The following is a 230,116-nucleotide window of genomic DNA, read 5'->3' as shown; positions in this document are numbered from 1 at the left end:
GCTCTCCATCGGAACCCTGGGGCTCTTTCGCAACGGCGAACGGCTGATGGAGACCGGATTCACCTCGCCGCCCCAGATCGAACTGCGTCGTCTGCTGCATGCCCAACAAGACCGTTGCGATGTGGTGGTCATGGAGATCAGCAGTCACGCACTGGACCAGGGACGGGCCTACGGCATTCCGCTTCAGAACGCTGGCTGGACCAACTTCACCCAGGACCATCTGGATTATCACCACGACGAGTCATCCTATTTTAGCGCCAAAGCGCGCATTCTCGACCTGATCCAGGACGGCGGGCGACTCTATTGCAGCAGTCCGGCCGTGGCCCGCCAGCTTCGGGAAGCGGGGCTGTCGCGCGTGCCAGTCGAGGTTCTGGCGCCAGCAACCCTGGAGCCGGACGCCATCGCGGCCAAGCCGTTTCTCGCCCTCGCACACAACCGCCGGAATTATGCGCTCGCCACCGCCCTGGCAGACGGCATCCTCGGCCCCGGCGCGCGCGCCGACTGGCGACATCTGAGCCCCGTGGACGGGCGCTTCGAGTGCCGGACCATCGGCAACCGGACCCTCGTCATCGACTTCGCCCATACCCCGGATGCGCTGGACACCATCCTGACCGCCATCCGCGACGGCTTCCCGCGGACCCGCATCCTGACCCTGTTCGGCTGTGGCGGCGACCGCGACCACGGTAAACGCCCGCTGATGGGCGCTGCCGTCGCACGCCAGTCCGACCACTGTATCGTGACCTCGGACAACCCGCGTACCGAGCCCCCCGAACGCATCATCGCGGATATTTTGACTGGTATGCCGACGGACGGCGTGGAGGTCATCGTCGAGCGGCCACAGGCCATCGCGCATCTGTTCGACTGGCTCGCCGAGCGCCCGACGGACGAAGCCTGGGTCGCCCTGATCGCCGGTAAGGGACACGAGCGTTATCTCGACCGCAACGGGCGCAAGGAGTATTACAGCGACCAGGACGAGGTGGAGCGCAGTCTGAAGCGTCTCGGTTGGATTTGATCCCCTGAGAGCGCCGACAGGCTGTCGGCACCTGGGTCAGTCGACAGGTTGTCGACTCCCTCCCGCGACACCCAGAGAAAACTCGAACATGCCACTCCGCCAGCTCTACTCCATCCCCGTCGGCCTGCTGCTCGGCATCGCGCTCGCCCTGTTGTTCCCCGCTGGCGCGCTCTACGTCGCCTGGCTTGGCCAGATCTTCATTTCGGTCCTCAAGCTCCTGATCCTGCCCCTGATCCTGGTCTCCATCTATGCCTCGCTGGCCGGCGGCACCGAGTTGCGACGCATCGGCGGACGCGCACTGCTCTATTACCTGCTGACCAGCGCCGTGGCCGCCACACTTGGCACTCTGATCGGTCTGACGTTCTCCCGGGATCTGCCCGCCGGTCTGCTGGAACTGCCCCAACTCGCGCCGACCGCGGCCAATTTCAGTCTGGACCAACTGATCGCGAACCTGATCCCAAGCAATTTCTTCGCCTCGCTGGCGGACGGCAATGTCCTGCACATCGTCTTCGTCGCCGTCCTCGCGGCCATCGCGTCGCGACGCATCGCCACGGAACATCGGACCACCCTGCTCGGCGGCGCCCAGGCGCTGGATGCATTGCTGATGCAGACGCTGGCCGGCGTCCTCAAGCTGGCGCCCATCGGGGTCGCGGCACTGGTTTATACGGGGCTGGCGGGGATGGATTGGGCGGGAATTTTTCAGCTTCGCGCCTTCGTCTGGGCGGTTGGGTTTGCCGCCGTCCTGCATGCGCTGGCGTTTCTGCCCACGCTCTATCGGACTCGCACCGGCCGCTCGCCCTGGGCGTTCGTCGCGGCGTGTCGCGAGCCGCTGCTGACCGCGCTCTCCACGGCATCCAGTTCCGCCACCTATCCGGTCTCCAAGCGGGCGCTGGAAAACCATGGCATCAGCGAGCGGGTCACCAGCCTCACCCTGCCGCTGGGCGCGACCCTCAACATGGACGGTTCGGCGCTCTATCAGTCGATCCTGCTGATCTTCATGTCCCAACTCGCCGGAACCGATCTGAGTCCCTTTCAGGCGCTCTTCATCGTTCTGCTCACCATGGCCTCCTCCGCCGGCACCGCCGGCATCCCCGGCGGCGGCATCGCCATGATGGCCTTCATGCTCGACCTGCTCGGACTGCCCCAGACCTATCTGGCGCTCTATCTGGTCGTGGACCGTTTTTTCGACTATCCCATCACCGCGATCAATGTCTGGGGCGATCTGGTGGTCGCGGCGCTGGTGGATCGGGATTTGGCGCGCGCGTAACCGCCAAACAAATCCATTCACCAATCTCGTTGTCGCTGTCGTTGTCGCTGTCGTTATCGCTGTTTAGGTGATTTTTGGAAAAGATCATACCCAGATTATCTCCGTTCGCCGTGACATTGCCTCCGTTCGTGGTGAGCCCTGAGCCCGTCGAAGGGTCGAACCATGAACGGAGGCAATGTCGGTCTCGGAGCGCGATTTCCGTTCATCCTTCGACCCTTCGACTCTGCTCAGGGCTCAGGACGAACGGAAATCGGTAAAATCTTTCCTGGAAATCGCCTTAACTTAATTTTTTACTCGCGACCAACCTCCAACTCGCCTGAAACCTGACGGATTCACCTTTCCGTCATCCGCCCCACATATCCCTGCAACAGTCGCGACCTAATATCGTCCTCTTCATTAGCCGAAGAGTTCGAGGATCTGCCATGGTCGCTTCCGCTTCCGCCTCCGCGTCGACCGCCCCGCGCGGCGAACGTCTGTTCGCCGAACTCGCCGCTTCCGCCCAGGAGGTCCGCGAGGCTCAATCCCTGCGCTATCGTGTCTTCGGCGAGGAAATGGGGGCGCAACTCAAGGGCGTGGCGGGGCTCGATAGCGACGAGTTCGACGACCACTGTCAGCACCTGCTGGTGCGCGATGCGCAAAGCGGCCGGGTCGTTGGCTGTACCCGCCTTCTGTCGGACGCGCAAGCCGCCCGCCTCGGGCGCTTCTATTCCGAAGGCGAATTCGAGCTGGGGTCGATTACCCGTCTCAAGGGGCGTCTCCTGGAAGTCGGACGGACCTGCATCGCTCCGGAATTCCGCCAGGGATCGGCCATCGCCGTGCTCTGGTCCGGACTGGCCGGCTACATCACTCTGCATGGTTTTGATTATCTCTTTGGCTGCGCCAGCGTTCCGCTCGGAGACCAGGACATCCAGGCCGCGGCCATCATGAACCGGCTACGCCGGCAGGCCATGTCGCCAGAGAGCCTGCGCGTGACGCCGCGCGTGACGCTGCTGACCGCTCAGGTCTCCGAGGACATCCTCGATGCCCCGCTGCCAGCACTGCTGCGCGCCTATGTCCGGTTGGGCGCCAAGGCTTGTGGCGAACCCTGCCGGGATCCCGATTTCGGGGTGGCGGACGTGCTCATGCTGCTCAATGTCGATGAACTGAACCCCAGCTATTCGCGCCATTTCCTCGAACGGATGACCGCCGGTTGAGATGCCGATGATGGCAAAATCGCTCTGGAGAAGTCTGCGCGTCATCGAGCACCTGACCACGGGTGCAATCATCGCCCTGTACATCCGTCTGCGCTCCAGCATCGGCCGGCGGCCCGTCTGGGTGCCCCAAGCGGTGCACTGGTGGCATGCCCGGCTGTGCCGCGCGCTGGGTTTGCGGCTGCGGATCGTGGGGCGCGTCGAGCCTGGCTGTCTGCTGGTCGGCAACCATATCTCCTGGCTCGACATCCCCATCGTCGGCGCCCAGCATGAAATCGCCTTCCTCTCCAAGTCGGAGGTCAGGGGCTGGCCGCTCATCGGCTGGATGGCCGAGATCGCCGGGACGCTCTTTATCGAGCGCGGCGCGCATCAGGCCGACCGCATCGCCGCGTGCATTGTCGCGGAGGTCGCGCGCGGACATCCGCTGATGATCTTCCCCGAGGGCACCACCAGCGAAGGTCATTGCGTCCGCCGCTTTCATCCGCGGCTCTTCAGTGTCGCGCAAGATTCCGGGATTCGCATCCAGCCGGTCGCGATCGGTTATCGCCGGGGCGAGGATCCGACACCGGATCCCCACGCGCCCTATGTCGACGACGACACGCTGATCGCCAATCTCTGGCAAATTATCCGTCACCCGGATCTGGTCGCCCACATCCAGTTTCTCCCGCCGTTGCGGGCGGACGACGACGCGACGCGACGTTCGCTGGCCGAGTCCTCGCGGCTGGCGATCGTCACGGCGCTTGGTCTGGATCCGGAGAATGACCGACGCCGCGGACATGACCGGCCGGAGACCGCCCCCGCAAGTGGCGAATCCACCCTGAGCAGCCCCGATCCGAGCCCCGCCTGACGCCATGCAACGAACACGCCGCACCTCATCCGACCGTCGGGAACCCGCGCAGCTGGATCTCGCCATCGTCACCGAGACCTATCCGCCCGAAATCAACGGCGTGGCCAATACCATGCTTCACCTTGCGGAAGGGCTGGCGGAGCGCGGACACGGGATTCAATTGGTCCGTCCGCGCCAACAGACCGATCGGGGACGGATACCCACCGGGCCGGTGATTCCCTATCTGGTGCCCGGACTGCCGATCCCCGGCTATCGCGGCCTGCGTTTCGGCCTCCCAGTCTACTGGCGTCTGCGCCGTCAATGGCATCGGAGCCGGCCGCATCTGGTCTATATCGCGACCCAGGGACCGCTTGGCCATTCGGCGCTCTCGGCCGCGCGCGCGCTCGGGATCCCGACCGTCACCGGTTTTCACACCCAATTCCATCAATACAGTCAGCATTATGGACTCGGGATTCTGACCCACCAGATCGCCGAGACCCTGCGCCATTTCCATAACCGTTCGGATGCGACCCTGGTGCCGACCGCGGAGTTGAAGGCCGAGCTGTCGAGCGGCGGTTTTCAGAACGTCCATGTCTTCGGGCGTGGCGTGGATGTCACGCGCTTCTCGCCGGCCTGGCGCGATCCGGCGTTACGCCGTTCATGGGGCTGCGACGACGACACCCTGGTCGCGGTCTACGTCGGCAGGGTCGCCGCCGAGAAAAATCTGGATCTCGCCCGCGAGGCATTTCAGGCGATTTTGGCCGAGCGTTCCAACGCCCGTTTCGTCCTGGTCGGCGATGGGCCCGAACTCGCGCATCTGCGCCGCGAGTTCCCCGACTTCATCTGCGCGGGGGCCAGGGTTGGCGACGCACTCTCCGCCCACTATGCTTCAGGGGATCTCTTCCTCTTCCCGAGCCTGACCGAGACCTTCGGCAACGTGGTCACCGAGGCCATGGCGAGCGGACTGCCGGTCATCGCATTTGATTATGCTGCGGCGCATGCCCACATTGAATCCTGGGTCAATGGCGTGACCCTCGCCGTTGGCGACAGCGCCGCCTTCATTGCCGCCAGTCGCGCCGCAGCTCAAGACCCTGTTCGTCTGCGTCAGCTAGGCGCGGCGGCCAGAAAAACCGCCGAGGGGATCAGTTGGGATCGCGTTCTTGGCAGGGTCGAGGAACGTCTCTTCGAGGTGATCCGCCGACACGGCGGAATGGAGGTTTGTCATGAGGCCATGGCTGCAACACCTGAATAATCGCGAGGCGTCCATCTGTCGAACCTGGAGCCGATCAGGCCAGCGCGTCTGGGTCCAGCGGCCATTCGCGGTCGTGAGCCGACTCGGCGACGGCGTCTTCTGGTATTGCCTGATGGCAATTCTGCCATTGCTGTATGGTGTCGAGGGTCTCAAGGCCAGCCTGCACATGCTGATCACCGGCGGCGTGGCGCTGGCGCTGTACAAGTCGCTCAAGGGCGTGACCCGGCGCGAACGGCCCTGTCATCACGCGAGCGACATCATGGCCCTGGTACCGCCGCTCGACCGTTACAGCTTTCCCTCCGGGCATACGCTCCATGCCGTCAGTTTCTCGGCCGTGGCCGTTTATTATTTTCCGCAACTGGCCTGGCTGCTGATTCCCTTCACGGCCCTGGTCGCCAGTTCCCGGATTCTGCTTGGCCTGCACTATCCGAGCGACGTTCTGGTGGCAACCCTGATCGGTTTGACGCTCGCCTACTCCAGTCTTTCAATCGTCGCCTGAATCCCAAACAAGGAGAATTCAGGACGCGAAGACAAACAATTTTGGGGACGTGTTTTCTCGACCATCGCCCAAAACAAAAAGCCAGGCCGAAGCCTGGCTTTTTTGCGATCAGCCGTCCGACTTACTTGGACTGAGGCTGGGCAGGCGCGGCCGGAGCCGCGGGAGCAACCGGCGCGCCGTAAGGAACGCCATACGGATAGCCGCCGCCATAGTAGGGAACGCCATAGCCGCCATACGGATAGCCATAACCACCGTAGGGATAGCCATAACCGTAGCCGTAGTAGTCGCCATAGCCGCGACCGTAGCCGCGACCGCGACCATAACCACGGCCACCGCCGCTCATGTTCATGCTGAAGTCGCCGTAGCCATCGCCGAACATGTCGCTGAACATGTCGCCGACGCCGTCGCCCCAGCCGCTATTGCGGTAACCGTCGTTGCCCCAGGGACCGCCCCACCAGGCGGAAGCGGAAGCGGAAACACCCAGAAGTGTGGCAATCGCGGCAGCGGTAGCAAGCTTTTTCATCTATTTTCTCCGATCTTTGATGATGTTTTTCGTTCAGTGTGAGCGCTGTGGTGTGCGACCACGGGAATCAGTATATAAGAACATTATTAAATAGTAAACGCCTGAAACACGCTCACACTGAAGATATATTAGTCATCCTCCGTCTGACTTCAAGCAGATCCTCCCACGCCTTCGCCTTCTGTTCGGGAGAACGCAGCAGATAGGCGGGATGGTAGGTCACGCGCAGCGGGATCGACGCCGTCCCGAACGTCAACCACCGACCGCGCAAGCGTCCCAAGGGTTCGTCCGTGCGCAGCAGGCTCTGCGCCGCGATGCGCCCGACCGCCAGAATGACACGCGGCCGGATCAAGGCCACTTGCCGCCGCAGATAGCCTTCGCAACGCTGGATTTCCTCGGGCTTGGGATCGCGATTGCCCGGCGGGCGACACTTCAGCACGTTGGTGATATAGACCTGATCGCGGGACAATCCGATCGCGCCCAGCATCGGCGTCAGCAATTGTCCCGCCCGGCCCACGAACGGCTCCCCCAGCCGATCCTCGTCAGCGCCCGGCGCCTCGCCGATCACCAGCAGATCCGCGTTCCGATCGCCGACCCCGAAGACGGTCTGGGTGCGGGTCTCGCACAGACCGCAGGCACGGCAAGCCGCGACGGCGCCCATGAGTCGATCCCAGTCCATGGTGGCGACATCCTCCGCCTTCTCCTCGTCCAGACCATCGTCCATCGGGTCATCGCCCATTCGCGCCCATGACTGATACGCCTCGAACATCGCGCCTTCGTCATCGGGCTCTTGAGCCACGCCCTGGTCGTCCAGGCCCGGTGGGGGGCGGGCGCCCCGCCCGCTGGCGGGCGGGATATCCGCCCCGCCGAACGTCTCGCCGACACCCGACGTCTGGCTGGAGGCGGACGCCTGGACCGGATTCGCCGCGGCGTCAGGCGCTGGCGTCCGGTCGACCGGGTTCGCCTCCTCGCCGCCCGGCCCCAAACCGAAACGCGGCTCCCAGACCGTCACCCCCAGGGCGCGCAGATAACCTCGGCGGACAACCTCGTCCATCAGACATCGCCGATCTGCGGATGGGCGCGTTGCGCCGGATGCAGGATCTTGTTGCAGGCATTAAGATACGCCTTGGCCGAAGCGATCACGATGTCGGTATCGGCCCCTTGCCCGTTGACGATCCGCCCGCCCTTTTCCAGACGCACCGTCACCTCGCCCTGCGCGTCGGTCCCGCTGGTGATGGCGTTGACCGAATAGAGCCGCAGCACAGTGGCGCTGTCGACGATCGTCTCGATGGCCTTGAAGGTCGCATCCACCGGCCCGCCGCCGCTAGCCGCGCCCGACTGCTCGACGCCGTCGAAGGTCAGCACCAGCTCGGCGTAGGGCGTTTCGCCGGTTTCGGAGCAGACGCGTAGCGACACCAGCTTGACCCGCTCGTTCGCCGTCTCCAGCGTCGCGTCGGTCACCAGTGCCTGCAAGTCCTCGTCGAAAATCTCGTGCTTTTTGTCCGCCAGATCCTTGAAGCGCGAGAAGGCCGCGTTGAGTTCCTCCTCGGAGTTCAGCGCCACGCCCAGTTCGTCCAGACGCGCGCGGAAGGCATTGCGACCCGAGTGCTTGCCCAGCACCATGCGGTTCTCGCTCCAGCCCACATCCTGGGCGCGCATGATCTCGTAGGTCTCGCGGCTCTTGAGCACGCCATCCTGGTGGATGCCGGACTCGTGGGCGAAGGCGTTGATGCCCACCACCGCCTTGTTGGGCTGCACCGGAAAGCCGGTGATCCCGGACACCAGCCGCGAACAGGTCATGATCTGCGTGGTGTCGAGCTGGGTCTGACAGTCGAAGAGATCCTGGCGGGTGCGCACCGCCATCACGACCTCTTCCAGCGCGGCGTTGCCGGCGCGCTCGCCCAGCCCGTTGATGGTGCATTCGACCTGACGCGCGCCGTTGCGCACCGCCGCCAGCGAGTTGGCGACCGCGAGCCCCAGATCGTTGTGACAGTGGACCGAAAAGACGGCTTGATCGGCATTCGGCACCCGCTCGCGCAGGGTCGCGATCAGGCTGCCGAACTGATCCGGAATGTTGTAGCCGACCGTATCCGGGATATTGACGGTGCGGGCGCCCGCGTCGATCACGGCCTCCAGCACCCGGCAGAGGAAATCGATCTCGGAGCGCCCGGCATCTTCCGGCGAGAACTCCACGTCGTCGGTATAGTTGCGCGCCCGCTTGACCGCGTAGACCGCCTGTTCGAGCACCTGATCGGGCGACATCCGCAGCTTCTTCTCCATATGAATGGGCGACGTCGCAATAAAGGTATGGATGCGTCCCGCGTTAGCGCCCTTCAGCGCCTCGCCCGCGCGATCGATGTCGGCATCGAGTGCCCGCGCCAGACCGCACACCCGGCTGTCCTTGATCGCCTCGGCCACCGCCTTCACGGCCGCGAAATCGCCCGGACTGGCGATCGGGAAACCGGCCTCGATCACATCCACCCGCAGGCGTTCCAGCGCCTTGGCGATCCGCACCTTCTCGTCGCGGGTCATGGAGGCGCCGGGGCTCTGTTCGCCGTCGCGCAGCGTGGTATCGAAGATGATCAGGTGGTCTTTCGCGGTCATGGAAACTCTCTTGGTTGTCTGGCGTTACGATGGCCCATTGTAGGCGATCGGCCGGTCGACCTGGGATGGTCGAGTGCCTGGAACAGCGTTGCGGATTCCGGGCAGCCATGTCAGTAATGCACGATACAGCACCGACGGGTCGACCGGCTTGGCGAGATAATCGTTCATGCCCGAGTCAAGACAGTGCTGGATATCCTCGGCGAGATCGCTGGCCGTCATGGCGATGATGGGGACGCGCCGATAGCCGGGCAACTGTCGAATGGCACGGGCGGCGTCCGGCCCCTCCATCACCGGCATCCGCATATCCATCAAGATCAGGTCGTAGGCGCCAGCGCGTGCCATGCCGACGGCCAGTCGACCGTCTTCGGCGACATCCACCGCCAGTCCAGGGCCATCGCGCAGCAGGATGAGCGCAATCTCCTGATTGATCGCATCGTCCTCGACGAGCAGGATCCGACGCCCCTGATGTGCCTGGCGTAGCGCCAGTTCGAGGCTCTCCTCGGACGCCGCCGCGCGCTCGGGCTGTCCCCGGTCACGCGGCACGCCATGGCGCAGGATCATGGTGACCAGTTGTTCGTGGTCGAGCGGTTTGGTGAGTGTGTCGACCATGCCGGCGAGCCGGCATTTCTCACGCTCTTCGGCAAGTGCGTGCGCGGTCTGGCCGATGACCGGCAAATCGAAGGCCATGGCCTGGATGCGCCGCGTCGCCTCCAGCCCGTCCATCTCCGGCATCTGCACATCCATCAGAACCAGATCGAAGGCGTCGCGTTGACGCGCGATCGTCTCGACCGCCTGCCGGCCATCGCCGACCAGGGTGAGCGCCGCCCCTTCGAGGCTCAGCATCTCCTGCAGCACCTGTTGATTCACCGTGTTGTCCTCGGCCGCGAGAATCCGCAGACCGACGAGACGGGGCTGGGCGCGCGGCGCGAACGGGCCATCGGACGGAGTGGAATCCGCCGGTGCCGCGCAGGCGCGATAGGGCAACCAGAGCGCGCAACAGGAGCCGCTTCCCGGTGTGCTCTCGATGCGAATCTCACCCCCCATGAGTGCCGCGAGGCGTTTGCTGATCGAGAGCCCGAGGCCGGTGCCGCCGTATTTGCGGGTGGTGCTGGAATCGGCCTGCTCGAAGGGCGTGAACAGGCGCTTGACCTGCTCGCGGGTCATCCCGATACCGGTATCCGTGACGACGAACGTAAGGGTATCGCCCTGCCGGTTCGCCTCCAGGACGATGCGGCCGCGATCAGTGAATTTGACGGCGTTCGAGAGGAAATTCAGCAGGATCTGCGTCAGTCGGGTGGGATCGCCGAGACAGGCGTCGGGCAAATTGGCGTCGATCCTGGCGGTCAAGACCAACCCCTTGGCGGCGGCACGCTCGGCGATCACGCCAAGGGCCGAGTCGACAACGCGCCGGGGAACGAACGGCATGGACTCGACGACCAGCTTGCCGGCCTCGATCTTGGAAAAGTCGAGGATGTCGTTGAGGATGCCAAGCAGCAGCTTGCCCGAGTCGAGGATACGCGCGAAGTAGTCCTGGGATTTGCCTTGCCCGACGCTCTCGCGCTGGCCGATTTGCGCGAGGCCGAGCACGCCGTTGAGGGGCGTGCGGATTTCGTGGCTCATGTTGGCGAGGAATTCGCTCTTGGCACGGTTGGCGGTCTCCGCGACCTGTATGGCCTTGGCAAGCTCAAGGTTGACGGTCTCCAATTCGGCCGTGCGGCGGCTGACCATGTCTTCCAGTCGATGCTGGTAGCGCGACAATTCGTCGGCCAGGCGGGTTTGTTCGGTCATGTCCCGGTCGGAGCCGCGGTAGCCGAGCAGTTCTCCATGCCTGGACAAGATCGGAACGCCGCTGCTCCGCAAGACACGCAAGGTTCCGTCCCGATGCAGACAGCGATTGTCCAGATCCCGGAAGGGTGCGCGGCGTGCCGTCAGTTCCTGCAACAGGACACCCATTCGTGCCGCTTCATCCGCCGGCATGAACGCAAAGGGCGTGCGGCCCAGCAGGGCTTCCGGCGGATAACCGAGCGCCGCCTTGACCTGTTCCGAGACATAGGTGTAGCGCCACTCGCCATCGACTTCCCAGATCCAGTCGCCGAGGGTGAAGGCGATGTCGCGGAAGCGCTGCTCGCTCTTGCGCAGGGTCGCCTCGCCCTGACCGATCCGACCGAGCGAAAAACCGATCAGCAGCAGGCCGCACAATGTCAACAGGGTCGAAATGACCGCCGTCTTCCGCCAGGCAAGGAATTGCTCCTCGACGGCCCGGCCAACCAGCACGTAGAAGGGAAAATCGTTGACTTGGCGGAAGGCAAAAATCCGGTCGACGCCATCGGTCTTGCCGATGTAGCGGATCACGCCTTGCCGCTCGCCGGCCTGAATCCGCCGATAGGGCGGCGTGTGCAGGGCCGGGTTGTTGGCCTGGGACTCGACAATCGGCCAGCGCACGACCAGCCGGCTGTCGTCGCTGCGCCGGACGCTCACCATGCCCTGTGTGCCCACCTGAATTTCCGAGAACAGCGTGGAAAAATAGTCCAGATCGATGCTGGCGACGATCGAGCCGCGAAAGTTGCCGGCATCGTCCAGCACAGACCGATACCCCAACATAATCGGCCGACCGTTATGTTTGCTCTTAAGGGTCTCGGAAAACCGCAGCTCTGACGTGGGATCCTCCCGGCTGGCACGGAAAAAGCTTCGGTCGGCAATATTCAGAATCTTGATGTCCAGCCCGCTGGTGAACAGCAAGGAGCCTTGGACATCGAACACGCGATAACCCGCCAGCTCGGGAAAATTCCGCGCCAAGGCCAGCAATTCGCCATCGACTCTCGCCCGCCGCTCGGCCGATGGCTGGCCGGTCAGGAGGTCGTCGCGGACGGTGTCGGCAATCAGCGCGGTCGTGGCATCGATCCGCCGCAGGGTGGAATCGAACGTGGAGGCGACGATATGGGCCTCGTTGGCACAGGCCGCATTGACCGACTGTTCGGTTTGATGGCGCGTGTCGATCAGGAAGTAGCCAAGCAGCGCCACGGCCAGGGTCGTCAGGATGATGAAAGCGCCGATATAGGGCTGAAATACGCCGGCCTGAGCCTTGCCGGAAGCGGCGCGCCCGCCCCGCCCATGCCCCGGCGGAGACAGGAATCGCTGGCCGGGGAATCCCGGAGCGCCGGGACTGGATTCGTGGCCGAGGGAGGTGTGGCAAGGGCGCATCACGAGCAATCGTCCTGTCGACAAACATGCGGATCAATAGAGTTTGCGGCGCATCGGCATCGCCTCATGGTTGCTCCCCGGACTGCTGAATGACGATCTCACGCGGAGGCGCGGAGGCGCGGAGGCGCGGAGTGCGCGGAGTGCGCGGAGTGCGCGGAGAAAGGCATGATAAATGATGGGGACGGCCTCCAAGGAGCCTCCCGATGGCCATCTCTCGGCGTGAACCGTCGGACCTCTTCCGACTCTCCGCGTGCTCCGCGTCTCCGCGTGAAACTTAGGCGATTTCCGGGAAAGCCCGTACCCGACCAAAAGCTCTGGAATTGGACAGGATTAACAGGATTTTTCAAGATTGACAGGATTAAAAACAATGGTTTCTATCCTGTTCATCCTGCGAAATCCTGTTAATCCTGTCCATTTTTAGTCTTTGGCATGGGTATGAACTTTCCCGGAAATCGCCTTAATGGCAGTGGTGCCTGCCCCGGTGACCGTTAGCTCAGAGTTCCATGCCGCTGCGATATTTCTTTTCGCAGCGCAGGACGAGTTCCAACGTGACGACGGGCATCCCCTCCTTGACCGCTTCCTTCTCGATGATGCGTCGGATGATCGGCCGCAGGAAGGCCGGCGCCTCGTGCACCCGTTCCTGGGCGTCCGCGCGCCAGCTCACCCCGAATTTTTTGTTGACCCAGCTCCCCGGCGTGGGCAGCGGTTCGATGGCATCGGCGATCGACAGCCCCGGATCGCCCCCGAACGCGGCCTCGGCGAACACGTCGGACATCCCCTGCCCGAAGGCACGGGTAAAGACCGGGAAGGCCGGATCGTTGCGGAAAAGTACCTTTTTCAACTCCAGCACCGCATCGCCACGCGCCTTCATGGATGTCGCGTCCCCGTCGCGCGCGGCGGGTTCGAGATAGGCCGCGCGCCAGGTCTCGACAACGGCCGCGAAGGCCGGGAGAAAACGCTCGGGTTCCAGCGGCTTGAGCGGGCAGTACAGGAGGTGGGGCGAGGTAACCGGACGCAGCCACTCAACCTCGGCGTCGGGGAGTTCCAGCGCCGCCCGCTGCATCTGCGCCACCGCGCCGAAAGGGGTCATGTCCAGCGTCGCGGAGCAGGGCGCGAGATCCAGAATAAGGAGCGTCCGCGCTGGCGGCATGCCGCCGATGTGCAGCAGGAAGGAGGGAACCGCGTACTCCAGACGCGGGTAGGCGAAGATCACCAGACCGCCTCGGCCTGGCTTGAGGGTGTACTGATGAATCATCACCCGATCGAGCTTCTCGCCCTGGTAGAGACGGGAGCGTGCCAGAATCCGCGTCTCGGCGGCCTGACGATGGCTGCTGTATTCGGTGAAGTCGTCGCGTTCCAGACAACCCTGCAAACGGTCGAGGAACAACGCCTCGAAGCGGTCCCACAGCGACGCTTCGGCGTCTGGCGTTCTATCGTCGGGCATCCCGTCTTCCATCCTCGCGCTTGAATTCGGGGACTATAGCGACGCGCCGGTTGCTTGGCAAAGTGGGCGGGGGCGAAGCAGCAATTCTCAGTATGGCTTGACGTTCGCCGTCTCCTGAAGCCGTTCGTGGCGATCCTGAAGCCGTTCGTGGTGAGGCTCTCGAACCACGAATGGCTTCACGCTCCGAGTCTGCGGATTTCCCGTTCGTCCCATTCGACAAGCCAGTCCTGAGCGACGTGCCCTGAGCGAAATCGAAGGGAGTCGAAGGGTCGAAGGGCTTTCACCCCTTCGACTCCGCTCAGGGCTCACCAAAAACGGATTCAATGTCTCCGCGAACGAACGCAATCTGAGGTATGCGTTTTTCCAAAAATCGCCTTACACCTTAGCGCTCCACGGCGACGCCGCGCCAGAACGCCACATGATCCTTGATGTTCGAGGCCGCGGGCTTGGGGTCGGGATAGAACCAGGCCGCGTCCACGTTGCAATCGTCTCCCACCACGATGTGGTAATACCGGGCCTCGCCCTTCCAGGGACACCGGGTCGTCCGCTCGCTCGGTTCCAGGAACTCGCGACGGACCGCGTCCAGGGGGAAGTAGAGGTTGCCCTCCACTTCAACGACCGCATCGCTTTCAGCGATCGTCTGATTCTTCCAAACTGCTTTGGCCATGGCGCAAACCCTCATTGGCGATACCCTGTCGATGCTGTCAATATAACGCACATTTTGTCGGCAACCTTCCGCGACCGGACCGCGACGCCTCGTTTGACCGCGCCTTCCGGAATGCCGGGCTGGCGAGGATCGGGCGCGGACCGGACGAGACGGTCCCATGCGTTTTACCGGCAATGATCATTCGCGATGCCGGCCCGCCCAACCCGATCCTGGCGCGGCAAGCGGACACCGTATACATAAGGGCGACGATGAAAGTTCCAAAAAGTCTCGAACCGCTATTGCAGGACGGTCTGGTCGACGAAGTCATTCGCCCGCTGAAAAGCGGCAAGGAGGCATCGGTCTATGTGGTGCTCTCCGAAGGCGCGGTGCGCTGCGCCAAAGTCTATAAAGAGGCCAATAAACGCGGCTTTCATAAGCAGTCGCTCTATCGCGAAGGCCGAAAAGTGCGCAATAGCCGGCAGGCCCGCGCGATGGAAAAAGGCACCCGCTATGGACGCAAGGAACAGGAAGACGTCTGGCAGAATACCGAGGTCGATGCACTGTATCGCCTTGCCGCCGCGGGCGTGCGGGTTCCGCAACCCTATCACTTTCTCGAAGGCGTTTTGATCATGGAACTGATCACGGACGAAGAGGGCGTGGCGGCGCCCCGGCTGAACGATCTTGAGTTGACGGGCGAACAGGCCCTGAAGTACCACGGAGCACTGATCGCGGAAGTGGTGAAAATGCTCTGCGGTGGGCTAGTGCATGGCGACCTCTCCGAATTCAACGTGCTCATCGACGCGCGCGGCCCGGTGATTATCGATCTGCCCCAGGCGATCGACGCGGCGGCGAACAATCACGCCGCGCGGATGCTGGAGCGGGATGTCGACAATCTGGCCGTCTACTTCGGTCAGTTCGCGCCCGAACTGCTGACCACCAGTTATGGCAAGGAGATCTGGTACCTGTACGAGAACGGCAATCTAACGCCTGACATCAAACTGACCGGCCACTTCAAAGGCCAGCATAAAAAGGCCGATCTCGACAGCATCCTGCGAGAAATCGACGATGCGCGGGAGGATGCGATGCGGCGTCGGCAGGCACGGGAAAGCTGACGGCCCGTATCCTGGTAAAATGACGCGATGAAATCCCCCGCCCGCCCGCTCCGCGCCCGCATCCATCTCGATGCGGTGCTCCACAACTATCGTTATGCCAAACGTCTGGCACCCTCGGCGCGCGCGCTCGCGGTCGTCAAGGCCAATGGGTATGGTCACGGGGCGATCTCGCTGGCGCGCGCCCTGGCAAGCGAGGCCGACGGCTTCGCGGTGGCCTGCATCGACGAGGCGATGGAATTGCGCGAATCGGGTATCCGCAATCCGATCCTCTTACTCGAAGGAGTCTTCGCGCCCGACGAGATCGCGCTAGCGGATCGCGCCGGGCTGGCCATGGTGGTCCACTCCCGTCAACAACTGGAGTGGGTGCTAGCGGCGCGTCCGTCACGTCCGTTGGAGTGCTGGATCAAGCTGGACTCGGGCATGCACCGGGTCGGGCTGGCGCCGGGCGAATTCGCTGGTGCCCATGCGGCGCTGGCGGACTGCCCCCATGTCGGCAATCTGGTCGCGATGAGCCATTTCGCGCGGGCCGACGAGCCGGAGCATCCCTACACCGAACGACAAATCGCGGTCTTCGGACAAGCGCTTGGCGGCCTCCGGATTCCCCGCAGCCTCGCCAACTCGGCCGCCATTCTGGCCTGGCCGCAAGCGCATGGGGAATGGACGCGGCCCGGCCTCATGCTCTATGGCATCTCGCCACTGCCGGACGGTCATCCGCTGGCAACACCACTGCAACCGGCAATGACGCTGGAGTCCGCCATTCTCTCGATCCGGGATCTGGAGGCGGGCGAACCGGTCGGCTATGGCGGGCGTTTCGTCTGCGACCGGCCGACCCGTGTAGGCGTGGCCGCCGTCGGCTATGCGGACGGCTACCCGCGTCATGCGCGCGACGGCACCCCGGTCGCGGTCAAGGGACGACGGACCCGGATCATCGGCCGGGTTTCGATGGACATGATCACGCTCGACCTGACCGGGATGGCGGATGCGCGCATCGGCGATCCGGTGGAACTCTGGGGCACCACCATCCCGGCCAACGAAGTTGCCCAAGCCAGCGACACCATCGCCTATCAGCTCTTCACCGGGATCGGACGCCGGGTGCCCTTGATTCATGAGGGCCTTCAAACTCAATGGAAATGATGCACGTACCGAAGATTCAGCCGCGATCCCTCCGGCCGATTCTCCGCGCAGGTCTCCCAATAGGCGTTCAGGAACAGATGATCATGCTGCGAGAAGTGATAGACAAGTCCAGGACCAATGCCTAACACCTGCTCCCGGCTGTCCGCTACGTCATGCCCATTCAACTTGCTGTCGGTGAACTGCTTAAGGTAATAGCCGTTGACCCCGACCCGCAGACGATTCGGCAACACCTCGTATTCGCTCGCGAAGTTGACATGCACCGCCTGTCCAGCCTGCGTGTCGTCAGCGCCCAGCGGTCGGTAGGGATCCTCGTTCTCGGCGTTCCACAGATAATGCAGACGCCAGGACAGGGTCCACTTGGGCATCAGAAAGGCAGTCGCGGCCCAGTAGGGATTGAACGAAAAGAAGTTGCTGCCAGGATTCAGCGCCGCATCCTCGTCGTAGTCGCCGGTCGGCAGGAGCATCTGGAACTCGATCCGCTGCACGAACCGGGGTCCGTTTGGCCCCATGATGGGATCCCACTGGAGAAAGGGACCGATCAGCAGATCGCCAAGATTGGCGCTGTTCGAGGCGAGCGCGAGATTGTCGTCGGGATCCAGATTGATGTCGGCATAGGGCAGCATCAGGTTCATGCCCCATTTGGCGCCGAACACCAGTTCCTGATTGGACTGGAACGTCAGTTGGGTAATGCCGATGTTGACATCCACCTGCGCCTTTTTCAGGGCAGGCCCGCTCGGCAGGCGCACAGGCAGGCGCATATCGTCGCCGTCCGCGTCCTTGAATCGACCGTTGCGATAAAACTGGACATATTGCTGCGCATACCAGCCGGGGCCGGCGGGAGGAGCGCCATCCAGGAAGCTGGTGAATCCAAGGTTCACGGACGGCAGGTCATAGGCGGACGCCAGCGGCGCCACGACCAATCCAAATGCCACCGTCAACGCCGTCAAGCCGGAATATCGCATCGTCGCCCCTTACTCATTGAGGATGAAAACGGGCGTCACATTACCATAAGGTTAATCAGGTCACTTCTGCTTGGTGAGACCGCGCTTGATCAGGGTCAGGAGATTCGCCCGTCGAAGTACAAGGATCCAGGCTCTTGGAGCCTAGAGCTTGATTCAAGGTAATTCCTGATGAGCCCAGAACTGAGAACCCAGTTGGACGAATGCCATCGCTGTGTGCGGTATTGAGCCCAAGACGTGGTTGCATAAACCCCTGCTCTTAGGAAGACGAAACACCGTGGGAACCGCAGAGGGGGTATTTATACGCATTGAAAAAAAACTTTTTTTTGTAATGCTTCAAAGTGCGTTCCGTAAAAACCGAATCTCAAGAGAAGCAATCCGTACAACCGGATGAAAACACGCATCGCTCATCCAAGGTGTGGGTTCCCGAGTCGGTTAACGCCGCCAATTCTCGCGAACGGCGCAGAAACTGCGGGCTGTTTCTGCGCAAAACGCGCCATTTCGCGATCAGGATTCTTTCGATGGAACGCTTGATGAATGGATCGTTTCCTGCAATTTCACAAACGCGCTGTTCGCAACCCAGCCACCGTGGTTATCGCTGATCGGGGTGATCAATCATGTACGAGACATTCGGTGCGGTTGTACAAGGTCCACGAGTCGAGTTTCATCTGTTCTTGCCGGATAACGCACGGGATCCGAGTCAATATTTCCGGGGCGGCTCTCCCCGAATCAAGCAGATCCATGTTCGCGGTGACTTCCAGGATGCGGTCGGCAGTCAGAACTGGTCACTCGACCAGACGTTCAAGATGCAGCGGCTCGAACACCCGCATGGTTGGCTGTACAAGCTTGCTATCGAGCAGGATCTGAATGACGGCTATTACCAGTACAAGTACTTCGTCGAGTTTGAGAACGGGACGCAACGTTGGGTCTCCGATCCCATCGCCAAGTATGGCGGCAATGACCAGAACGAAAATTCGGCCTTTGTGATTGGCGGTCGCCACACCGTCGTTCACCCGATTGCCCGGCGCCGACCCCCACGGGATCTCGTCATCTACGAAACGCATCTCGACGACTTCACCGCCGCCTTCCGCCACGACAAGACGCCGGTCGATGCCTTCCGGGAGCGCCTGGATTATCTTCAGGAACTCGGCGTCAATGCGATCGAATTCATGCCCTGGACGGCCTGGCCGGGAAGCGGGTTCAGTTGGGGCTACGATCCCGTCGCGTTCTTCTCGGTCGAAAACCGCTATGTAGACGATCCAGCCAAGCCGGCGGATAAGTTGGTCAAACTCATGGAATTGATCAACGACCTGCATGAACGCGGCATGCAGGTGATCATGGATGGCGTGTTCAATCATGTGCGGGCGGGCAACGACCCGAACCTGGGGTTTCCCTATCGCTGGCTGTATCAGGTGCCATCCGACTCCCCCTTCATTGGCGCGTTCGCCGGGGGCGGTTTCTTCGAGGAATTCGACTACCAAAACAACTGCGTCGCGGAATTCATCCGTGATGTCTGCCTCTACTGGCTTGACCGCTTCCAACTCGATGGGATTCGCTTCGATTACACCCTGGGCTTTTTCCGCCAGGGCGATGCCGGGGTGGGAATCGCCAAACTGATCGCCGATCTCCATCAGTCTCTCAACCAGACGGGTCGCTCGAACGTCGCCTTGTTCATCGAGCATCTGACCGACAATCGATTTGAAGCGATCCGCGATACCAACGACATCGGCGCCGCCGGGTGCTGGTTCGATCCCTTCATGTTCAAGCACTTCGAGTACTGCCGTAACGGCAATATCGATTCCGGGATTTTGCGCATTCTCAACGCCAACCTGGACTTTGCCCCTGGCAAGGAACCTGTGACCTACCTCGAAAATCACGATCATTCCTCGATCATGCAGGAGGCTGGCGGACGCGGGCGTTGGTTCAAGACCCAACCCGCGGCGATCGCGCTGATGACCGCGCCGGGAGCGGTCATGCTTCACCATGGTCAGGAGTTCGGCCAAGAGGAGTGGTTGCCGGGCAGCGGCGACGGTCGGGTGGTGCCGCGACCGCTGCGCTGGGAGGAAAGCCCGCTGGGCGGGGATGCGATCGGCACGCGACTCTTTGGGCTTTACCAGCGGTTGATCGCGATCCGTCAGCGGCATCCGGCGCTACGCTCGCCGAACTTCTTCCCCTTTCCCTTCAACCATCCGGAGGGGTATGGCGCGTTTCCCGAGCAGGACGTGGTTATCTATCATCGCTGGGGGCAGGCCGAAGACGGCGGGTTCGAGCGATTCATCATCGTCGTCAACTACTCCGACTTCGATCAGCGAATCGACATCCCCTTTGCCACCGACGGTCACTGGGAAGACCTGTTGAATGGCGGCGTTGTCTTCGTCGACAACCAGAAGCTCCGGCGTCAAAAAATCAACTCGAACTGGGGGCGGATCTACTATCGGAAGGCATAGCGGTCGTTTCGCAGGAGTGGAGGCGGACCTGTAATCATCCCCCGGCTGAGCGTTATCGCATGGCTCGATTCTGCTTATACGAGCCGATGACATAAATACTTAAATAGAAATATTTGTAAAAAACCGAAGATCGATTTTTGGCAGTGCCCCAGCCTATATGACATGGTCTAGCTTAAGCGTTTGATTAAGAAGCGCAAAAATACCTCTCAATCATATAGGCTGGGGCACTACCTTCTATTGAAGTACTTATAATGCATGACCAAACTCGGAATAATCACAAATGCAGTCGCTAGCGCAGTCTGGTCCGGATTACGCACGTCGTTTCCGGATTCTGAGCGTTTGCTAAGAGGGTGTAGACAAAATCAAACCGTTGTGGTCAACCGCCGCAGCAGGATGCGCGCCTCCGCCAGCCAAACCCAGGTTTCGGAGACCGCTGGCAGACGGTCATGATGCATGATCAATCGACGGGCACGCTCATTCCACGCATGGGTGCGCTCGACAACCCAGCGCTTCGGCAGCGGAACGAAGCCGTCGGCGTTGGCGATCACCACTCGGTCAGGCGCCCCGTCCACGTGCCAGGAGCCAACGCTTTTGTTGGCTGGATGGCGCACGACTTCCACGCGGATCGCGTGGGTCTGCTCGGTGGTTTGGGCAAATTGACCGGCGTAGGCGCTATCGACAAACAGCGTGTTGATCTGGGGGTACTTGGCGGCCGCGTCAGCGACGGCGCCCGAGGCGGCATCGCGGTCCTGAAGATTGGCCGCGACCACGCTCACCGCCAACACGAACCCCAAGGTATCGACCACCAGGCTGCGCTTGCGCCCCTTGACCTGCTTGCCCGCATCAAAGCCGCTCGGTCCACCCTGCGGCGAGCCGCGGGTCGATTGCGCATCCAGCACCGCCGCCGTCGGCGCGATCTCACGCCCCTCGCGTTCGCGCCATTGCCCCCGCAGTCGATCATGCATCTGCTCAAACTTCCCAGCCGCACTCCAACGGCGAAACGTCTTGTAGACATTCTGCCAAGGCGCGAAATCGTGCGGCAGCATCCGCCACGCGCACCCCGTGCGCACCACGTAGCAACACGCCTCCAGGATGCTCCGGCGCGACACGCGGGGCGGTTGACCCCGCCCGCCCGGCATCTCAAAGAGAGCGGCGACCAAGTCCCACTCCGCATCGGTCAGACAACTTGGGTAGCTTTGGTCGGGGTCGTGGCGACGATGCGCATCCGTATACCCATACCGACGCGGCGTTGCGCGCGCTTGCGCCTCGAGACCACTCTCGCCCCGGAGGCGCGTGACGCCCGCCTCCCGCAAGGACTTGCGAATCGTTGCTTCATGAGCCTCGATTCCCGTCCGTGCCGCGAGTTCCCGGGCAATCTCTGACAGCGTGGAGGTCGGGCGATCCGTGACAATTTGACGCAATACCGCTTGCTCCGCCTCGTGAATCTTGGGGGGACGACCAGCTTTCGACATCAGCGCACACCAGCTCAGTTGTAGACTGGTATACAAATAGCAGCTCAATTATTTTTGTCTACACCCTCTAAGCGGCGGGTTTGCAGTACGACAGGCCGAAGCTAATCTAACCGCTTCCCGCGTTGACATGCCGCCCACGATGCGAGATTGATCGGCCAAAGACAACCGCTCACTGACCATCTCAATCCCCTTGGAGCCCAATCAGTCGCCCCTCGCGCCGCTCAACACGTTGCAGGCTTGATTTCCGCCACCATCTCCGCCTTCATCAACCGCCGCGTCGGAGGGTAAGATGACCCCGCGTTCCTTGTTCCGCTACACCACCATCTGCCTAGCGGCCCTGCTCCTCGGCGCCTGTCAAACGCTCGTTCGCGAATCCGTTCCGGGTAAGTGGGTAGAACTCCCGCCAGGGAGCGCACTGCGGCTGAACCAGCCGATCCAGATCCCGCCCGGACGCACCCGCGCCTACCTCACCTCGGGCCGCTCGTCGGCCACCGACGCGAGTTGCATGATCGAGGTCAGACGCCTTGACCCAGACGAGCGTCAGACCATCCAGGCAGGGCGGTACGGGATCACGCGCGTTCAGGATTATGTGGCCTTGGTGTCCGTGGATCGGCCTCCCGGCGCGGGCGGCAAGGTCCGGTTCCAGTTGGCGAGCCATGGCGATAGCGGGGGCTCGCCGATGGTCCGGTTCGGCTATCACTTCTGGCTCGATGCGCGCCAGGATCCCAACCTGATGCGCCTGACCTGTCTTGGGCGACACGACGAGCCTGCCGCCACGCGCCCGCCGACGCTGGTTGAAATCCAGGCGGTCTTAGGCGATCAGGCGACACTGGAACTGGCTGGCGCGGCAATGCCGGGTTCCTGATTGCCGGCCCAGTGGCGCTTTTGCCTGCCGGGCGGGTTTGGTCTGATGCGGTGCGTCGTGCTTTTCAAGCAGGCGCTGGACGGCGTTTCAAGACGTCTTCGCGGGAACAGACTCGATCTCCGGCAAGATCAGTTCCCAGCACGGGCAGCGCAATCCTTGCTGGTCTTACTGGCGACATGGCCACATAGAACAGCCGGCGCTCATCGTCGTCGCGGTCTCGCCAACCGCCGCTGTCGAGAATGAGCACATGGTCGAACTCCAGGCCCTTGGCGCGGTGCGCTGTCATCAACACCAGCGGTCCATTGGGTCGCGCCTCCGCCACTGCTTTGCCGCCCCCTCCAAATTCATAGATCGATTCGATGAGATCGGCCACGACTCGCTCGCCACATGGCGCCGCCCATTCAATCTCCGAGATCAGTTGCGCCAGTGCCGCCCGAAAGGGATGCTCGATCAGGGCGTCGACCGTGACGCCATAACGCCGGCGAAACCCGCGCGCGCCCGGCTCGGCGCCCCGCGCCATGACGGCAAACCTCCCCCCATTGCCCATGGCGCACGGGGTCCAGTCCCGACAGGCGCTGGAGTTCTGCCAGAGCCATCTGGACTTCCAACCGGGGATCGCGCGGGACTTCAAAAATCCGCACCCGACCACCCGTCACCGAACAGACGATCCAAATCCGCTACCCGGCTGCCGCGAACGCCATCCAAGAGCCTCCGGCGTATCAGATCCTTCAGCTCCATGTAACGGCTCTCGCTGATGACGATCGCCGCGACCCCCAAGTCGGCAAAGGTTCGCGACTGCCAACGCGTCCCATAAGAAAACGCTAATTGACAATTCTCATTGATCTTTCAAACAAGCTCGGAAAACACCTTGCCAAGATTACACGGCCGATGATCTAATTAATTCACCGATATTTCGAGAGGATAATAGTCCTGCATGATCGATGCAGGCTGGCGCCTAGGGTGCCCGCAATTAAAGTCGAACTTAATTAAATGCTTAAATTATGTCGGATCGCAAGCTTGTCAGGCAGGCCAAGCGATTTCGCAAACGACGCAAATTGTACCAATGCGGTTTTGGTACACGGCGCAATGCTGACACAGTCACCGTGTCTGGCATGGCAATCACACCAGCACGACTGCCGCCCAGTCCGTTGGCGATGACAATCGAGGTCAAGCATGGCAACCACCGATACCTTCTACGAGGTGATGCGACGCCAGGGGATCAGCCGGCGCAGCTTCCTGAAATACTGTAGCCTGACGGCCGCCGCCTTGGGGCTGGCCCCGACCGCGGCGGGTCAGATCGTCCAGGCCATGGAGACCAAACCGCGCACCCCGGTCATCTGGCTGCATGGTCTGGAGTGCACCTGCTGCTCCGAGTCTTTTATCCGCTCGGCGCATCCGCTGGTGTCGGACGTGGTGCTGTCGATGATCTCGCTGGATTACGACGATGTCATCATGGCCTCCGCCGGCCATCAGGCCGAGGCGATCCTCGATGAGATCCGCCACAAATACAAGGGCAACTACATCCTGGCCGTCGAGGGCAACGTGCCGCTCAATCAGGACGGCATGAGCTGCATCATCGGCGGCCGCCCTTTCGTCGAACAATTGCGCGAGGTCGCCGCCGATTGTCAGGCCGTCATCGCCTGGGGTTCTTGCGCCTCCTGGGGCTGCGTGCAGGCGGCGCATCCGAATCCGACCCAAGCCGTGCCAATTCATAAAGTGATCCACGACAAGCCGATCATCAAGGTGCCAGGCTGTCCGCCGATCGCCGAGGTCATGACGGGCGTCATCACCTATATGCTGACCTTCGACCGCATCCCCGAGCTGGATCGTCAGGGCCGCCCGAAGATGTTCTACGGCCAGCGCATCCACGACAAATGCTATCGCCGCCCGCACTTCGATGCCGGCCAGTTCGTCGAGAGCTGGGACGATGAGGGGGCGCGCAAGGGCTACTGTCTTTACAAGATGGGCTGCAAGGGTCCGACCACCTACAACGCCTGCTCGACCACCCGCTGGAACAATGGGGTTTCCTTCCCGATCCAATCCGGTCACGGCTGTCTCGGCTGCTCCGAGGACGGCTTCTGGGACAAGGGCAGTTTCTACGACCATGTCACCGACACCCGCGTGTTCGGCATCGAGGCCAATGCGGACACCGTCGGCATCGCGGCGGCCGGCACGGTCGGCGTGGCGGTCGCCGCCCATGCGGCGGCGAGCGCCATCCATCGCATCAAGCAACGCGCCGGCGAGCATCACGAGGAGAATGACCAGGCATGAGCGTGCAGACCCCGAACGGCTTTCAGCTCGACAACGCGGGACGGCGCATCGTCGTCGACCCGGTGACCCGCATCGAGGGCCACCTGCGCTGCGAGGTCAATCTCGACGAGAACAACGTCATCCGCAACGCCGTCTCCACCGGCACCATGTGGCGCGGGCTGGAAGTCATCCTGCGCGGTCGCGACCCACGCGACGCCTGGGCCTTCACGGAACGGATCTGCGGCGTCTGCACCGGCACTCACGCACTGACTTCGGTCCGCGCGGTGGAGGACGCGCTCGGCATCGCGATCCCGGAGAACGCCAACTCCATCCGCAACATCATGCAGTTGACGCTTCAGGCGCATGACCATCTGGTGCATTTCTATCATCTTCATGCGCTGGACTGGGTGGACGTGGTCTCGGCACTGTCGGCGGATCCCAAGGCGACCTCGGCGCTGGCGCAGTCGATCTCGGACTGGCCGCTGTCCTCGCCTGGCTATTTCCGCGACGTGCAGAACCGCATCAAGCGCTTCGTGGAGTCCGGCCAGCTCGGCCCCTTCATGAACGGCTACTGGGGGAGCCCGGCCTACAAGCTGCCGCCCGAGGCCAATCTGATGGCGGTCACCCACTATCTGGAGGCGCTGGATTTCCAGAAGGAGATCGTCAAGATCCACACCATCTACGGGGGCAAGAACCCGCACCCGAACTGGCTGGTGGGCGGCGTGCCCTGCGCCATCAACGTGCATGACACGGGCGCGGTCGGCGCCGTCAACATGGAGCGGCTGAATCTGGTCTCCTCCATCATCGACCGCACCATCGAGTTCATCGACAAGGTCTACATCCCGGACCTGCTTGCCATCGCCTCCTTTTATAAGGATTGGACCTTCGGGGGCGGATTGAGCAGTCAGGCAGTCATGTCGTATGGCGATATCCCGGATCGCGCCAACGACAACTCAGCCGCGAATCAGATGCTTCCGCGCGGCGCCATCGTCAACGGCAATCTGGCCGAGATCCACGATGTCGACCTGCGCGACCCGGAGCAGATCCAGGAATTCGTCGCCCACTCCTGGTTCACCTACAAGGACGAATCCAAGGGGCTGCATCCCTGGGATGGCGTCACCGAGCCCAACTTCGTGCTCGGCCCCAACACCAAGGGGAGCAAAACCCGCATCGAGGAAATCGACGAGGCCGCCAAGTACAGTTGGATCAAGGCCCCGCGCTGGCGCGGCCACGCCATGGAAGTCGGGCCGCTGGCGCGCTGGGTCATCGGCTATGCCAAGGGCATCCCGGAGTTCAAGGAACCGGTCGAGAAGGTGCTGACCGATCTGCAACTGCCGGTGTCGGCCCTCTTCTCCACGCTGGGCCGCACCGCCGCGCGCGGTCTGGAGTGCTCCTGGGCCGCGCACAAGATGCGCTATTTCCAGGACAAGCTGATGGCCAACATCAAGGCCGGCGACAGCAGCACCGCCAACGTCGACCAATGGGATCCCAAGACCTGGCCGAAAGAGGCGCGCGGTGTCGGCACGACCGAAGCCCCGCGTGGCGCGCTCGGCCATTGGATCGTCATCAAGGAGGGCAAGATCGACAACTATCAGGCCGTGGTGCCGACCACCTGGAACGGCTCGCCGCGCGATCCGGCCGGTAACATCGGCGCCTTCGAGGCCGCCCTGCTGAACACGCCGCTGGCCAAGGCCGAGGAGCCGCTGGAGATCCTGCGCACGCTGCACAGCTTCGATCCCTGTCTGGCCTGCTCGACCCATATCATGAGCCCGGACGGGGAGGAACTGACGCGGGTGAAGGTGCGTTAAACCGCGTCCGGGATGGTATGCGTTGCCGGTGTATTGGCTCGGACGCGACTGAACCAATGAGCGTCGGCGCTGACGCGGTTTAAGTGCTTGTTTTAAATCGCGTCGCGCTCTTGGAACTTCATACTCGGAGGCTACCCGCATGTTAACCGGCGTCCCAACGGTCAAACAGACCGCGGTTTACGTCTATCAAACCCCGGTGCGTATCTGGCACTGGGTCAACGTGCTGTCGATCACGATCCTGGCCATCACCGGCTATCTGATCGGCAGCCCGCTGCCGACACTATCCGGCGAAGCGAGCGATCATTATCTGATGGGCTACATCCGCTTTTTCCATTTTGCTGCGGCCTATGTGTTTCTGGTCGGGTTCCTCTTCCGGCTCTACTGGGCGGTGGTCGGGAACTCCTATTCGCACCAGTTGTTCACCCTGCCGTTCTGGCGCCGGAGCTTCTGGAGCGAGCTGCTGCACGAGGTGCGCTGGTACGCCTTTCTCGAACGGGAACCGCGCAAGTACATCGGCCACAACCCGCTGGCGCATCTGTTCATGGTCGTCATCATCACGGTCGGCGGACTGGTGATGATCGTCACCGGGCTGGCGCTCTATTCCGAGCAGACCGGACTCGGGAGCTGGCAGGATCAGCTTTTCGGCTGGGTCATCCCTTTCGTCGGCCAGAGCCAGGACGTGCGCATGTGGCACCACTGGGGCATGTGGGTGATCGTCGTGTTCGTCATGCTGCATGTCTATACCGCAATCCGCGAGGACATCATGTCCCGCCAGAGCCTGATCAGCACCATGATCAGCGGCTGGCGCATGTTCAAGGACGACCGCCCGTGAGAGATCGACCCGTCACGCCCGTGCCAGCTTTCGCCCCAGACGCGGTTGAGTTCGGATGAGCATGCCACCCAATATCCTGATTCTCGGCATCGGCAATCTGCTCTGGGCCGACGAGGGGTTCGGGGTCCGGGCGGTCGAGCGGCTGGCCCGGCGCTATCGTTTCGGTGAGAACGTGCGCCTGCTTGACGGCGGCACTCAGGGCATCTATCTCGTCGAACATGTGCGTTGGGCCGAGGTGCTGGTCGTCTTCGATGCCATCGATTATGGCCTGCCGCCGGGCACCCTGAAACTCGTCGAGAACGACCAGGTACCCAGGTTCATGGGCGCCAAGAAGCTGAGCCTGCATCAGACCGGCTTCCAGGAAGTGTTGGCGTTGGCCGATTTGATGGGCGACTCTCCGCGCCACCTCTTACTCGTCGGCGTGCAACCGGTCGAGCTGGACGATTTCGGCGGTAGCCTGAGGCCCGAGATCAAAGCCATGCTCGATCCGGCGATCGCCGCCGCGCTGGCCTATCTCGCGCGCTTCGTGATCGACGGCTCCGATCGCGCGAAGGATGGAGAGACCGATCGCGATCTGCCTCACCGAGCATTGGAGATCGCCGACTACGAGGCTGGCCGACCGGACCCGGAGTCCGCGTGCCGGATTGGCGATTGGCGCCTCCTGGCCCGGCGCGACGCGCTTGACTGATGTGGACTGAGCTTAGATGCCGCTGACAAGACCGAGACTCACCGACCGCTCGCCCCTGCTGGAACCCGCCATGGCGGTCGACTGTCCGCAGGGTCTGCGGCTACTTGAACGCTTGCTGGAACAACTTGCGGACTACCGGATCGCCGAACCCCCGCGGCGGCTGGATCTCACACCCCTGCCGGAAGCCGATCGCCTCCTGGTGAACCAGGCACTCGGCGAAGGCGAGGTCAGCATTCTGTTTTCCGGCGATGACCTGACGCGGGTTCAGGAGACCCGGCTGACCGGAATCTGGCGCGTTCAGTCCGGCGACACCTCGGGGCAACGCCCGCGCGACGAGATCGAAATCGCGGAGATCCCTAGCCTGGTTCGCGACAGCGCCTTCAAGGGGGCCGCGACCCAGCTCTCCCTGGACGACACTCCTCCCGCCGGCGTCCTCGGTGCCCGCGCGCTCCTGCCCCAACTGAACGAACAGGTTGCCCTGTGGCGGTTCGGCGACGCGCCCTCTATCGTCAACCTGAACCTGTTGCCGATCTCCGAGCAGGATACGAGCTATTTGGAACAGCGGCTCGGGCGCGGTCCGGTCGTCATCCTCTCGCGCGGTTACGGTCACTGCCGGATCACGGCGACGGCGCTGCGCCACTGCTGGTGGGTCCAGCATTTCAACGCCGACGACCGGATGATCCTCAATAGCATCGAGGTCGTCGATGTCCCAGCCGCGGCGCTGGCGGCTCAGGAAGATATCGAGGATAGCGCCCAGCGCCTGGCGGAGATCCTCGGCGCACTTCGCTGACCCCGGCAGTGCGTCGTTCGATTCAGCGACACGGCGCATTTGACTTGCCTCGAACACCGATCCTGTAGATAATACCCTGTTGTTTTTGCGTGCCTTACTCTGAGATGGCCCACTGGCTGTTCCCTCCAGGCGCGCACTTCCCTCTTGAGGCACCACCATGGATACCCCCGACACGAGCACCGGTTTCGGCGCACTCGGTCTCAATCCCATCATTGAACAAACTGTCCGCGATCTTGGTTACGAAACGCCAACCGCGATTCAGAGTCAGTGCATCCCGCATCTGCTCGCCGGACGTGACCTGCTCGGCCAGGCCCAGACCGGCACCGGCAAAACCGCCGCCTTCGCGCTGCCGCTGCTTAGCCGCATCGACCCCGAACTCCACAGCCCCCAGATCCTGGTGCTGGCGCCGACCCGCGAGCTGGCGCTCCAGGTGTCCGAGGCCTTTCAGGGTTACGCCAAAAACATCAAGGGCTTCCATGTCCTGCCCATCTATGGCGGGCAGGCGTATGGGCTTCAGCTCAGTCAGCTCCGGCGCAACCCGCAGGTGATCGTCGGGACGCCGGGGCGCGTCATGGACCACATCCGCCGCGGCACCCTGTGCCTGGACGGCATCAAGACCCTGGTGCTGGACGAGGCCGACGAGATGCTCAACATGGGCTTCGCGGAGGACATCGACTGGATCTTCGAGCAGGCCCCGAAAGAGCGTCAGGTCGCGCTCTTCTCCGCCACCATGCCGCCGGCGATCCGCCGGGTCGCCCAGGATCGTCTCGTCGATCCGGTCGAGGTGCGGATCGCCTCGGCCTCCGCGACCGTCGACACCATCGACCAGCATCACTGCGTCGTCACCCGCTTCCATAAGCTCGACGTGCTCACGCGCATCCTGGAATTGGAACCGTTCGACGGCATGTTGATCTTCGTGCGCACCAAGAACGCCACCACCGAACTCTCCGACAAGCTCAAGGCCCACGGCTTCGCCGCCGAACCGCTGAACGGCGACATGAATCAGGAGATGCGCGAGCGCACGGTGGAGCGTCTGAAGCAGGGTCAACTCGACATCCTGGTCGCCACCGATGTCGCCGCGCGCGGGCTCGATGTCGAGCGCATCAGCCATGTCGTCAACTACGACATCCCCACCGATCCCTCGGCCTATGTGCATCGGATCGGTCGCACCGGGCGCGCGGGTCGCGCCGGGCGCGCCATCCTGCTGGTCGAACCGCGCGAACGCGGTCTGCTGCGAGCGATCGAGCGGACCATCCGACGCGATGTCCCGGCCATGGACCCGCCCTCGGCCGCCGCCCTGAGCCAATCGCGGATCGACCGCTTCATCACCGAAGTGCGCACGACGATGACCGAGCAGGATCTCGACTTCTTCTACCGCCTGCTCGCCCGCATCGGCCAGGAGCAGGAGATCGAGATCATGGACATCGCCGCCGCGCTGGCCTTTCTGAACCAGCGCGAACGGCCGTTGAACGTCAAGGAAGATCTGCCACGCCCGGCCGCGCCCAAACGCGAATGGTCCGAGCGTCCTCCGCGTTCGGAAGGCCGGGACGAGCGTCGGCCACGCCCGGAGCGTGACGACAGCCGGCCACGAACAGAGCACGCGCAGGGCCGACGGGAAGACGCGGATCTGGTCAGTTACCGCATCGAGGTCGGCCACCAGCACGGCGCGACGCCGCGCGAGATTGTCGGCGCCATCGCCAATGAAGGCGGGATCGAAGGCCGCTACATCGGACGCATCAACATCCAGGACGACCATTCCATCGTCGATCTCCCCAAGGGCATGCCGCGCGAGGTGGTCAATCATCTCAAACGGGTCTTCGTCCGCGGTCAGGCGCTGCGCATTTCGCCCGCCGACGGGACCAGACCCGCGGAAGCCTCCCACGGGCATGCGCCCAGCCCAAAATACGGCCAGACACCGGGCCAGGCGCAGGACAAAACGCCTCGCGCGGCTGGCGGTTTTCGTCGCCAGAGCGGGGATGGAAGCGCCCCGCGTCGCGGCCCGCCGTCCAAGGATTCCAGCGGCTTTCGCGCGGATCGGGGGTCAAGCCGCAAACCGCGTGACTGAGCGCATGTCAGGGGCAAGGGGCAAGGGGCAAGGGGCAAGGGGCAAGGGGAATGTGGGCGATTTCCAGGGAAACTCGTACCAAATTTAATCCGTTCGTAGTCAACCCTTAACAACTTGGCTCCCTGTACTGAGCGGCTCGCCCTGAGCCCTGAGCCTGTCGATGGGGCGAAGGGGCGAAGGGGCGAAGGGGCGAAGGGGCGAAGCCGGAAGTCGCCTTACATTCGGCACGAAATGCCTCGGAAATCGCCTTCACCCTGATGACAAAAGATCCCTAACTCGCGATTCGTGCGCTTGTCGCCTACACGACAAGCTGGGCATGATTACCCGTAAACATCGTGCTCAATCGCTTCATCGTCGTGGATCAGCCACGAAGCCCTGCGTTACTATCCACGCAGTCATCTGAATCGATAGAAAATTTTTTGCCTTCGCGTCAAGTGGCTGAAATTTTGCTTACCGCTTAAGCAAAACCATCCGCTCAGGGGTAAAATGAAAGATGTCAGCAAAACTCGAAACGCTCGTCAATGACCTGGCTCGTGGAGCCCTGGTTCCCTATCTTGGCCCAGGCGCCCTAATCGGCGCGGTCGACCCGGTCACCGGAGAAGCCATCCCGGCCGATAGCGACAGCCTCATCCTCGCCATGAACGACGGCAAACCCATGTCAAAACGCCTGATGTGGGAGTTTCCGCGCGCGGCCATGAATGTCGAACTCAAACGCGGACGTGCCGCCGTTCACCGCTTCCTGGAAGCCACCTACGGTCAGCGCATCTGGACCCGCGCGCCCCTGCATGATTGGCTGAAAACGCTCCGTCCGGCCTACGTGGTCGACATCAACCGCGATACCCAACTTCAGGAATCCTATGCGGATGTGCCTCACACGCTGATCCGCGGCATCGCCCGGACCGGCGGTACGGATTATCGCTTCCGCATCCATTCCTATGACGGAACCAGCTATCGCGAGGCGGATCAGAATGAGGTAGATTCCGGGCGGCCCATTCTGTTCAAGCCCATGGGCAGTCCGCGTCCCGATGCCACCTACATCGCCTCGGACGCCGACTATGTGGACTACATTACCGAGTTGATGGGCGGTTTCGCGATCCCCGCGTTCCTGAAATCCTCTCGCGTGGACCGTCGCTATCTCTTTCTCGGTCTGAGCCTGCGCCGCGATACCGAACGCATGGTGATGTCGGATATCATCCATGGAGCGGCCTCGCCGGCCGGATGGGCACTGATTCCCGAGCCGACGGACAAGGAACGGCGTTACTGCGAAAGCAAGGATATCGTGATCGTCGAAGCGGACATCCCGGATCTGCTCGCGGTCGCCGCACAGCCTGACGCACTGGGCGCGTTGCTCCCAAATCACCATGGAATTGGGTGTTAGGCGAATATTCACGAACCATAACAATGATGAGGAAAGCCTTGTGAGTCGATGGTCCGAGGATCTAATCGCAGTCGATCGAGCCAGAACCCTGGACGGACTCTTTCTGCAGCGGATCCTCCGAACGCCCGACCGCACGGCCTATCGATTTTTCGAGCGCGCCGATGGCTGGCGGGATCTGACCTGGCGCGACATGGGGCAGTGGGTGGCACGCTGGCGCCGGGCGCTCGCCGGCGAGTCGCTCGAATCCGGCGACCGGGTCGCGGTGCTGCTGCGCAACTGTCCGGAATGGGTCATGTTCGATCAGGCCGCGTTCTCGCTCGGTCTGGTCACGGTCCCGCTCTATACCGACGACCGCGCCGAAAACGCCGCCTATATTCTCCAGGATGCGGCGGCCAAACTCCTGCTGATCCAGGACGCCGGACGCTGGAAGCGTCTGGCCGAGGTCATCGGCGACGCACCCTGGCCCCTCCGGGTGGTGATCCTGGAACCGAGCGACGCGGCGACCGAACTCGCGGCGCATGACCCGCGAGTCGTGGTCGCCGATACCTGGCTGCCCTCCTCCGCCCCGGCGCTGACCCAACGCGACGGTGATCCGCTCGCCCTGGCAACCATCGTCTACACTTCCGGCACCACCGGTCGTCCCAAAGGCGTGATGCTCAGTCATCGCAACATCCTGACCAATGTCCATGGCGTCGTCACGCTCATCAATGTCTATCCGGAGGATCTTTTCCTCTCCTTTCTGCCGCTCTCGCACATGCTGGAGCGCACGGGGGGCTATTACCTGCCGATCATGGCGGGCTCCTGCGTGGCCTTCGCCCGCTCGGTGGGTCAGTTGGCCGAGGATCTCCAGAGCATTCGCCCGACCGTCATGATCGCCGTTCCACGGGTCTTCGAGCGTGTCTATCAGCGCCTGCAGGATCAGTTGCTGAGCCGCCCGGCCCCGGTGCGCTGGCTGTTTCGGCTGGCGGTCGCGACCGGCTGGCGCGCCTTTCTGCGCGAGCAGGGACGCGGCGGCTGGCATCCGCGCCTGCTGCTCTGGCCCTGGCTGCGGCGCCGGGTCGGCGCCGCAGTGCTGGAGAAACTCGGCGGTCGGATGCGCGTCGCCGTCAGCGGTGGCGCCGCCCTGCCGGCCGGCGTGGCGCACACCTTCATCGGACTCGGCCTGCCCTTGATCCAAGGCTATGGCCTGACCGAAACCAGCCCGGTCGTCAGCTTCAATCCGCTGCGGAAGAACGTCCCCGAGAGCGTCGGCGTCCCCATCCGCGGCATCCAGGTGCGCATTGGCGCCGACGACGAGTTGATGGTCAAGGGCGACAACGTCATGCAGGGCTACTGGAACAACCATGCCGCGACCGCCAAGGTGCTGACCCAGGATGGCTGGCTGCACACCGGCGATCAAGCGCGCATCGAGGACGGTCACATCTATATCACGGGCCGGATCAAGGACATCCTGGTGCTCTCGAATGGCGAGAAGGTGCCGCCCGCCGATCTGGAGATGGCGATCGTCATGGATCCCTTGTTCGATCAGGTGCTGGTGCTTGGCGAAAGGCACTCCTATCTCTCCGCCCTGCTGGTGCTGAACGCCGAACTCTGGGTCGGGTTCGCCCGCGAGCACGGACTGGACCCCGAACAACCGGCCAGCCTGACGGATCCGCATCTGCTCAAGGACATCCTCAAGCGTATCCGCCTCGCCCTGCGGGATTTCCCCGGCTTCGCCAAGGTCCGCCGCGCGACCCTGACCCTAGAGCCCTGGTCGATCGAGAACGGGCTGCTGACGCCGACACTCAAGGTCAAGCGCGGCCCCGTGATGGAACGCTACCGGGAGGCGATCGCGGAGATGTACGACCTGGATGCATAGCTTGCCTTCATGCCGGTCAGTGCATACACTACAGCTTCATGACGCGGGTGTAGTTCAATGGTAGAACTTCAGCTTCCCAAGCTGATAGCGTGGGTTCGATTCCCATCACCCGCTCCAACTTCTCCCTCCTGCTTTACGCCATGGCGATCCACGCTTGGATCGACTCAATTGCATCCGCCTGACGTCACCCCAAACGACTTCGCCGCCACGATCCTGAACTGGTTCGACCGGCATGGTCGCCATGATCTTCCCTGGCAACTCGCCCCCACGCCCTACCGCGTCTGGGTCTCCGAAATCATGCTGCAGCAAACCCAGGTCAGTGTCGTCATCCCCTATTTCGAGCGGTTCATGACGCGCTTTCCGAGCGTGATGGACCTGGCGGACGCGCCCATCGATGCAGTGCTCGCACACTGGTCCGGGCTCGGCTACTACGCGCGGGCGCGCAACCTGCACCGTGCCGCCGAACTGATCCGGGACCAATACCAGGGCATCTTTCCCACCGACGTCGCTCAGGTCCGGGCACTGCCCGGCATCGGCCGCTCCACCGCCGGCGCCATTCTGTCGCTCGCATCAAACCAACCGCATCCGATCCTCGACGGCAATGTCAAACGGGTGCTGACCCGCTACTTCGCCATTGACGGCTGGCCCGGACGCAGCGAGGTGCTGAGCGCGCTCTGGGCCTGCGCCGAACGACTCACCCCGCGGGAGCGCGTGGGCGACTACAACCAGGGCATGATGGATCTTGGCGCCACACTTTGCACGCGAAGCAAACCGGCCTGCGAACGCTGTCCGGTCGCGACCCGCTGCCTGGCCCGCGCCCAGGGTCGCCAGCGCGAATTCCCCGCCAGCCGGCCGTGCAAACCGCTACCCGAGCGCGACATCCTGATGCTTGTGGCCATCAACCCGGCCGGGGAAATCCTCCTCGAACGCCGCCCGCCGACGGGAATCTGGGGCGGACTCTGGAGTCTGCCGGAGACCGCCGCCGGCAGCGACCCCGCCGACTGGTGCCTGATCCGCTTCGGCAGCGTCCCGCTCGGGGTTGAAATGCTTCCGATGCGCCGTCACTCCTTTAGCCACTTCAGACTCGGGATCCGGGTCGCGACCATTCGCATCGACGGATCCAGCCAGGAAATTGCCGATCATGACGATCAACGCTGGCTGAATCGTGCGAACCTTCCGGCGTTCGGTCTTCCAACCCCGGTTAAAGACATCCTCGACGCCCTCCTCGCGGGCCCACAGCAGATTGAAGGAGAAGAAACCCCATGAGCCGTCTCGTCCACTGCGTCAAGCTCGGCCGCGAAGCCGAGGGACTCGACCGTCAGCCGTATCCGGGCGAGCTCGGCAAGCGCGTCTTCGAGCAAGTTTCCAAACCGGCCTGGCAGGACTGGCTGCGCCACCAGACGATGCTGATCAACGAAAATCGCCTGAGCCCGCTGGATCCTAAGTCACGAAAATTCCTGGAAGGCGAAATGGAACGATTTTTCTTTGGCGAAGGTGCCGACAAGCCCGCAGGCTATGTTCCGCCCGCGCATTGAGGCCATTATCACGCTCGGGAATGAGCAGGCGAGGATCGCTAACGAGAGATAAAAGCCCGGGGACAAATCCACGGCGCGGCCAGCCCGTCACTCCATTTCACTTGGCCATCTCCTATGGGCAATCTTCTTACGATCTTTCTGCTTTTGTTGCTCGGCTGGTTCTGGCTCGACAGCCTCCGCGCCCGCGAGATTGCGATCGGCATCTGTCAGGCGGCCTGCGTACAGCGCGATCTTCAGTTTCTCGACCAGGCCGTCGCGCTCCACCGGCTCGGTCTAGCCTGGCGTGCGGAGGGAATGCGTCTGCGCCGGGTCTACCGCTTCGATTTCAGCGAGGAGGGGTTGGGGCGGCGCAACGGCTATCTGGTGCTGCGCGGACTGTCTCTGGAGGAACTCAGCTTCGGTCTGCCAGACCGAACCGGAGACGCTTGAGGCGAATTCATTCGCCCCGTTGGATGTGCGGATGCAGGGGCGAATGAATTCGCATCTACTTCGATGCCGTGCAGCATCTGCGTCGAGCGCATTGATCCGATGACCTGGAACAACGAGGGGATTATTTGACCACTTTGAGAGTTGGCCCGCCTTTTCCCTTCCCTTTGTCCTTGGTTTGACCCTGCGCAGGCGGACGCCCGCTCCCCTGGGCACCGTCGGCGACAGACTTCAGTGACGGGCCTGGCGCATGCGCGGCGCTGTCGGACAGGGCGTCGGGATAGATTGGATCCGGAAAGACCATCCCCTGGCCATTCTCGCGCGTAAAGATGCCGACGACCGCCTCGGATGGCACCGAGACCTCCCGCGCAACGCCGCCAAAACGAGCGTTGAACGCAATCCAGTCGTTGCCGATGACCAGCCCCTGGACAGCGCCGGGCGAGATATTGAGAACGATCCGCCCCTCGTCGACGAACTCCAGGGGCACGCGAGTAGCCGGATAATTGGCGTCCACGACAAGGTGCGGCGTCATTCCATTATCCAGGATCCACTCGTGGATCGCCCGGATCAGGTAGGGTTTGCTCGTGGTCATAGTGGCGGTTTTATCGTTCATCTCTTGAGATCCGCGATCATCTCCTTTTCCGCCTCGGTGAGACTCTGACGAAAGGCGTCCCAGGCAAAGATCCGCTTTTTGTAGACATTGATGGCATCCGCCTGTGGCGGCAACTCGATGCCAAGCACCGGCAGGCGCCAGAGCAGGGGGGCGACGCAGCAGTCCACCAGCGAAAACTCGTCGCTCATGAAAAAGGTATGAGCGGCAAAGATCGGCGCGGACACGATCAGGCTCTCGCGCAGTTCCTTGCGGGCCTGGACGACATCGTCGCCACTGCCCTTGAGGATGCGCCCCATCAGCGAATACCAGTCATGATCGATGCGATACATGAACAATCGCGCGCTGGCGCGCGAGACCGGGTCGACCGGCAACAGCGGGGGATGAGGGAAGCGCTCATCGAGATATTCCATGATGATCCGCGACTCGTAGAGACGCAGATCCCGGTCGACAAAGGTGGGCACCGTGCCATAGGGATTGAAGTCCATGACTTCGTCGGGCAGGTCATGGGCATCGACATCGACCACGTCCACTGCAATCCCTTTTTCGGCCAGCACCATTCTGACCCGGTGACAATACGGGCAAACGGGATCGGAAAATAACGTCATCACAGCTCGTCTGCTTGCAGCCACGGCCATACTTCCCTTCTCCAGCACTGAGGCTGAGCCCGGCGGGGCTCGAATAAGACAGATCGCCAACCATTCCGGGTCGGCTGACTTGAGGTGCCGGCGACCCAAGGCGCATTGAGGTTTTGCCTGGTCGCTCGTGCGAATTCGTAGCCAGAGGCAGAAAGATCGGCCTTCAGGCATACGAAGAATAAGCACTTAAGTATAACCCTTGGAAACCTCGCCGCATGGCGTTTTTCCGCAACTGAATTTGGGCGGCGCCCAAGGGGGGAAGGTCGAGCGGGATGGTCGATACGGATAAAACGCTGAAACTGGCGACCCCCAAGGAACGAGGGTCGCCAGGTCAATCGACGTCTAGTGAACGTCTTTCCAGAATTCCTTCTTCATCAGATACGCGGGGATGAAGAGGAAGCCGAGGAACAGCAGCACGAAAAAGCCGAGCCGCTGGCGTTCCAGTTGGATGGGTTCGCCGGCATAAGTCAGGAAGGCCGTGATGTCCCGCACCATGGCGTCATACTCCTTAGGCGACAGCGAGCCTTGCTCGACCAGCTTGACGCCCACGACCACCGGCTCCCCGCCTTCCTTATGCGCATGCTCGAACACCGGCTCCTGGATGCCTTGCAGATCGCTCAGGCCATGCGGCATGCCCACCAGCGGGAACACCACATTGTTGACGCCATAGGGCCGGGTTGGGTCGACATAGAAGCTCTTCAAATAGGTATACACCCAATCTGGAGATCGCCAGCGCGTCACCAACGTCAGGTCGGGGATGGCGGTGCCGAACCACTTCAATGCATCTTCCGGGCGCATGGCATTTTCCATCAGATCGCCCGGCTTGGCGTCGCCGAAGAGCAGGTTCTCGCGCAGTGCGATCTCGTTGATTCCGAGATCCGCGGCCAGACGGTTGTAACGCATGTACTGCAGCGAATGACAACCCATGCAGTAGTTCACGAAGTACTTGGCTCCGCGCTGCAAGGAAGCCTGATCGCGCAGATCGATGTTGGATTTCTCCAGATGGACCGCCTCGGAGGCCACAAGCATGGCCGGCGACAGCAGCAACAGGGTGGCGATGATCAGCTTTCTCATGAGGTCACCCTCTCCGGAACGGGCTTGGTCTTATCCAGCGAGCTGTAGATCGGCATCAGCAGGAAGTACGCGAAATACAGCGACGTAAAGATCTGCGCAAGCAGCGTGGAGAGATCCGATGCCGGTTGCATGCCCAGCCAGGCCAAAACGATGAACGACACGGCGAAGATGCCCGTGGCCACCTTGAAGATCGGCCCCTTGTACCGCATCGACTTCACCGGGCTGCGATCGAGCCAGGGCAGCACGAAGAAGATCAGGATGGCGCCGAACATCACCACCACGCCGGGGAATTGCGAACCCCACATCGGTGGAACCGCCCGCAACATCGCGTAATAGGGCGTGAAATACCAGACCGGCGCGATATGCGCGGGGGTCTGCATCGGATTGGCCGGCTGGAAGTTCGGACCTTCGAGGAAGAGCCCGCCCATGGTCGGCATGTAGAACATCACCAGGCTGAAGAGGATCAGGAAGACGATGACGCCCGTCAGATCCTTGACCGTGTAGTAGGGATGGAAGGGGATGCCATCGGCCGGGGCCTTGTCGCTCCAGCGGTTGCCCTTCGGACCAGCCTTGATCTCGATGCCGTCCGGGTTGTTCGAGCCGACATGATGCAGCGCGACGACGTGCAGGAAGACCAGCGCCGCGATTACGAACGGCAGCAGGAAGTGGAAGGCAAAGAAGCGGTTCAGCGTGGCGTCCGAGATGACATAGTCGCCGCGCACCCAGATCGAGAGATCCTCGCCCACCACCGGCACCGCGGCGAAGAGGTTCACGATGACTTGCGCGCCCCAGTAGGACATCTGGCCCCAAGGCAGCAGATAGCCGAAGAAGGCGGTCGCCATCATCGCCAGATAGATCACCACGCCGATGATCCACAGCAATTCGCGGGGCTTGCGATACGACCCCCAGAGCAGCGCGCGGAACATGTGCAGATAGATCACGATGAAGAAGGCCGACGCACCCGTGGAGTGCATGTAGCGGATCAGCCAGCCCCAGTCGACATCGCGCATGATGTATTCGACCGAAGCGAACGCCAGGGTGGCGTCCGGCTTGTAGTTCATGGCGAGCCAGATTCCCGTGACGATCTGAATCACCAGCGTCAGGATGGCCAACGAGCCGAAGAAGGACCAGAAATTGAGGTTCTTCGGGGCATAGTATTCGGAGAGATGGGCGCGCCAGGTCTCCGTCAGCGGGAAGCGCTTGTCGATCCAACTGACATTTTCGGTTTTTTCAGCGCTCATCAGGCAGCTCCTCCGTCCTCACCGACCAGGATGGTGGTGTCGTTGAGATAGGCGTGCTTGGGGATCACCAGATTGGTGGGCGCCGGGACGTTCTTGAACACGCGGGCGGCCAGATCGAAGCGCGAACCGTGGCAGGGACAGAAAAAACCGCCCTTCCAGTCGGCTCCCAGATCGTCGGGCGCGAACTCGGGCCGGTAGGTCGGCGAACAGCCCAGATGGGTGCAGATGCCGATCGCGACCAAGTACTCCGGCTTGATGGAGCGCGTGGCGTTCTGGCAATAGCTCGGCTGCTGCGTTGCCAACTCGGACTTCGGGTCGACCAGCTTCGGGTCGTTGCTTGCGAGCGCGGCAATCATCTCAGGGGTGCGATGCACCACCCACACCGGCTTGCCGCGCCATTTCACGCGCAACAAGGCACCGGGTTCCAGCTTGCTGACATCCGCCTCGACCGGCGCACCGGCGGCCCGGGCGCGAGCGCTCGGGTTCATCGATGCGACGAACGGGACAAGTGCGTATCCGGCGCCCACGGCACCGACCACGCTGGTTGCGGCAACGAGTACTCGTCGCCTCATTTTGTTCACGCCTTCCGCGCTCATAGGCCAATATCCCCCGGCTGATTCAAGCGCCGCCGACCGCATTCACGGCGGGTGCCGCCCTACAGCTTGGATGAAACGTTCAGGTGGAAAATAAGAATATGACGATTATCTGCAAAATCGACCGCGCATTTTCTTCGATTACTGCCAGGCAGGTCAAGGAAAATGCGAGAAAATACGGGTCGATTCGGACATTTAAAGACATTTCGTCTACGCTGGATTGTCAACTTCGATGAACTCGTGCAACAGCTCGAAACGGTTGGCCAGATGCGATCCAAGGGCCTGAACTCCATACCGTTCGGTGGCATGATGGCCTGCCGCCAGATAGCAGAGACCGTATTCGCGCGCCTGATGGGTGGTTTGCTCCGACAGCTCGCCACTCAAAAAGGCGTCGACCCCCAAGCCGGCGGCCTGTTCGAGGTAGCCTTGCCCCCCGCCAGTACACCAGGCGATTCGCTCGATAGATTCCCGATCCGGTCCCACGCGCGTCACCCCTCGTCCAAGTCGCCGCGACACCGCGTCGGCGAGCGCCTGGGGCGACAGGGGTACCGGCAGCCGACCGACCCAGACGAGACCGTTCGCAATCGCGGTTGGTTCCGTCTCCACGAATCCAAGCCGGCCGCCGAGAGTGGCGTTATTGCCCACCCCGGGATGCGCGTCGAGCGGCAGATGATAAGCAATGAGACTGACGCCCGCACCGAGCAATTTCCTTGCGCGTCGACCTTTGATCCCCGTCAGGCAGGGGGATTCGTTCTTCCAGAACCAGCCGTGGTGGACCAGCAGCGCGTCGGCGTCTCGATCAAGTGCCGCGTCGATGAGCGCCGCGCAGGCGGTGACGCCGCTGACCAGCCGCCTGATCGGTCGGTCGCCCTCCACCTGCAAGCCGTTTGGGGCATAGTCGGCGAAGCGCGAGGCATCGAGGAAGCCATCGCAGTAAGCAACGAGCACGCGCGGTTCGATCGTCATGTCGGATTTCCCGGATTCAATCGTATGGAGTTCGTCGTGTTCCGAAAGCCGTTCGTGGTGTCCGAAAGCCGTTCGTAGTGAGGCCCTCGAACCATGAACGGCTTTACGCGCCGAGGCTCGTACTGAAAATCGCTGCCATACGAGGCCCAGCGAGCGCCGCCATCCGCCATTCCGCTATAATCAGCCCCATTGACCACTTGAGACGAGTTGCACATGTATCTTGCAATGAACCGTTTTCGTATCGTGCGCGGTCAGGAAGAGACCTTCATCGAGCATTGGCGCAACCGCGAGAGCCACCTGGACCGCGTGCCCGGTTTCGTGCGCTTTCATCTGCTCAAGGGCTCCGAAACCGACGAATATACCCTGTTCGCCTCCTTCACCGAATGGGCGGACGAGGACGCCTTCGTGGCATGGACCCATTCCGACGCCTTTCGCGCGGCCCACGTCAACGCGGGTCAAACCACGCGGGATCTCTATCTTGGCCCGCCTCAACTGGAACTCTTCAACGCTGTACTTTAAGGCGATTTTTGGAAAATATCTTACCCAGATTGCATCCGTTCATGGTTCGACCCTTCGGCAAGCCTGTCCTGAGCGAAGCCGAAGGGCTCAGGACGAACGGAAATCGGTAAAGTCATTCCCGGAAATCACCTAAGACGCTCGCCGGCAAACGCTGGGAACCTCATGGTTGCCCCCGTGCTCTTGCCATGCCGACCGACTGCCGAGCGGCGCACTCGACCTCACGCCCAGGATGGATCTCATGTCAGCCATACCCACCGCTTCCACCCTTGAATCCTTGACCGCACGCGCGATTTTGCTCGGTCGCTATCTGGATCCGCGACGTCTCGCGCCCTTCGAGCCGCTGGCGACCAACCCGCTCGTTGTCGCCGTGCCGGGCGGTGGCCGCGCGGTTCTGCTGCGCTCCGGCGCGGTCGTGCTCTTCGGCGTCGAGCAACTGGAAGAAGCCACCTTTATCGAGCAACTTCGGCCGCTGGTCAAGGAGCCGCTGGTGCAGACCGAGTACGAAAACCTGGTGCTGACCGTCGATCCGGGACGCAGCGAAGGCGTCGAGCGAAACCGCGTGGTCCTGACCGACACGGAAACGGCAAGGCTCCAGGTGGTGGCCGACATCCTCGGCAAGAGCGTGCTGCTCGCCGAACAGGAATCGCGCGTGGCGCGCGCTTTCGATCGCATCGAACCGCTCGCGGACCGGCTCCAGCGTCATGGACGTGGCGGAAGCAACGCCCGCACCCTGATTCGCCATATCGGCGAGGCACTGGCGATCCAGCAGGACATGGTTGGACGCGGCGAGATCGGCGATAAACCGGAAGTGATCTGGGAGCGGCACGATCTGGAGCGTCTGTTCCTGAATCTGGAAGCCGAATATGAAATCCGCGAGCGTCAGATTGCGCTGGAACGCAAGCTCACGCTGATCAACGACACCGCCGGCACACTCCTCGACCTTCTCCAGAGCAAGCGCAGCCTGCGGGTGGAATGGTACATCGTGATCCTGATCGTGGTGGAGATCGTACTCACCGTCTACGAGCTATTCTTTCACGGCATTCCGACCCACTGAGCGTGCCTTTCGCCATCCGTCAGCGCCGGGTGTCGATCGCGGCCTGAGACAGCCAGAGCAGCGCCGGCTCGTCCGTCCTGGCAAGTTCCCCGTCGCGCACGAAGAGCGCGCCATCGTCGACGGCTTCGGCCATCACCTCCCGGCTGTCCTGGCGATTCTCAAGCGCCGGATGGACGCTATTGTCCCGGAGCGCGAGACGCTGGCGCGCCCACTCCCGCACCGTTCGATGATACGACCGCCGGTAGACCACCTTGGCGGCGCGCAATTGCTCGCCAAGGAAAAACAGGGTCACCGAGGAGGCTGGAATCTGGTTGAACGAGCCGATGCCGGCACCGCACAGCCGGTCACCGAACGGATTAGCGCCGGTGGCGCATTGGAACCGCAGCTTGGGGAACAGCTCGCGTAGCCGCGCCTCCGTCAGACCGCTGTTGAAGGCATCGAGCGCGGCATTGAACTCGGGGTTCCCGAGCACGAACATCAGACCCAGATCCGTGCGCCGCTGTCCGTCCTCGGTAAAAGCCAGCCAGTAGAAAGGCCCGAACACCAGGGCCAGCATCAGTAGGGTCTTGTAGGTCTTGGGGAGTTTCAGATCGTTTGTCATGGGCGAATGCACCTTACCGCGCGACCATTTCCACGCGGCGGTTACGGGCGCGTCCCTCCTCGCCGGCATTGGAGGCGACCGGCGCCAGGCCCGCGACCCCCATCGGCGTCAGGCGTTCGCCCAGGATTCCATAGTTGGAGATCAGCGCGCGCACCACCTCCGCCGCGCGTCGCTGGGAGAGATCCATGTTGTATTCCAGACTGCCCTGATTATCGGTATGGCCGACGATAAACACCGACAGCTCGGGCTGCTCGCTCAGCATCCTCGCCATCTGTTCGAGTTGCGGGCGCGACTCGGGCCGCAGGCTGGCCTGATCGACATCGAAGTGGATGCCATAGAGCGCCACCCGTCCCTCCGCGTCGATCCCGCGCGCCAGTTCGCCGGCATCGAGCAGCACCATGCGTTCCCGCATCGGTCTGACGACGACCTCCTCGACGAACACGGCCACCCGCTTGCCCGCCTCGGAATCGGCGTAATTATCCTGAAAGGCCGCGAAAACAAAGAGGTAGGAATCGCCGTCGGGTTTGCTTTTGCGCGCGACATGGATTCGCGGCTCCTGCACGGAATTGCCGGAATAGACAGACTTGAGCAGATGGCTGTCGGTGAACTTCTTGCCATGCGCCTCGTCGGTGTAGAAACGGGCAACGTCTTTTCCGCATTCCCCAAAGCCCGAGCACTGGAAGAGGGGCTGATAATCGAGCTTGTCCAATGCCTGCCGATAATTTCCGATAACCTCCAGCGAACTGGCATTGGCTGGCGCCAGATAGAGAATGCGGGTGCGTCGCCCTTCGAGCTTGATGGATTGCGCCCAAAAGGCGTTGCCGGGGCGGTCGTCCCATTTCGCGGTAGGGATGTCGCTCCGATCGAATTCGCTCAGCCGATAGCCGAAGATGACCGAATCCGCGAAGCGGGGTAGACCGGGAAGATCGCGCGCACCCGGTAGATCCTGGGTCAGATCGCGGGCCGGTGCCGCGAAGGCCAGCGTCGCTAGAACGCAGACGGCCAGAAGTCGTCGGACAGGATCGAGTCGCATCGGCAGTCTCCTCATGGCGCAACCCCTCCCGGCCATGGCGCGGAGGTTGCGTATCGATGCGGGATTGTACAGGGAAGCCCCGGCGGCTGTCCCAGACGCGATCCGGTCGCGATTCGATGGACGCACTACATCGAGGATCGCCTCCCGAAACAATGCAGACCATGCCGGGCGCGGTTTAGACTAGCCGAACCTTCCCTTATTCCGCGTCCACCGGTTTCAAGACAGCATGCCCAGGCTCGATATTCCGATTGCACGATTGACCCCGACCCATCCCGCCGGCGACACCAACCAACTGGTCGCATGGCCCGCCCATCTCCCACGCATCGCGCAGGAGTGCGCGCACCAGGATACCGCTCGATGAAAGCGCCTGGCAGCAAGCCGGACTCATCGGTCGACCCCGACGATCTCGCCCAGCATACGCCCGTGATGCAGCACTATCTGCGTCTCAAGGCGGACTACCCGGACCTGCTGCTGTTCTATCGCATGGGGGACTTCTACGAACTCTTTTTCGAGGATGCCGAGCGGGCGGCGCGGCTGCTCGACATTACTCTGACCAAACGCGGCCAGTCCGCCGGGCGCCCGATCCCGATGGCGGGGGTGCCCTATCACACGCTGGAGGGCTATCTCGCCAAGCTGGTGCGCAAGGGCGTCTCGGCGGCAATTTGCGAGCAGATCGGCGACCCGGCCAAGAGCAAGGGTCCGGTGGAACGCCGGGTGACCCGCGTGGTGACGCCCGGCACCCTGACCGACGAGGCATTGCTGGAAGAGCGGCGGGAGAATCTTCTGGCCGCCATCGCGGAGGGCAAGGACGGCTATGGACTGGCGGCGCTGGAACTCTCCAGCGGACGTTTTTCGGTGCTGGAGGTCGCGACCCGCGAGGCGCTGGCCAGCGAGTTGGAGCGGCTCAAGCCGGCCGAGATTCTGGTCGCGGAAGACAGCTCGCTTCCGAGCGATCTGCGCATCGAACACGGCATCGCCCGCCGCCCGGTCTGGCATCTGGATCCGGACAGCGGCGAGCGGCTGCTCTGCCAGCAGTTCGGCACCCGCGACCTGACCGGCTTCGGCTGCGCCAGTCTGCGGTTGGCGGTCGGAGCAGCCGGCTGTCTGCTCCAGTATGTTCGCGACACCCAGTTCGCCGCCCTGCCCCATCTGCGCGGCCTGATCACCGAACAACGCGACGAGGCGCTCATCCTCGACGCCGCGACCCGCCGCAATCTGGAACTCACCGAGAGTCTGAGCGGTCGCGCCGAACACACCCTGGCCGGGGTGCTGGACCGCACGGCCACCGCCATGGGCAGCCGTCTGCTGCGCCGCTGGCTGCATCGCCCGCTGCGCGACCGGATCGCGGTACGCGAGCGCCATTCCGCGATCCGCACGCTGATCGCGGAGGGCAATCTGTCCGACCTGCACCCGACGCTGGCGGGCATCGGCGATCTGGAACGCATCCTCGCGCGCATTGCCCTGGGCACGGCACGCCCACGCGATCTCGCCGTGCTGCGCGATTCGCTCGCGATCTTCCCGGCGTTGCACGACCTGCTGGCCGGCATCGAGGATCCCTTGCTCGCGCGTCTGGATGCCGACATCGGCGAGCATCCCGACACCCGCGATCTGCTCACGCGCGCCATCCTCGCCCAACCGCCGATGCTGATCCGCGACGGCGGGGTGATCGCCCCCGGTTTCGATGAAGAACTGGATCAACTGCGCGACCTGTCGAGCAACGCCGATCGCTTTCTGCTGGAGTTGGAGACCCGCGAACGCGAACGCACCGGCATCCCCGGACTCAAGGTCGGCTACAACCGCGTCCACGGCTATTACATCGAAATCCATCGCGCGCAGGCCGGGCGGGCGCCACTGGATTATGTCCGCCGTCAGACCCTGAAGGACGCGGAGCGGTATATCACCCCCGAACTCAAGCGGTTCGAGGACCAGATTTTGAGCAGCCGCGAGCGGTCGCTGGCGCGCGAGAAGGCGCTCTACGAGGAACTGCTGGGCCGGCTGGCGGAGTCGTTACCCCCCTTGCAGACCAGCGCGGCCGGCATTGCGACACTCGATGTCATCGCGAATCTGGCCGAGCGCGCCGAGTCCCTGAATTGGAACTGCCCGCAACTCACCGACACGGCATCGATCGAGATCGAGGACGGGCGTCATCCGGTGGTCGAGGGCGTCATCGACATTCCCTTCGTCGCCAACGGTCTGCGCATGGACGCCCGGCGGCGGATGCTGGTCATCACCGGCCCCAACATGGGCGGCAAATCCACCTACATGCGCCAGAACGCGCTGATCGTGCTGCTCGCCCATGTCGGAAGCTTCGTCCCGGCGCGCGCCGCGACCATCGGCCCGGTTGACCGCATCTTCTCGCGCATCGGCGCCTCCGACGACCTGGCCGGAGGGCGCTCGACCTTCATGGTGGAGATGGAGGAGACGGCCAATATCCTGAACAACGCCACCGACCAGAGTCTGGTGCTGATGGACGAGGTCGGGCGTGGCACCAGCACCTTCGACGGACTCTCGCTGGCCTGGTCCTGCGGGGTGGAACTCGCGACCCGGATCGGTGCCTACAGCCTGTTCGCGACCCATTATTTCGAGCTGACCACGCTGCCGGAGGAATACCCCGGCATCGCCAACGTCCATCTGGACGCGGTCGAGCACGGCACCTCCATCGTCTTCATGCACGCCTTGCGCGATGGGCCGGCGAATCAGAGTTACGGTCTGGCGGTCGCGGCGCTCGCTGGCGTGCCCGCGCCCGTGATCGCGCGTGCGCGGGAACGGTTGCGTGAACTGGAAGAGGCCGCCCGGCGCCACGCCGAGCGGGAGGCGGTGCAACTGTCGCTGTTTCCGCTCATCGCCAAACCCGAACCGACGCCGGAACATCCGCTGTGTGCCGTACTGCGCGGCATCGACCCCGACAGTCTGACGCCGAGGGATGCACTGGAGAATCTGTATCGGCTCAAGAAAATGGTGGATTAGGCACGTAGGTTGGAGACCGGGTTGCACGAACGGCTCGACCTGCCAGAGGCAAACAACGAACGCATCTCCCAGGAGATCGGCGGGTTGCGAAGGTGACGAAGAGACACCAAGCATACATCGCCAAGAACAGCAGTTTCTCAAATGGTTGAAGGTAATCAAATGAGCGTCGCGTATTACTTGAAAACGCCAAGAAAATCGGCGCTATGTGGCACCTCAATTTAGATTTCTAACGCTCTGAACTCAGATCCTTATTTGAACGTTCTGACCTTTATTCGTTAGCTTCCAGTCTTTCGCAGCAAATACTTCGGGCCTGGATTCAACAAGAGCCTTTGGGATTTTGCTTCGCGCTCGCGAAGAGAAGCAGCAATGCGCTTAATATCATGGCCATAAGCAGCGACATGCTCGTCACGATATTTGCGGACTTCCTCAACAATAGGATCTTTAATCATGACTACCTCCAAGTTCTTCTGGAGAACATAGCTGAGGGCATACGTAGCCAACAGACTCTACAATCTGAGCAATCGATTTCTTGGTCTCAGCGTTGTTGATATGTTTGAAATTCCACGTCAGTAAATAATCCGCGCCCTGGGTTGCCGCAATAGCGACATGAAGGGCGTCGTCTTCGCTTCCTAACGGGATTGCTTTCTGGTTAATCAGGCTTTCAGCAAGCGACACAGCATCGTCGGAAACGGATACGTTCGGAATGTCTGCGACCATCATAAGCCGACGTTCTGATGCAGACGTATCACCACGGCTAATCTCTTCTTCGACCAACGCTGAGATTCTCAGTTCAAATCGTCCCCTTTCATTTTCCCACCAGTCAAGTGTAATTGCCTGCCGTCCGGCAATCACAACGTCACGACTCGGGCGTGAGGTGAGGTAACTGATTACCGAAGATTCGACATAGACGACTGGTTTCATATTTTTCGATCTTCGATTACGCGACATCTAAGGAAGCATCGCGGTAGGACGGCCAGTTACCCGACCGCCTCGCTCGCACACTTTTTCAGAATGAGCGCCGCGCCGTTTACGGGGTCCGCTCTTCAGGGCAATCGCATCAAGCGCTGCTAACATTAGCGGGTACCGATGTATCAGCGTCGCCCTTCCTCTGAGGCGACTCGAAGAGCAATTTCGACAGGTAGGACTCGTCCCAACCGGCTTTCAAGCGTTTGTTCTGGATGCCGAGCTTGGTGCCGTCATTCTTGAGGCGCGAGAGGGCGAGGTGACGCAGGACGGCAAGATTCTCGCGCGCCACCGGATCGCGGACACGGCACTCATCCTCACGAAAGGCGATATCGAGATTCCAATGCAACCCGTTTTCGATGCCCCAGTGACCGCGTACTGCGTGGGCAAAGCGCGCGGCGCTGGTGCCGATGCTGCCAATGAAATAGCGGGTCTCGACCGAGACCTTGCCGGCGACCTCACGGCGCGATTCAACCATGCCGATCATGTTCATTGCCTCCCACGAGGCGCTGTGCGGCACGCCGGAAAGATCGCCCAAGGTTTGGTAGCGACGGGTTTCGAGACGACCATGCCCTCGCTCGACGGTTTCGAGGAATGCCGAATCGACACCGGCGTAGCCTCTGGCGTCGGCGTCGATGAACGCCTCCTCGACCTCGGCGGCCAGCGTTTCCTGGTTGCCTTTGAGCGCGAGCACATAGTCCCCTCCCTGGTGGATGATCTGCGCGGCAATCTTGGTCTGGCAGCCCATGGCGTCGATGGTGACGATGCAGCCCTCCAGCTTCAGCCACTCCAGCAGACGTGGAATGGCCGTGATCTCATTGGATTTGGCGTCGGTGGCGACCTGTCCGAGCACCACCCGATTGGCCGTCGCCCAGGCACTGACCAGGTGCAACGCCGCCAAGCCCTTGCCGCGGCTGTGGGAGCGGCGCAGGGTCTTGCCATCGACGGCAATGATCTCTTCGGGGATCAGTTCGGCCACCGACGCGCTCCATTGGCGAAAGCAGGCGGCAAACTGTGCGGGATCGATGAGCGCAAACACCCGCCCGAAGGTGTCGTGCGACGGAATGCCCGCGGGCAGTTTCAGAAACGTGCGCAGCCACGCCTCCTTGGCCTGTCCGAACGTCTCGACACCCACCCAACCGTCGGCGCCACTGAAGGACGCCGCGATGGTGATCACGATCATCTCACTTAAGAGGTGCCGTCGTTGGATCGCGCTGCGCGGCTCGTCCAGCGGGGCAAAATGGTGCGCAATCGATCGCTCCACACTCAAGTCGCACATCGGCGAGATCTCCCCAAGATTCTAAAGACTCAAATCATTGGGGCCGCAGTACGGATTGTCTAACAGTATGCGCTAATGCGTTGATGCGATTGCCCTGGTCTGTTAACCGATCTATGGCGTAAGTGATTTGAAATACTTCCTTTCCTAAAGGAGGCGCAAGAGAGTCTATGTCTTCCCATTTATCAGGCGGCAAGATGGACACGAGCCGATCATAGAGGTTCGCGATCTCCGCGAGTTGTAAGTGCAAGTTTGAGGGCATGATGCTGTGGTTGTGTTGCCTAACGTGCAGCCTAAAGCGACGCGTGCCCCTGACGACCTATCGAATTAGCACGACGCCTGTGGCGCGCGCTCGCTTTTGATGCGTATGTTAGCGTTCTTTTCATGCAAACCTGTTAGAGCGGTTCCCCGATGGTAGTTTCACGGTTGCCCCAGCGGCTAGGAGTGCCCATAAAATCTCGGTGCGCGGCGCGTAGTCCGTCTCGCTGCGAGCGAGGAATTTCTTGATCTGCCCACAGGCAGGTCCAAGTTACGTATTCCCGTGACCACGGGGAAGCTTGGGATACGTGGCGACTCCATCTTTCCACGGCTTTCGGGTGTAATTCGTCAGCATCCCAACCCGTTGGCGTCAGCGAGTAAAGCGAAGTGTCATCGTCGTAGGACATTTCTGGTCTTGGCGTTTCTGACGCAGTATCACATTGAAATGCGCTAGCACCCGTTTCGGTTTGCGCTACACTTTTTTATCGTGCTCCAATTTGGCCCATGCCTTTCCGGCCTCGGTAATTGCCCAGATGCCAAAAGGGCTGTCGGACTTCATGAGCTTTTCTTCTTTAAGATTGTTGCGTGCCCACATCGCTGTGTTACGCCACCTTGGCATATTTGTTGACTTCAAAAGCTGGAGATCCGGTTCTTTGAGCCGGCTTTTCATCTTCTCGTGAACACGGTCGATAACGGCTGCGATTGGACCCGACCCACCCATCTCCACGAGGCTGTCGAGGATTGCGAGATAAAACGCTTCCTCTGGAGTTCGTTGGCCTCGGGCTAGCCGTCCCGAAGGAGTAGGTTGCTGCGGCTTAGGTTGGGGTTGTTTTGGCGTTGCTGGGGGCTCGACGCTTACGATCTGTAACGTCCGCCATTCTTTGCGGATAGCCGAGACTTTTTGACGGTAGTCGGAGAGTTTTTCGGCACGCTCTAAGATTTGCTTCGCATCCGTGATGTTGCGTTCCGAACCCGCTGACGCCAAGGCGTCGAAATGTTTGTTGACTACTTCCTCAATCTCTTCCAGAAGAATCTCGAAGGCTTCATCAACTTCGCTTGGTATCGGTTCCATATTGGTGTCAACCATTCTGCCTTGGTGCGCCTAACGAATAAGGTTAGATCGTTTTTGTTTGGCGCACGGAAAAGGTACGCGATGCGTACCCTGCCGGGCTAGTCAGTATATTCAGCCATCAAGCAAACGTAATCAACATCGTCTTTGCTTGCGGCGCAACCGAAGGGCATTTTTAGTGTCCCGTCTTTTCCCCTGATGAGGAACCACATCGGATCTCTGTTGGGGGAAAATCTGAGTGTGACGCCTCCTTTCCCAGTTCCTACGAAAGAACCATCGGACTTACGTTTAAGCGTCTCTGTTTGCTGAATAGTGTTTGAAAGCCAGCCTCGCTCCCATAATTTAGCCGTGCAGTATTTGTCATTGCAATCAATGGTAACAAACAATTCCTTTCCAGCCATTGCTATATCTGTCAAGATAACAGTAAGCACAAAGCTCGCACTGATAATTCGTTTCAGTTGCTTCATCGTGTTTCTCTGACTATTTTCTCTAAAGGGTTGCGCTTCTGAAAAGCGGAAAAGCGGAAAAGCGGAAAAGCGGAAAAGCGGAAAAGCGGAAAAGCGGAAAAGCGGAAAAGCGCGCGTAGGATGCCAGCAATTCCACGCGAACGCTAACCTATTGATAAGATAAGTTGCTGTTTTGCAAATGTTGTTGCTGCCAAAGGTGCGATTCTTTCTAAATCATTGACTTATGCGACGTTCGCCGGGAATTGCTGGTGGGTCGCCAATCTGTATTTGTCGTCAGGCAGATACCTGCCACACAGAATGCTGGCGGCGATTTTCGTCGCAGATGGAAACGCATCAATCCTCGACATTAGCTCACGCAGCATGGACTAAAGCCACTACCCTCAGAGATCGATCCCATCCATCTTGTCACGCACACGCTGAACAGAGTCAGCATCCAACTATCGCAGCCCCAAAAACCCTGAAATTTTTTGCTGGATTTTTTTGAAAAACAGATAGTTGATTAAGCTCAATCCCCTTCATACCGGGAACTGATCGCTACCCCACTTCGGATTCCAAAGCTACAATCAGCCCCTTATGGAACCCCGGTTTTCCCCTTTTCGCGAATCAGATCGTCAATTCTCTCTGCCACGTTTGATCCTCGCGCAATCCCTGCCTCCGAGCAAGGGGAAATACCCTGAAGATGGGTTTTCGGCCTGTGTGACCAGTACAGGCTGTCTGTTCTGGCATCAACGGAGCACTCTTATGGAACCGGCCAAACTGCGGATCGCTTTCCGCATTGACTTCATCCTCTTCTCTTCCGTCATGACCATCTTTGGCTTTGACATGCCCGACTTCTTCGACGACGACGGTTAAACGTCAAACCGGCGAGGCGTGAGTCCTACATGTGCTCATGCCCTCGCCATACGCCAAGAAGAAGGGGCTTCGCTCCAGGTGTTGTTTCTCACATCACCGAACGGAGCCAGCCATGAACATGATCGCCAACCGCGCAGAACTGAACGCCATCCTGCAAACCACCGCAACAATCGCCGCGAACCGCATGTTCTATGCCTGCGAGCACATGCGCTGTCGTCTCGACAACACGCTGAACCACTGTCACCGCAAGGCGCTAGGCGCTAGGCACGATCTCACGCTTTCTTGGGAGTCGTCCTTGCGATATCGCAGAATTCTTCGATGGTCATCTGACCACGCGCAACGATCTGCATTTCTGATCTCCAGCCACCTTTCAAAGGGGCGCTGATAGCCCCTGCGGCTATCTGTGCACCGCTTTCATGGAGCACTTATGGCTACCAAGCCCCGAGCGACCCAACTCAAGCCAGCCGCATCCACGCCTGCACCGGATCTAAGGCTGGCCATCTCAGACACCAGCCTGTCCGAACGCGGACTGGATCTCAACACCTGGAAAGTCCTCAGCGAGAGCATCTTTCCCAATGCTTTAGGCTTCGCACCTGATATCCAGGCATGACCTTCGCGTAGGGGCGGGTTTGAAACCCGCCCCTACGTCCGGCGATCACGTTCGATGTCGATATGACCGCTGAAGGCATTCTACTGGCCGTGAGGTACTGCCAAGCGCGAGGTCTCGATGTTCTTAGGCGACTTCCGGAAAAGCGCATACCCACTTTCGTGGTGACATTGCATCCGTTCGTGGTGAGTCCTGAGCGAAGCCGAAGGGTCGAACCATGAACGGATGCAATGTCAGCCTCGGAGCGCGATTTCCGCCCGTCCTTCGACAAGCTCAGGACGAACGGAAATCGGTAAAGTCATTCCCGTAAATTACCTTAAACGTCCTGTGCATGTTGTACCCATGTGGAGCAAAGCGCTCGGACGCGCAGTTGAAACGATTTGGCCAGGGATCAACGAAGTGCAGATCACGGCGGCAAGGACGGGTCAGTATGCTGGACTCGATCCAGCCCGCTTTGGCCCCGATACCACTCGGGTCTTTGAAGGCAGAGCCAAGACAGAAAACGGCTGGCGTGACGTGCGTGTGCAAGTCACCTTTCCAGAATGGGCACAAGTGACCGCTTACCGCATGGTCAATTGGTGTCCGTTCTCCAAAACCGTCTTCTGGTGAGAAACCTATGCCTGTATGGGCGGCGGTGAAGTGCCAACTCTGCGCTTCAATGATTCGTGTGTGAGCCTCCAGCTTGGCGCTAATAGGCCGTTATCTTGTGAAGGTTCAGGTGAGGTGCTGGCTGACGGTGCCTGCTGTTCCTCATCCAAGCATTCCGCTCTCTCCTCATAACCCAAAGAGGTTCTACCATGGAGATTCCCTCCTCGACGACCGGACTCGCCACGCTCGCGACATCCCTGTCACAAAGCAAACTGGAAGGCGCCGTCAACGTCGCGGTGCTGAAAAAAGCGATCGATATCCAGGAGCAATCCGCCACCCAGCTTATCCAAAGCATCCCCAGTCCAACCCAGGGCTTACCCGCGAACGTCGGCACACAACTCAACGTCACGGCGTGAAATCGACGACGCTGTTCTTCATCGCTGAATTGGACAGATTCACCTCCCTACCAGCGTCAGCGCGCCCTGCAAAGGAACGACACGCTGCATTCAGGCCAGCCCAGCCCAGCCCAGCAGATAAGGCGATTTCCGGAAAAGCGCATACCACTTGCGTGGTGACATTGCATCCGTTCGTGGTGAGTCCTGAGCCCGTCGAAGGGTCGAACCATGAACGGATGCAATGTCGGCCTCGGAGCGCGATTTTCCGGTCATCCCATTCGACAAGCTCATGACAGGCTTCGACCCTTCGACAAGCCTGTCCTGAGCGAAGCCAAAGGACTCAGGACTCAGGACGAACGGAAAATCGGTAAAGTCTTTCGCGAAAATCACCTAAAACGTCACTGAAGCGGCGGTCAGGATCCCGGCATCGCCGCCGCACCAGCCAGCTCAAGTGTCGCTAGATCGCCTAACACCGCCTGGATTTCGACCAGGGTTGGCGGGCGCGTGGAGGCGGGGGCGTCGTGGCGCCCAAGACAGGTCAGGCGCATCAGGTTAGGATCCTGGCGCGCGTCGAGCCAGAAGTGATAGCCGAACCGGACCATCTGCGAGCCCCCGCTGTCGCCCTGGCTTGCCAACTGGAACCGGACCTGGCCGTCCGCACCGGAAGGGCGATCCACGCTGGACACCAGGGCCATGTAATCCTGGACGCGCGTGATCCCGTACCGCCCAGCCTGAATCGTCTGGCGCTGGTCTGGATCGAGGCGTCTGACCTCGATCACGCAGCTCGTGCCCGTGGTTGTCGCGCGGCCCGCGGCGAGGTAGGCGCGGGTGCGTCCGGGGGGGATCTGGATCGGCTGATGCAGCCGCAGCGCGCTCCCTGACGGGATCTCCACCCACTCCCCCGGAACGGACTCGCGGACGAGCGTGTGACAGGCGCCGAGGAGCAGGGCCGTCAGGCAGATGGTGGTGTAGCGGAACAAGGAGCGCGAGATCATCTTGCCCTCCGACGTGGCGGTTGATGCAAAGATCGAAGATGGTGGCGGACATCGGGCCTGCAACGTGTCAAGACACTGGCAGAAGAACGTCCCAAATGGCAACGGCAGGTACGAATCCCAGCACACCGATTCGAAAAGCGGACAACTGACAACTCTATTCCGTCGGCAACCGTTCGCCCACCTGGATCAGTGCCAGGGTGATGTTGTCGTTACCGCCGCGTTCATTGGCGATGCGGATCAGTGCGTCGGCAGCCGAATCGAGCGAGTTTTCCTTCACGGACATCAGGATTTGACGCATCCAGTCGTCCGAAATCATGCCGGTCAAGCCATCGGTACAGAAGAGAAAGAGGTCGCCCGCGTTCAGTTCGACGACATCGGAGGCAATCTCCACGACGGGGGAGGAGCCCAGGGCGCGCGTCAGGATATTTTCGCCGATGCCATAGCGCTTGGCATCCTCGCGCGACGCGAAAAACCCTTGGTCGACGACCTCCTGGATAAACGAATGGTCGCGCGAGAGCTGCTCGAAGTACCCTTCGCGCAACCGATAGATGCGCGAATCGCCGACATGGGCAAGCACCAGCCAATCCCAGCCAATGGAACCGACGACCACGGTGGTACCCATTCCGGCCAGATCGCGCTCTCCCTTTGCGTGCCTCCAGATCGTGATATTGGCCTCAGCGACCGCTGCCTCGACGAACAGAAGCGCCTTTTCCGCATCGTCGCGCGGCATGGCCTGGCGGCGGAAGCGATCAGCGATGGTCTCGGTCGCCAGACGACTGGCCACGTCACCGGCACGGGCACCGCCGACCCCATCGGCGACGACAACCAGACCCCATGCGGAGTCGACCAGAACCGCGTCCTCGTTTCGTTTGCGCACGCGCCCCTGGTCGGTACGCCAGGCGAAGGCGAGGCGAAAGGCGGAGATCGGCGAACGTGCCATGCAGATCAATGGCTAACGGCGAATCCGATCGATCCGGGCTGGCGCGATCAACTCCCCGCCCCGCCATTGAGTTCGGCCGCGAGTCGTTTGGGCTCCACGTAGCCGGGGATCAGATCGCCTTTCTCGGTCAGAATGGCGGGCGTGCCGCGCAACCCGAGATCGGCGCCCAGCGCCATGTGCGCGTCGATCGGATTATCGCAGGTCTTGGCCTCGATCGTTTTCCCGGCCTTGGCATCGGTCATGGCCTGACGGCGCGCGGCATCGTCGCCAGCGCACCAGACGGAAACCGCCTCGTCGTAAGCCGGGCTGCCCTTGCCGGCGCGCGGGAAGAACAGATAGCGGACACGGATGCCTTCCTTGCCATAGGCATCGATCTGACTGTGCAGCTTGCGGCAATACCCGCACTCGATGTCGGTAAAGACGGTGATGGTGTGCTTGGCGTCCGCCGCGCCGAAGGTCACCATCTGACTCTCGCCAATCCCATCGATCAGAAGCTTGCGCGCCTCGGCCAGGCGCGGCTCGGTCAGATCCTCGCGGGTCTTGAGGTCGACGATATGGCCATTGACGAAATAACGCCCATCGCCGGTCACGTACATCAAATCGGTGCCCACCATGACCTCATACAGACCCTTGATCGGAGCCGGTTCGATATGGCTGATCTTGATTCCGGGCACGGTCTTTTCCAGGGTGTCGCGAATGGTCTGCTCGGGCGAGGCGGCAAGGGCGCCAGTGGCGAGCGTCAGGGACGCCACGGCAAAGGCAAAATCACGGAATCTTCTCATGGCGATGGGATCTCTAATCTCTGAAGTTGGTGAACTGTACGGGCAAGCCCCAGTCTTCCTCGCGCAGATGCGCAATGGCCTCCTGAAGATCGTCGCGTTTCTTCCCGGTGACACGCACCTGGTCGCCCTGAATCTGCGCCTGAACCTTGAGCTTGCCTGATTTGATGGCCTTCACCATGCGTTTGGCGGTGTCGGTGTCGACCCCCTGCTTGAGCGCGACCTCCTGACGGGCGGCATTCAGGGTGGACACCGGCTCCGCGGGATCCAGGCAGGCGAGATCGATTTTTCGTTTGACCAGCTTCTGACGCAGGATATCCATCATCTGCTGAAGGTGAAATTCCTGCTCTCCGGTCATCAGAATCTTGCCGTCCGTCAGCGTGAAACTGGCGTCGACGCCCTTGAAATCGAACCGGGTTCCAATCTCGCGATTGGCCTGATCGACGGCGTTACGGACTTCCTGAAGATCGATTTCTGAAACGACATCGAATGATGGCATGAAGATCACTCTGGGCGCGGTTTAACTGGGACTAAAGATACCAAATATCGCCGCTCGGCCTGGAATTTTCGCCTCGGCCCCCAGCAAGTCTCAGTTTGGCGTCGCCCGCCCTCGTAGGAGCCCGCTTGCGGGCGACGTGACCTTTGTGACCCTGTCCACCCGTCGCCCGCAAGCGGGCTCCTACGTCAACATGAGAATGGCGGCTCAACCTCGGGGATGATGGCGCGCATGCAACTGCTTGAGCCGCTCCCGTGCCACATGGGTATAGATCTGCGTGGTTGAAAGGTCGCTATGACCGAGCAGCATCTGCACGACCCGCAGATCGGCGCCATGATTGAGCAGATGGGTGGCGAAGGCATGGCGCAGGGTATGCGGAGACAGCGGTTTGACCACACCGGCGAGGATCGCGTAACGCTTGATCAGAAGCCAGAACGCCTGGCGCGTCATGCAGTCGCTGCGGGAGGTCGGAAACAGATACTCGCTGACACGCCCCCCGAGCAGATCCAGGCGCGGTCCCCGCGCATAGTCTTTCAGCCACTCGCAAGCATCCTCGCCCAAGGGCACCAAGCGCTCCTTGCCGCCCTTGCCGACGATGCGCACGACGCCCTGCGTCAGACTGACCTGACTTGGCGTCAGGGTGACCAACTCGGTGACGCGCAATCCGCTGGCGTAGAGCACCTCCAGCATGGTGCGATCACGATGCCCGCGGGTATCCTGCGTATCCGGTGCGCCCAGCAGCGCCTCGACCTCGGACTCGCTCAGACTCTTGGGCAGCGGGCGGCCCAGTTTCGGCGCCTCCACGCGGGCGCTCGGATCTTCGCGGATCAGACCCAGGCGCAGAAGATATTGATAGAACTGTCGCAGACAGGAGACCAGGCGCGCCGTCGAGCGGGGTTTGCGTCCCTGCTGGGAGAGCAGCGCCAGATAGTCCAGCAGATCCGAGCGGGCGGCGGCGGCCAGGCCATGGCCGCGTTCTGCCGCGATCCAGTTAGCGAAGGCGCGCAGATCGGACTGATAGGCCGCGAGCGTGTTCGCGCTCAGGCCCCGCTCGATCCAGAGCGCGTCCGCGAAACCCTCGATGACTGTCCGCTCGTCCTGGATCATGATTGGCAGTGGTCAGTGGTCAGTGGTCAGTGGTCAGTGGTCAGTGGTCAGTGGTCAGTGGTCAGTGGTCAGTGGTCAGTGGTCAGTGGTCAGTGGTCAGTGGTCAGTGGTCAGCAATTGTGAAGCCAGGGCGCAGGGCGTACCACAAATTGTATCCGTGTGGGACGATCGCCGCCCCGCCACTGTTCCAGGGCTCGGATCGATGCGCTCAACGCGAATGTCGCGCGGCATCGCCGTCGGGGCAAATTCATTCGTCTCTGCATTCAGGATGCGCACTCCGCCACGCCCTCATGATGCAGTAACCAGCGCTTGATGGCGAGCCGACGTCCGCTGGTGTCGCCCGCGAATCCACCCAATCCCCGCGCCGCGACCACGCGGTGACAGGGTACGACGATGGGACAGGGGTTCGCGCGACAAGCCTGGCCCACCGCGCGGGCGGCGGTGCCAAGCGCGCGGGCGATTTCGCCATAGGTTCGGGTCTCGCCAGCCGGGATGGCACGCAGCAACGCCCAGACACGGTGCTGGAATAGGGTTCCGGCAAGCGCGAGCGGCAGGTCGAAGCCGACTCCCCGGCGACCGAAATAATCCGTCAATTGACGCATGATCGTCGCGCGCATGTCTTCGCCGCTGGCCTCTTGCGCCATGCTGTCCTCCGAGCGTTCGCGGCCCGCAAGATCCAGGCACGATCCGGGTGTGGCGGTTGCGTCGTCGCGCCGCGAGAGGAGCGGATCCAGGTCAACCCCGGTCAAGGCGTCGGCGCTCCAGCGGAGACCGATTAAACCGAAGGGAGTCGTCATCAGTGCGTGTGGCATGAGAACACCTTATAGGCAACGGCATGGATCAAAGACACGTAAAGACCGGGTCGCGCGACGATTTAGCCAACGCTGACGCAGCCGGCCAGCAATTCTGTGGATAAGTCTGTGGGCGATTGTCGGACAAGCGCGGCAGGTTCTTCATTTCAACGGCTTACATAACCAACGATTTATTTTAACCCGTTATTTAAAAAATCAAAAACAAGGGCTTACAGAACCGCTCCGAGGATAGAGAGGAAGCCTTCAACCGCATTCCGCCACGGATATCAGCCTGCGTTCGATGTGCACAAGTGGCCGCGACGGGGCGAAAAACGCCCTCGCTTCGCACCGTCAGCCTGGACGGAACCAGTCCTTGCCCTGCTTCGGCTCACTTCGATTCCGCTCGGGGCAGGCCGCTCGGCACAGGGAGCGAAGCCGAAGGGATTCGCGCGACTGCCAGCCGCCACCGCCCCGGTCTAACAGATGCGCCGAATCATGTCCGTTGCCGGTGGCGGCTTCGCGCCGTGTGACAATGCCCAAGCCGAGAACCCGCCGGCTCCGAGGCCCGACGCGACCCTTATCGCACGGATGTCCCCAACCGCTGGCCGAGCGCCGAACACTCAAGTTCGACAGGCTGCTAAACTAAATCAACGGTATCGTCCGGGGCAAAACTTGTCAGCGCGGTTCAGCGGAACCGGCGGCGCACCGAATGATTTCGAGCACATGCATCCTTCGAGTCCCGGTCTTTCATCCTAAGCGACAATCCCGCGTATCGTGCGAGGCTTCGAGCCGGTTGCTCGAGACCACTCCGAAGACCTCGCTATTTATAGAGGCATCGTCATGGATCGCAACGGCCCCGGAGCCTATTTCGACGAGATTCCGATTTGTCTTTACGCGATTGACCCCGACGGTCGACCAATCGTGATCGATCTGGCGGATTTTTCCATGATCGGCGCCGACTGCGAAGCCCGCATTGACCGGCTCCCCCACCTCAAGCTTTTGCCGCTGAGGGACAGCCACAAGTTGGCCGAGGCGTTTTCCGGCCAGCCCCCCCCCAAGCCCGCGCGCGTCACCTGAACTCTCCCAACTCAAGAGCCATCCCGCCTGCTGTCTCGCCCATTGTCCGAACGCGCAAGTTGAAACCGAACACCTGCGCGGGCTTACGTGCAAGCTTGCTCGGCGGAGCAGACAAGCCGCGGCTGATTTCCAGCACAGGATTCGCGTCCAAAATGTCCTTGCGCGCTGCAACCGCCGCATTGCGCGCGCGCTCGATGAGCGGGCGCTTCTCGACACCTTCTGTGTCGAGTTGGCCGAATCGGGCGGCTACGGATTCGTCTGGGTCGGCTACGCGGGCGGCCGGGACAGCGCTCGGATCCGACTCGTCGCCTGTGCCGGAGGATCCGGATCCGCTGTCGCCGCCACGCTTCGCGGCCCGGACGAATCCGGTGAGCGCAAGCGTGTCTGGCAGCGCGTCCGCGAGACCTGCGCGCCAGTCGTGCTGCCCCATCCATCAACCCATGGCGACAGCCAGGCGTCCTGGTCGGAGGCGGCCCCGGACCTGCGGCTAGGCTACCGCTCGGCGATCATTTTGCCGCTCTCCGCAGAAGGAGTGTACTTCGGCTACCTTAGCGTATTATCCGATCGATCGGATGCGTTCGATGGATTTGAGTCGGCATTGCTCGCCGAGCTTGCCCAAGACCTCGCATTCGGCATCCGAACCCTGCGCGAGCGTGCCGCCACGGTTCGGGCGATCCAACGACTGCGCGAGGAGACCGAGCGCGAGGTTCAAAGCCGACTCGCCATGACTCTACATGACGGTATCGGTCAAACGCTTCAGGCTCTGAACATGGATCTCAAGCAGATCCGGGCGAACGCGGAAGACATCCAGCCAATCATCAAGGGGCAGTTAGACCGGCTGGTCGCCGAGTCCGATGAGGCGTTGCGCGATCTGCGCGCCGTCAATAGCGAGCTGCATCCATCGTTCCTGGATTGGCTGCCCCTTCCCGATGCCGTGCGGCACCATTGCAGCGAGTCCGCCGAACGCACCGACACCGCCATCCACTTCCATGCCGACGGGACTGATTGCGTCCTGGACCAGCAGACCAGAGTGCAATGCTTCCTCGCTTTCCGTGAGGCATTGAGCAACGCCCTGCGTCACGCGCATGCCAGCCGGATCGAAGTGCATCTTCGCGTCCGCCCACGCGATCGATTCACCCTTGCCGTCGTCGACAACGGAGTTGGCATCAAGTCCCTCGGAACGGGCGCGCGCGGAAGCGGGCTTGGATTGAGCATTATCCGCGATCGGGCCGCCGCCCTGCGGGGCCGGGCCGATGTTCGCAGCCGAATTGGGCGGGGAACACTGGTGCGGATTTGCTTCCCGGTGTCCGACGGACGGTGCCAATGTCCTTAAGCGTCATCCTCGCCGACGATCACCCCATTGTCCTCCAGGGGCTTGCCGCACTGTTTCGTGATGTGCCTGACATCGCCCTGGTCGGCCAGGCGACCGACGGTGAGAACGCCTGGCGGTTGATCGAAACCTATAAACCCGAGGTCGCCATCCTGGACCTTTCCATGCCTGGAGCCACCGGCATTGAACTCGCCGCTCGGATCGAATCCGCGGCGATCGGCACCCAGGTCGTGCTATTGACCATGTACGAAAACCCTTTCATCGCGCTTGATGCCGAGCGCGCTGGCGTGGCGGGCTATGTCCTCAAAGACAGCGCATTCGAGGAACTGCTCCTGGCTGTGCGTATCGTCGCCGCTGGCGGAACCTTCATGAGTGCTGCCGTACAGGCGAAATTGCGTGCGCTTCGACGCAACGGGCGGGAGCCCACCCCGCTTTCCGCCAGGGAACGAGAAGTGGTCAAGCTCATATCCCATGGATTGAGCAGCAAAGAGATCGCACGCGCGCTCCGCATCAGTCCTGGCACCGTTGAGACCTACCGCAAGCGGCTCATGCAGAAGCTCGGGCTGCATTCCGCAAGCGAAGTCGTTCGCAAGGCGATGGAAGAGGGCTTGATCTGAGCTGTTCGCGGGATTGCATCAGGGCAATCGCATCAAGCGCTGCTAACATTAGCGGGTACCGATGTATCAGCGTCGCCCTTCCTCTGAGGCGACTCGAAGAGCAATTTCGACAGGTAGGACTCGTCCCAACCGGCTTTCAAGCGTTTGTTCTGGATGCCGAGCTTGGTGCCGTCATTCTTGAGGCGCGAGAGGGCGAGGTGACGCAGGACGGCAAGATTCTCGCGCGCCACCGGATCGCGGACACGGCACTCATCCTCACGAAAGGCGATATCGAGATTCCAATGCAACCCGTTTTCGATGCCCCAGTGACCGCGTACTGCGTGGGCAAAGCGCGCGGCGCTGGTGCCGATGCTGCCAATGAAATAGCGGGTCTCGACCGAGACCTTGCCGGCGACCTCACGGCGCGATTCAACCATGCCGATCATGTTCATTGCCTCCCACGAGGCGCTGTGCGGCACGCCGGAAAGATCGCCCAAGGTTTGGTAGCGACGGGTTTCGAGACGACCATGCCCTCGCTCGACGGTTTCGAGGAATGCCGAATCGACACCGGCGTAGCCTCTGGCGTCGGCGTCGATGAACGCCTCCTCGACCTCGGCGGCCAGCGTTTCCTGGTTGCCTTTGAGCGCGAGCACATAGTCCCCTCCCTGGTGGATGATCTGCGCGGCAATCTTGGTCTGGCAGCCCATGGCGTCGATGGTGACGATGCAGCCCTCCAGCTTCAGCCACTCCAGCAGACGTGGAATGGCCGTGATCTCATTGGATTTGGCGTCGGTGGCGACCTGTCCGAGCACCACCCGATTGGCCGTCGCCCAGGCACTGACCAGGTGCAACGCCGCCAAGCCCTTGCCGCGGCTGTGGGAGCGGCGCAGGGTCTTGCCATCGACGGCAATGATCTCTTCGGGGATCAGTTCGGCCACCGACGCGCTCCATTGGCGAAAGCAGGCGGCAAACTGTGCGGGATCGATGAGCGCAAACACCCGCCCGAAGGTGTCGTGCGACGGAATGCCCGCGGGCAGTTTCAGAAACGTGCGCAGCCACGCCTCCTTGGCCTGTCCGAACGTCTCGACACCCACCCAACCGTCGGCGCCACTGAAGGACGCCGCGATGGTGATCACGATCATCTCACTTAAGAGGTGCCGTCGTTGGATCGCGCTGCGCGGCTCGTCCAGCGGGGCAAAATGGTGCGCAATCGATCGCTCCACACTCAAGTCGCACATCGGCGAGATCTCCCCAAGATTCTAAAGACTCAAATCATTGGGGCCGCAGTACGGATTGTCTAACAGTATGCGCTAATGCGTTGATGCGATTGCCCTGGGGATTGCATCGTGACGGATGGACACATCAATGAACAGAACCGACCAAGCATGACGTTTTGATAATGGTGTAACGGATTCAATTCCAGTCTAGTACAGATCCGCGCCTGCGCTGCCCCATGTTTCGGGGACAGCGCCGTATACCGGTAGCAGTATACCTGCGGCCGCATCATTGCCTTAATCTTTGCCATGCTCGCTCGGGAAACTTGCCGTCTACCCGGATCGGCAGATAATAAAAGAGCGAAGCCATGAGGTCATTGGCGCCACGCAATCACGCGATGAAGACCTGACCTCCAACCCTTTGACCCTAGTCCCTTGCACTCAGAGGAGATCATACTATGGTCGATTTGGTTAAACTGGAACAATGGGTGAAAGATCATCCAGAGGGAGCCGCAGAGCCGTTCATGAATATAACGACTCAGCGGAAAATCACTCTTAATACTGTCTACAAGGAGCTCAAGCAAGAAAAAGAAACCGGGGTCGCCATAGTCGATGAAGATCTACTAGCGATTGTTCGAGATCTTGACGACTGGCTACAGGAGGTGTGAGATGGCCGTTGACATCCTCATTATCCGAAACAAGGCCGATGCGGCAACCATTGGAACGCACGCCATTGGCGATGGCCTGAAATCCCATCTAGAGAGCAAAGGCTTCTCCGTAACCGACCTGAGTGACGAACAGGCCAGTCCGGAGAATGTAAACCTTTGGCTGTCCTCGAACCCGATACAGACCAAAAAGCTCGTTGTCGCCTTGGATCACGGAAGTTGCACGGCCTTCTACGGAGAAAAGAATGGCGAAGTCACGGCGGTCATCACGCAGTCGAATTGTGAAGACCTGACCAAACAACTCCACGTTTACACCTTCGCCTGCTTGACCAACGGCGACAACTGTGTCGGACAGACCGCGATTTCGAAAGGGTGTTATTCGTGGCTTGGGTACGTTGTCAGGGCAATCGCATCAACGCATTAGCGCATACTGTTAGACAATCCGTACTGCGGCCCCAATGATTTGAGTCTTTAGAATCTTGGGGAGATCTCGCCGATGTGCGACTTGAGTGTGGAGCGATCGATTGCGCACCATTTTGCCCCGCTGGACGAGCCGCGCAGCGCGATCCAACGACGGCACCTCTTAAGTGAGATGATCGTGATCACCATCGCGGCGTCCTTCAGTGGCGCCGACGGTTGGGTGGGTGTCGAGACGTTCGGACAGGCCAAGGAGGCGTGGCTGCGCACGTTTCTGAAACTGCCCGCGGGCATTCCGTCGCACGACACCTTCGGGCGGGTGTTTGCGCTCATCGATCCCGCACAGTTTGCCGCCTGCTTTCGCCAATGGAGCGCGTCGGTGGCCGAACTGATCCCCGAAGAGATCATTGCCGTCGATGGCAAGACCCTGCGCCGCTCCCACAGCCGCGGCAAGGGCTTGGCGGCGTTGCACCTGGTCAGTGCCTGGGCGACGGCCAATCGGGTGGTGCTCGGACAGGTCGCCACCGACGCCAAATCCAATGAGATCACGGCCATTCCACGTCTGCTGGAGTGGCTGAAGCTGGAGGGCTGCATCGTCACCATCGACGCCATGGGCTGCCAGACCAAGATTGCCGCGCAGATCATCCACCAGGGAGGGGACTATGTGCTCGCGCTCAAAGGCAACCAGGAAACGCTGGCCGCCGAGGTCGAGGAGGCGTTCATCGACGCCGACGCCAGAGGCTACGCCGGTGTCGATTCGGCATTCCTCGAAACCGTCGAGCGAGGGCATGGTCGTCTCGAAACCCGTCGCTACCAAACCTTGGGCGATCTTTCCGGCGTGCCGCACAGCGCCTCGTGGGAGGCAATGAACATGATCGGCATGGTTGAATCGCGCCGTGAGGTCGCCGGCAAGGTCTCGGTCGAGACCCGCTATTTCATTGGCAGCATCGGCACCAGCGCCGCGCGCTTTGCCCACGCAGTACGCGGTCACTGGGGCATCGAAAACGGGTTGCATTGGAATCTCGATATCGCCTTTCGTGAGGATGAGTGCCGTGTCCGCGATCCGGTGGCGCGCGAGAATCTTGCCGTCCTGCGTCACCTCGCCCTCTCGCGCCTCAAGAATGACGGCACCAAGCTCGGCATCCAGAACAAACGCTTGAAAGCCGGTTGGGACGAGTCCTACCTGTCGAAATTGCTCTTCGAGTCGCCTCAGAGGAAGGGCGACGCTGATACATCGGTACCCGCTAATGTTAGCAGCGCTTGATGCGATTGCCCTGGGTTGGAAGCGGCTGTGGCCAGATCACGACACTCAGGTCGTGAGTCAGCTATCGCAATTGGTATCTGCAAAAGCCAAGAATCATCCTGTGACCTTCCTGGAAGATGATGGCCGCGTCAAGACCATTTACGCTTAGGAGGACAGAATCATGGCATGGCTGTATGACAAGAAGATCGACGGCCTCTATTCCTATGGTCCTCAAAACCGCAACTCATGGATTCACGTTGTCGGCTTGGGGTGGAAGCTTCTGTGGGGGGATCACGACTGTCAATCGGAGGCAATGACCATCATGCTCTCCCACGCCCGATCGGAAAACCGCAATGTCAATTTGGAAGAGGAAAACGGCACGATCAAGACGCTGTATGTCTGGTAAACACTGGGAGGTCAAGACGTGACTAAATCAACTTTGCAACCGCCAAGGGACGTATCGGCTGCAGAAAGCATCGGGAGCGTAATCGCACCTGGCATGCAGCCCCCAGTGACCGAGTCGGGCGTTCTCGAGACGGGCGAATTGGTGGAACCGAATCTGGAGCCGCCGACGGTCGGTACTGATGACGAAGGAACCGTCGCTGTCAGCGATGTTGGACACGACGAGGCATTGAATGCCCCAGAGTTTTCCCCTGCTGAAGTCGGCATCGTCGAACACGTAACACAAGTCATGGTTCCGCCGGAGGAAACCCCGCCATCGGCGTGAGTGCCCATGCAGCCGGTGCGCTTCGGCGAAGCGCACCGGATTCCGTAAAGGCTTTTTATAAACAGGGAGCGACAAATGAGCAACTCGATCACGCCTTCCCTCGACTATAGAAAAAGAGAGTTGAGCGCCTCTGACGATATCCGGTCGGCTCTCGCTGCACTGCGCCAGGAAGCGGTGGCGAAGCAATGGACATTCGACGTGGGCTACACCACGGCAATGGACTTTAAGCCTGAGCAGATCACCGGAATGAAACCGCCCGGGGACTGGCTGGAGAAGGCACAACTGCAAGATGCCGTTGCAAAGACCCTCGATGAACCGGGGCAGGCGGCGCTCGGGGCGTGCGTGGCCAGCGCGACGAAGTTCAACTGGGCCGACTACGGCGCGGTCACTCCGGTCAAGGACCAAGGCAACTGCGGTAGCTGCTGGGCGTTCGGCACGCACGGGGCTTTCGAAGGAAGCTACGCTATCCTGAACAACGCGCTGATCAACTCGTCGGAGCAGGACACTCTCGATTGCAGCGACGCCGGCGACTGCGGCGGCGGCTGGTGGGCCTACGACTATCTCATCAATACCGGATCGGCGGAAGAGGAGAACTATCCTTACACGGCGGTGAAGGGTGCTTGCAACGCCAGCGTCGCGCGTCCCTTCAAAGCCGCAGTCTGGGGATACGTCAATAGCCAGGTGCAAATCCCGTCGGTTGCCGAGTTGAAGAAGGCGCTATGCGACTATGGTCCGCTAGGCATCGCCGTCGCCGTGACACCGGCTTTTCAAGCCTACAAGAGCGGGGTCTTCAACGAGAGTTCTACGGCTAACATCAACCATGCGATCACGCTGATCGGTTGGGATGACAGCAAGCAGGCGTGGCGAATCAAGAACTCTTGGGGTATCGGCTGGGGCGAATCTGGATATATGTGGATCGCCTATGGCTGCAACAAGATCGGCTACGCCGCCACATGGGTTAAGGCTAAACCGTCACAGGTGCCAGTGTGCAAGGACGGACCGAGTCTGATGGCCTACGACGAATTCTACTGGGGCGACACCAAAAAACAGTTCTCCGCCAACTCCAACGTAGCTTCGGTAACGTTCACGCTGACGCGGGAAATGTATGTCTCAGTCGTGGCGGATTCTTCGGCCTTTATCGCCAATGGAACGGCGCCTCAATCCTTCACGACCGGCCTGTACACGGGCGATGCGACCAACGTGATGTTCACAGCATCGTTGCGCAAGGGAACCTTCCAAGCCGCCGATCAGCACGTCCAGGTCCACAGTGCGTATGCGGCTAAACTGCCTGCCGGAACCTATACGTTCTACTGGAAGATCTGGCTGAGTGGCTACACCATCGGCTTCGACTCCGGCACGCTAACGGTCACGGCAGTGCCATGTTCGATGGGCGGCAAGCTGAAGACCGTGCAGGTCGCTGCAGAAGGACTGTTTGGCATGATGTCGGAAGACGACGCAACGATAGTAGCGGCGGCTGGCGCGCTTCCGGACCAGCACATCACCATCGCTCGCTCCAACGGTTCCGCATAACGGAACCACCTGCCGCTCCGGCGCGACTGCCGGGACGGCGGTACCATAACGGCGCGCTGGCCCCGCAAGAAGCAGGTTGGCGCGCCATCAGGAAGGGATCCATGTCGGAGATTGCCGTCACACAAAGCGACCGGTGGAAAACGGTCGACGCCCAGCCGGGCGACGTAATCGTCATTCGCATCGAGGAAAACCTCGCCACCGGCTATAGCTGGGAGATCGTGTCTGGCGAAGGCTCCGTGTTGACTCTAAAGGAGTCGAACTACATCGAGTCTGCCGGAATGGCAATGGGGCGCGGTGGAATGCGTTTGCTGCGCTTCGTCGCACTGGCGCGGGGAAACCAGGAAATCCGCCTACATTTACGCCGGCCATGGGATCTGCCGGATAAGGCGATCGAGCAATTCGGCATCACGATCCGGGTTCTCTGATTCAAACGCTTGGCCGTCCTTGCGCCCCTTATCCATCACCCAAGGATCGGCCCGTGTGTCTCACGCTGGCGGCGGTGCTATCGGCACATCCAAGAAACAGCCCCCACTGCATGACGATAAAAACACCGCCACGAAGACGATTCCCACGATGGCGACCGAGAAACGCGAGCGGTCATCGGCCAGATTGCGCTAGGGCAGCAAACCGGCTATACCCAGGCTCGGCTTGAACACCGCCGTTATCATCGGAGGCGGCCCCCGTTGATGCAAGAGTAGAGTCTTGACCTGGACGCAACCCAATCCCTTTCGATGATCGACGGGGTCAGGACGAAGCCGCCTGTCGTCGCTGCCAGACCACGTAACCGACGAGTGTTAGGCCGACGAAGATCAGCGCGGCCAGGGTCACGAGGGTCAGATTGTTCTTGATGAGGGCTTCGTTGCCGCCGATAAAGTAACCCAGGGCAATCAGCACGATGGACCAGATCCCGACACCGAGGCCGGTATAGAAGGCGAAGGTCGGGATCGTCATGCGGCAGAGCCCGGCGGGGAGCGAGATCAATTGCCGGATACCCGGAATCAGACGCCCGGTAAAGGTGGAAATGGCCCCGTGCTTGACAAAGAAGGCATCCGCTTGATGCAGGAGCGCGGGCCGGATGAAAAAATATTTGCCGTAACGCTCCAGGAAGGGACGCCCAACCCAAAGCGCGAACCCGTAATTGAAAAAGGCGCCCACCAGAGAGCCGCCGACCGAGGCAAGCAGGATCAGGATCAGATCCATCTTGCCCTGATGCGCAAGATAACCCGCCGGGATCAGCACGACCTCGCTTGGAAACGGAAAGAAAGAGGATTCGATCGCCATCATGACGAAAATCCCCGCGTACCCCCAGCTACTGACCGTCGCCAGGATCCAGTCGACCGCCTCGTGCAACATGCGAGAATGCTCCTAACCCTGTCCCGAACGATCCGTGCCGTTCTCCACCGGCCTCGGCGACGAGGCTTAGCTCACGGCGATCAGCGAGACGCGGATTGTCTGAAAAATGAAAAATGGCCTGCGGCAGCGGGCTATTTGGGGAGTTCGTGTCGTCTCAGCCCGGCCAAGATCAGCAGGAGCGCCCACATCCGCTTGTCATCCGACGGAAGCGACACCGGCGGCGGGCGTTATTTCAACTGCTCCAGACACTGATCGAGCGAGAGCCGCCAATCCGGCATGATCAGCCCGAAGGTCTTCCGGAAGCGGCTGTTATCCAGAACGGAATACATGGGTCGCTTGGCCGGGGCCGGATATTCCGAGGTGGGGATAGGGATCAGGTTGGAGTCGAGCCCGCTGGATTCCAGGATGGCGTTGGCGAAACCGTACCAGCTCACCTGACCGGAACCGGTGAGATTGTAGAGTCCGCCGACCTGATTCAGATCCAGTTCGCCGCGCAGCACCCGATAGAGCACCAGCGCGGTCATCTCGGCCAGCATCCGGCTCCAGGTGGGCGAACCGATCTGATCGTCGACCACGCGCAGCTCGTCGCGCTCGCGGAACAGACGCAGCATGGTCAGCAGGAAATTGGCCCCGCGCGCGCCATAGACCCAACTGGTGCGGAAGATCAGCGATTTCGCGCCCGATTCCAAAAGGGCGCGCTCGCCGCCGAGTTTGGTCTCCCCATAGACATTGAGCGGATCGGGCACGTCGTCCTCGGTGTAGGGACGGTCCAGGGTGCCCGAGAACACGAAATCGGTCGAATAGTGAATGATCGGGACGCCGCGCGCGGCCAGCAGGGCGCCGAGTTCGCCGACCGCGTCGGCGTTGATGCGCTGGGCCGTTTCACGATCGATCTCGGCCTTGTCGACGGCGGTGTAGGCGGCGGCGTTGACGACCGCATCGGGCTTGGTGTCATGGACCAGGCGGGCGAGCGAGGCCGCGTCCATGAGGTCGATGACGGGGCCATGATCGCCCTCGATGGAGGCGGCGATCACCTCGCCCAGGCCGGCGAGCGTCCGGCACAGCTCCCAGCCGACCTGTCCGTTGGCGCCGATCAGCAGAAGACGTGGCCGCTGTCCGGCCATGGCAGATTGGTTCATGTGTCATCCTCGTAGCCGGGTAGGCGCTCCGCCGGGATGTCCTTCAGGAGCGCCGCGTCGATGTCTTTGCGCGAGAGTTCCGGGGTTCCGTCCAACGGCCAGTCGATGCCGATGTCCGGGTCATCCCAGCGCACGCTGAATTCGGTTTCCGGGCTGTAATAGTCGGTGTTTTTGTAGACGAAGAGCGCGCTGTCGCCGGTCACCAGGAAACCATGGGCGAATCCGGGCGGCACCCAGAACTGGCGTTTGTTCTCGCCGGACAGGGTCACGCCGACCCATTGTCCGAAGGTGGGGGAGCCGCGGCGAATATCCACCGCCACGTCGAAGACCTCGCCCGCGTAGACCTGCACCAGCTTGCCCTGCGCATGCGGATGCTGGACATGGAGCCCGCGCAGCACGCCCTTGCGCGAGAAGGACTGATTGTCCTGAACCATCGGGGACGGAATGCCATGCTCGGCATAGCGCCTGGCCTGATAGGTCTCCAGAAAATAGCCGCGCTCGTCGCCCCAAACTCTGGGTTCGATGATGAGCACGCCCGGAAGCGCGGTCTCGATGACCTTCATATCCGACCCCGTTGCAGCAGACCCAGCAGATACTCGCCGTAACCGCTCTTTCTCAGCGCCTCGCCCATGGCACGCAACTGCTCGTCGTCGATCCAGCCGTTGAAATAGGCCACCTCTTCCGGGCAGCAGATCTTGAGCCCCTGGCGTTTCTCGATGGTCTCGATGAACTGGCCGGCCTGCATCAATGATTCATGGGTGCCGGTATCGAGCCAGGCGGTGCCGCGTCCGATGCGGGTCAGCGCGAGTTCGCCCTGCCGGAGATAGCAGTTGTTCAGGTCGGTGATCTCCAACTCGCCGCGCGGCGAGGGCACGAGCGTCGCGGCTAACTCGCACGCCTTGCCGTCGTAGAAATAGAGACCGGTCACCGCCCAGTTGGATTTGGGTTCACGCGGTTTTTCCTCCAGATGGACCACCCGACCGTCGGCATCGAACTCGGCCACGCCGTAACGCTGCGGGTCCGAGACGTAGTAACCGAAGACGGTCGCTCCCCGTTCGCGCGCGCTCGCGGCCTTGAGTTGCTCGACCAGACCGTGACCGTAAAAGATATTATCGCCCAGGATCAAACAGGATGGCGCGTCGCCAACGAAGTCCCCGCCAATCAGAAACGCCTGCGCCAGACCGCCCGGATCGGGTTGTTCGGCGTAACTCAGCGCCAGCCCCCACTGAGAGCCATCGCCCAGCAGTGATCTGAACATCGGCAGATCGTGCGGGGTGGAGATGATCAGAATCTCGCGAATCCCCGCCAGCATGAGCGTGGAGAGCGGATAGTAGATCATGGGTTTGTCGTAGATCGGCAGCAGTTGTTTGCTGATCGTGCGCGTCAACGGGTAGAGCCGGGTTCCCGAGCCGCCCGCCAGGATAATGCCTTTGCGATTCATGTCGTAAGATCCATTCGAGAGAGCGTTAATCACCGTTCCGGCCAGCGATGCCTGGTCCACGCCGCCAACCCTTCCACCACTGTTCCAGGACTCGGATCGAGACGCTCGACGCGGATAGTGCGCGGCATCGCCGTAGAGGCGAATTCATTCGCCCCTGCATCCGCGCACACCCAACGCGGCGAATGAATTCGCCCCTACAGGCCCGCATCCTGTTCAAAGGGTGGAGATGCCATTGATCCCCGTACGAATTCAACACCAGGAGGATTGATGACATGCCCTAGACTGTACTTGCCCCTTGCCCCTTGCCCCTTGCCCCTTGCCCCTTGCCCCTTGCCCCTAATCGCACGCCCCGAGTCGCTCGCCGCGATAACTCCCGTCCATCACCCGCCCGCACCAATCCGGATTGTCCAGATACCAAGCGACGGTGCGCCGCATCCCGGACTCGAAGGTCTCGGCGGGCTGCCAGCCCAGTTCGCGCTTGAGCTTGCTGGCGTCGATCGCATAGCGACGGTCGTGTCCGGGACGGTCGGCGACAAAACTCTTGAGTTGCACATGCGGGCGCGATGGCGCACCGGGCAGCAGTTCGTCGAGCAGCTCGCAGAGTATATCGACCACTTCGAGATTGGTCCGCTCGCTGTTGCCGCCAACGTTATAGACCTCGCCCGGCGTGCCCGCCTCCAGCACCCGCCAGATGGCGCGGCAGTGATCCAGGACGAACAGCCAGTCGCGGATATTGCCGCCGTCCCCATAGATCGGCAACGGCTCGCCGCGCTGGGCCTTGAGGATCATCAGCGGAATCAGCTTTTCGGGGAACTGATAGGGACCGTAGTTGTTGGAGCAGTTGGTGGTGAGCACCGGCAGGCCGTAGGTATGGAACCAGGCGCGCACCAGATGATCCGATGCCGCCTTGCTTGCCGAATAGGGCGAGTTCGGCGCATAGGGCGTGGTCTCGGTAAAAAGCCCGGTCGCGCCGAGCGACCCGTAGACCTCATCGGTGGAGACATGCAGGAAACGAAATCCGTCCCTGGCTGGACCGGTTAGATTGGACCAATGGGCGCGAGCGCGGTCGAGCAGGTTGAAGGTGCCGAGCACGTTGGTGTTGACGAACTCCGTCGGGCCGTCGATCGAGCGATCGACATGACTCTCGGCGGCGAAGTTCACCACCGCGTCGACTTCGTACTCTTTAAGCAGCCGGCCAACCAGCGCCGCATCGCCGATATCGCCCTGCACGAAGACATGGCGCGGATTGCCTTGCAGTGCCGCCAAGGTGTCCAGATTGCCTGCATAGGTCAGGAGATCCAGATTGACCACGCGGACGTCGGTCTCGTCCAGGATGAAGTGAACGAAGTTGCCGCCGATGAAGCCCGCGCCGCCGGTGACCAGTAGGGTACGCATGAGTGATCCCTGATGCTTATGTTAAACCACCTTCAGAATGACATGCGCTGGCCCGGCATCGCCTGCAACAATCAACGCCGGAGCGAGTGCAATTCAAGTATTTAAGGCGATTTCCGGGAAAGAATCTACCGATTTCCCCTGGCTGGCGCATGCCGAGCATTTATTGCTTTTATCAATGAATCTTGCGCGTTATTATCAATACCTCTGAAAGCGCGAAGGATGAAAATGCCGATGGGCTCGGGATCCCAGATTCACTATAAACAAAATCGCCTGAAGCAGCTTCGTGCGTTCTGCCACGCCGCGCGCACCGGCAGCGTCAGTGCCGCCGCCGAAAAAATTTTCCTGAGTCAGCCGACAGTCTCTCTCCAGATCCAGGCGCTCGAGCGGGAATTCGGCACGGTTCTGTTTGAACGACGCGGCCCCAAGATCAGATTGACGCCTGAAGGCGATCTCTTGTTCCAGATGGCGGAACCCCTGGTCGAAGGCATGGACAAATTGCATGACGCCTTTGCCACCCAGTGTGGCCGCGTGGACAAGGGCGTATTGAATATCGCAGCTGGAGAATCGACGATACTTTATATCTTGCCAGAGCCGGTGCGCGCCTTCGTCGATCAATTTCCGGGGATCGAACTCAAGCTCCACAATGTCACAGGGCGCGATGGCCTGGCAATGCTGCGTGCCGATGAGGTCGATCTGGCCGTGGGTTCGATGCTGGAAACACCCGATGACATCACCTATCGACCCTTCGTCACCTATCAGCCGACCTTGATCACTCCCCAGGATCACCCGCTCGCGAACAAGACGTCGGTGACGCTGGAAGAGATCGCACCTTACGGACTGATTTTACCGCCCCGGCATCTGAGTACCTGGCGACTCGTGGACCTGGTCTTCAAGCAGCATAATCTGGGGTATCGAGTCACCATGGAGGCCGGTGGCTGGGAAGTGATCAAAAAATACGTCGAGCTTGGTCTGGGTATCTCGATCGTGACGGACGTCTGCCTGACTGGCGAGGAAAATCTAGGCGTGATCCCCATCGGGCAATATTTTCCCAAGCGCAGTTATGGCATTGTGCAACGCCGTGGGAAATTCCTATCGCCCCAAACCAAGTGCTTCATGAAAACACTGGATCGAATTTTCGCGGATCGGGTGGTGGAACCACAACCCCAGACCGTCGGCGAAGCAAAATGGGAAGATGCCTTCCTGGGTTGACCATTCCAGGAAACATCATGAACGCCAACCTCCGGGGACGCGGGCATTGTCCGCGCCGGATGGCGAACCGATGGTTGAGTTCCCGCATAGAGGACGTGTGTTTAGCCCGCTGATCGGGCGAACTTGGCCGTCGTCACTCTATCGTACTCTGTACGACTAACGTAACGGGTTTGTTTAAACTTTTATCGCTATGGATCTGACTAAACGAATTGGCCAACGCCTGCGCGCGGCCCGGCATGAGCAAAAGCTCAGCCTTGCCGACCTCTCAAGCCGCACGAACGCACTCTCCAAGTCTCGCATCAGCAATTACGAGCAGGGAATTCGCCGGATGGGGCTTGAAGAGGCACATGAGTTAGCGGTTGCACTCGGGACGGTGACGCCGACCTATCTGCTGTGTCTCGACGATAAGGATCCCTTGTCGCCGCAAGAACGGCAGTTAGTGGAGTATTTCCGCCAAACGGATGAACGCGGCAAGGACACGATCCTGAAAATCGCCGTGGGAGAGTTGGATTTCGGGTCGGCCAATGTCGCCGACGACGCGGAAAACCCGCGACAGGATTAGCGGCCGCCAGAATCGCGAGCACCTCCTGACGCGCGCGATAGCGAAACGTGACGGACTGCCTGGATGCTGACGCATGTCGCTGTCGCGGACTCTCGCGCGCCAGTCGACATTTTCTACAGGGGAGAGGTGGGGGAAGGGATTCAATGGTCGGCAGGAAACACCATTTGCACGGTGTTTCCTGAAGACCGTCAAACGCGCCGTTACTTATACGCGCCTACGCCGCAGAAAAATCCCTCCTTGTTGGTCATGACATAACTGGTCTTCTCGCGGATCTCGTCGCTGCCTGGATAGGGCCAGTGATAATCGACCCAGCCTTCCCCGGACGACTTGGCGACGGCGATCATATTCTTGAAGAGTTCATCCCCATACTTATTGAAATCAAGCAGGTTCTTGCCAACCAGTTCGGGCTTCATCGCGTGCGAGAGCATGACGCCCTCAAGATCCATGCAAAAGACGTAGAGATCTTTCTCTTTAAAGCCGCCATCATCGGCGGCAAACATCGCGAACGCCTTGTCCCCGCCCATCTCATTGACGGCGGCCTGCGCCTTCTGCGACATCGCCTTGGCCTCATCGGGGCTGGCCATATCGCCGGCGATCGCGAGATTCATGGTCGCGCCGAGCAGGGCCATGGAAGCGGTGACGAAAAGTGACTGACGCATCATCTGATCCTCTCTCTGTTATGTTTTATAAGGCATGTGAAGATAGTACAAAACATGAACCGGGATCCAGTCCGGATGCATTGAACCTCCATCGAATCAACAGATTCGCGGCAATTGCTCGCCAGCCAGCCAATCGACGATCCGACTCCCGCCAAAACCGGTCTCCATCTGCACGAAGTGCAGTTCGTCCTCAACGACTTCGCCGATGATCGCCGATGCGGTCCCCTTGGGATGCGCGCGCATGCTCGACAACAGGGCCTCGGCGCGTTCGGCGGGACAGATCGCGACCAGTTTGCCCTCGTTGGCCACATAGAGCGGATCGAGTCCGAGCAGTTCGCAGGCGGCGGCCACCTCGGGGCGCACCGGGATGGCCTGCTCGCGGATCTGCATCCCGACGCCCGACTGATGGGCCAGTTCGTTCAAGGTCGTCGCCAGACCCCCGCGGGTCGGATCGCGCAGACAGCGGATCTCCGGGGCGACGTCGATCATGGCCGCCACCAGATCGTGCAACGCGGCGCTGTCGGATTGGATCTCGGTCCCGAAGCTCAGATTTTCGCGTTTGGAGAGAATAGCGACACCGTGATCGCCCATGCTGCCGCTGACCAGGATGGCATCGCCGGGCCGCGCCCGATCGCCGGAGATCGCAATGCCGTCCGGCACCACCCCGATACCCGTGGTGGTGATAAAGACACCGTCGCCCTTGCCGCGCTCGACCACCTTGGTATCGCCGGTCACGATGGGCACGCCAGCCGCATTGGCTGCATGGGCCATGCTCTCGACGATGCGCACGAGTTCGCACAGCGGAAAGCCTTCCTCCAGGATAAAACCAGCGGCCAGATAGAGCGGCCGCGCGCCCGCCATAGCGACATCGTTGACGGTGCCATGGACGGCGAGTGAGCCGATATCGCCACCGGGGAAAAACAGCGGCGAGATGACGTGTCCATCGGTACTCATGACCAAACGTCCGGCTGGCGGCATGAACAGGGCTTGATCGTTGCCCTGGGCCAGCAGTTCATTATTCAGATATTTTTGGAACACCTCGGCGATGAGTTGCGCCATGGCACGTCCACCCGAACCATGGCTCATGTCCACGGTGCCATTTTTCAGATCCAGTCGAACGGGAAAGCGTCGGTCAGTCGTCATCACAGCAGCTTCACCAGTGCGGCGGTCGCGGCAATTTGTGCCAGGATCAAGGGGACGATCCATTTCAGCAGATCCGTCTTGACCCGCTCGATGTCGGTTTTGAGTTCGCCACGAAGCTGTTCGATATCGGTTTTGATCTCGCCACGAAGTTGCTCGATGTCTTTTTTCAGACGCAGTTCGGTTTCGCGCAGATCCGCGCGCACCTGCTCGATATCGGCTTTCAGTTCCGCCCGCACCTGCTCGATCTCTTTCCTGATGCGCAACTCGGTTTCGCGCAATTCGGCGCGCACCTGTTCGATGTCGGCTTTCAGATCCGCGCGCACCAACTCAATCTCCTTTTGCAAACGCAATTCGGATTCGCGCACATGCCCCTGGGTGGCCAGGTCCGGTAGGTGCGGATAGCGTTCTTCAAGTCGCTCGAACGCCTCCGCGATGACCTTGGCGCGGGTCTTATCGTCCGGCGCGCTGGCAAGCGCTTCATAGAGTGCGATGACTGAGCTCATGGATCTGTTCCGCGGATCGAATACCAGGCTGTCAATCTGCCAGCGCGCGAGACTTGATGCAAGTCAGGACGGCGGCCTTCCGCCCAACCTCCGCGCTTTTTCGCGGCTCGCGGAAGCGCGCTCGGATTAGGACAGTGCCGTCCGCGGCGCCGGCGCTTCCCTGAACCGCCCGTAGCTCCAGTAGGCCGCGCAGGCACCTTCGGACGAGACCATGCAGGAACCCATGGGATTGTCCGGGATGCAGACCGTGCCGAAGAGTTTGCAGTCGGTGGGCTGCTTGACGCCGCGCAGGATGGCGGGACATTCGCAGCCCTTGACCTCGCGGGACTCGCCAAGCGTGACCGGAAAGCGCCGCTCCGCGTCCAGGTCGGCATAGTCGTCGGCCAGTTCCAGCGCGCTGTGTGGCAGAAAGCCGAGCCCGCGCCATTCAAAGCGCTCGCGCGTCTTGAAGACCTCCGCCATCAGCGCCTGGGCTTTCCGGTTGCCTTCCTCGGTAACGGCGCGGGTATATTGATTTTCCACCTCGCGGCGGCCGCTGTTGAGCTGACGCACCAGCATCAAGGCCGACTGCATGACATCCAGCGGCTCGAAGCCGGCGATGACCACCGGCAGACCGTATTCGCGAGGCACGAATGCATAGGGCTGGCTGCCGATCAGGGTGCTGACATGGGACGGACCCAGGATGCCATCGAGCTGGACCCCGTCCGGGCCGGCCGTGGCCAGGATGGTCCGCAGCGCCGAAGGGGTGAGGACGTGATTGCAGAAGACCGAGAAATTCTGGAGCCCCTCGGCCCGTGCGACCTTGATGGCGACCGCGGTCGGCGGCGTGGTGGTCTCGAAGCCGATGGCGAAAAAGACCACCTGGCGCGACGGGTTGTCGCGCGCGATGCGCAGGACGTCCTGGGTGGAATAGACCATGCGGATGTCCGCGCCTTCCGCCTTGGTCTTGAGCAGACTCCGGCGCTCGCTGGCCGGAACACGCATCAGATCGCCATAGGTGCAGAGAATCACGCCATGCTGGACCGCCAGTGCGATGGCATGGTCGATACGGCTCATCGGCAGCACACAGACCGGACAACCGGGGCCATGAATAAAACGCAGATTGGGCGGCATCAGGTGCTGGACGCCATAGCGGAAGATGGCGTGCGTGTGTCCGCCGCAGAATTCCATCAGCCGATAGTCGCGGGAGGGATCGACCTCGGCGGCGATGGCGGACGCCAGTCGGCGCGCCAACTCAGGGTCGCGAAATTCGTCGATATATTTCATGCCTGATGCCCCGTGGGAGGCTCGCTCGCCAGGATTGCGGTGTCCTGCATCTCATCGAACAGGCCGATCTCCTCGATCAGCCGCAACGTGTATTCCGCCTCCTCCTCGCTGAGCTTATTCAGGGCATACCCCACATGCACCAGCACGTAATCGCCGACGGCCGCATCGTTGACCAAGGCCAGCGAAATTTCCTTGGTGACGGCACCGATGGCGACCAGCGCGTTCTCCCCTGCCGCGTCGATCTGGGTAATCCTGGCTGGAATGGCTAGGCACATGGGACAAACCTCGGAATGTGATGAGCGTTGGCGTGGGAAAGAGGTGCGGGCGATCCGCGCGAAACCCGACCCCGATGGCGCCATTCTTTCACGTCAGGCACGGGGCTCGGACAGCGTCAGATCGAACGCGACGCAGGGATCGGTGGCCATGATCAGAAGTTCGGCCTGCCGTCTTAAGACGTCGTCCGCGGCATCCGGCAAGGCTGCGAGACTGTGCGCCAGGATGCCCTGCGGATGAAAATTCCATTCCGTCGGCGCCAGAATGCGGTACTTCGTCACCTGCTCTCGTTCCACCCGCGCCAGATGCACCAGGAGTCCGCGGGCCGCGTCGGCACGGCCGATTCCGGTCCCCGCCATCATCGGTGCGGGCGGGAGAAACGGGGTAGGCATCTCATCCGCCCGTTCACGGCGGACCTCCGCGAGCAGCAGCGCCACTTCCAGCAGTTGCGCCGCCAGACGCGACAGCAGGCCGCGACCGTGGCGGTCGATCAGATCCCGAATCAGCCCGCAACCGGCGCGACGGGTAAAGGGGCTGGTTTCCCGAGCGACGCCGTCCCAGGTGGGACGGGCGAGAAAGTCCGCACCCTCGGGAGCGTCGATCAGGGCGATCAGATCCGCGTCCCGAAGCTCCGGCAACCCGGCCACGTCCGCCTGACCGAGCGTTGCCTCGTCGGCGTCGAGCAGCCCGCGCAGCAATCGGGCCGCGCAGGTGTCGACTCTCCCCAGCCAGCGGTCGAAACTTCCGCCATCGCGCACCTCGTCCAGCCATCGGTTGGGGGGCGCTCCGAACACCTGCCGCGCGAGAAGGTCGTCGAGGTCGGCCAGCACGCGCGCATCGCCACGCCGATCCAGGGCGGCGGAACTTGCGCCGGGGCGAAACAGATCGCCATCTGAATCGGACAACCTGAACAGTTCCTTGACCAGGGAGAGAATCTTCGCCATGGTCGCGCGATCCGGCGTCTCGCCCAACAAGCGCGGCCAATCGAGCAGGATGCGCCACAGATGTTCGCGGATGGTCTCGATCGAGACCATCCGCTGGCGACGCGCAACGACCGCCGGCGCGGGGAGCCGGCCGCTGGCCCCCTCCAGCGACGCGACACAGGCAAACGCCTGAGCCTTGGCGCAAATGGAATACAGCAGGGGCAAAAGGGCGGCAGTCGCCGCGGGCGCACGACCGGCGAACCGGTCAGCCGCCGTGACCGGTCGGGTCGAGGCGATCCGACAGGCCAGACCCCGCGAGGTTCGTTCCAACTGAATGTTGAGCGTGCCGGCCGGATCGGACATGCTGTACGCGAGGATTCTTTTCGGTGAGCAACGAACCGCCAGTGTAACCGATCGATCCCGCCTCAAACCCCAGACTTCGTCGGCTCATACGACGGTCCCAACCTAACCTCAAGACGACTCGCAAGCGCCCCGCAACCATGCTCACATCCGAACAACTCGCCGGCCTGCGCCGGGACATTGAATTCAGCGCCGAACTTGGCGGACGCACCCTGACGCTTCAGAGTACCTGGGGGCTGTTTTCGCCCCGCGAACTCGATGAAGGGACGCGGCTGCTGCTGAGTCATCTGCGCGTCGAACCTGGCGACGATTGCCTGGATCTCGGCTGCGGCTATGGTCCGATCGGTCTGGCCCTGGCCACCCTGGCGCCCCAGGGACGCACACTGATGGTCGACAAGGATTTTGTCGCGGTCGATTACGCCCAGCGCAACGTCCGGCTCAACGGGATCGGCAATGCCGAGGCCCAACTCAGCAACGGCTTCGACCAGATCGAGCCGGGACGGGAGTTCGATCTGATCGCGAGCAACGTCCCGGCCAAGGTCGGCAAGGAACTGCTGGCGATCCTGCTGCATGACGCCCATGCCCGCTTGCGGCCGGGCGGTCGGATCTATCTCGTCACCATCAACGGTCTGCGCCAGTACATGAAACGCAACCTGACCGAGGTCTTCGGCAATTACGACAAGCTCAAACAGGGTGCGCATTACACGGTCGCGCTCGCGCAGCGAATGACAGACCGCGCCTGACCGATCGGCGAGTCGCCAGACAGCAAGCCCGCGCGCCGAAATCAGGCGAGACCGAACCGCAGCCAGTCATACCACCGGATACGGTTCGGCATCACTGCTGTGCGGCCAGGATGCCCAGGAGTCGCACGGCCTCCTTTCCGATCTCGCTGTTGGGATCGAGGTCGCGCGCACGCTCCAGCGCCTCTTGTGCCTCGGCCCGGTTGCCGGTTTGCAGATTGACGAACCCGAACGTCAGCCAGGGCCGCTGTAGCGTGGGATCCTTTGCCACCGCCGCCTTCAAACTCGCGATTGCGCCCGCTTGATCGCCGGTGTATAGGAGAGCCAGCCCGAGATCGTTGTGTGCCTCCGCGTCTTCCGGACTCAATTCGAGGATCCGCCGATACACCGCCACGGCTTCGGCGTAACGCTGTTCGACGAAAAGCTGATCTGCGCGCTGATGCAGCAGCTCGGGGTTGGTCTCGGCGATCGACTCCGGAATGGCGCTGCCGCCGACTTGCGAGAGCGCGCCGGATGCCGAATTAGGGCTGGACGGGCTCTGGGCGGCGACCGGGCGCGTGGGGTGGCGTAAATAATAGTCGCGGGTCAGGGCAAAGACCGTAAAACCATAGAAAAACAGCAAGGCCGCGAACGCCAACCAGTGCAGAGGGGAGAGTTTTGGCATGGGAGGAACGAGAAACGTGAAAAGTCGTTCGATCCTAGAAACCAGACCGGCCACTGTCAAACGCTAAACCGCATCCGGCATGGCTGGCATGGCACATTCCTCAACCCGAGTTTGCCCGCGCGGGCAAACGATGGTTCGCGAATCGATGGCGAACGGATCAGACATCGCGGCGGATCGAAAAAAATGGCCGCAACGACAGGGTGTGTGGCTGCCGCGGCGACCCAATTGGCTTGCTGCCGAAAAAGGATATCGTTGTTTCAATCCGCGCCCGGCTTAGCCGGGCGACGCGGCACGGAAGGGATTACCCTGCTTGCGTGGGCATGATCGTCCTGAAGGGGGAGGTTTCAACCGGTGGATTGCGATGAGTGCACCGAATCGGCTGCACTCTCATTGTGGGTAGCCGGCATGTCGAGCGCCGGATTAGCGCTTGGAAGAGCGCGTTCCACCATTGCGGTTGACCAAGGCAACCAGAAAGCCGCCGCAAAGGATGGCCGCCGAAATACCGGCGATTGTCAGTGCGTCGAAGCTCATGCGTTCGTCTCCAGAGTCAATGGGAAAAAAAGCTCCATGACCTTACCGAGCGCCAGAACCTTCCCAGCAGTTTGGCCAAAGGTTGCGGCCTGCAGGCATGAAATCGTAAGTGAGTTTACCGGATCGGTATTAACAGAGTATTTCGGTATCTGCTAATATTGTATCAAATTGTTTCGGTCCATCCCAAACCCCGCCCAGAGCGATCCGCGTCGTCTCGGACGTTTGTCTGGGTTGATACAAATCCATGACCGCCGGAGCAGACGCGGTTTAACGCCTGTGCGGAGCGCTGTTTCGACATGCCTGAACACCCGATGCGAATCCTGGTCGTCGACGATGACTCTGGCTTGCGCGCCCTATTGACCGATTATCTGGCCCGCGAAGGCTTCAGCGTTGGCGGTGCCGAGGATGGCCGCGCCATGGACGCCTGGCTGGCCGGGCACGAGACGGACCTGATCATTCTGGACTTGATGCTGCCCGGCGAGGACGGGCTGACGATCGCCCGGCGTCTGCGCACCCAGGCCGATCTGCCGATCATCATGTTGTCGGCGCGCGGGGATGACGTCGATCGGATCGTCGGCCTGGAGGTTGGCGCCGACGACTATCTGGCCAAGCCCTTCAACCCTCGGGAATTGCTGGCGCGCATCCGCGCCGTGATGCGCCGCCGCGTACCGAGCGTGCAGGAAGAAGTCTCGCGAAGAGACGGCATCATCCACTTTGGCCCCTACCGGCTCGATCCACTCCAGCATGAACTGCTTTGCCACCATCGACCGGTCAGCCTGACCAGCGGCGAGTTCGATCTGTTGCTGGTGCTGGCCGAGCATCCGGACCGGGTGTTGAACCGCGATCGGTTACTGGATCTGCTGAAAGGTAACGAGCGTTCGCCTTTCGACCGTAGCATCGACGTGCAAATTGCCCGGTTGCGGGCCAAGATCGAACCCGAGATCAAACAACCTCGCTACATCCGCACCATCTGGGGCAAGGGCTATATGTTTACGCCGATGGGAGACTCATGATCCGGCTTGGACGGATCGTCCCGACGACGCTCTTCGGACGCGCGCTTCTCACGTTGATCCTGACCTTCGGGCTCTTCGCGCTGGTGACCTTTTCCGCGATCGTCTTTTACGCGCTGCTCCCCGTCGCCCAGCGTTCCTCCGCCGACCTGGCCAGCATCATGGTGCTGTCGGCCCGAACCTTACAGCAGCTCCCGCCGAGCCTGCGGGAGGATTATCGCACGCGCCTCGCCCGCGAATACCAGATCCGACTCGCCGAGGAACATCCGCTTGCGGACCAAACGCGCTATTTCTTTCCCTATCTGAGTCAGTTCAAACGGGCGCTTGCAGAGCGTATCGGTCGACCGATCGAGGTCGTCACCAGCGTCGCCAACGGAGAACGCTGGTTCTGGGTGGCGCTGGACGTGGAAGACGGCACGCTCTGGACCGGATTCCCGCGCAGCCGACTGGGGACCCGCCCATTGCAGGCGCTGTCGGTCATCCTTGGCGTCGCGGCGCTCCTTATCCTCGGCACGGCGGCGATCCTGGCGGGACGGGTCACCCAGCCGCTGCAACGACTCTCCAAGGCCGCCGAACAGGTCGCGCAGGGGTTTTCGCCCCATGCACTGCCCGAGACAGGCCCCGCGGAACTGGCGAATCTGGCCCGTCAGTTCAACGAGACCAGCCGCCAGATCCGTGAACTTCTGGCCAATCGCACCCTGCTTCTGACCGGGATCTCGCACGATTTGCGCACCCCTCTGACGCGCCTGCGACTGGCGGTCGAGATGCTGCCAGAAGGGACCGCGCAGGCACTTGTGGCCCGCATGGAGCGCGACATCGAGGAGATGAACGCGCTCATTACCCAGGCCATCGAGTTCGGCAAAAGCCTCGGGGCCGGGCGGCGCGAGGATGTGGACCTAGCCGCGCTGGTGGACGACCTGGTCATCGGCCGACCCCGCATCGTCTGGCGGCGCGGCCCCTGCTGCCACTATCATGTGGACGCGCTGGCCCTGCGGCGCATCCTTGGCAACCTGCTTGAAAATGCGCTCCGCTACAGCCATGAACGGGTAGAAATCCATCTGGACTGCCAGGCGCCCCAACCCGCGATCTTCATCCTGGACCGCGGCCCCGGGATTCCGGACGCCGAACGCGACGCGGTGCTCATGCCCTATTATCGGCTGGAAGCCTCGCGGAATCGCCAGACCGGCGGCAGCGGATTGGGTCTGGCGGTCGCCCATCAGTTGGCACTGGCCAACCAGATGGAACTGCGTTTGGACGTGCGCCGCGGCGGCGGAACCATTGCGACGGTGAGACTGCCCGCCATTGAAATGGGCGCGAGCGCCAAGGCCAACGGCAAGAGAGTTGACGGCCAGGCCAGGGGTGCCTACATTCGCGCTCGACCACCCTTATCACCGGAGCATTCGACGATGCTGCACGCAGGCGACCTGGCCCCTCTCTTCTCATTACCCAATGCGGATATGGAGCGGGTCAACCTTGAGGATCTGATCGGCCGCCGACACACTGTCCTCTATTTTTATCCCAAGGACGACACGCCTGGCTGCACCATGGAGGCGCTGGAATTCACGGATCTGCAAACGGAATTCGACCAGGCCGAGACCGAGGTCATCGGCATCAGCCGCGATTCCTGTACCAGTCACGGCGCCTTCCGGGACAAATACGGGCTGACCGTGCACCTGCTCTCCGACACCGATGGCGAGGCGTGCGAGGCCTATGGGGTCTGGCGCGAAAAAGAAGCCCACGGCGAAAAGCGCATGGGCATCGTGCGCTCAACCTTCGTCGTCGACAAACAGGGCTTGATCCGTCATGCCATCTACGACGTCAAACCCAAGGGGCATGCTGGCGAGATCCTCCGACTGGCGCGGGACTTGTCGGATGGATAGCGCGCGTCGCCACGCTTCGAGCCGCCCCAGCGCGTGAAGCTGCGCGTCTACATCCTGCTCTTCCTGCTCGTCTTCGGTCTGACGCCACTGATTCTGGCGCTCCTGATCAATCTGCCGCTGGTGCTCGACCGCACCACGCTGTTTTATCAACGGGCGTATCTCCAGAATCTGCGGGCCGATTTCCGCGACCTGGACCAGCATCTGGCCAGTCGGCATGAAATGATCCGGCTGCTCTCCAAGCTGCCCGAACCGGGACTGATTCTGGGCGAACAGGGCGACGCGGATCAGATCGACCTCTCGCGCGCGCGTTACACCACCTGGATCAATCAAATCTTTGCCGATCAGCGCGACGTCATCCAGATTCTCTTCGTCGGCGACGACGCGCAGGAGCGCTTCTGGCTGGTGCGCGACTCCCGGAGTCAGGAATGGCGCCCGACCGCCAAGACGCCCCAGACGCCGAACCGGCAGTTCCTGTCCGCCGGGCTGGAACTTCAGCCCGGCGGAGTGCTCGTCAGCCGCATCCGCATCGACCCGGCGGCCGGCGCGGACGATCCGCGCCAGCTCATGACCCTGAATCTGGTCAGCCCGATCGGCGGCGAGAAGGCCGAGGACGCGCGCGGCGCGGTCACCCTGACCCTGGACGTGGGCGGACTGGCCCAGTTCTACCGGGACACCCTCTGGGTCAACCAGGACGGCAGTTATCTGCGCCCGAACCAGCCCGCCAGCGGCAAGCCGGAGGCCTTCGATGCCTTCCCAGGGCTGGCCAAGATCTTCGCGGACGGCAATCTCGCGCTCTGGAAAGGCCCTCGGGGCCATCAGATGCTCTGGCTGCCCATGTTCCTGACCGAGGACGGACTGCCGCTCTGGGTCGGGCGGGAGGTCGATCCCTCGCCCATCGACGCCTTCCGGAACGAGTTGATGATTCGGGTGCTCTCGATCATCTTCCTGCTGGTGGTCGCGGTCCTGGTACTGGCGCGCTGGATCGCCCGGCGCGCCGAGCACTTCGGCAAGGAACTCACCGGGGGCATCGGTCATATCCTGCGCGACGGTCGTCCATTGCATTTCAGTTGGAGCGGGCCGCGCGAGATTCACGAACTGGGCGAACAACTCACCACCCTGGCGGAAACCCACGCCGAACATCTGCGCGCGGCCCAGGCCCATGCGCGCGAGCTGGAAAAGTCCAACCGTTACAAATCGCAGTTCCTGACCAACGTCAGCCATGAGCTGCGGACCCCGCTGAATTCGATCCTGCTGCTCTCCAAGATGCTGGCCGCCGAGACCGGCGGACTGAACGCCGGCCAGCGCCGCCAGGCCCAGGTGATCCACGAGGCAGGGCGCGATCTGCGGACCATGATCGACAATATTCTCGACATCTCCCAGATCGAGGCCGGGCATGTCAAGGTGGCCCTGGACTGGGTCGAACTGCGACCCATGCTTTCTGAACTGATCGAACTGGTCGGCCCTCTGCTCACCGGCAAGCCGGTGGAACTGAACCTGACGATCGACCCGCGCGCCGTGTCGCGTCTCTATACCGACCGCGACAAGCTCCGGCAGATCCTCAAGAACTTTCTCTCGAATGCGGCCAAGTTCACCGATCGCGGTCAGGTGGTGGTGATGGTCGAGGCGCGCGCGGACGCGCGACGGCCGGTGGCGATCAGCGTGGTGGACACCGGCATCGGCATTCCCCAGGACAAACAGTCCATCATCTTCGAGGCGTTCCAACAGGCCGACGGCTCCACGCGACGCCGCTATGGCGGCACCGGACTCGGACTCTCCATCAGCCGCGAACTGGCCGCCCTACTCGGCGGGCGCATCGACGTGGAAAGCGCCCCCGGCGCCGGTGCCCGCTTTTCGCTGCTGCTGCCGCTCTCGGCCGCCAACGGGCAAGCGCCCGAGCCCGTCCTGACCCACGACGCGCCGCCATCGGTGGCTTCCGATGACGTTGTCTTCGAACCGCGCACCGAGATCGTCGCGGAATCCGGCATCCTCCCCGGCGACCCCTGGGTGCTGATCATCGAACGCGACGTCAAAACGCTGATTCAACTCGCCTCCGATCTCACGCGGCGCGGTCTGCGGGTGCAGACCGCCGCCGATCTCGACGAGGCGCTGGAGACCCTGCAGGAAGAAGGCGAAGGCTGCGAACTGGTGCTGCTCGCCGCCCGGATGTCCGCCGCCAGCACCTGTGATACGATCCAAAGCCTGTTACAACGCACGCAAGGCCCGCATCCGGCGGTTGCCGTGCTGGGCGAACCGGGCACCGAGAGCCAGATCGAGGGTTGTCTGGGAGTGGGCGCGGTCGATTTTCTCTCCAAACCCATCGATGCCGACCGACTCAGTCTGTTGCTCGCCGATGTATTCCCAGACAAGTTCGTCGCGCAAGCGACTGGCGTATCGCTCGTCGCAAGCACGGCCGCGGGATCGCCGCATGACCCAAGCTCAGAACCGACCAACCAGCAGGCGCCCGCCAGGCGCGAATTCGTGGAGACGAACGGATGAATCGCTACGCCGGGTTCAAACTCCTGATCGTCGACGATCATGCGCATAACCTCTTCACGCTACGCACGCTGATCAAGACGCACATGGACGCCACCGTGCTGGAAGCCTCTTCCGGTCAGGAGGCGATCGACCTGACCCACCAGCACCCGGACATCGACCTCATTATCCTGGATGTCCAGATGCCCGAGATGGACGGCTTTCAGACCGCGTCCATGCTTAAATTGCGCAAACGCTCCCGCGACATCCCCATCATCTTCCTGACCGCCGCCTTCAAATCGGAGGAATTTCAGCAACGCGGGTTCGCGGTCGGCGCGGCGGATTATCTGCTCAAGCCCATCGAGGACAATCAGCTGATCAACAAGATCAGCACCTATTTCCGGCTGATCGAGAAGGAACGCGAGATCAACCGCACCCTCGAACGCAAGGTCGAGGAACGAACCCTGGAACTGGCCGAGGCCCGTCAGTATCTTGAAAACATCATCACGCACATGGGCGAGGCACTGCTGGTACTCGCGTCGGACGGCACCATCAAGATGACGAATCCTGCTGCCAGCCGCATGCTGGGGTACCGTCGCGAGGATCTGCTCGGCATGCCGATCGGCGATGTTTTTGAGGAAGAAGGCGACGAAGCGGCCGGCGCCTTCATGGGAACCTGGCTGGAGGCACTGATCCGCACCGGTGCGCTCAGCAAGATCGAGGCGCGTCTGATTGCCAGCGACGGGCGGCGCGTCCCGATTCTCTTTTCCCGGACCGCCGTCAAGGACGGCGCGGGAAACATCAGCGATATCATCTGTATCGCAAAGGATATGACCGGCTATGTGCGAGTTGAACAGGACGCGGAAACGACAAAAAACCGGACCGCGCGCGAAGCTCTCTAGGAGGATGGATGATGATCGAACCTATGACCCCCGATTCGTCCGAGGACGAACATACCACTCTGACCGCCAACGCCCTGAAGGCCATGGCGCACCCGCTACGCTGGAAGATTCTCTGTTCGCTGGGGGAAAACGAACTCTCCGTCGGCGAGATCGTCGAGCGCACCGGCACCTCTCAAAGCAATATCTCGCAGCATCTCGAACAGTTGCGCAACAAGAACATCGTCGTCGCCCGTAAAGAGGCCAACCGCATCTATTACCGGATTCGCAACAGCCAGTTACTTGAATTAATTGGCATCATGCGCGAGGTGCTGTGTCCGATCAATCTGGACGACCGGGCGCATTAGGCGGTTTCCGGGTGGGTCGATTGTTTTCAGGAAATCACCCAAAGCCCCCCTCAATACGCCCGCCGCACCTCCAGCACTTCGGGGATCTGCCGGAGTTTGCCCCGCAGCCGCTCCAATTGATCCATGTTCCGGATCTCGATCGTGAAGCGCATGCTCGCGGAGTCGGTGCTTTTTTCCGAATGGGTGTTGACGCCGATCACGTCCACGTCTTCATCGGAGAACACCGAGGAGACATCCCGCAGCAACCCCTTGCGGTCGGCTGCGATCACCAGCAGGTCGACGGGATAGATGGTCTGGGTCGGCCGATCCGCCCAACGCACGCCGATCAGACGCTCGGCCTCGCTCGGGGACAGGTGTTTCAGGTTGCCGCAGTCCCGGCGATGGATGGTGACTCCCCGCCCGCGGGTGACAAATCCGACGATGTCGTCATCGGGAACGGGTTTGCAGCATTGCGCCATCTGGGTCATGAGATCGTCGACGCCCTCGACCACCACATCCCCCGAACCAGCTCTGGACGAGGCCGGAGGGCTCGCCTTTTTCTGCTTTTGGAAGACGCGAATTCGCGATTCCGTTTCCCGCGGCTCCTCGGCCCTGGGCTCGCCCACCTGGCGCGCGACCTGCCCGACCGCGAGATCCCCGCTGCCGATGGCCGCCAGTAGATCGTCGCCGCGCTTGTAGTTGAATTTAAGCGCGAGTTCGTCCAGATGCGGCTTTTCGAGCACGCCCAGCCGCGCCAGCTCGCGGTCGAGGGCCACGCGGCCCTCCTGCAGATGCTGATCGAAATGCTGCTGCTTGAACCACTGACGTACCCGATTGCGCGCGCGGGCCGTGGTCAGATAGCCCTGATGCGGACTCAACCAGTCGCGACTGGGGGCGGCGTTCTTCTGAGTCAGGATCTCGACCTTCTCACCGCTGCTGAGCGTGTAGTTCAGCGGCACGATCCGATCGTTGACCCGCGCCCCCCGACAGCGGTTGCCGATCTCGGAATGGATGGCATAGGCGAAATCCAGCGGCGTCGCCCCCTTGGGCAGTTCGACCACCTTGGATTGGGGCGTGAGCACATAGATGTGCACCGGCTCGAACGCGGACTTGAAGCGCTCCAGAAAGCCGCTGGCGGCATCGCCTTCGTTCTTCAGTTCCAGCCAGTTGCGCATCCAGACCACGCGCCGTTGGAACGCTGCGTCATGGCCCTTGGCCTCCTTATAGGCCCAGTGCGCGGCCACCCCGAACTCGGCGTGACGGTGCATCTCATGGGTACGGATCTGCACCTCCAGCGGCTTATCTCCCGGACCCACGACCGCCGTGTGCAGCGACTGATAGAGATTGCCCTTGGGGGTGGCGATGTAATCGTCGAACTCCTTTGGGATATGCTTCCAGAGTCCGTGGACCAGACCCAGCGCGGCGTAGCAGTCCGCGACCGTCTTCACCAGGATGCGCACCGCGCGCAGATCGAAGATCTCCTCGATATCCACCGCCTTGCGCCGCATCTTTTTCCAGATGCTATAGATGTGCTTGGGCCGGCCGGTGATCTCGGCCGCGATGCCGGCTTCCCGGAATTTCTCGCTCAGGGTCGTCATGACGGCGACGATGTATTGCTCGCGCTCCTCGCGCCGCTCGGCCAAAAGACTGGCAATCCGCTTGTACTCGTCGGGTTGCAGATAGCGGAGACTCAGATCCTCCAGCTCCCACTTGACCTGCCAGATGCCCAGCCGGTTGGCGAGCGGCGCATAGACGCGCTGCGTATCGCGAGCAATCTTCGTCCGCCGCTCCGGTTCGAGATCCTTGATGGCGCGCATCAGATGCACCCGCTCGGCGAGCACCACCAGCACCACCCGCACATCCTCGGCGATCCCAAGCAGCAGCCGGCGCAGGTTCTCCTCGTGCTCCAACTGGTCCTTCGCGGCGATGATGGCGTCTACGTTCGCGATCTGTCCGATGCGGGCCAGATCGCCGACCATGCGCGCGATCCCGGGACCGAAGCGCTCCTCAAGCTGGACCTCGGTCATGTCGCTCTGATCCAGACAGCCATTGAGCAAGGCCGCGATCAGGGTCTCGTAGTCCATCCGCAACCGCACCAGAATATCGGCGGTGGACAGCACATGGCGCACATGCGTCTCGCCGGTCTCGATCTGGCGGTCGCCGCGACAGCGGGTCAGCGCCGCGCAAGCCCCAGCGACCAGCTTTCGCTCCTGCGCCGGATAATGCGTAGCGAGGCTGTCGAGCCAGTGACGGATGGCGGACTCGTCGCTGCTGTCCTGCTCGGGAAGGTTGTAGGTGGATTTAACCATAAGATAAAGCCTCCAGCGGCCAGCCATCGGCCGCCAGCGGAGCGTCGCCATCGACGGATGGCGGGCGGCCGAGCGCTGGCGGCGGCGAACGTCAGTCTAAAATGTGACTCACCAGACCATCCGCCAGTTTCGGCTCGAACCAGGTCGACTTGGGCGGCATCACCTCGCCGGCATCGGCCACGGCCATCAGATCCCGCATCCCGGTCGGATACAGGGAGAAGGCCACCGCCATCTCGCCCGCATCCACCCGTTTGACCAGACCCTCCAGACCGCGAATGCCGCCGACGAAGTCGATCCGCTCGTCGCGGCGGGGATCCTTGATGCCCAGGATGGGGCCGATCAGGTTGTCCTGCAGCAGACTGACATCGAGCCGCGCGACCGGATCGTCGTGGGGGATGCGGCCGGGATCCAGGGTCAACCGATACCAGTGTCCGGCCAGATACATCCCGAATTCGGCCGGTTTCTCCGGTCTGACCGGAACCGGGCTGCCTTCGATCGCGAACGCCACCGACAGACGATTCATGAAGGCATCGACATCCAGTCCGTGCAGATCCCGGACGACGCGGTTGTAGTCCAGGATTTGCATCTGATCGTGCGGGAAGATCACGGAGAGAAAACCGTCGCCGGACGCCGTGCCGCTTGCCCTCCGGGCGGCCGCGACCCGCGAGGCGGCGGCGGCGCGATGATGACCGTCGGCGATATAGAGCGCGTCCAGCGCCTCGAAAGCGGCGGTCAGATGCGCGATGCGCGCGGTATCGGCAAGCGTCCAGAGTTCATGACGCACGCCATCGGCGGCGGTCAGATCGACCTCGGCGGGCGTGGCGCCGACCTCGGTCAGCAGGTCATCGATCGCCGGCGTGGCGCGATAGACCAGAAACACCGGCCCGGTCTGGGCATTCAGCGCCTCGATCTGACGCACCCGGTCGTCCTCCTTCACCGGGCGGGTAAACTCATGCTTCTTGATCCGCTCCGCGTCATAGGCCGCCACCGAGGCGCTCGCCACCAGCCCGATCTGCCGATGCGCGCCCATGGTCAGCCGATAGACGTAATAGCGCGGCGCCGGATCGCGGAGCAGCAGCCCCTCGGCGAGCATCCGCTCCAGATTCTCGCGCGCCCTGGCATAGACCGCCGGGGCATAAGGGTCAGTCCCCTCTGGAAGATCGACCTCGGGGCGCGAGATATGCAGAAAGCTCCAGGGCCGCCCCTCGACCATCCGCCGGGCCTCGGCGGCATTCATCACATCATAGGGCGGCGCGGCAACCTCGGCCGCGCGACCGGGGGCCGGACGCAGACCGGCAAAGGGTTGGATCAGGGACATCAGGGGCCTCGCTGGCAGTCGGATTCGTCAGCCCGCGATGGTATCAGCATGCTCGCGGCGATGTGGGAGTTAGCGTGGGCACTCACCAATTCTCGGTTTGAACGTCACTGTATGAGCAGTGGCGTCCCTGAAGCCGTTCGTGATGTCCTTGAAACCGTTCGTGGTGCCCCTGAAGCCGTTCGTGGTGAGGTCCTCGAACCATGAACGGCTTCACGCGCCAAGTCCGCCGATTCGCGCCCAACGAAAAACGTCCCCGGCCAGCCGTAAGCGGATCGCCCTGAGCAAAGTCGCAGGATGGCAGCGACACATTTCATGCCCTGCCATCGCTTGCGAACGCCAGGATCACCGCTGGCGCAACTGATCGCGGTAGGCGGCCAGCAGCCCGATGACAAGCGGGAGCACGCCGAACAGGATGAAGACCAGATCGCCCCAGATGCGCATCCACTCGACGAAGCGGGCAAGCTCGGTGGCGGTGTAGTTCAACGAACGGGCGTGCCAGTAGCCATTCTGGAGCACGTCCCACAGTTGCAAGACGCCGCCGGGGAAGAGGCTGAGCAGGATCATCAGGGCGAGACCGATATTCAGCCCCCAGAAACCGATCGACAGACATTTTCCGATCAGCGGCCAGGCTTTATCGCTGGTGACCTCGCGCAGGACATAGGCCATGAGACCGACCGCCAGCATGCCGAAAACGCCGACGAAGGCGGCATGTCCGTGATTGATGGTGAGGATGGTGCCCACCTCGAAGTAACTCACGATCGGCATGTTGATGAGGAAGCCGAAGATGCCCGCGCCGGTGAAGTTCCAGAAGCCGACCGCCATCAGGAAAAAGAACGTGAGGCGGTGCCGGTAGACCGGGCTGTCGCCGCGAGTCACGCGGTAGAAGTCCCAGGCATCCAGAGTGAGCAGCGTCAGCGGCACGACCTCAAGCGCGGAGAAGGTCGCGCCGAGCGCCATGGTGAGTTCGGTCTGGCCGGTGAAATACCAGTGGTGGGCGGTGCCGATCAGACCGCCGCCGAAGTAGAGGATGGCATCGAGATAGATGACCCGGATCGCCGTGAGACGTCGCACCAGTCCGAGTTGATAGAGGATGACCGCGACGATCACGGTCACGAAAAACTCGAAGAAGCCCTCGACCCAGAGATGGATCAGCCAGAAACGCCACACGTCGACCACGGAGAAGTGCGTGGTGCTGCCGAAAAAGAAGGCCGGGAGATAGAAAAAGGGAATCGCAAAGGCGGCGATCAGGAAGAAGTTGATGAAGGGGCGCAGTTCGGGATTGGCCCGCGCGGGCTGCGTGGCGCGCAGCAGCAGCCAGACCCAGAAGACCAGTCCCGCCGCCAGCAGGATCTGCCAGAAACGGCCGATCTCCAGATACTCCCAGCCTTGATGACCCAGCCAGTACCAGAGCCCGCCCAGCAGGTCATTGATGCCCAGCCACTGACCGAGCAGACTGCCGACGACCACCGCGACGAGCGCCCAGAAGAGCGCCATGATCAGCGGACGCTGACCCTTCGGATCGCCGCCGCTGAGCGCGGCGGCGACGAAGAGCGCGCCGCCCACGTAGGCGGTGGCGACCCAGAAGATCGCCAGTTGCAGGTGCCAGGTCCGCAACAGATTGCTCGGCAGAAGCGTCGAGAGATCGAGCCCGTAGAAACTCTCCGGATCGGCCCGATAGTGCGCAACCCCGCCGCCGATCAGAGTCTGAGCGAGGAAGAGCAGACCGGCGACGACCATGAACTGGAGCGTCGCCGCCTGCGCTGGCGTGAGGCTGGCCTCACCCAGCGCGACGCTCCGGACGGCCGGACTTGCGTCGCCCCCGTGCCAGCCGAGATAGTCGAACTTGCCGAAGGCGAGCAGCACGATCGCCGTGCCGGCAAGCAGAAACACGACGCTGATGGCGCTCCACAACACCGCGCCGCCCGTCGGGCGATTGCCGACCAGCGGATCGTAAGGGAAATTATTGGTGTACGAGTGCGCTGCGTCGGGCCGTTGAGCCGCTGCCGCCCAGGCGGTCCAACTGAAAAAGGCGGTGAGTTGGCGCAGTTCGCCGGGATCGCTGATCGCGTCGCGGGCGAGACCGCCATTGAGGGCGGGATCCGTGAAATAGGCGGTCCAGTCGGCGATCTGAGCGGCGAAGGCCGCCTGGCTGTCGGTCGGCAGGGTCAGGATCCCGCTGGCCGGGTCATAGCCGTTGGCCTTGAACTCGGCGGCCACCAGGGCATCGACACTGGCCCGCTCGGGCTCGGGCAGATCCGCGTAAGCAACCTGGAAGCGGGTCCGCGCGAATCGCTCGGCATGATGCAACGCGAGACCATGCAGCGTCTGAGCCGAAAAATCCGGCCCCAGCATGCCCCCGTGGCCCCAGATCGTCCCGTTGTCCATCAGCCCATACTTGAGAAAGACCTGCTGGCCGGCGCTGATATCCTCGGCGGTGAAGACGACCGTTCCGGTCGGATCGATCGCCTGTGTGGGAATCGGTGGGGCATTCCGGTAGGCGCTGAGCGAGATCAAGATCAGGACAGTGAAGCCGAAAACCACCACGATCGTCAGTGAGATTAGCCACCAGCGCGACAGGGTTTCGGCCGGTTTGGTCATCGTTGCGGACATCGTCGGTCTCCTCCTCATCGCAATCGAAGGATTAGGAAATTCAACCGTCATCTCCAAATGCCAATGTCGGGTTGCCAAGGGACACGGCAATCGCACGTCAAACACGGCATCCGGGCGGGCGTCCCAGCCCCCGTCGCGGGGCGTATCGCTGGTTTTCGACGCGAGACCAAGCCAGGACAACCCGCCCCGATGCTGAGGGCTGGAAACTGGCTGCATCGTTTAGATTTATCTCATCGTTTCGATTATAAAGTAGCAGAGTAGAGACGCATCGCGTACCGCTGGCGGCGCGCGCCGGGGTTTTGGCCTCGGGAAACGCACGCCAGCGTTGAGCACGAGCGCATCATCACCTGAATCCGGACGGCGACATGAGTGACAGCAGCTATCTCAAAGACCTGATCCTCCTGCGCAACGATCCCTCCAAGGTCGGTCCGATCCGCGCGGCGGCCGAGCGCGGCGAGGTGGACGCCCAATACGCCATGGGTCTAATCCACGCCGAAGGGCGCGGGGTGAGGATCGATCTGGCGCAGGCGCACTACTGGCTGTCGCTGGCGATCGATCAGGGCGACCGGGACGCCGCACGGCTACGCGATGTCGTCGGCAGCCAGATGACCGACGAAGAATACGCGGCGGCCAAACGGCTGAAAGCCGGCGGCGCCCTGAGCCTGCTGTCGTCGGACCGCCGGCATTGATCCCCGATGACCACTGTCGTCCTCGCCGAAAAACCCAGCGTTGCCCGCGACATCGCGCGCGTACTCGGCGCCACGCGCCGGGGCGAGGGCTTTCTGGAAGGTAACGGTTATCGCGTCACCTGGGCGCTGGGTCATCTGGTCCATTTCGCCGAGCCGGACGAGTATGGCGAGGACTGGGCCAAACGCTGGTCGGCAGACCAACTCCCGATGATTCCGGAGCGCTGGAAACTCAAGCTCGACCCGCGCACCGCCCCGCAATTCAAGCTGATCAAGGCACTGCTCGCCGCCCCCGACACCGAGCGTCTGGTCTGCGCGACCGACGCCGGACGCGAGGGCGAACACATCTTCCGGCTGATCTACGAACAGGCCCGCTGCAAAAAGCCGTTTGACCGACTCTGGGTCTCCAGCCTGACCGACGAGGCGATTCGGGAGGGTTTCCGCGCGCTCAAGCCGGGTCAAGCCTTCGATCCCCTGGCCGAGGCCGCGCGTGCCCGCGCCCAGGCCGACTGGCTGGTCGGCATGAATCTGACCCGCGCCTACACCGTGCACAACCGGGTGCTCTGTACCATAGGCCGGGTCCAGACCCCGACCCTGGCCATGATCGTCGCGCGCGATCAGGCCATCGCCAGCTTCACCAAGGCGTATTTCTACGAACTGGTCGCGCATCTGGCGGAGGGCTTCGACGCGCGTTATCTGCTCGACGGCGCGACCCGCATCGACAACAAGGAGACGGCGGAGCGTCTGCATCGCGAACTCAGTCCCTACGAGACCGGCACCGTGCGCACGGTGGACAAGAAGGTTCGCCACAACCGCCCTCCTCCGCTCTACGACCTGACCAATCTGCAACGCGACGCCAACCGCCGTTTCGGTTTCACCGCCGCGCAGGTGCTCGAACAGGCCCAGGCGCTCTACGAGACCCACAAGCTCATCAGCTATCCGCGTACCGAAAGCCGGCACATTTCGGAGGATATGCTGCCGCAATTGCCCGGCATTCTGCGCGCGCTAGATCATCCGCTCGCCCCCGAGGCGCTCGCGCGACTGGAATCCGGGCATCGCTTGAGCAAAGCCTATGTCGACCGCACCAAACTGACCGATCATCACGCCATCCTGCCCACCGACCGGATGCCGCCCGCGAATCTGCCGGACCCGTTGCGCAAGGTCTACGATCTGGTCGCCGCACGCTTCGTCGCCGTCTTTCTGCCCGATCAGCGAGTGGAAGAGACGCGGGTCGAGATTGCCATCGGCGAGGGGCTGTTTCTGGCGCAAGGTTCGGTGGTGCTGGAGCCGGGCTGGAAGCGGGTCGAGCCGAGCCGTCGTCCCGCCAGAACGCCCGAGGCGCCAGGAGCCGACCCTCGCCCGCCCGAAGCGGTCGATTCAGAGGGTCCGCTGCCGCCTCTAGAACCCGGCCAGACCGTCCATGTCGACCGCCTGGAGATCGTCGAAAAGGAAACCCAGCCGCCGCGTCACTACGACGACTCAAGCCTGCTCGCCGCCATGAAAAACGCCGGACGCACGATCGAGGACGACGCGCTCGCCTCGGCCATGGCGGCATCCGGTCTCGGCACCCCGGCCACCCGCGCCGAGACCATCGAAAAGCTCATCCGGACCGGTTACCTGGAACGCCAGCGCAAACAGATTCGCGCGACCGCCAAGGGTCAGGCCCTAGCCGGTCTGGTCGCCGCGCCGCTGCGCAGCCCCGAACTGACGGCCGGTTGGGAACAGCGGTTGAAACAGGTGGAACAGGGCGAACAAACAGCGGCGGAGTTTTATCGCGACATCGTCACCTTCGTGCGCGAGATGATCCCACAGATCGCCCAAGGCCCGGCCTTGAGCCCGGAGCAGGTTGCCGTCGCCCGCGCGGGCGAACCGACGCGCAAAGGCGGCAAGGCGGGAAAGACCGGCCATAGCGTCAGCGGCATCAAGTCCACCGGATTCGGCGCCTGCCCGATCTGCAAACAAGGCGAGATCACCGAGACCGCCAAAGCCTTCGGTTGCAGCCGCTATCGGGACGGCTGCGGTTTCACCATCTGGAAGACGGTCGCGGGCCTGACGCTGACCGAGGTCCAGGTGCGGCAACTCATCGAACGCGGCCAGACCGACCCCATCGACGGCTTTCAATCCAAGGCGGGGAAACCCTTTCGCGCCGCGCTACGGCTCGACGAGGCTGGCAAGGTGAATATGGATTTCAACGTCGAGAGGAGCGAACCGCCGAACGAAGTTCTTCAAGCCGTATCCGATCCGCCCTCGCCCGATCCAGACGCGGCCCGGGAGCCGGACGCGCCCGCCCGGTCGCCCGGCATTCGCGAGCAACCGCCTTTCTGTCCCAAGTGCGGTCAGGGCCACATCATCGAGGGCCGCCGCGGCTACGGCTGCAACCGCTATCGCGAAGGCTGCGATTTCGTGGTCTGGAAGACCATCGGCGATTTGACGCTCGACGAGGAACAAATTCGCGCGTTGATCGAGCAGGGGCACGTCGCACTGATCGCGGATATCAACGTCGACGAGACGGGTGGACGCATGGGAACACTGCGACTGGATAAACACTGGCGGACACAATTGGAGTTGATCGACAATGAGTCACGCCAATGATGATTGGTGCTGATCGAGTATTGAATGGCCTGCTCAATGAGTGACTAGGGCAAAGGCAGGGGTCATGCATCGACCGAGCGCAGGGTTGGTCGAGAGAATCTCATCGTGCCATCTGCCGTTCGGCTTATTCGAGCAAAAAAGCTCGTTGTATTCTCAATGGTCAAGGCTCACAGAAGACGAGGCGTGCAATTGTGGCCAATGTATCTGAAAGTTTCAGCGACGTCTCCGATAGCGCTGGCAATGCGAGCCTCCGCGCGCCGTTGCTCTTGGCTGCGTTCCTCTATACGCTGTTCGTTGTGTACGGCAGCTTCGTGCCGCTCGAATACCAACCGATGCCGTTTCATGAAGCGATCGCGCGATTTCGACAAGTTCCATTCCTGAATCTGGGAATTGGCTCTCGTGCAGACTGGGTTGCGAATCTCCTGCTCTTCATTCCGCTCACCTTTTTATGGCTGGTCGCACTCGCTTGCCCAGGAGGACGAAGAGGCGCGATCATTTCTCTGTTCGCCATTCTCACAGCGGCGCTCCTGAGCTTTAGCATTGAGTTCACTCAACTCTTTTTCCCGCAGCGAACCGTTTCTCAGAACGACATCCTTGCCGAAACCCTGGGCGGAATCGTCGGCGTTGCGCTCGCCTGGAGATATGGCAGTGGCCTTCGCGATTGGCTGACGGCTTGGACACAAGCCCGCACGGCGTCGTCTATGCTGGAAAAACTGGCGTTCGTCTATCTGTTCGGCATGATTGGCTATAACGTTTTGCCATTGGACCTGACGATCAGCGCGGTTGAGATATTTCATAAGTGGCAGGAAGGCAAGGTCAATCTGATGCCCTTTGCTTCGCTCCCAGCCGATCCCGTACAGTTGGTTTATGATTTGGGCGTCGATGTCCTAACCTGGGTGCCTTTAGCGTTCGTATGGCGATTCACGGGAAGGCGAAATACCTGGCAAGCCTGGTGGATCACTGTCGCTATCGCGATGGGGCTTGAATTAGCTCAGCTTTTTGTATATTCCAGGGTCAGCGATATCACCGATGTCTTCACCGCCATGCTCGGCGCAACCCTCGGCGCGTGGCTTGGAGCGCATTTCTCTTCCGAGCGCAGCCTCGGCCAGACAACAACGCCCACTGCGGTATGGCGACCTTTCGCGTTCGCGATCACCTGGAGCCTGATCCTGCTGTTTGTCTTCTGGTACCCGTTCGATTTCAGTCTTGACCCGGCGCTCGTTCGAGAACGCATAACCTTTCTTCAAAGATTACCGTTTACGATTTACTATTTTGGCACCGAGTTTCGGGCGATCACCGAAGTCCTTCACAAGACGCTTTTTTTTGTGCCCCTTGGAGCGCTTATCGGATGGGGTGCGCGGCAGGTCGACTGTCGGTGGAGTCGCCCGGTATTTCTGGCTGCTACCCTGGTCATCGTCATGCTTCCGCTGATCGTCGAGTTGGGCCAAGTGCTATTGCCAGAGAAAATCCCTGATACCACGGACTGGTTATTGGCGTGCCTTGGCGGCATGGCCGGTTACGCTGCTGCAAGCCGGCTGTTGCGGCCAGAGATCCCCGCCGTGGAAAGCACGCCCGTTCGAGCACGGACGAAGCGATCGCTTGTTCCTCGTCGGGAGGCATCCAAACCCATTTCCAAGTCTTTACACTTCGCCATGGTGGTTGCAGCGCTCACCATTGTGGCTGGCAGCGCGGCAACGACGTCGTCCATTCCCTATAACTTGCGCGAGCTTTTTCAGAGCGAGAATCCATGGATTACCGCTGCGCTGCTTGCGATATGCTGCTATTGGACCGCTGCTTGGCCCGTATGGCTCTCCGGGTTAAGCCCAAGGGGTTGGCTGCGTTGGTACCGCCTACCGGTTGGCATGGTCGCGTATGGGGCAGTCATCTACCTCTTGCTGCGAGCATCCGTGCCTCAGGAGAGCCTCTTCGACATGGTCGGAAGCCCAGTCCTGCAATGGCACGACGAGTTGGAGACGGCTTTACGATGGATTGCACTAGCGTTATTCCCAGGCGCGGTTTTCCTCCTGGCGAGACAAGGAGTTCAAGTATTGATCGGAAGGCAAGCGATCGGATCGGAAATTCTGAGTGCCGCGCTGCTGCTCTGTATCAGCTATTGGGGGATCGTGGACCAAGCGGCGACAGATAATCTGGTAGAACTCATGGCACGCCCGCACGCATTCTCTTTTGCGATGCTGACCGGTTGGTTGTTCGCGCTTTTCCTTTCTTCCGCATTGCTTGCGTCGCCTACACTTAGGCACCGATTCGGCGCGTCCGTTTTCTTTGTCGCGATGCTGCTGGGCATTTCGTTGGCCATCCTGCAGCTTGGCTTAGCCAGCGAAATTCATAAGTACGATCAAAACTTTTCCGCTCTCCAGTTCTTGCTCAGCACGGACCGCAATCACTACGCCGACGAAGCCACGGTTTGGCTCCGCTATGTCGTGGCGCATCTCTTCATCGTCGCGGCGCTCGCCCTAATCCAGTGGCCCTATTGGAGCGAGACGGGTTGGGTGACGGCGGTCGGCAATCGGAAGTGAGGGATATTTATTCCAGCGGATGGCCAACGCCCAGGACCAGATTGTTTCTTGTTAGAACCGTCGGACGATACTCCGCCGCATGTTTTTCCGGCCACAAGCGCACAAATGACGCGGGCGCTTTCCCTTGATTCACAAGCGTATTATGGACGACGAAAAGCTGGTTCGATGCCCATGCCAAACCCTCTGCCCCATAGGCAACCAACGCTCGATTCTCCGATTGCGCGCTCTGCGCGATCACATTGCCGACCAGCACCGCCTCGCCCCCGTTGGGTAGATCCACCTCGTAGGAGGCCTGTCCCTCGGGGCCGTCCACGATCCAGTTGTAGCGAAGTTCGGTGCTGCGCGCGCGGGATTTGACGAGATGCCCGCGATACCCGTTCTCGAAACGGCTGCCGGTTAACTCGAAACGCGCGATCCGACCGACATAGAGCAGATGAGGCAGCGAACCCTCCTGCCGCGGGGCATCGGCGAAGCGACTGTCGCGGATCCGCAGTTCGGCGTCTTCCGCGTTGCTGGTCAACAACCCCATCTGGTTGTCGTGAAAAGAACAGTCGGACAGCGTCAGTTGCCCGCCCTCGAAGCGGATCCCCGCGCCGTTTCCGCTCGGAACGCGGGCACCGGTGAACTCGAAACCCTGGATCTCGAAGCGCCCATGGCGGATCACCCAGATGGCCTTGCCTTCCGCGTCCTGCCCGTCGGCGACCAGAACCGCTGTCCCGCCGACACTCTTGATCGTCAATGCCTTTTGATGCCAAACGGCGACATCGCCACGATAGATCCCAGCGGCGACGAGAACCAGATCGCCGTCTTTCGCACGTCGCGCCGCCTCCGAGATGCGGGTGATCTCCTGATCGGGGCCGACCAGAAGCGTGTCCGCCTGTCCAACGGAGCAGAGAAGGAGCGCGAGAATGCCTGGATACATCGCGTGCATGTGTAAAGTACCCTAAATAGACACGCTTCGTCATGAGCGCGTTTGCCAAAGAGGGGAGCCGGCATTAGTCTAACGTGGATTAAACCGCCTCCGGCAGGATCCGTGTCGATGGTGTATCGACTCGGTCTCGCCTGAACGTACAAAGGTTGTCGCTGGCGCGGTTTCGAGAACAGTTCAAATCACCCCAGGATCGAATCCATGCACGACTTTTGCGGTTGGTTCACCCCGGCGCCCAAACCCGAGCCGGTCATCGGGGACACGCTCGGCAAACTACTCGCGGTCCGCGGCGACGCGCCAGCCCGCGCCAGCGTTCGGACGCATCCGCACGGCACAGTCGCGGCGGTCGGCGTCAACACCAGCGTGGCGGAACAGGACGGTCTGCTCGCGGTGATCGTGGGCCGGCCACGCTTGACCGCGGACTCTGGCGGCCAGGAGAACCCCGCCCATCGCCTGCTCCAACTCTGGCGCACGCACGGCAAGGATCTGCCGAAGCACATCCAGGGCGCCTTCGCCCTCGCCATCGTCGACACCCGCGAACAAGCGACCTTTCTCGCCATTGATCGCATCGGTATCCAGACCCTCGCCTTTGCCGTCGGCCAAGATGGCTGCGTGTTCTCCAACCGCGCGGATGTGGTCGCGGCCCATCCAGACGTGACCGCCGCGTTGGACCCTCAGGGCATCTTCAATTATCTCTACTTCACCGTCGTCCCCGCTCCCGGCACCGTGTTTCAGGGCATCGACAAGCTGTTGCCCGGAGAATACGCCTATGCCAAGGGCGGAACGCTCGAACGCGGTTTCTACTGGCATCTGCGCTACCGCGACGAGCCCCACCACGACTTCAAGCAACAATCCGCCCGCTTACAACAGTTGCTGCGCGAGAGCATGGCCCGGACGACAGGTTCGGACGAGGTCGCCGCCTTCCTGTCCGGGGGAATCGACAGTTCGACTGTCGCCGGCGTGCTTACCGAGGTCCAGGGGAAGCCCGCGCGCACCTATTCGATGGGATTCGCCGCCGAGGGCTTCGACGAGATGGAATACGCCCGGCTCGCCGCGCGTCATTTCGGCCTGGATTCGCGTGAATATTATCTGACTCCCGATGATGTCCTGACCGCCATCCCGCTCATCGCGCGAGAATACGACGAACCTTTCGCCAACGAATCCGCCGTCTCCGCCTATTTCTGCGCCAAACTGGCCAAGGACGACGGCTACGGCGTCATGCTCGGCGGCGACGGCGGGGACGAGATTTTCGGCGGCAACGAACGGTACGCGAAACAGACAGTCTTCGAGCACTATCAGACCATTCCCGCGTTCCTGCGTCATGGCCTGATCGAACCGGCGGTCGGCCTGCCCGGCCTGGACCGACTGCTGCCGACGCGCAAGCTGCAAAGCTACGTGCGTCAGGCCAGGATCCCGCTGCCCGAGCGCATGGAAACCTATAACTACATCTATCGTCAGCCGCTGGCGGAGATGTTCGCACCCGAGTTCCTCGCCCGGATCGACCCCGGCATCCCCGCGAGTCTCTTGAAAGACCCCTACGACCGCGCGGACAGCCAGCATTTCATCAACCGGATGTTGCACTTGGACATCAAATTCACCCTCGCGGACAACGATCTGCGCAAGGTCACCCGAATGGTCGAGGCGGCGGGCGTGGAGGCGCGCTATCCGCTGCTCGATGACGCGATGGTGGAGTTTTCCGGCGAGGTGCCGCCCGACTGGAAGGTCAAGGGGCATTATCTGCGCTGGTTTTTCAAGACCGCGCTCAAGGGGTATCTGCCCGACGCCATCATCAACAAGGAAAAACACGGCTTCGGTCTCCCCTTCGGTCTCTGGCTGCGCGACCATGCCCCGCTGCGCGAGCGGGTCGGGGATCGGCTTTCGGACTTCACCCGCCGCGGCTGGCTGCAACCGGACTATATCGCCCGGATCCAGTCCCAGCATCGGACCGAGCACGCCAGTTATTTCGGCAAGATGCTTTGGGTCATGTTCACGCTGGAGGAATGGCTGGAGACGCACGACATCCAGCAACCTTGATGCGAAGGCGGACAAGGAGCGCCGACAACCTGTCGGCGCTCCCAGGCGCGCATTTCAATCATTTCCATCCCGCCGCCAATGGCTTTAAACTCGGATGCGAAATGGACCAGGCTTGAGGCACGCGATGCAAACCCCGCCAACCGTCGATGCGAGCGCGGCCCCGCCGCTCATCGCCCACATCATTCACCGGCTGGATATCGGCGGGCTGGAAAACGGATTGGTGAACCTGATCAATCGCATGCCGCCGGAACGCTACCGGCATGCCATCGTCTGCATGAAGGATTACACCGACTTCAGCCGGCGCATCCAGCGCGACGATGTCACCCTGCATGCCCTGCACAAGCGCGAAGGCAACGATCTCGCCATCCATGGGCGCCTGTGGCGGCTGCTGCGTCAACTCCGGCCCGCGATCGTTCACACCCGGAACATGGCGACCCTGGAGATGCAGACAACCGCCGCGCTGGCCGGCGTGCGCTGTCGAGTGCATGGCGAGCATGGTTGGGACATTGGCGATCTCGACGGCTCGCGCGCCAAGAACCGCTGGTTGCGCCGACTGTTTCGCCCCTTCGTCAGCCAGTACATCGTCCTCTCCCAGCATCAGCGCGATTATCTGGCGAAGCGCATCGGCGTCCCGGCAACACGCATCAACCACATTTGCAACGGCGTCGATACCCAGCGTTTCCACCCGGTCCCGCGCAACCAAGCGACGGCGCTCCCGCCCGGTTTCGCCCCGCCCGGAACGCTGGTCATCGGCACCGTCATGCGCATGCAGCCAGTCAAGGCCCCCGGCATTCTGGTCGACAGCTTTCTCAGCCTGCTAGACCAGGAACCCGCTGCCCGCGAGCGCTTGCGTCTGGTCATGATCGGCGACGGTCCGTTGCTGCCGGAACTCCGCGAACGGATCGTCACGGCCGGGGCCATGGATCTCGCCTGGCTTCCCGGCGCCCGCGACGACATCCCCGACCTGCTCCGCGCCTTGGATCTCTTCGTTCTGCCATCGCTGGCCGAAGGGATCTGCAATACCATTCTGGAGGCGATGGCCAGCGGACTGCCGGTGGTGGCCACGCGGGTTGGCGGTAACCCGGATCTTGTCGTCGAGGGCGAAACCGGCCAGTTGATCGCCGCCTCCAGCGCCGAGGCGTTGACGGCGGCGCTGCGTCAGTATCTTCGCGAACCGTCACTCATCCGCGCTCAAGGGAACGGGGCACGCACGCGGGCCGAGCAGGAGTTCAGCCTCGACACCATGGTCAAGCGCTATCTCTCGGTGTATGACCGGCTACTGTCTCCGCCGTCACCATAACCATGACCAGGCATTCCTGAGATGCTGATCCTCGTCATCCTCGTCATCCTCGTCGCGTCGATCTGGGCGGGTCTCTTGCTTGCGTACCGCATCCCGTTGCAGCGCCTGTGGCGCGAGCCGGCGCTTGCCGTCCCCGTCCTGATCGTCGAAAGCGACGACTGGGGTCCAGGTCCGCCCGCCCACGCCGCCGCGCTCGGTCGGATCGTCGACATCCTCGCCAGACATCGGGACGCCACCGGGCGTGCCGCCGTCATGACCATCGGGGCAATTCTCGCGATCCCGGACAACGAGGCGATTCGCCGCAACGGACTGCGCTGGCATGACTCCAGAACCTTACTGGCCCCGGATTTCGATGCGATCCGCAAGGCGCTGATCCAGGGCCAGGAGCTTGGCGTCCTGGCGTTGCAACTCCATGGCATGACGCATTACTGGCCGCCGACCTTCCTGAAGGCGATGGCGGACGATAAGCTGGTACGCGACTGGATCCTCACCTCGGATGGGGTCGAAACCGAAACGCTGCCGTCGCCCATCCAGAGTCGCTGGACCGACACCTCGGTTTTGCCCTCGCAGCCACTGTCCGTGGAGACGATCCGCGCGGCCGTCGCGGAGGAAGTCAGCCGCTTTCAGGACTGTTTCGGTGTCCGCCCCACTGTCGCGGTTCCGCCGACCTTCGTTTGGAACCGCGACGTAGAGCAGGCCTGGGTCGAGCACGGCATCCAGGTCATCGTCACCCCCGGACGGCGCTTGACCCTACGAGACGCCGAAGGTCGGCCCGGCGGCTGCGACAGGACGATGCTCAACGCGGAGCGCGGCGCAAGCGGGGCCATCTATCTGGTCCGGGACATCTATTTCGAACCAGCCCTTGGACACAGGGTCGAACCGACGCTTGCGGAGATCGCCCGGCACGTTCGGCTCGGCCGACCGGCGCTGATCGAGACGCATCGCGTCAACTTCACCGGCACGCAGGAGCAGCGCGAGCGCAGCCTTGCCGAACTGGATCGGCTGCTGAGTCGCGCGCGGGAGCGTTGGCCAGACATGCGTTTCCTGTCATCGGCCGAGCTTGCCGAGCGACTCGCCCAGCGCGACCCGAGCATGGTCGAGCAACGCTTGAGTCTGCGTCTGTCCATCTGGATCGGCCGTGCCGCCGCGATCGATCGTCTGCGCAAGCTGGCCTGGATCACGGGTCTCGCCATCCCCGCCTGGCTGTTCCAGGTGGCAAGGCGATTTTCGGGAAAGACTTGACCGATTTTTCATTCGCCCTGACGCCTGAGCGAGTCGAAGGGTCGAAGATACAAGGACGGATGGGAGATGCTAAGCCTTTGAGCGTTCAGCCGTTCGTGGTGAGGCCCTCGAACCATGAGCGGCTTCAATGTCGCCGTGAACGGATGCAATTCTAGGTATGAGTTTTTTCCAAAAACCGCCTAAGTTTCGGCAACCACTCTACGGAGTTAGGGCTTCCAACCCCGACGGGGCGGCGGACCAGAATGGTCTGTCTACGCAAAGAACGGTTTTTTCGTGAGCAAAATTCGAGCGCAAAAGTACCGGAAAGCAATCGCCCCCAAACCGCGACACTGACATAGAGCGCCATGCATCCATTCCTCTCCCGACATCTGGTCTATCCATTGCAGGAACGCCTGCTGAAGCGGCCGACCTTCCCCTATCTCGCCGCGCTGGAACGCTCCCAATGGCTGTCGCGCGAGGAACTCGAACGGCTTCAGATGCGCAAGCTCGCCGCCCTGTTGAGCCTCGCGAATGCCCATTGCCCCTGGCACGCGCGGCGACTCGCCGAGGCCGGGCTCGGGGCGATCACGCCCAACAGCGAACTCACCCGCGCGGATCTCGAACGCATTCCGACCATGGACAAGGCCGACGCGCAACTCCATGGCGAGCAAATGCGTTGGACGGGCGTGCCCGGCGGCGCCTTTGCCTATAACACCGGCGGTTCCAGCGGTCAGCCGCTGCGATTTTATTATGGCCGACTGCGCCAGGCAGCGGATGCAGCAAGTCGAATTCGTGCCCGGCGCTGGTGGGGCGTGAATGTCGGCCAACGAGAGGTCTATCTGTGGGGATCGCCCGTTGAGTTGAACAAAACCGATCGGATCAAAACCATCCGTGATCACCTACTCAACCAAGTCGTGCTCAACGCCTTCGACATGTCCCAGGCCAACATGGACACCTATCTGGTCGTCCTTGAACGCTACGATCCCGTTTGCCTCTACGGTTATGCCAGTAGTGTTGCCTTGCTCGCGGCTCATGCGAAGGAGCGTCAGCGCATCCCACACCTGCGTTCGCTGAAGGTTGTCTGTACCACGGGCGAACCGCTCTATCCACATCAGCGTGACATCATCAGCGAAGTTTTTAGCGTACCGGTCGCTAATGAATTTGGCAGCCGAGACAGTGGCTTCATTGGACACGAAACGCCAGCTGGACAAATGCTGGCGATGAGCGAAAGTATCTTCATTGAGGTGCTCAACCCCCAAGGACATCCGGTCGGCCCAAATGAAATCGGCGAAGCGGTCATTACCGGACTATGCTCCGATGCCCAGCCCTTCATCCGCTACCATACCGGTGACACCCTAAGCCTGAGCCACGAAGTCTGCCGGGAAGGACGGGGACTACATGTCATCGACCAAGTGGTGGGGCGCTCCACTGATTTCGTGGTGAAATCTGATGGAACCGTCATGCACGCATTGTCTGTCATCTATATCCTGCGGGCCATCGAGGGCGTCGCCGAGTTCAAGATCGTTCAGCACCAGCTTGACCTGATAGAGATTCAAATCGTCCCGAATCCTCGCTGGCAAGAGACAAACAAGCTGGCAATCGTCCAAGCGTTCAAGCGCCGACTGGGTGACTCGATTGCGGTCGACATCCACCTCGTAGATAAAATTCCGCCCGAGGCATCAGGCAAACATCGGTACGTCGTCAGCCACGTCACTCTGCCGGTCGTTACTTTCGTTGGCCACTCACAACAGCAAAACACCGATGCTCGTTAAACCACGGCACGTTCCAACCCATTACAAAATCGGCCTTGATCATCGTTTCGGCCATCCGCGCTTGGCGCCGAAGACCAAAACGCCAAGATCTCCGTGCGGACACAACGCCGATCATGCCAGACGCGGTCGAATACCATGCCCGAACTTCCCGAAGTCGAAACCACGCTACGCGGCATCCGTCCGCACCTGGAGGGCCGCCGGATCGCGCGCCTGCTGGTGCGCGATCCGCGTCTGCGTCTGCCGATTCCGCCCGAGACTCCGGAACTGGTCGCCGGACAGATCATCGGCGCGCTTGCGAGACGTAGCAAATATCTGCTGATCGGACTCGAGCGCGGCGCGCTGATCGTCCATCTGGGCATGTCCGGCAGCCTGCGGATCGTCGCCCCCGGCAGTCCTCCGAAACGGCACGATCATGTGGATCTGGCGCTCGACGACGGGCATTGTCTGCGCTTTCATGACCCGCGCCGCTTCGGTCTCTTTCTCTGGACGCCCGAGTCGCCGGAGATTGCGCAAGTCCAGCATCCGCTGTTGCGCGATCTGGGACCGGAGCCGCTGGGCGACTCGTTCGACGGAGACTATCTCCATGCACTGAGCCGAACGCGGCGGGTCGCGATCAAGAGCTTCATCATGGATGCGGCGGTGGTGGTCGGGGTCGGCAACATCTACGCCAACGAATCGCTTTTTCTGGCCGGTATCCATCCCGCGCGCCACTGTCACCGCGTCGGTCTGGAACGCTACCGGCGGCTGGCCGCGACGATCCGCGCGGTCCTGCGGGCGTCCATCGAACAGGGCGGAACCACGCTGCGGGACTTCGTCAACGAGGACGGGCAACCCGGCTATTTCGCCCAATCGCTACGGGTTTACGGACACGCGGGCGAGCCGTGTGGAATCTGCGGCGAACCCTTGCGAGTCAAACGGATCGGACAGCGGTCGAGCTTTTTCTGTCCGCGCTGTCAACATTAAACCGCGTCCCGAGCGAGCGGCGCGCTGGCAAGCGCATCAAACGCGTTCGGCGAGCTGTCGCCGACAAAGATCCGATAGGCCGGGTTGTCGGTCTCGTCCCAGTAACTGTAGCCCAGCGCGTCGAGCGATTGACGGAAGTCTTCCCGGTCAGCGGGCGGAATCTGCGCGCCCATGAGCACGCGGCCATAGGCGGCGCCGTGATTGCGGTAGTGGAACAGGCTGATGTTCCAGCGTTTCCCGAGCGCGCTCAGGAAATCGAGCAGTGCGCCGGGACGCTCGGGAAACTCGAAGCGGATCAGGGTCTCGTGCGCGATGCCGGGGGCGTGGCCGCCGACCATGAAGCGGATATGCTGCTTGGCCGTTTCGTTGTCGGTCATGTCGAGCACCTTGAAATCCTTCTCGGCGAGCCGGGCGATCAGCTCGGCGCGCTCCTCGTCGCCACGGCTCAGTTCGACGCCGACGAACACCTGGGCGCGGCGGGTATCGGCGTAGCGATAGTTAAACTCGGTGATCTGACGCTTGCCGACCGTTCGGCAGAAGGCCAGAAAGCTGCCTGGGCGCTCGGGGATCTCGACCGCCAGCAGGGCCTCGCGGTGTTCGCCCAGTTCGGCGCGCTCGGCGACATGGCGCAGACGGTCGAAGTTGATGTTGGCGCCGCTCTCGATCGCGATCAGATGCGCGTCGCGGATGCCGGTGGTTTCCACCCAGCGTTTCAGCCCAGCGATGGCCAGCGCTCCGGCGGGCTCGGCGATGCCACGGGTGTCGTCGAAGATGTCCTTGATGGCGGCGCAGATCTCGTCGGTGCCGACCAGCACCACCTCGTCGACCCGTTCGCGCGCGACCCGAAAGGTCTCAGCGCCGATCAGCCGCACCGCGACGCCATCGGCGAACAGTCCCACCCGTGGCAGCGTGACGCGCCGGCCGGCGGCGAGCGCGGCATGCAGGGTCGGGGCCTCCTCGGGCTCGACGCCGATGATCCTGATCTCCGGATACAGCCATTTGACATAGGCCGCGATGCCGGCAATCAGGCCGCCGCCGCCGACGGGAACGAAGATGGCGTGGGGCGGCTCGGGATGCTGGCGCAGGATCTCCAGGCCGATGGTGCCCTGACCGGCGATCACGTCCGGGTCGTCGAAGGGGTGAATGAAGGTGAGCCCCTTCTCCGCGACCAGTTCCATTGCATGGGCATAGGCATCGTCATAGGAATCGCCGTGCAGCACCACCTTGCCGCCGTGCGCGCGCACCGCGCGGACCTTGATCGCCGGCGTGGTGCGCGGCATGACGATGAGCGCCGCGATCCCGAGCCGTTTGGCGCCAAGGGCGACGCCCTGGGCGTGATTGCCGGCGCTCGCGGCGATCACGCCCCTTGCCCGCGCGTCCGCATCCAGATGGATCAGCTTGTTGTAGGCCCCGCGCAGCTTGAACGAAAACACCGGTTGGAGATCCTCGCGCTTGAGGAAGACCTCGTTGCCGAGTCGGGTTGAGAGTTGGGGCGCGCGGGTCAGCGGGGTTTCCAGCGCGACATCGTAGACACGCGCCTTAAGGATCCGCTCGACATAGGAATCGGGCATGCGAGGGGCTCTGGAACAGCTTGAAAGCGTTCGATGTTACCGCATCCGATCCGCTTGCAGGGCGTAAAGGGTCAGGTTCATTCGTTGGACGAGGCGCGGGCCATCCGAGTATCGCCGACTTTAAAATGATTCTATTCTCAGTTGAGCGTTCTGGTCGCCCCTACCCCGCCGCGAGGGTTTTCTGATTCAACAATGGTATCGACATGCGTGATTTCCTGCTGTTCATGCACAACTTGAAAGAGATATCGCATTTCGTCAGATATATTTTTGGTTTTCTGGTGTTGATCCTGATGCTATTGGCGCTCACGCTGGCCTGGGTGGAAGATCTGACCATGGGGGATGCCTTCTATTTCACGTTCATTACGGGGCTGACCGTGGGCTATGGGGACATTACGCCCGTGACCCGTCTCGGCAAGATTGTCAGCGTCGCGATGGCCTTCGTCGGTGTCGTCACGACCGGGATCTATGTCGCGGTCGCCAGCAAGGCGGTTCAGGCATCGATCCATGGTATACGTCTCAGTCGTGGCGAATTTCGGCCTGGGCAACCCGATCATGAATAACGCCGCGTCGCCGCGATGGAGCGGTCGCCAGCCGTCCGATGATGACGTCGCGCCTCTTCGCTATCCCGTTCGTTCGCGCTCCCGGAGGAGCCTGGGGCAGATCAGGACATCGCCCGACACCACGGCTGCGAGGTGGTGGTGAATCAGGAATCGCTCTCGCCCCAGCAGGAAATGGTCGAGGATTTGCTGGCCATCGTGCACACTTTTTCCTGTCGGTTGTACGGACTGCGCAAGTACAAGCAAGCGATTAAGGCCGATTTTCCAGACTGTTCCACCGCCCAACCCAAGGCGCTTTGCGAATGAAGGTCACGCGCACCCTGCATGCCGATGTTCCCGCCGAACTGACGCCGATCTGCCAGGCGATGGGTTATCTGCGCGCGGACATTTGGCGGCGCTACGGGGCGCTGGGCAACGTCGGGCGTTCTGCGCTGGACATTCGCAAGGACATCGTCGCGCGAAACCTGTACGGAGCGTTGCCCATCGACGGCACGATTCGCAACGAGACGACCAAGGATGTCGTCAACGATCTCCTGACCTACAAGGCTGCCGCCAAGCTCAAGGTCCGTCAGGCCATCGCCAAGCGGACGAACGATCCGACCGAGCGCAAGCGACTCTATACCTTGCTCAAGAACGACCGCTGGCTGGACGATCCCTTTCTGCACCGGCAGATGCGCGCGCACTTCCGGCATGGCGTCAGCCACACGGCCAATCAGTTCATCGTGCGCTCGGACAAGCACTCGTCAGCCGTGGTGGATGGCCGGCTGGTCATCACGATCCGGATCGCCAAACAGTACGGCATGGACATTCGCCTGATCACGACCAGCAACGGAAAACACGTCGATCTCACCGGCTGCAATCTGCGCATTTGCGTGAAGGACGGCTTCACCGAGATTCACTACGCGACCGACAAAGCGCCAGGACGACCCCATGGCGAGCAGACGCTCGGGATCGACAAGGGCTACACCGAGGCGTTCACCGATTCAGATGGCGACGCGCATGGCGCGACCTTCGGCGCCGTGCTAACCGCCTACAGCGACGCCGCCGCCAAGACCGGAAAATCGCGCAATCAACTGCATGCGCTGGAAAAGAAACACCGCGCGGGCGGCTACATCGCGAAGGCCGACCGGATCCGGCGCTGCAACTTGGGACGCAAAAAGATCGACGCCCGCCGGTCGCGCGCTCAACAACGCCTGCGCACCGTCGCCTATCAATCCGCGCACTCCCTCGCGGACAAGGCCGCGCTGGTGGTCTCCGAAGATTTAACGTCGCCCATTGCCAGCAAGGTGCAGTGGAAGCGATACAACCGACGCATGAGTGGATGGGCGAAAGGCACGCTGGCCGACGCCCTCGACTCGGTGTGTGAGCAGCGTGGCGCCGAGCATGTCTTGGTCAACGCGGCCTATACGTCGCAAATGGACTCGGTCACGGGTTTGCTGCAAGGCAAGCGCGTGGGCGACAAGTTTTACCGGGCAACCGGGGACGTGCTCCAGGCCGACCGCAACGCGGCTTTGAATGTGTTGGCAAGGCTGTCTGATCCCGAGATCACGCGGCTCACCCCGTATCGGGACGTCAAACGGCTGCTGCTGGCACGTTCTCCGGCGCCACTGAGCGTCAAGAGGCTTGAGTTGAGCGACTCGTCGCGTCAACCAAGTGCGGATAAGTCCATTGAGCAAATTTGCTCAAGAAAAATGGAACAGTGAATTCGCATGAGTAACATCCCGATGCGCGACTGGCTCGGCGGCTACCAACCGGGGTGGCTGCGCCTGGACCTGGTGGCGGGTCTGACCACCGCCGCCGTGGTCATCCCCAAGGCGATGGCCTATGCCACTATCGCCGGGCTGCCGGTGGAGGTGGGGCTTTACACCGCCTTCGTGCCCCTGGTGATCTATGCGCTCCTCGGCACTTCGCGGCCGCTCAGCGTCACCACCACCACGACGCTCGCGATCCTCACCGGCACCCAGCTTGCGCTGGTGGTGCCGAGCGGCGATCCGGCGGCGCTGCTGACGGCCTCGGCGACGCTCGCGGTCCTGGTTGGGGTGATGCTGATCCTGGCTGCGGTGCTGCGGCTCGGGGTCGTCGCCAGCTTCATCTCGGAGCCGGTCCTGACCGGCTTCAAGGCCGGCATCGGGCTGGTCATCATCCTGGATCAGGTGCCCAAGCTGCTCGGCCTTCATATCGAGAAGACCGGTTTTCTGCGCGACCTCTTCGCGCTCGGCGCCCACCTGCCCGAGACCTCGCTCGCGACCCTGGCGGTCGGCGTCGCCATGCTGGCCATCCTGCTCGGGATCGAGCGCCTGGCCCCACGCGCCCCAGCCCCGCTGGTCGCGGTCGCGCTCGGCATCGCCGTCTCCGGGCTGCTCACGCTGCAGGACCAGGGCGTGGCGATCGTCGGCCACATCCCCCAGGGTCTGCCGGCCCTGAGCCTGCCCAATCTGGAGCTGATCGAACAGCTCTGGCCCGGCGCGCTCGGTATCGCGCTGATGAGTTTCACCGAATCCATCGCCGCCGCACGGGCCTTCGCGGGGCGGGGCGAGCCGCGCCCGGTGCCGAACCAGGAGCTGGTGGCGACCGGACTCGGCAACCTCGTCGGCGGCCTCTTCGGCGCCATGCCGGGCGGCGGCGGCACCTCGCAGACGGCGGTGAACCGGAGCGCCGGCGCGCGCACTCAGGTTGCCGGCCTGGTGACGGCCGCCGCCGCCGTCGCGACCTTGCTCCTGCTCGCGCCCCTGATGGGCCTGATGCCGCAGGCGACCCTGGCGGCCGTGGTCATCGTCTATTCGATCGGACTGATCCAGCCGGCCGAGATCTTCGCCATCCTGATGATCCGGCGTATGGAGTTTCTCTGGGCACTGGCGGCTTTTGCCGGCGTGGTCCTGCTCGGGACGCTCAAGGGCATCCTGGTGGCCATCATCGTTTCACTGGTGTCGCTGGCCTATCAGGCCGCGCATCCGCGGCTCTATGTCCTCGGGCGCAAGCCGGGCACGGAGGTCTTCCGCCCCAGAACGGACGCGCATCCGGAGGACGAGACCTTCCCCGGACTGCTGATGGTGCGGCCGGAGGGGCGTCTCTTCTTCGCCAATGCCCAGCGCATCGGCGAGCAGGTGTGGCCGCTGATCGACGCTGCCGAGCCGCGCGTGCTGGCGATGGACTTCAGCGCCGTGACCGACATCGAGTACTCGGCGCTCAAGATGCTCGTCGAGGGCGAGGAGCGGCTGCGCGCGCGCGGCGCCGAACTCTGGCTGGTGGCGCTCAATCCCGAGGTGCTCGCCATGGTTCAGCGCTCGTCGCTCGGCAAGACGCTTGGGCGCGAGCGGCTACTCTTCAATCTTCCCCTGGCCGTCGAGCGGTTTCGCGCTCGGGCCACGGCGTTCGAGGACAGGGATTCGACCGCGAGGGAATCGCGCACCACAACATCCACATCCACTTGAGGGCTCCGCAATGCCTACCCCAAGACGTTTCACACGGATGCTTCCCCCCGCGCTCCTGCTGGCGAGTCTCGTCGGCGCCCCCCTCGTGCTGGCCGAGGTTCAGGCGCCGGAACCTGTCGTTCTCCCCGGCATGCCGGTGCTCGATCCCGTGGCTATGCAGGCGCTTCAGCGCATGGGCGCCTATCTGCGCACACTCGATGCCTTCAGTCTGCACATCGATGACGCGACCGATGAAGTCCTCGACTCCGGCCAGAAGATCCAGCTCATCAAGCGGGTCGAGCTCCAGGTGCGCCGCCCCGACCGGCTGCGCGCCGATGTCGAGACCGACCGCAAGGCGCGCGCGATCTACTACGACGGCAAGACCTTTACCCTGGTGGCCCCCGAGGTCCGCTACTATGCCTCGGTCCCGGCCCCGCCCACCATCCGGGAGGTACTGGACAAGGTTCAGACGAAATTCGACATCGAGTTTCCGCTCGCGGATCTTTTCTACTGGGGCGGCGAGGAGGATGACGCCGCGGCGATCCAGGACGCCATGCACGTCGGCACGAGCCGGATCGCGGGCCAGTTGGCCGATCACTACGCCTTCCGCCAGGCGGACGTCGATTGGCAGATCTGGATCGCGCAAGGCGATGCCCCCCTGCCGCTACGCTATGTGATCACGACCAAGGATGTGCCGGGCGAGCCGCAGTTCGTGGCCAGCCTGACTTGGGACACGACGACCCGCCCCGATGAGGCGGCCTTTACCTTTATCCCAACCAAGGCTGACCACCCCATCATGATCGTCACGACCGACTCCGACCCGGCGACCAATTAAGGGAGACGCAACGATGAAACGCCTTTCCAGACACTTCGCGCTGTTGGCCTCTCTGGCCGTCCCCTTCGTGGGCCTGACGTTTCTGCCCCTGGATGCCTCGGCGGCTCGGGGTGGCGGCGGACATGCCAGAACCTCGGTCAATCGAGCGGGCGGCGCCAACATCAACCGCGGTGCCAATATCAACCGCAGCGCCAACATTAACCGTAGCGCCAATATCAACCGCAGCGCCAACATCAACCGAAATACCAACGTGAACATCGATCGCGATGTCGATATCGACGTCAATCGCCGCTGGAACCACCCGGTGGCCACGGGCGTCGCGATCGCGACCACCGCGGCGGTCATCGGTTCGGTCATCTACTCGCTACCGCCGTCCTGCTCGACCCTGTATGTCAACGGAACGACTTATCAGCAATGTGGATCGACCTGGTATCGACCGCAGTACGCCGGAACGAGCGTCCAGTATGTGGTCGTCAATTCGCCCTATTGAAGTCATGCAATGAGCGCGGCGGGGCGCCTGGCCGCGCCGCGGAGTCCGTGATCCGAGCAGCAGCCGATCATATCTATCCATATTCGAACACAGAGAGACGTATTGAGATGACCATCCGAACCGCCCCGTCTCTCATCGCGATCTTCTTGGCGATGACACTGGCGCAAGGCTGCGTCGGGCCGGTCCGCAAGGATGCCGTGCCCGTGTCGCTCACCGCCCAGGCGACAGTACCCGGACTCCCCGAGGTGCGCTATCGGATCGGCGTCGACGATGCGGCACTTCTGGCCGAGGGCATCGCCTCACTCCGGCGCGAGCAGGCCCACCTCGCCGCTCAAGGCCACCGGGGATCTTTGCCGCCCGCGACCTTTCTCGCCGTCTCGGGCGGCGGGGACAATGGCGCCTTCGCCGCCGGACTCCTGAACGGCTGGACCGCCGCCGGCGGTCGCCCCGAGTTCAAGCTGGTGACCGGGGTCAGCACCGGTGCGCTCATCGCGCCCTTCGCCTTCCTGGGTTCCGCCTACAACCATCGGCTCAAGACCTTCTACACGACCGTTTCCCCCAGGGACATCGTCAAGCCGCGCTCGCTGTTGGCCGCGGTCACCAGCGACGCCCTGGCCGACAACGCCCCGCTCTGGAGTCGCGTCGCGCAGGAAGTGGATCAGCCCCTGCTGGACGCTATCGCGCGCGAGTACGCGAAGGGGCGTCTGCTCTTCGTCGGCACCGTCGACCTGGACGCCCGCCAGGGCGTGCTCTGGAATCTGACCAGGATCGCCGCCAGCCCCGACCCCAGGGCGCTGAAGCTCTTTCGCTCCATCCTGATCGCCTCCGCCGCCATTCCCGGCGCCTTCCCCCCGGTGATGATCGACGTGGAGGCTGCGGGACGTCACTACCAGGAGATGCATGTGGACGGCGGGGCCATGGCGCAGACCTTCGTCTACCCACCGTCACTCAAACTCAAAGCGGTGAGTCAGAGAGAACAGATCGACCGCGAACGCCGGGTCTATGTCATCCGTAATGCCCGCATGGATCCGGAGTGGGCGCAGGTCGATCGCCGGACCCTGAGCATCGTCGGGCGCGCCATCTCCTCGCTGCTGATCTCCCAAGGTGTGGGCGATCTCTACCGGATCTATTTGACCGCGCAGCGCGATGGCGTCGATTTCAACCTGGCCTATATCCCGTCCAGCTTCAACGCACCGCACCGGGAGGAGTTCGATACGGACTACATGCGCGCCCTGTTCCAGACCGGATACGATCTGGCGGCGAAGGGCTATTCCTGGAAGAAGACGCCGCCGGGGTATTGATCATCGCTTTAGAGGGTGTAGACAAAAATAATTGAGCTGCTATTTGTATACCAGTCTACAACTGAGCTGGTGTGCGCTGATGTCGAAAGCTGGTCGTCCCCCCAAGATTCACGAGGCGGAGCAAGCGGTATTGCGTCAAATTGTCACGGATCGCCCGACCTCCACGCTGTCAGAGATTGCCCGGGAACTCGCGGCACGGACGGGAATCGAGGCTCATGAAGCAACGATTCGCAAGTCCTTGCGGGAGGCGGGCGTCACGCGCCTCCGGGGCGAGAGTGGTCTCGAGGCGCAAGCGCGCGCAACGCCGCGTCGGTATGGGTATACGGATGCGCATCGTCGCCACGACCCCGACCAAAGCTACCCAAGTTGTCTGACCGATGCGGAGTGGGACTTGGTCGCCGCTCTCTTTGAGATGCCGGGCGGGCGGGGTCAACCGCCCCGCGTGTCGCGCCGGAGCATCCTGGAGGCGTGTTGCTACGTGGTGCGCACGGGGTGCGCGTGGCGGATGCTGCCGCACGATTTCGCGCCTTGGCAGAATGTCTACAAGACGTTTCGCCGTTGGAGTGCGGCTGGGAAGTTTGAGCAGATGCATGATCGACTGCGGGGGCAATGGCGCGAACGCGAGGGGCGTGAGATCGCGCCGACGGCGGCGGTGCTGGATGCGCAATCGACCCGCGGCTCGCCGCAGGGTGGACCGAGCGGCTTTGATGCGGGCAAGCAGGTCAAGGGGCGCAAGCGCAGCCTGGTGGTCGATACTTTGGGGTTCGTGTTGGCGGTGAGCGTGGTCGCGGCCAATCTTCAGGACCGCGATGCCGCCTCGGGCGCCGTCGCTGACGCGGCCGCCAAGTACCCCCAGATCAACACGCTGTTTGTCGATAGCGCCTACGCCGGTCAATTTGCCCAAACCACCGAGCAGACCCACGCGATCCGCGTGGAAGTCGTGCGCCATCCAGCCAACAAAAGCGTTGGCTCCTGGCACGTGGACGGGGCGCCTGACCGAGTGGTGATCGCCAACGCCGACGGCTTCGTTCCGCTGCCGAAGCGCTGGGTTGTCGAGCGCACCCATGCGTGGAATGAGCGTGCCCGTCGATTGATCATGCATCATGACCGTCTGCCAGCGGTCTCCGAAACCTGGGTTTGGCTGGCGGAGGCGCGCATCCTGCTGCGGCGGTTGACCACAACGGTTTGATTTTGTCTACACCCTCTTAGAAGCTGAGCAGTGATCGTTGTCGTAATCGACGATCCGACAACGACAGCGACAACGGTAAACTTGACTCATCACGCCCCTCGGGGCCGTCGACCTTCAACAACATGCCAGGAGATTCTCAGATGGCGGAGCCGTTACATCCGGTCGCAACGCATCACTTGCCCCCCTTCGTCACGGCCCCAGGGGAAACCGACGTGCTCTTTGTGGTCATGGGTATCTTCGTGCTGCTCGCCGTGATCGGCATCGGCATTTTCTACTTCAAGCTCCATGCGCTGCCGGAGCAGATGGCGCATCGCGGCCAGAAGATCCAGTTCGAGCTGGTCGCGGTGCTGGCGCTGCTGGCGCTCTTCACCCATAACCACGCCTTCTGGATCGCCGGACTGCTGCTCGCATTCGTCCCACTGCCGGACTTCACCACGCCGCTGTCATCCATGGCGCGCGCGCTCGAACGCATTGCCGACGGCGCCGGACCGGCCGTGCCTTCGCGGGCGACGCGAGCGCCAGCGCCGGGTCAGACGGCGCCGGAAGTGACGGCGGCGACGGACGCCGACCGGTCCACAAAGCCGCGGGAGGTCTAAGTCATGTTGGAACTGATGCTTTGCTCGATGCTGACCATCCTGCCGGATTTCCTCTTTCGCCGCTTCGCGCAGGGCAAGCGGCTCGGACACGAGATCACGCTCTTCACCGTCTGGTTCGAGCTGCGTTGGGGAATCACGCTGTGCCTGATCCTGACCCTGAGCCTGATCACGACCATCTTCTATTTCCATCCCTCGACCAAGGCCGCGACCTCGGTGTTCCGCACCGTCACCATCCTGCCGGAGACCAGCGGCCGGGTCGCCGAGACCTTCGTCGAGCTGAACCAGCGGGTGACGGCCGGTCAGCCCCTGTTCCGGATCGACAGCACCGGGCAAGAGGCGGCGGTGGAAACGGCGCGCCGCAAGATCGCCGAGATCGAGGCCGGCATGGTCGTGGCCAAGTCTCAGCTTGCCGAAGCGGACGGTCGCATCGTCCAGGCGCGCGGGATGCTTCAGCAGGCCCTGGACGAGTTCGAGGCCCGTGCGGAAGCCAACCGACGCAGCGCCGGCTCGATCGCGGAGCGCGAGGTGGAACGGATGCGCGTTCAGGTCGATAGTCAGCAGGGCGCGCTCGACGCGGCCTTGGCGAGCCGCGAGGCCATCGTCTCGCAGATCGATTTCCAGCTTCCGGCCGAGAGGGCGAGCGCCGAGGCGGCGCTCCAGGAGGCCGAGGTGGATCTGAAGAAGACCCTAGTCGTGGCGGGGACCGACGGGATCGTGCAGCAGTTCGCGCTGCGACCTGGCGACGTGGTCAACCCCATGCTCCGGCCCGCGGGCATCCTGGTGCCGGAGCGCCGGGTCACGGGTCTGATGGCCGGTTTCGGGCAGATCGAGGCACAGGTGCTGAAGGTCGGCATGATCGGCGAGGTGACCTGCATCGCCAAACCCTGGACCATCGTGCCGATGGTGGTGACCGAGGTCCAGCACGTCATCGCCTCCGGTCAGGTGCGCCCGACCGACACCCTGGTGGACATCCAACAGTTCGCGCGTCCGGGCACCCTCACGGTTATCCTGGAGCCGCTCTACGCGGGCCAGCTCGACGACCTGCCCCAGGGCGGCAGTTGCATCGCCAACGCCTATACCAACAACCACGAGGCGCTTGCCGACCCCGACACCGGTTTCTGGCGCGCCTTCGGGCTGCACGCCATCGATACCGTTGGCCTGGTGCATGCCATGATCCTGCGCATCCAGGCACTGCTGCTGCCGATCCAGACCCTGGTCCTGAGCGGGCATTAGGAAACCGTCCAGCAATTATTTCCCGAATCGCTGAAACCGACGGCCAAGTCGCCCGCAAGCGGGCTCCTACGAGGTGCGTAGGAGCCCGCTTGCGGGCGACGCCGATACAGGGGGACGTTGTTTTATCAAACGCTATCCGCTCCACTCAACCAAGAGGTATCAAGGCATGACAAGAACATCCTTCTTCGCGCTGCTGCTCGCGCTGGCATCGACGGCCGCAACGGCTGAAATCTCCCTGGATGCACTGAGAGAAGGCGCGGCGAAGGCCGCGAAGACGGTCGGCGAGACGACGATGGGAGCGGTAGAGGGCGCCGGCATGATGGCCGGGAAGGCGTCCGGAGCGATCACGGACAGCGTCGATTCCACCCAAAAAAGCCTGAGCGACGAGGCCACGCCCGCGCAGACGCGAGCCAAGCTCGATGCCATGGCCGAAACGACGCTCGCGCGCCTGTTCGCGGACGAGCCAGGCAGTCGCGCCCTGTTCGAGCGCAGCGCCGGTTATGCGGTCTTCGACAAGCGCGAAGCGAGCTTCTACGTGGTCGCGGGCTATGGTCGCGGGGTCGCGGTCGATACCGGGACCGGCGAGCGCGTCTACATGAAGATGGCGACCAGCGGCGCGAGCCTGAGCTTCGGTCTTGGCGGCTTCGCCTCCCAGCTCGTGATCCTGTTCGAGGACAGCGGCACGCTCGGGCGGTTCATCACCGAGGGGCTGGACGCGACGGCCGAGGTCGGCGCCATGGCGGGCGAGGGAAAGGAGCGGCTCGCGCTCGGCTTCAACGAAGGCAAGGCGGTGTTCGTGCTGACCGGCAAGGGCTGGAAGGTCGCCGCCAAGCTGACCGGGTCGCGCTATTGGCCGGACGAGGCGCTGAACGAGGTTTGACACTTGGCAAAGTCATTTCCGGAAATCGCCCAAGGCGTCGATCATGGTTTAGCGCGTTTGCGACGAGACGAGACGAGACGATCCCGATGATGACGACTAAACCGCGCCCGGCGCGGTATGCGATGTTTATGGATTGAATCGACCCCTGAAGCCTCCATGATCGTCGGAGCTGGCGCGGTTTAAAATGTTTAAAAATGAAATCGTTAAACCGCGTCGACGCCGACATTGCAGATGGATGCTAACTTGGCTGACCACTCAAGACGACGCATACCGTACCGGACGCGGTTTAACCAGGGGAGACCGATCAATGAGCAAGAAAACGGATCAGCGAAAGGGCGGAGGAGACATCGAAAACGCTGGCGCCTCCGTTAAGATGAAGAAAAAGACCTACGAGAAAGAGCTGCGCCGGCTGCATGTGGAACTGGTCAAGCTCCAGGAATGGGTCCGGCATCAGGGGCTCAAGGTCTGCGTCGTCTTCGAGGGACGCGACGGCGCGGGCAAGGGCGGCACCATCAAGGCGATCACCGAGCGGGTCAGTCCGCGCGTGTTCCGGGTGGTGGCGCTGCCGGCACCCACCGAGCGCGAGCAGTCCCAGATGTATCTGCAGCGTTACATGCAGCATTTTCCGGCCGCCGGCGAGGTCGTCATCTTCGATCGCAGTTGGTACAACCGCGCGGGCGTCGAGCGGGTGATGGGATTCTGTCGTGAGGAACAGGCGGAGCGCTTTCTCGAACTGGCCCCATTCGGCGAGAAGATGATGGTGGATTCCGGAATCATCCTCATCAAATACTGGCTGGAGGTCAGCCCCGAGGAGCAGACCCGGCGCCTGGAGGCGCGCATCGAGGATGGGCGTAAGATCTGGAAGCTCTCGCCCATGGATCTCGAGTCCTACAGTCGCTGGTACGACTATTCCAGGGCGCGCGACGCCATGTTCGCGGCCACGGATACCGACTTCGCGCCCTGGTTCGTCGCGCATTCGGACGACAAGAAACGCGCGCGGCTCAACATCATCAGCCACCTTCTGGAGCAGATTCCCTACGAGGAGTTGCCCCGCGAGAAGGTGGAGCTGCCAAAGCGGCAGAAGCCCGGCGACTATCGGGAACCGGATTATCCCTTCAAGGTCATCCCCGCGTCCTACTGAGCCGGGGGCTAAGTGGGGTGCGCAACCTTTCGTCAAGCTCGCGCCGCCGGCACTTCGGCACGCCCTCTCTCTCCGAGGGGCGAGCTAGCAGCTTTGTCGTGGCTGAAGCGCAGCGCATCCGACAAGCGCTTGCGGATCCACGGCCAAGTTGCTGCGGGTGCTGCAAGACGGCTCCTTCGAGCGCGTCGGCGGAACCCACACGATTCAGGCGAAGGTCCGCCTGATCGCGGCCACCTACCGCGATCTCGCGCGTGCCGTCGCCGAGGGCCGCTTTCGGGAGGATCTCTATTAAAAAAGCTGGGGAGTTCGACGCCCGGGTTCCGGGCAGTCGTAAACGATCTGGTCGGTGGCTACATTGATTCGGACTGGACGAGCCTTGCGGGAAAGACCTGCGGCCACATTTGAGGAGAATCCACTTGCCCCAGCAAAACACATTCGTGGCCAATGCCCTCGAGGCGACCGTCCGCATCGGTCTGCTGCTGGTGCTGGCGGCCTGGTGCTTCAGCATCGTCCAGCCATTCGTCATCCCCCTCGCCTGGGGGATCATCATCGCGGTGGCGCAATATCCCGGCTACCGCACGCTCTGTGCCTGGCTCGGCGGACGCCGTCGCGCCGCGGCCACCCTGATGGCGGTGCTGGATCTGCTGGTCCTGCTGGTCCCGGCGGTGCTGTTGAGCGGCACCCTGCTGGACGGTGCCCAGGGTCTCGCCCGAGGCCTGCAGGAAGGTACCCTCGCCGTGCCGCCGCCGCCCGACTCGGTGAAGGGCTGGCCGCTGGTCGGTGAACCGCTCAGCGCCTTTTGGGTCCAGGCGTCTCAGAACCTGACCGAGACGGCGGCCAAGCTCGCCCCCCAGCTCAAGGCCGCGGCGGGGTGGCTGCTGTCCACCGCGGTGGGTGCCGGGTTCAGCGTCCTGCAGTTCATCCTCGCCATCATCATCGCGGGCGCGCTGCTGGCCCATGCGGACGCCTCCGCCGAGTTTGCCCGGGCCGTCGCGGCGCGCCTGGCGGGCGAGAAAGGCGCGGAGATCACCCGGCTCTCCGAGACCATCGTGCGCAGCGTCACCAAAGGCATCCTGGGGGTGGCGCTGGCCCAGGCCATTTTGGCGGGGGTCGGCTTCATGGTCATGGGCATCCCCGCCGCCGGACTCTGGGCACTCCTCTGTCTGCTGCTCAGCACGGTGCAGATCGGCATTTTTCCGATCACCCTGCCGATCCTAATCTATGTCTTCGCGACGGCCGACACGGTGCCGGCGGTGCTCTTCCTCGTCTGGAGCCTGATGGTGGGCAGCCTGGACAACGTGCTCAAGCCTCTGGTGCTGGGTCGCGGCGTGCAGGTACCCATGGCGGTGATCTTCGTGGGCGCCATTGGCGGCTTCATCGCCTCCGGCATCATCGGACTGTTCGTGGGTGCGGTGGTCCTGGCACTTGGCTACAAGCTGCTCCTGGCCTGGGTCTATGAGCGGCCCGAGGGATCAGCCGTGTAGGTGCGAACCGCCTCAAGCATCAACCCAAGCCCGAGGCCACGCCGACCAGGCGCGCGAACGCGTCAAGTTTCACAGGCTTCGGCTATAGTGTATTCGCAGGGTCTCCATTCGGCGGGGGGTTCATTCAAATGATGTCCTGGTCGCTGCGCTGGTCCAAGCTTCTGTGCTCGCTCCTCTGCGCTGGTTCACTGGCGCTCCCGCTTTGCCCACCCGCGAGCGCGGGGGAGGTATTGGACGCGCTCAAGTCGCGCGGGGTCTTGCACTGCGGGGTCAGCGAGGGCATCCCCGGCTTTTCCGAGCGCGATGCCGCTGGGCGCTGGCAAGGATTCGATGTCGATGTCTGCCGCGCCGTGGCCGCCGCCGCGCTGGACGACGCCGAAGCGGTTGCGTTCGTGCCCTTGCGCGCCTCGACCCGCTTTCCCGCCCTGCAAGCGCGCAAGATCGATCTGCTGCTGCGTAACACCTCCTGGACCCTGACCCGCGAGGCGATCCTCAAGCTACAGTTCCCGGCGGTGCTCCTCTACGACGGACAGGGCTTCATGGTGCCGGCCGCCTCGCCGGTCCGCGCGCCCTCGGAGCTTGCTGAAGCGACGGTCTGCATCGAGAAGGGCACCACGCACGAGCGCAACCTGCGTGACTATTTCGGCCGGCGCGACCTTCCGGTGACCCCCTTGACGATCGATTCCGCCACGGGCGTAGTGGACGCCTTCAGCGCCGGACGCTGTCAGTCCTACAGCGCGGATGCCTCGCAACTGGCCGCCGCGCGCTCGCGCCTCCCCGGCGGTCGTCAATCCTGGCGAATTTTGGATGAGCGCATCTCCAAGGAGCCCCTGGCGCCCGTGGTCTGGGGCGGCGATCAGGAATGGACGACCCTGGTGCGCTGGGTGATCCATGCGCTGATCCTGGCCGAGGAGTGGGGCGCCACCCAGGCCAACCTGGACCAGGTGCTCGCCGAGGGTCGCACCCCCTTGTCGCGGCTCTCGCACGACGAGCGCGCCCTGCTCGCGCGGACCCTGGGGCTCACCCCAGGCTGGGCCGCGCGCGCCGTCAAGGCCGTCGGCAACTATGGCGAGTTGTTCGAGCGCCACCTGGGGCCGGACAGCCCGCTCGGTCTCGAACGCGGACTGAACCGGCTCTGGACCCAAGGCGGGCTGCTCTATGCCCCCTCCATCGATTGACGCGCGAGGCCGCGACCGATGAGCACGCTACACATCTGGCTGATCGTGGGGATCTTCGCCGGCGTGATCCTGCTGATCGCGTTCGACATCCTGGACATGATGGTGGCGGCCCTGCTTGGGGTCTGTCTGCTGATCGTGCTGGGTCTGCTCGACCGCCATGACCTGCAGGAGGCGTCCAAGGTCGCGGGTGGGCCGCTCGCGCTCCTGTTCGGTGGCATGGTGGTCGCGCGCGTGCTCGCCAAAACGGGTGTCTTCGAGCGGCTCGGCGCGGTCTTTTTGTACGCCACCGGCGGCAGCGGCAAGCGCTTTCTGCTGCTGCTGGTCGCGCTGGTGGCGCCCGTGTGCGCCCTGCTCCCCAATGCCACCGCCGTGATCCTGCTCGCCCCCATCATCATCGGCGTGGCACGCGCGCTCAAGGCGGACTTCGTCGGCCCCATGATCCTGGCCGCGCTGGTCAGCAACTCGGCCGGCATGCTGACCCTGGTTGGCGATCCGGCGACCTTTCTGGTCGGTAGCGCCATCGGGCTGTCCTTTACCCAGTATCTCCAGCAGGTGAGCCTGGGCGGCTTGCTGGCGGTGCTGGTGATTCTGCCGCTCCTACCACGGCTCCTGCCGGACATCTGGCGGCTGCGCGCGACCCTGCCGCCCAGAGAGCCCGCTCCCCGCATCGAGCGCAAGGGTTTCGTGACCTTCGCCCTCCTGGTGCTGGTCGTCATGGTGGTGCTCTTTCTGGTCGGCGAGACACTGCCGAGCCGCATCGTGCCGCCGGCGGTGGCCATCATCGGCGCCACCCTGGCCCTGTTGGTCATCTATGGGTCACATGTCGAGCCAGTGGATGCGGTGCTCCGCGATGTCGACTGGAAGACCCTGGTCTTCCTCGGCGCCATCTTCGTGCTGGTTCAGGCTTTCACCAAGACCGGGCTGCTGCAGGGGCTGTCGCTCCAGTTGTATAGCTGGTTAGGCGCCGACCTGACGCGGGTCGCGCTGCTGCTGCTCGCCGGGATCGGGATGCTCTCCAGCCTGTTGGCCAATATCCCGGTGGTCGCCGCCGCGCTGGTCATGACCAAGGGCTACCTGGTGGCCGCCGAGGCGGTGCCCGAGGTCGCGCTCGCCGCCGGCTTCACCGACTGGCCAGCGGCGACCCTGCCGGTCTTCATCGCCATGATGTTCGGCGCCACGCTCGGCGGCAACGCCACCCTGGTCGGCGCCTCGGCCAACATCGTCAGCGTCGGCATCTGCGCCAGTCAGGGCGAGCGGGTGAGCTTCGCGCGCTTCGCGCGTTATGGCGTGCCCATCACGGTGGTGCAGCTCGGTGTCGGGGCGCTCTATGTGTCCGCGATGATGATCCTGCAAGAAGGCCCTGATCAGGCTCCCGGCTCGTTCTTCAACGCCTGGTCCGTGATTTCCCGGTAGAGATGGACCGCGCGGGCATAGAGCTTCTCGTACTCGGGCCGCTTGTCGATGTACGGTTTGATGTGCTCTGCGTCCTCCATGACGTGCTTGAGGTGCGCGATGTCGGCGTCGTCGAGCGGCTCGCCGCGGTCGACCTTGGCCTTGATGTCGAGCGCGCGGGGGAGCCGGAACTTCTCGAAGCGTTCGAGGATGGTGACGATCACGCCTTCTTCGTGTGAGATCTCGCTCATGGTGTCCTCCGGGACAGTGTGTTGAAGAGAAGTCGACCTACTCCGCCGCGACGCTGGCACCGGTCGGAAACCGGGTTCCCGGGCGATGGCGCTGGACATGGGCCTGGTCATCTAAACCGCGTCCAGAGCGAATCAACAAAGGACGCAGACCGCACCGGGTGCGGTTTAAACCTGAATGGGCACGGATTGCAGCCCCCAGATCTCCCGCGCGTACTCCGCGATGGCGCGGTCGGAGGAGAACTTGCCGCCGCGGGCGCAGTTGATGATCGACATCCGCGTCCACTGCTCCTGGTCCGCCCAGGCGGCGCTGACGCCTTCCTGGCAGGCGACATAGGCGGCATAGTCGGCGAGCACCAGGAAGGGATCCGACTGGGTCAGGTTCTCGACCAGGGGGCGGAAGACCTCGGAGTCGCCGCCGGAGAAATGCCCGCTGCCGATCAGTTCCATGACGGCCTTCAGCTCGTCGTCGCCCGCCAGGTAATCGGCGGGCCGATAGCCCTCGCCCTGGAGCCGCGCGACCTCGTCGGCGGTGCGTCCGAACAGGAAGAAATTCTCCGCGCCGACCTCGTCGCGCATCTCGACATTGGCCCCATCGAGCGTGCCGATGGTGAGCGCGCCGTTGAGCATGAACTTCATGTTGCCGGTGCCCGAGGCCTCCTTGCCGGCGGTCGAGATCTGTTCGGAGAGATCGGCGGCCGGATAGATGAGCTGGGCGTTCTTGACGCTGAAATTGGGCACGAAGGCGACCTTGAGCCGCCCGTTGACCTCAGGGTCGGCGTTGATGGTCTCGGCGACGGCGTTGATCAGCTTGATGATGCGCTTGGCCGTGAAATAGCCGGGCGCGGCCTTGCCGCCGAAGAGGAAGGCGCGCGGCGGGAAGCTGAAGGCCGGATAGGTCTTCAGGCGCTGGTAGAGGGTGACGATATGCAGCAGGTTGAGATGCTGGCGCTTGTATTCGTGGATGCGCTTGACCTGGATGTCGAACAGCCAATCGGGATCGAGCACGATGCCGGTGTGGGCCTGGACGTAGTCGGCGAGCCGCTGCTTGTTGGCGTGCTTGACGGCGCGCCAGCGCTCCCGGAAGGCCGGGTCATCGATGTGGGATTCGAGTTCGCGCAGACGTCCGAGATCGACCGGCCAGCTCGCGCCGAGCGTCTCGTCGAGCAGGGCGCGCAGCCCCGGATTGGCGAGCGCAAGAAACCGACGCGGGGTGACACCGTTGGTCTTGTTGCTGAAGCGCTCCGGCCAGAGGGCATGGAAGTCGCTCAGTACGCTGGCCTTGAGCAGCTCGGAATGCAGCGCGGCGACGCCGTTGATGGCGTGGCTGCCGACGCAGGCGAGATGCGCCATGCGCACCTGCTTCTCCCCCGCCTCGCCGATCAGCGACATCCGCGCCACCCGCGCCGAGTCGTCCGGGAAGCAGGCGCGGACCTCGTCGAGGAAGCGGCGGTTGATCTCGTAGATGATCTCCAGGTGGCGCGGCAGCACCTCGCGGAACAGCGGTAGCGGCCAGGTCTCCAGCGCTTCGGGCAGCAGGGTATGGTTGGTGTAGCCGAAGGTGGCGACCGTGATGGTCCAGGCGGCGTCCCAGTCGAGCCCGCGCTCGTCGATCAGCAGGCGCATCAGCTCGGCCACGCCGATCGAGGGATGGGTGTCGTTCAGTTGGACGGCGAAGTGCTCGGCGAATTGCTCGATCGCCCCCCCGGCGAGATCCAGAATGCGCAGCATGTCCTGCAGCGAGCAGGTGACGAAGAAATACTGCTGGGCCAGACGCAGCCGCTTGCCGATCGCCGGCTCGTCGTTGGGATAGAGCACCTTGGTGATGGTCTCGGAGCGCAGCTTGGCATCGACCGCCTGGAAGTAGTCCCCGGTGTTAAAGGCCTGGAAATCGAAGGACTCGGCCGCCTCGGCGCTCCACAGCCGCAGGGTGTTGCAGGTGTCCACGCCATAGCCCTGGATCGGCGTGTCGTAGGCGATGCCGCGCACCACCCGATAAGGCACCCAGCGCCGGCGCTCGGCGCCGTCGTCGTCGATGTAACGCTCGGTGTGGCCGCCCCATTTGACCTCATAGGCGATGTCGGGCTTGGCGATTTCCCAGGGATTGCCGCCGCTCAACCATTTGTCGGTGCGCTCGGTCTGCCAGCCGTCACGGATCTCCTGCGCGAAGATGCCGAATTCGTAGCGGATGCCGTAGCCAATCGCCGGATACTGGAGGGTGGCCAGGGAATCCAGATAACAGGCCGCAAGCCGGCCGAGACCGCCATTGCCCAGGCCAGGCTCCGGCTCGCAGTCCAGGATGGCGTCCAGATCCTGGCCGAGCGCCGTGAGCGCCTCGCGGGCGGCCTGCTCCAGCCCCAGATTGAGCAGGTTATTGCCTAGGTGCGGTCCCAGCAGGAATTCCGCCGAGAGATAACAGGCGAGCTTCCGTCCGCGCTCGAAATAGGTCTCGCTGGTCCGGATCCAGCGCTGCTGCAACCGGTCGCGGATCGCGAGCGCCAATGCGCGGTAGTAGTTCGCCGGAGTGGCGACCGCCGGCAGGCGGCCGAGCGAGTAGTAGAGATGATCGAGCACGGCCTGCTGGAGGACCGCACTGTCCAGGCCGGTGCGGACATCGGCGCCGGACAGGATCGTCGCGCTGGAAGTCGCTCGTTTGGCATGGGGCATGGCCGAGACTCCTCGCTGAGTGGTCGATGTGTTTCCGTCTTCCGCCGTTATCATTGTAGGGCATGCATGGCTTACCCTCTTGCCGCCACTGCGCATGCCGTTCCCACAGGATCGCCATCGCCTCGTCGGCGATCGTCACGCACTGGGGGATGTCCGTGTCATCGGCGTTGGCCAGCTCGAAGCCGGGGCGGCGCATGGTTCGGCGCGCCCAGTCGAGCAGCTTGGCCCAAACTGTCGCCGACGAAGATGAGCGGGGTGTCAGGTGGCGCACCTGCTGGAGCTGCCAGACCAGCATGGACTCCAGCAACGTGCCGATCCCGCCAGGGACGACGATATCGGCGTCCGAGACGATCGCGAAGTATCGGCGGCGCCCGAGCGGGCTTCTACGAGGCGCGTAGGAGCCCGCTTGCGGGCGACTTGGCCGTCGGTTTCAGCGCTTCGGGAAATAATTTGCTGGACGGTTTCCAAGTACAATCAAGCCCTGGAACGTCTGGAGCGCAGTTGACGCGAAACACGGCGTTGAATCCGATTCAGATCCCGTAGGGCTCCTGATACCAGTCGCGCAACACCCGCAGGTCGCGGGCCGGCAGGTAGGCATAGGCGCCCATCAGGTCGGCGTGAACGGCCTCGGCCAGTTTGTGCGAGACCTTGCGGTTGGTCAGCATGTGGAAATACCAGGCGAAGGGGTAGCCAACCTCGCGGTCGAAGCCGTGGATCTGGTTCGCCAGGCCAGCGCCCCGCTCCACCTCGGCATCGGGCAGGGCCGGAACCTGGGAGGCCAGCACGGGCACCGGCTTGGCGCTCAGATGTCCGTCGCCATCGCGATCCTGATATTCGCGTAGCGCGAGCACCCAGTGATGACAGAAGCCCTCCGACTCGACCGCCGAACTGCGATCCCAATCGTCGAAAAAACGACGCAGCCGTGGTCCGGTATCCCTGGAGGCGATCAGATCGGCGACCTTGACCAGTCGCCGGAACGCCAGGCGCGGCGCGCCGACCGGTTCGGGCTCCAGGCGCGGAAAATCGATCGGATCGACGAAGTCGGCAATGCTGTCGGGGAACCAGTCGGGATCCGCGATGCAGCGGTCGAGGACTTCCTGCAGTTGCTCGATCTCGATCTGGATGAAATCGCTGGCCAGTGGACCGGTCTGGGCGACCAGATAGTGGGTCTGGCCGTTGAGTCGGGTGGCGAAGTAACGCACATCCGAGAGCTTGAACATCAGCTCGTCGATATCGCCGCCGGATTCGGCCTCGGCCCAGTCGGTGATGTTGTGGGCGATCCGGTTGCCGTCCAGATCCACCACGCCGCCCAGCCGATGCCAGCCGCCGCGTGTCATCGCATGCGTCACGGAGAGATCGGGCAACAGTGCTTGGACAACGTTGACCAGAGGTTCGATGCCGTCGGACACGTCAACCGCTTGGCAGACCTCCGCGATCCGCAACTGGAGATCGGTTGTCAATCCGGAATTCAGGTAGCTCGCTGTATTCACGCTATCGTTCCGTGGTTTTTAAACCGCGCCAATTCAAGTCATGGCCAGGTCGGTATCAACACCTGGCTATCGGCGAGAACGCGGCTTACATGATTAATGACATCCCCGCTCCCGCGCGATCGCGCGCACGTCGGGATCGGGGTCTTCGAGCAGCGGGCCAAGCATGTCTTGCGGCAGACGCTCGGCAAGCTGCGCGCGCACCCGCCAATCGGGATCGGTGCGCATGCGTTCGGCCTCCGCGAAACCGATCCGTTTGGCGACCGTGAGCCGGATTTCCGGCTCGGGGTCGTCGCGCATCAGTCCCAGGCTTTCGAGCGGCAGCCGTTCGGCGACCATCGCCCGCACCTGACGGTCGGGGTCGCGGATCAAACGGAACAGACGCCCTGGCGCAAGCCGCCGGGCGACATATTGACGGACCAGATAGTCCGGGTCGGCGGCGAGTCGCTCGATCCGATCCGGCGGCAGACGATCCGCCACCGTCACCCGCACCTCGCGATCCGGGTCGCCGATCAGGGCATCCAGCGCCTCGATCGGCAGGCGATAGGCGAGCACCCGGCGTACCACTTCGTCCGGGTCATGAATCAGGTGCAGGAGCTTTTTCTGCGAGAGATAGCGCGCGGCGATCGCGCGGCGCTCCCAGAAGCTGTCGCCCGCGTAATCGTCGGCAAGCGCGGGGTTGACGCGAAAGAAGCGCTCGATCTGCCGTCCGCTCATGGCGCGCACGCAGACATCGCCGGGGACACAGCGGCCCTCGGTCAGCAGATCGCGGCGATGCGGGCAGCCGCGACAGTGGTTGACCGAGGTTCGCGCGCCGTCGTCCGCCGGCGAGTCCATGGTCGCGCGCATCCGGGCGGAATCAGTCCGCGTCATCGACCTGGGCGAGCAGAACGCCGGTCGCGGACTGGAGATCGGTGGTGAGTTTCAGGCAGTGCTCGCGCCCGTCCACCAGATAGACGTTGAAAGCCGTGTCCCGATGCACGGGTTCGACGTTGCCCACGTCATCGTCCAGGCAACTGGTGAAATGCGTGTCGCCGAAGGTCTCGCGCAAGACCGCGAGGGTCTGCTCGTTGAGACCGGCTTGCCGGACGATCGCGGCGATCTGCTGGAGGCGGTTCGGTTCCATCAGGCATCGACCTCGTCGCGGTCGAAGCGGATCCGTTCCTCTGGCGCATGGCCCATGGCCTTGGCCAGCCAGGGCGGTGCCTTGTCGGCCAGGATGGTCTGCAGGGCGAGCATGCGTTCGCGGGCGCTGCCGCCCTTGTCGTCCTTGATCGGATGGATGTCTTTTTTGATGACCTTGGCCGCCGCCGGTCCACCGATGGAGACGACATAGAGCACCTGACAGTCGGCGATCAGGGCGGCGCGGGCGGCGTTCTTGTCGTCGCTGGGGCTGCTCTCGTCGACGGTGCGAACGTCGATCAGACGATGCTCGGTGGTCGAGACCTGATAGACGAGGAAGCGGCGGGCGGCGCCGAAATGTCCGTCGAGTTCCTCGCCGGTATCGGATGCGCAGGCGACCCGGATGGAGTCGGGCATGTCGCCCTCCGCATAGGGTTCGGTCGCTGGCGGCGGGGTCAGATCGAGACCGCTGTCGCCCTTGAGAATAGCGAGGGCGGCTTTGAGGACGGCTTGATCGAGGTCGGCGAATTCGCCGTCGGCGGCTTGTTTCAGATCCTTGACCTTGAGTCCGGCAAGGCTCTCGGCGGTCGGCGGCAAACCGACGGCGTCCTTGAGTACCCGGATCAGGCGCGCCGGGTCGGTGTCTGGCAGGGTGCGGGCGGCCAGCGCGATTCGCAGTGCGATGTCGTCGGAGAGAGGGCCGGTGGACATGGCGAGGTTCCTCGATTGCGGTTGCCTGATCGGCTTTGTTTGGGGGCCGACTTTCGGTTGGACGGCTCGTGGTTGAGCGAGCCTGGCGCCGGCTACAAGCCGGCGCTCCCAGGGGCAGCGCTCCGGGGACTCGAAGCGGTTAGACGGGGACGATGCAGTCGTCTTCCATGCAGACTTCGAGACATTGCGGCGTGCCGGGCTCGCCATCGCCCTCGCATTCGCTGCAGGTGTTGGCGTCGATCTTGAAAACGCCCTTCCAGGGCGTGATGGACTGGGTCGGGCAGACCGGCTCGCAGTCGCCACAGGCGGTACAGATTTCACGGACGATTTTCATCGACATAGCAATTCTCCAGAGGTCATTCGTCACCGCGCTTGAAGCGCAGGGTGGTCGGAAACACGGGCGGCGGGCTGATGGGGTCAATATACCAGCGCGACCCATCGGTCAGTTCCACGTCGCCACCCCAGGTCTCGGCGGTATCCAATTCCACCGAGGCGATGGTCTCTTCCATATCTTTCTTGGCGACGTAAAAGAGCAGATCTCCCGCGTCGTTCTTGCGAATCATCACATTGGGCATTGCGCTTGCCTCGTCGCTCGGATTCGCGCGGCGAATCCGAGATACCTTTTGACTCTCCCGAAAACTCCCAGACCTGTAGGGTACGCATCGCGTACCTTCCCGGTCGTTCGTTTTTCAGCGAGGCTGTTCCGGGAAAGGTACGCGATGCGTACCCTACGGAAATTACCTTACCAGGTCATAGTTGTAATCGGTCACGCCCATGTCGCGGGTCTCTTCGTCGAGACGCTCCAGCACCGCGTTGACCAGGGTGGTGAGGATGTACATGGCACCCTCGTAGCCCAGGGTCGTCATGCGATGCAGGTGATGACGGTCGAAGATCGGGAAGCCGATGCGGATCAACGGTACCTCGAATTCCTTGCCCTTGTGCAGGGTGTCGCGCTGGATGAACTTGCCGTAGCTGTTGCCGATCAGGAAGTCCGGCTTGTCGGTGAAGCACAGCGAACGCAGGTGCCACAGATCGTAGCCGATATAGACCGTGCCGTTCGCGCCATAGGGCGACGAAGCCAACACCTTTTCGACCTCTTTCTTCCAGCGCTTGTTGGCCTGGTTGCAGAGGATATGCGTCGGCTCGGCGCCCAGTTCCAGCAGGAACTTGACCATGCCCAACACATAGTCGGCATCGCCGTAGAGCGCGAACTTCTTGCCGTGCAGCCAGGTGTGGCTGTCAGTCATCATGTCGACCAGACGGCCGCGCTCCTTCGCCAGCGATTCCGGGATCGGCTTGCCGCTCAGCGCGGAGACCTTCATCAGAAACTCGTCGGTCCACTCCAGACCCATCGGGATCTCAATGTGGCTGGCCTCGTGCTTCCAGGTGATCTGGGCGAATTTCTTGGCCTTCGGTAACTGCCAGGGCTGCAACAAGAGGGTATCGATGGCGTTCGGCGCGTCGCGCATCTCGTCGAGCGTGGTGCCGCCCGCGTACATGCGGAACTCGCCATCGGCCGGGGTATCCAGCACCTCGGTCGGGTCGCACAGCAGGCTGTAGTCGACGCCCATCTCCTTCATCATGCGGTGCATGACGCGGTAGTTGCCCAGATAGGTCTCGAAGCCGGGCACCAGGTTGATCTTGCCGTTCTTGCCGACGACCTTGTCATCCATGTAGTTCAGCGTGAGGTGACGCTGAATACCCTCGAACATGTTGTCCCAGCCGGTGGTGTGGCTGCCGACGAAGCTCGGGGTATGGGCGAAGGGAACTGGAAAATTCTCCGGAATATGCCCTTCCTTGCGCGAGTTGCCGATGAAGGCGTTGAGGTCGTCGCCGATGACCTCGGCCATGCAGGTGGTGCTGACCGCGATCATGTCGGGCTGGTAGAGCGCCTTGGCGTTTTCCAGGCCGTCGAACATGTTTTTCTGGCCGCCGAACACCGCCGCGTCCTCGGTCATGGAGTCGGACACGCAGGCGATCGGCTCCTTGAAGTGACGGTTGAAATAGGAGCGGAAATAGGCAACGCAGCCTTGCGAGCCATGCACGTAGGGTAGGGTCTTCTCGAAACCGAGCGCGCAGAGCACGGCGCCAAGCGGCTGACAGGCCTTGGCCGGGTTGATGGTCAGGGCTTCGCGCTTGAAGTTCAGCTCCTGATATTCCTGGGTGGTGGTCCACTTGAAGACCTCTTCGATCTTGTCGATCGAATGGGCTTCCTCGACGGTCTTGCGCTTGTTGCCGAGGTTTTCGACATAGTCGGCATCGCCGAACAGCGGGTAACAGGGTTTGATCTTGTCGGCAATCTGGCTCATGAGTGTGCTCCTGCCGCGCCGCTAATCGGCGGACGCAGACATGAAAAAGGGGTCGTCGGGGCTTCCAGCCGCCAACGTCCAGCCACCAGATCGATTTGCTGGAGGCAGGCCGCTGGAAGCTGGCGGCTAGATCAATTAGGCGCTGGCGGCCAGTTTCTCGGCCTCGCCCTCGGCGGACTTCAGCCAGGGCGCCTGCATGCTTTTCCAGCAGGGGTTATTGATCGTCATGTCCATGTCGCGGGCGAAGATGGCGAAGCCGTCATAGCCGTGATAAGGACCGGAATAATCCCAGGAATGCATCTGACGGAAGGGCACGCCCATCTTCTGGAAGATGTACTTTTCCTTGATGCCGGAACCGATCAGGTCGGGCTTGATCTTCTTGACGAATTCCTCGAACTCGTAGCCGGTCACGTCGTCATAGAGCAGGGTCGCGTTACCCATGTCCTTGATGGTGCGGTCATAATCGTCGTTATGGGCGAACTCGTAGCCGGTGCCGACCACCTCCATGCCGAGATCTTCGTAGGCGCCGATGACGTGACGCGGACGCAGACCGCCGACGTACAACATCACACGCTTGCCTTCCAGACGCGGACGGTACTTGGCGATGATCGCCTGGTATTCGGCCTCGTACTTGGCGATGACCTTCTCGGCGTTGGCCTGGATGGTCTCGTCGAAGAAGGCGGCGATCTTGCGCAACGACTCGGCGATCTTGGTCGGGCCGAAGAAGTTGTACTCCATCCACGGAATCCCGTACTTCTCTTCCATGAAGCGGCTGATGTAGTTCATCGAGCGATAGCAGTGGATGAGATTCAGCTTGACCTTGGGGGTCAGCTCCATCTCGGCCAGGGTGCCGTCGCCGGACCACTGAGCCACCACGCGCAGACCCATTTCTTCGAGCAGGATACGCGAGGCCCAGGCATCGCCGCCGATGTTGTAGTCGCCGATCACGGCCACGTCATAGGGCGTGGTCGCGAAGGACTCGTCGCCGTCGCGGTTGCCGATGACCCAGTCGCGGATGGCGTCGTTGGCGATGTGATGACCCAACGATTGAGACACGCCGCGGAAGCCCTCGCAACGCACCGGGACGATCGGCTTCTCAAGCTCCTTACCCTTCTTCTTGGACACCGCCTCGATGTCGTCGCCGATCAGACCGATCGGACACTCGGACTGGACCGTGATGCCCTTGGAGAGCGGGAACAGCCCCTCGATCTCGTCGATCAGCTTGGCGAGCTTCTTATCGCCGCCGAACACGATGTCCTTCTCCTGGAAATCCGAGGTGAAGTTCATGGTGCCGAAGGTGTTCACACCGGTATGACCGATGTAATAGTTACGACGACCGGCGCGCGAATACTGACCGCAGCCGACCGGACCGTGGGAAATATGGATCATGTCCTTGATCGGCCCCCAGACCACGCCCTTGGAGCCGGCGTAGGCGCAACCGCGCACGGTCATGACGCCGGGCAGCGATTTGCGGTTGGAGGTGATGCACTTCTTGGACTGCTCGATCGACTGATCGTTGACGGCCAGATGCTTGGCGCGATCCTTTTTCGCCTTGTCCGGATACGCCTCAAGCACCTCCTGGATGAGGGCCTGGGTCTCTTCGCGAGTCATTGCTGTCATGCTGATTGCTCCTGCCGTGCCGCCAATGCGCGGACTCCCGGCATGTAGGGTACGCAGCGCGTACCTTTTCGTTGTCTTGTCCGCCGTTTCAGGTACGCGATGCGTACCCTACGCCGCGACTTCTTCCGCCGCAGTCTTGCCGATGATGCTTTCGTCCTCGCCGTCCATGAGGCCGAAATCCATCAGCAGGTCTTCGAGCGCTTCCATGGTGATCGGGGTCGGGATGACGAACATCTTGTTGTTGATGATCTTGGTGGCCAGGTCGCGGTACTCCTGGGCCTGCTTGGCCTTGGGGTCGTACTCGATGACCGTCATGCGGCGGATCTCGGCGCGCTGCACCACGTTATCGCGCGGCACGAAATGGATCATCTGGGTGCCCAACTGACGGGCCAGCTCCATGATCAGCTCGTCCTCGCGGGCGGTGTTGCGGCTGTTGCAGATGAGGCCGGCGAGACGCACGCTGCCGGAGCTAGCGTACTTCACGATGCCCTTGGAGATGTTGTTGGCGGCGTACATGGCCATCATCTCGCCGGAGCAGACGATGTAGATTTCCTGCGCCTTGTTCTCGCGGATCGGCATGGCGAACCCGCCGCACACCACGTCGCCGAGCACGTCATAGAACACGAAGTCCAGGTCGTCCTCATAGGCGCCTTCCTCTTCGAGGAAGTTGATTGCCGTGATGACGCCGCGACCGGCACAGCCGACACCCGGCTCGGGGCCGCCGGACTCGACGCACTTGATATCGCGGTAGCCGACCTTGAGTACGTCTTCCAGTTCGAGGTCTTCGACCGAACCGGCTTCGGCAGCCATCTCCATGATGGTATTCTGTGCCTTGGCGTGCAGGATCAAACGGGTGGAGTCGGCCTTGGGGTCGCAACCGACGATCATGACCTTCTTGCCAAGTTCCGCCAGACCCGCGACGAGGTTCTGGGTGGTGGTGGATTTGCCGATACCGCCTTTGCCGTAGATGGCGCACTGACGCATTGCCATGGGTAGAGTCTCCTGTGAGCCTGCTGTCGCAAGCGTTGAACGAATCGATGCTCGACAGCTTATAAGCAAACCCGATGCCAAATCAGGCAAAGCGATCTAAATTCTTGTTTTATAATTTATTATCTCGAATTTCGAGAGAAATTCGAGATGGTGGCATCCCCGACAAAGCCGCATGCGCTGTATGGATCGCAACAGACAAACCGGACAACCGTTGAATCGACCAAACGACACCCTCAAACTGCCGACCCTTCCGCCCAGCGCCCGACTGCCCTTCAACCGCTGCAACCTGCCGGCGGTGATCCTAGGCAGCCTGACCTACCAGAAGCATCCGGTGCCACTGGAGATCGACGGCATCCAGGATTTCCACGCAGACCTGTTCCGCACCCTGGCCGGCTTCCCGAGCCACCCGGAACGTGCCCAGCGTTTCCAGGACTACATGACGGTGAATTTCCTGCTCGACGAGTTGGACGAGGCGGGACTGACGCCGGGGCGGGGGCGTAAAGCGCGGGCGAACGCCAACTATCCGCGCCTGGTGCGCGGCTGGTCGTTCGATTCGGACGGACGCGAGGGCGCGGTGCTGAAACGCTGGGTCGAAAGCCGTTTCGGCCTGCTCGCCCGGCATCACGCGGGCTCGCTGCTTGATCGCGACGGCGAGGCTTATCAGCGTTATCTAACCGAAGGCACCCGCGGTCTCTACGCCACCAACGCGCTGGAGTCGCAGCTCGACCTGCTCTATACCTATTGTCAGTACGAACTGGCGCGCGAATTCCCGGACCGCGCCCATCTCCGGCTCTATCGCGGCATCAACCGCATGGACGAGCACGAAATTCAGGAGACCTGCGACGACGGACTGCATCGCGTGCTGTTCAACAACCTCAACAGCTTCACCAGCCACCGCGAGCGGGCGGACGAGTTTGGCGATTACATCCTGGAAGCCGAGGTACCGCTGCCCAAGGTCTTCTTCTATAACCGCCTGCTGCCAGGGATGCTCAAGGGCGAAGATGAATATGTGGTGATTGGCGGAGTCTACGAGGTCGATATCGCGACGCTATGAGATACGTTCTCGCGCGTGATCGTAAGCGCGCCCCTGCAACCGCTCGCGATGTCCATGAAGCCGTTCGTGGTGAGGCCATCGAAGCACGCACGGCTTCACGCGCCAAGGCCCCGGATATTCGCGCCCTTCCTGAACCCGTCCGTCCCATTCTACGGGGCGGTGGCGGACCATCTATGAATGACGACGACTGATATGGTACAAATAAGCGCTAGGCCCGGATGGCGAAATTGGTAGACGCAAGGGACTTAAAATCCCTCGGCTTCGGCCGTGCCGGTTCGACCCCGGCTCCGGGCACCACCTTAAAAAACAAGGGCTTAGGCTTTCTATGTCTTTCTAACAAACTCGGATACAGTCATTTTTGAGCCCAATTTGAGCCCACTGCTTTAAAAACAACGCTACACTACACCCCACGAAAGACACGATAAGGGGTGTGTTATGGCGTCAATCCGCAAACTCGAAAGCCGCGCGAAGCCCTGGCAGGTGCGGATCCGTCGCAAGGGTCAAGAGTTCACCGAATACTTCCGCACCAAGAAAGAAGCCGACGCCTTCGCCGCGACGGTCGAAGCCGACTTCGATAAGTGGTCAAAGTTGTTGGGCGGGGAACTGCGCCGTCATACCCTCGCCGATCTGATCGACCGCTACCTGACCATCCACCAAGGCAAGGATCACAATCTCCCATCGCGCCTAGCATGGTGGAAGGAACGCTATGGGAAGCTGTTACTGTCAGAGTTTTCCTCAGATACCGCGCGCGATGCCTTGGCTGGAATGGAGATCGAGCCAGTTGCCAGAGGCGCTAACCCGATCGCCCCGGACAGCCAGCCGCGCACCGGCCCAACGATCAACCGCTACAAAAGCGCACTGAGTGCCTGCTACAAGGCCGGGATCGACCGGGGATGGTTCGGGCTGCAAAGTAACCCGCTGACCGGCATCCGCGCGCGTAAGGAGGTTGGCAATCGCTTCGGTCGGTCGCTGGAGGATGGCGAGCGCGAGCGTCTTGTCGCCGCCTGCGAACGGTCAACATATGCGGGGATGGGGATCTTTGTTCGGCTGGCGCTGGCGACGGGCGCGCGACGTGGCGAACTTGTCAAACTCGAATGGCGCGACGTGGATCTAAAAGGTGGGTCAATCCTGCTGCGCAACACCAAGAACGGCGATGATCGGCGCGTCCCGCTGATCGGCGAGGCCCGCGACCGACTGACCGAATGGGCCAAGGTCCGTAAGCTGGACGATCCCCGCGTGTTCCCTGGCTCCACGCCCACCCGACCGCCCAACCTGGAACGGGCGTGGTCCAAGGCCAAAGAAGTTGCAGGCGTCGAGAACCTGCGCATCCATGACCTACGCCATAGTTGCGGTTCCTACCTCGCCAAAGCGGGCGCATCCGCTTTCCAGATCGCCGCCATTCTCGGGCACCGCTCCGGCCCTGGATTGACCGCCAGATATGTACATCTCGTCGCCGAAGATTCGCGCGCCTTGATGGAATCCGCCTTGAGCGGCATTACCCGCAACCGCTAACCCCAGACAACAACAAGCCCCGAGACAGGCCCGAATCTGTCGCGGGGCTTTGACCGTCACCGATCTAAATAGGAGAGTCGGCAATGGCTGATTTCGAGTCTACATCATGCGCGCTTGACCCGCTGAAAATGCTGGTCAGCGAAATGGCGAAAATGGCCGGCGAGAATGCGGAAGCCAATTTAAGCGCATCGCCTGAAGACGCTGAATTAGTTGATTTGCTGACGGCCGGACCAAGCGAAAACGCCTTTTATCTGTATGTCGTTCCCGCGGTCATGGCGCTTGCTGTCAGCGCCATGACCAGGCGCAATATAGGGGCAGCCGCTTCTGGCTGGTTTAATGAAATCGCCCGCGCTGCACTGGACGGCGAGATTGATTTGAGAGACCCGGACACGCTCATTCCGTTAAGTTATGACGCATCCATTCCGCCTGACGCACTGATTTTGAAAGGCGAGCTTGAGCGATGGGCGATTGAGCGGTATCAAATCAGAATACAAATACAAGCATTCCGGGCGGGCGACATCGGCCCTGCCACAAGCGAGGAACGTCCCGACCCGCCCGCCGCTGCCCTCGCCAAGCAGCGCCACAAGATCACCAGTGCCGAGAACAGGGAGATCCGGGCACAAGCGAAGGCGTTGATTCAGGTCGGGACGATGAATCACGCTCAGATAACAACGGCAATCAAGAATGAAGGCCAGTTCGGATCCAGCCGGGAAGTTATCAAGAACATCGTCAAGGAAGAATGCGAGGGTGCCGGGCGAACCGATCTGATCCAAAATCACCCGGACTATCGACCGCCCGGCAAAACCCCAAGGTTTTTTTAAAACCCTAGGGTTTCCGCAAACCCCCCATTACGGAACAGGCCGCACGCCAACAAACTAAGCGCCACATCAACCGCATGAGGCGCTACAGATGACCGCACCAAACCCCGCCCCCCGTCCTGATCTGGGCGACATCTCTCAATTCTCCGACTTCGCCCGCGAATGCGAGCGCCACAAGCTGGCAACCAAATCGAGTCTTCTTTGGTGGATGCGTTATCGTCATCAAAACGGCCTGATCGCATCCGGCGCTGTCATCGAGAAGCGTCCGAATCCGACCAGCAAGCGGCCCATGCTGTTCATCGTTCGCCCGCGCTTCATTGACTGGCTGTCGAATGGCAACCCGGAGGCCGCGTAATGGCCCGCCGATCCGAAAACCGCCGCGACCGCTGGCCCGATCCGCTTCCGAACCGACGAAAACATTTCCATAGCGAAAACGATATCGTGGCCGCTGTTTTCGAGTTGGGGGGAATCAGCCGTCGCCGCTTTGCCATTCTTCAGGAAGCAGGCGACACGCCGGACCCGCGACAGCAACGGGAACTGAAGCGGCTGGCCGCGCGCGAGGAACGGCTACACCAAGCGTTCGCCAGCCTTGATGCATGGGACGCGGAGCGGGAAAGGATTCAGCAATGGCTGAATTTACTGGCTGCGCAAACCAAGCGCGAGGAACCAGAGAGCGACCCGACCGAACGGAGCAATGCACCCATCGCGCGACAGGCAGGAAATCAGGGGGGTGAGCCGAGATGACCAGCGCCCCCAACAAAAAACGCCCCGTGCAGGGCGTTTGCAATCGTGCGGGCGATTGGCGTATCGTAAAAAACAGACGGCAAGCCGCTTTAGCAGAGTGGGCGCCGTCGCGGGGATTAGCAGTCCCCGCGTAAAGATCCGACCTGCTTAAGCCTTGGATCACCGGCGACACAAGTATAACCCCAACTGGACCCGTGCGCCCGCACCCGTCCGCTTGTCGCGCCCCTGCCCCCGCTTATCGGGTCGGTCACTGAAACTCCATCAGGACCGATCACATGAACAACCGAAACCTCGCACACGACCAACTTGCCCGGCGCGTCTTCGATGCCATGGCCCATCCCAATTCCGCCTTGACCGATCTGCTGGACGACGCCTTGCGGATGGTGACCGGCTTATCTGACCTGCTGGCGGTCCATGGCGACACGGCAAACTTCCACGGACTCAGCATTGACGCCGTGCATGTAGACGCCGCCGCCGCGTCGATCCGTCAACAGGCCCGCTTGATCGCCGCCCTGGTCGCGCAACTGACCGACGAAAACCGCCGCCTGAAGGTTGCCTTGGAAGCCCAAGCGGGACCGGAGGCGTTGTCATGAGCACCCATCCCCCCGGCGAATTCTCGAAATGGCAGGCCAAGATCCAGGCCGAAGAAGCGTTGATCCTGGCCGAACAGGATGTGGCGCGGCTCCGGCGCCGGTTAAGCGACGCGCAAGCCAACGCACGACGAGCAAGGGACGTGGCCGACAATGCGCGCCTCGCGTGGAACCTCGCCTTCGAGGCGGATGCGCCACGCGCAAGGGAGGGCCGCCAGTCATGAGCCGCCTTACCGCCGATGTGCTCAAGGCCGCCCTTCCCGCGTCCCTCTACTACCACCGCGCCTTGCCCGCCATGCCCCCGCCGCGTCATCCGGCATGGGTTGATGGGGGCCTTTGCCCGTTCCATGATGACCAGCACCGGGGAAACTTCCGGGTCAATCTCGACAGCGGGGCCTACTGCTGCTTTTCCTGTGGGGCCAAGGGCGGGGACATCCTCGCCTTCCACCGGCAGCGCCACGGGTTGACCTTCCCGGGCGCCATCGCCGATCTGGCTGAGCGGTTTCTGTTCAATGGGGGCCGCGATGAATAACGGCTTTCCCGCGACCTGGACCGACAAGGCCACCGGCACCCACAGCCGTTTCGCCCACGATTGGCACTACTACCCCGAGCAAGGAGGCGAGCCGCTGGGGGCCGTGGTCCGCTACGAATCCGAGCACGGCAGCAAGGTTGTCGTGCCCTTCTTTGCGAAGACCGACGATGGACGCCCACGCCCCGGCGCGCCCACCGAGCCGCGCCCCCTGTTCGGACTCAACACCCTGAATCGAACGGGGCCGATCTTCATTTGCGAAGGCGAAAAAGACGCCGCCGCCCTGCAAGGGCTCGGACTGGCCGCGCTCACCTCCCAGGGCGGGAGCAAGGCCCCGGCAAAATCCGATTGGGGACCGCTGCGCGCCCTGGCCGAGCAAGGCCGATCCCTGCTGATCTGGCCGGACCATGACGCCCCCGGACGCGCCTATGCCGCGACCGTGGCACGGCTGATCGGCTCCGCCTGTCAGTGTCTGCTGACGCCCCCGGACGGGACGCCAGACACCCAGGGAGCCGGGGCCGCCGATTGGTTGCAAGGGCACATGGCCGCGCTCGGGTTGGCGTGGGATGGCCTGAAGCCGCCACCTCTGAGCGAGGAGGAGCGCCACGCCATCCGCGCGCGCCTGCTGACCGCCGTCGAAAGCCTTGCGGGACCGCCGCCTCCGGAATGGGGAGGGACAGCGATCAAAGCGGAGCGGGAGACGCAGCGCCACAAGACCGATGCGCCCAAGCTCTATCTCATGAAGGACGACAGAACGATCCGAATCACCAGGGGGATGGATGGCGCGGCGGGTGAGCAACTCCTTGCCAACTTCACCGCGACCATCGTGGAGGAAGCCACCCGCGACGATGGGCAGGAACGCACCCTGACCCTGGTCATGGAGGGCCGCATGGAGGGCCGGACGCTTCCCGCCATCGCCCTGAGCATGGAACAGTTCGCCCGCATGGATTGGCCGATGCGCCATTGGGGATCGAGCGCCCTGATTCACCCAGGGCAAGGGGCCAAGGAGCAACTGAAGTACGCGATTCAGTTGCTCTCGCACCAAGGCCCGCGCCCGGTCGCGACCCGAACCCTGTTCACCCATACCGGTTGGCGCGAGATCGGCGGGCACTGGCGGTATCTCTCAGCGGGGGCCGTGATCGGCGAGCAAGGAGCCGTTGCCGCTGTCGAGGTGGATCTTGGCGAACTGAACGAGATCTATCGCCTGCCAGCCCCCAGTCAAACGCTGTTGGAACGCTATCAGGCCGCGACCGCCAGTTATGACAGCGCCCGGCTAGCCCCTCCCGAGGTCGCGATTCCCTTGATTGCGGCGGTCTATTTGGCACCGCTCGCGCAACGTCTGGCGGTCGATTTCGCGCTCTGGCTGGAAGGACCGAGCCGGAGCATGAAAAGCACCCTCGCCGCCGTCGCGCTGGCCCATTTCGGCGAAGGGGTCGAGCGAACCAGCCTGTCGGCAAGCTGGCTGGATACGGCCAACGCCATCGGGATCAAGCTGTTCACCCTCGCCGATGCGCTCATGGTCATTGACGACTACGCCCCCCAGGCATCGGCGAGCGATCAGGCCAAGCTTGACAAGACCGTCAACACCATCATTCGCGGGATCGGCAACCGCGCGGGACGGGGCCGCCTGACATCTGACATCCGGCTTCAGAACGAGCGCAAGCCCCGCGCCCTGGCCATCTGTACCGCCGAGCAATGGCCCACCGGCGAGAGCATCAACGCCCGCATCTTTGGCCTGTCCTTGCGTCCTGGCATGGTGAACCTGGAACGGCTCAACCAGACGCAAGCCGACGCCAAGGCGGGGTTGCTAGCCCGCGCCCTGGCGGATTGTCTGCAAGACCTGGCGTCAGGATTCGAGGCCCGCGCGCGCGACCTGAAAGCCGAGTGGGAAGAGTGGCGAGCCGTCGCCATGAAGGCGGGGCTCTCGGGACGCACCCCGGAACAGGCCGCATTCCTGCTGATCGGCTACGGCCTGGCGCTGGACCATTGGCGCGCGGCTGGCGTGATCGATCAGGCGCAAGCCAACGAGCATCTTGACCAAGCCCGCCGCGTCATCTTCCATCTGGCAAAGGAGCACGAGCGGCGCATTGCCCGATCCCAGCCCGCCGATGCCTTCATTGCCATCCTGACCGACCTGCTGCTGTCCGGCGCGGCGCATTTGCGCGACATGACAGACCAGCGCCCGGCGCTCAATGCCGAGTCCTACGGCTGGAAGAGTGGCGACCAACCGGACGGACCGCACATCGGTTGGATCAACGAGCCCAAGCAGGAACTCTACCTGTTGCCGACAACCGCCCTGGAAGCGATCTATGGGGCCGCGAAACGCATCGATACCCCGCTGAACATCCGCCCCACGGCCTTGAAACGGCAGTTGTGGGATCGGGGTTTCTTGTTGGTTGGGAATCAAGAGCAACGCGAAGGCGCTTCAGTGGACCGCACCACGCGAAAAATCAGCGTTTGCAATCGGAAAGTGTCCGTTCTGGTTTTCTCGCTCGCCATCCTAGAGCGCAAGGATCTGGACGAAGACCGCTAAGACCAAGCAAAGCGCATGGTAAAGCCTGCCTCTTAGCTCCTAAGTTTAGGGGTCTCTACTACCAGAAGTGGGAACTGTGGGAACCCTTCGTAAAAATATGATTAAGAAGGAGAAAAAAAGGCAAAACAGACGATTTCCAAAAACCAAGTGGGAACCCGAGTGGGAACCCTCTTGGCGCATCGGCTCAGGGTTCCCACTCGGGTTCCCACTTTTTTCTGAAGAATGCCCGTTTTGACTGCTGCAACAATCTATTTTGAAAGGGGAAAAAGGAGGGTTCCCACAGTTCCCACTTCTGGAACAGGAGAGAGGGAATATTTATGGTGGTAGAGGAACCGGAACCTATGCCACCGCTCCCCCACTCCCAGGAAACCGCCATCCGGGAGGCCCTGGACGAACGCGCGAGCATCTTGGAGTTTGACGCCGGATTGCCACAAAGCGTCGCCGACACTCATGAATCGAACGCCTTGCGCGTTTACCGCTACCGCGTCACGGATCATCATGAGGTATGGCTGATCCTGATCGCCCCCGGCTGTACGCTGGATGACGCCCGCCACACCCTGAGCGGACGCTTCGGAGCCGAGCGATTGCTTGACGTGATGCCGTGCAGACAGACACCCGCGCGGTTGCTGGCGCTGGCAGAAATGCAGCGCCATCGGCAGACAGCCTAAGGAGGGGTCGCGACGGAAGGCCAGACGCGGCGTCGCCTGACATCCTCGCCAATCGCCGCGCTACCCCTGCACTACATCGCCATGCCCAGCATTGACAGGTCGCGCTACCTTGGCGCTACACCGTCAACGCGATACCGACCATGAAACCCACGTCCTTTCGTTTACCTGCCGACGCCCTGGAGCGCCTACGCACCCTGACCCAACCGGGGGAAAGCATGGCAGCCGTCTTTCAGCGGGCGTTGATCGCCCTGGAAGGATCGCCGCCCCCGGTCAGTCTGGATCGCTTGGCGGCGCGTCTGGATGCCCTGGAAGCCCGCTTGCTCGCCTTGGAGCGGGAGCGTTTGCCGATCGTGCCAGATCGCCCGCCAATGATCGCGGGCGATCGTGACGCCAGCATCCTGCAGCGGTTTCAGTCAGGCGAAACCAAGCGCGCCATCGCCCGCCAGCTTGGCATCGCGGAGTCCACTGTTCGCGCGGTACTGAAACGGCGCGCGCTTTAACCTCAGTTTCAGCCCGGATCATTCGTACATGAACAAGAAAGCACGAACCGCCACCGTCCAAGCCGCCACACCGAGACCCAACGCATGAAACCGACCGCCAACCCCATTCAGCATCAACCGGACACATTCGCCATGAAAAACCCCACGCTCTCGTCGCTGCTGTCGCGCCATGCTCAACTGACCGTGCAGCTCGCCGCCCTGGACGAACAGATCCGCGTCAATAGCGACGCGAGGGACACCGCCGAAGCCGACCGCGCTCAAGCCCGCGAACAGGAACGCCAAGCCATCGCCCAGATCGAACGCGAGGCACCCAAGACCCCCGGCACCAACCCCGAGTACATCGCCCAGGAAGCCGACCGCGACCGCGCGGTAAACGCGGCAAGACGCCTGGAAGCGGAGGCGCGGACGCGGCTGAACGCCTGCCAACAACGCGACGAAGCCCTCTCCATCCAACGCCGCGCCCTGGAACAGGATCGCCTGACGCTGTGTGGCGGTTCGCTGTCCGACCTGCTGACGCTCCAAGACCAGATCGAGGCCGCGCGCGTCGAGGTTTCCCGTCTGGATCGCCTGATCGACGAACACCGCGCCCACCCAGCCCCGGATCGCGCCCCGGTTGACGCGCTGGACGAACAGCTTGCCGCGCTTCTCGCCAAATCCGCGCTCGGCGAAGCGGTTCAAGGCGAACTGAGCGCGCTGGAAAAACGGCGAGCCGCCGCGCAAACGAACCATGCCAGCGCCACCGAGCAAGCCAAGCGCGCGGGGCTGTTGGTGCGTGGACTGGAAGACCGACGAGCGGTTGAACGTGCGCGCGTGGCCGATCTGGAAAGCCAAGGCCGGATTGCGTTCGCCTGGCAGGTCCGCGTCGAACTGGACCGGACCATCCAGGACTTCCGCGCGACCGCCGAACGGCTGTTTGAGGTGCGCGGTACCCTGTTGGGCCTGGCCAAGCTCACCGAGGGCACCGAGCCGGATCTAGCCCGCCAAGTGAAGGCGTTGATCGACCCCGCTGCCCGGCAATCGCTCAGGATCACCGGCCCCGGCCTGGATCTGATCGACGATCCCGCTTATCGCGAACGTGCGACCGAGCGCGAGCGTTCCCGCTATCGTCAGGCCGGATTGCGGTTGCCCGAATGAATGTGGTCCGCGTTCCCGAGTTCGTGCTGATTTCCAGGGTGATCGCCGCCCTGGAACGGCAAGGCGCGGTCTTGCGCAAGCGCGAGCCGTCCCGGCGCTGGCATGATCGCCCCGGCGATTTCGTCATTCTGCGTCGGCGAACCGCGGGGAGTGTCGGGCAACCGGGAGGCGCTAGTCATGAAGTCTATCCCGGCACCCTCGCCGATCTGGCCCGCGAACTGGGGGTGATGGGAGACAGCGAGCGTTGCGAATGGGAGTGAACCGCTACCCCACCCGAACCACCGCCGTGAGGTAATCCGTTCCCGCGTGGGCTTCCTGATACGCCAGTGCCCGGCGATGCAGCGCCAACCGCGCCGCGTCGGTCTGGTAACCGTCCGGCATCGCGAACGCGGGAAACTCGTTCGCGATGCCCCAGCCCGCGAAATCCAGCGGAGCCGCAAACGCGATCCCCGGCAAACGCGGAACGCAATCCGCCAAGACCGCATCGGCCATCCCCTTGACAGCGGGAGGCACGGCCCCGAGGAACCCCAGGTGGCGCAGATAGAACGCCCCTGGCACCGGGTTGGCGTCTGCCCCTGGCGGGTAGAACGACGCCGAAACCTTCTTGTAGCGCCCCGCATTCACCGCCTGAGCAAAGGCTGAATCGACGCCTCCCGGTTGCGCGTACAAACGCCCCTCTCGAACGAACAGCGAGGCCACTGACCCATAGGCCGGACGATTCGTCTCTGGATGCCCGATGACCAACGGGGCACGACTGATAGACGGACGGTAGGCGCTCGCCATGGCCTGTACATCCGTGGCCGAAAAACACACCGAACGCCCGCTCATATCGACGTGGCATCCCGGTCTGAAAATCTCGATTTCGCACGCACAAGCGGTCATCTCTAGAACCCTTTTGGACAACGAAAAACGTCTTGACAGTCTACCGCCGAAAACGCTTCAACAGCCTGAATGGAGTTGTAAAATAAAGCGACTGACCAGCGGACAAACCAAAGGTGTCGGAATGATGGGAACCCCTGTTTCGCGCGTTAGAGGCGGATCGGAAACGGTCACGATTAACGGGGTCACGTTACCGGAAGCGCGCGTTCGCGACCACATGCCCGAGACGCTGCGAGAGGTTGCCGATCTGATCGGCGTGGCCGCCGCCGTGCGACTGTCCCAGCGGTTCGGTGGACGCCGCTGCTACATCGGCACCAACCCCGAGGGCAGCGCCCTGGAAGACTGCGTAGGGCCGGACGCCGCCCGCGTCCTGTCTTGGTATTACGGAGCCGGGGAAACCACCTTTCCGCGTGGCGAGTCAGTGGACCGGTACGCGCGCGATCAGGCGATTCTGAAAGACCGCTTAGCGGGGATGTCGTGCGGCGCGCTGGCGGAGAAGTACCGATTGGGCGAACGGCGCCTGTGGGAGATCCTCGCCGCCCACCGCGCCCACGAAGCCCCGTGTGGGGTTGTACCCATTCCAGAGAGCGCCCCCGCACGAGAGGCCACGCCCCACGCGGCTGGCAGGGCAACCAGCGCCCGCGCGGGGAACGCCAGAGCGGGATTCGATGGGGCGCGCTGATCGCCGATCAGTGCGGATTGGCACTGGATCGCGAGATGACTTGAGCGATTAAGCCGAAACGGGAGCCGCCTTCACTGCTTGGCGCTGGCAGAGATCCAGGGCATCCGCCGGCGGATGCTGTCTTGGCGCTGGGCGCTCACCACCACCTGCTCCGAGGTGCCCCGCCGTCTGGCGCTGGCATCCATCGCCACCTTCACCGCTTGGCGCTGGCAGAGATCCAGGGACATCCGCCGGTCGGATGCTGTCTTGGCGCTGGCGCTCACCACCACCTGCTCCGAGGTGCCCCGCCGTCTGGCGCTGGCATCCATCGCCACCTTCACCGCTTGGCGCTGGGAGCAATTCAGGCCGTCGAGATCCAGGAAGCCCGGCTGATCGACCACGAAAAAGGCGCTTCCGAAAATCTGAGCCCAATTTGAGCCCACGAATCGCCGCGAAAAGCCGTTATTTCACGCTTCACGACACCACGCCGAAACCACAAGATACTGATTGAAAAGAGTGTTTTTGTGTGTCGAAAGGTGGCGTTTCGCGTATGCGTAGGACTTAAAATCCCTCGGCTTCGGCCGTGCCGGTTCGACCCCGGCTCCGGGCACCATCACAAAAATAGCCTTCGCACCTGATATCCAGATATGGCCTTCGCGTAGGGGCGGGTTTCAAACCCGCCCCTACGTCCGGTGATCGCGGGCGACGGCTATAACAAGTGTTGACGACATCCTCACATCCGACCAGTACTCGCGGCGCTTCCAGGCATGACAGTCGTGGATCGACGAATGCTAGCCGGTAACGGCCAGCCACAGTGCAAAGGTCGTCAGCGCCGCGGAATCGGGATCCCACCCGGCAGACGACGTGATTCCAAGGCTTGCGCATCCCAGATCAGTCGATGCCCCGTCGCGACCGGCGGAGGTCAACGGCCGAGGCTCCGCGTCACCTGCTCATCTCGACGCATCGAGAGCGGCGGCAAACGGCAGCACGTCGAACCCGGTGATGACGATGTCGACCGGGGTCGGTTGTCCGCGCGGCGGAAAGGACAGCGTCACCTCCTTGATTCCGCTCAGGGCCGGCGTTGCCGGAAGCACGATCTCGATGTCATCGTCCTGGGTCGGTTTGAAGTGCGCGAAGATTTCGATGGGGATGGCGGGCGCGGGAAGCGGATCGTCACTGGCTCTCTTGAAGGAAATGACGACATCGCGCACCTCCGTCGCGGAGCGGTAGCGAATCGCCAGGCGACTGTTCGAGAGGCTGACCGTGCGACCGTCCGGAACCACGAATGTCATCCCGCCGCCGTCGGCAAGGGGGGAGGCAAACCGGCATGCCCCCGGTTTGCACGAGAATTCGAGCCGACTCGGATCCGAACTCCACGCGAGAATCCGGTTCTCGGCGGCCAGAAGATTGACGCGATCTCCCGGCTCGTACAGCGCTTCGAGTTGGCCATAAAGCGTGTGTTCGTCGAGATAGCGACGCATGTTGGCCTGGGCGGAGTTGATTCCGCCCAGCAGGAGCGACAGCGTATGCGCGGTGGTCTGATAGGGAATGACCCTGTGGGTTGCGGTATCCCAGCCTTCCCAGGGGCCGTGCTCGGTGAACAGCCCGGAGATTCTGGACCAATGCTCCCGCAGAAAATGCTCCACTTTCTCGGGGGCAATCAGGTACGCGACGCCCAGGGTATAGAGCGACGGGGCGTGGGCGATGAGCGACTGGTCGGTGACGGCGAGGTCGGGAATCCCGATCCGCCCGGTGTATTCGGTTCCGTTGCCGCTGTACGCCTCGGACAAAAAACCCGGCAGCCGATGTCGAGTGGAGAAATCGAGTTCGATGTCCACGAGGGTTTCGAGACTGCGTCTCCAGCCGGGGTTTCCGAGTTCCTCCATGAACAGGGACAGGCCGAGCAATTGAAAGGCCGATCCGTCCCAGGCGGCAAGCGCGTAGGTGTCTCGTCCGTCCCCGTGACGGTATGGTTTGATCTTGAATCCCGCATTCCGGAGCGCGACCGTCGGTAGCCCGTAGCGCAGGACGACGAACGTCCATGGGCCGCGAAATTCGTTGACGAAGTAATTCATCTGGCCGGTCACCCAGTTGCCCTGGCCGTCGTCCCAGCCCACGAAGCGGTCCGCCGTGGCATCCCAGCCAAAGACAAAGGCGCCGGTCGCGGGGTCGAAAAGATGCGCATAGCCCGCGCGCTGTCCTTCGATGAAGCGCTCGATCCGCTCCCGAATCATGATGGCCTGTGGATCGTCCCGGATCTCGGTCCCCAGGAGCGCGCCCGCCGACCTGGCCAGCGCGGCGGTGAGATTGGCGTTGTCGCCGAAGATGATCGTGATCACTCGCCGGTCAAGGATCTCCAGGATGGCGGATTTCAGGGATTCCTCGGCATAGGGCGCGAGCGCCCCGTCAAAATGGGCGGCGCCATAGGTGGCGCCGCGGCGGATTCTGCCTGTGCGTCCGTTGTCTTCCGCTTGCAGCCACCCCTTTTCCAGCAGCGCCAGCCAGATGACCGAACCTTCTCGATCGCCAAGGGTCTCGATCAGCGTGCTTTTTTGAATGGATTCCTGCAGCGGCCCCATTCTTGTGCCACCTTCCAAGCCCAGGAAATTCACCAGCAACCCCTTCGCGGCCAGGGCCGGGTTGCCTTGATCGTCGAGCAGGGTCGCAACCGCGAGCGACAGTCCGGTCAGTGCGTCGCGGCGGGAGAGATAGGGGTTGTCCGCATTGCCCGCAGCGACATTGGCCAGCAGTTCAACCCAGGCGCCGATGGCGGTGAGTTGCGTAAAGGAGCGCAGAAAGAGCCCCTGATCCTGGTTCCAGCCTTCCACCGGATAGCCGGACACCGGATCCACGAGTCCGTGAGCGGGGTTCGCATACTGGAACGCATTGTCCAGCAGGCGGCGCAGGTATTGATGTTCAGGCGGCACATTCGGGTAGTTGAACGCGCTGTCGCCGCTGGCCTGGCGGAGATCCAAATTCTGGTCCGACGCCGCCAGCGAGACGCTCACCGTCGCCAACAGCGGTACCATGGCCAGACACCACCAGCGCGGCCGTTTTGCTTGAACATTCGTCGGAGTTTGTAATCTCACCATCTGGGTCCACCAGGTTCACGATTCACCTTCATTTCTCGACCGATCCGCGTTATGTTGAAACAGCTCAAAGCCCTGTTGACGCAGTCCTTGACCAAGCTGCTGCGTCGGGTACCGACCGGCCCCGATGGCGTCGCGCGGGTCGGCGCTCGGCAGATCTATATCCTGCCGACGCGCACCGGGTTGACGTTCGGCGCCGTGCTGATGGTCATGCTACTCGGATCGCTCAATTATCAGAACAACCTGGGGCTTCTCTTCACCTTCTTTCTCGCCTCGGTGGGTCTGGTGGCGATGCATCACGCCTGGTTCAATCTGCTCGGACTCGCGGTTCAGACGCGGGGCGGCCCGCCCGTCTTCGCCGGAGAGACCGCGACCTTCGAGGCGACCCTGCGCGCGGAGGGACGGCGCGCGCGCCATGATCTCCAGGTGCGCAAGGGGCAGACAGCGGCCGCGCCCGCGCAGGTGCCCGGCGGGGATCGGCGACTCGTGTCGCTCGGTCTTCCGACGACTCGCCGCGGCCTGCTGCGGATTGAGCATCTGACGATCGAGACCCGTCATCCGATGCAGCTCTTCCGCGCCTGGTGTTTGATCGCCACGGACGCCGCGACCCTGGCGTATCCCGCGCCGGCACGGCAGGCGCCCGATCCGGGATATGACGCGGGCGATGCACGCCGCCCGGATCGCACCGGCGGCGAGGGGGCGGACGATTATCTCGGCTCGCGCAATTACCGTCACGGCGATTCGCCGCGCCAGATCGACTGGAAGGCATTCGCCCGCGAACGCGGGCTGGTGGTCAAACAGTTCGGCGGCGATCAGGGACAGGATGTCTGGATCGATTGGTCGCGACTCGCCGCGCCCGACCCCGAGGTCCGGCTCGGTCTGCTAACACGCCAGATCCTGGATGTCAGCGAGTCCGGGGTCCGCTTCGGGCTGCGTCTGCCCGGCGCGGTCGAGGGGCTTGCGCAGGGCGCGGCCCATGTTCAGCGGTGTCTCACCCGATTGGCCCTCTTCGACCATGCGCGCGTCACCGATCCCATCCGTTGAGCGGCCCGACGCCGCGCAGATACTGGCGCTCACGCTGCTGGTGATCGCCGCCTGTCTGCCGCTGGCGCGGTATCTTCACTGGCAGATCGGCGCCTTTCTGCTGCTGCTGTTTGCCGTCCGGCTGGTCGGTCTGAAATGGCGCGCGGCCATCCCCGGCGCCTGGCTGCGCGCGCTGCTGACGCTCGCCGGGGTCGCCAATTGTCTGTACGCCAATCACACCCTGGTCGGTCAGGACGGCGGGACGGCGTTGTTCGTGACCATGCTCGCGCTCAAGCTGCTGGAATTGAAAACGAAGCGCGATCTCCGGCTGACCGGCATTCTGATCGGCTTTCTGATCGTCATCCAGTTCCTCTTCGACCAGTCGTTTCCGCTGGCGATCTATCTCGGCGTCATGGCGTTCGGCGCGGTCGCGCTGTTGGTCGATCTCAACGGCGGGCTGGGAGATGGGCGCCTGCGCGCGACCCTGCGCGTGGCTGCCAGCCTGTCGCTCCAGGCGCTGCCGCTCACGCTGGTGCTCTTTGTCCTGTTTCCGCGCCTGAGCGCGCCGCTGTGGAGCCTGGGGCTCGACGCGGGACAGGCCATGACCGGGATGTCGGACTCCATGGAGCCCGGCGCCATCAGCGAACTCGTCCTCAACGGCGAATTGGCCTTTCGGGTGCGTTTCGATGCCGCGCCGCCGAGCCCGAATCAACTCTACTGGCGCGGCCCGGTGCTGTGGGAGATGGACGGACGGCGCTGGTCGCCTGGCCCGCTTCCGGCCAAGGACGCCGATCCGCCCGAACTGGAGGAATCCGCCAATCCCATCGACTATGAAATCGTCCTGGAGCCGACCCAAAAGACCTGGCTGTTCGCGTTGGATATGCCAATCGGCGCGCCCGATGACGCCTTCATCAACCCCGACTTCCAGTTGCTGTCGCGCCAGCCGATCAACTCGGTCAAGCGCTATCGGGTGCGTTCCGCGCTCGACTATCGGACCGCCGAACCGGATGCGCGCCAACGCAACCGGGCGCTGCAACTGCCCGACAACATCACCCCGCGCATGCGCGAGCTGGTGGCGAGCTGGCGGACCCATGCCGACGGCGATTGGGATCTGGTCCAGCAGGGACTGGCCTTCTTCAATCGCGAGGCGTTCCATTACACCTTAATGCCGCCCCGACTCGGCGCGAATCCGGCGGACGAGTTTTTGTTCGAGACCCGTCGCGGATTCTGCGAGCACTATGCCAGCAGCTTCGCGCTCTTGATGCGCGTCGGCGGCGTCCCCTCGCGGATCGTGCTCGGGTATCTCGGGGCCGAAACCAACCGGATCGGCGGCTATCAGATGGTCTGGCAGTCCGACGCCCATGCCTGGGTGGAGGTGCTGATCGCCGGACGCGGCTGGGTCCGGGTCGATCCCACCGCCGCAGTCGATCCCGCGCGGGTGGACAATCGCGGCGCTTCGCGCATTCTTGGCGCCGGCACCTCGGTCCGCTTCAGCCTGGATCAGGCCGGCGCGCTCGTCCGGTTCGCGCGCAACCTGCGGCTGCTGGCCGATACCCTGGACGCCACCTGGCAGAATTGGGTGCTCGATTTCTCGGCGGAGGATCAGTTTGCACTGCTGGATCGGCTGGGACTTGGGGCGTTTCGGGAATATGGACTCGCGGTCCTGATGGTGCTCGCGGTGTCGCTGACCCTGGCGGTTCTCCTGCTCGCGCTGCTGCGGACTCCAGCGGCGCCGGATCCGCTCGACGCACACTACGCCCGCTTCTGCCAGCGGCTTGCCCGCGCTGGCCTGCCCCGTCGACACACCGAAGGCCCCAGCGATTTTGGGCGTCGCGTCATGGCCCAACGGCCGGATCTGATCCGCCCCGTCAGCCGCTTCCTCGCGCTCTACATCCCCGCGCGCTTCGGTTCCGACCCGCGCGACGACATCATCGGCCAACTTGCGAACCAGCTACGCGCGTTTCATCCCCGGCGCAAGGGTCGGTCCTGAGCGGCGCCGCTCTGCCTCGTAGGAGCCCGCTTGCGGGCGATGGAGGCGCGCATGGAAGGCGTCTTGGCAGATCGCGTCGCCCGCAAGCGGGCTCCTACGGGTAGGATCCTTCACGAAAATCGCCTTAATGGCAGTGAGGCGGCGCCAGCAGCGGATCGCGCCCGCTTCGTCGGCGGAGCCAATTGATGGCGCCGAGGATCCTTGGATTGCTGGCGAGACGGCGCTCCAGCGCGTATTTCCCAGGAAAATCGCTCAGGATCAGACCGATGATGATGGTCAGCAGCCCCTGCCCCGGCAGGACCAGCATGAGAATCCCGGACAGGATGAGCGCCCAGCCGACGAGGTTCTTGAGCCCACGCAGCGCGACATAGAGCATGGGACGATCCTGCCGGAGACGGTTGCGATGACGCCGGGGATCGGTGAAATAATCCACCGGAAGACGCGCGACCAGTACCGGCAGTGCCAGCAGCGAACCCACAAAGGTCACGACGGACAACCCCGCGAGCCCGAGGCTCAGTCCCGGATGGCCCTCGATCCAAGTCAGGATCATGTCGAACATCGCTGTCTCCCGCCGACATCGCGCCCAGAGAGAGAAGAGTGGTTTCCGGTCGCCTCAATCCCGCGGTTATCCACGACGATTCGTCTGCGCGCCGGATTCCCTTGACTAACCGTCCTAGTGCTTCGCTGCTCAAGCTCCGAAACCGAGGCATCCTCGTTGTCGTTGTCGAATATTCGCCATGTCGAGACCACGACAACGACCTGAGACGGTCTTGGGACTTTCACACAGTTGCGCTAGGCTTCCCCGCCAGCATGCAGTTCAGCGGCCAGCAGGGTATTTTCCAGCAGGCTGGCGATGGTCATGGGACCGACGCCACCGGGAACGGGCGTGATCCAGGAGGCGCGCCTGGAGCAGGTCGCGAAATCCGCATCGCCGACCAGTTTGCCGTCCTCGCCGCGGTTGATGCCGACATCGATCAGGATCGCGCCTTCCTTGACCCAGTCTCCCGGAACGAACCGGGCACGTCCGACCGCCGCGACCAGCAGATCCGCGCCACGGGCCTTCTCGACCAGATCCCGGGTCCGACTGTGGCAGATGGTGACGGTGCAACGGGCCGCGAGCAATTCCAGCGCCATGGGCCGTCCGACGATATTGGACTGGCCGATGACCACCGCATCAAGTCCCGCCAGGGTCCGACCGGTCCGCTCCAGCAGGGTCATGACGCCTTTCGGCGTGCAGGGTCGCAGCAAGGGCATCCGGAGCGCCAGTCGGCCAACATTATAAGGATGGAAACCGTCGACATCCTTGGTCGGCAGAATGCGTTCGATGACAGCGGCCTCGTCGATCTGATCCGGCAGCGGAAGCTGGACCAGGATGCCGTCGATGCGAGGATCGGCATTGAGCCGGTCGATCAGATCCATCAACTCTGGCTGGCTAGCGGTGGCCGGAAGCGCGTGCATCTCGGAGTGAAAGCCGACCTCGGCGCACGCGCTGCTCTTATTGCGCACATAGACCTGCGAGGCGGGATTCTCGCCGACCAAGATGACCGCCAACCCTGGAGGCCGCCCTCCCGCGGATCGAATCGTCTCGACCTTCGCCTTGATGGCGGCACGGATTTCCGCGGAGATAGACTTGCCGTCCAGTATTTGCGCGCTCATGGTAATCCTGTCATGCGATCTCGAAACCGCATCATAGCCATGCGGACGGCGGATGAAAACCGACTCGAAGATTCGGAGACGCCTCACTTGAAAAACGGCGCACTCAAAACTAAAGGTTAGAGAGTATTCACGAATTCCATTTCAGTCCGGGAACCTTTGCTCGTCGCTGCGTCAGCGCAATGATCTGGAGGTGACCTCACGATGAAAATCGCCCAAATTGCCCCGCTGCACGAAAGCGTCCCCCCGAAAACCTATGGCGGAACCGAGCGCGTCGTCCATTACCTCACCGAGACCCTGGTCGACAAAGGCCATGAGGTCACCCTGTTCGCCAGCGGCGACTCGACGACCCGCGCGGAGTTGCAAGCCGCGCTGCCCGAGGCGATGCGGCTCGCGCGCGAGCCGCGCAACCCAGGGCTGTGGCACCTGCTGCAACTGGAACAGGTTGCGAAACAGGCCGAGCGCTTCGACATCCTGCATTTTCATACCGATTATTCGCACTTTCCGCTGTGGCGCCGGATGCATCAGCCGCAACTCACAACACTACACGGCCGCCTCGATTTGCCCGATCTTCAGGCTGTCTACGATGAGTTCCAGGAAATGCCGGTGGTCTCCATCGCCAATCATCAGCGCAAACCCCTGCCCCAGGCCCGTTGGATCGGCACCGATTATAACGGCATTCCCTCATCCCTGTACGACTTCAACCCCGAGCCGGGCGATCATTTCGCGTTCCTGGGACGCATCTCGCCCGAAAAAGGGGCGGAAGCCGCCATCGAGATTGCGCTGCGCGCGGAAGTTCCGCTGAAGATCGCGGCGAAGGTGGATGTTGTCGACCGCGACTATTTCGAGCAGCGCATTCGGCGCCATCTGTCTCACCCCTTGATCGAATTCATCGGTGAAATCGACGAACAGGGCAAGAACCAACTGCTGGGATCCTCCCGGGGCCTGCTGTTTCCGATTGACTGGCCGGAGCCTTTCGGGCTGGTCATGATCGAGGCGATGGCCTGCGGAACGCCTGTGATCGCCTATCGCATGGGTTCGGTGCCCGAGGTGATGCGCGAAGGAATCACCGGGTACATCGTCACCACACCCAAGCAGGCGGTCAGAGCGATAAAGATGATCGATCAGGTCGACCGACGGGGCTGCCGCGACAATTTCGAACGCCGCTTTTCCGCCGACCGGATGGCCGAGGGTTACCTTCGGCTCTACCGGCGCCTGCTGGCGAAGGTCTCGATGCCCGCGAGCCATGAGAGACGGCGTGGCTTTGCGCCGCGCACCGCCGACGCAGGCTGGCCTCTTTCCGGTTCCGGTTTCCTCGCGCCCGACGTCGTCGAGAGCGGGGGCAGAGGAGAGAGGGTTTGAGAGCAGAGGCGCAAGCCGTGGATGACGCGATTCAGATCGACAACCGATGGTATATTCCGGCCACCTCTTCGCGCGCCGATGACCGCACGCGCGTACTGAAGTCGGACGACGGGTTTGCGGTCTTCAGCCGGCACGGCGAGATCGGCCGGGTTGGGCTGGGCGATCAGGGGTTCTATTTTCTGGGGACGCGCCATCTCTCGCGCTGGCAGGTGCTGGTTGCCGGTCGCGAACCCATGCTGCTCAATTCGACGGTGCGACTCGATAACAGCCGCTTGGTGGTCGATCAGACCACGCCCGATCTCTTTCGTCATCACCAACTCTGGATCGCGAAGGGAACGCTCCACCTCCGGCGCGAGCAGGCCACCCACGAGAGTTCGCTGACCGAGCATCTGCGGGTGTCGAACTATTCTCAGACAGCGCACGATTTTCAGATCGAATATGGATTCGGCGCCGATTTCCGCGATATTTTCGAGGTGCGAGGGGAACGCCGCGCTCGGCGCGGCGAGTTCCTGCCCCCGGAGATCGAGAAACAGGCCGTCGTGTTGGGCTACGAGGGATTGGATGGAGTCACCCGCCGAACCCGAATCGAATTCAGCCAAGCCCCCGCGAGTCTGTCCCAGGACGTTGCCCGTTTCGCCGTGAGTCTTGCGCCTGGCGAATCCTTCGAACTTGAAGCGATCGTGTCCTGCGCCAACGGCAAGCCTTATTTCTGTATTTCCCGACATGCCGCGGCACTGCGTTCGATCGATCTCAAGGTTGCCGCCGGACATGCCGCGAGGGCCTCGATCTTCACCGACAACGAGCAGTTCAATGACTGGCTCAACCGCTCGGTCGCCGACCTGCAAATGCTGACCGCCCAGACCCGGTTCGGCCTCTATCCTTACGCTGGCGTGCCCTGGTTCTCGACCCCCTTCGGTCGCGACGGACTCGTCACGGCACTGCAAACGCTCTGGCTTCAGCCAGACCTCGCGCGCGGGGTGCTTGCGTTTCTCGCCGCGACCCAGGCCACGACACTCGACCCCGCCTTCGAAGCGGAGCCCGGCAAGATCCTGCACGAGTTGCGCGAGGGCGAGATGGCCGCGCTCGGCGAGGTTCCGTTTCGTCGCTACTACGGGACCGTCGATGCCACACCGCTCTTCGTGATGCTCGCGGGGCGCTACTACCAACGCACCGGCGATATCGAATTCATTCGTGGGATCTGGTCAAACCTGGAGCGCGCCCTGGGCTGGATCGAGGCCCGCAGCGACTCCCGTGGCTTCCTGACCTACGCGCGCAACGGTTCCAGAGGACTCTTGCATCAGGGCTGGAAAGACTCGGACGATGCCGTTTTTCATCGCGACGGACGACCCGCGCAACCGCCGATCGCACTCTGCGAGGTGCAAGGCTATGTCTACGATGCATTCCTTCAGGGCGCTGAACTGGCTGGGCGGCTGGGACAGGAAGCGCCCGCCCGGGGCTGGCGGGAGCGCGCCGCTCGATTGCGGCAGTCACTTGAGGAGGCATTCTGGATCGAGTCGCTCGAAACCTACGCGCTGGCACTGGACGGCGAGGGTCGCCGCTGCGAGGTGCGGACCTCGAATCCCGCTCATCTGCTGTATTGCGGTGTCGTGTCCAGGGAGCGCGCGGTTCGCCTGGCGCGCCACCTGACCGGCCCACAGGGATACAATGGCTGGGGGTTGCGAACTGTGTTCGCTGGTGAGCCCAATTACAACCCCATGTCCTATCACAACGGCTCGGTCTGGCCGCACGATACCGCGCTGGCGGCCGCCGGTCTCGCGCGCTACGGACTCCTGGCCGAGGCCCTGACTCTGCTTGACGGTCTCTTCAATGCCTCGATCTTCCTCGACATGCATCGACTGCCCGAACTGTTTTGCGGATTCGAGCGCTTGCCGGGGCAGGCGCCAACGCTCTATCCGGTCGCCTGCGCCCCGCAGGCCTGGGCGAGCGGCGCGGTCTTCATGCTGCTGGAGGCGATTCTGGGTCTAGAGTTCGAGCCGGATGGGTCAAGGATCTGTCTGCGCCACCCCTGCCTGCCCGATTACATCAGTTGGCTGCGCATTACCGGGCTGCGCCATGGCGACGCCGTCGTGGATCTGGCCGTACGCCGACATACGAGGGACGTTGCCGTGAATATCGAGCGCCGAGAAGGCGAGGTCGACCTGACGGTAATCCTCTGAGAAGGGAGATAGGGCGGTTTTCATCGACGACGATACTCGGCCTTGCGGATCGACATGCAGACAACCCCGCCCCTGACTATTTCCCAGGACGCACCAGCCCACCCAGCCCGACGGCTTCCAGCGCATCGAGGAGCAAGCGGCGCACCGAACCGGAGTCCTCGCATTGCAGCGCGACTTTCAGCACCTCGCGCGCGCGTGCCCGGCTGATGCTGCGGATGACGCGCTTGACCCGCAGCAGACTGCCGGCGCCCATGCTCAGGCTGTGCACACCCATGCCGAGCAGCAGAAAGGTGGCGAGCGGGTCGCCGGCCATCTCGCCGCAGACGCTCACCTCGCGGCCATGCACCCGCGCGCCGGTGATGATCTGAAGCAGGGCGCGCAGGATCGCCGGATGAAACTCGTCGTAGAGCTTGGCGACATGCGGATTGTTGCGGTCGACGGCGAGCAGGTATTGGGTCAGGTCGTTGGTGCCGACCGAGAGAAAATCGACGCGACGCGCCAGCGCCTCGGACTGATAGACGGCGGCGGGAACCTCGATCATGACGCCGACCGGCGGCATCTTGACCTGATAGCCTTCCTCCAGCAGTTCGTCGTGGGCGCGATGGATCAGCAGCAAGGCGTCGTCGACCTCGCCAACGGTGCTGATCATGGGCAGCAGCAGTTGCAGATTGTCCAAGCCAATGGCGGCGCGCAGGATAGCCCGCACCTGGGTCAGAAAAATCTCGGGATGATCGAGCGTGATGCGGATGCCGCGCCAACCCAGAAAGGGGTTGGCCTCGTGCATTGGGAAATAGGGCAGCGGTTTGTCGCCGCCGATATCGAGCGTGCGGATGGTCACGGGGCGCGGCGCGAACAGCTCCAGCACATGCCGGTAATTCGACATCTGAGCGGCCTCGCCCGGAAAGCTGTCGCGCACGATAAAGGGAAGCTCGGTACGGTACAGTCCGACGCCGGCGGATTCCTCGATCCCGAGCGGGCGATTCTCCGAGACAAGGCCGGTGTTCAGATACAGCGGCACCAGATAGCCGTCGGTGGTTTCGGCAGGCAGATGACGCAGGGTCTGGAGTTCGTTGGTCAGGACGGCATCGTCTTCCGCGAGACGCTGATACTCGGAGCGAACCGCTGGGCCGGGGGCGACATAGACGCGCCCGCGATACCCGTCCACCACCATTTCCCGTCCCTCGGCCCGCCCGACCGGTAAATCCGCGACACCCATCGCTGCCGGCACGCCCATGCCGCGCGCCAGAATCCCGACATGGGACGACCCCGAGCCGGTGGTGGAGACGATGCCGACGAGCTTTTCGCGCGGCACGTCGGCGATCTGCATCGCGCTGATTTCCTCACCCACCAGGATCGTCTGGGGCGCGTACTGGATTGGCGCGGCGGTCAGATTCTGGAGGTGCATCAGCACGCAGCGCCCCAGATCCCGGACATCGGACCCCCGCTCGCGCAGATAGGCATCGTCCATGTTGTCGAAGACCTTGGCGTGTTCGGTGATCGTCTCGCGCAGTGCCCCCGGCGCCCAGTTGCCGGCGCGAATGCGCGACAGGGTGCCGTCGATCAGGGTGTCGCTCTCCAGCATCAGGCGCCAGGCGTCGAACAGCGCCATGTCCTCGGTGCTCAAAAGCTTTTGGGTCCGCGCCGCGAAGCGATCCAGGTCATTGACCACATTGCGCACCGCGCGCCGAAAATCCTCCTCCTCCACATCCAAGCTGTCGGGACGGCGATCCGGGACGGCATCCAGATCGGCCGGTGGATAGACCACGACCGCTTGGCCGATGCCGATTCCCGGCGAGGCGGGCAGCCCGGGCAGAAAGCGCTGCGGAATGCCGTCATCCTGAAGACGCACCAGTTCGCCACTGGTCCGGGCATAGGTGATGGCCCCGGCGAGTTGCGACGCCAGGGTCATGACGAAGGTGACTTCGTCCTCCTCGAAGTGGCGACGCTGGCGCTGGCGCAGCACCAGCACGCCGAGCACCTTGCGATTCTGGATGATGGGCGCGCCCAGAAACCCGTGATAACTCTCCTCGCCAATGTCGACGATCCGTTCGTAGCGCGGATGGGTCGCGGCGTCGTCGAGATTGATCGGTTCGGCGCGCTCGCTGACCAGACCGATCAGTCCGCGGCCAAGCTCCAGACGCACCCGCCCGACGACATTGCCGCTCAGTCCCTCGGTCGCGTGCAGGATATGACAGCGGTTATCGAAATCGTTGAGATACACGGAGCAGACATCGGCGCCGACCGCCTGTTTGACGCGACGCACGATGATCGTCAGCGCCTGCTCGAGATCCTGGGCGTTATTGACTTCCTGAACGATACGCCGCAACGACTCCAGCATACTGAGCGGAGGACTCGCGAGGAGAAAGGTTGGATTCTCTGACAAGCGGATACCTGGATGAACAGACAAGGGAGAAGGCGAACATTCGGCATGCCCGGTTGACCGCGACAGGCGCTCGGATCCAATGGGATAGCAGGCGCCTGCGGGGACCGCTCATACGATGTCGAACCGTTGTATCGAGCGCCGCTCTAAGGATGGCGCTGGCGCAGAAACCCCGCGACCCCGGTAAAGTACTCCTCGTGTCGCGGCAAGCCCTCGGGATAAAGGATGGGCGCCAATTCCTCAAGCGCCTGTTGATAGACGCGACGCTTGAAATAGACGACTTCCTGGAGCGGCTGCCAATACCGGACCCAACGCCAGGCATCGAATTCGGGTTTATCCGTGGTATCGAGGCAGAAGGCGTCCTCCCCGCAATCCACCCGGAGCAGGAACCAGACCTGCTTCTGACCGATGCAGGTCGGCCCGCAATGCCGACGGATATAGCGCTTGGGCAGATGGTAACGCAACCAGCCCCGGGTGCTGCCCAGAATAGTGACCTGTAAGGCTTTCAGGCCGACTTCTTCCTCAAGTTCCCGGTACATCGCTTCTTCGGGAGTTTCGTCGGCATTGATGCCGCCCTGGGGGAATTGCCATGCATTCTGGCCAACACGGCGTCCCCAGAATAAGCGACGATCCCGATTGCTCAGAATAATGCCGACGTTGGGTCGAAAACCGTCGTGGTCGATCAAGGAATCGTCATCCTGTTGTCAGGTCTATGCCCATTCTTCCATATCCGAGTTGTTTCCGGCAAGCGATGCACTACGTAAGCGATTGCTAATCAAGAGCTTGCTCGGGCAAGATGATTCCCGACGCCAATTCCGCGCCCGGATGACCGGTCCGGGAGCGGCGCGCAATCTGGGATCGGAATCTCGAATTGCCGACGATCGGCGCGAATCGCGACGGTTTGCTCGCCAACTGCCGGATTTTTCCGTCTCAACGACTTTTTCACGACCACGCTTTTCCTGGGAGTTCTCCGGTCCATGGCCCTGTCCATCTTCGATCTCGACAATACCCTGCTCAATGGCGACTCGGATTATCTCTGGGGACGCTTCCTCGCGCGCGAGGGCATCGTGGACGGCGATCGTTACGAACGCGAAAACGAACGCTTCTATCGCGACTACCGGGCCGGAACGCTGGACATCCAGGAATTTCTGCGCTTTTCGCTGAGACCGCTCCGCGATCACCCCCGTCAGCGGCTGGAGGCACTGCGCGAGCGGTTCGTCGCCGAGCTGATCGAGCCGATCATGCTCGCGGCGGCGCGTGAGTTGATCGCCAAGCACCAGGCCGCCGGCGATACGCTCATGATCGTGACGGCGACCAATGCCTTCGTGACCGCGCCCATCGCCGCGCGTTTCGGCATCCCGCACCTGATCGCGACCCAGCCGGCGGAATCGAACGGTCAATACACGGGCGAAGTCGAAGGCGTGCCGGCCTTTCGGGAAGGCAAGGTCATCCGCCTGGAACAATGGCTCGCCGAGCATCGGCGGGATCTGACCGGAAGCACCTTCTACAGCGACTCGCACAACGACCTACCGCTTCTGGAGCGGGTCGAGCGACCCGTGGCCGTCGATCCGGACACCCAACTCCGCGCCATTGCGGAATCCCGCGGCTGGACCATCCTCTCCTTGCGGGATTGACCGCTAAAAAAATCCTGTCAATCCGGCGAAATCCTGTTAAACCGCATCCAGAGCGAGAGACTGAGTTTCGAGTGAGTTCGACGTTTGGCGCATCCACGATGCCTTGGCAGGACGCGGTTTAAAATTTCTATTTTTATTCGCTTAAACCGCGCCCGCTCCGACCGTCACAGAGGCTGCCGAGGTTGTTTTAATCCATAAACATCGCCTACCGCGCTGGGCGCGGTTTAATCCTGTCCATTCCGCGCCAAGGATCCACGGGGATCGGCGCATCATGAGGCACCGTCCATGGGCCAGTTATTTCGCATCGCCGGCTTCATCTCCTTCATCCTGATGCTCTTTCTCAATGCCTTCGTCGACCTGGGGCATAAGATCGTCATCCAGAACACGCTCTTCAAAACCTATGACGGCGATGCGCAGATCCTGCTGACAGCCATCGTCAACGCCCTGATCCTGCTGCCCTTCGTGCTGCTGTTCACGCCGTCGGGCTTCCTCGCCGACCGCTTCCCGAAGAACCGCGTGATGCGTCTCTCCGCCTGGGTGGCGGTCGCGCTCACCCTGGCGATCACGCTCTTCTATTATCTCGGCTGGTTCTGGCTGGCCTTTGGCACGACCTTTCTGCTGGCCGCGCAAAGCGCCATTTATTCGCCGGCCAAATACGGCTATATCAAGGAACTGGTGGGCAAGGAGTCGCTGGCCGCGGCCAACGGCTGGGTCCAGGCGACCACCACCACGGCGATTCTGGCCGGGATCTTCGTCTTCTCCATCCTCTTCGAGGGCCGACTGAGCGAGGCCACCTTCACCACCCCCGACCAGGTCATGACCCTGATCGCGCCGCTCGGCTGGGTGCTGGTGCTCTGCTCGCTGGCCGAGGTCTTCATGGCCTATCGCCTGCCGCAGACCCATGCGGGCAACGCGATGCCGTTCGACTGGCGCGAATACCGCAGTGGGCGCTATCTGCGACACAACCTGCATGCCGCCTGGGACAATCAGGTGATCTGGCTGTCGATCGTGGGGCTGGCGGTCTTCTGGTCGATCTCCCAGGTGATGCTGGCGGTCTTCCCCGCCTTCGCCAAGGAGACGCTCGGCGAGACCAATACCGTGGTCATCCAGGGCATGCTGGCCTGCTCGGGGGTTGGCATCATCCTGGGCTCGATCGTCGCTGGGCGGGTTTCGCGCGGCCATATCGAGACTGCGCTGATCCCGATCGGCGCGCTCGGCATCGCCTTGACCCTGTTCCTGCTGCCCGGACTCGGGTCGGCCTGGGCACACGCGCTGAACTTCGCGCTGCTCGGCTTCCTGGCCGGACTTTTCCTGGTCCCGCTGAACGCCCTGATCCAGTTCAACGCCGGGGAGGACGGTCTGGGCCGGGTGCTGGCGGCCAACAATTTCATCCAGAACATTCTGATGCTGAGCTTTCTCGCGCTCACGGTGGCGGCGGCCTATCTCCAGATCGGCGGTCTGGCCCTGATGCTCACGCTGGCCGTGATCGCGCTGTTCGGCGCGCTCTATACGCTCTATCAACTGCCGCAGTCGCTGGTGCGCTTCGTCATCGCCCGCGCCATGTCGACCCGCTACCGCCTCAATGTCATCGGTTTGAAAAACCTGCCCGCGCAGGGCGGCGTGCTGATGCTCGGCAATCATGTCAGTTGGATCGACTGGGCGATGATGCAGATGGCCAGTCCGCGGCCGGTGCGCTTCGTCATGGAGCGGGTGATTTACGAACGCTGGTATCTGCGCTGGTTTCTGGATTTCTTCGGCGTGGTGCCGATCTCGCGCGGGAGCAGCCGGCAGGCGATCGCGACCGTGACCCGACTTCTGGACGCGGGCGAGGTGGTCTGCATCTTCCCGGAAGGGACGCTGAGCAAGAACGGCCAGCTCTCGGAATTCAAGCGCGGATTCGAGCTATCGGCGCGCGCGGCGAGTTCGGGCGTCATCCTGCCCTTCTATCAACGCGGTCTCTGGGGGAGCCGCTTCTCCTATGCCAGCGAGAAGCTCAAGACGAATCGCCGCGACGGTCGGATGCGGGAGGTCATCGTGGCCTTCGGTCCGACCCTACCGCTGAACGCGAGCGCCGAACAGGTCAAGCAGGCGGTATTCGAGCTGTCGGTGACTTCCTGGCAGACCTATGTCATGGGCCTGCCGACCCTGCCGGTCGCCTGGCTCGCGACCGCCAAACGTGACCCCGGCGCCGTGTCGATCATCGACTCCATCGGCACCTCGCTGACCAATCGGCGTCTGATCGCCGCCGTGCTGCTGTTCGCCGGACGGGTCCGCCGACTGGCCCCCGAACCGGCCATCGGCATCCTGCTGCCCGCCAGCAGCGCCGGGGCCATCGCCAACCTCGCCGCGCTCATGGCGGGCAAGACGGTGGTGAATCTGAACTACACCGCCAGCGCCGAGGCCTTGCGGGCCGGCGTCGCGCAGGCTGGCATCCGCCATGTCATCACCGCCGACCGTTTTCTGCGCAAGCTCGAACAGCGCGGGATCGATCTCGGCGCGACCCTGCCGGACGTGACCCTGCATCCGATGGAAGGCCTTCGCGCCGGGATCGGCAAGCTCAGTGCACTGGCCATGCTAGGGCTGTCAAGCCTGCTCCCGGCGCGCGCCCTGCTCTGGCTGTTTTGCAGTCAAACCAAACCGGACGACACCGCCGCGATCCTCTTTTCCAGCGGCAGCGAGGGCACGCCCAAGGGCATCGAACTCACTCATCGCAACATCATGGCCAACGTGCGCCAGATCTCGGACGTGCTCAATACCGAAAGCAGCGACGTCATCATGGCCAACCTGCCGCTGTTCCATGCCTTCGGGTTGACTGCGACCACCTTCCTCCCGCTGCTGGAAGGCATCCCCATGGTCTGTCACCCCGATCCCACCGACGCGCCCGGCACCGCCAAGGCGATCGCCCGTCATCGCGCCACGGTGCTCTGTAGCACCTCGACCTTCCTGCGGCTCTATACCCGTAACAAGCGCGTCCATCCGCTGATGCTCCAGTCGCTGCGGATCGTCGTCGCCGGCGCGGAGCGGCTGGGGCCGGAGGTGCGGGAAGCCTTCGCGCTCAAGTTCCACAAACCGATCTACGAGGGTTATGGCGCGACCGAGACCACGCCGGTGGCCAGCGTCAACGTCCCGGACGCCTTGGAGACAGAAACCTGGAAGATCCAGTCCGGCTCGCGCCCCGGCACCGTCGGCATGCCGCTGCCCGGAACCAGCTTCCGCATCGTCGATCCGGTCTCGCTGGAGACGCTGCCGGCGGGCGAGGACGGGTTGATCCTGATCGGCGGCGTGCAGGTCATGAAGGGCTACCTCAAGGCACCCGAAAAGACCGCCGAGGCGGTCGTCGAGCTGGACGGCATGCGCTGGTACAAAACCGGCGACAAGGGACATCTGGACAGCGATGGCTTCCTGACCATCGTCGACCGCTACTCCCGCTTCGCCAAGCTGGGCGGCGAGATGATCAGCCTGAGCGCGGTCGAGGAACAGGCGAAGCAGGCGCTCGGCCAGCCCGAGCTGGAGGTCGCGGCGGTCAATCTGCCCGACGAGCGCAAGGGCGAGCGCATCCTGCTGCTGGTCGCGGGAGAGATCGATGGGAATGTGCTGCGCAGAAAGCTGCTGGAGTCGGGCGCCAATCCGCTGAGCATCCCGGCACAGATCGCGCGGGTCGAGGCGATCCCGAAGCTCGGCAGCGGCAAGACCGATGTCGGCGCTGCGCGGCGGCTGGCGCTCGCACTTTAGGCGATTTCCGTGAAAGATCTTACCCGTAGGAGCCCCGCTTGCGGGCGACGTGACCCGCCAGGACGCCTTCCGTGCGACCACCCGTCGCCCGCAAGCGGGCTCCTACGGGACTCGGGACGAACGGGAAATCCTTCACTGCCCGCATGATTCGTCCGAGTTGTTCGCTTCATCAGGCCATACTGAGAATTGCCGCGCTCGAAACGACGAATTTCACATTCAGTGCGGTTTTGCCGGATCCAGGGAGCCCCAGCGATCCATCAATTCGTGCGGAATCTCCAGGTGATCCAGGATACGGGCAACCATGAAGTCGACGATGTCATCAAGGCGGGTAGGGTTGCGGTAAAAGCCTGGACTGGCGGGCATGATGACCGCTCCGGCCTGCGCGAGACGCAGCATGTTCTCCAGATGGATGGTCGTGAAGGGCGTTTCGCGGATGACGAGGATCAGCTTGCGACGCTCTTTCAGGGCCACATCGGCGGCACGCTCGATCAGCGAGCCGGAGAGTCCGGCGGCGATTCGGCCCAGGGTGCCGGCGGTGCAGGGGCAGATGACCATGGCATTCGGGGGATTGCTGCCGCTAGCCACGGGCGCGGTCCATTCCTGTCGGCCAAAGACCCGAAGCTGTCCGGGCTGGGCGTTGAAATGATCGGCAAGGAATGACTCGGCCTCGGCGGGACGCGAGGGCACATCAAGCTCGGTTTCCATCTTCAATACGACCTGCCCGGCCTGCGAAACCAGCAGATAGACCCGCACCCCGGCGGCGAGCAGACAGTCGATCAGGCGCAGTCCATAGCGTGCGCCGGACGCGCCGGTGAGCGCGACGGCGATGGTTTTGGTCCAGGGGATCGGGGACATAGGGCAGGTTTCAATCGACCGTTATCGGGTGTCGGTTGGCGGCGAGAGTGCATCCAGCAATTTTTGATGGATTCCGCCAAAGCCGCCGTTGCTCATCACGAGTATCTGGTCGCCCTGCCGGCTCTCGGCCGCAATGCGCGCGACCATCGCGTCCACTGTGGTCAGAATCTCGGCGCGCGGCCCCAGTCCGACGAAGACTCCGGCGGCATCCCAGCCCAGATCCGGCGGAGCGAACAGGAACACCCGATCCGCGTCGTCGAGCGAGGCAGCGAGTTCCGCGTTATGCACGCCGAGACGCATGGTGTTGGAACGCGGCTCCAGCACGGCCAGGATGCGCTGCTCGCCGACCCGCCGGCGCAGCCCCTGCAAGGTCGTCGCGATGGCCGTGGGATGATGGGCGAAGTCGTCGAAAACTCGCACGCCATTCACTTCGCCGCGCAATTCCATGCGTCGCTTGACACCCTTGAAGCGTCCCAGCGCGGCGATGCCAGCGGCGACCGGCACGCCGGCATGACGGGCAGCGGCCAGCACGGCGAGTGCGTTGTTGACATTGTGCATGCCCGTTTGTCCCCACTGGACCGCGCCGACCCGCTCGCCACCGAGCAGGACGTTGAACCGCGAGCCGTCCGGTTCGATGAGTTCGGCGGTCCAGTCGCCACCCGATCCGAAGCGCTCGCGGGGTGTCCAGCAGCCCATCGCAAGGACCGCGTCCATGGCGGGCTCCGCGCCCGGATGCACGATCAGCCCGCTGCCGGGCACCGTCCGCACCAGATGATGGAACTGACGCTGGATCTGCCCCAGATCGTCGAAAATGTCGGCGTGATCGAACTCCAGATTATTCAGAATCAGGGTGCGCGAACCGTAGTGGACAAACTTGGAACGCTTGTCGAAGAAGGCGGTGTCGTATTCGTCCGCCTCGACCACGAAAAAGGGTGCCGATCCCAGACGCGCGGACAAACCGAAGTCCAGCGGCACGCCGCCGATCAGGAACCCAGGATCGAGCCCGGCGTCTTCCAGCGCCCAGGCCAGCATGCTGGCGGTCGTGGTCTTACCGTGAGTGCCGGCGACCGCGAGCACCCAGCGGTCGCGCAGCAGATTTTCCTTCAGCCATTCGGGACCGGAGCAGTAGCGCAGCCCCCGATCCAGCATGGCTTCCACCGCCGGGATGCCGCGCTTCATGGCATTGCCGACGACCACCACGTCCGGCGCCGGGTCGAGATGCGAGGCGGCATAGCCTTCCATCAGACCGATGCCGGCGGCTTCCAGTTGGGTGCTCATGGGCGGATAGACATTGGCGTCAGAGCCGGTGACGCGATGACCCAGCGCGCGCGCGAGCAGAGCGATACCGCCCATGAAGGTACCGCAGATTCCGAGGATATGAAGATGCATGATCAGGCGCCGCCAAAAAGACCAGTAACCAGTGTAATCGCCGCGATCTCGAAGGCGATCGCGATGGCAGAACCCTGACCGAGCGAGATTCCGAAGGTATGGCGCAGGATGTGGCCAGTCACGACGACGCCCCAGACCACCAGCCCGAGCAGAAGCAAGGCACCCAGCGCCGCCAGATTCGTCTCCTGGCTTCCGGTGGGATTAAAACTGAGCGGCATGAGCGCGAGCAGCCCGAGCAGCGCGCCGCTGCCCAGCAGGGCCGTGCCGGCCTGGAGAAAACGCCCTGGCAGTTTCATGACACTGAGCGCCAAATAGAGTGTGGCGAGCATCAGCGCGATCTCGACGATGCCCTGAAGCAGACTCGTCCACCCGGAAATACCGGCGGTCACGCCAACCAAAAGCCCTGCGAAGAGATCCGCGAGCAACGCGATCCACAGCAGAATCTCCGAGGCCGGCAAATCCTGCGGGGCACGGCGGAGCGCGCAAAGCTCGACGAAAAATATGAGGAGTGCTCGCACAACGACATCCTGACCTGACAAACCATTCCTCAATCATAACCGCCAGCGGCGGAAAAACAGCAATCGTCCAGCCAATCGCAACTTCGTCACGGATCAAGTTTCAATCCTTGCCTCTTGCCCCTTCCCAAAAGCAGCCCGGCGGCAACCATCGCCAGGGCCAGCCCGATCGCCAGCCAGTTGCGCGCGATGACATAGGGCGTGGCGCCCTGGCGCGGCTGCACCTGCGCGCTCGCACCGCCCCGCGTAAACGAAGGCACGGTCGCGATCACCCGCCCACGGTCGTCGATGATGGCCGAGATACCGGTATTGGTGGCGCGCACCATGAAGCGCCCGGTTTCCAGCGCCCGCATGCGGGCCATCTCCAGATGCTGATGCGGCGCGAGCGAATCGCCAAACCAGGCGTCGTTGCTGACGTTGATCAAAAACTGCGCCTCGGGGAGCGCCTGGACCACCTCGTTCGGGAAGACGTCCTCATAGCAGATGGAAGCGCCGGCCAGACGCTGGCCTACCTGAAGCAGCGGGCGCTGGCTGGCACCGCGACTGAAATCGGACATGGGAACCTCGAACAACTCGACCAGCGGCCCCAGCCATTGCTTGAAGGGCATGAATTCGCCGAAGGGAACCAGATGACGTTTGGCGTAAAGATCCTCGCGGCCGCCGATACTGAGCAAGCCGTTGTAGTAGCGTCCCGTTTCCCCGTCCATCACCGGGATACCGAGCACGATCTCGACGCCTTCCTCATGCGCGCGTTCCCCGAGTGGCGTAATCAATGGCGCGCGAACCTGATGCAGAAAATCGGGCAACGCAGTCTCCGGCCAGACGATCAGATCGGAGTCGAGATGGTCCCTGGTCAGTTCCAGATACGCCTCTGCGATCATGACTCCGGCGTCCGGCGCCCACTTGACGGCCTGGGGGATGTTGGCCTGTACCACGCTGGCCTTGAAGGGAGCGCCCGCGGGCTGGGTCCAGTCCACTTGCTGAAGACCGGCCCCCGACAGCCAGATGACGCCTAATCCGATCCCAACCATCCTCCGAGCGCGCCCGGACCAGCGGACCAACCCCCAGAGCAATCCACCGGACAGCGCCACCAGCAGGCTGACACCGTAGACGCCCGCGATCGGCGCATAACCGGCCAGCGGTCCGTCGATCTGGGTGTAACCGAGATTCAGCCAGGGAAAGCCGGTGAACAGCCACCCGCGCAGCCATTCCAACAGCACATAGATGCCCGGAAAGATGAGCAACGGGCCGACCCACTCCGACCCCTGATCGAGCCTTCGGACCAGCCAGCCCGCGAGACCGTAGTACAGCGCCATGACGGCGATGAAAATCGCCATCAGGAGGTGTGCCGCCCAAGCGTCCAGGTTGCCGAATTCGTTCAGGCTGATGCGAATCCAGAAGACCCCGAAACCAAACAATCCGGCCCCAAAGACCCAACCCCGCCAGAAGCCCGCGCGTGGCGAGGCATCCGCCAGGCTCTGGTGGAAACCCGCCAGCGCAATCACCGCAAGCGGGAACCAGGAAAAAGGCGCGAAACTCAGTACCAGCAGTGACCCGCACGAGACGGCAAGCAGGGTCGGCAATGCCGCAGCAATGCGCGAGGAAAAAAAAGGCATGAAGGATACCGTCCGGAACGAAAGGAAACGGCGTCGCTTCTAGCAGTTGCCGCCGCGCGGGTCAAATGAATCCTTGAGATGATGCAACAGAAGGTCGGTCTATCGTCATCGAGCGTGGTTTCGTGATCGAAGGGGAGCTGTAGACTGAACAGGGTCGATTTCCCGCTGGCCTGAATGCCCGAGAACACCACCATCTCCATCTCGCCTCCCAGACTTGCGCGACCTGTGCATGGCCCACCGTCAGCCCTTCACGCACACGACCTGCTTGAGGGTATGCACCACCTCGACGAGATCCGCCTGATTGGCCATGACTTGATCGATGTCCTTGTAGGCGCCGGGAATCTCGTCGAGCACGCCCTTGTCCTTCCGACAGATGACGCCCGCCGTCTGCGCCGCGAGGTCCGCCGCGGTGAACTGCTTCTCGGCGGCGGTGCGGCTCATGCGCCGCCCGGCGCCGTGGGCACTGGAACAGAAGCTGTCCGGGTTGCCCAGACCGCGCACGATGTAGCTGCGCGCCCCCATGCTGCCGGGGATGATGCCCAGATCGCCGGCGCGTGCCCGGATCGCGCCCTTGCGGGTCACCCAGACATCCGCGCCGTAATGATGCTCGCGCTCGACATAGTTGTGATGGCAGTCGACCACCTCCGTCGTCACCGCAAAGACCGGCAGATGCCGGGCCAGCGCGGCGAGCACCAACGTCATCATCTGATCGCGGTTCTCGCGGGCATAGGGCTTGCGCCCAGGAGACGGCGGTCACGTAGTCGTCGAAATGCGCGCTGCCCTCCGGGAAATAGGCCAGATCGCGGTCGGGGAGCTGGATAAACCAGCGTTCCATGTCGCGCCTGGCCAGCTCGATGAAATAGGTGCCGATGGCGTTGCCGATGCCCCGGCTGCCCGAGTGCAGCATGACCCACACCTGGCCGGCTTCATCCAGACAGACCTCGATGAAGTGATTGCCACCGCCCAGGGTACCCATCTGGTTCACCCAGTTGGAGAAACGCCCGAACGCCTTGAGCAGTTGCGGGTGTCGGTCGGTCATCGCCTGGAGCGGCGCGGCGAACGGCGCGGCGGCCTCGCTCAAGGCGCGCTCGTCTTTGTGCTGGGCTCGCCCGACCGGCACATCCCGGCTGATCTGGTCGAAGACTTTTTTAAGCACGCGCTCGTCGATCTGCTCGGCGCTCAGCGAAGTGCGCGCGGCGGCCATGCCGCACCCGATGTCGACCCCGACGGCGGCCGGGATGATCGCCTGATGCGTGGCAATGACGCTGCCGATGGTGGCGCCAATCCCGGCGTGCACATCGGGCATGGCGGCGACATGATGATGGATGAACGGCAGCTTGGAGAGATTGGTCAATTGCTCGCGCGAACGCGGATCGAGGTCGTCGGTCCAGACCTTGACCGGCCGCTCGCCCTCGGTGATCACTTGCTTGATGGGCATGGTTCCTCCCGGCGCACAGTGGCGCGTTACGGCGCGACCAACAGCGGTCGAGCCAATCAAGGGCAGGGAAAGCGAACCGGGAAGAGGATTTGGGATGACCGGTCTTTCAGTTCCCCGCCAGATCGACTGACGGGGACAAGCCGGTCAGGCGATCAGGTGGTGCGGGCCGTCGTGGTACCGAGGCGGCGATTGCCAAGCTCGGCGCGGACGGATGGCGCGCACCCTGGACTGAGATGGCGTTTCGGGGCCGATAGGCATCGAGCGCGGCGACCAATCACGCGCGCGCACGCGGACGGCCGCGCGCGGGAGGCGTTCGGCGGTGTCGTGGCGGCGAGGATCGATTGGCCCATGGTGGATTCCGAATCGGATGGAAAACAGAGAGTCCGTTTGCATTCGATGCTGAAACGTGTGCGCAATCCTACGCTCCGTCTGTGTCCGTGGCAATTGGATTGTTCGTTGCTGGTTCGAGCCGATGGGTCGCCCGGTTGCCGAGTCGACCTCGGCGACCAAGGCCATCTGCGTTTCCCGCACTGTCTGGAAGGACAGCGGATTAGCTCCGCGCATCTCAAGGCGCTAGGGGTAGAGGCGTGGCGCTGGCTCGACGTGACGCGCGCCTTGAACGAGACTGCGGCTCATCGCCTACTTCCCGCCCGCTGGGACTTGAAATGCGCCGCCTGTGTGTTCAGTCAGGGATTGGCCGCGGGCGACAAGCCCAGGGACGCGCGTTACTGAGCCGGCGACAGGTATCCTTCGCTTCCGCCCCCTCACCGGAGAACCCCATGAGCATCAAAACCTCCCATGTCCTCAGAATTCTGCGCGAGCGCTTCCACGCCTTCCCTGGCATCTCTGAACGCGCCCTCCTGGAATCGTTGCAGATCTTCCGCCTCTTCGAGCTGCGCGAGGGAGAGCGACTGCGACTCACTGGAAGCGAGCTTCCTGATCGGCTCTACGTCGCCGTTGGTCGGGTGGCGGTCACCGACGCAGCCGGACATCGCCAGGACGTGGCCGCGTCCGAACGGGGCTACGTCGTGCTGCCGCCCCTCCCCGCCGCAGTCACCGTGGAGGCTCTGGAGGACTCCCACCTCTGTCATCTCGACACCGGGCTGGCCGACTACTTGCTTACCCTTGAGGAGGTGGCGGAGAGTCTTGTCGCATCCGGCTCCAGTCACGGCGACGACCTCCGGCTGGTGCGCGATACCGCCCCCTTCCGACGCATTCCTCTGGAGAACGCCGAACGCGCCCTGACCAGCCTCCGTGAACGTCCGGTCCAGGCGGGGGAAGAGGTCGTTAAGATGGGCAAGGAGACGAACGCATTCTTCGTCGTCGTTGCCGGGCGTGCCGAGTTGTGGCAGATCGATGACGAGGAAGGGATCCCGATGAAAGCCGCCGAGCTGGAGCGCGGCGCCACGTTCGGCGAGGAGAGCCTCCTCACCGGCAAGCTTAGCGCGGTGACGGTGCGCATGCTGGAGGATGGTGTCCTGCTTCAGCTTGCCCGCGACGACTTCGCGCAGCTCCTGGCCCGACCGCTGGTGCGCGAGGTGGATGCACCAGTGGCCAAGGCCATGATCGAGAACAACTCGGTGGCCCTCGATGTGCGCCTGGAAGAAGAGTTCGATGAGGGACACATCCCCGGCGCCGTGCTCATCCCCCTGTCGCAGCTGCGCAAGCGAGCCGGCGAACTCGACAGCGCCGCCCGCTATGTCGCGTACTGCCGCAGCGGTCGGCGCAGCTCGGTCGCCGCCTTCCAGTTGAGCCAACGCGGGTATGAGGTGGTCAGCATGGCCGGCGGTGTCCTGGCCTGGAGCGATCCGTTGACGGAACCGGTGGAGTGAGACCCTGGTGATATGGGTGCGTCGTGTGCTGCCTTACCGTTCCTAAAACCATCGAAAAGCATTCCATGCACGTCAGCCGAACAGTGTTGCTGACGATTCACGGGCCGGAGTCGCGCCGGCCACAGGCAGGAGGGTCTCCGCTCGCGCCGCGCCCCGAGGGGCCGGTGGCGACCGGGATGGATCCTGGGACCGACTGCCCGCACGGTCCATCCGTTCGAGTCTCGCGTGATGGGCGCGGGCGCGCAGGGTCGCGCCGATGCGGTCATAGGCCAGCGCCGAGAGCATGCGCGCGTAACGCTCGCCTTGACGATCTGGTCGCGGACATGATTGCGGTCCTGACCTCCTTTTGCGCTCGGCTTTATGGCTGCCGCGCGGCGGCGCATCGCGCGCAACGGTTGGTCGAACAATGCCAGGCGAACGGCCATGCGGACCGCTAAAGTTCAGCGCACCTACCGACTCGGATCGTCGATCCCGAGGGGACGGCAGGCGCGGTGCTGGACGACGATGCCGACCTCTACGGACGTGCCGAGCGCGCCCTGTTCGCCGCGATGCGGTGCGGCTTGGCGCCCTGCGCGCTGAAGTCCGAGTTCATGGAGCGCTTCGGTCTGACGGCCCGCCAGTTCAACGCTCTCGCGATCAACCTCAAAGGCAAGATCGCGTCCATCAAGGAACGTCGCGACGGGCTAATCGCCGAGGCCAAGGCGCGGATCAAAAAGGCGCAACAGGTGGTCGCCAAGCTTGACAAGGCGCTCGCCAAACCGATTGAGGCCGTCGAGCGTCAACGCCTGCTCAACAAGCGCGTCTTGCCCAGCTTGAGGCAGATCGCGACGCCGGCACCGTGCGGCTGTGCTTCGGCGGTCGCAAGCGCTTTCGCGCGCAGTTCGATCTGGAGTCGAACGGCGACGACGCCCTTGAGGACTGGCGCGCGGACTGGCAACGCGCTCGGTCCAGTCAGTTCTTCGTGATCGGCTCCAAGGACGAGACCGGCGGCTGCCAGGGCTGTGTGGCCGAGTACCTGGGCGGTCAGCGGTTCGCCCTGCGGCTGCGGTTGCCCCCTGCGCTCTGCCAATCCGGCGAGAAGTACCAGCGTCTGGAGATCGCTCTGCCCTACGGCACGGATCAACTGGTCGCGGCACTCACCCTGGAACAGGCCGTCAGCTATCGCTTTCAGCGCGACGCCAGGGGTTGGCGGGTGTTCGTCACCACGCAGGCGTTGCCGTTCGCGCAAGCGACCGGCGGCTCGGCGTCATTGGGGGCGATCTCAACGCCGAACACCTAGCGGTGTGCGAAAGCGATCACTTCGGCAATCCGATTGCAGCGCTGACGATCCCGCTCGTTAGAGGCCAAGGAGGCACGATAACCCCTTTCGGCGAGACTTTAGCGCCTAACGCCAGCGCGGTTAACGCCGCCGTTGAGGTTGGTCGGACTGCGGCCCACGCGCGGTGCCACCACGACAGGCGCGGCCACTGCTGGTGCGACCACGACTGGGCGCACGACGCAGCCCTTCGGGACGCCCACGGTCTTGCAGTAGACGACCGCACTGGCGGGAACGGCAGTGCATGCGAGGCCCACGGCAAAGACGGTCACGAGGATGGATCGAGTCATGGTTCACTCCGACAGGCGGTTGGGTTGGTGGATCTGCTTGGTTCGTTCAGGCGGCAATCCTGGAATTGGAGACGATTGCCGTAGAACTTGCAAGCCGTCTTGTGCCTTGTGCAGGGCGAGCGCGCTTAAACATTCCGTTTTTCGGGTCGTTGACGGATGCTCGCGAGAAACGACGGCTGGAGTTTCTCATGTCAGCGAGCATTCTTGAGCATTTCACGTCCTTGGAAGACCCTCGGATCGAGCGTCACAAGCGGCATGCCCTGGCCGATCTTGTGCTGTTGACGATCTGCGCGGTCGTCAGCGGGGTGGACGGCCGGGAGGTGCTCGAGGATTTCGGCCGCGAAAAGCTGGATTGGTTGCGTCAGTTGGCGCCGTTTGAAAATGGCGTGCCCTCCGATGACTGCCTTGCCAATGTGATCGCGCGTCTCTCCCCGAAGGGATTTCAGGCGTGTTTGTTGAGTTGGACCCAGTCGGTCGCCGCTGCAAGGCTGGCTGCCACTTAACCCGGACGGGATCCCGGGCATGGACTGGGATCTGGCGTTGCACACCACGGCCGCCTTCATCACCAATACCAACCAGCAGCATTACGCGGGTCAAGCGCAGCTGTCCTATTTCGCGCAGCTCTTCGCCGTCGTCGCCATGCAGGCGATTACGCCGGCGTCGGGTATCGCGGCGCTGGTTGCCATCCTGCGGACGCTGCTCGGGCCGGAGGGTGCGCAGGGGAGAACGGCATCGGGCGAGGTCGCGGTCGGACACTTCCATGTCGATCTGGTGCGCACCATCGTTCGCCTGCTCATGCCACTGTCCTGCGTGACGGCGCTGCTGCTTGCCTGGCAGGGTGTCCCGAGCACCTTCGAGGGGGCACGGGTGGTCCAGCCCTTGGACAAAGGCACCGTCGCCGAGCAGCGCATCCCGGTCGGTCCGGTGGCGCCGATGGTCGCGATCAAGCAGCTCGGGACCAACGGCGGCGGCTGGTACGGCGCCAACAGCGCGGTGCCGATGGAGAACCTCACGCCTGTTTCCAACCTCGTCGAGACGGTGGCGATCCTGCTCATCCCGGTCGCACTGCTGGTCATGGCAGCCGATCTGACGGGGTAGCGACGCCTGGTGCTGTCTATCTTCGCGGTCATGCTGCTGCTCTCTGCGTCTTTGGGGTCTGAGGCGCAGTGGAACCGAAAACCGGTTTAAGCCAATGTGTGTGTACGTGGTTCGAGGTTCTGGGCTGGTCAACTTGGATAGCCACGACAAGCGCATGCCCGTCAGGCCGCAGGCATCTCCAGCCGGCCCGTCGATGTCCTGTGCGAGCGAATGGATCTGCTGCGCCGCGAGCGGGTCGTGCGGCCCGGCGACACCTGTCTTCAAGATCTGGTCCGCGGGGCGCCGCGCAAGCGCCTTGGCCGGAGGGCTCGAAGGGCGGATGATCGCTGAGGAAGCCAGATCCATTCGCTCGCACAGGACATCGACGACGATGGCCCGCACCCGATCACCGAGGGAGAGCATGATTAGTCGATCAGCCTGACACGAAACGCGCGTCCCTTCAGCTTGCCGACGGACAGCTTCTTCAACGCCGCCCCCACGCGCTCTCGGCTGACCGCCACATAGGCCCACTGGTCGGCGATCTGGATCTTTCCCACTTGGTCACCGCGCAGACCACCCGGCCCCGTCAACGCGCCCAGGATATCTCCCGGACGAATCTTTTGCTTCTTGCCGCCATCGATCTGAAGGGTGGCCATCGGCGGCACCATCGGGCGGTGTTCCAGTAAGTTGAGTGATGGCAATAACTTGCTGTCCAGGATGGGATCCACCGTGGTGTCCAATGCGGCGACGCGATGCGCCTCTCCTTCATCGTAAAGAGAAAAGGCCACCCCCTTGCTACCGGCACGCCCGGTGCGACCAACGCGATGGACATGCCCCTCCGCCTCCAGGGCAATCCGGTAGTTGATCACCGCATCGAGTGCGTCGATGTCCAAACCACGGGCCGCCACATCGGTGGCCACCAGCACCGAGATGCTTTTATTGGAGAACCGCGCCAGAACCTCATCCCGCTCCCGTTGCTCCAGGTCACCGTGCAGCGCGAGGACGCTAAAACCACTGTCTCGCAACCCCCGAGCCACTTGTCGCGTATCGACCTTGGTATTGCAAAACACCAGGGTCGACACCGGTTGGTACTGCAACAGCAAGAGGCACAGCGCTCGCTGCCGCTGGTGATCGTCGGTCACGCGATAGAAATGCTGTGCGATACTGCGATGGTCGTGGGTGGACGCCACTTGGGCCATGATCGGTTCAGTCATGATGCGCCGAGCGATGTCCTGGATCCGACTGGGGTAGGTGGCGCTAAACAGTAGTGTTTGGCGTCGCGTCGGTATCTGGTCGATGATCGCCTCCAGCGACTTTTCGAAGCCCATCTCAAGCATCCGATCCGCCTCGTCGAGCACCAGCATCGTCACCTCATCCAACCGCAGCGTGCCCCGCTCCAGGTGGTCCACGATGCGGCCCGGGGTTCCCACCACGATATGGGCGCCGTGTTCCAGTGAGCCGATCTGAGGGCCAACGGCGACCCCGCCGCAGAGTGTCAGCACCTTGATGTTGTGCCTCCTGCGCCCCAAGGCGCGGATCTCCTGGGCCACCTGATCGGCGAGTTCACGGGTGGGACAGAGGACGAGAGACTGGATCCGAAAGCGTCCGACATCGAGCCGCTCCAGGAGACCGAGCCCAAACGCGGCGGTCTTCCCCGAACCGGTCTTGCCTTGTGCGATGACATCCCTCCCCGCCAGGATATCCGGACAACTCAGGGCCTGGATGGGGGTCATGGTGTGATAGCCGAGCGAGGACAGATTCTCCAGCAGATCCGGGCTGAGGTTGAGCGAGGTGAAGGACGTCTTGGTCAAGAGGGGTGTCCCGCCGTGGCGCTGGAGTCGTCCGGTGGCGTGCGACCGTCGCGGTACTCCACCTGCAGGCCGCTGAGAAAGTTTCGCAGAATTTGATCTTTACATTGGCGGTAGTGTTTATGGCCCGGCTTGCGAAAGAACGCACTCAACTCATGCTTGCTGATGTGAACATCGCTGGCGGCCAAGAGACGCAGGATATCGTCCGCCTTCAGATCCAACGCGATCTTGAGTTTCCTAAAGATGATGTTGTTGTTCAAGGATGGCTCCGGCTCCGGCGGCTCGCTGGCTTTCGTGCCCCGCCGATCATTGATCAAGCCGTTGAGGAAGATCGCCAATTGGTGATCGCTACAGGCCTCGAACTCCGGATCATCGTCTCTCTTCAACCAATGGCTGACTTGCGGGCGGGTCACCCGACTGTCCGCCGCGGCAAACACCGCAATCATCTTGAGATCATCGAAATCGAATGTGTATCGAAGACGGCGCAGGACATCGTTGTTGGTCATACAGGGGCTCAATGGCTAAATCAATCAGGTAATCCCCCGGCTCCACCGGGGAGACAGGGGTGCGACCAGAACGGATGCAGGGGGCTAAACTTGAGTTTTCCCCTTTCTGTGCGCCGAGGTGAGGTTCCCTCGGTTTTTCGTCTTCCAAGGGAGCGTGCTCATGCTACCCGTTTTTCTCTCTGCTGAGCGTTGAGCCAGTCTTTCAGAAACTGGACCGGCGAGTGGTCACCGAGGGTCGAGTGCCGCCGCTTGCGATTGTAAAACACCTCAATGTCCTCGAAAGCCGTGGCCTTCATCGCTTCCCGCGTGGCGAAGTGCTCGCCGAAGACCCGCTCGTTCTTGACGCTGTTGAACCCGCTCTCGGTGGGGGCATTGTCCCAGCAGTTGCCCTTGCGGCGCATTGAACAGACCATCCCGTCTTCGGTCAGCGTGTCCTGGAAACCATGGCTGGCGTACTGGCTGCCCCGGTCGGAGTGATGCCTCAGGCCGGGTGCTGGCTTGCGGCGGAACCCGGCCATGGCGAGCGCATCGGTGACGAGATCGACGGTCATGCGCGGCTTGAGCGACCAACCAACGACTTCGCGGTTGAACAGATCCAGCACGATGGCGAGAGACAGCCAGCCTTCATCGGTCCACAGGTACGTGATGTCGGCGGTCCAGACCTGATTCGGGCCACTCGGGGTGAAATCACGCGCGAGCAGGTTATTGGCGACGGGCAGGGCGTGCTTGGAGTCCGTCGTGGCCTTGTAGCGGCGCTTGTGGCGCGCGCGGATGCCGTGCTCGCGCATCCGTCGCTCCACCCGTTCTTTGCTGGCCGGAAAGCCCCGTGCATGCAGCTCCCGCAGCAGGCGTGGACTGCCGTCGGCGCCCTTGAATTCGGCGTGGATCGCTTGAATCCGGACGAGCATTTGGAGATCCGTGAGCCATCGGCGTTCCGGGGGGCCACCGCGTTTCGAGGCACGATCGCCGCCGAGGCTGACCGCCAGCACCGCACGCATCGCGACCAGGTCGAACGTCGGGCGCTGCGCGTCAATCCAGGCAGACTGAACAGCGCATCCCTCGCAAAGCCTGTCCTGAGCGAAGCCGAAGGGTCTGCCGTCGCTTTTTTAAGCTGTCGACCTCGCGCTTGAGGCGAACGTTCTCCGCACGCAGCCGCGATCGTTCCATTTCCTCCGGCGTCCCCTTCCGGGCGCCAGGGCCATCGAGCTGGCCCGCATCGGATGCCTTGACCCCGTGGCGTCACGTCTGCTCGACCAGCCCCATCTCCTTGGCCACGGAACCCGCGGTCTTGCCAGCCTTGACGCGCTTGACCGCCTGTTCCTTAAACGCGGCGGTGTACTCCTGCTTCGGGATCTTCTGCATCATCGTCTCCAGTGTGAACGTTAGTTTACGTCACCCTTGGAAGACGAAATTCCGGGGGAACCTCACTCCTGTCGATCATCCCCAGAACCGTGCCCGACTGGAACAATCAGGACGTGCCTCCGCCCGGTATACGCCCGGAACCAAAAAAAGGCCTAGCCTCGCGGCTAAGCCCTTTATTTTGTTTGGCTGGGGGACAAGGATTCGAACCTTGGTTAGCGGAGTCAGAGTCCGCTGTCCTACCACTAGACGATCCCCCAAGTAGGCGGTGCGTCTCGCGATGCGGGGTGAGTCTGGCCTCATGCTTAATGGATAGAGCTAGAGGCGAAACCCGATTTGCCGTCGCTTAACGCTTGGAGAACTGAGGACGCTTACGGGCCTTGTGCAGGCCGACTTTCTTACGCTCGACTTCGCGGGCATCGCGGGTCAGGAAGCCGGCGCGACGCATGGGCGAGCGGAGCGTTTCGTCGTATTCGACCAGTGCACGGGCGATGCCGTGACGAATGGCGCCGGCCTGTCCGGTATTGCCGCCGCCAGTGACGGTCACCTTGATGTCCACGCGGTCGACGAGGCCGGCCGTAACGAGCGGCTGACGAACGACCATGCGGGCCGTCTCACGACCGAAAAACTGATCGAGCGGACGGTTGTTGACCGTGATGGCGCCAGAACCGACCGACAGGAAAACCCGTGCGGCGGAGGTCTTGCGGCGACCGATTGCGTGTTGCGTCTCCGACATGCGTCTGATTCCTAAACGTTGAGATCGAGAACCTGGGGCTGCTGCGCCTGATGGCCATGCTCGGGACCGGCGTAGACACGCAGCTTCCGGAACATGGCGCGACCGAGCGGGCCACGCGGCAACATGCCCTTGACGGCCAACTGAATGGCGCGCTCGGGAGTTTTCTCAAGCAATTTTGCGAGATTCATGGACTTGAGGTTACCGACATAGCCGGTATGGCGATAGTACATCTTGTCCTGGAGCTTGTTTCCAGTCACGCGGATCTTCTCGGCGTTGACGACCACCAGATAATCGCCCGTGTCGACATGGGGCGTGTATTGCGGTTTGTGTTTTCCGCGCAGGCGCAGAGCCAGTTCGCTTGCCAGCCGCCCGAGGGTTTTGCCATCGGCGTCAACCAAGTACCAGGCGCGGCGAACCTCGGCGGGTTTGGCGCTAACAGTCGTCGTCATGATCCTTCGCTCCGGGATGGCCGCGCGGCGGATTCGCGCGCCGGCCTGAATATCGATTTCTGTGTCGAGAAAGATCGCGCATGTTACGTGATCGGTCTTTCCGGCGCAAGTGCCGCGCGGGCAAAATCCGCGTCGCGCTTGCCCGATCCCAGGGCAAATCCGCCTTAACCGGGCAGCCTGAGATGCTCGACAATCCGGCCGTGCGTCAGATGCTCCCGCAGGATTTCTTCCAGATCCTCGGTGTCGGCATAGGTGTACCAGATCGACTCCGGGTAGACCACGATGACCGGTCCCTCGCGACAGCGGTCGAGGCAACCGGCCGTGTTGATCCGCACGCCCCCCACGCCCGCGAGTCCAAGCTCCTTGACGCGGCGCTTGAGGTAGTCGCGCATGGTCGACGCATCGCATTGACCACAGCATTGACGGCCGGCTTCGCGCTGGTTCGTGCAGAAAAAGACATGGTAACGGTAGTACGCCATCTTCAATGTCCTGAATTGCGCCTTGCAGACAAGGATAAGGTTAACATGACGCTCGCTCAATGGCCGGGCGCGGCGGAGAACCGCGAGCCGTCCAGCCCCAGCCACCCCGTCATTTTCGCCAGCCGTGCCTGAAATTTTGAAGACGAACCCATCCTCGCAAGAACTGCTTCGGCTCGCGGACCAGTGCGTCAAGTGCGGTCTGTGCCTGCCGAGTTGCCCGACCTATGCCGTAGCGCGCAACGAGGCCGATTCGCCGCGCGGGCGAATCTCGCTGATCCAGGGCTGGCTGTCGGGGGATCTGGCGTTGACGGACACCCTGGCCGGTCATCTGGATGGCTGTCTGACCTGTCGCGCCTGCGAGACGGCCTGCCCTTCGCTGGTCGCCTACGGACGCCTGGCCGATGGCGCCAAGGCGCTCAGGGTCGAGGCCTTGCCCGCGCGGCGGAGCGTATTGCGGCGCGGCTGGTTGGCCGGTCTATCGGATGCGCGCATCGCCGGGGCGTTGGGACGCTTGGCCAGGATCTACCGTCGGAGCGGATTGGCGCGTTTGGCCGAACTCGCTTCGTTGGCCCGACTCCGGTGGCTAAGACCCTATCATCGTCTCGCCAGCGCCATGGGTTTGACGGCGCGGCGGATCATGCCGCTGGATCCGCCCGCCGCCGATTTGGATCTGTTCATCGGCTGCATGGGCTCCAGCGCGCAGGGTACGGCGATCGAGGCCGCGCTCAAGGTGTGCGAACGGCTTGGGCTGCGGGTGCGGATGCCGTCCGAGCCGGCCTGCTGCGGCGCGCTGTTGCGGCATAACGGCTACCCCGCCGAGGCCGACGCACGCCGGGCGAACTGCGCGCGAATTCATGCCGGCCGCGTGCTGGTCGGACTCGCCAGCGCCTGCATCGCGGAACTGCGCGAAGACCCCACACTGCGCGACACTTGGGAACTCTGCGAGTTTCTGGATCGGGCCGCCTGGCCGGAGACGCTCGCGCTCCATCCGCTGCCCCGGCGCGTGCTGGTCCACGAACCCTGCTCGCATCGCAACCTGCTCGGCGGCAATGCGGCGGTCTATCGCCTGCTGGCCCGCATCCCGGAGCTGGAGATCGCGCCCCTGCCCGGCAACGATCGCTGCTGCGGGGCGGCGGGAACCTATCTGCTCCAGCAGCCCGTCATGGCGGACGCGCTCCTGCGCGAAAAGCTGGCGCCGCTGTCCGACTTGAAGCCGGAGATCATCGCCACCACCAATCCGGGTTGCGCGCTCCATCTGGCCGCCGGGATCCGCGAGGCCGGGCTGGCCATCGAGGTTTGTCATCCCGTGGAGTTGATCGCGAGGCAGATGGACGGTTGAAACCCGACGGCCAGCCGCTCAGAATCCGGCTCATCAAGTCATCAGACGGACATTTCCTTCACTCAATGAACCGCCCAAGCCCGAACGCCCGCCAATATTCTCCTCTCGATCACGTCCTGATCAACGCGGACCGTGCGCTTCGCACCCTGTTCGGCCGCCCCCAGACCACGGAACGGCGCAACCCGGCGACCGGTCTCCAGGAGGTGGAACTGCGGGACGATCAACGCAGGCATGTGGCGCGCCTGATGCGCGTCAACCACACCGGCGAGGTTTGCGCCCAGGCCCTGTATCAGGGGCAGGCGCTCACGGCCCGGTTGTCCGAGACGCGCCAACGCATGGAGCGCTCGGCGCAGGAGGAAAACGATCATCTCGCCTGGTGCGAACAGCGGCTGGAGGAACTCGGCGACCGCAAAAGCCTGTTGAATCCGCTCTGGTACGCCGGATCCTTCGCGATGGGCGCCGCCGCGGGTCTGGCCGGCGACAAGTGGAGCCTGGGGTTCGTGGTCGAGACCGAGCGCCAGGTCGAAAATCATCTGGACGAGCATCTGGAACAGATCCCCGTGCAGGACGAGAAAAGCCGGATCATCCTGGAACAAATGAAGGCCGACGAGGTGCGGCACGCGCAGATCGCCAAGGCGACCGGCGGCGTCGATCTGCCCGCGCCGATCCGGGCGGCGATGAAACTGACCGCGCGCGTCATGACCCGCACGGTTTACTGGCTATAGGTGATTTCCGTCTCACAACGGTATTGCGCCTGGGATCGCCGAGTTGTACTCGGCGCCTTGCTCCAGTTTGACGGCCGAAGAGCCGAGCGCAACTCGGCGATCCCAGGTTTCATGACACCGCCCCGCCCGCCGGCGCGGATCAGCTCATGAATTCCAGATTACGTCCCAGATTGCGTCCGTTGAAAATCTCGCTCAGTTCGCGCCGCAGCAGTTTCTGGATGCGCTGATGCTCCTGCGGTGACAATTCCTTGGCCTCGACGCAGAACAGATAATCGTCAAGTTTGAAGTGCTTGATGACCATCTTGGTGTGGAAGAGGTTTTCCTGATAGACGTTGACGTCGACCATCTGATAGCGTTTTTTGGTGTTGCTCGACAGATAGTTCTGAATCGAGCTGATGTTGTGGTCGATGAAGTGCTTGCGTCCGGTGACATCGCGGGTGAAGCCGCGCACCCGGTAATCCATGATGACGATGTCCGATTCCAGTGCGTGAATCAGATAATTCAGCGCCCGCAGCGGCGAAATCCGCCCGCAGGTCGAGACATCGATATCGGCGCGAAAGGTGCTGATCCCGGTCTGCGGATTGGTTTCCGGATAGGTGTGGACGGTGATATGGCTCTTGTCCAGATGCGCCACCACGGCGTCCGGCAGCGGCCCCGGCGTGGCCGTGTTGGACAGGTTTTCCGCGACGATGCCTTCCTCGGAGATCAGCATCGTCACCGACGCCCCCTGGGGGTCGTAGTCCTGATGGGCGATATTGAGGATATTCGCGCCGATGATCTCCGCCACGTCGGTCAGAATCGCGGTCAAACGCGCCGCGTTATAGGCCTCGTCGATATAGGCGATGTAGGCTTCGCGCTGCTCGGTCGAATCGGCGTAGCAGACATCGTATATATTGAAGCTGAGCGTCTTGGTCAGGTTGTTGAATCCATGCAAACGCAGCTTCTTCAGAGTGGTGGGCATCGTCGGAAAAACCTCCTTAGGGTTTGAGCGGTCGAAATGGGATCGCGCAAACTACCGATCAGGATCGGTCGATGCAAGTGAATATCGCATGTCGGCGGACTATTTTGTTGGCAAACGAGGCGTTGATAGCGATCGACCGCCAGTTGTCTGGCGCTCTCGCGGTTCGTGGCTCAGGCGTCGCGGATCTCGAAGTCATGGGTAATGGTTGCCGTGGCGCCAAGCATGATGGATGCCGAGCAGTATTTTTCCGCGCTTAAACCAATGGCCTTTTCGACCCGCCTGGGGTCCAGGTCGCGGCCGGTCACGATGAAATGCGCGTGAATGTTCGTAAAGACTTTCGGGTCTGTCGCGGAACGCTCCGCCTCCAGTTCCACCACGCAGTCGGTCACCGCCTGGCGCGCCTTGCGCAGGATCGTCAGGACATCGAACTGAGTACAGCCGCCCATGCCGATGAGCAGCATTTCCATGGGTCTGGCGCCGAGATTGCGTCCGCCCGATTCGGGCGCCCCATCCATGACAATGCCGTGCCCCGAACCCGACTCGCCCAACATGGCGACACCCTCGATCCACTTCACCCGCGCCTTCATACTCCCCCCTAATCGATGCATTCGGTCCGCCGGCCGGACCTTGAAAGACTCCGGTTTTTCAGTGTCGGGAGGCTAGCATAGTTCGACAAGGCTCGTCGGCATGCCTAGAATCGGAAGCAACCCCAGCCCTTGAACAGACCACTCTATGAGCATACTGAAACCGCTGCAGGAACCCCCTCGCTGGCTGGAGCCATTTCTGGCGCAATGCCACACCAAAACCTACGAGAAAAATGTCGATTTCATCCGTCAGGGACAGGCGGCGGAAACCCTGTACTACCTCATCGAGGGTTCGGTCGCGGCCATGATCGACGACGAGGAAGAACGTCGCGAATTATTGCTGGCCTACATCAACAAGGGCGAATTCATCGGCGAGATGGGCTTGTTCGTTCCGCAGAATACCCGGAGCGTGATCATTCGCACCCGCACGAAATGCAAGGTCGCCGAAATTACCTATCAACGTCTTGATCGCTTACTGAGCGACGAGCTCAAGGATGTCGCCAAGGAGTTCCTCTACAGTATCGGCCTGCAACTCTCGCAACGGCTGCGCACGACCAGCCGCAAGGTCGGTCATCTCGCGTTTCTCGATGTCACGGGACGTATCGCCGGAACCCTGCTCGATCTCTGCAAACAACCCGACGCCATGACCCATCCGGACGGCATGCAGATTCGCGTGACCCGCCAGGAACTCGGACGCATCGTCGGCTGTTCGCGCGAGATGGCCGGGCGGGTCATCAAAGCCCTGGAGGAACAAGGATTGGTGAGCGTCAAGGGCAAGACGATCGTGGTCTTCGGAACGCGCTAGGGCGGACCGGCGACACGCGATCTATCCGGCGGGAGTGAAAAACAGCCGCGCCAACTCGGCGCCCGGATCCTCGGCCCGCATGAAGGCTTCGCCGACCAGAAAGGCATTCACCCCTTGCGCGCGCATGCGCGCGACATCGTCGCGGCTCAAAATGCCGCTCTCGGTGACCAGCAGCCGATCGGCGGGGATGGGCCCGAGCAGATCGATGGTTGTCTCCAGGCTTACCTCGAAGGTCCGCAGATTCCGATTGTTGACGCCGATCAGGCGTCCGGGTACCGCCAGCGCGCGTTCCAGTTCCAGCGCGTCATGCACCTCGACCAGCACATCCATGCCGAGCGCCTGCGCGAGCGCGTTCAAGTCGCGCAGACTCGCGTCGTCGAGACAGGCCGCGATCAGCAGGATACAGTCGGCGCCCATCGCGCGGGCCTCGTGGACCTGATAGGGGTCGATGATGAAATCCTTGCGAATCGCCGGCAACGCGCAGGCCGCGCGCGCCTCCTTCAGATACGCATCGCTGCCCTGGAAGAAATCGATATCGGTCAGCACCGAGAGACAGGCCGCGCCGCCGTGGGCATAACTGACCGCGATCTCGGCGGGCCGAAAATCCGCGCGCAGCAGGCCCTTGCTCGGGCTGGCCTTTTTGATCTCGGCGATCACCGCCGGCTGACCGGCGGCGATCTTCGCGTGCAGCGCGTCGGCGAAACCGCGCGCCGGTTCGTCGCCAGCCAGCGCGATAAGTTCGGACAGCGGCAGGCGTTCGGAACGCGCACGCACCTCTTCCGCCTTCCGATGGACGATCTTTTTCAGGATGTCGGGTGTGTCGGCCATGCGCTTGTCCTCCTAAACCGCGTCCAGAGTGACGACGGGGCATGCAAAACTCGCGGTCAGCACGATCAATCGCTCCAGCCGCCGCGCGGCCTCGCCGCTTGCAAGCGCGGCATCCGCCAGCGCCATGCCCTCCGCCAGAGTCTCGGCGCGACCCGCCGCGTAAATGGCCGCCCCGGCATTGAGCTGGACGATGTCGCGCGCCGGACCCGGCTGGTTGGCCAGAACCCCGCGCAGCATGGCGAGACTCTCCAGGGGATCATTGACACGGATCGTCTCAAGATCGGCGCGGACGAGTCCGAAATCCTCGGGCCGGATGCCGTAGCGGTGAATCGCGCCGTCCTTCAGCTCGGCCACGTCCGTGGTATCGGCGATGCTGATCTCGTCCAAGCCATCGCGGGCATGGACCACCAGCACATGCCGGCTGCCCAGCCGTTGCAGAACCTGCGCCAATGGCTCCAGCAGGGTCGGACTGAAAACGCCCAGCACCTGATTGGGCACGCCGGCCGGGTTGGTCAAGGGTCCAAGAATATTGAAGATGGTGCGCGCGCCCAACTCGCGGCGCGGCCCGATCGCGTGCTTCATCGCGCCGTGATGGCCGGGCGCGAACATGAAACCGACACCGACCTCGCGCACGCAGCGCGCGACCTGATCGGGCGTCAGCGTCAGATTCACGCCGGCCGCCTCCAGGACATCGGCGGCCCCGGATTTGCTGGAAACCGAGCGGTTGCCATGCTTGGCGACATGACAACCCGCCGCCGCCGCCACGAACATACTGGTGGTCGAGACGTTGAAGGTGCCCGAAGCATCCCCTCCGGTGCCGACGATGTCGACAGTCTGTTCCAGCCCGCCAAGCTCCACGCCGGTCGCCAGCTCGCGCATCACCGATGCCGCCGCGGCGATTTCGGTCACCGTCTCGCCCTTCATGCGCAGCGCCACCAGAAAGCCCGCGATCTGGGCGGATGTCGCGCCGCCGGTCATGATGGCGCGCATCACGGCGGTCATTTCCTCTTCGCCGAGATCATGCCGTTCGAGACAGCAGGCGATGGCGTCCTTGATATTCATTCGTCGCGACCCTCGATGAAGTTGCGCAGCAGGTCATGACCCTGCTGGGTCAGGATCGACTCGGGATGGAACTGCACGCCCTGAATGGGCAATTCGCGGTGACGCACACCCATGATGGCGTCGCGGACACCATCCTCGGTCTCGGTCCAGGCGGTAACGTCGAGACAATCCGGCAGGGTCGATTGATCGATGACGAGCGAGTGATAGCGAGTCGCCTCGAACGGATTGGCCAGCCCGTGGAACACGCCCCGATCCGTGTGATGCATTGGCGAGGTCTTGCCATGCATCACCGCTGGTGCCTTGACGATCTGGCCGCCGAAGGCTTGTCCGATCGACTGATGACCGAGACAGACGCCCAACATCGGCACCCGGCCCGCCATCGCCCGAATCAGCGGCACCGAGATGCCGGCCTCGTTCGGCGTGCAGGGGCCAGGCGAGATCACGATGCGTTCCGGCTGCAAGGCCGCCACCTGCTCGACCGAAAGCTCGTCGTTGCGCACCACCCGCACCTCGGCGCCCAGTTCGCCGAAATACTGCACCAGGTTGTAGGTGAAGGAATCGTAATTGTCGATCATCAGCAGCATAAAGCGTCTATCCTGTTTTCGTTCGGTATGGCCATCGCCGCCAATGCGCGGGTTTGCTCTGTCGGTCGCTCATTCCCCAAAGAATTCATTGGGTAATCGAATCTTCCAGTCCGGCATCAACACCAGGTCGCAATGTACGACAGTCCCGCCGGGATCGACCAGCTCGAACTCGCCCACGCGCGGCGCCTGCTCAACGGCATAGTGATCGGACATCAGCCGCAGCACGGCCCGTTTGTATTCGGTATCCAGGTTGCCGGCCAACTGCGGGCCTTTCATTTCCAGCACCGCCACCCGGTTTGTCTCCTGAGCGCGTTGCAGGGCAAAAATGAAATCGGGATAAATTCTACCCCGCCGCCAGCCCTGAATCCCGTACTGCTGACGCGCGACGTTGCGATGCCACCAGGTCAGGGTGGCCTCGCTGTCGAGATAGACCGCGATGTTGCGCTCGTCCTGACTGGAAAAATCGCCCTTGTAGAGCGGCGCGAACAGGCTTTTCGTCAGTGGTCCACCAGCCTTCCCGATCAGTTGTTCGGCGCCCTCCGGCTCGTAGGTGTCGGCCTGGAACGGCATCCGCCAGTTATGATCGTCGGTGCGCAGCCGGAACTGAATCCGCCCCTCGGCAACCGCCGCTCGGAATACCGCCTCGGCCATGCGGTCGCGTTCGCCGTCCAGCCAGTGACGCAATTGCTCGACGATCAGCCCGCCCAAAGCGCCCAGCTTCTTGGCAGCGAAGCCGCGCGCCGTCAACCCCACCAGCAGGCGCCCGACGATCGCGCGGGCAATCCAGGCATTCGGCACCAGATCGGACACCATCCGCACCGTATAGGCGGGATCGAAACGCAGCATCTCCACGCTGTGACCGCTGATCTCGTCAAGGATGCGTTCCTCGCCCACATCGGCCAGCCGGAAGCGGCGCATCTGCTGTTCGGCGCTTTGCGCGTTGTCAGGAATTTGCGCGATCAGCGGCGCGGGATCGAGCGCCGACCAGTCCAGATGGAACAGGATATCCTGCTCATAATCGAGCGGTCGAATCCTGCCGCCGTTAACCGCGAGCACCTGGGGCAAATAGATTTCGGTCGTGGCGAAGACCGCGCGCCGGGGAATGGATCGAGCGCCGCCGTCGCACCCGCCGCTGTCGCCGCCGATCCGAAGCTCTTTCACCAGATCGCCCAGCCCGTCTTCTTCCAGCCCGGTCTTGATGGCCTCCACCACGTCCGCCGTCGTGGCATGGTGGGTGATCACATAGCTTTCGTCGAGCAGTGGGATCCCCGTCTTGTCGGCCTGCGGCTGGCGCAGGATGCGCCCGACCAGTTGGGTCAGGGCCGTTCGATTCTGGCTGGCCGCGAGGGCGCAGAGCACGTAGGCGAAAGGGCAATCCCAACCCTCTTGGAGCGCCTGCTTGGTGATGATGACCCGCACCCGGTTGGCCGGTGAGAGCAAGTCCTGATTCTCGGGGTTCGCCAGTTCGTTGGTATCGGCCGTCTTGATGGCGATTTCGGCCGCGTCCAGTCCCGCCGTGAGCAACCAGTCTCGGGCGTCGAGCGCATGAATATGGACGCCGTCGCGTTGATCACGACCGGTGCGCTCCACCTGGACCAACAGAATCGGACGAATGTAGCGACCGCGTTCGCCGTGCAGTCGCCGCGCCTCGGTGTGCAGCCGATTCAGGCAGTCGAGCGCCGCGCTCAGGGTATTGCGCCAGTCGGTCCCCTGGCGGGGATCGAGATTCAAGGGCATCTTGATCATGCCCTCGCGGTCCAGTTCGGTGCCCGCCACCTCGACCAAAATATTGGCATGGCGGGCCGATCGCGGGCTCGCGCCGCCTCGCGCCGCCACGTCCTTCGGGGTCGCGGTCAGTTCCAGCACGAAACAGGGGTTGAAGCCGTAGAGGGTCGCGAAGGCCAGTTCCGAAATCGCCTTGTGGCCCTCGTCCATGACCACCACCGGGCGGATCAGGCGCAGGGCGTTCCCCAGCGAATCCTTGATTTGCGGTCTTTGAAAAGTCGAACTCGCCAAATCGTAAATGTCGAGATTGGGGATTCGCTCCAACTCAACGGCGTGGGTCTGCTGATCGTCGCGCGGGAAAAAACCTCGTACATCGCCGCGATCGCGAAACATCCGCAAGGATTCGCAGCTCTGCCGGTTGGCCGATGGCAGCATCAGCAGCATGACGCACAGATGCGATTCGACATCGCGGGCGTCGAGCGGATCGCCCTTTTCCAGAATCCGCACCCGTCCCGCCGCCGCGCGGTCGAGCATCTGCCGATAGGGGTGCTGGCGGTCGGTCAATTGGCGCTTGGTCTGGCTGTAGATCGCCTCGTTGGGCACGATCCACAGCACAAAGCCGGTGTTCCGGCTCAGATAGCGCCCGAAGAGACGCGACAGCGCGGCGACCGCCAGATAGGTCTTGCCGCCACCGGTGGGCACCTTGAACACGGCATTGGGCGTCGGCCGACCGATGCCATCCAGGCGCGGCGAGTAGGGAATGGCAACGCGCGAGGGCGGAAGCTGGCCTGCCGTCTTGAGCGCACTCCAGGTCTTGGCGGGGAAATCGGGCACCTCCCGCAGCAGATCCGGGTCGGTCTCTCCAGCATTGGCGGCGCTGATCTTATCCGCCTTCGCCTTCTGTACCGACAGCTCGGTCAGATAGGCGTCGAACAGGGTCAGCACCCGTGCCTGGTAGTCAAGATCGCGCAGAGGCATTCAATTGACTCCACACAGCAACCAGTCTCCGAAGGGAGGCATCCGGCGCAAGGCGATGGCCGGTCGATTCTTCAGTCGTCCATCGGCTTGCGGTAGGGGAACCAAAACCATGTCGCCCTCGCGAATCATGGCTTCAGATCATCGATGGTGTATTCCGGCTCGTCGTCGCCATAGGTCCTGGTTAATCCGCTAGCGGCCAGATCGGCCCAGGCGTCTCGCTCCTCCAATACCTCAGGCTCCAGCACTGTGACGATCAGTTGAGCGTTCGTGGGCAATTGAAAAGGCTCATCCAGCAGGATGTGCCGTCCATCGTAGTGGGCCTTCAAACTCATGATGGGCATGGGAGATTACCTGTCGTTCAAGTCATCCAAGGGCGCGTTGAAATCGTCTGGGATACGGTACCCCCGTCCCGCCAGACTTCCCAGGCGAACGCCTGCGCCTATTTCCGCGCGAACCTCTTGGCATAACTGGATGGCTTCCTCGATGTTTGATAATGCCTCGTTTTTTGTCATTCCCTGACTCACGCACCCAGGAATTGACGGGCATTCCACAATCCAGATACCGTCTTCGTCTCTGCCCACGGTGACTGAGAATTTCATGGTCAACGACCTCTTCACGCGATTCGATACAACGCAAACGGCAGCGGCGCGAACTCGACCGGCAGGCCGGAGTCATTCAGCAGCTTTTGCGAGACGAACTTGGCCGGGGCGAAGACCCGATGCGGCTTGTCCGGCTTGGCGTTCACCAGGGCCTCGGCGCGCGACAGGGTCAGGGCCGCCTCGCGGGATTTGAGGAATTCCAGGTCAGGGCGGTAGATCAGCCAGACATGATCGTGAGTCGATGCACCGAGATAGCCGCAGCCCGCCACTTCCTCGGTCGGCAGCGGGCTGGGGGCGATCTCATTGGTGGCGGTGTGGAACAGCAGCGCGCCCAGTTGCTCGAAGGCCGGCAGCGATTCGCCAGTGAGCATCCGGTCCATGTCCACGGCCTCGCCCAGGGTGCAGAAGGTGAAACCGCCGCCCAGTCCCGCGACCCGTTCGGTGATCGCCTTCTCGCCGGTCACGATGAGTTCGCCGTCCTTGATCTCGGATTTGATCCGGTCGAAGCGATGGCCTTCCAGGGTCTTGATGGACTCGACATGGTCCAGCAGTTTGTCGGCCTTTTTCAGGCTGGTGAAGGTGAGTTTTTCGCGGTGCAGTTCCTCGCGCTGGTTGCCGCTGAAGGCATAGCCGTCGATGACCCGGCGCACGCGCTCGGCGGTCAGGGTGTCGGCGTAGTCCTCGCATTCGATCAGGATGAAGCGGCGGCTGCCGTCGTCTCTGGCGTTGGCGGCTAGGACAGCATGGGCGGTGGTGGCGGAACCGGCGAAGCTGTCAAGAATGACGGATTGAGGGTTTGTTGAGATCTGAACAATTCTTTCCACAAGTTCATGCGGTTTTGGAGCGTGAATGCCTAGCTCGTCACGCTCCGAAAATATCTGCATTAATAGCTTTTTAGAGCCTTCAGTATCGCCGACTTCATTTGCAAGCCATAACGTATTAGGGACCAATCCCTGCTTTTCTCCATCCAATGGAATAATGCGCGGACGGCCATTTCCGTTCTTCGGCCAATAGATTCTTCCTTGCTCTTTTAGTTTAAGAAACTCAGGTTCCGTTGCGCCCCAGCAACGCCCTTTTGGCGGCTTAAGAGTCAGCCCCGTTGGTGTGATGATCGGATAAACTTGGTTCTTGCGAAACCCTTGTGCAGAAAACGGTATGGTGCCTTTGGCGCGCGAATCCGATTCGTCGATGGCATCGCCGGATTCATCCGAATCAATGTCCGCCAGCAGATTTCTTAACAACCTCCAAGAATCCGGTTGGCATTTTGAATAAAGCAATAAGTGATCGATGCTTGGCGACAAGGTTGCTCTATTCTCTCGCGATGTGCGCTTTTGCCAAGCAAGCTGGCCAACAGGGCAATCGCATCAAGCGCTGCTAACATTAGCGGGTACCGATGTATCAGCGTCGCCCTTCCTCTGAGGCGACTCGAAGAGCAATTTCGACAGGTAGGACTCGTCCCAACCGGCTTTCAAGCGTTTGTTCTGGATGCCGAGCTTGGTGCCGTCATTCTTGAGGCGCGAGAGGGCGAGGTGACGCAGGACGGCAAGATTCTCGCGCGCCACCGGATCGCGGACACGGCACTCATCCTCACGAAAGGCGATATCGAGATTCCAATGCAACCCGTTTTCGATGCCCCAGTGACCGCGTACTGCGTGGGCAAAGCGCGCGGCGCTGGTGCCGATGCTGCCAATGAAATAGCGGGTCTCGACCGAGACCTTGCCGGCGACCTCACGGCGCGATTCAACCATGCCGATCATGTTCATTGCCTCCCACGAGGCGCTGTGCGGCACGCCGGAAAGATCGCCCAAGGTTTGGTAGCGACGGGTTTCGAGACGACCATGCCCTCGCTCGACGGTTTCGAGGAATGCCGAATCGACACCGGCGTAGCCTCTGGCGTCGGCGTCGATGAACGCCTCCTCGACCTCGGCGGCCAGCGTTTCCTGGTTGCCTTTGAGCGCGAGCACATAGTCCCCTCCCTGGTGGATGATCTGCGCGGCAATCTTGGTCTGGCAGCCCATGGCGTCGATGGTGACGATGCAGCCCTCCAGCTTCAGCCACTCCAGCAGACGTGGAATGGCCGTGATCTCATTGGATTTGGCGTCGGTGGCGACCTGTCCGAGCACCACCCGATTGGCCGTCGCCCAGGCACTGACCAGGTGCAACGCCGCCAAGCCCTTGCCGCGGCTGTGGGAGCGGCGCAGGGTCTTGCCATCGACGGCAATGATCTCTTCGGGGATCAGTTCGGCCACCGACGCGCTCCATTGGCGAAAGCAGGCGGCAAACTGTGCGGGATCGATGAGCGCAAACACCCGCCCGAAGGTGTCGTGCGACGGAATGCCCGCGGGCAGTTTCAGAAACGTGCGCAGCCACGCCTCCTTGGCCTGTCCGAACGTCTCGACACCCACCCAACCGTCGGCGCCACTGAAGGACGCCGCGATGGTGATCACGATCATCTCACTTAAGAGGTGCCGTCGTTGGATCGCGCTGCGCGGCTCGTCCAGCGGGGCAAAATGGTGCGCAATCGATCGCTCCACACTCAAGTCGCACATCGGCGAGATCTCCCCAAGATTCTAAAGACTCAAATCATTGGGGCCGCAGTACGGATTGTCTAACAGTATGCGCTAATGCGTTGATGCGATTGCCCTGAGCTGGCCAATGCAATGCGATTCCCCAAAAATCTCATCTAACATCATCCGCGCCCGATGAATTTCGTTATCGTCGAGCGTCATCCAGAAACTCCCCGACTCCGACAGCAGCTCATGCAGCAACCGCAGCCGTGGCCACATCATGCACAGCCATTTGTCATGGCGTAGCCCGTCCTCGATGCCGACCGGATTGCTGTCGAGCCACTCGCGCAGCATCGGGCTGTTGACGTTGTCGTTGTAGCTCCAACCTTCGTTGCCGGTGTTGTATGGGGGGTCGATGAAGATGCAATCCACCCGCCCGGCATACAGGGGCAACAGCGCTTTCAGGGCATGCAGATTGTCGCCGTGAACGATCAGGTTGCCGTCGAGTCGCGGTTCGCCGATGGACTTGTCCGGGCGCGGGATCAGCGGGCGGTGCGGGATGGCCAGATGATGGTTGTAGACGAATTCCTTGCCCTTGAAATCAAGCTCCGGCATGGTCGAATCCTTCAATTAGGGGCAACGCAACGCCGTGCGTTGGTCACGCATCAAGCATTCCTGCTGCCGGGTGGTGTCATCCGCCTTCGTTGCGCAGTCGAGCGCCTGGCGAAGGATGTCCGTCGCAAGGTTCGCGATCTGGGGTCAAGACGCTGGCGGCGAGATCGGCGGCGAACGAAATGCCGTCATCGTCATCCTGTCGGCGCAGATCGAGCAAACTCTGCGCGTTCCAGGATAGCGTCCGGAAATCAATGCACGATGGCGAGTTCCAGATCATTCCACAGACGCGTCGTCGGACCAGACTGATTCATGGTGTAGAAATGCAGCCCCGGCGCGCCGCCTTCGATCAGATGACGACACAGCGTCAGCACCACCTCGTGACCGAAGGCGCGGATGCTTTCGACATCGTCACCATAGCCTTCCAGCCGGCGACGGACCCAGCGCGGAATCTCGGCGCCGCAGGTATCCGAAAAACGGGCAAGTTGGGTGTAGTTGGTGATGGGCATGATACCGGGGATGATCGGGATCTCGACCCCTGCCTTCCGGCAGCTTGCAACAAACGCGAAATAGGCATCGGCGCTATAAAAATACTGGGTGATGGCGCCATCGGCGCCCGCTTCGACCTTGCGCTTGAAGTTCTCCAGATCGCGCGCCGGACTGCCCGACTGGGGATGATATTCGGGATAGGCCGCCACTTCGATGTGGAAGGCGTCGCCGAATTCGGCGCGGACGAAGGTCACTAACTCATTGGCATAGCGAAAATCGCCCTGATTGCCCGCGCCCATGCCGGAGGGCATATCGCCGCGCAGCGCCACCAGCCGCCGGATGCCTTGTTGTCGATAGTGGTTCAGCAGCTCGCGCACTTGCTCGCGGGTGGAGCCGATGCAGGCGAGATGCGGCGCGGTCTCGATCCCCAGGCCGCGCAGCCAGGAGACGGTCTCCAGGGTGCCCTCGCGGGTCGATCCGCCAGCGCCATAGGTCACCGAAAAATAGGCGGGGCCGAGCGCGTTGAGTTTAGCGATCTCCAGCTTGAGCTTGTCCATCCCCTCGGCGGTCTTGGGCGGGAAGAGTTCGACGCTGTAGAGTGGAGTCGAGTCGTTTTGAAATAGCATGAATCAAGTTCCTTGGTCAGTGCTGCGCCGGCGTTTCGCGCTCAATCATTCAAAGGCGCGCGGCATGATCCGTATCGCCGATCCGCTCTAGGATCAGTCGACTCAAGTTGATACCGGAGGTCATCGGAGACAGGGGCTTTGCGTCTTTCTTCATGATCGCGATCCATTCATCGACAATCAGGCAAAGCTCGTGATAAACCTGTTCTTCGTCGTCGCCATGGCAGCAGGGACCAATGATTTCGGGACATTGCCCAATAAAACATTGATCTTCTTGAGACCACTCGACGAGTTTGACGTAATACGCACTTTCTTTCATTGCGCGGATTCCCGGATCTTGGTTTTCACCTCGTTCTCCTGGTAGCGTTTAGCATCGTCTCCAGATCGCCCGGAGAGCGTCACACGAACGCCCGTTCGATGCTCGTAATTCCGATGACTACCTTTGCCGCCTCGGTTCACAAATCCCGCCCGTTCCAGTTCCGTCATCAATTCGCTAATTTTTTAGGCATCTCGAATCGTCTCGCGACTCGCGCATCATGCGATCAGTGAACAGCCGCATTCCAATTCAATCGTCACTGGAGAAACCTGTCGTGTCGCACGATCCTTGCGGACATGCAGAACCAATAACGTCAGCGGATCGAAAACGATGACATCCTTGACGCCCTGGGATAGATAAAAGGGTGGTCCAATCTCTAAATCCTTGGCCTCATAGCCTTTGCTGACCACCTCGATCACAGCCTCGGGAATCATGGTCAATGCCGAATCCTGCTCGTCCTCGCTCGGTTCGCGGCAGAAAATCGAAATGTCGGGTCGCTTGAGTCCGGTTGGAAACTGAATATAGACATCGATGGCATGCACGCATTCGCAGGCCGCCTGACCGGCGGCTGGTTTGACGATGCTTCGCGCAATACGATCAATGTGTTTTTGATGACGATAAACCGGCTGCGCCTCCCAAATCGGGAGGCCGTTGACGATTTCGAGACGAATGCCAAGCTCGCTGGCTTGAAGGAGTGTCGTCATGGACAGGCTCATGCGTGTTTCCGAGCGGCCAAGCATTCATTCAAGCTCTCTCCCCCGCAAGGGAGGAGAGAAGCGATTTCGATCAATACCGATAATTCTCGGCCTTATACGGCCCCGCGACCGCCACGCCAATATAATCCGCCTGCTTTTGGGTGAGCGTGGTCAGCTTGACGCCGATCTTATCGAGATGCAGCCGCGCCACGTCTTCATCCAGATGCTTGGGCAGCACATAGACGCCGATCGGATATTCCTCGGGCTTGGTGAAGATCTCGATCTGCGCCAGCACCTGATTGGTGAAGCTGTTGGACATCACGAAGCTCGGATGACCGGTGGCGCAGCCCAGATTGACCAGCCGCCCCTCGGCCAGCAAAGTGATGCGGTGACCGTCCGGGAAGACGATCTGATCCACCTGCGGCTTGATGTTGACCCACTCGTACTGCTTCAGGCTGTAGACCTGAATCTCGTTGTCGAAGTGCCCGATGTTGCAGACGATGGCCTGATCCTTCATCGCCACCATGTGATCATGGGTGATGATGTCGGTGTTGCCGGTGGTGGTCACGAAGATGTCCATCATGGACACCACGTCCTCGATACGGACCACCCGATAGCCTTCCATCGCGGCCTGGAGCGCGCAGATCGGATCGATCTCGGTCACCCAGACGGTCGCGCCCAGCCCACGCAGCGAGGCCGCCGAGCCCTTGCCCACGTCGCCGAAGCCGCACACCAGCGCCAGCTTGCCCGCGATCATGACATCGGTGGCGCGCTTGATCGCGTCCACCAGCGACTCGCGACAGCCGTAGAGGTTATCGAACTTGGACTTGGTGACCGAGTCGTTGACGTTCATCGCCGGGAACAGCAGTTGCCCCTCGCGGTGCATCTGATAGAGCCGATGCACGCCGGTGGTGGTCTCCTCGGTGACGCCCTTGATGTCCTTGGCGATGGCGTGCCAGTGCCGCGGGTTGCGCGCGAAGGTCCGGTTCAGGAGCCCCAGAATGGAGCCCCATTCCTCGCTGTCGCCGGCGGTCGGCGCGGGAATCGCGCCGGCCTTCTCGTATTCCACGCCCTTGTGCACGATCAGGGTGGCATCGCCGCCGTCGTCCAGGATCATGTTGGGGCCGGCGCCATCGGGCCAGTTCAGCACCTGCTCGGTGCACCACCAGTATTCGTCCAGGGTCTCGCCCTTCCAGGCATAGACCGGGATCCCGGCGGCGGCGATGGCGGCGGCGGCATGGTCCTGGGTCGAGAAGATGTTGCACGAACACCAGCGCACCTGGGCGCCGAGTTCGACCAGGGTCTCGATCAGCACCGCGGTCTGGATGGTCATGTGCAGACTGCCGGTGATGCGCGCGCCGGCCAGCGGCTTGGAGGCGCCGAACTTCTGGCGCAGGGCCATCAGACCCGGCATCTCGGTCTCGGCGATGACCATTTCCTTGCGTCCGAAATCGGCCAGGGACAGATCGGCAACCTTGTAATCGGTAAACTCACTCATGGTTAATCAAGTCTCGATGAATCGTGAGTGAGCGCCGTTGGAAAAGTCGACCCTGCCGCCGAGCCTGGCCCGAATCAGCTCGATTCGGGTCGCAACGCTCCTCGGTGGCGAGGTGTTGGTGAAAATCAATCGGTCACGTCTCGGCGACGCGGGTTCAATCGCTACTTTCTTCGGTCAAACGGCCGATCCCGGAGACGATCCGAGATCGCGCGCCAAGCGCATGAGCCTGCATCGCCAGGGTCGGAAAGCTGAGCTACAGGGTTGGGGAACCGGGTCGCGATGCTACCGCGGTTAGGCGGTTTAGGGGAAAGACTTTACCGGAAATCCTTCTCGGCGGGTATGATTCGTTTGGGTTTTTCGCTCCATCAAATCATGCCTGGAATGGCTGTCGGGTGTTTTTTGGCTTTGACGATCAGGTGAAAATCATGTTAGTCGAAGAAATGAAAAACGCGATGCGTACCCTTAGCGCTCAAGCAGGAGGCGGGCAGTCATGAACAAGGCCCAGGCGCTCGTCGTCGATGACGAAGCCGATCTCCTCGAACTGCTGAAGATCACGCTCGCGCGGATGGACGTGCAGGCCGTGACCGCGCTGACGCTCGCCGAGGCCCGGCGGCACCTGGAGCGCGGCCAGTTCGATCTCTGTCTGACCGACATGAATCTGCCCGATGGCAGCGGGATCGATCTGATCCGTCAGATCGGCGAGCAGTATCCGCAGATTCCCGTGGCGATGATCACCGCGCACGGCAGCATGGAATCGGCGGTCGCGGCGATGAAGGCGGGCGCCTTCGATTTCGTGTCCAAGCCGGTCGACCTCCAACTGTTGCGCCGGCTCGTCGGTTCGGCCCTTAAGCTGCGCGGGCATGTCTCGGCCAGCGACGACGAGCGCGGCGACACGGGACCGCAACTCCTGGGCGAGTCGGCCGCGATGGAGCGGATCCGGCAACTGATCGTCAAGCTGGCCCGCAATCAGGCGCCGGTCTTCATCACCGGTGAGAGCGGGACGGGCAAGGAACTGGCGGCCCGGCTGATTCATGCGCAGGGACCGCATCGCGAAGGCCGGTTCGTGGCCGTGAACTGCGGCGCCATCCCCCAGGATCTGGTGGAGAGCGAGTTGTTCGGGCACAAAAAGGGCAGTTTCACCGGGGCGATCAGCGATAAGGAAGGGCTGTTCCAGACCGCCGAGGGCGGGACGCTCTTCCTCGACGAGGTCGCGGATCTGCCCCTGGCGACGCAGGTCAAGCTGTTGCGCGCAATCCAGGAGAAGAGCGTGCGTCCCGTTGGCGCTCAACGCGAGGTTGCGGTGGACGCGCGTATCATCAGCGCCAGTCATCGCGATCTGACGGAGGAGGTTGAGCGGGGGCGCTTCCGCCAAGACCTCTTTTATCGCATCAACGTCATCGAGCTACGGATGCCGGCACTGCGCGAACGGCCACGGGATATACCGCTGCTCGCGGACCGCTTGCTCCAGCGACTCGCCAGCCGGCAGGGCGACCGGCCCGCCCTGACATTGTCGGCCGAGGCGATCGAGGCGCTGACGCGGTACGCCTTCCCCGGCAACGTTCGCGAACTGGAAAATATCCTGGAACGCGCCCTGGCGCTGTGCGAGGGCGAGCGGATCGATGTCGCGGATCTCTACCTACCCCGGACGGAAGCGCCCGCAGTCTCGACGGACGCCGTGGACGAGACGGTTCCCCTGGAAGAATCTTTACGCGAGATCGAGAAGCGGGAAATCCTCAATGCGCTCGACGCGACCCACTGGGACCAGGCCGCGGCGAGCAAGAGGCTGAAGATGACGCCGAAATCGCTGCGCTACCGTCTGGCGAGGCTCGGGATCGAATGAAACGCCGGGAGAGGAACGTCTCGCCCGCCCCGTTGTCGGTCGCGCATCCCTGATTTCCGAATCCTTCCAACATTCTCCGACGAGGCAATACAGAAGTGTCTGCTCCGACTTCCGCTCCGGTCGACACCGACCAGGGCCGCGACCCGTTCGTGGACTGGATGCGCCAGGCTACGCCCTATATCCACGCCCATCGCGGCCGGACCTTTGTCATCGCCTTCGGCGGCGAGGCGGTCGCCGATGTCCGCTTTCCGAATCTGGTGCATGACATCGCCCTACTCCACGGATTCGGGATCCGGCTGGTACTGGTGCATGGCGCGCGCCCGCAGATCGAGTCCCGTCTGGCCAGCCGGGGAGCACAACTGCGCTATGTCAATGGCCTGCGGGTGACGGACGCCACGGCGCTCGCCTGCGTCAAGGAGGCCGCCGGAGCGGTGCGGGTCGAGATCGAGGCGCTGCTGTCGCTGGGGCTCGCCAACTCGCCCATGGCCGGGGTGCGCATCCCGGTCGTCTCCGGCAACTTTGTCACCGCCCGCCCGCTGGGCGTGATCGGGGGCGTCGACCACGGACACACGGGCGCGGTGCGGCGGGTCGACCACCGCACCCTGCGGGCGATGCTCGATCAGGGCGCGGTCGCCCTGATGCCCCCTCTGGGTTATTCGCCCACCGGCGAGGTGTTCAATCTGAGCGCGGCGGACGTGGCCCGCGGCACTGCGGTGGCGCTGGGAGCCGACAAACTGATTTTTCTGGTCGAACAGGCCGACGCCAGCGAGGCTGATCGGCTCGCGCCGAATCTGCTCGCGCGCGATGTCGATGACCTGCTGACCGGCAATCCCACGCTACCCAGGGAGGTTGCCGCCTGTCTGCACGCCGGGGCCGATGCCTGTCGCAATGGGATTCGGCGCGTCCATCTGGTCGCGCGCCGTCAGGATGGCGCGCTGCTGCGCGAACTCTTCACCCGCGACGGCAGCGGCACGCTGATCTCGGCCGAACCCTTCGAGGATCTGCGCCCGGCGCGCATCGACGATGTCGCCGGGATCCTGGAGCTTCTGCGCCCGCTGGAGGAACGCGGCGTGCTGGTGCGCCGCTCGCGCGAGCGTTTGGAGACCGAGATCGACCGCTTCGTGCTAACCGAGCGCGACGGCCTGGTGACGGCCTGCGCCGCGCTCTACGGGTATCCGGGCGACGGCATGGCCGAACTGGCCTGTCTCGCGGTGCATCAGAACTATCGGGGCGCGCGACGCGGCGACCGTCTGCTCGAACACATGGAAGAACTCGCCCGCGCGCGCCAGATCCGGCGGTTGTTCGTACTGACGACCCAGACGGCGCACTGGTTTCAGGAGCGTGGATTCCAACCCGCCAGGCTCGACGAGCTACCGATGGAAAAGCAGGCTCTGTACAATTTTCAGCGTAATTCCAAGGTGTTCATCAAGTCGCTCTGAGCGCCGCCCGCGCACCGGACACCAAGTATCGGTCAACCGCGGACCATCCAGATTCAGTGAGGTAAAACCTTGTCGTTTTTTTCAGTGTTGCGGGGCGGCGCTCGCCCAGCGATTGCCGCGTCAGCGACGCGCGCATCCAAGCCGGCTCGACGCATCGCGGGTGCCTTGCTGATTCTGCTGCTGATCGCGGCCATGGCGACTGCGGCACAGCCCTCGAACGGTCCCGACACCCTTCCCAGCGCCAGTCAGCTCGCCAGCAAGATCGCCGAAGCCGAGTCCGCGACCGGACTGGACGAAGCGGCCAAGGCCGCGAAGTCGGGTTTGATCGAGCAGTATCGCCGCGCCCAATCGAACCTGGAGGACGCGAACAATTTCACCGCCAAGGCCGACGACTTCGCGCAATCGCTCAAGACGGCTCCGCAGACGACCGCGGCCATCCTGAAACAACTGGAGCAAGACGCATCCCGCGTGGATGATCGGACCGAAAAGATCCCGGACACCCTGCCGACCCTGGAGATCAATCAGCGGCTGAGCAAGGTGCTGGCCGATGCGGCGATCGAGGAAACCCGTGTCGGCGAATTCGAGAAGCTGATCGATGGCATCGTGGATCGCTCATCTGCGGCCCGCGTGCGCTTGACCGAGTTGAAACAGCAGCTTGACCAGATCGACGCCGACCTGCGCCAAACGCCCGGCGCGGGCGAGGCGCCCGAACTTGCGCAGGCGCGACGCTGGGCGCTGGAGACCCAGCGCGCGGCACTTTGGGCCGAGGGCCGCATGATCGAACAGGAGTTGCTCAGTCAATCGGTCCGCGAGTCGCTCTACAAGGCGCAGCGCGATCAGGCCGCGCAGTCGTTGCAGCGTCTGAAAGTCCGTCAGGGGTTGCTGGAGGATCTGCAGAACAAACGCCGCACGGCCGAGGCCGAGGCGGCGCGGATGGCCTCGGAAGAAGCCCGGCTGGCCGCCGAGGACAAGCACCGCCTGGTGCGCGAGGAAACTCAAAAAAACACGGACATTACCGACTCATTGGGCAAACTCGCCGGGAAACTCGACGGACTGAGCGGCGAACTGACTCGGATCGAGGCCGAACGCAAGCGCATCGAGGACGATTTTCGCGGCGCGAAACAGCGCCTGGAGGCGGCTGGACTGAGCAAGGCATTGGGTCAGGTGCTGCTCGACCGGCGCAATCAGCTTCCCGATCTGCGTCAGTATCGCAAGACCATCGATGCGCGGGAGGACGAAATCGCCGAGGCGACGCTGAGACAGATTCGCTACCGCGAGGAGGAACGTCGGATTCGCGATCTCGACCGTTATCTCGGGGAACTGAGCGCGAACGACGAGTCCGCACGCAAACCCGAGGTCCGGCGCGCGCTTGCCGAAACGCTTCAGCAGCGCAAATCCCTGATCGCTCAGGCGCTGACCATCGAAGACGATTACATCCGCCAACTTGGCGAGTTGAATTATGCCGCCGAGCAGGTCGTCCTGAGCGCCGGCGTCTACGATGACTTCCTGGCCGAACGACTGCTCTGGGTCCGCAGTACCACGATGGTGAATCTGGATACCCTGCGCGCGCTGCCCGCCGCCGTGGCCTGGGTTTTTTCCTGGGATGGCTGGCTGGAGGTCGCGGAGGTTCTCGCCGAGCGGATCCGGCACGCGTTCCCGTTCTGGCTGGGGCTCGGCGGCGTCGCGCTGTTGTTCTGGGAAGTTTCGTCCCTCCGGCGCGCGATCCGCGCCACCGCCGAACCCTTGCGGCGGGTGCGTACCGATCATCTCCGCTTTACGCTCCAGGCCATCGGACTGACCCTGCTGGCGGCCCTGCCGCTGCCGTTGCTGGCCTGGGTGCTGGGCCAGCAGTTGCTCCTCTCGGTGGACGCCACTGCCTTTACGCGCGCCTTCGGGGCCGCGCTCGCCGAAGTCTCCTTCGGGCTGTATTATCTGCGGGCTTTTCGCATGCTCTGCATTCCGGGCGGCGTCGCCGATCGGCATTTCCGCTGGAGCAGCGAGACCCTCAAGAGGCTCCGGCGCGATTTCGACTGGTTTAGCCTCTATGTCATTCCCATCGCCTTGATCACCGTCGCGATCTACCATCATAACGATCCCGCCTACACCGGCAGCCTGGGACGCCTGACGCTGGTTGCCAGCATGCTCGGCTTCGCGATCTTTTTCGCCCGTCTGCTGCATCCCGAGCGCGGTGTCCTCAACCGGATGCTCGCGGCGCAACCGAATGGCTGGCTCAACCGTCTGCGCCATCTCTGGTTTCCCTTCATCGTCGGCGGGCCTTTGGCCCTGGCCGGCCTGGCGCTGCTCGGGTATGTCTATACCGCCGGCGTGCTGTTTCAATCGCTGGTCTATCAGACCTGGCTCGTGCTGGCCCTCGTGGTGCTGCATCAATCGATCGTGCGCTGGCTAATCGTCACCCGGCGCCGGCTGGCCCTGCAGGCCGCGCTCGACCGACAGGCGACGCGACGCGCCCTGGCGGAGGCCGAGCGGACCGAGGGGGCGCCCGCCTCGGAGGTCTCGCCGGCGGAAGAGCCGGAACCCGATCTCGCCGCGCTGGACGAGCAGACTCGCCGACTGATCAATGCCTCGATCTTCTTCAGCGCCTTTATCGGACTCTGGCTAACCTGGTCCGATGTGCTGCCAGCCTTTACGGTGTTCGAGGAGTTTGCGCTTTGGCATTACACCGGCATGGTCGACGGCAGCGAACAACGGATCCCCGTCACCGCGGCGGATGTTGGCCTGGTGTTGGTGATCATCTTTATCGCGACGGTCGCGGCCAGGAACCTGCCCGCGCTCCTGGAAATCCTGTTACTCCAGAGCGCCTCGGTGTCCGCCGGGGGACGCTATGCCATCAAAACCCTGGCGAGCTATTTCATCACCGCAGTCGCCTTTTTGCTCGCCTTCAGCACCTTAGGACTGAGTTGGTCGCAGGTGCAGTGGCTGGTCGCCGCCTTGAGCGTCGGCATCGGCTTCGGTCTCCAGGAGATCGTCGCCAACTTCATCAGCGGTCTCATCATCCTCTTCGAGCGCCCAGTGCGGGTTGGCGACATCGTGACCATCGGCGAGACCACGGGCGTGGTGACCAATATCCAGATTCGTGCCACCACCATCCGCAACTGGGATAAGCAGGAATTGTTGGTGCCCAACAAGGAATTCATCACCGAGCGGCTGTTGAACTGGACCCTGACCGATCAGCAGAACCGCGTCAGTATTCCGATCGGCATCGAATATGGCAGCGATACCAAACTAGCGCTCTCGCTCCTGACACAGGTCGCCGAGCAAAACGCCAAGGTACTCGAGGATCCGGCTCCCCTGGTCAGCTTCGAGGGTTTCGGTGACAACGCGCTGACCGTGATTCTGCGTTGCTATCTGGACTCGCTCGATGGACGGATCGGCGTCATCACCGAGCTGCACCAGGCCATCTATGAATCCTTTGCCCAGCATGGATTACTGATGGCCTTCCCGCAGCGCGATGTTCACCTGTCCGCGCGCGAGCCGCTGGAGATTCGGTTACGGCGCGCGCCGCGAGAAGCGCCGGCGGACTCGTCGCCGGCGGGCGATTGCGCGTGAGGAGCGACGCGAGGGGTGCTAACGCCGCGTTCGGAAAATCCCGCGATGGTTTTTTGCGGAAATTGTCTTAACATCCCCGTTATCGCAAACTTGGCCTGTCAAGCCAAGCGGTTTGGGCAGAAGCGGCGAGCGTCGCAACCAACCCTTCATCCGCGCGGCATGCTATGCGCGTCCAGCCCGCAGGCGAGCGTTATACCTTGGAGGATTACCGCCATTGAGAGTCTCTGGCGCACTCGGACTTAACTCAACTCATCGAACTCCGGATCGTCCAGCAGCTCGCGCAATCGCTTGATCTCGCGCATATGTTCGATCCGCCTGCGAATATCCAGGCTTGCCGCCTGACCGCGCGACTCCTGGGCCGTCATCGGCGGAATCCGCTCGTTGACTTCCTGCCCATAGCTATTTTCAGTGTCCAGCATGTCCCAATACCTCAGGGTGTTACAAGGCAATCATTCAGCGGGGCGTATACCAGAAATTGCGGCAAAAGAAAAGATTTTTCATCAAACTTCCTCCCGCATCAAGACACGGCTGCGGAAATCCGCGAAGCCGCGCCGCCCTGCCCCTTGCGGGATTCTGTTACCATGCGAACCCATTCCCGGCGCTGGACCTCCTCTCATGCCTGAAGAATTCAACCAGGCAACCGACAACCCGCCGCGCGAAATCGTCGCGGCAGTCGATCTCGGTTCCAACAGTTTTCACATGATTGTCGCCCAACTCGACGACGGCCATATGCGGATCACCGACCGGCTGCGGGAGATGGTGCGTCTCGGCGAAGGGCTGGGCGAGGACAAATCGCTGGCACCCGAGGTCGCCGAGCGCGCGCTTGCCTGCCTGGAGCGGTTCGGCCAGCGCCTGCGTGCCTTCCCCGCCGGCAGCGTGCGCGCGGTCGGCACCAATACCCTGAGACAGTTGCGGCCGGATACGGGCTTTGTCGAACGCGCCGAGGCCGCGCTCGGCCATCCCATCGATGTCATTGCCGGACGCGAAGAGGCGCGCCTGATCTATCTGGGTGTCGCGCACGGACTGGCGGCGGGCAGCGAACGTCGGCTGGTGGTCGATATCGGCGGCGGCAGCACCGAGATCATCGTCGGTCAGGGCTTCTCGCCGCGCTTGCGCGAAAGCCTGCACATGGGCTGCGTCAGCCTTTCGCGCAAATATTTCTCGGATGGACGCATCGCGGCCAAGTCGATGCAGAAGGCGGAATTGGCGGGCGCGCTGGAAGTCAGGCCGATCCGCGAGCTGTTCCGCCGGACTGGCTGGCGGAAGGCCGTCGGCAGTTCGGGAACCATCCGCTCCATCGCGGCCGTGGTCAATGCCGAGGGTTGGTGCGATGACGGCATTTCCGCCGAATCCCTGACCCGCCTGAGCCGCGCGCTGGTCGAAGCCGAGAAGACCTCCAACATCACCCTGAAGGGACTAACCGAAGAGCGCAAACCGGTCTTCGCGGGCGGCGTGGCCGTCTTGCGATCGGTCTTCGATGCGCTCGGGATCGAACATATGCAGGTTTCCGACTACGCCCTTCGGGAGGGCGTGATTTATGAAATGATGGGGCGTCATCAGCACGAGGATGTGCGCGAGCGCACCGTCGCGACGCTCTGCCGACAATTTCAGATCGACCCGGTCCATGGCCGGCGTGTCCAGGCCACCGCCCTCGTGGTCTACCGCCAACTCGCGACCCCCTGGGCGCTAAACGACCCCGATCATCCGCTCATGCTGTCCTGGGCGGCCCGGCTGCACGAAATCGGCGTCATGGTGGCCCATAGTCAATATCAGAAGCATGGCGCCTATCTATTGCGCAACGCGGATCTCGCGGGCTTCTCCCGGCAGGAACAGATGGTGCTCGCGGCGCTGGTGCTGGGTCACCGGCGCAAATTTCCGGTGCAGGAGTTCGCGGCGCTGCCCAAGGCGGAACAGGCGTGTGCCCGCCGTCTGTGCGTGATCCTGCGTCTGGCGGCGCTCCTGCATCGCGGTCGCTCCGCGGCGAACAAACCCAGCCCGACCTTGCTGGCGGATGGCGAGCGGCTCGCCCTGAGCTTTCCGGACGATTGGCTTGCCCGTCATCCGCTGACTCAACTGGAGTTGGAGCAGGAAGCCGAACGGCTTGCCAGCGCGGGGATTCTGCTAACCTTTAGCTGACCGTCCTACCGCTCCAGCGGTCTGAGTGCTCGACCGATTCCCTGTCATGAGGTTCATTCCTTGTCTCAAGTGGCACATCGCGACGCCTGCTACGACGACATTCTCGCCCTGCCCGAGTACCTGGTCGGCGAAATCCTGTCGCCCTCGACCGCCAAGATCGATCGGGCGATCAACATGCCGCTTTATGCGCGGGAAGGCGTGGCGCATCTGTGGCTGGTCGACCCGAGTGCACGCACGCTGGAAGTCTATGCGCTCCAGGACAACCGACACTGGCTGCTGCTTGACACCCTGAAAGAAGTCGACAGTGTCCGCCAGCCGCCGTTCGACGCCATCGCGTTTTCATTGGGCCATTTGTGGGCATGACCGCCAATGACCCGAAGCTCGACGCCTGCGGGGGCAACTCCCGAACCATCCGGGATGGCGATCATTGGCGATGCGCGCCCGCCAGGTGCGCGGCCGATCCGAGCCTCCGGCGCCAAGCATCATGCTGGGGGTTGCTTTGGCGCCCTTCCTTACGTCAGATTCCGGTCTCTCAGCCGCCATTGAAAATGGCTCAATAGCTTGGAGCGGACCTTCTTCTCCTTATGCTTGGCGGCGGCGGCGAGACGTTTTTCGGCCACCCCGATCAAGGTCTCCTGCGCTCCCTTGGTGCTGTCGTCCTCGGGGGTGCGCTGGGTGTAGTTGCCGTCCGCGTCCATGTCCCAGGCGGAGCGGGTGTCGGCGAACTGCACGTCCAGAATCAGACGCAGTTCCTGGCGCAGTTCGGGATTCTCCACCGGGGCATGGACCTCGACCCGGCTATCCAGGTTGCGGCCCATCATGTCCGCGGAGCCGATGTAATACTCCTCCTCGCCGCCGTTGCGGAAATAGATGATCCGTCCGTGCTCCAGAAAACGCCCGACGATGCTGACGACGCGCGCTTTCTCGCTGATGCCGGGCAATCCGGGACGGAAGCGGCAGGTGTCGCGGATGATGAGATCAACCTGCACCCCGGCGCGGCTGGCCTTGTAGAGCGCGCGGGTGATGTCGGCATCCTCCAGCGCGTTCATCTTCATCTGGATCAGGCCATCGCCGTTGCGCTTGTGCTGCTCGATCTCGCGGTTGATCTTGTCGACGATACCGCGCTTGAGGTTGTAGGGCGCGGCCAGGATCTTGCGGTAGCTCGGCGGCGGCGAGTAGCCGGTCAGATAGTTGAAGAGTTCGGTCAGATCCTGGCCGATGTCCTCGTCGCAACCGAGCATGCCAAGATCCGTGTAGAGCTTGGCGGTGCCCGCGTGATAGTTGCCGGTGCCGATATGGTAGTAACGGCGCAGTTGGGCATAGTCGCGGCGCACGATGAAAATGAGTTTGCTATGGGTCTTGAGTCCCATGACGCCATAGTTGACGTGGATGCCCTCGGCCTCCAGCCGGCGCGCCCAGCCGATGTTGGCCGCCTCGTCGAAGCGCGCCTTGAGTTCGACCAGCACAGCGACCTGCTTGCCGTTGCGCGCGGCCTCGATCAGCGAATCCAGGATGGCGCCGGCGGAGGTGCGATAGAGGGTCATCTTGATCGCCAGCACCTTGGGATCCTCGGCGGCGGTGCGCAGGAAGCGCTCCACCGTAGTGCTGAAGGGCTGGTAGGGATGCTGGAGCAGGATGGGGCCGTTTTCGCGGACGATATGGAAGATGTTGCGCCGGTCGTTGGCCAGCAGCGGATGATCCACCGGACGATGAGGCTTATCGTGCAGCTCCGGTTTGTCGATGCCGGCCAGCTCGAACAGATCGCGCAGGGCCATCATGCCCTCCACCTCGAACACGTCCTCGTCCTCGTTCAGACCCAGCTCGGCGGCCAGCATGCCGCGATGGGTGGGCTCCATGCCCGGCTGCACCTCAAGCCGCACAATGGGCGCGAAATGGCGCTCGCGCAGCTCGGTCTCGATCATCTCCAGCAGATCGTTGGCCGCCTCCGCGTCGGGCTCGACGATGGCGTTGCGGGTCACCCGGAACAGGGCACAGGAGACGATCTCCATGCCCGGAAACAGCATGTCCAGGTTGTTGACAATGAGGTCTTCGAGGGTCACATAGGTGTGGCTGCCGTCGACTGGGATCAGTCGTTTGGACACGTCCTTGCTCACCGGCACCTTGACGCGGGCCATGTAGACCTCCAGTCCGCCCGGAAAGCGTAACGTGACCAGCAGATTCAGCGCCAGGTTGGAGATGAAGGGGAAGGGGTGCGCCGGATCCATCGCCAGCGGGGTGAGCATCGGAAAGATATTGGCGCGGAAATGCTCGCGCAGCCGTTCGCGCGCATCGGTCGGCAACTCGTCGTGATGGGTGATGCGGATGTCCTGCCCGGCCAGCTCCTCCATCAGAACGTCATAGATGCACTGCTGCTGGGCCTGGAAGACACGGGCTGCCGCCTGACATTCCTTGAGTTGCTGGAGCGGGGTGCGGCCATCCAAGCTCGGGGTGTGCACGCCAGCGGCAATCTGCTGCTTGAGCCCGCCGATGCGCTTCATGAAAAACTCGTCCAGGTTGTTGCTGACGATCGCCAGGAACTTGACCCGTTCCAGCAGCGGCGTGCGCGGATCGTCGGCCTCGTGGAGCACGCGCCGGTTGAATGCCAGCCAGGTCAGCTCACGATTGAGATAGAGACTGGGGTCGTCGAGATCGATATCGTCGGGGATCGGGGGCATCGTCTCGGCCTCCGTTCCGAACTGGGCGTCATCGTCGTGGAGATCGTCATCGACTTCTGGCTGGAGTGCGCTCGTGCTCATGTCGTCATTCCTGGGTCGTCGGGCGTGGTGGGCGAGTCAATCGATCCCATTCTAACAACCGCTCGCCGTCCGTCGATGCAAGTTTTATGACGATGGTTTTGCGGGAGAGGGACGCGCTCCAAGGTACAATGCAAGGCCATGACGATCAACGCATCCGATGACCTGTTCGACCGCCCCGACGCACCGATCAGCCCGTTCCGGTTCGATGCCGATGTCGCGCGGGTGTTCCCTGACATGGTACGCCGCTCGGTTCCCGGTTATGCCGAATTGATCGGCATAACCGGACTCATCGCGCGGCGGGTGGCGCGCCCCGGAACCCGCTGTTATGACCTGGGCTGCTCGCTGGGCGCGGTTACCCGCGAGATCCTAGCGCGGACCGGCCCCGAGGTGCGGATCGTCGCCGTCGACAATGCGCCCGCCATGATCGCGGGTCTGCGCGCGCGTCTTGCCGATCTACCGGGCCGCGAGCGGGTCGAATTGTTCCATGCGGACGTGGAAGAGGCGCCGATCGAGCAGGCCTCGCTGGTCGTTCTGAATCTGACCCTTCAGTTCGTCGCGCCGGAGCGCCGTCTGGAGTTGCTCGAACGCATCCGTGCCGGCCTGGTACCGGGCGGCGCGCTGATTCTAGCCGAAAAGATTCTGGTGCCGAGCGATCGCGGCGGCGACTTGCTGACCGCGCTGCACGAGGATTTCAAGCGCGCCCAAGGCTATAGCGATCTGGCCATCAGCCGTAAACGCGCGGCGCTGGAACAGGTTCTGCTGCCGGACAGCGTCGAGACCCACGAGCAGCGACTCGCCGCCGCCGGTTTTGCCGGATTCGCCCGCTGGTATCAGAGTCTGAACTTTGTCGCCTGGGTCGCATGGGCCTGATGAAATCGCGTCCAGTACGGCATGCGGCGTTGCGTGCAATCCGTCAAGTTGGCACGACCGATGATTGTCGGCGCGGACGCGATTTCAGTGATTCAAAAAAGTAACACTTTAAAGCGCGTCCGCACCGACGCCAAATGGTTCATGCAAGATCGAGTCGAGACTCAAACGGCGCATGTCAGACGGGACGCGATTTAATTTCCAACCCTTTCTCGCGCGTCTGGCTCAAACGCCTCTGGCGCCCTGGGGCGATGCGCTCGCCGAAGCCGTGCGGATCCGACTCGGTCCTGGCGCGCATGGCGATCTGGCGCGTTGGGATGCCGCACTGTCGGATCTGCCTGAGTTACCAGACGGCGAGAGGGTGCTGGACCGCGCTTGTGTCGGCATCCAATCCGGCAATCCGCTTGACCCGGAAACCGAACGGCAGTTACGAGACGCGCTAATGCGCCTGCATCCCTGGCGCAAAGGCCCCTATTGCATCCATGGCGTGCGGATCGACACCGAATGGCGCTCGGACTGGAAATGGGATCGGCTCGCCAATGCCATCGCGCCGCTCGACGGCCGGCGAGTGCTCGATGTCGGCTGCGGCAACGGCTATCACGGCTGGCGCATGCTCGGCGCAGGTGCCGAGCTGGTTCTCGGGATCGATCCGACGCTGCTGTTCGTGGCGCAGTACCTAGCCATCCAGCGCTATCTGACGCGCGACGAGTTGACCGTGCTGCCGCTTGGGATCGAGGATCTGCCGGGCGGGCTGACCGGATTCGATACAGTGTTTTCGATGGGCGTGCTCTATCATCGCCGCTCGCCCATGGACCATCTGGGCGAGTTGTGCCGGTTGCTCAGACCCGGCGGCGAACTGGTGCTGGAGACGCTGGTTCTGGAGGGCGGGGACGAACGGGTGCTGGTGCCGCCGGGACGCTATGCGAGCATGCGCAATGTCTGGTTCATTCCCAGCGTTGCGGCACTCTCGGTCTGGCTCGGTCGCTGCGGCTTCACGGCGATTCGCGTGATCGATGTCAGTCGCACGACAGTCGAGGAGCAGCGGCCCACCGACTGGATGCGTTTTCAGTCGCTTCCCGATCATCTCGATCCCCACGACCCGAATCGGACCGTCGAAGGACTACCCGCGCCGACGCGCGCGCTCCTGCTTGCCGAGCGGCGCTAATACTTCAGGCCCAGCGCCAAGCCGGCCAGAAAAGAGGCGCCACTGGTCAGATTGTCTCCGACGAACGCGAAAAAGACCCCCGCGAAGGCACCTAGCCAGGCCATCCAGCCGTCGTAATGGGCCTCGACTCCCGACCAGTTGATGTCGACGAGTCCGGCATACTGGAGTCCGAAGACGCCGAGCAGCATCAGGCCAATGACGAGCAGCGCAATCTTGAAGGCGACCTTCAGGGCAAAGCCCATGGCCAGTCCGATCATGAAGGAGAAGCCGAGCGTCAGGAAAAAGCTCTCGGTGAACAGTTCCCCGGCGCTGCCCGCATGGTCTGGCGCGATCGGATCGGGCATGATTGGCGGGGGCTCGGGATTGGCGGCGGCGACCGCGGAAAAAGCCCAGACAGATGCGGCCAGGGTCCAGACGGGAATGGCGCGAATCGGTTGTAACGGGTGAAACATGGGGCGTATCCAACAAAAGAAAGGCGACAGGGTGCCATGATCCGCCGACGTTGTCATTGCACCTGGAAACTGCGCTCTTCGGTGATAAAATCCTGCTCGCAAATGCCCGCCCCCTGCGTTCGCCTTGGCGATGAGCGCATTGGGCGTTCCGGCTGGACGTGTTGATCGCCACTATCATTCCCGCCCGCGCGGGCCATCAAACTTGGGGGATTTGGATTCTTATGAAATGTGCAATGTTAATGACCGGAAGTGGACCGATCGTCATCCTGACGTCGTATGACTCGCTTGAAAATCCAGACTTGCTGGAACGTCTGGCCAACAAGGGTATCCCGAAGTTCATGGCCTATGAGATTCCCCTGGCGCTTGCCGAAGAGCGTTATGGCGGCCACTTCAGAAAGGTGACAAACGGGTTCAGGGAATCCGACAGTCTGCGGGTTCTGGACCACAATGGGCATCGTGCCTTCTATCTGTTTAAATTCGAGGAACTTGGTACGCCGCTGGCCCATGAAGGCTCGCTGGAAGATCATCACCACTGAGTCGATTGCAACCGCGAGACGCAGGGATGCGTCATATCAGCCCTACCATCAAGCTCTGACATGGCAACCCCTTAGGCGCCTAACGCCCAAGGGGTAGATGCGTCCTTTCCCGACTCGCAACCAGTCAGCCCGCTACAGCAGGCTGTAGGTCACCGTCACCCCCGCCATGATGATGGCGACGATACTCATCAGCTTGATCAGGATATTCAGGCTCGGTCCCGAGGTGTCCTTGAAGGGGTCGCCGACGGTATCGCCGATCACCGCCGCCCGGTGCGCGCGCGAGTTCTTGCCGCCGTGATGACCCGCCTCGATGTGTTTCTTGGCGTTATCCCAGGCACCGCCGGAATTCGAGAGAAACACCGCAAGCACAAAGCCGCTGGAGAGTCCGCCGACCAGCAGACCGATGACGCCCGCCACGCCCAGCAGCAATCCAGTCACAACCGGAGCGATCACCGCGATCAGCGCCGGCACGACCATCTCGCGTTGCGCGCCGAGGGTGGAAATCGCGACGCAACGTTCATAATCGGGCTGCGACGTGCCCTTGAGGATGCCGGCGTCTTCCCGGAACTGCCGACGCACTTCTTCCACCATCAGAAGCGCGGCGCGCCCCACCGCCTGCACGGTCATGCCGCTGAAGGCGAAGGCGACCATGGCGCCGATGAGAACCCCGACCAGCACCGTGGGGTTCAACAGATTCACGCTGTAATAGGTCATGAAATCGGTCAGGGTTGCGGTATCGGTCGGGACGGTCGTGCCGTGGCCCAGCGTCAGCACCGTCGTGCCGATCTTGATGAGTTCCATCCGGACCACCTCGACATAGGACGCCAGCAGCGCGAGCGCGGTGAGCGCGGCGGAGCCGATCGCGAAACCCTTGCCGGTCGCGGCCGTGGTATTGCCGAGCGCGTCGAGCGCATCGGTGCGGGCGCGGACATCCGGTCCCAGACCGCTCATCTCGGCGTTACCGCCGGCATTGTCGGCGATGGGCCCGTAGGCGTCGCTGGCGAGCGTGATCCCGAGGGTGGAGAGCATTCCCACCGCGGCGATACCCACGCCATAGAGACCCTGATTCATCTGACTGGGATCGAAGCCGGAGGCGAACAGGAAGGCGAGCAGAGTGCCGGCACCGACCGTCAGCACCGGGATGGCGGTGGATAGCATACCGACGCCGATGCCGGCGATGACCAGCGTCGCCGCGCCGCCCTCCGCCTGACTGGCGATCTGACGGGTCGGCGAATAGCTCGGCGAAGTGTAATACTCGGTGGAGCGCCCGATGATGACGCCCGAGACCAGCCCCGCGATCACCGCGCCCCAGATCCCCCAAACGTTCGGCATCCCGAGCAGGAACAGAAACGCCAGCGAGACGACGACGATCATGGCCGCGCTGCTGTTGATGCCGCGCCCGAGCGCGTCGAGCAGTTGTTTCTGGTTGGCGCCCTCCTCGGTCTTGACCAGATAGACTCCAAGGATCGACAGCAGGATGCCCAGCCCGGCGATCATGATGGGCGCGACCACCGCCTTCATCTGCAACGCTGGATCATGCATGAACGCCGCTGCGCCCAGCGCGCTCGCGGCCAGAATGGAGCCGACGTAAGACTCGAAGAGATCGGCGCCCATGCCGGCGACATCGCCGACATTATCGCCCACATTATCCGCAATCACCGCCGGGTTGCGTGGGTCGTCCTCCGGGATGCCGCTCTCGACCTTGCCAACCAGATCCGCGCCGACATCGGCCGCCTTGGTGAAGATGCCGCCGCCGACGCGGGCGAACATGGCCTGGAGCGAAGCGCCCATGCCGAAGGTCAGGGTGGTGGTGGTGATGAGCACCATGCGATGGGTCTCGCCGGTATCGCCCGCCGGGATCAGCAGATTCGCCAGGATGAACCAGAACACGATATTGCCGAGTCCCAGCCCGACCACGACCAGGCCCATGACCGCGCCGCTACGGAAGGCGATGCGCAATGCGTCCGGCAGCGAGGTGCGGGCCGCGGCAGCGGTGCGGGTGGATGCCTGGGTCGCGGTCTTCATGCCGAAATAGCCCGCCAGCGCCGAGAAGAAGCCGCCGCACAGGAAGGTGACCGGCAGCCAGGTGCTCTGCACATGGAACTGGTAGGCCAGCACGGCGAACACCACGGCCAGCGCGGCGAAAACCACGAGCATGATCTTGTACTGCTGCCAAAGATACGCCATGGCGCCGCGGCTGACATGGCCGCCGATCTCCTGCATCAGCGCGGTGCCCTGATCCTGACGGATCATTTCCTTATAGAACCCCCGCGCGTAAACCAACGCCGCGATGGCGGCGATGGGCGCGATCCAAAAGACAATCTCATTCATTGGGTGACAGCCTGTGCAAGCAAGGTGGAAAGGATGAATTCAGTGCGCCAGTCGGGTGTCTGGCGGCAGTCGGGCGAGCTTTATTCGAGCCCCGTGACCTGCGCGGAACGCCACCAGCCGCGATACCGGTCTTCGAGTTCCGCCAGATCTGGGAAGCGATAATAAGCGAAGTCGTTCTGGTCGCCGACATAGAAGCCGCCTTGCACCATGCGATAGATCACGCCCTCCTTGACCTGCTTCAGCACCAGTTTGCTGGGCTTGCCGTGATTGTTCGTCAATTCGAGGAGAACGTCGCGCAGATGGTCGATGTTCGAATAGGGGATGTCATCGGTTGAGCCGTGCTCGGGATTGTCCGCCAGTTCCCCGAGATTCAGCTCGGAGAAAACGATCCGAGGAACATGGACAGGATTGGTCGGATTCGTGATGAAATCGGAAAATTCATGCGGCTCCAGCCGGCTGGCGACCATCGGCGTGATCGGGCAGAACTCCTGATAGAGATGGAGACGCTCGCTTGGATGCGGTTGGTATTCCTCGCGTTGCAGCTCAAGCGTTTTACCGTCGTTGGTCACGAGATAGAGGTTGCCGAGCGCGGCGACCGGAACCCGCGACAACACTCGGTAGATCGAGAGATAGACCGAGTTCTTGGGCGAGCCGTCCGGCTTCGGGACGCAGCGTTCGTCGGCGAGTTGGAAGGGGAAATCATCCGAGCGAAAGCTGGGATCGACCTCGAAAAAGATCGCCTCGCCCTGCACGTGAACCTTGGTTCCTACCGCGTAATAGCTGCCGAATTCCTCCGGCTTCAACATGGACGCGATGAGTGCCTGCGGGATCAGGGACAGGTACAGATGCTTGTCGGTCATGGAATGCCTCGCGTTGTTTCGCATGAAAGTCCAACGATGCGGACTCGATTCTGATCGATCATTTTTATGCTCGATCAATTATCGCGATAAATGCATCTCTGTGCACGCGGGATCCGGCATGCGGAGGGGAAACACGCCGCGAATATGGCGCGGGATCCGGTATTCGCTCGGTTCGGGAAAGGCGGGGCGGCAAACCGTCCTGTTCGTCAAAGCCGGGCGTTAAAATGCTGGACGTCGATTCGGAAAAAACCGACGCGAATCGCGGGTTGGGGATTTGGTCCGATCAAAGGTTGATCGACGGTAAAGCGGAGGCAGGGCGGAGAGATCGCGATCTTGACGGATTTCAATCAACGAGCGATGCGCTTGATACTGGCCAGCGGTACACCCCGTCTCCGGGGTGTCCGCAAGCATCTATACGAACCGGCTCAAGGACAAGGTCTTATTGAGCTGGCGCGGCCTGGGGAGGCTGAACAGGCATCTGCGGAGGCATGGCGCCGTAGGGCGCGCCGTAGCCATAGGGAGCACCATAGCCAGGAGCGCCATAGCCTGGGCCGCCGTAGCCATAGGGAGCGCCGTAACCATAAGGCGCGCCATAACCGCTGCCATAACCATCGCCACGGCCATAGCCGCGACCGTAGCCACGACCCTGACTGCGACCGCTGCCGCTCATGTTCATGTTGAAGTCGCCGGTGCCGTCACCGAACATGTCGCCCATGTTGTCCATCATGCCGTTGCCGTAACCACGGCCGTCGTTCCCGTAGCCACCGGGGCCGCCCCACCAGGCGCTCGCGGTAAAGGAGGCGCTGGCCAGACCGACGACCGCTGCAAGACCGGCAATTTTCATGGCTTTCATCATTGTCGTTACACTCTCGAATGATTATGGAGACGTTAAGGACAGACGTTCACGTCGAACGCAGCCGACCGGAGGAATGCGCGCCAATGAGTTCAGCACGGCCCGTGGCCTGAGTGCGCGTCTTGACCCGAGGGGTTGCGGAAAGAATGCTCCGCGATAAACCTTTTATCGACTCTAACCACCGGAGGAGTGGAGCCGCGAAGACCGCGAATCCGACCGAACGGCCGTCTTGATGGATTGCGAGCCCATCGTCTGAAGGTATATCCCTGGGGGCGAGACGAGAAGCCCGTTTTTCTTCGGTGCCGACGAGCGGCTTACTCAGTATAGGCGCTCGCGCGGTTCGCACGCAATCGGCTAGCGCAATGGTGGGTGATCAAATTCCTTTGTGCTAGCCTCAACCGTGATCAGTTTTTCGCACCGCTCGCCATCCGCGCCCGGTCGGCGATCGCCAGGCGTTTGCCCGCCAGCCAGACCAGACCGATGACCGGGATACCGATCAGACTGGTGAAGATAAAGAACCCCGGATAGCCGATGCCGTTGACGATGGTGCCCGAGTAGCCGCCCAGCAGTTTGGGCAGCAGGGTCATGAGCGAGCTGAAAATGGCGTATTGCACGGCGGTGAAGGAGACGCTGGTCAGGCTCGACAGGAAGGCGACAAAGGCGGCGCTCGCCAGCCCGGCGACCAGATTGTCCGCACCCACCGCGATATACAGCAGCACCAGATTGGCGCCGGCATTCGCCAGCGCGATAAAGATGAGCTGCGCCGCTGACGACAGAATGGCGCCGACCATCAGGATGCGCATCACGCCGTAGCGGGTCGCCAGCAATCCGCCGAGCAGTCCGCCGGCGATGCTGACGAAGACGCCAAAGGTTTTGACCGCGGTGGCGATTTGGGACTTGGTGAATCCCAGATCCTGATAGAAGACGTTGGAAATGACCCCGAGCACGATATCCGAGATGCGATAAAGCCCGATCAGGGCCAGCAGCAGGAGCGCGGTTTTCAGGCCATAGCGACGGAAGAAATCCAGCGCGGGCTCGACCCAGGTCTCGCGCGCCATGACCCGGTTGATGGCGCCCAGTTTCACCAGCATCCAGCCGATCAGGACGCCCGCGCTCACCGCCAGCGCGAAATGCAGCATCTCCAGCAGAAAGCCGGTCAGAACCCCGCCGCCCGCAGCCGTCTTCAAGCCGGTAAAAGGCGCGTCGCCCAGAAAAAAGACCATCGCGAAGGTCGCGGCCGTGACGGCGAAGACCGCCAGCAGACGCAGATAATCCGTGGGGGCGTAGTGAAGGTCGGCGGAACGGTCGGTTTCGGGTTCGCGGATCGTCAGGGTCGTGATCAGCCCGACCAGCATGGTGCTCGCCATGACGAAATAGGTCATCCGCCACGCCCCGTAGTTGTAGGCGCCGGCATCCGACCCGAAGAGATCCGCCAGATAGAGCGCGCCGGCACCCGCCACCACCATACCGATGCGATAACCGGCGATATAGGTGGACGACATCAGCGCCTGGAGTCGCGGCGCGGCGGATTCGATCCGGTAGGCATCGATCACGATATCCTGGGTCGCCGCCGAAAAGCCGAGCAGCACGGCGGCCAGCGCCATCCGCGTCAGGCTATCGGCACCCGTCGAGGGATCCGTCAGGGCCATGAACAGGATGGCGGCGATGATGGATGTCTGCGCAACCAGCAGCCAGGCACGGCGCCGACCGAACCAGCGGGTGAGAAAAGGCACCGGCAGGCGGTCGATCAGGGGCGCCCAGACGAACTTGAACGAGAAGGCCAGCGCCGCCCAACTGAAAAAGGTCACCGCGTTGCGCTCGATGCCGGCCTCGCGCAGCCACAGCGAGAGCGAGGAAAAGATCAGAAGCAGCGGAATCCCGGCCGAGAAACCGAGAAAGAGCATGGAGATCACGCGGGGATGACGCAGCGAGACAAGCGATTCGCGCCAGGAATGGTAGGCGGTGGCGGGCTGAGTCATGGAAGACGCCATAAGGGGCCAGAGTCGGGGGAAGCCGTCGGGATGTGCGCGAACGCTGAAGCGTGGATGGGCAGCCACCGCGTGTCACGATACGAGGGGGGCGAGGATACGCCGCGGGCGGGGATGTCTCAAGCCGGGCGGAATTGCCCAGCAATTCTCATGTTGACGTAGGAACCCGCTTGCGGGCGGGCTGCGGACTTGCGGGTTTGCTTGCGGGCGACGGGGTTTGGCAAACGCAAAGGCGACTGGCAGGTCATGTCGCCCGCAAGCGGGCTCCTACGATGGCGGATGACGCCAAAATGAGAACTGCTGGAAATTTCCGAATCGTTCCTAAGAGGGTGTAGACAAAAATAATTGAGCTGCTATTTGTATACCAGTCTACAACTGAGCTGGTGTGCGCTGATGTCGAAAGCTGGTCGTCCCCCCAAGATTCACGAGGCGGAGCAAGCGGTATTGCGTCAAATTGTCACGGATCGCCCGACCTCCACGCTGTCAGAGATTGCCCGGGAACTCGCGGCACGGACGGGAATCGAGGCTCATGAAGCAACGATTCGCAAGTCCTTGCGGGAGGCGGGCGTCACGCGCCTCCGGGGCGAGAGTGGTCTCGAGGCGCAAGCGCGCGCAACGCCGCGTCGGTATGGGTATACGGATGCGCATCGTCGCCACGACCCCGACCAAAGCTACCCAAGTTGTCTGACCGATGCGGAGTGGGACTTGGTCGCCGCTCTCTTTGAGATGCCGGGCGGGCGGGGTCAACCGCCCCGCGTGTCGCGCCGGAGCATCCTGGAGGCGTGTTGCTACGTGGTGCGCACGGGGTGCGCGTGGCGGATGCTGCCGCACGATTTCGCGCCTTGGCAGAATGTCTACAAGACGTTTCGCCGTTGGAGTGCGGCTGGGAAGTTTGAGCAGATGCATGATCGACTGCGGGGGCAATGGCGCGAACGCGAGGGGCGTGAGATCGCGCCGACGGCGGCGGTGCTGGATGCGCAATCGACCCGCGGCTCGCCGCAGGGTGGACCGAGCGGCTTTGATGCGGGCAAGCAGGTCAAGGGGCGCAAGCGCAGCCCTGGTGGTCGATACCTTGGGGTTTGTGTTGGCGGTGAGCGTGGTCGCGGCCCATCTTCAGGAACCGCGATGCCGCCTCGGGGCGCCGTCGCTGACGCGGCCGCCAAGTACCCCCAGATCAACACGCTGTTTGTCGATAGCGCCTACGCCGGTCAATTTGCCCAAACCACCGAGCAGACCCACGCGATCCGCGTGGAAGTCGTGCGCCATCCAGCCAACAAAAGCGTTGGCTCCTGGCACGTGGACGGGGCGCCTGACCGAGTGGTGATCGCCAACGCCGACGGCTTCGTTCCGCTGCCGAAGCGCTGGGTTGTCGAGCGCACCCATGCGTGGAATGAGCGTGCCCGTCGATTGATCATGCATCATGACCGTCTGCCAGCGGTCTCCGAAACCTGGGTTTGGCTGGCGGAGGCGCGCATCCTGCTGCGGCGGTTGACCACAACGGTTTGATTTTGTCTACACCCTCTAAGGAATACCGGCGGCCTGCTTGAAGTGGCTCTCCAGTTTGATCCCATAGTCGATGGCCCGGTTGAGCTCGGCGGTGTATTTCTCCACCGCGCCGGCAGAGGTGGCGAGTGCGGCCTGGTGAGCGGTGGCGTCCACCGAACTGGCGGCCTGTTGCGTATAGGATTGGGGCTGGGCGCCCGTGTTGAGTTGGAATGGCCCTGTCAGTTGGCGCGGATCCACCTGTTTCAGCACGGCATAGTGCCGGTTCAACTCGGCGAGCTTGGTGATCAGATCCTGTTTCACCTTGAGATAACGCGAGAGATACTCGGTGAAGGTGGCATAGGCGTTGAGGTTACCGATATTGGCGGGGTCGGTGAGATACTCAGGGTTCCATTGAATACCCAGGACGTTGTAATAGTTCTGGAAGTCGAACAGATTCACATCGGTATCCGAACGCGCCAGCGCCTGATAGGCGTGATCCAGCGCCTCCTTGACCCAACGCTCGCGATCGGCCCAGTTTTTCTGGTTGCCTGCCATCTCCTGGGGATCGAATTCGGTTCCGCCAAAGGAAAAGCCTCCCATCTGCTTGAGAAAATCGCCGAAGCCAGCGGCCTGGAGCATGGGCGCGGTCGCGAGCAGTGCGAACAAACCGGCAAACAAGGTGGATTTCAGCGGGCGCTTGTCGATCATGAAAGTCTCCAGAATGTGATCGCGTCCGGAACGATCCAGGGTCATTTCGAAGGTTCCCGATCCTGGCGGAAATTCGTGACCTTTGGAGCGAACGCGGTTGAAACGATTGATGTTTGAATAAGCGATTCCAGCCACGGTTCCCTGTCCCGGCACCGCGTTCGCCGATGCTCCAGCGGATGGCTGGAAGCAAGCGGCGCAACGCTCGTCAGAAATTCGGCCCGACCGGATCCCCCAACTCCTGATAGGTACGGATGAGCGCCATGATGACCTCGCCGCTCTGGGCTGGAATGAGGATCTGCGAAGCCTTGATCAGGTCCGGAACCAGCCCGTGGGCATCAACGAAATCTCCTAGCACCTCGCTCATCTCCTGATTGGAAATCTCGGTGCTGACCGGGCGGAAGCCCTCGCGCTGCAATGCCAGAAGCTGAATGTCGCGGGTCAGCAGGTAGTCCTTGAAGCGGCGTGCCGCCTCGACCTGCTCCCTGGAATTGCCGTGCCGAAGCGTGTAATAGGGGTGATCAGAAATGAGATTGTACTTGGGGTAACGAATGATGGGCCTGGCTCCATTGGGGTCGTTGACCCGGCGAATGAACGCGAGCTTCACGCCCAGATTTTCGTAGACATAGACCGAGGAGAGCGGCTGTCCGCCATAGCCCGCCTGCATCATCGGTTCGGCGAGCTTGCCGGTGCTGTCCTTGGTCTGATCCGACATATATTTGATAAAGGCAAGATAGGCCTGGAAGTCGGGGTTCTGTAGATCTTCCAGCCGGATTCTGTAACGGCCGCGATCCTTGGCGAAGAACTCATAGGCCATGGCGATCAGGGCAACGGCACCGCTGTTGGAGTCCCGAGGCCGGGTGAAGCCGAACTGAAAGTTGCGTCCATTGGGGTCGATGGTCTCGCCGCCCAGTTCCCTGGAAAACAGCTCGGTGATGGTGTCGAAGCTCATCGACTTCTGGATCTTCTGGTCGATGGCCTGCTGGACCGGCTCCCAGGTGACGAAGACCATGGGGCTGCGGGCAATCGATTCGTCGGTTTCGAAGAGTTTGCCGCCGGTGAAGGCATCCTCCACCAGGCCCCGGAAGATGCTGGAGGCGGGCGCCCAGACCTGGTATTCGTTCCGCCCCCCATGCAGGGTCTTGCCCTCGATCAGCAGACTGGCGGACTCCGTGGAGCCGATCTTATCGATCACTAGCCGGATGGGTTTACCGTCCAGTTGGCGCAGGGCGGGATCCGCCATGAAACGGCGCGCCGCTTCCTCTAGCCAGTCTTTTTTCTCCGAACCCGCCGCGATCTTGACCTCGATCACCGAGCGATTCTCGGGCACTGGATAGACGATGGCCTGCTGCGCGGTCTTGCCCGCAGGCACCTCGACCGTCTTGACCTTGATCGCCTGGGAGCGAACCGTCTCGCCGATGGATTCCTGGCCGTCGCGGGGCAGCACCGCTGGCGCGGGACTCTCGGGGGTGCTCGGCATCTGCTGGGCCGGAGATTGCTTGGCCGCCTCGGCCGCTCCGGGCTTGGCCTGGACCTTTGAGAGATCCACGTTGAGATCGCCGAAGTCGAACAGCTTCTCGGCTGCCGGGAGCATGGGCGTTGCGAACAGTCCGCCGATCAGGAACAAGACAGGGAAGATGAGACGGGCAAACGGGGCATGACGAAACCCGGCCGGGTTTTCGATCCGGGAAGGATGCAGGGCAGGCAACATGTCGTGGCCTCCAGGCTTTAGGGCGCTCATGAGAAAATGGGCGTCGGCGGCGGGCCGCCACCCGCATGGTACTGGTTGTCTAGGATTTTTCCGCTCCCACGCGTTTTAAACCGCGTTTCCACCGATGCCGCAGAAATCCTCGAAGTTAAACACTAAATGAAAATGATGCATATCACTCTGGACGCGGTTTAAAGAAGATCACTGAAACGCTTGAAAATTTCCCGAATCTCCGCAGAATCGCCCCGCCGCGTCTCACCACCCGCCGCGTTGCCGATGGCCTTGAGCGAGGAATCGTCCGCCTCTCCGCCGAAGGCGATGCCAAAGACCGGAATCTTGCAGGCGGCATCACCGAGATAACCGCCATGCCCATCCGGCAGAGCAAAGCCGATTCGCTGGATCAGATCCGCGTCCGAGATCTTGGAGGCATTGTCGACGCCATCGGTCAAGACCACCATGAGCCGGATCGCGCGGTCAGAGGGGTTTTTCTTGATGGTCTCGCAGAGATCGCGCCAGGCGGTTTCGATTGCCGAGCGCATCGCGGTTCCACCGGCGGGTCGCACCTTGGCGAGCGTTTCGGCGAGCCGCTCTTTTCCGGCCGCGTCCATCGCGAGCGGCTGCCCCTTGGGCGTCAGATCGGAATACTGGACCTTGTAATCGTAGAAGAGCAGCGAGAGACGATCCTTGTCCTGGAGCGTCTGGGCAAGCAGATTGGCGCTTTCCACCGCCATCTCCATACGCGAGCGCTCCATGCCGCGTTCCGTGTCGAAGAGTCTGGCGTCCATGCTCCCGGAGCGGTCGATCACCAGCACCACATGGGAGTGGTTCTTGATGGCGCGGAAGGCATCCCGGATCGCCTGGATCACATTGCCGCCCGGGGTGGCAAGAAAACGGTGGACGGTGTCGAAGGGTTGCACGCCATTGTCCGGATTCCAGACGATCCCGTACACCTTGGGATCGATATCCAGCGGCACGCTTGGGCGGAAGCCGTATTGCAGTGCCTTGGCCTGAGTCTCCGGGGCCATCAGATACGCGAAATACCGCTTGGCGCCGTCCTCCTCGTCCGCGTCCACCCAATCGCGCTTGACGATCGTGAAGGGATGATTGGTGGCAAAGGTGCCTTCTCTGGGATAGATGGCCACGAGCTTCGGATATTTCAGGCCCTGATCGCGGATATGGTTGTTGGCCTGGATGACATCGCTCTCGTAGATGACCACGGTATCCGCATACTCGGGACCGCCCGAGCGCATTTTTTCGGCGTAGAAGCCCGTCGACCGGCCATAGTGGATGACGCTCTCGTGAACCTTGGCGACGAACTCACGCACCTTGGGATCCTCGATCCTAGCGAGCGAAAGACGGGGCACCGGACGCCCGGCCTCGTTTGCCGCGCCCGCGTAGAACTGCGCCACCAGCGCCGAGAGCCCGCTGTTGGACTGTTCCGGACTCGTCTGGCCGTAGCGGAATCCGCCATCGCCGGAACGCTTGAAGATCTCGGACCAACCGATTTGATCCGGCGGGCCGAGTCGCGCGAGCACCGGCTCCCAGGCGGCGATCACGACCGGAGAGGAGACCAGAAAACCTTCCACCTTGAGCAGATCCTTTCCCTGCTCTTCGGTGAATTCATGGTTGATCAGATTCACATAGAGATCGGAGGCGGGACTGGTCGCGTGGACCTCGCCGGGGCCGGCCTGGCCGTTTTTGATCTCGTTGACGCTGTCGCCCGATCCCTTGGGTACGGCATTGACGCAGATGGTCTTGCCGGAGGCGGTCTTCTGGGCCTGGCGATTGAAGGTTTCGGTGACCTCGTGGATCCAGGGCTGTTTTTCCGATCCATAGGTAAAGCGGACCAGCGCCTGATTCGCGGCGGGGAGACAGACATTTTCCTGGTCGGCCGCGCTGACGGACAGAGAGATCAGTACCAGAAAAGACACCGTCCCGGCGACGGCAATGGGAAACCGCAAAACGCCTGTGAGCATGGAATTCCTCCGGCAACGAGGAGTGGAAGGAAGGGCGCGTCTCGGATTGAGTGTAAGGCGTTGCAGTATCGCAGCGATAAATGAACAAAAGATGACGCCCGGCGCTCGATCGCGTTTCTTGCGCAAAACCGAATTTCCGTTCAGCAAGTCAACGCCCGGGCGGCTCCCTCCCCACCTTGTCTCGCGCCAGTTCGGCTGGGTCGTCAAGCGGAGGTTCACATCCGACGTCCGGCGCTCAAGCGGGAAACCAGTCCGTCATAAACTCGCTGGAGACCATATCCGATCAGGAGGCTGAGCGGCAGCGCCACCATCAGGAGATACAACACCTGCTCCCACCCCGTTGCCGGATAAAAAACCGCGATCGCCGCCTTGAAGATTAGCCGATGAAAGAGATAGAGACCGAAGCTCGCATAGGCGAGAAATTCGATGGTCGGACCATGGAGCCGGTCGGCGATACGATCGGCGAGCAAGAAGAGCGCCGGTGCGCTGACCAGGATCAGGGGCATGAGGAGAAACGTGCCCCGGAGCGACCATTCGTTGCCGGTCACGCTCAGCGGAAGCAGCAGGATCAGCAGTCCGAGCAAGATCCACTCGTGCCGTTTCGCCAGCGTGCCGAGAGACGCATGGCGTTGGTAGAGAATGCCCAGCACGAAGACCGGCAGATACAGAAGAATGCGCAGGTCGAGGTGCCTGATCCACAGATGCTGGACGATGAGCGCCATCAGCAGCCCGCCGCCAATGAGGACGGTGACCGCGGGCCGATGCGCGAAGCGGATCAGCAAAGGCGCGATCAGATAGAACACCATGATCATGGTGACGAACCACAGGGTCGGCATCGCCGGCGGCCTGAACATCGAGACCAGCAGGGCGCCATCGACGACCTGCTTCTGACTGGCGATGCCGAACGCGCCAAAGAGGATCAGAGCCAGCAGATAGAGCGGATAGATGCGCAGCAGACGGCGCCGGTAGAAGGACCAGAGTCCGCGCGGATCGAGCGTGATCGCCTGCCGCCCGAGCAGATAACCGGAACAGAAGACGAATGTCGCCAGCGCGGCGTATTTCAGTCCCTCGGTAAACCAGTTGGCGTAACCCGGCAGGGCCGTAGTATAGGGGATCAGATGCCAGTAGCCGACGACATAGAGAATGCAGATGGCGCGGAGAAAATCCACGCCCTGGTTGCGAGAATGGGCGGATGCGGCAGGGTTGGCCATGCTGGATCGATCTCCCGTGACTGAAGCGGATCCTGAGAATCGCCGGGGCGCGCTCGGCAATCCCAGGCATTAAAGCCAGCCGCCGCGCCGGAAGCGCCACAGCATGAACCCGGCGATAACTAGGCAAACCGCCCAAAAGACCGGGTAGCTGAACCGCCAGGCATTTTCGGGGATCGGCATGTTCATGCCATAGACGCCGGCCAGGAAGGTCAGCGGGATGAAGATCGTCCCGATGATGGTCAGTACCTTCATGATGTCGTTGGTGCGGTTGGAGACCACCGAGACATAAGTTTCGGTCACCGCGCTGGCGATCTCGCGGTAGGTCTCGATCAGGTCGATGATCTGGACGCAGTGGTCCTGGACATCCCGGAAATAGGTCTGGGCGATCTCGGAGAGACACTCGTGACGCTCGCGCTGAAGCTGGGACACCAGCTCGCGCATCGGCCAGGCGGCGCGGCGGATCATGACCAGATCCCGCTTGATAAGATGCATGGCGTGCAGACTCTGCATCTGCGGCTGGGTCAGCACATCCTCCTCGGCTGTCTCCAGACGTTCGGAACTTGCATCGAGCACGGGGAAGAAGCAGTCGACCAGGGCGTCGATCAGGGCGTAGAGCAGGAAGCTGGCGTCATGTTGGCGCACGCGCGAAAGTGGATTTTCGAGCCGCCGCTGAATCTGGTCGATGGCTGGACTGGAATTCTGCTGGAAGCTCAACAGCGTGGTGCGGCCAAGAAAGCAACCGATCTGCTCGGCGAGCATCTGATGATCCTCGGTCAAGCGGATACTGCGCGCGATGACGAACAGTCGGCCGGGCAGTTCGCCGATGGCGGGGAAATCCTCCAGCTTCGGGCGATGGCCGGCATGGAGGACATCTTCGATGGCCAGGGGATGCAGTTGGTATTTTTCGGCGATGGCGCGGATGACGCCTTGATCCCGCAACCCCTCGACATGAATCCAGCGCACCTGCGACCAGGCCGGACGGTGGACGGCAAGGAAGGCGGCGATGTCGGTGACCTCCTGGGACTGGATCCGCTCCGGGCTGTAATCGGTGCAGAAGACCCGTGCCGGATGGTCGGGCGGGGTCTGAAGCAGCTCATGATATTCGATGCCGGCGGCCAGGCCGGGCGGGGCGCGCTTGGATCTCGGCAAGCGTGCCCGCGCCGCGCGTTTGGCATGCTTGTGCCCGACGGGTTTAGGGCGGGCGTTCGCGCTCTTTGGGGAGGTGCGTGGCGACCGGGGCGGATTGCCGGCTTGTCGCGTCATTTCCGGTGGTGCCCCGTCCGGTCGCGGTGGCATAAGTTCGCTCATGGTGTCGATCGATCCGTTCGCCAACGACAGGCCGCTACTATCTGCCGTGGCGCCCTGGCGATCAAGACGCCGTTTCGTCGTTGTGTGGGGTCGTTCTGTTCCGCCGCTTTCTGTGCGAGCATAAAGGCCCTTTCAAACTGCGGTGAATCTATCCTGTCATGAACCAGAATCCGACCTTGCAACGTTACAATCTGCTGTCCCAGCTTTTTCACTGGCTGGTGGTGGCACTGATCATCGGTCTCATCGTCACCAATACCCTGCATCAAGGCGCGCCCGATCCATCCGACCTCCGCGTCTCGTCGATCAAGCTGCACATCTCGCTTGGCATCCTGCTGTTCCTGGTGACGATCGCACGCATTCTCTGGACTCGGATCAGTCCGCAACCGGCACTGATCGATGGTCCCCAGTGGACGCTCGCCGCCGCCAGGCTGACGCATCTGGCGCTGAATCTCGCGACGCTGCTGATCCCGATTTTTGGCTACCTGCGAGTCGT

At 62.5% G+C, this 230,116-nt stretch carries 209 protein-coding genes, 3 tRNA genes, 6 pseudogenes and 1 riboswitch (2 of these 219 cut by a window edge); of the genes and pseudogenes, 113 read left to right on the top strand and 105 right to left on the bottom strand.

Going from position 1 to position 230,116, the window contains the following annotated elements:
• The 6 genes from THIVI_RS18290 to THIVI_RS18265 form a co-directional block, all read left to right on the top strand.
• Positions 1-1,012, top strand: partial view of a Mur ligase family protein gene (locus tag THIVI_RS18290; RefSeq protein WP_245537307.1) — the 3' portion only. It extends 464 nt beyond the left edge of the window; the window shows 1,012 of its 1,476 coding nt (coding positions 465-1,476); its start codon lies beyond the left edge, outside the window; it ends in the stop codon at positions 1,010-1,012.
• An 88-nt stretch (positions 1,013-1,100) separates the two neighbouring features.
• Positions 1,101-2,279, top strand: a complete 1,179-nt coding sequence (locus tag THIVI_RS18285; protein WP_014780013.1) for a dicarboxylate/amino acid:cation symporter — start codon at positions 1,101-1,103, stop codon at positions 2,277-2,279.
• 422 nt (positions 2,280-2,701) lie between these two features.
• The gene (locus THIVI_RS18280; RefSeq protein ID WP_014780012.1) at positions 2,702-3,472 is read left to right on the top strand and encodes a GNAT family N-acetyltransferase; all 771 of its coding nucleotides are present in this window, start codon (positions 2,702-2,704) and stop codon (positions 3,470-3,472) included.
• Between the two features lie 7 nt (positions 3,473-3,479).
• Entirely contained in the window at positions 3,480-4,316 is an 837-nt protein-coding gene (locus THIVI_RS18275) for a lysophospholipid acyltransferase family protein (protein WP_014780011.1), read from the top strand.
• Between the two features lie 4 nt (positions 4,317-4,320).
• A complete protein-coding gene (locus tag THIVI_RS18270; protein ID WP_014780010.1) occupies positions 4,321-5,547 on the top strand; it encodes a glycosyltransferase family 4 protein in 1,227 nt (408 codons plus the stop codon).
• Complete coding sequence (locus THIVI_RS18265; RefSeq protein WP_014780009.1) at positions 5,519-6,046, top strand: phosphatase PAP2 family protein; 528 nt, start codon at positions 5,519-5,521, stop codon at positions 6,044-6,046. The genes THIVI_RS18270 and THIVI_RS18265 overlap by 29 nt, the downstream gene beginning before the upstream one ends.
• 121 nt (positions 6,047-6,167) lie before the next feature.
• Here the strand turns inward: THIVI_RS18265 and THIVI_RS18260 are convergent, their stop codons facing one another.
• From THIVI_RS18260 to THIVI_RS18235, 6 genes are all read right to left on the bottom strand, one after another.
• Entirely contained in the window at positions 6,168-6,569 is a 402-nt protein-coding gene (locus THIVI_RS18260) for a sulfur globule family protein (protein WP_014780008.1), read from the bottom strand.
• A gap of 112 nt (positions 6,570-6,681) precedes the next feature.
• Complete coding sequence (locus THIVI_RS18255; RefSeq protein ID WP_014780007.1) at positions 6,682-7,620, bottom strand: uracil-DNA glycosylase; 939 nt, start codon at positions 7,618-7,620, stop codon at positions 6,682-6,684.
• Positions 7,620-9,170, bottom strand: coding sequence for a 2-isopropylmalate synthase (locus tag THIVI_RS18250; protein WP_014780006.1), 1,551 nt, complete (start codon positions 9,168-9,170; stop codon positions 7,620-7,622). Before THIVI_RS18250 ends, THIVI_RS18255 begins: the two co-directional genes overlap by 1 nt.
• A gap of 24 nt (positions 9,171-9,194) precedes the next feature.
• A complete protein-coding gene (locus THIVI_RS23030; RefSeq protein WP_014780005.1) occupies positions 9,195-12,371 on the bottom strand; it encodes a response regulator in 3,177 nt (1,058 codons plus the stop codon).
• 493 nt (positions 12,372-12,864) lie between these two features.
• Positions 12,865-13,815, bottom strand: coding sequence for a Ferredoxin-dependent bilin reductase/proto-chlorophyllide reductase 57 kD subunit (locus tag THIVI_RS18240; protein ID WP_014780004.1), 951 nt, complete (start codon positions 13,813-13,815; stop codon positions 12,865-12,867).
• A 382-nt stretch (positions 13,816-14,197) separates the two neighbouring features.
• Positions 14,198-14,482, bottom strand: a complete 285-nt coding sequence (locus tag THIVI_RS18235; RefSeq protein ID WP_014780003.1) for a DUF427 domain-containing protein — start codon at positions 14,480-14,482, stop codon at positions 14,198-14,200.
• Between the two features lie 248 nt (positions 14,483-14,730).
• Between THIVI_RS18235 and THIVI_RS18230 the strand changes: the two genes are divergently transcribed.
• Together THIVI_RS18230 and alr are read left to right on the top strand one after the other, a co-directional pair.
• Complete coding sequence (locus tag THIVI_RS18230) at positions 14,731-15,573, top strand: PA4780 family RIO1-like protein kinase (RefSeq protein WP_014780002.1); 843 nt, start codon at positions 14,731-14,733, stop codon at positions 15,571-15,573.
• Between the two features lie 27 nt (positions 15,574-15,600).
• Positions 15,601-16,707 (top strand): alanine racemase, encoded by a 1,107-nt coding sequence (gene alr, locus THIVI_RS18225; RefSeq protein WP_014780001.1) that lies wholly within the window; start codon positions 15,601-15,603, stop codon positions 16,705-16,707.
• Here the strand turns inward: alr and THIVI_RS18220 are convergent.
• Entirely contained in the window at positions 16,695-17,669 is a 975-nt protein-coding gene (locus tag THIVI_RS18220; RefSeq protein WP_014780000.1) for a SphA family protein, read from the bottom strand. The genes alr and THIVI_RS18220 overlap by 13 nt on opposite strands.
• Before the next feature lie 614 nt (positions 17,670-18,283).
• Between THIVI_RS18220 and THIVI_RS18215 the strand changes: the two genes are divergently transcribed.
• Complete coding sequence (locus THIVI_RS18215) at positions 18,284-20,113, top strand: alpha-amylase family glycosyl hydrolase (RefSeq protein WP_014779999.1); 1,830 nt, start codon at positions 18,284-18,286, stop codon at positions 20,111-20,113.
• A 362-nt stretch (positions 20,114-20,475) separates the two neighbouring features.
• Here THIVI_RS18215 and THIVI_RS18210 read toward each other — a convergent pair whose 3' ends face one another.
• Positions 20,476-21,585: an IS5 family transposase gene (locus tag THIVI_RS18210; RefSeq protein ID WP_041447215.1), complete on the bottom strand. Its 1,110-nt coding sequence runs from the start codon at positions 21,583-21,585 to the stop codon at positions 20,476-20,478.
• 289 nt (positions 21,586-21,874) lie between these two features.
• On the opposite strand from THIVI_RS18210, the gene THIVI_RS18205 reads away from it, so the two are divergent.
• Positions 21,875-22,450 carry a hypothetical protein gene (locus tag THIVI_RS18205; RefSeq protein WP_014779998.1) on the top strand — a complete coding sequence of 192 codons (576 nt, stop codon included), beginning with the start codon at positions 21,875-21,877 and terminating at the stop codon, positions 22,448-22,450.
• A gap of 64 nt (positions 22,451-22,514) precedes the next feature.
• On the opposite strand, the gene THIVI_RS18200 is transcribed toward THIVI_RS18205, so the two are convergent.
• Positions 22,515-23,081 carry an ATP-binding domain-containing protein gene (locus THIVI_RS18200; protein ID WP_217160913.1) on the bottom strand — a complete coding sequence of 189 codons (567 nt, stop codon included), beginning with the start codon at positions 23,079-23,081 and terminating at the stop codon, positions 22,515-22,517.
• Positions 23,082-23,623: 542 nt separating this feature from the next.
• Between THIVI_RS18200 and THIVI_RS18195 the strand changes: the two genes are divergently transcribed.
• From THIVI_RS18195 to THIVI_RS18140, 12 genes are all read left to right on the top strand, one after another.
• Positions 23,624-24,721: a hydrogenase small subunit gene (locus tag THIVI_RS18195; protein ID WP_014779997.1), complete on the top strand. Its 1,098-nt coding sequence runs from the start codon at positions 23,624-23,626 to the stop codon at positions 24,719-24,721.
• Complete coding sequence (locus THIVI_RS18190; protein ID WP_014779996.1) at positions 24,718-26,508, top strand: nickel-dependent hydrogenase large subunit; 1,791 nt, start codon at positions 24,718-24,720, stop codon at positions 26,506-26,508. Before THIVI_RS18195 ends, THIVI_RS18190 begins: the two co-directional genes overlap by 4 nt.
• A gap of 139 nt (positions 26,509-26,647) precedes the next feature.
• Entirely contained in the window at positions 26,648-27,340 is a 693-nt protein-coding gene (gene cybH, locus THIVI_RS18185) for a Ni/Fe-hydrogenase, b-type cytochrome subunit (RefSeq protein WP_014779995.1), read from the top strand.
• A 55-nt stretch (positions 27,341-27,395) separates the two neighbouring features.
• Positions 27,396-28,028 (top strand): HyaD/HybD family hydrogenase maturation endopeptidase, encoded by a 633-nt coding sequence (locus THIVI_RS18180; RefSeq protein ID WP_014779994.1) that lies wholly within the window; start codon positions 27,396-27,398, stop codon positions 28,026-28,028.
• Positions 28,029-28,044: 16 nt separating this feature from the next.
• Positions 28,045-28,818 carry a hydrogenase expression/formation protein gene (locus tag THIVI_RS18175; RefSeq protein ID WP_014779993.1) on the top strand — a complete coding sequence of 258 codons (774 nt, stop codon included), beginning with the start codon at positions 28,045-28,047 and terminating at the stop codon, positions 28,816-28,818.
• A gap of 157 nt (positions 28,819-28,975) precedes the next feature.
• Positions 28,976-30,883, top strand: coding sequence for a DEAD/DEAH box helicase (locus tag THIVI_RS18170; protein WP_014779992.1), 1,908 nt, complete (start codon positions 28,976-28,978; stop codon positions 30,881-30,883).
• Between the two features lie 493 nt (positions 30,884-31,376).
• A complete protein-coding gene (locus THIVI_RS18165; RefSeq protein WP_014779991.1) occupies positions 31,377-32,261 on the top strand; it encodes an SIR2 family protein in 885 nt (294 codons plus the stop codon).
• A 40-nt stretch (positions 32,262-32,301) separates the two neighbouring features.
• Positions 32,302-34,119: an AMP-dependent synthetase/ligase gene (locus THIVI_RS18160; RefSeq protein WP_014779990.1), complete on the top strand. Its 1,818-nt coding sequence runs from the start codon at positions 32,302-32,304 to the stop codon at positions 34,117-34,119.
• Positions 34,120-34,162: 43 nt separating this feature from the next.
• Positions 34,163-34,236, top strand: a tRNA-Gly gene (locus THIVI_RS18155).
• Positions 34,237-34,287: 51 nt separating this feature from the next.
• Complete coding sequence (gene mutY / locus THIVI_RS18150; RefSeq protein ID WP_014779989.1) at positions 34,288-35,385, top strand: A/G-specific adenine glycosylase; 1,098 nt, start codon at positions 34,288-34,290, stop codon at positions 35,383-35,385.
• Positions 35,382-35,654 (top strand): oxidative damage protection protein, encoded by a 273-nt coding sequence (locus THIVI_RS18145; protein ID WP_014779988.1) that lies wholly within the window; start codon positions 35,382-35,384, stop codon positions 35,652-35,654. The genes mutY and THIVI_RS18145 overlap by 4 nt, the downstream gene beginning before the upstream one ends.
• Positions 35,655-35,768: 114 nt before the next feature.
• Positions 35,769-36,083: a DUF3301 domain-containing protein gene (locus THIVI_RS18140; protein ID WP_014779987.1), complete on the top strand. Its 315-nt coding sequence runs from the start codon at positions 35,769-35,771 to the stop codon at positions 36,081-36,083.
• 121 nt (positions 36,084-36,204) lie between these two features.
• Here THIVI_RS18140 and THIVI_RS18135 read toward each other — a convergent pair whose 3' ends face one another.
• From THIVI_RS18135 to THIVI_RS18110, 6 genes are all read right to left on the bottom strand, one after another.
• Entirely contained in the window at positions 36,205-36,693 is a 489-nt protein-coding gene (locus THIVI_RS18135; protein ID WP_014779986.1) for a ClpXP protease specificity-enhancing factor, read from the bottom strand.
• Entirely contained in the window at positions 36,690-37,328 is a 639-nt protein-coding gene (locus THIVI_RS18130) for a glutathione S-transferase N-terminal domain-containing protein (protein ID WP_014779985.1), read from the bottom strand. Before THIVI_RS18130 ends, THIVI_RS18135 begins: the two co-directional genes overlap by 4 nt.
• A 342-nt stretch (positions 37,329-37,670) precedes the next feature.
• Complete coding sequence (locus THIVI_RS18125) at positions 37,671-38,402, bottom strand: cytochrome c1 (RefSeq protein ID WP_014779984.1); 732 nt, start codon at positions 38,400-38,402, stop codon at positions 37,671-37,673.
• Positions 38,399-39,643 (bottom strand): cytochrome b, encoded by a 1,245-nt coding sequence (locus tag THIVI_RS18120; protein ID WP_014779983.1) that lies wholly within the window; start codon positions 39,641-39,643, stop codon positions 38,399-38,401. The genes THIVI_RS18125 and THIVI_RS18120 overlap by 4 nt, the downstream gene beginning before the upstream one ends.
• Positions 39,643-40,239 (bottom strand): ubiquinol-cytochrome c reductase iron-sulfur subunit, encoded by a 597-nt coding sequence (gene petA, locus THIVI_RS18115; RefSeq protein WP_014779982.1) that lies wholly within the window; start codon positions 40,237-40,239, stop codon positions 39,643-39,645. Before petA ends, THIVI_RS18120 begins: the two co-directional genes overlap by 1 nt.
• Before the next feature lie 207 nt (positions 40,240-40,446).
• Positions 40,447-41,202: a Nif3-like dinuclear metal center hexameric protein gene (locus THIVI_RS18110; protein WP_014779981.1), complete on the bottom strand. Its 756-nt coding sequence runs from the start codon at positions 41,200-41,202 to the stop codon at positions 40,447-40,449.
• A 213-nt stretch (positions 41,203-41,415) separates the two neighbouring features.
• Here THIVI_RS18110 and hmuQ point away from each other — a divergent pair, with 213 nt between their 5' ends.
• Together hmuQ and THIVI_RS18100 are read left to right on the top strand one after the other, a co-directional pair.
• Positions 41,416-41,721: a heme-degrading protein HmuQ gene (gene hmuQ / locus THIVI_RS18105; protein ID WP_014779980.1), complete on the top strand. Its 306-nt coding sequence runs from the start codon at positions 41,416-41,418 to the stop codon at positions 41,719-41,721.
• Positions 41,722-41,959: 238 nt separating this feature from the next.
• A complete protein-coding gene (locus tag THIVI_RS18100) occupies positions 41,960-42,775 on the top strand; it encodes an RMD1 family protein (protein ID WP_014779979.1) in 816 nt (271 codons plus the stop codon).
• 19 nt (positions 42,776-42,794) lie between these two features.
• Here the strand turns inward: THIVI_RS18100 and THIVI_RS18095 are convergent, their stop codons facing one another.
• Together THIVI_RS18095 and THIVI_RS18090 are read right to left on the bottom strand one after the other, a co-directional pair.
• Positions 42,795-43,376: a hypothetical protein gene (locus THIVI_RS18095; protein WP_014779978.1), complete on the bottom strand. Its 582-nt coding sequence runs from the start codon at positions 43,374-43,376 to the stop codon at positions 42,795-42,797.
• A 13-nt stretch (positions 43,377-43,389) separates the two neighbouring features.
• Positions 43,390-44,409 carry an OmpA family protein gene (locus THIVI_RS18090; protein ID WP_014779977.1) on the bottom strand — a complete coding sequence of 340 codons (1,020 nt, stop codon included), beginning with the start codon at positions 44,407-44,409 and terminating at the stop codon, positions 43,390-43,392.
• Between the two features lie 357 nt (positions 44,410-44,766).
• Here THIVI_RS18090 and mutS point away from each other — a divergent pair, with 357 nt between their 5' ends.
• Entirely contained in the window at positions 44,767-47,376 is a 2,610-nt protein-coding gene (gene mutS / locus THIVI_RS18085) for a DNA mismatch repair protein MutS (protein ID WP_014779976.1), read from the top strand.
• Between the two features lie 275 nt (positions 47,377-47,651).
• On the opposite strand, the gene THIVI_RS25155 is transcribed toward mutS, so the two are convergent.
• From THIVI_RS25155 to THIVI_RS24895, 5 genes are all read right to left on the bottom strand, one after another.
• The gene (locus THIVI_RS25155) at positions 47,652-47,825 is read right to left on the bottom strand and encodes a hypothetical protein (RefSeq protein ID WP_014779975.1); all 174 of its coding nucleotides are present in this window, start codon (positions 47,823-47,825) and stop codon (positions 47,652-47,654) included.
• Positions 47,818-48,297: a type II toxin-antitoxin system VapC family toxin gene (locus tag THIVI_RS24010; RefSeq protein ID WP_014779974.1), complete on the bottom strand. Its 480-nt coding sequence runs from the start codon at positions 48,295-48,297 to the stop codon at positions 47,818-47,820. Before THIVI_RS24010 ends, THIVI_RS25155 begins: the two co-directional genes overlap by 8 nt.
• A gap of 136 nt (positions 48,298-48,433) precedes the next feature.
• On the bottom strand, positions 48,434-49,618 hold the full coding sequence (locus tag THIVI_RS18075; RefSeq protein WP_014776993.1) for an ISAs1 family transposase: 1,185 nt from the start codon (positions 49,616-49,618) through the stop codon (positions 48,434-48,436).
• Positions 49,619-50,345: 727 nt separating this feature from the next.
• Complete coding sequence (locus tag THIVI_RS18070; protein ID WP_041447088.1) at positions 50,346-50,960, bottom strand: winged helix-turn-helix domain-containing protein; 615 nt, start codon at positions 50,958-50,960, stop codon at positions 50,346-50,348.
• A gap of 83 nt (positions 50,961-51,043) precedes the next feature.
• A complete protein-coding gene (locus THIVI_RS24895; RefSeq protein WP_157174503.1) occupies positions 51,044-51,409 on the bottom strand; it encodes a hypothetical protein in 366 nt (121 codons plus the stop codon).
• A gap of 964 nt (positions 51,410-52,373) precedes the next feature.
• Between THIVI_RS24895 and THIVI_RS24890 the strand changes: the two genes are divergently transcribed.
• The 4 genes from THIVI_RS24890 (at position 52,374) to THIVI_RS18065 (ending at position 53,872) form a co-directional block, all read left to right on the top strand.
• Entirely contained in the window at positions 52,374-52,646 is a 273-nt protein-coding gene (locus THIVI_RS24890; protein ID WP_014779970.1) for a hypothetical protein, read from the top strand.
• A gap of 42 nt (positions 52,647-52,688) precedes the next feature.
• Positions 52,689-52,871, top strand: coding sequence for a hypothetical protein (locus tag THIVI_RS26195; RefSeq protein ID WP_014779969.1), 183 nt, complete (start codon positions 52,689-52,691; stop codon positions 52,869-52,871).
• 339 nt (positions 52,872-53,210) lie between these two features.
• Positions 53,211-53,477: a hypothetical protein gene (locus tag THIVI_RS24005; RefSeq protein ID WP_157174502.1), complete on the top strand. Its 267-nt coding sequence runs from the start codon at positions 53,211-53,213 to the stop codon at positions 53,475-53,477.
• Positions 53,478-53,665: 188 nt separating this feature from the next.
• Positions 53,666-53,872: a YjfB family protein gene (locus THIVI_RS18065; protein WP_014779968.1), complete on the top strand. Its 207-nt coding sequence runs from the start codon at positions 53,666-53,668 to the stop codon at positions 53,870-53,872.
• Positions 53,873-54,264: 392 nt separating this feature from the next.
• On the opposite strand, the gene THIVI_RS18060 is transcribed toward THIVI_RS18065, so the two are convergent.
• From THIVI_RS18060 to THIVI_RS18035, 6 genes are all read right to left on the bottom strand, one after another.
• A complete protein-coding gene (locus THIVI_RS18060; protein ID WP_014779967.1) occupies positions 54,265-54,846 on the bottom strand; it encodes a hypothetical protein in 582 nt (193 codons plus the stop codon).
• A 154-nt stretch (positions 54,847-55,000) separates the two neighbouring features.
• The gene (locus tag THIVI_RS18055) at positions 55,001-55,786 is read right to left on the bottom strand and encodes a protein phosphatase 2C domain-containing protein (RefSeq protein ID WP_014779966.1); all 786 of its coding nucleotides are present in this window, start codon (positions 55,784-55,786) and stop codon (positions 55,001-55,003) included.
• A gap of 47 nt (positions 55,787-55,833) precedes the next feature.
• The gene (locus tag THIVI_RS18050; RefSeq protein WP_014779965.1) at positions 55,834-56,568 is read right to left on the bottom strand and encodes a DsbC family protein; all 735 of its coding nucleotides are present in this window, start codon (positions 56,566-56,568) and stop codon (positions 55,834-55,836) included.
• Positions 56,569-56,581: 13 nt separating this feature from the next.
• Entirely contained in the window at positions 56,582-57,064 is a 483-nt protein-coding gene (locus THIVI_RS18045; protein WP_014779964.1) for a YajQ family cyclic di-GMP-binding protein, read from the bottom strand.
• A gap of 204 nt (positions 57,065-57,268) precedes the next feature.
• Entirely contained in the window at positions 57,269-58,168 is a 900-nt protein-coding gene (gene xerD / locus THIVI_RS18040) for a site-specific tyrosine recombinase XerD (RefSeq protein WP_014779963.1), read from the bottom strand.
• 263 nt (positions 58,169-58,431) lie between these two features.
• Positions 58,432-58,980: a methylated-DNA--[protein]-cysteine S-methyltransferase gene (locus THIVI_RS18035; RefSeq protein ID WP_014779962.1), complete on the bottom strand. Its 549-nt coding sequence runs from the start codon at positions 58,978-58,980 to the stop codon at positions 58,432-58,434.
• A gap of 819 nt (positions 58,981-59,799) precedes the next feature.
• Between THIVI_RS18035 and THIVI_RS18030 the strand changes: the two genes are divergently transcribed.
• The 4 genes and pseudogenes from THIVI_RS18030 (at position 59,800) to THIVI_RS18015 (ending at position 61,983) form a co-directional block, all read left to right on the top strand.
• On the top strand, positions 59,800-60,036 hold the full coding sequence (locus tag THIVI_RS18030; protein ID WP_014779961.1) for a hypothetical protein: 237 nt from the start codon (positions 59,800-59,802) through the stop codon (positions 60,034-60,036).
• Positions 60,037-60,265: 229 nt separating this feature from the next.
• Positions 60,266-60,613 (top strand): annotated as a pseudogene (locus THIVI_RS26350) (hypothetical protein); the annotation flags it as partial.
• Positions 60,614-60,634: 21 nt separating this feature from the next.
• Entirely contained in the window at positions 60,635-61,369 is a 735-nt protein-coding gene (locus THIVI_RS18020) for a sensor histidine kinase (protein ID WP_041447086.1), read from the top strand.
• Positions 61,360-61,983 (top strand): response regulator, encoded by a 624-nt coding sequence (locus tag THIVI_RS18015; RefSeq protein ID WP_014779959.1) that lies wholly within the window; start codon positions 61,360-61,362, stop codon positions 61,981-61,983. Before THIVI_RS18020 ends, THIVI_RS18015 begins: the two co-directional genes overlap by 10 nt.
• Before the next feature lie 32 nt (positions 61,984-62,015).
• Here THIVI_RS18015 and THIVI_RS18010 read toward each other — a convergent pair whose 3' ends face one another.
• Positions 62,016-63,200 (bottom strand): ISAs1 family transposase, encoded by a 1,185-nt coding sequence (locus THIVI_RS18010; RefSeq protein ID WP_014776993.1) that lies wholly within the window; start codon positions 63,198-63,200, stop codon positions 62,016-62,018.
• A gap of 434 nt (positions 63,201-63,634) precedes the next feature.
• Between THIVI_RS18010 and THIVI_RS18005 the strand changes: the two genes are divergently transcribed.
• The 7 genes from THIVI_RS18005 (at position 63,635) to THIVI_RS24870 (ending at position 68,183) form a co-directional block, all read left to right on the top strand.
• Complete coding sequence (locus tag THIVI_RS18005) at positions 63,635-63,844, top strand: hypothetical protein (RefSeq protein ID WP_014779958.1); 210 nt, start codon at positions 63,635-63,637, stop codon at positions 63,842-63,844.
• A 1-nt stretch (position 63,845) separates the two neighbouring features.
• On the top strand, positions 63,846-64,265 hold the full coding sequence (locus THIVI_RS18000) for a hypothetical protein (protein ID WP_014779957.1): 420 nt from the start codon (positions 63,846-63,848) through the stop codon (positions 64,263-64,265).
• 72 nt (positions 64,266-64,337) lie between these two features.
• On the top strand, positions 64,338-65,522 hold the full coding sequence (locus THIVI_RS17995; RefSeq protein WP_014776993.1) for an ISAs1 family transposase: 1,185 nt from the start codon (positions 64,338-64,340) through the stop codon (positions 65,520-65,522).
• Positions 65,523-65,682: 160 nt separating this feature from the next.
• Complete coding sequence (locus tag THIVI_RS17990; protein WP_014779956.1) at positions 65,683-65,907, top strand: hypothetical protein; 225 nt, start codon at positions 65,683-65,685, stop codon at positions 65,905-65,907.
• 18 nt (positions 65,908-65,925) lie between these two features.
• Positions 65,926-66,228, top strand: a complete 303-nt coding sequence (locus tag THIVI_RS24875; RefSeq protein WP_157174501.1) for a hypothetical protein — start codon at positions 65,926-65,928, stop codon at positions 66,226-66,228.
• A 75-nt stretch (positions 66,229-66,303) separates the two neighbouring features.
• Positions 66,304-67,758 carry a C1 family peptidase gene (locus THIVI_RS23025; RefSeq protein WP_014779954.1) on the top strand — a complete coding sequence of 485 codons (1,455 nt, stop codon included), beginning with the start codon at positions 66,304-66,306 and terminating at the stop codon, positions 67,756-67,758.
• Positions 67,759-67,859: 101 nt separating this feature from the next.
• Positions 67,860-68,183 (top strand): protease inhibitor I42 family protein, encoded by a 324-nt coding sequence (locus THIVI_RS24870; protein WP_041447085.1) that lies wholly within the window; start codon positions 67,860-67,862, stop codon positions 68,181-68,183.
• 319 nt (positions 68,184-68,502) lie between these two features.
• Here the strand turns inward: THIVI_RS24870 and THIVI_RS17970 are convergent, their stop codons facing one another.
• The 5 genes from THIVI_RS17970 to rfbB form a co-directional block, all read right to left on the bottom strand.
• A complete protein-coding gene (locus tag THIVI_RS17970; protein WP_014779953.1) occupies positions 68,503-69,111 on the bottom strand; it encodes a DedA family protein in 609 nt (202 codons plus the stop codon).
• Between the two features lie 227 nt (positions 69,112-69,338).
• On the bottom strand, positions 69,339-70,250 hold the full coding sequence (gene rfbD / locus THIVI_RS17965) for a dTDP-4-dehydrorhamnose reductase (RefSeq protein WP_014779952.1): 912 nt from the start codon (positions 70,248-70,250) through the stop codon (positions 69,339-69,341).
• Entirely contained in the window at positions 70,247-70,813 is a 567-nt protein-coding gene (rfbC, locus tag THIVI_RS17960) for a dTDP-4-dehydrorhamnose 3,5-epimerase (protein WP_014779951.1), read from the bottom strand. The genes rfbD and rfbC overlap by 4 nt, the downstream gene beginning before the upstream one ends.
• Positions 70,810-71,691 carry a glucose-1-phosphate thymidylyltransferase RfbA gene (gene rfbA / locus THIVI_RS17955; protein ID WP_014779950.1) on the bottom strand — a complete coding sequence of 294 codons (882 nt, stop codon included), beginning with the start codon at positions 71,689-71,691 and terminating at the stop codon, positions 70,810-70,812. The genes rfbC and rfbA overlap by 4 nt, the downstream gene beginning before the upstream one ends.
• Before the next feature lie 336 nt (positions 71,692-72,027).
• Positions 72,028-73,086 (bottom strand): dTDP-glucose 4,6-dehydratase, encoded by a 1,059-nt coding sequence (gene rfbB, locus THIVI_RS17950; RefSeq protein ID WP_014779949.1) that lies wholly within the window; start codon positions 73,084-73,086, stop codon positions 72,028-72,030.
• Between the two features lie 231 nt (positions 73,087-73,317).
• Here rfbB and THIVI_RS17945 point away from each other — a divergent pair, with 231 nt between their 5' ends.
• Both THIVI_RS17945 and THIVI_RS17940 read left to right on the top strand, forming a co-directional pair.
• Positions 73,318-74,295: a LysR family transcriptional regulator gene (locus THIVI_RS17945; protein WP_041447740.1), complete on the top strand. Its 978-nt coding sequence runs from the start codon at positions 73,318-73,320 to the stop codon at positions 74,293-74,295.
• Positions 74,296-74,485: 190 nt separating this feature from the next.
• Positions 74,486-74,857 (top strand): helix-turn-helix domain-containing protein, encoded by a 372-nt coding sequence (locus THIVI_RS17940; RefSeq protein WP_014779947.1) that lies wholly within the window; start codon positions 74,486-74,488, stop codon positions 74,855-74,857.
• Positions 74,858-75,057: 200 nt separating this feature from the next.
• Here THIVI_RS17940 and THIVI_RS17935 read toward each other — a convergent pair whose 3' ends face one another.
• The 6 genes from THIVI_RS17935 to THIVI_RS17910 all read right to left on the bottom strand — a co-directional run bounded on the left by THIVI_RS17935 (position 75,058) and on the right by THIVI_RS17910 (position 79,987).
• Positions 75,058-75,486 (bottom strand): cache domain-containing protein, encoded by a 429-nt coding sequence (locus THIVI_RS17935; RefSeq protein ID WP_242523353.1) that lies wholly within the window; start codon positions 75,484-75,486, stop codon positions 75,058-75,060.
• Positions 75,487-75,612: 126 nt separating this feature from the next.
• Positions 75,613-76,659 carry a hydrogenase expression/formation protein HypE gene (gene hypE, locus THIVI_RS17930; protein ID WP_014779945.1) on the bottom strand — a complete coding sequence of 349 codons (1,047 nt, stop codon included), beginning with the start codon at positions 76,657-76,659 and terminating at the stop codon, positions 75,613-75,615.
• Positions 76,659-77,162, bottom strand: coding sequence for a coiled-coil domain-containing protein (locus THIVI_RS17925; RefSeq protein ID WP_014779944.1), 504 nt, complete (start codon positions 77,160-77,162; stop codon positions 76,659-76,661). The genes hypE and THIVI_RS17925 overlap by 1 nt, the downstream gene beginning before the upstream one ends.
• 126 nt (positions 77,163-77,288) lie before the next feature.
• Positions 77,289-78,428: a hydrogenase formation protein HypD gene (hypD, locus tag THIVI_RS17920; RefSeq protein ID WP_014779943.1), complete on the bottom strand. Its 1,140-nt coding sequence runs from the start codon at positions 78,426-78,428 to the stop codon at positions 77,289-77,291.
• Positions 78,425-78,703: a HypC/HybG/HupF family hydrogenase formation chaperone gene (locus THIVI_RS17915; RefSeq protein WP_014779942.1), complete on the bottom strand. Its 279-nt coding sequence runs from the start codon at positions 78,701-78,703 to the stop codon at positions 78,425-78,427. Before THIVI_RS17915 ends, hypD begins: the two co-directional genes overlap by 4 nt.
• Positions 78,704-78,796: 93 nt before the next feature.
• Positions 78,797-79,987 carry a nickel-dependent hydrogenase large subunit gene (locus tag THIVI_RS17910; RefSeq protein WP_014779941.1) on the bottom strand — a complete coding sequence of 397 codons (1,191 nt, stop codon included), beginning with the start codon at positions 79,985-79,987 and terminating at the stop codon, positions 78,797-78,799.
• Positions 79,988-80,124: 137 nt separating this feature from the next.
• Between THIVI_RS17910 and THIVI_RS17905 the strand changes: the two genes are divergently transcribed.
• Positions 80,125-80,727 (top strand): class I SAM-dependent methyltransferase, encoded by a 603-nt coding sequence (locus tag THIVI_RS17905; RefSeq protein ID WP_014779940.1) that lies wholly within the window; start codon positions 80,125-80,127, stop codon positions 80,725-80,727.
• Positions 80,728-80,818: 91 nt separating this feature from the next.
• Here THIVI_RS17905 and THIVI_RS17900 read toward each other — a convergent pair whose 3' ends face one another.
• A complete protein-coding gene (locus tag THIVI_RS17900) occupies positions 80,819-81,388 on the bottom strand; it encodes a tetratricopeptide repeat protein (RefSeq protein ID WP_014779939.1) in 570 nt (189 codons plus the stop codon).
• A gap of 827 nt (positions 81,389-82,215) precedes the next feature.
• Between THIVI_RS17900 and THIVI_RS17895 the strand changes: the two genes are divergently transcribed.
• The 5 genes from THIVI_RS17895 to THIVI_RS17875 are packed head-to-tail and all read left to right on the top strand — an operon-like array spanning position 82,216 to position 88,527.
• Positions 82,216-82,932 (top strand): response regulator, encoded by a 717-nt coding sequence (locus tag THIVI_RS17895; protein ID WP_014779937.1) that lies wholly within the window; start codon positions 82,216-82,218, stop codon positions 82,930-82,932.
• A complete protein-coding gene (locus tag THIVI_RS17890) occupies positions 82,929-84,809 on the top strand; it encodes a redoxin domain-containing protein (protein WP_014779936.1) in 1,881 nt (626 codons plus the stop codon). Before THIVI_RS17895 ends, THIVI_RS17890 begins: the two co-directional genes overlap by 4 nt.
• 33 nt (positions 84,810-84,842) lie before the next feature.
• Positions 84,843-87,305, top strand: a complete 2,463-nt coding sequence (locus THIVI_RS17885) for an ATP-binding response regulator (protein ID WP_014779935.1) — start codon at positions 84,843-84,845, stop codon at positions 87,303-87,305.
• On the top strand, positions 87,302-88,183 hold the full coding sequence (locus THIVI_RS17880; RefSeq protein WP_014779934.1) for an ATP-binding response regulator: 882 nt from the start codon (positions 87,302-87,304) through the stop codon (positions 88,181-88,183). The genes THIVI_RS17885 and THIVI_RS17880 overlap by 4 nt, the downstream gene beginning before the upstream one ends.
• An 8-nt stretch (positions 88,184-88,191) precedes the next feature.
• Complete coding sequence (locus tag THIVI_RS17875) at positions 88,192-88,527, top strand: ArsR/SmtB family transcription factor (RefSeq protein WP_014779933.1); 336 nt, start codon at positions 88,192-88,194, stop codon at positions 88,525-88,527.
• 50 nt (positions 88,528-88,577) lie between these two features.
• On the opposite strand, the gene THIVI_RS17870 is transcribed toward THIVI_RS17875, so the two are convergent.
• The 3 genes from THIVI_RS17870 to THIVI_RS17860 all read right to left on the bottom strand — a co-directional run bounded on the left by THIVI_RS17870 (position 88,578) and on the right by THIVI_RS17860 (position 94,743).
• On the bottom strand, positions 88,578-90,815 hold the full coding sequence (locus THIVI_RS17870) for a RelA/SpoT family protein (RefSeq protein ID WP_014779932.1): 2,238 nt from the start codon (positions 90,813-90,815) through the stop codon (positions 88,578-88,580).
• 91 nt (positions 90,816-90,906) lie between these two features.
• Positions 90,907-92,133, bottom strand: a complete 1,227-nt coding sequence (locus THIVI_RS17865) for a DUF1015 domain-containing protein (RefSeq protein WP_014779931.1) — start codon at positions 92,131-92,133, stop codon at positions 90,907-90,909.
• 342 nt (positions 92,134-92,475) lie between these two features.
• Positions 92,476-94,743 (bottom strand): nitric-oxide reductase large subunit, encoded by a 2,268-nt coding sequence (locus THIVI_RS17860; RefSeq protein ID WP_014779930.1) that lies wholly within the window; start codon positions 94,741-94,743, stop codon positions 92,476-92,478.
• Between the two features lie 365 nt (positions 94,744-95,108).
• Between THIVI_RS17860 and THIVI_RS17855 the strand changes: the two genes are divergently transcribed.
• The 3 genes from THIVI_RS17855 to THIVI_RS17845 all read left to right on the top strand — a co-directional run bounded on the left by THIVI_RS17855 (position 95,109) and on the right by THIVI_RS17845 (position 100,555).
• Positions 95,109-95,432 (top strand): SEL1-like repeat protein, encoded by a 324-nt coding sequence (locus THIVI_RS17855; protein ID WP_014779929.1) that lies wholly within the window; start codon positions 95,109-95,111, stop codon positions 95,430-95,432.
• A gap of 6 nt (positions 95,433-95,438) precedes the next feature.
• A complete protein-coding gene (locus THIVI_RS17850; protein ID WP_014779928.1) occupies positions 95,439-98,021 on the top strand; it encodes a DNA topoisomerase 3 in 2,583 nt (860 codons plus the stop codon).
• Between the two features lie 191 nt (positions 98,022-98,212).
• Positions 98,213-100,555 carry a VanZ family protein gene (locus THIVI_RS17845; RefSeq protein WP_014779927.1) on the top strand — a complete coding sequence of 781 codons (2,343 nt, stop codon included), beginning with the start codon at positions 98,213-98,215 and terminating at the stop codon, positions 100,553-100,555.
• A 7-nt stretch (positions 100,556-100,562) separates the two neighbouring features.
• Here THIVI_RS17845 and THIVI_RS17840 read toward each other — a convergent pair whose 3' ends face one another.
• On the bottom strand, positions 100,563-101,486 hold the full coding sequence (locus tag THIVI_RS17840) for a right-handed parallel beta-helix repeat-containing protein (RefSeq protein WP_014779926.1): 924 nt from the start codon (positions 101,484-101,486) through the stop codon (positions 100,563-100,565).
• 198 nt (positions 101,487-101,684) lie between these two features.
• Here THIVI_RS17840 and THIVI_RS17835 point away from each other — a divergent pair, with 198 nt between their 5' ends.
• The 5 genes from THIVI_RS17835 (at position 101,685) to mutM (ending at position 108,773) form a co-directional block, all read left to right on the top strand.
• Positions 101,685-103,517, top strand: coding sequence for an asparagine synthetase B family protein (locus THIVI_RS17835; RefSeq protein ID WP_014779925.1), 1,833 nt, complete (start codon positions 101,685-101,687; stop codon positions 103,515-103,517).
• 124 nt (positions 103,518-103,641) lie between these two features.
• On the top strand, positions 103,642-104,817 hold the full coding sequence (locus THIVI_RS17830; RefSeq protein WP_014779924.1) for a TIGR03088 family PEP-CTERM/XrtA system glycosyltransferase: 1,176 nt from the start codon (positions 103,642-103,644) through the stop codon (positions 104,815-104,817).
• Positions 104,818-104,838: 21 nt separating this feature from the next.
• Positions 104,839-106,059 (top strand): glycosyhydrolase, encoded by a 1,221-nt coding sequence (locus THIVI_RS17825; RefSeq protein ID WP_014779923.1) that lies wholly within the window; start codon positions 104,839-104,841, stop codon positions 106,057-106,059.
• Positions 106,060-106,403: 344 nt separating this feature from the next.
• Positions 106,404-107,810 (top strand): phenylacetate--CoA ligase family protein, encoded by a 1,407-nt coding sequence (locus tag THIVI_RS17820; protein WP_014779922.1) that lies wholly within the window; start codon positions 106,404-106,406, stop codon positions 107,808-107,810.
• A gap of 135 nt (positions 107,811-107,945) precedes the next feature.
• Positions 107,946-108,773 (top strand): bifunctional DNA-formamidopyrimidine glycosylase/DNA-(apurinic or apyrimidinic site) lyase, encoded by an 828-nt coding sequence (gene mutM, locus THIVI_RS17815; protein WP_014779921.1) that lies wholly within the window; start codon positions 107,946-107,948, stop codon positions 108,771-108,773.
• Here mutM and ilvA read toward each other — a convergent pair.
• Complete coding sequence (ilvA, locus tag THIVI_RS17810; protein WP_014779920.1) at positions 108,770-110,344, bottom strand: threonine ammonia-lyase, biosynthetic; 1,575 nt, start codon at positions 110,342-110,344, stop codon at positions 108,770-108,772. The genes mutM and ilvA overlap by 4 nt on opposite strands.
• 203 nt (positions 110,345-110,547) lie before the next feature.
• Between ilvA and THIVI_RS23020 the strand changes: the two genes are divergently transcribed.
• From THIVI_RS23020 to THIVI_RS17735, 16 genes and pseudogenes are all read left to right on the top strand, one after another.
• Positions 110,548-110,904 carry a potassium channel family protein gene (locus THIVI_RS23020; RefSeq protein ID WP_014779919.1) on the top strand — a complete coding sequence of 119 codons (357 nt, stop codon included), beginning with the start codon at positions 110,548-110,550 and terminating at the stop codon, positions 110,902-110,904.
• Between the two features lie 114 nt (positions 110,905-111,018).
• Positions 111,019-111,207 (top strand): annotated as a pseudogene (locus THIVI_RS17800) (IS607 family transposase); the annotation flags it as partial.
• Positions 111,204-112,604 carry a zinc ribbon domain-containing protein gene (locus tag THIVI_RS17795; protein ID WP_014779918.1) on the top strand — a complete coding sequence of 467 codons (1,401 nt, stop codon included), beginning with the start codon at positions 111,204-111,206 and terminating at the stop codon, positions 112,602-112,604. The pseudogene THIVI_RS17800 and the gene THIVI_RS17795, both read left to right, overlap by 4 nt.
• 6 nt (positions 112,605-112,610) lie before the next feature.
• The gene (locus tag THIVI_RS17790) at positions 112,611-114,332 is read left to right on the top strand and encodes a SulP family inorganic anion transporter (RefSeq protein ID WP_041447084.1); all 1,722 of its coding nucleotides are present in this window, start codon (positions 112,611-112,613) and stop codon (positions 114,330-114,332) included.
• Between the two features lie 10 nt (positions 114,333-114,342).
• Positions 114,343-115,146: a DUF2092 domain-containing protein gene (locus THIVI_RS17785; RefSeq protein ID WP_014779916.1), complete on the top strand. Its 804-nt coding sequence runs from the start codon at positions 114,343-114,345 to the stop codon at positions 115,144-115,146.
• Between the two features lie 13 nt (positions 115,147-115,159).
• On the top strand, positions 115,160-115,636 hold the full coding sequence (locus tag THIVI_RS17780; RefSeq protein ID WP_014779915.1) for a hypothetical protein: 477 nt from the start codon (positions 115,160-115,162) through the stop codon (positions 115,634-115,636).
• Between the two features lie 107 nt (positions 115,637-115,743).
• Positions 115,744-116,937: a patatin-like phospholipase family protein gene (locus THIVI_RS17775; RefSeq protein ID WP_014779914.1), complete on the top strand. Its 1,194-nt coding sequence runs from the start codon at positions 115,744-115,746 to the stop codon at positions 116,935-116,937.
• 79 nt (positions 116,938-117,016) lie between these two features.
• A complete protein-coding gene (locus tag THIVI_RS17770; protein ID WP_041447215.1) occupies positions 117,017-118,126 on the top strand; it encodes an IS5 family transposase in 1,110 nt (369 codons plus the stop codon).
• Positions 118,127-118,266: 140 nt separating this feature from the next.
• Positions 118,267-118,722: a hypothetical protein gene (locus THIVI_RS17765; RefSeq protein ID WP_014779913.1), complete on the top strand. Its 456-nt coding sequence runs from the start codon at positions 118,267-118,269 to the stop codon at positions 118,720-118,722.
• A gap of 3 nt (positions 118,723-118,725) precedes the next feature.
• Entirely contained in the window at positions 118,726-119,955 is a 1,230-nt protein-coding gene (locus THIVI_RS17760) for an HlyD family secretion protein (protein WP_014779912.1), read from the top strand.
• A 166-nt stretch (positions 119,956-120,121) separates the two neighbouring features.
• Positions 120,122-120,835 (top strand): lipid-binding SYLF domain-containing protein, encoded by a 714-nt coding sequence (locus tag THIVI_RS17755; protein WP_014779911.1) that lies wholly within the window; start codon positions 120,122-120,124, stop codon positions 120,833-120,835.
• A 307-nt stretch (positions 120,836-121,142) separates the two neighbouring features.
• Positions 121,143-121,976, top strand: a complete 834-nt coding sequence (gene ppk2 / locus THIVI_RS17750; protein WP_014779910.1) for a polyphosphate kinase 2 — start codon at positions 121,143-121,145, stop codon at positions 121,974-121,976.
• Positions 121,977-122,124: 148 nt separating this feature from the next.
• Positions 122,125-122,268 (top strand): sigma 54-interacting transcriptional regulator, encoded by a 144-nt coding sequence (locus THIVI_RS23985; protein ID WP_083845781.1) that lies wholly within the window; start codon positions 122,125-122,127, stop codon positions 122,266-122,268.
• 124 nt (positions 122,269-122,392) lie between these two features.
• Complete coding sequence (locus THIVI_RS17745) at positions 122,393-123,460, top strand: AI-2E family transporter (protein ID WP_014779909.1); 1,068 nt, start codon at positions 122,393-122,395, stop codon at positions 123,458-123,460.
• Between the two features lie 128 nt (positions 123,461-123,588).
• Positions 123,589-124,638 (top strand): amino acid ABC transporter substrate-binding protein, encoded by a 1,050-nt coding sequence (locus tag THIVI_RS17740; RefSeq protein ID WP_014779908.1) that lies wholly within the window; start codon positions 123,589-123,591, stop codon positions 124,636-124,638.
• Positions 124,639-124,656: 18 nt separating this feature from the next.
• A complete protein-coding gene (locus THIVI_RS17735; RefSeq protein WP_014779907.1) occupies positions 124,657-126,051 on the top strand; it encodes an ArsB/NhaD family transporter in 1,395 nt (464 codons plus the stop codon).
• Here THIVI_RS17735 and THIVI_RS17730 read toward each other — a convergent pair.
• The 11 genes from THIVI_RS17730 to nifH form a co-directional block, all read right to left on the bottom strand.
• The gene (locus THIVI_RS17730) at positions 126,003-126,281 is read right to left on the bottom strand and encodes a hypothetical protein (protein ID WP_014779906.1); all 279 of its coding nucleotides are present in this window, start codon (positions 126,279-126,281) and stop codon (positions 126,003-126,005) included. The genes THIVI_RS17735 and THIVI_RS17730 overlap by 49 nt on opposite strands.
• A gap of 165 nt (positions 126,282-126,446) precedes the next feature.
• Positions 126,447-128,945: a glycogen/starch/alpha-glucan phosphorylase gene (locus tag THIVI_RS17725; RefSeq protein ID WP_014779905.1), complete on the bottom strand. Its 2,499-nt coding sequence runs from the start codon at positions 128,943-128,945 to the stop codon at positions 126,447-126,449.
• A 530-nt stretch (positions 128,946-129,475) separates the two neighbouring features.
• A complete protein-coding gene (locus THIVI_RS17715) occupies positions 129,476-130,435 on the bottom strand; it encodes a hypothetical protein (RefSeq protein ID WP_014779904.1) in 960 nt (319 codons plus the stop codon).
• A gap of 93 nt (positions 130,436-130,528) precedes the next feature.
• Complete coding sequence (locus THIVI_RS17710) at positions 130,529-131,281, bottom strand: 4Fe4S-binding leucine-rich repeat protein (protein WP_245537305.1); 753 nt, start codon at positions 131,279-131,281, stop codon at positions 130,529-130,531.
• A gap of 10 nt (positions 131,282-131,291) precedes the next feature.
• Positions 131,292-131,558, bottom strand: coding sequence for a DUF6129 family protein (locus THIVI_RS17705; RefSeq protein WP_014779902.1), 267 nt, complete (start codon positions 131,556-131,558; stop codon positions 131,292-131,294).
• On the bottom strand, positions 131,558-132,265 hold the full coding sequence (locus THIVI_RS17700; protein ID WP_014779901.1) for a dinitrogenase iron-molybdenum cofactor biosynthesis protein: 708 nt from the start codon (positions 132,263-132,265) through the stop codon (positions 131,558-131,560). The genes THIVI_RS17705 and THIVI_RS17700 overlap by 1 nt, the downstream gene beginning before the upstream one ends.
• Before the next feature lie 139 nt (positions 132,266-132,404).
• Positions 132,405-132,605: a 4Fe-4S binding protein gene (locus THIVI_RS17695; protein ID WP_014779900.1), complete on the bottom strand. Its 201-nt coding sequence runs from the start codon at positions 132,603-132,605 to the stop codon at positions 132,405-132,407.
• Between the two features lie 16 nt (positions 132,606-132,621).
• Positions 132,622-132,840 carry a putative nitrogen fixation protein NifT gene (gene nifT, locus THIVI_RS17690; RefSeq protein ID WP_014779899.1) on the bottom strand — a complete coding sequence of 73 codons (219 nt, stop codon included), beginning with the start codon at positions 132,838-132,840 and terminating at the stop codon, positions 132,622-132,624.
• A gap of 162 nt (positions 132,841-133,002) precedes the next feature.
• Positions 133,003-134,574 (bottom strand): nitrogenase molybdenum-iron protein subunit beta, encoded by a 1,572-nt coding sequence (nifK, locus tag THIVI_RS17685; protein WP_014779898.1) that lies wholly within the window; start codon positions 134,572-134,574, stop codon positions 133,003-133,005.
• Between the two features lie 135 nt (positions 134,575-134,709).
• Positions 134,710-136,194, bottom strand: coding sequence for a nitrogenase molybdenum-iron protein alpha chain (gene nifD / locus THIVI_RS17680; protein WP_014779897.1), 1,485 nt, complete (start codon positions 136,192-136,194; stop codon positions 134,710-134,712).
• A 108-nt stretch (positions 136,195-136,302) separates the two neighbouring features.
• Positions 136,303-137,184: a nitrogenase iron protein gene (gene nifH / locus THIVI_RS17675; RefSeq protein ID WP_014779896.1), complete on the bottom strand. Its 882-nt coding sequence runs from the start codon at positions 137,182-137,184 to the stop codon at positions 136,303-136,305.
• Between the two features lie 181 nt (positions 137,185-137,365).
• On the opposite strand from nifH, the gene THIVI_RS17670 reads away from it, so the two are divergent.
• The 14 genes from THIVI_RS17670 (at position 137,366) to THIVI_RS17605 (ending at position 147,526) form a co-directional block, all read left to right on the top strand.
• On the top strand, positions 137,366-138,238 hold the full coding sequence (locus THIVI_RS17670; protein ID WP_014779895.1) for an NAD(+)--dinitrogen-reductase ADP-D-ribosyltransferase: 873 nt from the start codon (positions 137,366-137,368) through the stop codon (positions 138,236-138,238).
• Positions 138,239-138,450: 212 nt separating this feature from the next.
• A tRNA-Leu gene (locus tag THIVI_RS17665) sits at positions 138,451-138,535 on the top strand.
• A gap of 138 nt (positions 138,536-138,673) precedes the next feature.
• Entirely contained in the window at positions 138,674-139,750 is a 1,077-nt protein-coding gene (locus THIVI_RS17660; protein ID WP_014779894.1) for a site-specific integrase, read from the top strand.
• A gap of 83 nt (positions 139,751-139,833) precedes the next feature.
• A complete protein-coding gene (locus THIVI_RS17655; RefSeq protein WP_014779893.1) occupies positions 139,834-140,571 on the top strand; it encodes a hypothetical protein in 738 nt (245 codons plus the stop codon).
• Between the two features lie 88 nt (positions 140,572-140,659).
• Positions 140,660-140,923, top strand: coding sequence for a hypothetical protein (locus THIVI_RS17650; RefSeq protein ID WP_014779892.1), 264 nt, complete (start codon positions 140,660-140,662; stop codon positions 140,921-140,923).
• Positions 140,923-141,312, top strand: a complete 390-nt coding sequence (locus tag THIVI_RS17645; protein WP_014779891.1) for a hypothetical protein — start codon at positions 140,923-140,925, stop codon at positions 141,310-141,312. Before THIVI_RS17650 ends, THIVI_RS17645 begins: the two co-directional genes overlap by 1 nt.
• A gap of 275 nt (positions 141,313-141,587) precedes the next feature.
• Positions 141,588-141,905, top strand: coding sequence for a hypothetical protein (locus THIVI_RS17640; protein WP_014779890.1), 318 nt, complete (start codon positions 141,588-141,590; stop codon positions 141,903-141,905).
• Entirely contained in the window at positions 141,902-142,126 is a 225-nt protein-coding gene (locus tag THIVI_RS24860; RefSeq protein WP_014779889.1) for a hypothetical protein, read from the top strand. The genes THIVI_RS17640 and THIVI_RS24860 overlap by 4 nt, the downstream gene beginning before the upstream one ends.
• Complete coding sequence (locus THIVI_RS24855; RefSeq protein ID WP_014779888.1) at positions 142,123-142,434, top strand: CHC2 zinc finger domain-containing protein; 312 nt, start codon at positions 142,123-142,125, stop codon at positions 142,432-142,434. Before THIVI_RS24860 ends, THIVI_RS24855 begins: the two co-directional genes overlap by 4 nt.
• Positions 142,427-144,964: a DNA primase gene (locus THIVI_RS17625; RefSeq protein WP_014779887.1), complete on the top strand. Its 2,538-nt coding sequence runs from the start codon at positions 142,427-142,429 to the stop codon at positions 144,962-144,964. The genes THIVI_RS24855 and THIVI_RS17625 overlap by 8 nt, the downstream gene beginning before the upstream one ends.
• Positions 144,965-145,305: 341 nt before the next feature.
• The gene (locus tag THIVI_RS17620; RefSeq protein WP_041447080.1) at positions 145,306-145,632 is read left to right on the top strand and encodes a hypothetical protein; all 327 of its coding nucleotides are present in this window, start codon (positions 145,306-145,308) and stop codon (positions 145,630-145,632) included.
• A 140-nt stretch (positions 145,633-145,772) separates the two neighbouring features.
• The gene (locus tag THIVI_RS17615; protein ID WP_014779885.1) at positions 145,773-146,132 is read left to right on the top strand and encodes a LuxR C-terminal-related transcriptional regulator; all 360 of its coding nucleotides are present in this window, start codon (positions 145,773-145,775) and stop codon (positions 146,130-146,132) included.
• Positions 146,133-146,216: 84 nt separating this feature from the next.
• Complete coding sequence (locus THIVI_RS17610; RefSeq protein WP_014779884.1) at positions 146,217-147,266, top strand: coiled-coil domain-containing protein; 1,050 nt, start codon at positions 146,217-146,219, stop codon at positions 147,264-147,266.
• Positions 147,263-147,526, top strand: a complete 264-nt coding sequence (locus THIVI_RS17605) for a hypothetical protein (RefSeq protein WP_014779883.1) — start codon at positions 147,263-147,265, stop codon at positions 147,524-147,526. Before THIVI_RS17610 ends, THIVI_RS17605 begins: the two co-directional genes overlap by 4 nt.
• Before the next feature lie 4 nt (positions 147,527-147,530).
• On the opposite strand, the gene THIVI_RS23015 is transcribed toward THIVI_RS17605, so the two are convergent.
• Positions 147,531-148,049: a hypothetical protein gene (locus tag THIVI_RS23015; protein ID WP_157174500.1), complete on the bottom strand. Its 519-nt coding sequence runs from the start codon at positions 148,047-148,049 to the stop codon at positions 147,531-147,533.
• Positions 148,050-148,362: 313 nt separating this feature from the next.
• Between THIVI_RS23015 and THIVI_RS17595 the strand changes: the two genes are divergently transcribed.
• Positions 148,363-148,827: a Mor transcription activator family protein gene (locus THIVI_RS17595; RefSeq protein ID WP_041447078.1), complete on the top strand. Its 465-nt coding sequence runs from the start codon at positions 148,363-148,365 to the stop codon at positions 148,825-148,827.
• Between the two features lie 71 nt (positions 148,828-148,898).
• Here THIVI_RS17595 and THIVI_RS17590 read toward each other — a convergent pair whose 3' ends face one another.
• Both THIVI_RS17590 and THIVI_RS17585 read right to left on the bottom strand, forming a co-directional pair.
• A complete protein-coding gene (locus THIVI_RS17590; protein WP_014779880.1) occupies positions 148,899-149,207 on the bottom strand; it encodes a hypothetical protein in 309 nt (102 codons plus the stop codon).
• A 549-nt stretch (positions 149,208-149,756) separates the two neighbouring features.
• The gene (locus THIVI_RS17585; protein WP_157174499.1) at positions 149,757-151,835 is read right to left on the bottom strand and encodes a hypothetical protein; all 2,079 of its coding nucleotides are present in this window, start codon (positions 151,833-151,835) and stop codon (positions 149,757-149,759) included.
• Positions 151,836-151,949: 114 nt separating this feature from the next.
• On the opposite strand from THIVI_RS17585, the gene THIVI_RS17580 reads away from it, so the two are divergent.
• The gene (locus tag THIVI_RS17580) at positions 151,950-152,939 is read left to right on the top strand and encodes a DUF58 domain-containing protein (RefSeq protein WP_014779878.1); all 990 of its coding nucleotides are present in this window, start codon (positions 151,950-151,952) and stop codon (positions 152,937-152,939) included.
• Entirely contained in the window at positions 152,911-154,908 is a 1,998-nt protein-coding gene (locus THIVI_RS17575) for a transglutaminase TgpA family protein (protein ID WP_014779877.1), read from the top strand. The genes THIVI_RS17580 and THIVI_RS17575 overlap by 29 nt, the downstream gene beginning before the upstream one ends.
• A gap of 124 nt (positions 154,909-155,032) precedes the next feature.
• On the opposite strand, the gene THIVI_RS17570 is transcribed toward THIVI_RS17575, so the two are convergent.
• Complete coding sequence (locus THIVI_RS17570; protein WP_014779876.1) at positions 155,033-155,467, bottom strand: PGPGW domain-containing protein; 435 nt, start codon at positions 155,465-155,467, stop codon at positions 155,033-155,035.
• A gap of 233 nt (positions 155,468-155,700) precedes the next feature.
• A complete protein-coding gene (gene folD, locus THIVI_RS17565) occupies positions 155,701-156,564 on the bottom strand; it encodes a bifunctional methylenetetrahydrofolate dehydrogenase/methenyltetrahydrofolate cyclohydrolase FolD (RefSeq protein ID WP_014779875.1) in 864 nt (287 codons plus the stop codon).
• A gap of 201 nt (positions 156,565-156,765) precedes the next feature.
• On the opposite strand from folD, the gene THIVI_RS17560 reads away from it, so the two are divergent.
• Complete coding sequence (locus THIVI_RS17560; protein WP_014779874.1) at positions 156,766-157,923, top strand: glycosyltransferase family 4 protein; 1,158 nt, start codon at positions 156,766-156,768, stop codon at positions 157,921-157,923.
• A 17-nt stretch (positions 157,924-157,940) separates the two neighbouring features.
• On the top strand, positions 157,941-160,100 hold the full coding sequence (locus tag THIVI_RS17555) for an amylo-alpha-1,6-glucosidase (protein ID WP_157174498.1): 2,160 nt from the start codon (positions 157,941-157,943) through the stop codon (positions 160,098-160,100).
• A 76-nt stretch (positions 160,101-160,176) separates the two neighbouring features.
• Here THIVI_RS17555 and ptsP read toward each other — a convergent pair whose 3' ends face one another.
• Complete coding sequence (gene ptsP, locus THIVI_RS17550) at positions 160,177-162,438, bottom strand: phosphoenolpyruvate--protein phosphotransferase (RefSeq protein ID WP_041447076.1); 2,262 nt, start codon at positions 162,436-162,438, stop codon at positions 160,177-160,179.
• A 188-nt stretch (positions 162,439-162,626) separates the two neighbouring features.
• Positions 162,627-163,166, bottom strand: a complete 540-nt coding sequence (locus THIVI_RS17545) for an RNA pyrophosphohydrolase (protein WP_014779871.1) — start codon at positions 163,164-163,166, stop codon at positions 162,627-162,629.
• 291 nt (positions 163,167-163,457) lie between these two features.
• Between THIVI_RS17545 and THIVI_RS17540 the strand changes: the two genes are divergently transcribed.
• Positions 163,458-164,114 carry a histidinol-phosphatase gene (locus tag THIVI_RS17540; protein ID WP_014779870.1) on the top strand — a complete coding sequence of 219 codons (657 nt, stop codon included), beginning with the start codon at positions 163,458-163,460 and terminating at the stop codon, positions 164,112-164,114.
• Positions 164,115-164,399: 285 nt separating this feature from the next.
• The gene (locus THIVI_RS17535) at positions 164,400-167,846 is read left to right on the top strand and encodes an acyl-[ACP]--phospholipid O-acyltransferase (RefSeq protein WP_014779869.1); all 3,447 of its coding nucleotides are present in this window, start codon (positions 164,400-164,402) and stop codon (positions 167,844-167,846) included.
• A gap of 216 nt (positions 167,847-168,062) precedes the next feature.
• Here THIVI_RS17535 and THIVI_RS17530 read toward each other — a convergent pair whose 3' ends face one another.
• The 6 genes and pseudogenes from THIVI_RS17530 to THIVI_RS26090 form a co-directional block, all read right to left on the bottom strand.
• A complete protein-coding gene (locus THIVI_RS17530) occupies positions 168,063-168,701 on the bottom strand; it encodes a flavin prenyltransferase UbiX (protein WP_014779867.1) in 639 nt (212 codons plus the stop codon).
• A gap of 21 nt (positions 168,702-168,722) precedes the next feature.
• Entirely contained in the window at positions 168,723-170,090 is a 1,368-nt protein-coding gene (mpl, locus tag THIVI_RS17525) for a UDP-N-acetylmuramate:L-alanyl-gamma-D-glutamyl-meso-diaminopimelate ligase (protein WP_014779866.1), read from the bottom strand.
• Between the two features lie 2 nt (positions 170,091-170,092).
• Entirely contained in the window at positions 170,093-170,608 is a 516-nt protein-coding gene (locus tag THIVI_RS17520) for a hypothetical protein (RefSeq protein WP_041447726.1), read from the bottom strand.
• An 86-nt stretch (positions 170,609-170,694) separates the two neighbouring features.
• Positions 170,695-172,221, bottom strand: a complete 1,527-nt coding sequence (gene lnt / locus THIVI_RS17515) for an apolipoprotein N-acyltransferase (RefSeq protein ID WP_014779864.1) — start codon at positions 172,219-172,221, stop codon at positions 170,695-170,697.
• A 240-nt stretch (positions 172,222-172,461) separates the two neighbouring features.
• Positions 172,462-172,926, bottom strand: a complete 465-nt coding sequence (locus THIVI_RS26095) for an RtcB family protein (RefSeq protein ID WP_281054890.1) — start codon at positions 172,924-172,926, stop codon at positions 172,462-172,464.
• Positions 172,927-173,011: 85 nt separating this feature from the next.
• A pseudogene (locus THIVI_RS26090) lies at positions 173,012-173,527 on the bottom strand (RtcB family protein); the annotation flags it as partial.
• A 911-nt stretch (positions 173,528-174,438) separates the two neighbouring features.
• On the opposite strand from THIVI_RS26090, the gene THIVI_RS17500 reads away from it, so the two are divergent.
• From THIVI_RS17500 to THIVI_RS17480, 6 genes and pseudogenes are all read left to right on the top strand, one after another.
• Entirely contained in the window at positions 174,439-175,491 is a 1,053-nt protein-coding gene (locus tag THIVI_RS17500; RefSeq protein WP_014779862.1) for a cyclic nucleotide-binding domain-containing protein, read from the top strand.
• Between the two features lie 305 nt (positions 175,492-175,796).
• A pseudogene (locus THIVI_RS23975) lies at positions 175,797-175,928 on the top strand (IS607 family transposase); the annotation flags it as partial.
• 54 nt (positions 175,929-175,982) lie between these two features.
• Complete coding sequence (locus THIVI_RS17495) at positions 175,983-176,456, top strand: hypothetical protein (protein WP_041447074.1); 474 nt, start codon at positions 175,983-175,985, stop codon at positions 176,454-176,456.
• Entirely contained in the window at positions 176,453-176,770 is a 318-nt protein-coding gene (locus THIVI_RS17490) for a hypothetical protein (RefSeq protein WP_041447073.1), read from the top strand. Before THIVI_RS17495 ends, THIVI_RS17490 begins: the two co-directional genes overlap by 4 nt.
• 391 nt (positions 176,771-177,161) lie before the next feature.
• A complete protein-coding gene (locus THIVI_RS24850; RefSeq protein ID WP_245537303.1) occupies positions 177,162-177,599 on the top strand; it encodes a transposase family protein in 438 nt (145 codons plus the stop codon).
• Between the two features lie 19 nt (positions 177,600-177,618).
• On the top strand, positions 177,619-178,194 hold the full coding sequence (locus THIVI_RS17480) for a potassium-transporting ATPase subunit KdpA (RefSeq protein ID WP_083845778.1): 576 nt from the start codon (positions 177,619-177,621) through the stop codon (positions 178,192-178,194).
• 404 nt (positions 178,195-178,598) lie between these two features.
• Here THIVI_RS17480 and dbpA read toward each other — a convergent pair whose 3' ends face one another.
• The 7 genes and pseudogenes from dbpA to THIVI_RS17440 form a co-directional block, all read right to left on the bottom strand.
• The gene (dbpA, locus tag THIVI_RS17475; RefSeq protein ID WP_014779859.1) at positions 178,599-179,984 is read right to left on the bottom strand and encodes an ATP-dependent RNA helicase DbpA; all 1,386 of its coding nucleotides are present in this window, start codon (positions 179,982-179,984) and stop codon (positions 178,599-178,601) included.
• Positions 179,981-180,487: a YehS family protein gene (locus THIVI_RS17470; RefSeq protein WP_014779858.1), complete on the bottom strand. Its 507-nt coding sequence runs from the start codon at positions 180,485-180,487 to the stop codon at positions 179,981-179,983. The genes dbpA and THIVI_RS17470 overlap by 4 nt, the downstream gene beginning before the upstream one ends.
• 158 nt (positions 180,488-180,645) lie before the next feature.
• Positions 180,646-181,849: pseudogene (locus tag THIVI_RS17465) on the bottom strand (IS3 family transposase).
• A 183-nt stretch (positions 181,850-182,032) separates the two neighbouring features.
• A tRNA-Gln gene (locus THIVI_RS17455) sits at positions 182,033-182,106 on the bottom strand.
• Positions 182,107-182,192: 86 nt separating this feature from the next.
• The gene (rpsI, locus tag THIVI_RS17450; protein ID WP_014779856.1) at positions 182,193-182,582 is read right to left on the bottom strand and encodes a 30S ribosomal protein S9; all 390 of its coding nucleotides are present in this window, start codon (positions 182,580-182,582) and stop codon (positions 182,193-182,195) included.
• Positions 182,583-182,593: 11 nt separating this feature from the next.
• Positions 182,594-183,031 (bottom strand): 50S ribosomal protein L13, encoded by a 438-nt coding sequence (rplM, locus tag THIVI_RS17445; RefSeq protein ID WP_014779855.1) that lies wholly within the window; start codon positions 183,029-183,031, stop codon positions 182,594-182,596.
• A 164-nt stretch (positions 183,032-183,195) separates the two neighbouring features.
• Entirely contained in the window at positions 183,196-183,510 is a 315-nt protein-coding gene (locus THIVI_RS17440) for a (2Fe-2S) ferredoxin domain-containing protein (RefSeq protein WP_014779854.1), read from the bottom strand.
• On the opposite strand from THIVI_RS17440, the gene THIVI_RS25150 reads away from it, so the two are divergent.
• The 3 genes from THIVI_RS25150 (at position 183,439) to coq7 (ending at position 185,574) form a co-directional block, all read left to right on the top strand.
• Positions 183,439-183,642, top strand: coding sequence for a hypothetical protein (locus THIVI_RS25150; RefSeq protein WP_169315555.1), 204 nt, complete (start codon positions 183,439-183,441; stop codon positions 183,640-183,642). The two genes, THIVI_RS17440 and THIVI_RS25150, sit on opposite strands and share 72 nt — an antisense overlap.
• 4 nt (positions 183,643-183,646) lie before the next feature.
• Positions 183,647-184,849 (top strand): (Fe-S)-binding protein, encoded by a 1,203-nt coding sequence (locus tag THIVI_RS17435; protein ID WP_014779853.1) that lies wholly within the window; start codon positions 183,647-183,649, stop codon positions 184,847-184,849.
• 65 nt (positions 184,850-184,914) lie between these two features.
• Positions 184,915-185,574 (top strand): 2-polyprenyl-3-methyl-6-methoxy-1,4-benzoquinone monooxygenase, encoded by a 660-nt coding sequence (coq7, locus tag THIVI_RS17430; protein WP_014779852.1) that lies wholly within the window; start codon positions 184,915-184,917, stop codon positions 185,572-185,574.
• 139 nt (positions 185,575-185,713) lie between these two features.
• On the opposite strand, the gene speD is transcribed toward coq7, so the two are convergent.
• Positions 185,714-186,535 (bottom strand): adenosylmethionine decarboxylase, encoded by an 822-nt coding sequence (gene speD, locus THIVI_RS17425; RefSeq protein ID WP_014779851.1) that lies wholly within the window; start codon positions 186,533-186,535, stop codon positions 185,714-185,716.
• A gap of 170 nt (positions 186,536-186,705) precedes the next feature.
• Positions 186,706-187,122: an OsmC family protein gene (locus THIVI_RS17420; RefSeq protein ID WP_014779850.1), complete on the bottom strand. Its 417-nt coding sequence runs from the start codon at positions 187,120-187,122 to the stop codon at positions 186,706-186,708.
• Positions 187,123-187,267: 145 nt separating this feature from the next.
• Here THIVI_RS17420 and crp point away from each other — a divergent pair, with 145 nt between their 5' ends.
• Entirely contained in the window at positions 187,268-187,924 is a 657-nt protein-coding gene (gene crp / locus THIVI_RS17415) for a cAMP-activated global transcriptional regulator CRP (RefSeq protein WP_014779849.1), read from the top strand.
• Positions 187,925-187,945: 21 nt separating this feature from the next.
• Here crp and trpC read toward each other — a convergent pair whose 3' ends face one another.
• The 14 genes and pseudogenes from trpC to ahcY all read right to left on the bottom strand — a co-directional run bounded on the left by trpC (position 187,946) and on the right by ahcY (position 200,440).
• A complete protein-coding gene (gene trpC, locus THIVI_RS17410) occupies positions 187,946-188,752 on the bottom strand; it encodes an indole-3-glycerol phosphate synthase TrpC (protein WP_014779848.1) in 807 nt (268 codons plus the stop codon).
• A gap of 12 nt (positions 188,753-188,764) precedes the next feature.
• On the bottom strand, positions 188,765-189,814 hold the full coding sequence (gene trpD, locus THIVI_RS17405; RefSeq protein ID WP_014779847.1) for an anthranilate phosphoribosyltransferase: 1,050 nt from the start codon (positions 189,812-189,814) through the stop codon (positions 188,765-188,767).
• Positions 189,811-190,398: an anthranilate synthase component II gene (locus tag THIVI_RS17400; protein ID WP_014779846.1), complete on the bottom strand. Its 588-nt coding sequence runs from the start codon at positions 190,396-190,398 to the stop codon at positions 189,811-189,813. Before THIVI_RS17400 ends, trpD begins: the two co-directional genes overlap by 4 nt.
• Before the next feature lie 69 nt (positions 190,399-190,467).
• Positions 190,468-193,101 carry a DEAD/DEAH box helicase gene (locus THIVI_RS17395; protein ID WP_014779845.1) on the bottom strand — a complete coding sequence of 878 codons (2,634 nt, stop codon included), beginning with the start codon at positions 193,099-193,101 and terminating at the stop codon, positions 190,468-190,470.
• Between the two features lie 125 nt (positions 193,102-193,226).
• On the bottom strand, positions 193,227-193,442 hold the full coding sequence (locus THIVI_RS17385; RefSeq protein WP_014779843.1) for a hypothetical protein: 216 nt from the start codon (positions 193,440-193,442) through the stop codon (positions 193,227-193,229).
• 6 nt (positions 193,443-193,448) lie between these two features.
• Positions 193,449-193,700 (bottom strand): type II toxin-antitoxin system HicB family antitoxin, encoded by a 252-nt coding sequence (locus THIVI_RS24845; protein WP_014779842.1) that lies wholly within the window; start codon positions 193,698-193,700, stop codon positions 193,449-193,451.
• Between the two features lie 14 nt (positions 193,701-193,714).
• Positions 193,715-195,025, bottom strand: a pseudogene (locus THIVI_RS23960) (DNA methyltransferase); the annotation flags it as partial.
• A 39-nt stretch (positions 195,026-195,064) separates the two neighbouring features.
• Complete coding sequence (locus THIVI_RS17370; RefSeq protein ID WP_014776993.1) at positions 195,065-196,249, bottom strand: ISAs1 family transposase; 1,185 nt, start codon at positions 196,247-196,249, stop codon at positions 195,065-195,067.
• A gap of 72 nt (positions 196,250-196,321) precedes the next feature.
• Complete coding sequence (locus THIVI_RS17365; RefSeq protein WP_041447071.1) at positions 196,322-196,822, bottom strand: DNA methyltransferase; 501 nt, start codon at positions 196,820-196,822, stop codon at positions 196,322-196,324.
• A 248-nt stretch (positions 196,823-197,070) separates the two neighbouring features.
• Positions 197,071-197,934, bottom strand: coding sequence for a methylenetetrahydrofolate reductase [NAD(P)H] (metF, locus tag THIVI_RS17360; protein WP_014779841.1), 864 nt, complete (start codon positions 197,932-197,934; stop codon positions 197,071-197,073).
• Between the two features lie 49 nt (positions 197,935-197,983).
• Complete coding sequence (locus THIVI_RS17355; protein WP_014779840.1) at positions 197,984-198,250, bottom strand: pilus biosynthesis protein HicB; 267 nt, start codon at positions 198,248-198,250, stop codon at positions 197,984-197,986.
• Entirely contained in the window at positions 198,247-198,417 is a 171-nt protein-coding gene (locus THIVI_RS23955) for a type II toxin-antitoxin system HicA family toxin (protein ID WP_083845776.1), read from the bottom strand. Before THIVI_RS23955 ends, THIVI_RS17355 begins: the two co-directional genes overlap by 4 nt.
• Before the next feature lie 48 nt (positions 198,418-198,465).
• Positions 198,466-198,963 (bottom strand): Uma2 family endonuclease, encoded by a 498-nt coding sequence (locus THIVI_RS17350; RefSeq protein WP_014779839.1) that lies wholly within the window; start codon positions 198,961-198,963, stop codon positions 198,466-198,468.
• A 70-nt stretch (positions 198,964-199,033) separates the two neighbouring features.
• A complete protein-coding gene (gene ahcY / locus THIVI_RS17345; protein WP_014779838.1) occupies positions 199,034-200,440 on the bottom strand; it encodes an adenosylhomocysteinase in 1,407 nt (468 codons plus the stop codon).
• Between the two features lie 22 nt (positions 200,441-200,462).
• Positions 200,463-200,549, bottom strand: a riboswitch (S-adenosyl-L-homocysteine riboswitch).
• A gap of 381 nt (positions 200,550-200,930) precedes the next feature.
• On the opposite strand from ahcY, the gene THIVI_RS17340 reads away from it, so the two are divergent.
• The 3 genes from THIVI_RS17340 (at position 200,931) to THIVI_RS17330 (ending at position 207,286) form a co-directional block, all read left to right on the top strand.
• Positions 200,931-202,280, top strand: a complete 1,350-nt coding sequence (locus tag THIVI_RS17340; protein WP_014779837.1) for a sigma-54-dependent transcriptional regulator — start codon at positions 200,931-200,933, stop codon at positions 202,278-202,280.
• A gap of 95 nt (positions 202,281-202,375) precedes the next feature.
• Positions 202,376-203,719, top strand: coding sequence for an amino-acid N-acetyltransferase (argA, locus tag THIVI_RS17335; RefSeq protein WP_014779836.1), 1,344 nt, complete (start codon positions 202,376-202,378; stop codon positions 203,717-203,719).
• Between the two features lie 69 nt (positions 203,720-203,788).
• Complete coding sequence (locus THIVI_RS17330) at positions 203,789-207,286, top strand: mechanosensitive ion channel domain-containing protein (RefSeq protein ID WP_014779835.1); 3,498 nt, start codon at positions 203,789-203,791, stop codon at positions 207,284-207,286.
• Between the two features lie 239 nt (positions 207,287-207,525).
• Here the strand turns inward: THIVI_RS17330 and THIVI_RS17325 are convergent, their stop codons facing one another.
• Positions 207,526-207,705 (bottom strand): PA3496 family putative envelope integrity protein, encoded by a 180-nt coding sequence (locus tag THIVI_RS17325; protein ID WP_014779834.1) that lies wholly within the window; start codon positions 207,703-207,705, stop codon positions 207,526-207,528.
• A gap of 196 nt (positions 207,706-207,901) precedes the next feature.
• Here THIVI_RS17325 and ppx point away from each other — a divergent pair, with 196 nt between their 5' ends.
• Both ppx and THIVI_RS17315 read left to right on the top strand, forming a co-directional pair.
• Complete coding sequence (gene ppx, locus THIVI_RS17320; RefSeq protein WP_014779833.1) at positions 207,902-209,422, top strand: exopolyphosphatase; 1,521 nt, start codon at positions 207,902-207,904, stop codon at positions 209,420-209,422.
• A 69-nt stretch (positions 209,423-209,491) separates the two neighbouring features.
• Positions 209,492-209,785 carry a Uma2 family endonuclease gene (locus THIVI_RS17315; protein ID WP_052315061.1) on the top strand — a complete coding sequence of 98 codons (294 nt, stop codon included), beginning with the start codon at positions 209,492-209,494 and terminating at the stop codon, positions 209,783-209,785.
• Between the two features lie 149 nt (positions 209,786-209,934).
• Here the strand turns inward: THIVI_RS17315 and ppk1 are convergent, their stop codons facing one another.
• Positions 209,935-212,178: a polyphosphate kinase 1 gene (gene ppk1, locus THIVI_RS17310; RefSeq protein ID WP_014779832.1), complete on the bottom strand. Its 2,244-nt coding sequence runs from the start codon at positions 212,176-212,178 to the stop codon at positions 209,935-209,937.
• Positions 212,179-212,316: 138 nt separating this feature from the next.
• On the opposite strand from ppk1, the gene cmoA reads away from it, so the two are divergent.
• Positions 212,317-213,048 (top strand): carboxy-S-adenosyl-L-methionine synthase CmoA, encoded by a 732-nt coding sequence (gene cmoA, locus THIVI_RS17305; RefSeq protein WP_014779831.1) that lies wholly within the window; start codon positions 212,317-212,319, stop codon positions 213,046-213,048.
• 172 nt (positions 213,049-213,220) lie between these two features.
• A complete protein-coding gene (cmoB, locus tag THIVI_RS17300; protein ID WP_014779830.1) occupies positions 213,221-214,210 on the top strand; it encodes a tRNA 5-methoxyuridine(34)/uridine 5-oxyacetic acid(34) synthase CmoB in 990 nt (329 codons plus the stop codon).
• On the opposite strand, the gene THIVI_RS17295 is transcribed toward cmoB, so the two are convergent.
• Entirely contained in the window at positions 214,207-214,662 is a 456-nt protein-coding gene (locus tag THIVI_RS17295; RefSeq protein WP_014779829.1) for an FUN14 domain-containing protein, read from the bottom strand. The genes cmoB and THIVI_RS17295 overlap by 4 nt on opposite strands.
• Positions 214,663-214,820: 158 nt before the next feature.
• Here THIVI_RS17295 and THIVI_RS17290 point away from each other — a divergent pair, with 158 nt between their 5' ends.
• Positions 214,821-215,198 carry a hypothetical protein gene (locus THIVI_RS17290; protein ID WP_245537302.1) on the top strand — a complete coding sequence of 126 codons (378 nt, stop codon included), beginning with the start codon at positions 214,821-214,823 and terminating at the stop codon, positions 215,196-215,198.
• 132 nt (positions 215,199-215,330) lie between these two features.
• Here THIVI_RS17290 and THIVI_RS17285 read toward each other — a convergent pair whose 3' ends face one another.
• The 4 genes from THIVI_RS17285 to THIVI_RS17270 all read right to left on the bottom strand — a co-directional run bounded on the left by THIVI_RS17285 (position 215,331) and on the right by THIVI_RS17270 (position 221,221).
• A complete protein-coding gene (locus tag THIVI_RS17285; RefSeq protein ID WP_014779827.1) occupies positions 215,331-217,529 on the bottom strand; it encodes a sodium-translocating pyrophosphatase in 2,199 nt (732 codons plus the stop codon).
• A gap of 80 nt (positions 217,530-217,609) precedes the next feature.
• Positions 217,610-218,389 (bottom strand): hypothetical protein, encoded by a 780-nt coding sequence (locus THIVI_RS17280; protein WP_014779826.1) that lies wholly within the window; start codon positions 218,387-218,389, stop codon positions 217,610-217,612.
• Positions 218,390-218,828: 439 nt separating this feature from the next.
• The gene (locus THIVI_RS17275; RefSeq protein ID WP_014779825.1) at positions 218,829-219,245 is read right to left on the bottom strand and encodes a sulfur globule family protein; all 417 of its coding nucleotides are present in this window, start codon (positions 219,243-219,245) and stop codon (positions 218,829-218,831) included.
• A gap of 401 nt (positions 219,246-219,646) precedes the next feature.
• The gene (locus THIVI_RS17270; RefSeq protein ID WP_014779824.1) at positions 219,647-221,221 is read right to left on the bottom strand and encodes an AmpG family muropeptide MFS transporter; all 1,575 of its coding nucleotides are present in this window, start codon (positions 221,219-221,221) and stop codon (positions 219,647-219,649) included.
• A gap of 402 nt (positions 221,222-221,623) precedes the next feature.
• On the opposite strand from THIVI_RS17270, the gene THIVI_RS17265 reads away from it, so the two are divergent.
• Positions 221,624-222,736, top strand: a complete 1,113-nt coding sequence (locus THIVI_RS17265) for an IS5 family transposase (RefSeq protein WP_245537301.1) — start codon at positions 221,624-221,626, stop codon at positions 222,734-222,736.
• Positions 222,737-222,751: 15 nt separating this feature from the next.
• Here the strand turns inward: THIVI_RS17265 and THIVI_RS17260 are convergent, their stop codons facing one another.
• The 5 genes from THIVI_RS17260 to corA form a co-directional block, all read right to left on the bottom strand.
• Complete coding sequence (locus THIVI_RS17260) at positions 222,752-223,423, bottom strand: hypothetical protein (protein ID WP_041447716.1); 672 nt, start codon at positions 223,421-223,423, stop codon at positions 222,752-222,754.
• A gap of 205 nt (positions 223,424-223,628) precedes the next feature.
• Positions 223,629-225,131 (bottom strand): substrate-binding domain-containing protein, encoded by a 1,503-nt coding sequence (locus tag THIVI_RS17255; protein WP_014779821.1) that lies wholly within the window; start codon positions 225,129-225,131, stop codon positions 223,629-223,631.
• A 188-nt stretch (positions 225,132-225,319) separates the two neighbouring features.
• A complete protein-coding gene (locus THIVI_RS17250; RefSeq protein ID WP_014779820.1) occupies positions 225,320-227,104 on the bottom strand; it encodes a substrate-binding domain-containing protein in 1,785 nt (594 codons plus the stop codon).
• 215 nt (positions 227,105-227,319) lie between these two features.
• Positions 227,320-228,315 carry an acyltransferase family protein gene (locus THIVI_RS17245; RefSeq protein WP_014779819.1) on the bottom strand — a complete coding sequence of 332 codons (996 nt, stop codon included), beginning with the start codon at positions 228,313-228,315 and terminating at the stop codon, positions 227,320-227,322.
• Between the two features lie 69 nt (positions 228,316-228,384).
• Positions 228,385-229,464 (bottom strand): magnesium/cobalt transporter CorA, encoded by a 1,080-nt coding sequence (gene corA, locus THIVI_RS17240; RefSeq protein WP_245537300.1) that lies wholly within the window; start codon positions 229,462-229,464, stop codon positions 228,385-228,387.
• Between the two features lie 317 nt (positions 229,465-229,781).
• Here corA and THIVI_RS17235 point away from each other — a divergent pair, with 317 nt between their 5' ends.
• A protein-coding gene (locus THIVI_RS17235) for a cytochrome b (protein ID WP_014779817.1) crosses the window boundary here: on the top strand, positions 229,782-230,116 show its 5' portion. Its footprint extends 223 nt past the window's final position; the window shows 335 of its 558 coding nt (coding positions 1-335); its start codon is at positions 229,782-229,784; its stop codon lies off the right edge, out of view.

Source organism: Thiocystis violascens DSM 198, from assembly GCF_000227745.2.
In the GTDB taxonomy this organism is placed as follows: domain Bacteria; phylum Pseudomonadota; class Gammaproteobacteria; order Chromatiales; family Chromatiaceae; genus Chromatium; species Chromatium violascens.
This window is presented reverse-complemented; position numbering and strand designations above follow the sequence as displayed.

Excerpts from the sequence above, each read along its gene's own strand:
- THIVI_RS18285 (WP_014780013.1), top strand. The coding sequence starts at position 1,101 with ATGCCACTCCGCCAGCTCTACTCCATCCCCGTCGGCCTGCTGCTCGGC.
- THIVI_RS18280 (WP_014780012.1), top strand. The coding sequence starts at position 2,702 with ATGGTCGCTTCCGCTTCCGCCTCCGCGTCGACCGCCCCGCGCGGCGAA.
- THIVI_RS18275 (WP_014780011.1), top strand. The coding sequence starts at position 3,480 with ATGATGGCAAAATCGCTCTGGAGAAGTCTGCGCGTCATCGAGCACCTG.
- THIVI_RS18270 (WP_014780010.1), top strand. The coding sequence starts at position 4,321 with ATGCAACGAACACGCCGCACCTCATCCGACCGTCGGGAACCCGCGCAG.
- THIVI_RS18265 (WP_014780009.1), top strand. The coding sequence starts at position 5,519 with ATGAGGCCATGGCTGCAACACCTGAATAATCGCGAGGCGTCCATCTGT.
- THIVI_RS18260 (WP_014780008.1), bottom strand. The coding sequence starts at position 6,569 with ATGAAAAAGCTTGCTACCGCTGCCGCGATTGCCACACTTCTGGGTGTT.
- THIVI_RS18255 (WP_014780007.1), bottom strand. The coding sequence starts at position 7,620 with ATGGACGAGGTTGTCCGCCGAGGTTATCTGCGCGCCCTGGGGGTGACG.
- THIVI_RS18250 (WP_014780006.1), bottom strand. The coding sequence starts at position 9,170 with ATGACCGCGAAAGACCACCTGATCATCTTCGATACCACGCTGCGCGAC.
- THIVI_RS23030 (WP_014780005.1), bottom strand. The coding sequence starts at position 12,371 with ATGCGCCCTTGCCACACCTCCCTCGGCCACGAATCCAGTCCCGGCGCT.
- THIVI_RS18240 (WP_014780004.1), bottom strand. The coding sequence starts at position 13,815 with ATGCCCGACGATAGAACGCCAGACGCCGAAGCGTCGCTGTGGGACCGC.
- THIVI_RS18235 (WP_014780003.1), bottom strand. The coding sequence starts at position 14,482 with ATGGCCAAAGCAGTTTGGAAGAATCAGACGATCGCTGAAAGCGATGCG.
- THIVI_RS18230 (WP_014780002.1), top strand. The coding sequence starts at position 14,731 with ATGAAAGTTCCAAAAAGTCTCGAACCGCTATTGCAGGACGGTCTGGTC.
- alr (WP_014780001.1), top strand. The coding sequence starts at position 15,601 with ATGAAATCCCCCGCCCGCCCGCTCCGCGCCCGCATCCATCTCGATGCG.
- THIVI_RS18220 (WP_014780000.1), bottom strand. The coding sequence starts at position 17,669 with ATGCGATATTCCGGCTTGACGGCGTTGACGGTGGCATTTGGATTGGTC.
- THIVI_RS18215 (WP_014779999.1), top strand. The coding sequence starts at position 18,284 with ATGTACGAGACATTCGGTGCGGTTGTACAAGGTCCACGAGTCGAGTTT.
- THIVI_RS18210 (WP_041447215.1), bottom strand. The coding sequence starts at position 21,585 with ATGTCGAAAGCTGGTCGTCCCCCCAAGATTCACGAGGCGGAGCAAGCG.
- THIVI_RS18205 (WP_014779998.1), top strand. The coding sequence starts at position 21,875 with ATGACCCCGCGTTCCTTGTTCCGCTACACCACCATCTGCCTAGCGGCC.
- THIVI_RS18195 (WP_014779997.1), top strand. The coding sequence starts at position 23,624 with ATGGCAACCACCGATACCTTCTACGAGGTGATGCGACGCCAGGGGATC.
- THIVI_RS18190 (WP_014779996.1), top strand. The coding sequence starts at position 24,718 with ATGAGCGTGCAGACCCCGAACGGCTTTCAGCTCGACAACGCGGGACGG.
- cybH (WP_014779995.1), top strand. The coding sequence starts at position 26,648 with ATGTTAACCGGCGTCCCAACGGTCAAACAGACCGCGGTTTACGTCTAT.
- THIVI_RS18180 (WP_014779994.1), top strand. The coding sequence starts at position 27,396 with ATGAGCATGCCACCCAATATCCTGATTCTCGGCATCGGCAATCTGCTC.
- THIVI_RS18175 (WP_014779993.1), top strand. The coding sequence starts at position 28,045 with ATGCCGCTGACAAGACCGAGACTCACCGACCGCTCGCCCCTGCTGGAA.
- THIVI_RS18170 (WP_014779992.1), top strand. The coding sequence starts at position 28,976 with ATGGATACCCCCGACACGAGCACCGGTTTCGGCGCACTCGGTCTCAAT.
- THIVI_RS18165 (WP_014779991.1), top strand. The coding sequence starts at position 31,377 with ATGTCAGCAAAACTCGAAACGCTCGTCAATGACCTGGCTCGTGGAGCC.
- THIVI_RS18145 (WP_014779988.1), top strand. The coding sequence starts at position 35,382 with ATGAGCCGTCTCGTCCACTGCGTCAAGCTCGGCCGCGAAGCCGAGGGA.
- THIVI_RS18140 (WP_014779987.1), top strand. The coding sequence starts at position 35,769 with ATGGGCAATCTTCTTACGATCTTTCTGCTTTTGTTGCTCGGCTGGTTC.
- THIVI_RS18135 (WP_014779986.1), bottom strand. The coding sequence starts at position 36,693 with ATGAACGATAAAACCGCCACTATGACCACGAGCAAACCCTACCTGATC.
- THIVI_RS18130 (WP_014779985.1), bottom strand. The coding sequence starts at position 37,328 with ATGGCCGTGGCTGCAAGCAGACGAGCTGTGATGACGTTATTTTCCGAT.
- THIVI_RS18125 (WP_014779984.1), bottom strand. The coding sequence starts at position 38,402 with ATGAGAAAGCTGATCATCGCCACCCTGTTGCTGCTGTCGCCGGCCATG.
- THIVI_RS18120 (WP_014779983.1), bottom strand. The coding sequence starts at position 39,643 with ATGAGCGCTGAAAAAACCGAAAATGTCAGTTGGATCGACAAGCGCTTC.
- petA (WP_014779982.1), bottom strand. The coding sequence starts at position 40,239 with ATGAGCGCGGAAGGCGTGAACAAAATGAGGCGACGAGTACTCGTTGCC.
- THIVI_RS18110 (WP_014779981.1), bottom strand. The coding sequence starts at position 41,202 with ATGACGATCGAACCGCGCGTGCTCGTTGCTTACTGCGATGGCTTCCTC.
- hmuQ (WP_014779980.1), top strand. The coding sequence starts at position 41,416 with ATGTATCTTGCAATGAACCGTTTTCGTATCGTGCGCGGTCAGGAAGAG.
- THIVI_RS18100 (WP_014779979.1), top strand. The coding sequence starts at position 41,960 with ATGTCAGCCATACCCACCGCTTCCACCCTTGAATCCTTGACCGCACGC.
- THIVI_RS18095 (WP_014779978.1), bottom strand. The coding sequence starts at position 43,376 with ATGACAAACGATCTGAAACTCCCCAAGACCTACAAGACCCTACTGATG.
- THIVI_RS18090 (WP_014779977.1), bottom strand. The coding sequence starts at position 44,409 with ATGCGACTCGATCCTGTCCGACGACTTCTGGCCGTCTGCGTTCTAGCG.
- mutS (WP_014779976.1), top strand. The coding sequence starts at position 44,767 with ATGAAAGCGCCTGGCAGCAAGCCGGACTCATCGGTCGACCCCGACGAT.
- THIVI_RS25155 (WP_014779975.1), bottom strand. The coding sequence starts at position 47,825 with ATGATTAAAGATCCTATTGTTGAGGAAGTCCGCAAATATCGTGACGAG.
- THIVI_RS24010 (WP_014779974.1), bottom strand. The coding sequence starts at position 48,297 with ATGAAACCAGTCGTCTATGTCGAATCTTCGGTAATCAGTTACCTCACC.
- THIVI_RS18075 (WP_014776993.1), bottom strand. The coding sequence starts at position 49,618 with ATGTGCGACTTGAGTGTGGAGCGATCGATTGCGCACCATTTTGCCCCG.
- THIVI_RS18070 (WP_041447088.1), bottom strand. The coding sequence starts at position 50,960 with ATGGTTGACACCAATATGGAACCGATACCAAGCGAAGTTGATGAAGCC.
- THIVI_RS24895 (WP_157174503.1), bottom strand. The coding sequence starts at position 51,409 with ATGAAGCAACTGAAACGAATTATCAGTGCGAGCTTTGTGCTTACTGTT.
- THIVI_RS24890 (WP_014779970.1), top strand. The coding sequence starts at position 52,374 with ATGAACATGATCGCCAACCGCGCAGAACTGAACGCCATCCTGCAAACC.
- THIVI_RS26195 (WP_014779969.1), top strand. The coding sequence starts at position 52,689 with ATGGCTACCAAGCCCCGAGCGACCCAACTCAAGCCAGCCGCATCCACG.
- THIVI_RS24005 (WP_157174502.1), top strand. The coding sequence starts at position 53,211 with ATGTGGAGCAAAGCGCTCGGACGCGCAGTTGAAACGATTTGGCCAGGG.
- THIVI_RS18065 (WP_014779968.1), top strand. The coding sequence starts at position 53,666 with ATGGAGATTCCCTCCTCGACGACCGGACTCGCCACGCTCGCGACATCC.
- THIVI_RS18060 (WP_014779967.1), bottom strand. The coding sequence starts at position 54,846 with ATGATCTCGCGCTCCTTGTTCCGCTACACCACCATCTGCCTGACGGCC.
- THIVI_RS18055 (WP_014779966.1), bottom strand. The coding sequence starts at position 55,786 with ATGGCACGTTCGCCGATCTCCGCCTTTCGCCTCGCCTTCGCCTGGCGT.
- THIVI_RS18050 (WP_014779965.1), bottom strand. The coding sequence starts at position 56,568 with ATGAGAAGATTCCGTGATTTTGCCTTTGCCGTGGCGTCCCTGACGCTC.
- THIVI_RS18045 (WP_014779964.1), bottom strand. The coding sequence starts at position 57,064 with ATGCCATCATTCGATGTCGTTTCAGAAATCGATCTTCAGGAAGTCCGT.
- xerD (WP_014779963.1), bottom strand. The coding sequence starts at position 58,168 with ATGATCCAGGACGAGCGGACAGTCATCGAGGGTTTCGCGGACGCGCTC.
- THIVI_RS18035 (WP_014779962.1), bottom strand. The coding sequence starts at position 58,980 with ATGCCACACGCACTGATGACGACTCCCTTCGGTTTAATCGGTCTCCGC.
- THIVI_RS18030 (WP_014779961.1), top strand. The coding sequence starts at position 59,800 with ATGGATCGCAACGGCCCCGGAGCCTATTTCGACGAGATTCCGATTTGT.
- THIVI_RS18015 (WP_014779959.1), top strand. The coding sequence starts at position 61,360 with ATGTCCTTAAGCGTCATCCTCGCCGACGATCACCCCATTGTCCTCCAG.
- THIVI_RS18010 (WP_014776993.1), bottom strand. The coding sequence starts at position 63,200 with ATGTGCGACTTGAGTGTGGAGCGATCGATTGCGCACCATTTTGCCCCG.
- THIVI_RS18005 (WP_014779958.1), top strand. The coding sequence starts at position 63,635 with ATGGTCGATTTGGTTAAACTGGAACAATGGGTGAAAGATCATCCAGAG.
- THIVI_RS18000 (WP_014779957.1), top strand. The coding sequence starts at position 63,846 with ATGGCCGTTGACATCCTCATTATCCGAAACAAGGCCGATGCGGCAACC.
- THIVI_RS17995 (WP_014776993.1), top strand. The coding sequence starts at position 64,338 with ATGTGCGACTTGAGTGTGGAGCGATCGATTGCGCACCATTTTGCCCCG.
- THIVI_RS17990 (WP_014779956.1), top strand. The coding sequence starts at position 65,683 with ATGGCATGGCTGTATGACAAGAAGATCGACGGCCTCTATTCCTATGGT.
- THIVI_RS23025 (WP_014779954.1), top strand. The coding sequence starts at position 66,304 with ATGAGCAACTCGATCACGCCTTCCCTCGACTATAGAAAAAGAGAGTTG.
- THIVI_RS24870 (WP_041447085.1), top strand. The coding sequence starts at position 67,860 with ATGTCGGAGATTGCCGTCACACAAAGCGACCGGTGGAAAACGGTCGAC.
- THIVI_RS17970 (WP_014779953.1), bottom strand. The coding sequence starts at position 69,111 with ATGTTGCACGAGGCGGTCGACTGGATCCTGGCGACGGTCAGTAGCTGG.
- rfbD (WP_014779952.1), bottom strand. The coding sequence starts at position 70,250 with ATGAACCAATCTGCCATGGCCGGACAGCGGCCACGTCTTCTGCTGATC.
- rfbC (WP_014779951.1), bottom strand. The coding sequence starts at position 70,813 with ATGAAGGTCATCGAGACCGCGCTTCCGGGCGTGCTCATCATCGAACCC.
- rfbA (WP_014779950.1), bottom strand. The coding sequence starts at position 71,691 with ATGAATCGCAAAGGCATTATCCTGGCGGGCGGCTCGGGAACCCGGCTC.
- rfbB (WP_014779949.1), bottom strand. The coding sequence starts at position 73,086 with ATGCGTACCCTACTGGTCACCGGCGGCGCGGGCTTCATCGGCGGCAAC.
- THIVI_RS17945 (WP_041447740.1), top strand. The coding sequence starts at position 73,318 with ATGGGCTCGGGATCCCAGATTCACTATAAACAAAATCGCCTGAAGCAG.
- THIVI_RS17940 (WP_014779947.1), top strand. The coding sequence starts at position 74,486 with ATGGATCTGACTAAACGAATTGGCCAACGCCTGCGCGCGGCCCGGCAT.
- THIVI_RS17935 (WP_242523353.1), bottom strand. The coding sequence starts at position 75,486 with ATGGCCCTGCTCGGCGCGACCATGAATCTCGCGATCGCCGGCGATATG.
- hypE (WP_014779945.1), bottom strand. The coding sequence starts at position 76,659 with ATGACGACTGACCGACGCTTTCCCGTTCGACTGGATCTGAAAAATGGC.
- THIVI_RS17925 (WP_014779944.1), bottom strand. The coding sequence starts at position 77,162 with ATGAGCTCAGTCATCGCACTCTATGAAGCGCTTGCCAGCGCGCCGGAC.
- hypD (WP_014779943.1), bottom strand. The coding sequence starts at position 78,428 with ATGAAATATATCGACGAATTTCGCGACCCTGAGTTGGCGCGCCGACTG.
- THIVI_RS17915 (WP_014779942.1), bottom strand. The coding sequence starts at position 78,703 with ATGTGCCTAGCCATTCCAGCCAGGATTACCCAGATCGACGCGGCAGGG.
- THIVI_RS17910 (WP_014779941.1), bottom strand. The coding sequence starts at position 79,987 with ATGTCCGATCCGGCCGGCACGCTCAACATTCAGTTGGAACGAACCTCG.
- THIVI_RS17905 (WP_014779940.1), top strand. The coding sequence starts at position 80,125 with ATGCTCACATCCGAACAACTCGCCGGCCTGCGCCGGGACATTGAATTC.
- THIVI_RS17900 (WP_014779939.1), bottom strand. The coding sequence starts at position 81,388 with ATGCCAAAACTCTCCCCTCTGCACTGGTTGGCGTTCGCGGCCTTGCTG.
- THIVI_RS17895 (WP_014779937.1), top strand. The coding sequence starts at position 82,216 with ATGCCTGAACACCCGATGCGAATCCTGGTCGTCGACGATGACTCTGGC.
- THIVI_RS17890 (WP_014779936.1), top strand. The coding sequence starts at position 82,929 with ATGATCCGGCTTGGACGGATCGTCCCGACGACGCTCTTCGGACGCGCG.
- THIVI_RS17880 (WP_014779934.1), top strand. The coding sequence starts at position 87,302 with ATGAATCGCTACGCCGGGTTCAAACTCCTGATCGTCGACGATCATGCG.
- THIVI_RS17875 (WP_014779933.1), top strand. The coding sequence starts at position 88,192 with ATGATGATCGAACCTATGACCCCCGATTCGTCCGAGGACGAACATACC.
- THIVI_RS17870 (WP_014779932.1), bottom strand. The coding sequence starts at position 90,815 with ATGGTTAAATCCACCTACAACCTTCCCGAGCAGGACAGCAGCGACGAG.
- THIVI_RS17865 (WP_014779931.1), bottom strand. The coding sequence starts at position 92,133 with ATGTCCCTGATCCAACCCTTTGCCGGTCTGCGTCCGGCCCCCGGTCGC.
- THIVI_RS17860 (WP_014779930.1), bottom strand. The coding sequence starts at position 94,743 with ATGTCCGCAACGATGACCAAACCGGCCGAAACCCTGTCGCGCTGGTGG.
- THIVI_RS17855 (WP_014779929.1), top strand. The coding sequence starts at position 95,109 with ATGAGTGACAGCAGCTATCTCAAAGACCTGATCCTCCTGCGCAACGAT.
- THIVI_RS17850 (WP_014779928.1), top strand. The coding sequence starts at position 95,439 with ATGACCACTGTCGTCCTCGCCGAAAAACCCAGCGTTGCCCGCGACATC.
- THIVI_RS17840 (WP_014779926.1), bottom strand. The coding sequence starts at position 101,486 with ATGCACGCGATGTATCCAGGCATTCTCGCGCTCCTTCTCTGCTCCGTT.
- THIVI_RS17835 (WP_014779925.1), top strand. The coding sequence starts at position 101,685 with ATGCACGACTTTTGCGGTTGGTTCACCCCGGCGCCCAAACCCGAGCCG.
- THIVI_RS17830 (WP_014779924.1), top strand. The coding sequence starts at position 103,642 with ATGCAAACCCCGCCAACCGTCGATGCGAGCGCGGCCCCGCCGCTCATC.
- THIVI_RS17825 (WP_014779923.1), top strand. The coding sequence starts at position 104,839 with ATGCTGATCCTCGTCATCCTCGTCATCCTCGTCGCGTCGATCTGGGCG.
- THIVI_RS17820 (WP_014779922.1), top strand. The coding sequence starts at position 106,404 with ATGCATCCATTCCTCTCCCGACATCTGGTCTATCCATTGCAGGAACGC.
- mutM (WP_014779921.1), top strand. The coding sequence starts at position 107,946 with ATGCCCGAACTTCCCGAAGTCGAAACCACGCTACGCGGCATCCGTCCG.
- ilvA (WP_014779920.1), bottom strand. The coding sequence starts at position 110,344 with ATGCCCGATTCCTATGTCGAGCGGATCCTTAAGGCGCGTGTCTACGAT.
- THIVI_RS23020 (WP_014779919.1), top strand. The coding sequence starts at position 110,548 with ATGCGTGATTTCCTGCTGTTCATGCACAACTTGAAAGAGATATCGCAT.
- THIVI_RS17795 (WP_014779918.1), top strand. The coding sequence starts at position 111,204 with ATGAAGGTCACGCGCACCCTGCATGCCGATGTTCCCGCCGAACTGACG.
- THIVI_RS17790 (WP_041447084.1), top strand. The coding sequence starts at position 112,611 with ATGAGTAACATCCCGATGCGCGACTGGCTCGGCGGCTACCAACCGGGG.
- THIVI_RS17785 (WP_014779916.1), top strand. The coding sequence starts at position 114,343 with ATGCCTACCCCAAGACGTTTCACACGGATGCTTCCCCCCGCGCTCCTG.
- THIVI_RS17780 (WP_014779915.1), top strand. The coding sequence starts at position 115,160 with ATGAAACGCCTTTCCAGACACTTCGCGCTGTTGGCCTCTCTGGCCGTC.
- THIVI_RS17775 (WP_014779914.1), top strand. The coding sequence starts at position 115,744 with ATGACCATCCGAACCGCCCCGTCTCTCATCGCGATCTTCTTGGCGATG.
- THIVI_RS17770 (WP_041447215.1), top strand. The coding sequence starts at position 117,017 with ATGTCGAAAGCTGGTCGTCCCCCCAAGATTCACGAGGCGGAGCAAGCG.
- THIVI_RS17765 (WP_014779913.1), top strand. The coding sequence starts at position 118,267 with ATGGCGGAGCCGTTACATCCGGTCGCAACGCATCACTTGCCCCCCTTC.
- THIVI_RS17760 (WP_014779912.1), top strand. The coding sequence starts at position 118,726 with ATGTTGGAACTGATGCTTTGCTCGATGCTGACCATCCTGCCGGATTTC.
- THIVI_RS17755 (WP_014779911.1), top strand. The coding sequence starts at position 120,122 with ATGACAAGAACATCCTTCTTCGCGCTGCTGCTCGCGCTGGCATCGACG.
- ppk2 (WP_014779910.1), top strand. The coding sequence starts at position 121,143 with ATGAGCAAGAAAACGGATCAGCGAAAGGGCGGAGGAGACATCGAAAAC.
- THIVI_RS17740 (WP_014779908.1), top strand. The coding sequence starts at position 123,589 with ATGATGTCCTGGTCGCTGCGCTGGTCCAAGCTTCTGTGCTCGCTCCTC.
- THIVI_RS17735 (WP_014779907.1), top strand. The coding sequence starts at position 124,657 with ATGAGCACGCTACACATCTGGCTGATCGTGGGGATCTTCGCCGGCGTG.
- THIVI_RS17730 (WP_014779906.1), bottom strand. The coding sequence starts at position 126,281 with ATGAGCGAGATCTCACACGAAGAAGGCGTGATCGTCACCATCCTCGAA.
- THIVI_RS17725 (WP_014779905.1), bottom strand. The coding sequence starts at position 128,945 with ATGCCCCATGCCAAACGAGCGACTTCCAGCGCGACGATCCTGTCCGGC.
- THIVI_RS17710 (WP_245537305.1), bottom strand. The coding sequence starts at position 131,281 with ATGCGCGCGACCATGGACTCGCCGGCGGACGACGGCGCGCGAACCTCG.
- THIVI_RS17705 (WP_014779902.1), bottom strand. The coding sequence starts at position 131,558 with ATGGAACCGAACCGCCTCCAGCAGATCGCCGCGATCGTCCGGCAAGCC.
- THIVI_RS17700 (WP_014779901.1), bottom strand. The coding sequence starts at position 132,265 with ATGTCCACCGGCCCTCTCTCCGACGACATCGCACTGCGAATCGCGCTG.
- THIVI_RS17695 (WP_014779900.1), bottom strand. The coding sequence starts at position 132,605 with ATGTCGATGAAAATCGTCCGTGAAATCTGTACCGCCTGTGGCGACTGC.
- nifT (WP_014779899.1), bottom strand. The coding sequence starts at position 132,840 with ATGCCCAATGTGATGATTCGCAAGAACGACGCGGGAGATCTGCTCTTT.
- nifK (WP_014779898.1), bottom strand. The coding sequence starts at position 134,574 with ATGAGCCAGATTGCCGACAAGATCAAACCCTGTTACCCGCTGTTCGGC.
- nifD (WP_014779897.1), bottom strand. The coding sequence starts at position 136,194 with ATGACAGCAATGACTCGCGAAGAGACCCAGGCCCTCATCCAGGAGGTG.
- nifH (WP_014779896.1), bottom strand. The coding sequence starts at position 137,184 with ATGGCAATGCGTCAGTGCGCCATCTACGGCAAAGGCGGTATCGGCAAA.
- THIVI_RS17670 (WP_014779895.1), top strand. The coding sequence starts at position 137,366 with ATGGATCGCAACAGACAAACCGGACAACCGTTGAATCGACCAAACGAC.
- THIVI_RS17660 (WP_014779894.1), top strand. The coding sequence starts at position 138,674 with ATGGCGTCAATCCGCAAACTCGAAAGCCGCGCGAAGCCCTGGCAGGTG.
- THIVI_RS17655 (WP_014779893.1), top strand. The coding sequence starts at position 139,834 with ATGGCTGATTTCGAGTCTACATCATGCGCGCTTGACCCGCTGAAAATG.
- THIVI_RS17650 (WP_014779892.1), top strand. The coding sequence starts at position 140,660 with ATGACCGCACCAAACCCCGCCCCCCGTCCTGATCTGGGCGACATCTCT.
- THIVI_RS17645 (WP_014779891.1), top strand. The coding sequence starts at position 140,923 with ATGGCCCGCCGATCCGAAAACCGCCGCGACCGCTGGCCCGATCCGCTT.
- THIVI_RS17640 (WP_014779890.1), top strand. The coding sequence starts at position 141,588 with ATGAACAACCGAAACCTCGCACACGACCAACTTGCCCGGCGCGTCTTC.
- THIVI_RS24860 (WP_014779889.1), top strand. The coding sequence starts at position 141,902 with ATGAGCACCCATCCCCCCGGCGAATTCTCGAAATGGCAGGCCAAGATC.
- THIVI_RS24855 (WP_014779888.1), top strand. The coding sequence starts at position 142,123 with ATGAGCCGCCTTACCGCCGATGTGCTCAAGGCCGCCCTTCCCGCGTCC.
- THIVI_RS17625 (WP_014779887.1), top strand. The coding sequence starts at position 142,427 with ATGAATAACGGCTTTCCCGCGACCTGGACCGACAAGGCCACCGGCACC.
- THIVI_RS17620 (WP_041447080.1), top strand. The coding sequence starts at position 145,306 with ATGCCACCGCTCCCCCACTCCCAGGAAACCGCCATCCGGGAGGCCCTG.
- THIVI_RS17615 (WP_014779885.1), top strand. The coding sequence starts at position 145,773 with ATGAAACCCACGTCCTTTCGTTTACCTGCCGACGCCCTGGAGCGCCTA.
- THIVI_RS17610 (WP_014779884.1), top strand. The coding sequence starts at position 146,217 with ATGAAACCGACCGCCAACCCCATTCAGCATCAACCGGACACATTCGCC.
- THIVI_RS17605 (WP_014779883.1), top strand. The coding sequence starts at position 147,263 with ATGAATGTGGTCCGCGTTCCCGAGTTCGTGCTGATTTCCAGGGTGATC.
- THIVI_RS23015 (WP_157174500.1), bottom strand. The coding sequence starts at position 148,049 with ATGGCGAGCGCCTACCGTCCGTCTATCAGTCGTGCCCCGTTGGTCATC.
- THIVI_RS17595 (WP_041447078.1), top strand. The coding sequence starts at position 148,363 with ATGCCCGAGACGCTGCGAGAGGTTGCCGATCTGATCGGCGTGGCCGCC.
- THIVI_RS17585 (WP_157174499.1), bottom strand. The coding sequence starts at position 151,835 with ATGGTACCGCTGTTGGCGACGGTGAGCGTCTCGCTGGCGGCGTCGGAC.
- THIVI_RS17580 (WP_014779878.1), top strand. The coding sequence starts at position 151,950 with ATGTTGAAACAGCTCAAAGCCCTGTTGACGCAGTCCTTGACCAAGCTG.
- THIVI_RS17575 (WP_014779877.1), top strand. The coding sequence starts at position 152,911 with ATGCGCGCGTCACCGATCCCATCCGTTGAGCGGCCCGACGCCGCGCAG.
- THIVI_RS17570 (WP_014779876.1), bottom strand. The coding sequence starts at position 155,467 with ATGTTCGACATGATCCTGACTTGGATCGAGGGCCATCCGGGACTGAGC.
- folD (WP_014779875.1), bottom strand. The coding sequence starts at position 156,564 with ATGAGCGCGCAAATACTGGACGGCAAGTCTATCTCCGCGGAAATCCGT.
- THIVI_RS17560 (WP_014779874.1), top strand. The coding sequence starts at position 156,766 with ATGAAAATCGCCCAAATTGCCCCGCTGCACGAAAGCGTCCCCCCGAAA.
- ptsP (WP_041447076.1), bottom strand. The coding sequence starts at position 162,438 with ATGCTGGAGTCGTTGCGGCGTATCGTTCAGGAAGTCAATAACGCCCAG.
- THIVI_RS17540 (WP_014779870.1), top strand. The coding sequence starts at position 163,458 with ATGGCCCTGTCCATCTTCGATCTCGACAATACCCTGCTCAATGGCGAC.
- THIVI_RS17535 (WP_014779869.1), top strand. The coding sequence starts at position 164,400 with ATGGGCCAGTTATTTCGCATCGCCGGCTTCATCTCCTTCATCCTGATG.
- THIVI_RS17530 (WP_014779867.1), bottom strand. The coding sequence starts at position 168,701 with ATGTCCCCGATCCCCTGGACCAAAACCATCGCCGTCGCGCTCACCGGC.
- mpl (WP_014779866.1), bottom strand. The coding sequence starts at position 170,090 with ATGCATCTTCATATCCTCGGAATCTGCGGTACCTTCATGGGCGGTATC.
- lnt (WP_014779864.1), bottom strand. The coding sequence starts at position 172,221 with ATGCCTTTTTTTTCCTCGCGCATTGCTGCGGCATTGCCGACCCTGCTT.
- THIVI_RS26095 (WP_281054890.1), bottom strand. The coding sequence starts at position 172,926 with ATGATGACGTTGGTGCTCGCCGCGCTGGCCCGGCATCTGCCGGTCTTT.
- THIVI_RS17500 (WP_014779862.1), top strand. The coding sequence starts at position 174,439 with ATGAGCATCAAAACCTCCCATGTCCTCAGAATTCTGCGCGAGCGCTTC.
- THIVI_RS17480 (WP_083845778.1), top strand. The coding sequence starts at position 177,619 with ATGGACTGGGATCTGGCGTTGCACACCACGGCCGCCTTCATCACCAAT.
- THIVI_RS17470 (WP_014779858.1), bottom strand. The coding sequence starts at position 180,487 with ATGACCAACAACGATGTCCTGCGCCGTCTTCGATACACATTCGATTTC.
- rpsI (WP_014779856.1), bottom strand. The coding sequence starts at position 182,582 with ATGTCGGAGACGCAACACGCAATCGGTCGCCGCAAGACCTCCGCCGCA.
- rplM (WP_014779855.1), bottom strand. The coding sequence starts at position 183,031 with ATGACGACGACTGTTAGCGCCAAACCCGCCGAGGTTCGCCGCGCCTGG.
- THIVI_RS17440 (WP_014779854.1), bottom strand. The coding sequence starts at position 183,510 with ATGGCGTACTACCGTTACCATGTCTTTTTCTGCACGAACCAGCGCGAA.
- coq7 (WP_014779852.1), top strand. The coding sequence starts at position 184,915 with ATGAACCGCCCAAGCCCGAACGCCCGCCAATATTCTCCTCTCGATCAC.
- speD (WP_014779851.1), bottom strand. The coding sequence starts at position 186,535 with ATGCCCACCACTCTGAAGAAGCTGCGTTTGCATGGATTCAACAACCTG.
- THIVI_RS17420 (WP_014779850.1), bottom strand. The coding sequence starts at position 187,122 with ATGAAGGCGCGGGTGAAGTGGATCGAGGGTGTCGCCATGTTGGGCGAG.
- crp (WP_014779849.1), top strand. The coding sequence starts at position 187,268 with ATGAGCATACTGAAACCGCTGCAGGAACCCCCTCGCTGGCTGGAGCCA.
- trpC (WP_014779848.1), bottom strand. The coding sequence starts at position 188,752 with ATGGCCGACACACCCGACATCCTGAAAAAGATCGTCCATCGGAAGGCG.
- trpD (WP_014779847.1), bottom strand. The coding sequence starts at position 189,814 with ATGAATATCAAGGACGCCATCGCCTGCTGTCTCGAACGGCATGATCTC.
- THIVI_RS17400 (WP_014779846.1), bottom strand. The coding sequence starts at position 190,398 with ATGCTGCTGATGATCGACAATTACGATTCCTTCACCTACAACCTGGTG.
- THIVI_RS17395 (WP_014779845.1), bottom strand. The coding sequence starts at position 193,101 with ATGCCTCTGCGCGATCTTGACTACCAGGCACGGGTGCTGACCCTGTTC.
- THIVI_RS17385 (WP_014779843.1), bottom strand. The coding sequence starts at position 193,442 with ATGCCCATCATGAGTTTGAAGGCCCACTACGATGGACGGCACATCCTG.
- THIVI_RS24845 (WP_014779842.1), bottom strand. The coding sequence starts at position 193,700 with ATGAAATTCTCAGTCACCGTGGGCAGAGACGAAGACGGTATCTGGATT.
- THIVI_RS17370 (WP_014776993.1), bottom strand. The coding sequence starts at position 196,249 with ATGTGCGACTTGAGTGTGGAGCGATCGATTGCGCACCATTTTGCCCCG.
- THIVI_RS17365 (WP_041447071.1), bottom strand. The coding sequence starts at position 196,822 with ATGCCGGAGCTTGATTTCAAGGGCAAGGAATTCGTCTACAACCATCAT.
- metF (WP_014779841.1), bottom strand. The coding sequence starts at position 197,934 with ATGCTATTTCAAAACGACTCGACTCCACTCTACAGCGTCGAACTCTTC.
- THIVI_RS17355 (WP_014779840.1), bottom strand. The coding sequence starts at position 198,250 with ATGAAAGAAAGTGCGTATTACGTCAAACTCGTCGAGTGGTCTCAAGAA.
- THIVI_RS23955 (WP_083845776.1), bottom strand. The coding sequence starts at position 198,417 with ATGACGGAACTGGAACGGGCGGGATTTGTGAACCGAGGCGGCAAAGGT.
- THIVI_RS17350 (WP_014779839.1), bottom strand. The coding sequence starts at position 198,963 with ATGAGCCTGTCCATGACGACACTCCTTCAAGCCAGCGAGCTTGGCATT.
- ahcY (WP_014779838.1), bottom strand. The coding sequence starts at position 200,440 with ATGAGTGAGTTTACCGATTACAAGGTTGCCGATCTGTCCCTGGCCGAT.
- THIVI_RS17340 (WP_014779837.1), top strand. The coding sequence starts at position 200,931 with ATGAACAAGGCCCAGGCGCTCGTCGTCGATGACGAAGCCGATCTCCTC.
- THIVI_RS17325 (WP_014779834.1), bottom strand. The coding sequence starts at position 207,705 with ATGCTGGACACTGAAAATAGCTATGGGCAGGAAGTCAACGAGCGGATT.
- ppx (WP_014779833.1), top strand. The coding sequence starts at position 207,902 with ATGCCTGAAGAATTCAACCAGGCAACCGACAACCCGCCGCGCGAAATC.
- ppk1 (WP_014779832.1), bottom strand. The coding sequence starts at position 212,178 with ATGAGCACGAGCGCACTCCAGCCAGAAGTCGATGACGATCTCCACGAC.
- cmoA (WP_014779831.1), top strand. The coding sequence starts at position 212,317 with ATGACGATCAACGCATCCGATGACCTGTTCGACCGCCCCGACGCACCG.
- cmoB (WP_014779830.1), top strand. The coding sequence starts at position 213,221 with ATGTCAGACGGGACGCGATTTAATTTCCAACCCTTTCTCGCGCGTCTG.
- THIVI_RS17295 (WP_014779829.1), bottom strand. The coding sequence starts at position 214,662 with ATGTTTCACCCGTTACAACCGATTCGCGCCATTCCCGTCTGGACCCTG.
- THIVI_RS17285 (WP_014779827.1), bottom strand. The coding sequence starts at position 217,529 with ATGAATGAGATTGTCTTTTGGATCGCGCCCATCGCCGCCATCGCGGCG.
- THIVI_RS17280 (WP_014779826.1), bottom strand. The coding sequence starts at position 218,389 with ATGACCGACAAGCATCTGTACCTGTCCCTGATCCCGCAGGCACTCATC.
- THIVI_RS17275 (WP_014779825.1), bottom strand. The coding sequence starts at position 219,245 with ATGATGAAAGCCATGAAAATTGCCGGTCTTGCAGCGGTCGTCGGTCTG.
- THIVI_RS17270 (WP_014779824.1), bottom strand. The coding sequence starts at position 221,221 with ATGACTCAGCCCGCCACCGCCTACCATTCCTGGCGCGAATCGCTTGTC.
- THIVI_RS17265 (WP_245537301.1), top strand. The coding sequence starts at position 221,624 with ATGTCGAAAGCTGGTCGTCCCCCCAAGATTCACGAGGCGGAGCAAGCG.
- THIVI_RS17260 (WP_041447716.1), bottom strand. The coding sequence starts at position 223,423 with ATGATCGACAAGCGCCCGCTGAAATCCACCTTGTTTGCCGGTTTGTTC.
- THIVI_RS17255 (WP_014779821.1), bottom strand. The coding sequence starts at position 225,131 with ATGTTGCCTGCCCTGCATCCTTCCCGGATCGAAAACCCGGCCGGGTTT.
- THIVI_RS17250 (WP_014779820.1), bottom strand. The coding sequence starts at position 227,104 with ATGCTCACAGGCGTTTTGCGGTTTCCCATTGCCGTCGCCGGGACGGTG.
- THIVI_RS17245 (WP_014779819.1), bottom strand. The coding sequence starts at position 228,315 with ATGGCCAACCCTGCCGCATCCGCCCATTCTCGCAACCAGGGCGTGGAT.